The following is a 230,686-nucleotide window of genomic DNA, read 5'->3' on the forward strand; positions in this document are numbered from 1 at the left end:
TGGGGCCAAACTGGGTGGGATTGACAAAAACACTGACAATCACCCGATCCGCATAGCTGCGGGCCAGTTTGGTCAGGCTAATATGGCCGTCATGCAGCGCACCCATGGTGGGGACAAGCGCAATTTTGAGGCCTTCTGCGCGCCATTTAGAAACCTGGGCGCGCAGATCGGCGACGGTGTGAACTGTAAGCAGGCTCATATTTTGAAAATCGCTTGTCTTATTTTATCGCGCGCAAATTGCCCGGTTTGGTTATGCCATAACAATGCTCGTCACCCGGAAAGGTGCGCGCACGGACCTCGGCGGCATAGCTTGCTGCGGCTTCGGAAACCTGGTCGCCCAGATTGGCATAGCGTTTGACAAATTTCGGGGTGAAATCGGAAAACATGCCCAGCATGTCGTCAACGACCAGAACCTGACCATCGCAGGCAGGGGATGCGCCTATGCCAATGGTGGGAATGCCAAGTTCTGCCGTAATCTGGCGTGAAACCGGCTCGACGGTGCCTTCAATGACCACAGAAAAGGCTCCTGCCTTTTCGACGGCTTTGGCATCGCTCATGACTTTGGCGGCGGTTTCCTCGCTGCGGCCCTGGCTTTTAAAGCCACCAACTGTATTGTGCTGTTGGGGCATCAGGCCGACATGCGCCATGACGGGAACACCGCGCTGGGTCAAAAATTCGATGGTGTCGGCCAACTCGGCGCCACCTTCAAGTTTGACGGCGGCACATCCTGTCTCAGATATGATCCGGGCCGCGGTCCGAAAAGCCTGTTCTTTGGATTCCTGATAGCTGCCAAAGGGCAGGTCGATGACGACACAGGCATGTTTGCTGCCCCGCATGACAGCTTTGCCATGGTTTATCATCATCTCGACGGTCACAGCTAACGTGCTGTCCATGCCATAAACGATCATACCTAGCGTATCGCCAACCAGCAGCACATCGCAGTGTTCATCCAGGCGCTGTGCTATTGGTGCGGTATAGGCGGTCAGGCAGACAATCGGTTCGGCACCCTTGCGGGCGCGCAGGGCAGGAACCGTGATCCGGCCCTTTTTATTGGTGGTGGTACTCATGACGTTTCTCCGCCGGTGTGACCGGGATATGCAGCCCGGTCTGCGCCGGGCAGGCAGTCATGTTTACAACAGGATGACAGCAGGCGCGAAATATTTTTTCGCAGGTGCATATGCACTTTGGTCGGGGGCGCATTCCCGATTATGAGACTTTTGTGAAAAGACCCATAATCTTAACGGGTTAAAGGCCTTCCGCCAGATCCTCAAGCATATCCATGCCAATCGCTTCGATATGCTTGTTATCCTTTAGCGAGATGGTGGATTCTTTGCGAAGCTGAGTAAGGGTACGCGAAACCGTCTCGATGGTCAGGCCAAGATAGTCGGCAATATCCGACCGGCTCATGGGGACTTCGATGGCATCGGTATCCTGTCCGCGATGTTCCTGGCGGCGGGCCAGCATCAGGAGGAAGGACGCAACCTTTTCCTTTGCCGTTTTACGACCCAAAAGCAGCATCTGGTCCTGGGCGGCGGCAAGTTCGTCAACCGCCATGCCCAGCATGCGTTTTTCCAGACGCGGGAATTCGTCAAACAGACGTTCAAGCTTCTGGCGCGGGAAACGGCAGGCCGTAACCGGTTCGATGGCTTCGGCGGTGTAACTGTAGGTCTGGTTTAAGGCCAGCCCCAGAAAATCGCCGGCAAAAAGGAAACCGGTGATTTGACGACGCCCATCGCCCAGCAGCTTATAAAGCTTGACCGAGCCAGAGGTGACATTGAACACATAATCCGCGTCTTCCGCTTCGTGGAAGATGGTGCTGTGGCTGTCATACTGAACATGGGTCAGCAACTGACGCAAACGGGTATGTTCTTCACCGTGTAAGGCAGAGCAGAACGTAAGGTCCCGGATATCGCAGGCCTCACAAAGCTGGGAACGAACCGCCATCTGTTTCTCCGAGACTGTACAATCTTGACGCGCACAAACTAGAATCACTTTAGACGATTGTCATGTAAGGTTTCAAGACAATCATTATTTATTAATGTTCCGAATTTGTTTGCTTTTTTGTAGCAGCAATTTCGTCATCATCAAACAGGATCCGGTTTGCGGCCCCATCCATATCGTCGAATTGCCCGGACTTCAATGCCCATAAAAAGGCAGCAAGGCCCATCAAGCCCAAAAACAGGGCAATCGGGATTAAAAGCAACAGATTGCTCATGGCTTTTTCTTCCAGTTAAGACGCAGGGCGTTGGCAATCACAACCAGCGAGGAAGTTGACATTGCGATGGCCGCGATCAGGGGGGTTACCATCCCGGCAACGGCCAGAGGGATGGTGACAATGTTATAGGCAAATGACAATGCGAAGTTCTGGCGTACCAGCCGGTCTGCTGTTTTTGCCACATCCAGTGCCGTCATGACAGCACCCAGCCGGTCGCCCTGAAAAACAATGTCTGCGGCATTCTGGCTGATTTCGGCAGCACTGGCCGGTGACATGGAGGCATGGGCCGCCGCAAGGGCCGGGGCATCGTTAATGCCATCGCCCACCATCAGGTCATGGTGGCCATCGATGCTGCGTTGATGCACAACATCGACTTTTTGTGCCGGTGAAAGACCCGCCTGCCAGTCAGAAATATCAAGCTCGGTTGCCAGTTGACGGACATTTTCCGCCCGGTCACCCGAGAGAAGCCGGGTGGGTAAACCGGCGTGATGCAGGCTGGCAACGGTGCTGGCGGCATCGGGGCGGGGCAGGTCACGAAAACCAAAACGCACTGCGGATTTACCGGGTTCCGCCAGCCAGATTTCAGGGCCGATTCCTTCTGTTGCCGGGATAACGGCGTGGTTGGCCCCGCAAAATTCGCGACTGCCCAGGCGTATTTCCCCGGTTGGACCATCCATTGACAGGCCCTGCCCAGGATATTCGATGACGCGGGTTGCCACCACGGTATTCCCGGCTGCACGCACCAGCGCCCTGGACAGTGGATGGGCACTGTTTGCCGCCATCGAGGCCGCCAGTGCCAGGCTTTCGGCATCGGGCACGGAAACAAGTTCGGGGCGGCCCGTGGTCAGGGTGCCGGTTTTATCGAAAATAACGCCGTCAATTTTGGTCAGTCGTTCCAGCGCAGTGGCCGACTTGACCAGAATGCCAGCCTTAAGCAGCCTGCCGGTTGCCAGAACCTGCACCACCGGCACGGCAAGGGCAAGCGCACACGGACAGGTGACAATCAGAACCGCAATCGCGTTCATCAGGGCATCCTGCCAGTTTGCCCCGCCAATCAGCCACCAGCCGATAAAGGTGATGGCCGCCAGACTGTGCACAACCGGGGCATAGGCGCGCGCCACCCGGTCGGCCAGGGCAACATATTTGGCACGGCCCTGTTCGGCATTTTCCATTAACCGAACAATTTCGGCCAGCAGGGTGGAATCGCCCGTGGCGGTAATTTGTACGCGAATGGGAGCGGATAAATTCATGGTTCCGGCAAAAACACGACTGCCGACATTAACCGGATTTGGCAGGCTTTCGCCGCTGATCACGCTGGTATCAATATCGGACTGACCATCAATGATATCGCCATCAATGCCAATCCGTTCGCCTGCAGCAACCAGTACCACCATGCCGGGTTTGGCCTTTTCCGGTGCCAGTAATCTGCGGGTGCCGTCTTCGGCGATGACAGTGATGGAACGGGCGCGCAATGTCAGCATATGTTCGGCGGCAGAGCGCGCCTGGCTGCGTGCGCGACCATCAAGGTAGCGTCCGATCAGCAAAAAGAACAGCAGGGTGATGGCGGAATCGAAATAGGCATGTTCGGCCCCGCGCATGGTTTCAAACAGGCTCATGCCCAATGCCAGAACGACGGCAAGGCTTATGGGGACATCCATATTGACGCGCCGGTGCCGCAAAGCCCCCAGTGCTGAGCGGAAAAACGGGCGTCCGGCATAAATGACGGCGGGAAACGCAATCAGGGCGGACAGCCAGTGAAACAGATCGCGGGTAAATTCGCCCATGCCCTGCACATAACCCGCCCAGATCGAGACGGAGAGCAACATGACGTTGCCTGCAGCAAAGCCTGCGACCGCAAGGCAGCGCAAAAGCTCGCGGTTGCGCTGGTCGGTTGCCCGTTCCAGGGTGGCCGGGTCATAGGGGATCAACCGGTAACCCATTTGGAAAACCGGGTTGATCAGTGCTGTAACATCCGAGGCACTGCCCTGCCATTCCAGATGCAGGCGACGGGTTGTCATATTGACGCGCGCACGGGTAACGGCGGGCTGTTTGTGCAAAATGCTTTCAATCAGCCAGACACAGGCGGCGCAATGCAGCCCGTCTATCATCATGTCCAAACGGCAAAAACCGCTCTCGTCCGTGCAGACAAGATCGGTAAAGTCAAAGGCGCCAAGCCCTTCTTCTTCGGGTTTTAACGCACGAATATTGGGGTCGACACTGCGCCGCGCATAATAGGACTGAAGGCCCAGATCATTGATCAGGGCATAGGCACCTTCGCAGCCGTGGCAGCAAAAGTCTGGTCCTGCCGGCGAGCCGTTTGTTATCGGCTCGCCACAATGGCGGCAGGCATTAAGGGCGTTCATTGTGTAATCAGTACATCCTCGACGACCTGATAGTCATGGTTTTGGGCATGGGCCACGATTCTCAGCTTCCAGTTCCCATAAACCGGCACATTGGCGCGTGCCCGGTATTCGCCGGGGCTGATTTCGCTCAGCATGATCTTTTCGTCAACATCGTCGCGGTCATTGCGCATCAGGACCGCTTCCATTTTCGCGCCCGAGATCGGGTTTTGGGTTTTGTCGCGAAACAGAACGGTGATGGTGGCTTCGTTGTTGATGACCCCCGCAACACTGACCTTGGTGCGCCAGCCCAGTTCGGACTGGGCTTTGGCATCGGCAATGGCTTCGTTGTAATTATTGCCATCTTCAAAGGCGTGATCGCTCACCAGACCGACCCAACTGGTTTGGGAAAAGACGATCAGGCAGATATTTGCAATCAGCATCACGGCGAAACCGCCAACGAAATACCAGGGAATCAGCCGGTCCGATTTGCGCGGACCTGTCGGATTCGGGATCGGGTTATGTGTGGTTGTTGTGGTCATTTCGAGGGCCCTTTTGGGGGGCCGGTCCGTTACTTTTTCGGACCGGCAAAGATCGTGTCATGGGTTTCGGAAACGCCCGAAGCGGTGTTGGTAACGATGAAGTCAATCGGTGTGGCGTCACTTTGCAGGCTTGTCGGATCGGCAGCAACAAAAACCCGATAACTTCCAACCTGATCCGGCGCAACATCCAGCGAGAATTTACCGTCGGTCATCGGTTTTTGGCCGATGATCTGGAAGTCGGTGGCATTCACACCCGAAAGGTCGAGGATATAGGTCTGTTCGCTTTGCTGTTTATTGAGAATCTTGAGGGTATAGCCATTACGGACATCGCCCGAAGATAGCGGCACAAACAGCGGGTTGCGGTCGCGCAGAACATTGACTTCCATCGTCGAGCGGTTCATCAGGCCAAACAGCATGACACAACCCACCAGCGCCAGAATAATGGTATAGAAAACGGTGCGCGGACGAATGATGCGAACCTTGGTGGCCTGACCGTGGGCGCGCAATTGCGAATTCTGGACCGAGTCAAAGCGGATCAGGTCCTGTGGGAATTCGACCTTTTCCATCATCTCGTTACAGGCATCAATACACAGACCACAACCAATACATTCAAGCTGAAGGCCATCGCGGATATCGATACCGGTCGGGCAGACATTGACGCAGGCATGGCAGTCAATGCAGTGACCAACAGCGGGGACTTCACCACGGACCAGGTTTTTGCGTTTGATCGGTCCGCGCGGTTCGCCGCGCCAGCCTTCATAGGTGACGATCATGGATTCATCATCCAGCATCGCCGACTGAAAACGCGGCCACGGGCACATATAGGTGCAAACCTGTTCACGGGCCCAGCCTGCCAGCAGGTATGTCGAAAAGGTCAGGAAGGCCACCGTGGTATAGACCGCCATGCTGGCCTGACCGGTGAAGATATTGACAACGGCGGTGGGGGCATCGTTGAAATACAGTACAAATGCCCCGCCGGTCAGAAGCGAGATCACGACCCAGGCTATGTGGGTGGCGCTGATTTTCCAGACTTTTTCAAGGCTCCAGGGGGCTTTGTCCAGGCGCATGCGGGCATTGCGGTCCCCCTGAATGTAGCGTTCCACCAGCATGAAAAGATCGGTCCAGACGGTTTGTGGGCAGGCATAGCCGCACCAGATACGTCCGAAAAGCGAGGTAGCCAGAAACAGGCCGACGGCCGCCATGATCAGGATGCCGGTGATGTAATAGACTTCCTGGGGCCAGATTTCGATAAAGAAGAAATAGGCGCGGCCCAGATCCATGTCGATCAGCACAGCCTGGTGCGGTGCAGAGGGGCCACGGTCCCAGCGCAACCAGGGCACGATCCAGTAGATTGCCAAGAGCGTTACAAGGGCAAACCATTTCAGGTTCCGGAAATGGCCCGAAACGCGTTTCGGATAAACCTTTTCCCGGTCCTTATAAAGCGGGATGTCGTCCTCGAGCGGTGCATCGTCGTTTTGCGGCATCATCTTTTGCGGATCCGATGATTGAGTACGGGACAAGTGCATGATCTAAACCTGACCATTTCGTCGTGCGATGCAGGCTTGCTGCTCTCATATGCTGATTGTATGGCAACCAGCCAGCAGGTTCTGCGGGGTTCTGTCAGGGCGGCACGCTCGCCCGGGCAGACTTTGGATAATTCAAATACCGCAGGCAAAATATTGGAAACTGGCCTTGCTGTTCCATGACACAAATCAATTTTCCGCCACATGATTGGGCGTGCCGAAGGCGGGAAAAACAACTCACAGGCGGCGTGTTGGGGTGCTGAACCGGAGGGGCATATGCGCCTGTTGATCAAGTATTTGATATTTATGTGTTTTGTGGTTTTAAACCAGAACGCCAGATTGTCCGGATGGCACAAAAAAGATCATCCATAGGTGCAATTAGCGGTGAAAATTTATAATTTTTCAGTGAAAATGGCCGCTTGAGATGCGGAAAAATAGCGATTTTTTCGCACGAAAAGAAGACAATTTTCACATACAATTACCATACAATACTAAGGATATTTATTAAATGTATGTATCGGCCAAAACGAGTCTTGTTTTACCACAGAGTCGTGGCGAGATCCGCTTGGCGTGCTGAACACCTGGTTATGGGGGAGGGCGTGTTTGGGGGCGTCTGATGGTCGTATGGGGAAGATGAGGGCGCTATGATGGCGCAAATATGCGGGGCGACAGGCATTTTGAGATGGGCACGTCGCGTGATAATACCGATACCAACGTCAAGGATGACAGTGTCTGCGTTAGACAAATTACTTTAAGCCATCAAGCCACGAAGCCAAGCGCCTGTAGTCTTTTTGAATGGTCTGAGGGCTGAAAAAAAAACGCCGGTAATTTGCCCTGAAACGTAAAAAAGACCGGAGTGATGAAACCCCGGTCTTTCTTTTGTCTGGTCTTCACACCGGTTGGACCGGTGATATTGGCGGGCCGTTACTGACCACCACCAAGTGAGTGAACATAAACCGTCAGCATTTTGATGGTTTCGTCGCTCAGTTTGCCTTCCCAGGCCGGCATGACGCCACGCCGGGCATTGGTGACGGTCTGGATCAGGGTGGCTTGGTCGCCACCATAAAGCCAGATATTGTCCGTCAGGTTCGGTGCACCCATTTCAACGATGCCCTTGCCATTGTCGCCATGACAGGCGGCACAGTTATCTGCAAAGATAGTTGCACCCCGTGTTGCGGCGGCATCGTCGGTTGCACGACCGCTAAAGGAAAGAACATGCTGCACAACGTCACTGATTTCACTCTGTGACAGAATGCCGTCCTTGCCAAAAGCAGGCATGTCGTTAAAGCGGGTATCGTCATTGTCCGTGGAACGAATACCGACATGGATGGTGTGCGAGATATCATCAAGCGTACCGCCCCAAAGCCAGGCATCGTCCTGCAGGGACGGGAAGCCGACATTGCCGACCCCGCCCGTGCCATGACAGGGTGCGCAGTTTTCGGCGAAAATCGCCTTGCCGCCTGCCATCGAGAAGTTCAGCAGTTCCGAATCATTGGCAATCTGGTCGACATCCAGGGCTGCCAGACGCTCCATGTAAGGGGCACGTTCAGCAGCAACATTTGCCATTGTTTCTTCGATCTTGGAGCGTTCGGTAATGTTGAACACCCCTTTCAGGTAGCCGTGTGCGGTCGGAAAGGATGGATAAACCACCCAGTAACCGATCGACCAGATCACGCAGACCCAAAACACATAGACCCACCAGGACGGGAGCGGTGTATTGAGCTCCTTGATGCCGTCCCATTGATGGCCGGTTGTTTCGCGGCCGGTAACTTTGTCTTTTTCGACATGCGTCGACATAGCTCGGTTCTCCCTCTTCCTAGTCCTTGAAAGGGATCTGGGCGTGGTCTTCAAAGTTCTTTTTGCGTTTCTTGCTTGGCCACATAACGAAAGCAATAATCGCGGCAAAGAACATCATCAGCCACAGACCCCACAAGGGCCGGAGAAAATCAGCGAGTGCGGAAAAGAATTCCATTATTCGCGTCCTTGTCTCAGCGCAGATTTTTGCTGGGATCATAGGTTGTGAAATCAACCATGCGTCCCAGGACCTGCAGATACGCAATCAGGGCATCCATCTCGGTCAGCTTTTCCGGGTTGCCGTCAAAGTCCCCCGTGGCGGCTTTCGGATAGCGGGCAAGGAAGCCGTCGTCATAGGCGGCGTCTTCGGTTGCCTGGAGATGAAGGTCCGCAACTGCGTCCTCGATCTGCTCGTCGGTGTAGGGAACACCGACCATGCGCAATGTTTTGAGGTGCTCGGCAGCGTCGTCGAACTTCAGTTCCGTTTTAGCAAGGAACGGATAGCCCGGCATAATCGATTCCGGCACGACCGAACGCGGATCATCCAGGTGGGCAACATGCCAGGCATTGGAATATTTCCCGCCGACACGTGCCAGATCCGGACCGGTACGTTTTGACCCCCACTGGAACGGATGGTCATACATGGATTCAGCAGCAAGGCTGTAATGACCATAACGTTCAACTTCGTCACGGAACGGGCGGATCATCTGCGAATGGCAGTTATAGCAGCCTTCGCGGATATAGATGTTCCGGCCTGCCTGTTCCAGCGGTGTATAGGGACGAACCCCTTCCACCTTTTCGATGGTCTGTTCCATTGTGAACAACGGAACAATTTCAACGATACCACCGATAATGACGGTCAGAAAAATACCGAGGATCAGGAAGAAAACGTTCTTCTCGAGGAAGTGGTGTTTTTTAAGAAGCATTTTCCATTCCTCCTTACTGGGCCGCTGCCGGAGCACTGACGCCGATTGGAGCTTCCCGACGGGTATCACCGCGGATCGTCTTGTAGACGTTCCAGACCATCAGGAAGGAACCCAGCAAGAACAGGGCACCGCCGGTGGCGCGAATGATGTAGTAGGGGTGCATTGCTTCAACGGTTTCGATGAAGGAATACTGAAGGAAGCCAAGCTGGTCGTGAGCACGCCACATCAGACCCTGCATGATACCGGAGACCCACATCGAGGTGATGTAGAGCACGATACCAATGGTGCCGAGCCAGAAGTGATGGGCTACCAGACGCATGGAATAGAGGCGTTCACGATTCCACAGAACCGGGATCAGGAAGTAGATTGCACCGAACGTTACGAAAGCAACCCAGCCCAGAGCACCAGAGTGAACGTGACCAATGGTCCAGTCGGTATAGTGCGACAGGCCGTTAACAGCCTTGATCGACATGACCGGGCCTTCAAAGGTGGACATGCCATAGAAACCGACAGCCGCAACCATGAAACGCAGAACCGGGTCGGTGCGCAGTTTGTCCCAGGCCCCCGAAAGGGTCATCAGACCGTTGATCATACCACCCCAGGACGGCATCCACAGCATGATCGAGAAGGTCATGCCAAGGGTTTGTGCCCAGTCCGGCAGAGCGGTGTAATGCAGGTGGTGCGGACCAGCCCAGATATACAGGAAGATCAGTGCCCAGAAGTGAATGATCGACAGGCGGTAGGAATAAACCGGACGTTCGGCCCGTTTCGGGATGAAGTAATACATCATGCCCAGGAAGCCGGCTGTCAGGAAGAAGCCCACAGCATTGTGACCATACCACCACTGGGTCAGGGCATCCTGAACACCAGAGAACATGGAATAGGATTTGGCGCCGAAAAACGAAACCGGTATCGCCAGGTTGTTCCCCAGATGCAGCATCGCAATGGTGACGATGAACGCCAGGTAGAACCAGTTGGCGACATAAATGTGCGGTTCCTCGCGTTTGAGCAGGGTGCCGACAAAAACAGCCAGATAGGCGACCCAGACGATGGTCAGCCACAGGTCAACGAACCATTCCGGTTCGGCATATTCACGGCCCTGGGTGACACCGAGAACATAGCCAAGTGCGGCCATGACGATGAACAGCTGATAACCCCAGAACACGAAGGCAGGCAGAGCCTTGCCACCGAACAGGTTGGTGCGGCAGGTGCGCTGGACGACGTAAAACGACGTGGCCAGCAGCGCATTGCCGCCAAATGCAAAAACAACTGCCGAGGTATGAAGCGGGCGCAAACGCCCGAAATTCAGATACTCGATGTTGAAGTTCAATGCGGGAAACGCCAACTGCCAGGCGATAAGATCACCTGCCAGAAAGCCGACGACGCCCCAAAAGACAGTCGCCAGCGCGCCCCAGCGCACTACGTCCATATTGTAGTCAACGGCGGACGAAGCCGTCTGTGCCATGCTCCCCTGGCTCATTCTCGACTCCCGTTTGCGTGTGCGGGTGGATTGCCGCATGGGGCCGGCAATCCGAACAGCCCTGGCGGCATCCTGCAATGACCTGGTCATCCCCCGTGCCGCCGACGATTAAACATTCCATTCTACGCAACAATAGTTGTATTGCGCAAAACAAACACTCGTAAATATTTGTCGCCGGCATCATCCACCTGTTTCATCCGTGCCACACTGATCGATATCAATTCGGGGCAATCAACGAACGGGCGACGGGAATGCCGTAGACACTCTTCTCGCATCAGAATGTTTTTTCGCAGGAATGTTTATGCCTTGTTATTGGGGCGGTTGTTGTTGATGCACATCAACGCTGGGTCGTTTTCTTTGCGTCATGATCGGAGGATAAATTCGGGGAAAAGACCATGTTGAATACCTATAACGCACAACCTTTAACCGCCGGAATTGCGGACATGATCTTTCCTCTGGTCCAGATGACCGAGGCAAATATCACGCTGCAAAAATGGCAGGAATTCGTTGCCGAATATGTTTGTACCGATGATCCCGTGCCCGAGAGCCAGTGGCTGCGCGATAAGGGAATCGTGGTGATTCGCAACGATCGTGGCTATGTTCACGGGCTGTTTTCATATGAGGTCCGCACCGATATCAGCATCGGAACGGTCCTGCATGTTGACAATGTGAAGGCGGTTGAAATTGTTGCCCGCGAGCATGTGCTGCACTGCATGCGCGAGGCAATGGACCGCCTGTTGCGTCTGCATGGGTGCGCTGCAACCTATGTGGCTGTTGACGAACCCAATATGCGTTTGAAATCGTTTTTTTCGGACGCAGGATTTGTGCCGCGCAAAATCCGCTATTGCGCCCCGGCCCCAAAGCCGTGATGCTATCGGCTGTAAACACCTTTATTTGCAGCCGATAGCGATACGGACATGAACGGAATTTCCTTTATTAAAATGCACGGCCTGGGCAACGATTTTGTCGTCTTTGACGGACGGCGGGATTCGGTTGTGCTGGACATGGACGATGCCACGGCCGCCCGGATTGCCGACCGTAAAACCGGTGTTGGCTGTGACCAGTTGATCGTGATTGAACCCCCCCGCGATGATGATGCGGATGCCTTTATGCGTATCCGCAATAATGATGGCAGCGAGGTCGGTGCCTGTGGCAATGCCACACGTTGTGTTGCCGATATCCTGATGGGGGAATTCAAACGTCGCGATGTAACGGTGCAAACTGTTTCCGGTCTGCTTGAAGCACGCGGACTGGATGACGGGACCGTCACGGTCGATATGGGCCAGGCCCGCCTGGACTGGCGCGAAATTCCCCTGCTCAAGGCGGTGGATACCAACCACATTCCATTCTCGGTCGGGCCCTTGCAGGACGCGGTCGGGGTGAATATGGGCAACCCCCATGCGGTATTTTTCGTTGATGATGCCGAAAGCATTGATCTGGAAAAATATGGCCCGGTGCTGGAGCATCACGACATGTTCCCCGAACGCGCCAATATCGAGGTATGCCATCTGATCGGCGAAAACCGCCTGCGCATGCGGGTATGGGAACGTAGTGCGGGCATTACCCGTGCCTGTGGCTCCGGGGCCTGTGCCACCGGGGTTGCCGCCGCGCGGCGTGGCCTTACCGGGCGCAAGGTGGATGTTGTGCTTGATGGTGGTGTTTTGGGTATTGAATGGCTACCCGATGATCATGTGTTGATGACCGGGCCGGTTGCCACCAGTTTTTCGGGAATTTTGCATCCCTCGCTTTTTGGGGTGCATTAAGGCCCCCCCTTGAGGCCCCCTTCGCTTCGGGCTTGCGCTGGCCGGGTGGATCGGCGACAAAAGGCATCCGATTGTGCCGCTGTTCTGGCGGCTGTACCCGGCGGCAGGGCGCGATGATTTCCGCCCGGTCGGGGCTTGTTAAACGCAAAGGCAGGTTCTGAGAATGGTTGATTTCAATACGCTTGACGGTGTTTCAGTCGCAGGCAAGCGCGTTTTGCTGCGTGCCGACCTTAACGTTCCGATGAAAGATGGCGTTGTCAGCGATACGACTCGCATTGACCGCACCGTGCCGGGCCTGATTGAGCTGGCCGATGCCGGTGCGAAACTGGTGATCATTACCCATTTTGGCCGCCCCAAGGGGCAGCGCGTGCCTGAAATGTCGCTAAAACCGGTGGCAGATGCCCTGGCAAAGCAGCTGGGCCGCCCGGTTGCCTTTGCCGATGATTGCATTGGTTCGGCTGCGGCGGATGTTGTGAATGGCCTGAAGGATGGCGAGATCGCCATTCTGGAAAACCTGCGTTACCACGCCGAAGAAGAAAAGAACGACCCAGCCTTTGTCGAGGAACTGGCAAAGCTGGGCGATATATTTGTTAATGATGCCTTTTCATGCGCGCACCGCGCCCATGCCTCGACCGAAGGTTTGGCGCATAAGCTGCCCGCCTATGCTGGCCGTTTGATGCAGATCGAACTGGAAGCCCTGGGCAAGGCGCTGGAAGCACCGAAACACCCGGTCATGGCGATTGTGGGCGGTGCCAAAATTTCCACCAAGCTCGACCTTTTGGGCAATCTGGTGGAAAAGGTCGATCAGTTGGTGATTGGTGGCGGCATGGCGAACACCTTTCTGGCCGCCAAGGGTGTAAATGTGGGCAAGTCGCTGTGTGAACATGACCTGCTGGCAACCGCACGCGAGATTTTCACCAAGGCCGAGGCTGCCAATTGCGAAATCGTGCTGCCGGTTGATGGTTTGGTTGCCAAAGAATTCAAGGAAAATGCCGACCATGTGGTGGCAGATATGACCGGTATTGATGCCGATGGCATGATCCTTGATGCGGGCCCGGCCACCATTGCCGATTTGAACAAGCGCCTTGAAAGCTGTGAAACCTTGGTTTGGAATGGCCCGCTGGGTGCCTTTGAAATTGCCCCGTTTGATACGGCAACCGTTTCGGTGGCCCAGCACGCGGCCAAACTGACCAAGGATGGCAAGCTTCTGTCGGTCGCCGGTGGGGGGGATACCGTTGCCGCCCTGCGCCATGCCGGTGTGGACGAGGATTTCTCCTATGTCTCGACCGCTGGCGGTGCCTTCCTTGAATGGCTGGAAGGCAAGGTTCTGCCGGGTGTTGCCGCCCTGCGCAAGGCGTAATCGCCTGCCTGTAGCAGGCCCGTATAAGTCATAAGATACTATTGCTTTCAAAGGTCCCTGGGCTTGTACCTCAGGGGCCTTTTTTTGTGGCAGGTTTTGGGCCCAGGCAGGATTGTGGGAGCTTGTTCCCTTGATATGCCGGTGCGACTTTTGCTGCTTTACTGGCGGCTAACCGCTAGAAAGTATAGGGCCTTTTTGACCCCTTATAATGTGATGAGTCGCGTTTAGAGTCATTTTCAATTTCGGGCGCAAGCCGTTGTGAATTGAGGGCGCGTGCAGGTTATATGCCTGATAAACGGGCCGGTTTTTGTAATTTTCCTGCACTTTGATGCCATGTCATATTGTTGCCATGTTCTAGCCGAAAGTTGGGGGCGTTAACCCTCCTTTGGTTTTGTCACAGCATGGACATTTGTCACAATGACTGGTCATGACAGCCGTTACCTTCACTGCCCGCTCGTTACACCCATTCCTCCCCCCTCGTAACGGGCAGGTTATTTAAATTTCAGCAAAAAGCTGGCGCGTGTCGTTCTCCCCACGATGCGTGAATAAATACATGTGTCCCAACCCGTTCTCACATCCCGTTTACGGAAAGAACAGATGATCAAACTGGAGCATCTGACGCGCTGCTATGGCGATTTCATAGCGGTGGATGACGTCAGTTTTGAAATAAAGCACGGCGAGATCGTCGGTTTGCTTGGCCATAATGGTGCGGGCAAAACCACGATCATGAAAATGATTACCGGCTATCTGGAGCCGACATCGGGCAAAATCGCTGTTGATAACCTTGAAGTCGGCCGCGATACCCGCGTCATCCAGAAGCGCATTGGCTACCTGCCGGAAAACTGCCCGGTCTGGCCGGAAATGACGGTTATTGATTACCTGGATTACCAGGCCAGCCTGCATGGCGTCCCGGTCGATAAACGCCCTGCCGCCGTGGCAAGTGCCATTCGCCGCACGGTGCTGGAAGCCAAGGCAACCGCATCCATCCAGACATTATCGCGCGGCTATCGCCAGCGTGTGGGTGTTGCGCAGGCCATTTTGCATAACCCCGATATTATTATTCTGGATGAACCCACCAACGGCCTTGATCCGACACAGATTCGCCACATGCGCGAGCTGATTGCCGATCTGGCTAAAACCGCCACGGTGATTGTTTCCACCCATATTTTGCAGGAAGTACAGGCTGTGTGTGAACGCGCCCTGATCATGCGGGCGGGCAAGCTGGTCGTGGATGCCCGGATTGATGAATTGCAGCAATCGGGCGGGTTGCTGGTGACGGTGGATCGTAATGCCGATGCTGCATTTTCGGGTATTTCCGAAGTGACCAAAATCGTCAGCCATGCCGAAGAAGGCGGACGCCATCATTACCGGCTGGATGCCAGCAATGATGCCGCCCCGGTCATTGCCCGGGCACTGAACCGGGAGGGTTTGCAGCTTTTTGCCCTGCAACCGCAGCGCCGTGACCTTGAAACCATTTTCGCCGAGGTGAATGAGGAGGTGGTCAATGGCTGACATCCTGCGCATTTCCCGCAAGGAATTCCGGGGTTTTTTTGCCACCCCCGCTGCCTATCTGTTTATCGGCGCGTTTCTGGCGGTTAATCTGTTTGTGTTTTTTTGGGTGGAAACCTTTTTTGCCCGCAACATTGCCGATGTGCAGCCATTGTTCAAATGGATGCCGGTATTGCTGATTTTTCTGGTTTCGGCGCTGACCATGCGATCCTGGTCTGAAGAGCGCCGGGCCGGAACCCTTGAAACCCTGTTGACCGCTCCTGTCCGGCCCATTTCGCTGGTGTTGGGCAAATTCGTTGCCGCGATGCTGCTGGTGGTGGTTGCCCTGGTTTTGACCCTGCCATTGCCGATTACCGTATCAATACTTGGTCCGCTGGATTGGGGCCCTGTGATTGGTGGCTATGTCGCCACCCTGTTTTTGGCGGCGGCCTATATCGCCATTGGCCTGTATATGAGCGGGCGGACCGACAACCCGATTGTCGCCCTGATCATGACCGCACTGGTGTGTGGTGTTTTTTACCTGATTGGCTCTGATACCCTCACATCGCTGTTTGGTGACCGGGTTGGCGGGTTGCTGGCTGCGCTTGGTACCGGCACACGGTTTGAATCGATCACGCGCGGCGTGCTCGATTTGCGGGACTTGTATTATTACCTGTCGATTGTGGGCGTGTTTTTGACGCTGAACCTGTTCAGCCTGGAAAAACTGCGCTGGCATGGCAACCCGGCCAGCAGGAAACATCGCCTGTGGGGTGCCCTTGCGACCCTGTGCGTGCTGAACTTTGTAGCGGCCAATTTCTGGCTGGCCCCGATTACGGCCGCCCGTGCCGACATGACCCGCCAGCATATTTATTCCCTGTCATCTTCGACCAAGCAGGAATTGAAGCATTTGGCCGAACCGCTGGTGATCCGGGCGTATTTTTCACCGCGTACCCATCCGCTGCTGGCCCCGCTGGTCCCGCGGATCAAGGATCTGCTGTCGGAATACCAGGTCGCGTCCAAGGGCCATGTCCGGGTGCAGTTTATTGACCCCACGGCAGACCCGGAAAAAGAACAGGAAGCTGCCTCGAAATACGGTATTCGTCCGGTTCCGTTTCAGACCAACAGCCGGTATCAGTCCTCGGTGGTGAATTCCTATTTCGATATTGTCGTATCTTATGGGGATCAGTTTGAAACCCTGACCTATAGTGACCTGATCGAGGTGAAAACCCAGGGGGAGGGCGACATTAATGTTGGCCTCAAGAACCCGGAATATGAAATCAGCCGCACGATTCGCAAATTGGTGAATGAATATCAGGCGGGTGGCAACCCGTTTGCAAACATGACCCAGCCTGTCACCTTTGAAGGCTTTATTTCCCCCGAAACCAAGCTGCCCGGCCAATTGCAGAAATTCCGCAAGACACTTGATGATGTGTTGCAGGATTACAAAAAACAGGCCGGGGATAAATTCAACATTACCTTCCAGGACCCGGATGCAGGCGATGGGGCACTTGCCAAGCGTTTGCAGGATGATTACGGCTTTGGCCCGCAGGTGGCGAGCCTGATGAATCCGCAGCCTTTCTGGTTTTACATGATGCTGAAAAGCGGCAAGGACGAAGTGCAGGTGCCTTTGCCCGATACCACCGACAAGGACGCATTGAAGCGCGCCATTGATTCGGCTCTGCATCGTATGGCACCGGGCTATCTTAAAACGATTGCCCTGGTCAAACCGGCTTCACCGCCGCCAAGCCCCTATATGCAGCAGGCCCCCGGCCCGCAATATACCGCCCTTTACAAAACTCTGTCGGAAAATGCCCGCGTGGTGGAAACCGACCTGAAGGACGGCCATGTGCCCGAAGCCGCCGACCTTTTGATGGTGATGGACCCGGTTAACCTGGATGACAAACAGCGTTTTGCCATTGACCAGTTCCTGATGCGCGGTGGCAGTGTCGTTATGGCGACATCGCCTTTTGATGTCAGCATTACCGATTCGCTTTCAGCCAAAAAGGTGGATTCGGGCCTGAAGGACTGGTTGGCCGGTTATGGCATTACCATTGGTGATAAAATGGTGCTGGACCCGCAAAATGCGTCCTTGCCGGTGCCGGTCGAACGCAAAATTGGCGGGATCACCGTTCAGCAGATCAGCATGATGCCCTATCCGCATTTCCCGGATTTACGGGGTGATCAGCTGAACCCCGATAGCCCGATTACCGCCGGGCTGGACCAGTTGACCCTGGACTGGGCGTCGCCGATTACGGTGGATGCCGCCAAAAACAAGGGCCGCACGGTAACGCCGCTTTTGCACAGTTCGTCAAAAAGCTGGCTGTCGGATAGCACCGACATCCTGCCCAATTACAAGGCCCATCCGGATAATGGTTTTGCCATTTCGGGTAATCGCGGGTCGCATGATCTGGCGGTTGCCATCGAGGGTGAATTCAAATCCTTTTATGCCGGTAAGGAATCGCCGCTTTTGGCGGACGAGGCCAAAAAAGCCGATCAGAAGGACGGTAAAAAGGCCGCTGACAGTGCCAAGAAGGATGACGATAAAAACGTCCAGATTGGCGGTGTGATTGACCGTTCGCCTTCTTCGGCGCGGTTGATTTTGCTGGGTTCCAACAGCTTTGCCGATGACATGTCGCTTAGCCTTGCCTCGCGCGGGATGGGCACGTCCTATACGGCACCGCTGGAATTCATGCAAAACGTGGTTGATTGGTCGCTGGAAGACCAGTCCCTGCTGGCTTTGCGGGGGCGGACCCAGTTTGCCCGGACCCTGATGCCAACATCCGAAGGGACCGAACAGATGTGGGAATATCTGAATTACGGCTTTGCGCTGTTTGGTCTGTTGCTTGTTTGGGGCTGGCGTCGCCAAGTGGCGGCTTCCGAACGCAAACATTACCAACGCATTCTCAAGGAGGTCTGAGGATATGAAACGGACCATACTGATATTGGTGGTGTTGTTCATCGTTCAGGTCGGGTTTGCCATCGGGGTTAATTTTTATCAACCACAAGGCGACACTACGGCGGGAAACGACAAACTTGTCGCAACCTCGCCCGATGGCGTTGATCATTTGACCATCGAGGATTCCGATGGCAGCAAGGTTGTCCTGGCGAAAAACGGCAAGGACTGGCAATTGCCCGACCTTGGCAATTTCCCCGCCGATGGCAACAAGGTGGACGGGCTGATCCGCAAACTTGCCGACCTTAAGGAAGGCTTGCCGATTGCGACATCAAGCGGGTCGGTCAAACGGTTCAAACTGGCAAAGGATGACTTTGAACGTCGTGTTACCCTGCAAAAGGGCAAGGATGTGGTGGCAACCCTGTATCTGGGCACATCGCAGGGAACCCATCAGATCCATGCGCGGCGCGACGACCAGAACGAAGTCTACGCAGTGACAATGGGCAGTTACGATGCCCCGGCCAAGGCGGATGACTGGATTGATGCCACCGTTTTGCAAATATCGGCGGACGATATTACCAAAATGGATGTTAACGGCCTTTCACTGGTTGCCAAGATGGCCCCTGCCGCCAAACCCGATGACAAAAAGGCCGATGAAAAAACGGCATCGTCTGAAAATGCTGACAAGGCGGATGCGGATAAAGCCAAGGCGGTTGTGACCTGGGATCTGGCCAATGCGGCAGATGACCAGAAACTGCAACCGGCGGCGGCCTCGACCCTGGCGGCGATGGTTGCCAAAATTCGCATTGCATCGGTTCTGGGGACGGATGTCAAACCGGAATACGGCATGGACCATCCGGTTCTGAAAATGTCCCTGTCGCTTAAGGGCAAGGATCAGCCGGTGGAGTATGTGATTGGCAAGTCAGATGGCAAGGACGGGGATTACACCCTGAAACTGTCCTCGCGGCCGGAATATTTCCGTATTGCGGGTTATACTGGCAAACAGTTGGTTGAACATGCCGATAGCAAGGCGCTTTTGGTGGCGAAACCAGCGGATGCCAAACCGGCAGATGCGCCGTCTGCCAATGCTGATAAGGTCGACAAGGCAACCCACTGATCAGAAACGGACTGTATAAATCATGCAAAGCAAAGGCCCGGCGAGATGCGTCGGGCCTTTGTGCATGTGGTTGGATTTTCGGGTTTGTCGGATTTCTAACTGCCGGAACCCGAATCGCCCTTATCGCTTACCCGGTCATCATTATCATCGTCTTGACTGGCAGGCAGGCTGCGATCGGTTTTGCCGGTTGCGGACGGGGGTAAATCCGGCAGGCTTTTATCGGCAGTTTCCTTGATGATTTCGGCACGGTCGGCCAAAAAGGCGCCATAGCCCGCATCCATCAGGGCCGCCAACTCGATATAGACGCTAAACAGGCGCGACAGGGTGTCGGTTTCTTCGGGGTCGAGAATGGCAAGCAATTCCGCACTGCGCACCTGGCCGGTTTCAAAATGCTCCCATGCCTTTTCCAGAAGGTAGACCCCAAGCTGGTTAAGCTGGTCGTAATTTTTCTGACCAATTGCATTGCGGATTTCACCGATGCTGATATCGGCCGCCAGCAGGATTTCACCCGGGATGGTCACAAGGCGGTCGGGGCCTTTTATGTCAATCGGCAGGTCGCGCAGGATGTGAATGACATAGCAGAAAATCGCCATGTCGCGCGCATGATACAGCGGCGATGCCGTTAGATTGGAGACATAGCCAATTTCATCGTCATAGCGTGCCGCCAGCAAATAAACGAAGATTGAGGCCGGGGCGGCGGTTGCACCCTCGCAATAGGTGATGAAATCTTCCCATTCATCAAGCGGGTCTTCGGCGACGTCCTTGCGCAGCGCTTCGGCCAGTTTGACCCACGGGTCCACCGACAGGTCACTTTCGCCCAGTGTCAGGGTCAGGGCCTCATACACAGCAGCGGGCAGGGGGCCGACATCGGGCCACGGATTATCCGCCATCACCTTGGCGGCTTCGATCTGGTCCTGCCAGCGGTCGATAATATCAAGGGTATCATTGCGCAGATAGTCACGCTCGGCATCGGATTTTTCCAGAAAACCGTCATCGACAATATCGTCAATCACCCGCATCGAGGCATAGGCGGCAAGGAAAAAACGTTGTCGTGCGCCATTCAGGCGCATTGCCGCCCGGTAAAGGTTGGCGTTCTTGGCAGCAGCCAGGTCCTTGCAGGCAAGAAACGGATCTTCGGAAGAGCCGTAAAAGGGCGGTGGTGACGCTGTCATTTAATTTCCAGAACTTGCCATAATATCTGTTCCAAAGCTGGCATATTGCCGCAACTTTGGCCGCTGCATAAAAATGCTCTTAGGGCAACATGAAGCCTTGATGCGAGGCTGGCAAGTGATCAGCCGCATTCCGGGGCAAATTTTGTCAAAAACCGATGCAGCGGGCCCGTAATCCGGGCCTTAGAATTTCAGCCTGTAACCCGCCGTCAGGCCCAGCATGGCATCAAACCGGTCTGTCGGGTTGCTGCTTGATGATGTCAGGTCGCTGGTCAGGCGGCCATGAATGCCGATCCATAAATCCTCGAACGGCATATAAGATAGACTGGCAGCAAGACCGACACCGTCAGTGCCCTGTTCGCTGCTAAACCCAGTGGCCGATAGGGTATTGTCATGGCGCAGGGTTGGCGTGACAAGGTAATCGGCATCTTCGCTGGTGGTCATGCCCATATGGCGGCCAAGCGACCCGTTTAACTGCACAACCGGGCCGACTGCGAATCCAAGGGTACGGCTTGGCGAATAACCAACACCAAACTGTGCGGAAATGCCGTTACCGGGGGATTGGTCAGTGCTGGCTTCCAGCCACATCATGCTGTTTTGCTGTTTTTCGCCCGATTTTGATTGCGATCCGGGCAGGGTCAGGATGGCTGTGCGCTGACGTGAGGCACCGGTTGAGAAATAATTGTCAAATCCGTTGCGTCCGGGTGCAGGCAAAATGCCCTGAACCAGATAACTGGAAACCTTGGCTGCCGGTGCATCAGACGCGGGCAGGGTACTGTTAACAGTCATTTCCTGTTCAGAAACAACCTGTTGTGCCAAGACAACAGACGGCACAAGAAAGGCGAGCATCGCTATGCCACCTGCTATTCCTGTACCGAGAAGCTGCCGCGTTTTCATTGCTGTTGAAATTCCGTCCTGCCAAGTTTTCCGGGCCTGCACCACGCCATTCGTGTCGCCCAATTGGCGGACACGGAACAGAACGTTTGCAGGGATCAAAAGACACGCCCCAAAAGAAAAATTTTTTGCATCTTTGGGCCGAACGCAGTCTGGCGACGGGATGCGATTTTCTATTTGCCTGTTGGGCTGCGGCAATATGGTTAATTTTGGGTAAAACGCCAGCCCAAATATTGCATGGCAATTATTCTACGCCGTTTTTCCAACTTCTTCAGTCTTATTCCAGTTTGCGGTGCAAAATGGTTTTTTTGTGATCGTTCTATCTTTTTAGGAATATTTTAACCGCTTCAATTTGCGCTCTGGTATTCAGGTAAGGTGCGTGACCGCAATTTTCCAGAGACAAAACCTGCATTTCCGGCTTGGCGGACTGCATTTTTTTAACGATCTTTTGTGGAATCAAGTCGGATTTTGCCCCGCTAAACAGGGTCACGGGGCAGGTAATGGCGTTGAAAATGTCCCAAGCATCATAATCGTCGATCTGGTCGCGGAAAACATCCATCACCCGCGAGTCGTAGTGCATGGCAAATTTGCCATTTGGCAGCCGGCGGGCGGAATTCATGGCAAGTTCGCGCCATTCGGCATCGTTTGACAGGCCAAACGGGGCATAGATGTTGCGCAGGGCGGCATCGATTTCGGCGATGCTGGCAAATTCCGGCGTGCCACCCACATAGGCCTTGATTCGGTCCACCGCCTCCTGAGCCAGTTCGGGGCCCATGTCATTTAACAACAGGCGTTCGATACGCTCCGGCATCAGGCTGGTAACAACCATGCCGATAATCCCGCCCATTGATGTGCCAATCCAACTACAGCGATCTATGTTGAAATGGTCCATCATCTCAATCATTTGCCGGGCGTAAAAGGCGGGCACATATTCTTCGTCGGGGGTGTTGGCCCAGGCCGAACATCCCCGGCCAATAATGTCGGGACACAGAATGAAATAATCATCCGCCAGCTGGCTTGCGAGAATGTCAAAGTCATGTGACAGGCGGGCCAGCCCATGCACCATGATGATTGCGGGTTTGCTCGGTTGCCCCCATTGGCGGATGCGGGTTTCATAGCCACACAGCGCAATAAAATGATCGCAGACCACCCGACCCGGAGTTGCCATGTCGGAATTTTGGGGTGGGATCGGGGGTGTCCTTTGATCTGTCATTGGGGCCTCCGGGCTGAAAACAGGATGAAGCGGCGGTCAGGCGCTTTGGGCGGCGTATATCACCCGCGTTGTTATAGACATACCCCGGCATGGCGCATGCGCAATGCCGGGGTATTATTCCTGTGCCGCAGCAAAGGCATCCATCAGTTCGGGCAGTTCGTCCATCGACGGAAATTCCGTGAACTGGTATTGCGCCGGGGTGGAAACCCAGGAAAGGCGGTTTCGCGTCATTGTTTCAATGAAGGGCGTTGTCCAGCGGTTATCTTCCAGCAGGGTGGGGCGAACATTGACAAAGGCATCAATGCCTTCAATGCGTGTGAACATCCATGTCATGCAATGGGGGCAGAAAAAATGATGCTGGTCCGGCCCATGCAGGCCGCCAATCACCGGTTTGCCCTTTGTGACCTCAAAGGCATCACCGGGGAACATTGCGGTCAGGGAAAAGGCGCTGCTGCTCATAACCTGGCAGCCCGCGCAATGACAGGCCGCCGTCAGAATTGGCGTGGCGGTGATTTTGAACTGAACCTGTCCGCAACGGCATTGCCCCGTCATGATGTGATTGTGCGTTGGCATGGAGGTTTTCCTGTCTTGGTGTGCGTTTATGAAACAGACCGCAGTCAGGGGATTTTGCTGCCGGTCAGGCCTTGCTGGCAACAATAAACAGCCGGTTGAACGGAAACAGCGTCAGGCCGTCGGGCCGGGGCGGATAAACCTGCTTCAGACGGGTTTTGTAATGGTCGCAAAAGGCCTGGCGTGCGGCATCATCGGGCAGGTTTGCCAGCACCGGGCGCAAGGCTGTTGAGGAGACCCAGGTAAAAACCGGATCTTCGCCCGAAAGCACATGGCAATATTGTGTTTGCCATAAATCAACATGGCCGCAATGGGGGATCAGTACATCGAAATAGTCGCCCGGCCGCATGATCTTGATCTGGTCCTGGGCCTCGGCGACTTCCTTTTCCCATTTTTCACCAGCTTCATTGATCAGCTGATGGCTGGGGGCCAGGAAATTGTTGGGTACCTGAAGGGCAATCAACCCGCCCGGGCGGACAAAGCTGCACAGACGCGGTAAAAGGTTGGCGTGTCCCGGAACCCATTGCAAAGCAGCATTGGAAAACAGCAAATCTACCGGTTTATCGGGTTCCCATGTTGCAATGTCCTGCTGCTGCCAGGTGATGCGATCATCCTGTTTGCAGGCCTTTTCCAGCATTTCCGATGAATGATCAATACCGGTGACAACCGGGCTGTTGCCATCGCACATATAGGCATCGGCCAGCAAAGAGGTCACAGATCCCGGCCCGCAGCCCAGATCAACGATATGGGCCGGTTTAAAACCCTGAGCCGGTTTGGGAAGGCGGGCAATCAGGTCCAGTGCCGGGCGGCGGCGTTCATCGCCGAAAAGGCCATATTTCACGGGGTCCCAATGTGTATCGGACAAAATCCGGTCCTTTCGTTGTGCCCCGCCGGGCTGCGTGCCGCCTAGCTTAGTGCGAGGATTTTTCGATTTCGTTGAAGTGACTGTTGATCAGCTGGAACATGAACAGGATGGCACCAAAAAACAGGGCTAGCCCGACGAAATAGGAATATCCATCATGTGCGGCAGACGCATAGAACAGGCCACCAAGACCAACAAGAATGGTCAAAATACCGAAAATCAGGCGATCCAAACCCATTTTAGAACCCTTTCAAAACCAGGGGTGTTGACGACACTGGAATTTAATCAAATACGCGTTTCATTCAAGCACGGAGATCGTCTTATGCCTGATCTTTTGATTGTTTGATTTGATCTGGAACAGTTTTGAAAATTTCTACCAACTGTTGGTAAACCGGACGTTTGAAGGGAATGATCAGGTCGGGCAGGGACAAAAAGTCGTTCCAGCGCCATGCGTCAAATTCGGGATGTTTGCCGTGAATGACGAATTCATCGTCTTCTCCGCGATAGCGCATGGCAAACCATTTTTGTTTCTGGCCGCGATATTTGCCGCCAAATGCCTTGCCAATCAAATGGTCTGGCAAATCATAGGTCAGCCAGTCCGGTGTTTCGGCAATGATGTCGGCTTTGTCGGTGCCAATTTCCTCTTTTAATTCGCGAAGGGCGGCTTGTTCGGGTGTTTCATCGCCATCAATGCCCCCCTGGGGCAATTGCCAGGCCCCTTCAAACCCGATGCGATTGCCAATCCAGACATCGCCCCGATCATTAAACAGGGCAATGCCAACACAGGGACGATAGGGAAGGTCAGAACCCGTGATCGTATCTTCGGCCGGTTGCCCGGCATCCATCGGCGGGTTGAGGCCGTCAATTTTGCGTTTTTTGGATTTCTTTTTTTTGTCGGCCTTGGCTTTTTTGACAGGGTCTTTGGACATGGCGGATCAGTTACCCTCGATGGTGTTTTCGCTTGCATCCGTATTGGTGGATGGTGCGTCGCCCTTGCGGGCATTTTCATCAGACATGTTCTTGCGCTGTGCGGCGTCGGCTTCCTCGGCAGATTGCGGCTTAACCTGTTTATCTGCAAGGGCTGTCACGGGGGCAAGTTTTACGCCCTGGCGTTCCAGGCGCTGTGCCCAGTTGCGCAACCGCGAGATCGTGACAGGATAGGATTGGGCAAGGCCAATGGCATAGCCTTCTGTTTTTGCCTTGTTCACCAGTGCGGCCAGCTGCGCATCAATGGCGCGACGACTGGGCACGGTATCAATGTTGAAATCCACAATGGCATTTGGCTCACCAGCATTGGCGGCCAGTTGTGCGGCAAGGCTGACCATGCCGGTATTGCTGCCATCCACATACATCAGGCCGGTTTTATCTAGAAAGTCTATCACCGGGCGAATGGCACTGTCCAGATTGGCAAATTTTGATCCAAGATGCCCAACCACCCCGGCATAACCGGGAAAGCGTGCCAGCAACCATTCCAGCCGCACAAGGTTTTCGCCTTCGGGCAGGGTTGTCATCAAGGCACGCGGGCCAGGGTCGGACAGCGGAAAATCATCGGGTTCCATCGGCAATTGCAGGAACACCTCGTGGCCCATTTGCCGGGCCCGTGCCACAATTTTGGGCAGGTTGTCGGCATAGGGCGACAGGGCCAGCGAAATGTTCAGTGGCAGGTCTTCAATGGCCTTGGTGGTGCGGTCTTCATTCAGGCCAAGTCCGGTGACAATCACCGCGACATAGGGTTGTTCTGGCTCCAGTGTGAAGGGGCGGGCATAGACCTTGGCCGGGGTACGGCCATCCTCGGCGATGCGGGGAATGCGGCCAAAACTGCCTTCTTCATCCATGCCGGGGATAGGGGCCGGGCGCAGGGGATCGGGTTCAATTTTTTCATCAAAGCCCCCTTCTTCCGCCAGGGCGGCAAGTTCCTCGGGCGAGGGGCCGGTGCTGGAACCCGCTTCGCTTGCTGCGCCGGTCTGGCCCATTCCCTGGCTGCCGTCGCCATTTTGCCCGCTTGCAATGTCGGCTGTGCCTGGCGGAACGTCGCCTTCGGTTTCATTGCCTGCTTCATTGCCATTTTTACGCCGGGCTTCTTCTTCGGCGCGGTTGCGGGCTTCAATATCAAGAACGCCCTTGGCAATTTCATCCTGCAATTCGCGTTCCGTGCCGGGAATGGCCTGGGTCACACGTGGAGAGCCAGCATGAAAAAGGTGCCAGCCGGTCTCGGGGTCCAGCAGGGGAACGGCGGCAAGCGAAATAATGCCAAAGGGCAGCAGATATAAAACCACCAACAGGAATTTGGACAACCGCCACCGGCGTGTCGGCGGGCGCAGTGGCAAGCGGCGCAACTGTTCATCAAGGGGCAGTTCTGTAAACGGAACATCCTCCGCATCCGGTGCGGACAACATATCGTCGTCCGGTTCGGTTGCAGAGGATTCCGTTTTGCGGCCCCGCCGCAAGAATTTGAACAGTTTACCGATCACTGCGGGTCAGTCTCTTCCTGTTCCCGTCACGATCTTTCAGCTTTTTGATCGGAAGCCGCCATAAAGCGAGATGCCCCGGATCATATCCAGCGCGCGGGCAAGCTGATAATCGTCTTCGGTTACTTTTTCGGCATCCTGACGGCGTTTTTCTGCCTGGGTTTCAGCATCACCGATGGCTGAATCCTCGTTATGCAGCGCACCGTTCAGGTCGGCTTCGGACCGGCGCTGGCCGGTTTCAATGGTTTCAACCTTTGACTGCGGGACAATGATGTCGGGCACAATGCCGACTTCCTGAATGGACCGGCCCGACGGCGTATAATAACGCGCCGTGGTCAGGCGCAGGGCCACATTGCCCGGCATGGGCAAAATGGTTTGAACCGACCCCTTGCCAAAGCTGCGCGTCCCCATGATGATGGCACGGCCATGATCCTGAAGCGCACCGGCAACAATTTCGGATGCCGATGCCGAACCGTCATTGATCAGAACGACAATCGGCAGGTTGTCGGCAAGGTCGCCGTCCTTGGCACTGTAACGTTCGGTGTTTTTGGTGTCGCGCGGGCGGGTGGAAACGATTTCGCCCTTGTTCAGGAACGCATCGGAAACCGCAATCGCCTGGTCCAGCAGTCCGCCGGGATTGTTGCGAAGGTCGATCACGAAACCCTTCAGTTTCGGGCCGATTTCCTTTTTCTGTTCTTCAATGGCGCGCTGCAGGCCGCTAAAGGTCTGTTCGCTGAATTTGGTGATGCGGATATAGCCAACATCGTTTTTCACCTGCGGACGGACCGACTGGATTTTGATTACGGCACGGGTCAGCGTGACGTCGAAGGGGGCCTGTTCGCCCTTGCGCACAATCGTCAGTTTGATGTCGGTATTGACCTTGCCGCGCATCAGGTCAACGGCTTCGTTTAACGGCATGCCGCGCACCGATTTGCCATCGATATTGGTAATGAAGTCACCCGGTTGCAGGCCGGCCTTTTCGGCGGGGGTGTCATAGATGGGGGAAATGACTTTGACAAAGCCGTTTTCCTGCGTCACCTCGATGCCAAGCCCGCCAAATTCACCACGGGTATCAACCTGCATGTCCTTGAAATTATCCATATCAAGATAGGATGAATGCGGGTCCAGCGATGTCAGCATGCCGTTAATCGCGGCTTCGATCAGTTTTTTGTCGTCAACCGGCTCGACATATTTTGCCTTGACCTGTTCAAACACGTCGCCAAACAGATTGAGAAGCCGATAGGTTTCAGCCGATGATGTCGGGGAATCCGCTGTGGCCGGGGCTTGTGCCTGTGCCAGACCAGGCGATGCAAGACCGATATTCAGGCTTGCTGCCAGGGCAAATATTACCAATCGAGACTTTTTCATCCGCTTACCTTGCCGTTTTGTGATGCCAGCCAGGGAAGCGGGTTGATCGCTTCGCCGTCATGGCGCATTTCAAGATACAGTTTTGGCCTGTTTTCGCCCATCGTTCCAACAGGTTCACCCGCCAAGACATATTGTCCTACCACACTGTCAAGGTGATCAAAACCCGCAACAAGACTATGGTATCCTTCGCCGTGTTCGATAATCAAGAGGCGGCCATAGCCCCGGAACGGCCCGGCAAACACCACCTTGCCGTCAAAAGGCGATACAACCTGAGCATCGGGGCGGGTTTCAATCTCGATTCCCTTGGCGTGTGTGCCGCCAGGAAGGCCGCTTTGTACGCTGCGTTCACCAAAAAGTGTAACAATCTTGCCCGATACCGGCATCCGTAAATGGCCGCGTGCCTGCGTGATTGAGCTTGCAACAACAACTTCGTCGCTCGCGTCGCGGTTTTTAGGGCTGGTTTTGCGGGCGGGTTTGTTTGCCGCGATATTTTGTGTCGGCAAAACATCATCGATTTCGCTGTCGGGCTGTTCCTTGACCAACTCGTAATCGGGTTTGTCGCGTGGTTCGGGCAGGCCTTCGGCGCGGTTTTTGATGCTGGCCAGAAGTTCGCCCAGGCTTTTTGCCTCGTCGGCCATTTTTTGCACCGCACGGGCGGCCTCACGGGCTTCATCCTCGGTATCCTGACGAAGGCGGCGTTTGTCATCAAGCAGGCGGGATAGATGTTCGCGTTCGTCGCGTAATTTGTCGGTGACGCTGGCAAGTTCGCTGCGCCGTGCTTTGATGTTGGCGCGCAATTCGGTAATTTCGCCCAGTTCGCGTTTCAAATCCTTGGCATGCTGTTCCACACCGGGCAGCGCCGCCTTGAGCAAAATGGCCGACCGCAAGGTATCCTGCGGGCTGCGCGGGAGGGCAATCATGGCTTCGGGCGGGGTGGTGGACAGGCGTTCAAGCGCCATCAGGATGCGGGCATATTGTCCGGCCTTGTCTTCAAGGGCGGTGGTGGCATCCTTTTCGCGGTTTTCCAGCTCGACCAGTTTGTCTTCAATGCCGGTCAGTTCGGTTTCGTAATTCTGCACACGCCGGGCAATTGAAATTTCCTCGGATTGCAGGGCCTGTTCTTCGGTCAGTAATTCATGCGACTTGCGCGACAGAAATTCTTCCTGCTTTTTCTGTTCGGAAAGCTGGCTTTGCACCGCATCCAAACGTGAGTCAACCTTGCGTAGCGACTGGGCATTTGCCGTAAAAAATGTCCCGGCACTGGCAACCATCAAGGATGCCAGTGCCGGGGCCATCAGCCATTTTCCAAGATCAGCTTGCCGAGGGCAGCGTATCATCGGGTTTCAGACCTTCGATCAGTGATTTGCCGGTCATGTCTGCCGGTTGCGGCAGGCCCAGCAATTGCAACAATGTCGGGGCGACGTCGGCCAGGCGGCCGTCGCGCAGTGTAACTCCGTCCGGGCCATTGACCAGAATGGTCGGCACCAGGTTCAGGGTGTGGGCGGTATGGGGCGCACCGGTTTCCGGGTCCACCATTGTTTCGCAGTTGCCGTGGTCAGCGGTAATAAACATCACCCCGCCCACTTTGCGCACAGCGCTCACCACCTTGCCAACGCATTCATCCACGGCTTCGGCAGCCTTGATTGCGGCAGAAAGAATGCCGCTATGGCCGACCATGTCGGGGTTGGCAAAATTGACGATGATGGCGTCATAGGTTTCATCTTCAATGGCGGCAACCAGCTTGGCGCATACTTCGGGGGCCGACATTTCGGGTTGCAGGTCATAGGTTGCCACCTTGGGCGAGGGCACCAGAATGCGGTCTTCGCCGGGAAATACCTGTTCTTCGCCGCCGTTAAAGAAAAACGACACATGCGGGTATTTTTCGGTTTCGGCGATGCGCAACTGTTTCAGGCCCGCCTTGGAAACCACTTCGCCAAAAATATTCGGCAGGGTTTTGGGCGGATAGATCGCATCCATATAGTCGGCATGCTTGGAGGAATATTCAACCATCCCGGCCTGGATGGCGAATTTTACCGGGGTGCCGCGATCAAATCCGTCAAATTCGGGCGCACACAGGGCGGCGAGAATTTCGCGCGCCCGGTCGGCCCGGAAATTGGTCATCAAAAGGCCGTCGCCATCCTTCATGCCAGCATAATCACCAATCACGGTGGGCAGGATGAATTCGTCATTGGTGTCGGCGTCATAGGCATTGGCAATGGCGTCTTCGGCACTGTCGGCCTTTTTGCCATCTTCATACGCGCTGCCCTGAACCATCGCAAAATAGGCCTGGCTCACCCGTTCCCAGCGATTGTCACGGTCCATCGCATAATAGCGCCCGGTGACGGTAACGATTTCAACATTGGCATCGCCAATCAGGGCGCGGAATTTTTTCAGAAAATCGGCGGCACTGCGCGGCGGCGTGTCGCGGCCATCGGTATAGGCATGGATTTTAACCGCAATGCCGGCATCGGAAATGATTTTGGCAAGGGCGGCCATATGGGCCTGATGCGAATGCACGCCCCCTTCGGACAAAAGCCCGGCAATATGGCACACACCACCGCTGTCTTTCAGGCTGGTGATCAGTTTTTTGACGGTATCGGTATCGGCGATTGCCCCGGTTTTGACGGCGTCGTCAATTTTGGGCAGCTCCTGCATGACAACACGGCCCGCGCCCAAATTCATATGGCCGACTTCGGAATTACCCATTTGCCCTTCGGGCAGGCCGACATCCAGCCCGCAGGCCTTCATAAAGCCGGTTGGGTTGTTGGCATACAGGTCGTCCCACACCGGCGTGTTGGCCAGTGCAACGGCGTTATTGTCGCTTTCCTCGCGATAGCCCCAACCGTCCAGAATACATAGCACCACCGGACGGGGACGCTTTGCGGCGTTCGATACAGTCACTGTCATAACCCCACTTCTAGGATAAAAGGCTAAATTACCGGTAAACAAACATGTAATTGGTAAATTGCCTGTGGTCAAAACGGCGCCGGGCGCGGTGGGTTCCGCCATCTGACGCCAATTTAAGCCTAACTTATCATGAAAGATGCGCCTGAACAGCCACCCCGCGCGAATTTTTAACATCCTTGCAGTGCTGCTTTACAAGCTGCGTGAAGTACAGGTACCATTATTGTTCTAAACGGTGATACCTCGCATACCGCAGCGGGAGAGACCGGCCGGGCAACGTTCCGGATGGCGCCGAAGGAGCAATCCACCCCGAACACTCTCAGGCAGACGGACCGTTGCGGATTGAGGCTCTGGAGAGCGAAAGGCAGGCCATATTTGCCTTTCCACCGAAGGATGAAGTCGGCGCGGAACGTTAAATGCCCGCCTGCCGACGCACAATCTCAGGTAAGGGCAATTTTGTGCCCTAGGGACAGAGGGGGCTGGCACCGGTTCGTTGATATCGCAAAAAAACAAAATGCGATCCAGAGCCGAAGGAGGCCTATGCCTGATACATCCAACCAGCGTCCCCAGGACGTCAACCTGTCTGTTGTCGATCTTTACACTATCGGCATTGGTCCATCGAGTTCGCATACGGTGGGGCCAATGCGGGCTGGGTTCCGGTTTTGCCTGGAAATGGATGCGCGGAACCTTTTGGCACAAACCGGTAGCATCATTGTTGACCTTTATGGGTCGCTGGCACTTACGGGCAAGGGGCATGCCACCGATATTGCGGTGCTGATGGGATTAAGTGGCCAGCGCCCGCGTTCGGTTGACCCGGACGATATTGCGCCAACCATTGAGGCGATCAAAAACGATAGCAGCCTGATGCTTTACGGGCAGCAGAAGGTTGATTTCAATTTTGAAAACAACCTGGTTTTTCATATGGATGAAAGCCTGCCCGAACATCCCAACGGCATGCGCATTACCGCGTTTGACCATGATGGCGTCAAACTGCATTGCCAGGAATATTTTTCGGTCGGGGGTGGTTTTATCGTCTCGGGGGATGATCGCGGGGCGGAATATTCCGGCGATAATATTATCCTGCCGCATCCATTTTCATCGGCAGACGAATTGATGGCAATTTGCAAGGAGCATAACCTGTCGATTGCCGAAGTCATGATGGAAAATGAAAAATCCTGGCGCGGTCCCGATGAAACCCATGAATTTGTCGATCGTGTTTATCAGGCGATGATGGATTGCATTGATCGCGGTTGCGCAACACCAGGTATTTTGCCCGGTGGTTTGAATGTCAAACGTCGCGCCAACAAACTGTATCGCGAATTGGTGGACCGGCCTGAAGCCGGACTGAAGGACCCGCTAACGGTGATTGACTGGGTGAACCTTTATGCCCTGGCGGTAAACGAGGAAAATGCCGCAGGCAGCCGGGTTGTGACGGCCCCGACCAATGGGGCGGCCGGCGTGATCCCGGCGGTATTGCGTTATTATGAACGGTTTTGTCCCAATGTAACCCAGGCGAAAATTCGCGAGTTTTTGCTAACGGCGGCGGCGATTGGTTCGATTTACAAAAAACGTGCGTCCATTTCGGCGGCCGAAGTGGGCTGCCAGGGCGAAGTCGGCGTGGCCTGTTCGATGGCGGCCGGGGCATTGTGTGCTGTTTTGGGTGGTTCGCCCGAACAGGTGGAAAATGCCGCCGAGATTGGCATGGAACACAATTTGGGCCTGACATGCGATCCGATTGGCGGGCTGGTGCAGGTGCCCTGTATTGAACGCAATACAATGGGGGCGGTGAAGGCCATTAATGCCTCGCGTTTGGCCCTGCGCGGGGATGGGCAACATACGGTGTCGCTGGATCGCGTGATCGAAACCATGCGCCAGACCGGGGCGGATATGCAAAGCAAATACAAGGAAACCAGCCAGGGCGGCCTCGCCGTCAATGTCAACGTGGTGGAGTGCTGATTTTTAAGCTTTACGCCATCGTTATGACGCCAAAATGATCAATTATGGCTCAATTGGACGCCCTGAAGGCCGGAAAATGACGGCTTTTGGGGCGTTTGGGCTATTTGGACGACCATATCACCCTATTCCAGCCGGATTATCGCCACCAATCAAGGATAGTATCCCAAAATTGATACTAAACTAGAACTAAAATTAACGCCGGAAAAATCCGGCAGATTGGTTGGATTGATACAATGGGCAAGAAACTGTTCCGCGTTTATGTTGCGGTCAGTCTGGACAGCTATGTCGCACGGTCAAATGGTGCGGTGGACTGGCTGGATGATTATGACCCGGCAGAATTTGACTTTGAAGCCTTCCTGGACCGGGTGGGCACGCTGATCATTGGTCGGCGCACCTTTGATCAGGTGATGTCTTATGGCGAATGGCCCTATGGGGATCGCCGCACGATTGTGCTGACCTCACACCCCCTGGGCGAGGATGCACCTGAAAATACCGTTGCCTTTGGCGGTAGCCTGATCGAGTTGACCGATGCCTTGCGCAATGAGCGTTTGGACAATGGCGATGTCTGGATTGTGGGTGGGGCCAGCGTGATCAATCAATTCATGTATGCAAATATGGTTGATAAGCTCGATATGTTTGTCATTCCGGTTGTTTTGGGCGACGGAATTGCCCTGTTTGACAAGGATAACGGCCATCTGCGCCCCAAACCGATTTCAACCCACATCTATGAATCTGATGTGGTGAAAATGGAATATCGGTTGAAATAAATACAGTGTCACTGTCCCGTCGGAATACTGTCAGGAATGACCCGTACCCGGTCTGATCGGAGGATCAAGACCGGGTTTCCGACTTTTAAGTTTTCGCTGTTGGTTTGCACTATTGCAATTATTTGACCGTTGTCCTGCTGTACAATGTACTCGAAAGCTCCGCTTTCGGATAATGATTGTTCTGCGATGCTTCCTGCTACTCCGCCAACAACAGCACCTCCGATGGCACCTATTATATTGGCTCTGCTGCTGCCTCCAAGGTATGAACCTGCAACAGCGCCACTTCCCGCCCCTGCAGTCATTCCAACACCTGAGCTTTCGCCAGAAATTTTGACTTCACGTATAGCTAAGATTTTGCCCTTCATAACAGTGGCAGCACGTCCCATTTGGGCGCGAGAATATGTTGAAGCATCTGGGGTCTGAACACACGACCCTAGTGATAAAGCTAGAATATAAATGGCTGAGTATATTGGTTTCATTCTAATTTTTAGCGCAATTTTCTTTGGTTGTGGTGACAAAGACAGAATCTTTTAGAAGCTGGTCGATATTGTCCGATACCATTTTATTGATATTGGCAAAAAATACGTCCGCAACAACGAACTTTGACGCGTTGAATTTCACAGTGTAATTATTATCGAATAAGGTTTTTTGGTCCTTTGTTCTGCGCAAGATATAGCGAACATCGGTAATATAGTCGACTGAATACCCTAGGCTATCAGTTGCAAAATCATTGACTTCGCCATCCAAAGTACAATTTTTACTTTGAATTGACATGTTTGCTTGCCGCATCTCTCGTCGTACAGCGTTTGCGAAGTATGTACCAACGTCTTCAGTTAGATAAACATGGCCTGCGGCAGTTTCTCTAATTTCATTTTGGGCTACGCCTTCTCTCGGGAAATAACTGAAGTTATTAACTTCAACGGCAGCGTTAATTTCGCTAGAAGTGGTAGGCTGATACGGTGGAAGCGATAGTTTTGCTGAACAAGCAGCTAATGTGGTTAGCGATAATAACGCTGTAAGAATTTTGTACATAGATTTTCCCCAAGACTTAACATCGGAGAAAAATTTCGCAATTTTATGTTTAAGTTACAACTAAATTTTTTTGATTTTTGAGTTATTTTTGGGGTTTTTAAAAGTTATTATTCCCGATGATAGGGATGGTTGGTTTGAATGGCGTGGGCGCGAAAAAGCTGTTCAGCAATCAGGGCGCGCACCAGCATATGGGGCCAGGTGGCTTTGCCGAGCGACCACAGGGCGTTTGCCCGGGCCTTGAGGGCATCGCCGTGACCGTCGGCACCGCCAATGGCAAAGGCAATGTTGCCGCCATACTGGTCGATCCAGCCTTCGAGTTTTTTGGCAAAATCGATGGAGCCATATTCGCGGCCCCGTTCATCCAGGGCGATCAGAAAGGCATTTTCCGGGATCACCCCTAGAAGCAATTCTGCCTCGCGGGCTTTTAGCTGGGCTGGCGGCAGTTTTTTCTTTTCTTCGACTTCACGCAGGGCAAAGGGCCAGCGCAGGCGGGCGATGTAATGATCAAACAGGTCCTTTTCCGGGCCTGCCTTGATACGGCCTACAGCGGCAAGGGTGATTTGCATGCGTGTGGTCGTCCGTTTGGGGGGATCAGAAAGCCCGGTTTTAGTGCCTGGCGAAGAAGGGTATGGGGGGGCTTAGCTTTGAAAGCCAGCTATTTTTGCGCGATAAAAACACAAGGCCCAGGCCAAACAGGCCATGACGGGCTGTATGGTTATATCTGAAGAATGGCGGATGGCCCGGCATCACGCCGGGCACAAGGCCAAACCTGCCAATCAGTAAAGACGGGCAGCCTGCTGTTTCAGAGCCGGGTTTTCAACGCCCCACATCTGTTCGATGTTGTAAAAAGCGCGGACTTCCGGGCGGAACAGATGAATGATGACATCACCGGCATCAACCAGAACCCAGTCACCCTGTTCGGTGCCTTCGGCCGCTGCGCGGCCCTGCCCGGCATTTTTCAGGGCTTCGACAATATGTTCCCCCATCGAGGCAACCCGGCGCGAGCTGGAGCCTGATGCGATAATCATATAATCGGCCATTGCCGTTTTGTCGGTCAGATCAATGGTTACAAGATCTTCGGCCTTGTCATCGTTCAAGGTTTCCTGAATGAGCGCAAGCAGTTCGCTTGGTGTCAGGCTTTTTTTCACAGTAATTATAGTCGCCACCTTAATTTGGGGTGGATGTTCGCCGCTATCACGTTGCGGACATAAAACACCCACAGGTCAAACCTGCCACCGGCCTTCGGCACGAATTGCCGTTGAAGAAGCCGGATGGCGCCGTATCGGCAGGTAAACCCAAGCTGGTGTATCCATATCGGCCAGCAGACCTGCCTTTTCTGCGGCAATGCGCCAGCGTTCCATACGCTTTGCCGCCGTGCCACGCAATGCCTTATTAGAATAACCCTCGCGATCAAGAACCGCAATGGGCGCGCAATGAATCAGCTTTTGCCAGAATTTCCAGCGATGAAACTGAGCCAGGTTGTCCGCCCCCATCAGCCAGACAAATCGCGTTTGGGTAAAACGCCGCTGCAAGGCTGCAAGTGTGTCGGCCGTATAGCTTGTCCCCAGCTGTGTTTCAATTGCAGAAACGACAATGCGGGGATGTTGTGCAATCAATTCGGCGGAATCAAAGCGTGCATCCTGCCCTGCCATACCCTCGCGGGACTTGAGCGGGTTCTGCGGCGATACCAGCCACCACACTTCATCCAGCTCCAGACGCTTCAATGCCTCAAGTGAGATATGCAAATGCCCCTCGTGGGCGGGGTTGAAAGACCCGCCCAGTAATCCGACTCGGGGTGGGGCATTGTGGCGGCGCGGAATGCGAAGCGTCATCACGGGCGGGTTTGCCCGGTGCCGCGCACCACATATTTATAGCTGGTCAGCTGTTCAACCCCGACCGGGCCGCGCGCATGCAGCTTGCCGGTTGAAATGCCAATTTCCGCCCCCATGCCAAATTCGCCACCATCGGCAAACTGGGTAGAGGCATTAACGATGACAATCCCGCTATCCACACCATTCAGGAAGGCCTGGGCGGCGCTGGCATCTTCGGCCAGGATGGCATCGGTATGGTGGGAGCCGTAATGATTGATGTGATGGATGGCATCCTTCACCCCATCAACCGTTTTGATCGACACAATTGCATCCAGATATTCGGTTGACCAGTCTTCCTCACTTGCCGGTTTGATGCTGTCATCCAGGCGGCAAACGGTTTCATCACCGCGCATTTCACAACCCGCATCTTTTAAGCCGGAAATGACAGCAGGCAGCAGGGTTTCAACAGCGTCGCGATCAATCAGAATGGTTTCGGTTGACCCACAAACCCCCACGCGGCGCATTTTGGCATTCAGCACAATGTTGCTGGCTTTTGCCGGGTCGGCACTGGCATGGATATAGGTGTGGCACAGCCCTTCGAGATGTTTGAACAGCGGAATGCGGCTTTCATCGGTGATGCGCTGAATAAGGGACTTGCCCCCACGCGGCACAATAACATCGATATAATCGGATAGTTTCAGCATTTCGCCCACAGCGGCCCGGTCTGTGACCGGGATCATCTGAATGCAGGCTTCGGGCAGGCCGGCTTTGATCACGCCCTGCTGCATGCAGGCAAAAATTGCGCGCGATGAATTAAAACTTTCAGACCCACCGCGTAAAATCGCGGCATTGCCGGATTTCAGGCACATCGCGGCGGCGTCGGCGGTGACATTGGGGCGGCTTTCATAAATGATACCGATCACACCCAGGGGCACACATACACGCGCAATATCCAGCCCGTTATGGTCCGGCGTCCAGCGGGCCATTTCGCGGCCAACAGGGTCGTTTTGTTTGGCAACGTCTTCAACGCCCTTTGCCATTGCTTCAATCCGGGCCGGGGTTAGTTCCAGCCGGTCCAGCAGGGCGGCGGTCAGGCCTTTTTGACGGCCACCTTCCATATCAAGGGCATTGGCGGCCAGGATAGTGTCGGCGTTCTCGCGGATCAGGCTGGCAGCATAGTTCAGGGCATCAATTTTTGGCTGTGACGGGACCTGGGCCAAAATCAGGGCTGCATCGCGTGCGGCGATACCGATGCGAAGCATCAATTGTTGAATGTCCTGGTTTTCGGTGCTGGCAAGTGCCGTCATGGTCCTGTTTCCGTCTTTGGGCAGCGCCTTTTGTGGCGGTGTCATCGTAAATTGTAAAATCGTCAACAAATTAGCAACATAGTCCGGCCCGTCCTGAACTGCAATCACCTTGGTGGGGGCAAACCATGCGGTTTATTACGGATATAAACTGTGTGCTTTTTTCGCGTTTTACGATTGAAAAGCCTTACCCCTTTGGTGGTTGCTCTGCTAACGTGTCCGCTCGGGTTTGGCAGTGGCCCTTTGGCTGCTGCGAATAATAGGGAATATGGTGACGGCATTTTGCCCAGTCCATAACTGCCCCCGCAACTGTAAGTGCTGGTTGCTTCCTTGATGTCACTGGGAAACCCCGGGAAGGCGGAATAGCAACAATCGGCACAAGTCAGGAGACCTGCCCGAATTTTTATCACTGACAGTGCCGGTTTCCCGGCCTGTCCATGCACGGTGGGTGCAAGAAAGGAAATTGTCATGCATATTGAACCTGGCGTTGTTGACGGCGCCAAAATCGCCCTGAGTTATGCTACTGCAACCGGCGCGGTGGGTGTTGCCGGTAAAATGGCCGTCGATACGATCAAGCGCGATGGTCTGGGCTCGCTTCTGGTGCGCAGTGTCATTACCACATTGCTGGTTTTTGTCTTTTTTGAAGTGTTGCCGCATCACCCGGTTGGGGTGTCGGAAGTGCACCTTATATTGGGCTCCACCCTGTTTCTGATTTTCGGGGCGGCCCCGGCGGCCATTGGTCTGGCACTGGGGCTTTTGCTGCAGGGCGTGTTTTTTTCCCCGTTCGATTTGCCGCAATACGGCATCAACCTGACGACACTTTTGGTGCCGTTATTTGCGATGGGTGCACTTGCCCATAAAATCATCCCGGCCAAAACCGCCTATAAGGATGTGTCCTATGTGCAGGCGCTGGCACTGTCGACCTCCTATCAGGGTGGCATTGTGTGTTGGGTGGCGTTTTGGGCGTTTTATGGTCAGGGTTTTGGGGCGGCCAATATCGCCCATGTTGCCAGCTTTGGTGCGGCTTATATGACGGTTGTGCTGGTGGAGCCGCTGATCGACCTTGCTGTGCTGGCGGTTGCCAAGTCGCTTTATCGTTTCCGCGATAGCGGTGTGTTTGATCGCCGCCTTTATGGTTCGGCGCAATAAGTCGTACTCCTGCACTGCCTGTTTTGGGCGTTCCCTGTCTGGCAGGGGACGCCTTTTTTGTATTTGCCTGCCCGACAAGACAGCCTGTTTGCAGGATGTTCATATTGTGATGCTTGCCAAATTGCGCTTTACGGGCCATTTGTGAGGCACGGGTATAGGGAAATTTTACCAAAGTACATTTTAGTGTGGCTTAAAACCCATATCGGGGACGGGGATAAAAGGAAAAAGATGTGAAAAAATCGGATGCCAAAGAATCATCCGCCCGTGCTGATCTGGGTGTGATTAAAACCTTTTTGCCCTATTTGTGGCCCAAGGGCGAAAACGAATTAAAGATACGTGTCGTTGTTGCACTGTTGTTCCTGGTCGGCGCAAAGGTTGCCAACGTTTATGTGCCGGTATTGTATAAATATGCTGTTGATGCCCTGGGCGGAGGTAAAGGAGCCGCAGCAGGCAGTGCGGCCGCATTGGTGACGGTGCCGGTTAGTCTGATTATCGGCTATGGCCTGGTGCGGGTGTTATCCTCTGCTTTTGGCGAAATTCGCGATGCGGTGTTTGCCAAGGTCGCCCAGCGGGCCATTCGCAATTCCGCCCTAAGCGTATTTGACCATCTTCATGCGCTGTCCCTGCGGTTCCATTTGGACCGGCAGATGGGGGGGCTTTCGCGCGCTATTGAGCGCGGGGTGAAGGGCATTGAATTTCTTCTGTCCTTCATGCTGTTTAACATTTTGCCCACCCTGCTTGAGATCGTGATGGTTTCGATCATCCTGTGGGCGCTTTATGATGTCTGGTTCGCGCTGATCACGTTTGTCACCATCGTGATTTACATTGCCTTCACACTGATCGTGACCGAATGGCGCATGAAATACCGTCGCGAGATGAACCAGCGCGATGATGAAGCCAATACCAAGGCCATTGACAGCCTGATAAATTATGAAACCGTCAAATATTTCAGCAACGAAGCCCATGAATCATCACGCTATGACCACGCCTTGCGCGGTTATGAGGTGGCGGCGGTCAAATCGCAGGAATCCCTTTCCAAGCTGAATATTGGCCAGGGGGCGATTATTGCCGTCGGACTGGTTTTGAACATGCTGCTGGCCGCAAACGGGGTTAAAAATGGCAATATGACAGTGGGTGACTTCGTGCTGGTCAATACCTACCTGTTGCAGCTGTATATGCCGCTGAACTTTTTGGGCTTTGTGTACCGGCAGATCAAACAGTCGCTGACCGATATGGAGCGGATGTTTTCGCTGCTTGATGTGGACCGGGAAGTCGAGGATCGGGCATCGGCAAAACAACTGGTTTGCAGCGAGGCAACGGTGCGTTTTGAAGACGTGCATTTTGCCTATAATCCTGACCGCGAAATTTTAAAGGGTGTCAGTTTTGAAGTGCCGGCGGGTAAAACCGTGGCCGTGGTAGGCCCCAGCGGGGCGGGCAAATCAACCCTGACCCGGTTGATGTTTCGGTTTTACGATGTATCAAGCGGCCGCATCACCATTGACGGGCAGGATATTCGCGATGTGAGCCAGGGCTCGCTGCGGCGGTCCATCGGCATTGTGCCGCAGGATACGGTGCTGTTTAACGATACCATCGCCTATAATATTGCCTATGGGCGCCCCGGTGCCGCACAGGATGAAATTGACAGGGCGGCAACCCTTGCCAGTATTCGCGATTTCATCAATGACCTGCCCGAAGGTTTTAAAACCAAGGTGGGGGAACGCGGCCTGAAACTTTCGGGCGGTGAAAAACAGCGAGTATCCATTGCGCGCATGTTGTTAAAACGCCCGCAAATCATGATTTTTGACGAGGCGACATCTGCCCTCGATACACGGACGGAAAAAGACATTCAGCAGGCTTTGCGTGATGTTTCACGCGGGCATACGACGCTGATTATTGCCCATAGGCTTTCGACCGTGATTGATGCCGATGAAATTATTGTGCTGCGGGATGGACAGGTGGCCGAACGCGGCCGCCATCAGGATTTGCTGTCGCAAGGCGGGCTGTATGGTGAAATGTGGGCGCAACAGCAGGAAATTCGCCAGGCAGAGGAAATTCTGGCCCATGCCGGCGCGCATGAAACCCCGTAACCTCCTGAATAATCGTTAACTTACGGTGCTTTATCCGTGCCAGGCGGGGCAGGTTATGAGGCCTCGCCTGTGTATCGGTTCTGTTGTTTTGATGCTGAATGAAAAATGGTTAAGGACGAGGGCTAACCGATGCCAGATTGGCAGCCAGGCCTGCGGGCAACGGATTTTAATGGCATAAAACCCCTGTTACATCCCCGGGCCGGGGCGCGGGGGCGGTGTTGTGCGGCTTTGTTACAGGCGTCAAATCTGTGGGACCGTTTAATGCCGTTTGGCGCGGTCGTGGCAGGGACGATTCCGCTGGGCCTGGATTGGGCATCGTCCGACATTGATATTTTGCTGCACACCCCTGATTTACCGGCATTTATCGCGCAATGTCCGGGGTTGTTTGCTGGTTTTGCCGGGTATCATTGCCATCAGCGTGGTGCGACATCCCATGTCGGGCCTGCGGTTGTGGTGAAACTTCTGGTATCACATGGTGCAAGCCGCAATGAGGAGGTTGAGGTTTTTGCCACTTGTCAACCGACGCAGGAACAATACGGGTTTCGTCACATGGTGGTCGAAGCACGTATTTTGCATGTTTGTGGCGATGGTTTTGCGGCACGGGTGCGGGCCTTGAAACAGGCAGGCCTGAAAACCGAACCTGCCTTTGCACAGCTTTTGGGGATCAGTGATGATCCCTATTTGGCACTAAATAGCCTGTTTGATTACAGCCCGCAGATGCTTGAACACTGGTTGGCAGCACGTTGGCGTTAACCTAACCGGCGGTCACACGGCATACGGGGGCACCAATGGCAATTTCGGCCCCCTTGATCACCCGGCAGGTCACACCGCCGCGCCAATTGGGGCGCAGGGCTTCCTCCAGCCCGGTGGCGGCTTCTTCCATGCGTTTGCACGGGTCGGTTTCGCCTGAAACCTCCAGCACCAAATCGCCAATGGCAAACTGGGTGCCAACCTCATGGGGCAGGGCAAAACCGGAAACCAGCAGGTTGGCCCGCCGCACTGTCCAGTCCAGGTCCGGGCGGCCAATATCATTGCAGGCTGCCTGCCAGTCTTCCAGGGCCAGCACCGTGACTTTGCGCTTTTTAAGCTTGCCACGGTGATCGCCTTCAATGCCAAAATCGGTAGAGACGGCGACCAGGTCCAGTGTTTCGACCGGGGCATGGGGGGCGGCTTTACGCCCGATACCAATCAGTTTTCCGGTTGTTTGTTTCTGTTCGCCGGGACGGGACATGGCTGTCATTTCCTGTAAAATCAGTTTTTCCACTGGCCTGACACAACCCAGCGCCCGGCAAAGTTTTCAGGCACCTGGATGGTCTGGCGCGGGGTGGCGGAATCATCCCTTTCCGGGTAATCGGTGGTATAATGCAAACCACGGCTTTCATGACGCCACAGGGCGGACTGAATGATCAGCTTTGCTACAACTGACAGGTTGCGTAGTTCTAAAAGATCATTGGAAACGCGGAAATTGCCGTAATATTCGTCGATTTCCGACAGCAGCAAATCGATCCGGTGCTGGGCACGTTGCAGGCGTTTGGTGGTGCGGACAATGCCGACGAAATCCCACATCACGTTGCGCAACTGTTCCCAGTTATGGGCGACAATCACTTCTTCGTCGGAATCGGTAATGCCGGTTTCATCCCAGGGCGGCAGATCGTTGAAACGGTCATCGACCGGCAGGGCCTCGGCAATGTCCCGGGCGGCGGCATCGCCAAAGACCAGGCATTCCAGCAGCGAGTTCGATGCCAGCCGGTTAGCACCATGCAGGCCGGTGCCGGCACATTCGCCAATGGCATAAAGGCCGGTCAAATCGGTGCGCCCGCGAAGGTCGGTTAGAATACCCCCGCAGGTATAGTGGGCTGCGGGCACCACCGGGATGGGTTCGCGGGTCATATCAATGCCAAAACCCAGGCAGGTTTCGTAAATGGTAGGGAAATGTTCGCGGATAAAATCCGCCCCCTTGTGCGAAATATCCAGATACACACAATCGCTGCCCAGGCGTTTCATTTCATGGTCGATGGCGCGTGCAACAATATCGCGCGGGGCCAGTTCGCCGCGTTCGTCAAACCGGTCCATAAAGCGCGTACCATCGGGCAGCAGCAATTTGCCGCCTTCGCCGCGCACCGCCTCGGAAATCAGAAACGATTTTGCCTGCGGATGATACAGACAGGTGGGGTGAAACTGGCTAAATTCCATATTCATCACCCGGCACCCGGCACGCCAGGCCATTGCAATGCCATCTCCCGTCGAACCATCGGGGTTGGAGGTAAAGCGGTAAACCTTGCTGGCCCCGCCGGTTGCCAGCACAACGGTGCGGGCATTAAAACTTTTGACCCGCCCGGTTTTGACATCCAGCGCATAAGCCCCGACACAGCGGCGGCCTTCGCCACCCAGCTTGCGGTCTGTGACCAGGTCAATCGCCAGGTAATTTTCAAAAATATCGATATTGGAATGGTCTAGCGCCTGCTTTTGCAGGGTGGTTTGCACGGCACGCCCGGTGGCATCTGCGGCATGGACAATGCGGCGGTGGCTGTGCCCGCCTTCGCGCGTGAGATGAAAGGGCTGGTCATTGCCACCTTCCGGGTCACGGGTAAGGTCAATGCCAAGTTCATCCAGCCAGCGTATGGCGGCCGGGGCATTGCGCGCCACAAATTCGACGGTTTCGCGTTTGCATAACCCGGCACCGGCATTGAGCGTATCTTCGACATGGTTTTCAATGCTGTCTGCGGCATCAAGCACAGCGGCAATGCCACCCTGGGCCCAGTTGGTGGACCCGTCATCGATTTTGCCCTTGGACAGGACGGCAACCTTTACATGAGGGGCCACCTTCAGCGCGGTGCTTAAACCGGCAGCACCACTGCCGATGACAAGTACATCATAGTGATAAGAAAGATCGGTCATAGTTTCCCGTCATGTGAAGGGTTGTTTGCATTTTGTCCCCGCCGACGCGGCAGAATAGGACTGTGTGCGGCCAATCTCAAACATTATTGCACCCGGCTTTACGATAGACTGTTTTGAGGAATGATCCTGTCTTGCCGTGTGGGGGCCTGCTTTTTGCCCTCTTTCATGGCTTTTATGGGCAATGTCTGGCACCATGCGCCGATGTTGCGCCCGATATAAGGATACCCGTCATGACTGATAACGATCAGCACGTCACAGAGTCCGGCGTTACGGAGCAAATCTGCCATCATGGCGGCTGCCACTGTGGTGCGGTGCGCTATGAAGTGCGCGGCACGATTGATGATGTGGAACTTTGCCACTGTCATTTGTGTGCCAAGTTGCACGGCCATATCAGTGCTTATGCGTCGGTCGATAAGGATGAATTGCATCTGATTAATGAGAGTGGCCTGCGCTGGTATCGCCTGTCGGAGAAAACCGATCGCGGTTTTTGCAAGGAATGCGGATCAGCCCTTTTTTGGCGGGCGGTTCGATCAAGCAGGATTGCGATTACACCCGGTACGCTGGACGGGCCGTCGGGTGTGACAACAAAGGCTCAAATATTTTGCGCCTTCAAGGGCGATTATTACCCTATTGATCCGGCCATACCGGCCTTTGATCATGATGCGCGATAGGTAAAACAAAACGGCGAACCATCGTGTGACGGTTCGCCGCATTCTTTGAAAAAGTGCCGGATGTTTACTGGTCTGTGACGCCAGGCACCTTCATCCAGGTCAGTTCGTGTTTGTTATTGTAAAGATGAACAACCTTTGACCCCGGAATATCGGCAAATTGCGCAATGGCGGCGTGGTCGGTATCGCCCTGCATTTTGATGGTGCAGATGAAATTGGTTGCCATGCCGGTTTCCATCCACTGGTTCACCAGCCGATACAGGCGATCAGGGTAACAAATGACATCCGAACACAGCCAGTCAATCGGCCCGGTTTTTTCCGGGTCCAGACCAAATGCGCTTTCCTGACGGAAATCAACGCGCGGCAGTTTGGCAATTTTCGGGTCCAGCTTTGCCTTGTCCACTGAAATCACCGATGCCCCGGTTTCATGCAAAACCCAGGTCCAGCCACCGGGGCTGCCACCCATATCCATTGTGATCTCGCCTTCCTGCGGAAACACACCCAAACGGGTGAAGGCTTCCCACAATTTCAAATAGGCGCGGTTGGGCGGTGTGACTTTGTCTTCTTCAAATTCGACTTCGCCGTTTTTCCACGGGCTGGAACAATCCATTGCGGCAATGATGGTGTCCGGGTCAATCAGCGTCCAGGACCCCAGCGGTGCGGTGGGGGCCGGTTCGCCAAAGATCTGCCGCTTTGCCGAAACGTGGGGCAGGTTGGCTTCGATCAATTTGGCGCGGGAAAAATGGTCAAACTTGAACATTGCCCAGTTGCGCTGGTTAAAGCGCAAAATCTTGGCTGCTCCCTTGATCGAGGGAATGGCAATACGAACCGGGTTGCGCCAGACATTTTGTGCCCAGAAAACCCGTCTTTCAGGGCCGGGCGCAAACATCAGCCGGTCATGGGTTTCAATAACGTCGCCCAGTTCGGCGCGCAATTGGTCCTCGAACCCCACAGCGGCCAGATAGCCGGTGGCGTTCATTGGTTCGATCACGGCATCAATGCCGTCCGGTGCGGAAAAAATCTCTGTCATGGGCTGCTTTTACCGCGCTTTTGGGGACGGTAAAAGCAGCAAATAGAAACGTTGCCGTCAACGCAGCCTTGCCCGGACCGCATATGAAACGCGCAACATGTCGGCAGGGGCGGCCTGCCTGTTACCAGAAATCCTCGCGCCGGACGGTGAAGGTTTCGGAAATGGTGGCATATTCCTGATAGCCCAGCCGGGTTAAGGGTTCGAATTTGGTGATATCCACCATGCCGTTGCGGATAATATCATCGTTAATATGCAGGCCGACCACGGTGCCAATTATCATGCTGTTGGGGCGTTCGGCGGTGCCGCCGGGCAGATCGACAATCTGGAACACCTTGCATTCCATATGGATTGGAACACCCTTGATCAGATAGGGTTTCACCACCGAGGCTGGCAGTTTTTCCAGACCGGCATGAACAAATTCGTCTTCCTCTGCTGCAAGCGGGGCCGAGCACAGGTTAATTTCGCGCAACATTGATTTGGGCGTAACCGCCACTACAAATTCGCCCGTCGCACGGGCGTTGGCAGCACTATCGCGCGAGCCGCTACTGGCCCCAAACATTACCATCGGCGGGTTGCCGCAGATCGCATTAAAAAACGAATAGGGGGCAAGGTTGGCGTGCCCTTCGGGGCTGATGGTCGATATCCAGCCAATCGGGCGGGGCACGACACAGGCCTTGAATGGATCATGGGGAAGATTGTGCGGGGTTTTGCCCGGTTCGTAAAACATTTGGCATTCCTGTTCTGATTTTTGCCGCATTTCGCGACTAGTGAGGAAACGTTGCCAAAATAATTGGCGCAAATTTTTTGCGATGCAACCGGACTCTTTAGGGACTCTGCGGAAATCCTTAAATTTCGCGTCGCAGCCCGATTTTTCTTGTTCTTGGGAATCGCCAAAGGCGAATCGGATTTGCGAGACAAAATTTCCCAGTCTTTTGACGCTTATCCGTTAAGATTGTCTAAACAGCTGAAATTCCATCGAAAGTGAAGCGACTCCGCAATAATTTTCGGAGTCTGTTAACTTTTTGCGCCCATGATTTCCTCAAGTTTCAAGGGGGAACCGTGAAGGCATTATGACAAAGAAGCAAACTTTACCGCTTGATCAGGTTCTGGTAGGCGACTGCATCGAATTGATGAACACGCTGCCGGAAAAGTCGGTCGATCTGATCTTTGCCGATCCGCCCTATAATTTGCAATTGGGCGGTGATCTGCTGCGTCCCAACAACACCAAGGTTGATGCAGTCGATGACCATTGGGATCAATTTGACAGCTTTAACCATTATGACGAATTCAGCCGTCAATGGTTACAGGCTGCGCGCCGGGTTTTGAAAGACACGGGCGCGATCTGGGTGATCGGCTCCTATCACAATATTTACCGTGTCGGCACGGTGATGCAGGATATCGGTTACTGGATCCTCAACGACATCGTATGGCGCAAAACCAACCCGATGCCCAATTTCCGGGGCAAACGGTTTTGCAATGCGCATGAGACTTTGCTGTGGTGTTCCAAAAATGCCGAGCAAAAGGCGATTACCTTCAACTATGAAGCGATGAAGCAGCTCAATGAAGGGCTGCAGATGCGCTCCGACTGGTTGCTGCCGATTTGTTCGGGCGGGGAACGCCTGAAGGATGACAAGGGCAAAAAGGTCCATCCGACCCAGAAACCTGAAGCCCTGTTGCAGCGCGTGCTGATGGCAACCACCCGCCAGGGGGATGTGGTTTTGGACCCGTTTTTTGGTACGGGCACCACTGGTGCTGCTGCGCGCCGCTTGGGCCGCCATTTTATTGGTCTGGAGCGCGAGGAAGTTTATGCCAAGGCTGCGCGTGAGCGCATTGGCAAGGTTCAGATGCTGGATGGTGAAAGCCTGGAACTGACCGAATCCAAACGTTCCTTGCCGCGCATTCCGTTTGGCGCGGTGATCGAACGGGGCCTTTTGGCACCGGGCGACAAAATTTATGACAATCGTGGTAATGTGGCCGCCCTCGTGCGTGCCGATGGCTCGATTGCGCATAAGGATGCGGCAGGGTCGATCCATCAGGTCGGCGCACAGGTGCAGGGCGCACAGGCGTGTAATGGCTGGACATACTGGCATTACAAGTGCGATGGCCGTTTGGTCTCGATCGATAATCTTCGCAGCCAGTTGCGCAAGGAAATGGGCCAGATGTCTGCCTGAAAAGGCCTTTGATCCGTGTTTCTCACGTTAGGCTGACAGGAATGTGAAGACCGAAACGCAGCATTGCGCGTTTCGGTCTTTTCGTTTTGTTGCAAAATCTGGTATAAATTTCGGGTTGATAAGTTTAGCGGATCGGAGATGACAATGCAGATTGGTGGTTACGGTGCGGCTTATGCGCCCAATCCCATGCAGGTCCAGCAAGCTGTTGCACCGATCGCCGAAACCGGCGGCAATGATTTGCAAACCCCTGCTTCGCAGCGCGTTCAACAGGCGGCTGAAGTTGAACGCGAACAAGCCAAACCGCTGGAAAGCAGCGGTCGGGGCCAGATTGTGGATATTACCGCCTGATTTTGATGATGTTTCATCACAAAGGCCCGCGCCAGTTGAAATGGCGCGGGCCTTTGTGTTTGGGGTCTTCAAAGATGCTTTAACGCATGGCGGACGATTTTTTTCATAACCGTCGGCAGGGCGTAATCGGCCAGCCCGTCGATCGTGGTCCAGACGCCATCGGGGCCGGCATCACAATCATTTTCCACCCTTGTTGCCAAAATGGTCACATCGAGATGAAAATGGGTAAAGGTATGCCCGACCGTGCCGGATAGCTCGCGCCAGTCAGCCATAAAGGGGGCTTGCTCACGCATGATTTGATCGGGCGTATCTATCGCGCGCCATTCGCTGCCGGGAATTTCATATAACCCGCCCAAAAGCCCGCTTTCCGGGCGGCGACGGATCAGGATTGTGCCATCGTCACGCTGGACCCAAAAGGCATAGCCCACACGGGTGGGCTTGGCTGCCTTTTTGCGTTTGCGCGGTAGCTCAGGGGCGATGCCGGTTTTGCGCCCGTCACAAAAGGCCTGCCAGGGGCAAATGCCGCAGGCCGGGTTGCGCGGTGTGCAAATGGTGGCCCCCAAATCCATTAAGGCCTGGGCGTAATCGCCGGGGCGGTCGGGCGGGGTCAGGGCGGCGGATTTTTCCTTGATTTCCGGTTTGACGTCGGGCAGGGGCGTTTCCAGGGCAAACAGGCGCGAAATGACCCGTTCAATATTGCCGTCCACCGGGCTTGCGGGCCGGTTAAAGGCAATGGCGGAAACCGCTGCTGCTGTGTAAGGGCCAATGCCGGGTAGCTTTAACAGGCCTTCTTCGGTATCGGGGAATTGGCCATTATGTTCGTCGGCAACAACCTTGGCGCATTTATGCAAATTGCGCGCCCTTGCGTAATATCCCAGCCCCTGCCATGCGTGCAAAACCTCGTCCAGATCGGCATTGGCAAGGTCGGTCACGGTGGGCCAGCGGTTCAGAAAGGCCGCAAAATAGGGCCCAACCGTAATCACGGTTGTTTGCTGTAACATGATTTCAGACAGCCACACATGATAGGGATTGGGATGATCGCCCGGTTCCGAACGCCAGGGCAGGGTTCGGTGATGGCGGTCATACCATTCCAGCATGGTCTGACGAAGTGTATTGATTTCTTGATCAGTGAAATGCACGGCGGTTCCGTGATATGTTATGCCAATTGAAAAAATCGGCGAAATTGGTGACAAGTTTGCAGCGACCCTACGGAAGACGCCGCCGTGAGCAAGAGAAAAGATTTTCCCATGAGCAAAAGCAGGAATGCCGGTGATACGTCCCGGGCTTCCGGGACGGATCAGGATAATGTGCGTATTGCGGCAAAAAATGCGGCGCGCAAGCGTCAGCGCATTACGCCAATGGCTGGTGATCGTGACCGTTACAACGGTTTGCGCAACGTTGCGCCCCTGGTGTCGAGTTTAACCCGGCCGCTGGTGCGCAAGCGCGGTTTTTTTCAGGCTGAAATTCTGCTGCGCTGGGGCGAAATCGTTGGCCCGGCGCTTGAAAACTGTACCATTCCGGTTCGCTTTACCCCGCCACGCGGCGAAAATGGCGGCGGGGGGACGCTTATGGTGCGGGTTTCCGGGCCAATGGCGCTGGAATTGCAACACCGCATGCCGCAAATCATTGATCGGGTGAATACCTATTTTGGCTATCGGGCGGTAGAACGCATCAAAATGATGCAGGGCGAAATCTCGCGACCGGAAAAGCGCGTGCACCGCCCGGAACATGTGCCGGAAGGCCCCATTAGCCAGGATAGCGAAAAAGTGATCAATGAAATCGAAGACCCGGCCCTGCGGGAAGTGCTATTGCGTTTGGGTCGTCATATCAGTGGTGCCGGAAAAGGCCAGGGCGGAAAATGACTTTATGTCGTCCTGGTTGAATTGATCCGGCAATGATGTGTTTGCGATCGGCTGGTGGTGGCTGTTTTTGTCGAATCAGTTTGCGGCAAAAGATCAACATGGATTTGCCCGATTTCCGGGTGATATTTGCGACTCGTTGGTTTAACGACTGTTGCGGGGCGATGTTGACTTGGCAGGCGCAACCGGCTTGTAATCGCAAAAGTTTGTTATAACGGAGGTTTCCTTGCTTAAGCCGTTCAAATACCTTGTCGCGGTGGTGGGTGTTTCCCTGGCGGCGTTGACCGCACAGGGGGCGCAGGCCCTGGAATATAAAGAACATGTTATGGGTGCCGAAAATGCACCGGTGACGATTGTCGAATACGCATCCTTTACCTGCCCGCACTGTGCACGTTTTGCCAACGAGGTATTTCCCGAGGTCAAAAAAGACCTGATCGATACCGGCAAGGTGAAGTGGATTTACCGTGATTACCCGCTTGATGGAGTTGCCCTGCGGGCATCAGCCGTGGCTCAGTGCGCGGGGGATGACCGTTATTTTGGCGTGCTGGAATTGCTGTTCAAATCACAGATGGAATGGGCGCGCAGCAAAGACCCGATTGAAGGTATCAAACAGACGGTGCGTTTTGCCGGTATGGATGGCGATGCGGTTGATGCCTGCCTGGCCGATGAACAGCTGATCAACGGGATCGTCGGATCGCGTATGGAAGCCGAACAGAAATATAACGTTAATTCAACGCCGACTTTCCTGATTGATGGCAAAACCTATGCCGGTGAGAAAGATCTGGAATTTTTCACCGACAAGGTCAATGACCTGACCAAATAATTGATTGAAACTTGCTTTACCGGCGCGTTAAGGAATGCGCCGGTAAAAACACGGGCCTTTATCGGCCAGGGGAACTGATTGGTCCAATTCAAGTCGCTGCGCCTGACGGGATTTAAATCCTTCGTCGATTCAACCGAATTGCTGGTCGAAGACGGGCTGACAGGTGTTGTCGGTCCGAATGGCTGTGGCAAATCCAATCTGGTTGAAGCGTTGCGCTGGGTGATGGGCGAAACATCGGCCAAGCAGATGCGCGGGTCGGACATGTCCGACGTGATTTTTGGCGGCACATCCACGCGCCCGGCCCGCAATGTTGCCGAAGTTGCCGTGGTGCTTGATAACAGCGAACATCGCGCCCCGGCGATGTTTAACGAACACGAGGAACTGGAAGTTGTCCGCCGTATCGAACGCGGCGGGGGCTCCAATTACAAGGTGAATGGCAAGGATGTCCGTGCGCGTGACGTGCAATTGCTGTTTGCCGATGCCGCAACCGGTGCGCGGTCCAACGCGATGGTGTCGCAGGGTAAAATTGGTGCGCTGATCGGGGCAAAACCTTCTCAGCGTCGTTTGGTGCTGGAAGAAGCCGCCGGGATTACCGGGCTGCATTCGCGCCGCCACGAGGCCGAATTACGCCTGAAAAACGCTGAGCAAAATCTGGAACGTCTCGAAGATGTTCTCGTCACGTTAGATAGCCAGATTGCATCACTGCAAAAACAGGCTCGCCAGGCCCAGCGCTATCGCAAGTTAAGCGAAAGTATTCGCCAGACTGAAGCCCTGCTGTTTCATATTCGCTGGCAGGAAGCCGCCAAGCGCCAGCAGGATGCCCGGGAATTGCTGGTGGCGGGGGAATCGGCGGTGCGCGATTTGACCGGTGAAGTGACCCGGGCCACCACCGAACAGGCGCATATTGCCGCCAGCCTGCCCGATTTGCGCAAACAGGAAGCCGAAGCCAGTGCCGCCCTGCAGCGCCTTGTGATTGAACGTGAAGGGCTGGATAAAGAAAAGCAGCAGATAGATACGCAAATGGCGCAGTTGCGCGCCCGTATTCAGCAAATAGATGCCGACCTTGCCCGTGAAGCCGAACTGGCCAATGACGCACAAGGGGCGCTGGAAAAGCTGAAACGCGAACGCCAGGATTTGCGCGATGCCCAGGGCGGCGAAGATGATGAACTGGACGATGCCCGTGAACGGGTGGTCGAAAAAGCCCAGCGGGTTGAAGAACTGGAAGGCCTGGTTGATGAATTGACCAGCCGGGCTGCGGCTGAGGAAGCCCGGCTAAAATCCGTTCAGCAGCGTTTATCCGAACTGGGCGCACGCCGTATTCGTCTGACGGACCGTTATGACGAGGCCGTTGCCAAGCTGGATGATATTCGAGTTGAAGCCGATTTTAGCGATGCCCTTGAAGATGCCGAAATGGCGCTTGAGGAATGCGAAGAAACGGTTGAACAGCGCAAAATGGCGATTGAAGACGCCGAAATGCGCGTTGCCGAATTGCATGACCGTGAAGATGCCGCCAAAATTGCCGAAAATCAGGCGCGTGATGCCCAGCGCGATGTCGAATCGCGCCTGGCCCGCCTGAGCGCCGAGATCGAAGCCCTCGAAGGGCTGGTGAAAGGCAGTAGCGATGGGCAATATTCCCCGATTATTGAACAGATTACGGTTCAGCCCGGTTTGGAACTGGCGGTGGCTGCGGCCCTTGGCGAAGACCTTGATGCGTCTGACGCGCCCGAAGCCCCGACCCATTGGGCCGGTGTAGACCCATTGCCTGATGATCCGGCCTTGCCAGAAAATGTCCAGGCGCTGGCAAAGTTTGTCCAGGCACCGGCCTTGCTTAACCGTCGCCTTTGGCAAATTGGTGTTGTTGAAGACGACTCCACGGGGAACTGGTTGTGCAAGGACCTTAAAACCGGTCAGCGGCTGGTTTCAAAGGATGGGTCGTTGTGGCGCTGGGATGGGTATCGCATTTTGGCCGGGGCGGAATTGCCTGCTGCCGTGCGCTTGCGCCAGCGCAACCGCCTTGATGAATTACGCAGCGAGCGCGACGAAATTGAGGGCCTGGTTGAAGAAAGCATCGAACGGGCCGAACTGGCGCGTGAAACGCTGGAACGCCTGAATGACGAAATCGCCGAGGCCCGCGCTGGCGAACAGGAAGCCCACCGGGCCGCACGCGAGGCCGACGGCCAACTATCAAGGGCGCGCGAGGAAATTGCCAATATCAAACGCGATGCCAGCGCCATTGAAAGCCGCCTGCAAGCTGCCGAGGACGTGGTGAACCGCACCCGGCAGGATTTGGATGAACTGATTGCCGAGCAGGAAGAGCTTGCCGCCACCCCGCAGGAAAGCAGCGACGGGCTTATCGAGATCAAGGCGGAGCTGAATGAAAAGCGCGCCGATCTTTCTGATGCGCGGGCTGATCAGATGGAAGCGCGCAGCCAGCTTGAACGCATGCAGCGCGATATGTCCGGGCGGCGCAAACGGCTGGAATTTGTTGAAAACGAAATTGCCACCTGGAATGAACGTGCATCAGGTGCCGGGGACCGTGTTGCCCAGCTGCGCGAACGCCAGGAAGAGGCGCAAATGGAGCTCGAAGAGCTTGAACTGCGGCCCGATGAGATTGAAGAACGCCGCGCCATTTTGACCGACCGTGTTGGTTTGGCCGAGCAGGAACGCAAAGATAGCGCGGACCGGCTGGTTAGTGCCGAAACCGCCCAGCGCGATGCCGACCAGGCCCTGAAGGATGCCGAACAGAAACTGGCCGAGGCCCGCGAAGGGCGCGTGCGCTGTGAGGCACTGCTGGAACAGGCTGAACAGCACCGTAAGGACCTGATCGAGCGTATCCGTGAACGGGTTAATGCAACCCCGGACCAATTGCCAGAACTGGCACTGCTGGATCAAGGCGAAGCCCTGCCATCGGAAGGCGATATTGAAGCCCGTTTGGGCAGACAAACCCGCGAACGTGAAAATCTGGGGGCGGTGAACCTGCGCGCCGAGGTCGAGCTTGCGGAAATGGAAGAACAGAAAAACACGCTTGTAACCGAGCGTGACGACCTGCTGGCCGCGATTGACAAATTGCGCAACGGTATCAGCCAACTCAACCGCGAAGCCCGTCAGCGCCTGAATAAGGCGTTTGAGGAGGTCGATAAACACTTCCAGCAGCTGTTTGTGCGCCTGTTTGGCGGCGGACATGCCCATTTGATGTTGACGGATGCGGATGATCCACTGAATGCCGGGCTGGAAATCATGGCATCACCGCCGGGTAAAAAGTTGCAGCATCTGTCACTTTTGTCGGGTGGGGAGCAGGCCCTGACCGCAATGGCGCTGTTATTTGCCGTCTTTATGACCAACCCTGCCCCGATTTGCGTGCTTGACGAAGTGGATGCCCCGCTTGACGATGCCAACGTGGACCGCTTCTGCCGTTTGCTTGAGGCCATTGGTCGCCATGCCAATACCCGGTTCATGGTTATTACTCACCATCGTATGACGATGGCGCGGATGAATCGCCTGTTTGGTGTGACGATGGCAGAGCGGGGGGTGTCCTCTCTGGTGTCGGTTGATTTGCGCCAGGCGGAAGTTTATTCGCAAAAAGAACAGCATGAACTGGATTTGACCTCTTAGGGCAAATCCAGAACCTGAAGAGCCGTTTGATGCGGCGAAACCCAGGAAAACCGCCGGTTGCAAGGGGTTCTGCCGTGTTTTCGGACTGGGCGTGAAGGGAGTGATCCCGAACACACCTGACCCTGTTTTAGGCTGTTTTTTCGCCAAAAGTTATTATTTTTCAATTTGTTAAATGGGGTTTTCAATGCTGGCGGCATCCGGGTTTTACGGCTTGACAGCCTATGGGGGGCTAAGTATGTTGCCCGCGCCTTTCCTTGTGTTGCAGGCAAGGCTGTCACAGCGGGGTTTGTCACAGTGAGCGAAGATAAAGATCGCGCTTCTTTGGCCGAACTGGATCGCAAATTGACGGCCGTGGCTGGACGGCGTGAAGAAAAGCATGGCCCGGTTTCGGGTGGCCGGAAAAGTTCATCGGCAGGCATGGCATTAGGCATGCGCATATCGGCGGAAATGATCGCTTCGATTGTGGTCGGATTGCTGATTGGTTGGGGACTGGACCGGTTTTTTAATACGATGCCTTTGTTACTTGTCCTTTTTGTCATTCTTGGGGCAGGTGCCGGGGGTCTTAACGCCTATCGCGCAGCCAAAGGGTATGATAGTGCCATTGGACTTGGGCGCGCGATGGGGAAGCCCAAGCAGGGGGACAAGGAATAATCCTTGGCCTGACAAGATTGAGCGAGGATTACGGTGGCTGGACCGCTAGAGCAGTTTGAAATCAAGCCGTTGGCTGAAATCTCGGCAGGTGGCTTTGATATTTCCTTCACCAATTCCGCCCTTTGGATGGTGATCGCAGCCGTTCTCGTAACGGCGTTCATGACGCTTAGCATGCGTCGTGGCGCACTGGTGCCAGGTCGTTGGCAGGGTGCAGCCGAGGTGATGTATGAATTCGTCGCCAACATGCTCAAAGATAATGTGGGAACCGCCGGGCGCAAGTATTTCCCGTTCGTTTTCACGCTTTTCATGTTTGTGCTGTTCGGGAACCTTTTGGGGATGATCCCGCACGGCTTTGCCTTTACGAGCCACATTATCGTGACCTTCGCGATGGCTCTGGTGATTTTTATCGGTGTGACGATTATCGGTTTTGCGCGCCACGGAACGCATTATCTGCGTATGTTCTTCCCGGAAGGTGCCCCGATAGCAACCGCGATCATTTTGATCCCGATTGAGATCATTTCCTATTTCTCTCGTCCGTTCAGCCTGGCAATCCGACTTTTCGCTAATATGACTGTCGGCCACATCATGCTGAAAGTGATTGGCGGGTTCGTCGGACTTATCGGCATTTTCGGCGTGCTTCCCTTCGCGATGCTGACGGGGATTACCGTTCTGGAGTTCGGCATTGCTGCGCTTCAGGCCTATGTTTACACAATTCTCACCTGCATCTATCTCCATGATGCAATTCACATGCACTGATGTGCTGTGGACTGGTGTGATCTTTTCTTATTGCCTTTAAGAAATTCGAAAGGGTGAAGTTATGGAACTCGATGCTGCGAAAATGATCGGTGCTGGCCTGGCTGCTATTGGTATGATTGGTGCCGGTATCGGGGTGGGTAACATTTGGTCGAGCCTGATTGCGACCGTTGGCCGTAACCCGGCTGCCAAAGCTGACGTTGAACTTTATGGCTGGATCGGCTTTGCCGTTACCGAAGCTATTGCACTGTTCGCACTCGTCGTTGCGCTGATCGTTCTGTTCGGCTAATCGGCGCCTTTTGCGCGAATACTCGGCCCGGCGAGGGTTCGTTCTCTCGCCGGCGTCGTTGAATTCGGGAGTAGGCTATGCCGCAGTTTGATATTTCGTCGTTCCCGTCCCAGATTTTCTGGCTGTTTGTTGTTTTCGTCATCCTGTATATCCTGATGTCGAAAATCGCACTGCCGAAAGTTGGTGACGTTCTGGAACGTCGTCACAAGACTATCGAAGACAACCTTGGCAAGGCACGGGCGTTGAAAGACGAAACCGATGCCGCCATCGCACGGTATGAAGCAGCCCTGGCCGAAGCCCGGGATGCCGCCCATGCCGACATTCGCGAAGCATCGGAAAAGGCAGCCGCACAGCAGGCCGCTGAAACCGAGGCACTGGCCAGGAAAATGTCTGAAAAGACATCCGCAGCCGAAAAACGGATTGCAGATGCCAAGACTGCCGCCCTGGGTGGCGTGTCTGAGGCCGCGGCTGATATTGCCCGCGAAGCAACTGCAAAACTGATCGGCGTCAAGGTCCAGACCAAAACTGCAGAAAGCGCAGTTTCGGCAGTCATTGGGGAGTAAACACCTTGGAAGCAGAACACGGTAGTTTCTTCACCAATCCGGAAACCTGGGTAACTTTTGCGTTCCTTTTGGTTGTCGTTTTTGGCGGCCTTAAGGTTGTGAAAGGTATCTCGGCAGCACTTGATAAGCGGTCGAGCAAGATTTCCAATGAACTTGACGAAGCCCAGCGCCTGCGTGAGGAAGCTCAGGAGCTTCTGGCCAAATATCAGGCCAAGCAGCGCGAGGCCCTGAAAGAGGCGGATGAAATCCGTGCTCATGCCAAGTCTGAAGCCGATCGGATGCTGGCAAGTGCCAAGGCCGAGCTGGAAGCGTCGCTCAAGCGTCGTGAACAGCAGGCAATGGACCGCATCAGCAACCTGGAAGCCCAGGCCGTGGCTGAAGTTCGTGCCCGTGTGGCCGAAATCGCCACCCAGGCGACCCTTGCAATGGTGACTGAAAAGGCAACCGGCGCGAAGGCTGAAGAACTGGTTGATAATGCGATTGCCGAAATCAAAGGCCGTCTGAATTAATTTTCAGATCTGCATATCACATGTTTAAACCCCCAAGGCTTATGCTTTGGGGGTTTTTTCATGATTTTGCGGCCTGCCTGGAAGCGTTTTGGTTTAAAGACAAATCGCTTTAGAGTTTTTGGGCTGCCAATATCAAAAAGGGTGGCCGACGACGGTGTTTGTGCCATTTGGCATCGGTTGCTTCTTTTACCGGTTCGGGCTCCAACAACCGGATGATCTGCAACCCGGCATCGAGCAGACCATTGACATAGGTTTCGACGGTGCGGTGATATTTTATAACATCATCAACAAACCAGTGTGTTTGCCGCGGACCTTCATCACGGTAATTATCCACCGGCCAGAATTGTTTATCGCCCGCTTCATCCAGATGCCATTGCTGTTCGGCAAGGGCGGTGCAGATGGGATGTTCGACGGAAAAGACCAATCGGCCCCCGGGTTTAAGCCGGTTTGATATATCGACAAGTGCGGCAGGGTAATCGGCAACATAATGTAGTGCCAAAGACGATATGATCAGATCAAACGGTCTATTGGCACTTTCTATGGCAGCCAGATTTTCAATTGCGCCCTGGGCAAACAGGATTGCCGGGTCGTTTGTCATTTGCCGGGCTGCATCCAGCATTTTACGGGATACATCAATGGCTGTCACCGATGCGGCCTGTTGTTGCCGGGCATAGCGGGCAAAATCACCAAAGCCGCAGCCAAGGTCGAGAATCTCCAACCCTGCCAAGTGTGGCGGCAGCAGGCTACGCAGGGCGGGTTGTTCCAGAACATCGTTCAGGCCCGTGCCGGTTTGCCGCAAGGAACGATAGCCTTCATGGAAGGTTGGGTCGTCATAGATATTTTGGATTTCAGGCATGGGGATCACCATCAAACAGGTCGGGGACTTTGTTTGTGACCTGTTTGATGGCGTGCCGCAAGTGGCAGGCAAAACGAACGATAAGGTCGCTTAGCCTTCAAACCGTTTTGCGCGATCATGCGGGGCGTTAAAGTCCAGATCCGGGCCAACCGGGACAATGCCGGTCGGGTTGATCATGGTGTGGCTTTCGTAATAATGGCCCTTGATATGATCAAAATGGACGGTCTCAGCAATACCGGGCTGTTGGTAAAGGTCCCGGGTATAGGCCCAAAGGTTGGGAAAATCCTTGAGCATGCGGATATTGCATTTGAAATGCCCGTGATACACCGCGTCAAAGCGGATCAGGGTGGTAAACAGGCGCCAGTCTGCCTCGGTCAGGGTATTCCCGACCAGGTAACGCTGCGATGACAGCCGTTCTTCCAGCCAGTCCAGGGTTGAAAACAGGGTTTCGACGGCCTCTTCATAGGCCTGCTGTTTGGTAGCAAAGCCCGATTTGTAAACTCCGTTATTGACATCGTCATAGACGCGTTCGTTCACCTTATCAATTTCGGCGCGCAGATGTTCGGGGTAATAGTCGCCTTCTTTTGCCCCCTGTCCGTCAAAGGCTGTATTGAGAATGCGGATGATCTCCGAAGATTCGTTATTGACGATGGTGTTGTTCTTTTTGTCCCACAAGACGGGAACGGTGACGCGCCCGGTATAATCCGGGTCGGCATCGGTATAGACCTGATACATGAAATCGTGACCACCAAGGTCGTCAACCAGGTCCTCTTCGGGGGAAAATTCCCAACCGTTTTCCAGCATCCGCCAGTGCACGACGGAAACGGAAATCATGTCTTCCAGGCCTTTGAGCTTGCGGAAAATCAGCGCACGATGCGCCCACGGGCAGGCATAGGAAACATAGAGGTGATAGCGACCCTTTTCCGCCGGGAAAGGCGCATCGGCATCAGGGGAAATTTCGTTGCGAAAGGCACTTTCCTGACGCTTGAATTTACCGCCGGTGGATTTGGTGTCGTACCACTGGTCTTTCCAGATACCGTCAACCAGCAATCCCATAATGATATCCTTCCTGTTCGGTCAGCCATATTTTGACCAGCGTGCGTCTTTAACGATGTTGTCTCTATTTTGGTGTTTTCCAAGTTGAAGGCAATGGGGCGATGTGACATTAATTTGTTTCCAAATAGGCAACAGTAATGCGGCAAAGCCTGACAGGTAAGGATAGGACGATGCTGATTGGTAATCTTGATGGCATGACGGTTTTTGCCCGCGTGGTCGAGGAACAAAGCTTTTCCGGTGCGTCGCGCAAGCTGGGCATGTCAAAATCAGCCGTAAGCAAACATGTGACCAAGCTGGAAGACAGCCTTGGCATTCGCCTGTTGAACCGGACCACACGCCGGTTAAGCCTGACCGATGCGGGGGCGACATTTTACCAGCATTGCGCCCGGGTGGTGGAGGAAATCGAATCCGCCGAGCATGCACTGACCGATTTGCGCGGAACACCGCGTGGCGTGTTGCGTATTTCTGCCCCGCTAACATTCGGGCAGCGTTTTTTGCCCAATGTCGTTGCCGATTTTATGGAATTGTATCCCGGCCTGAAAATAGACATTCATTTGGCGGACCATATGGTGGATCTGGTCGCCGAAGGATTTGATATGGCTGTGCGAATCACGCGACTGCGCGATTCCAGCATGATTGCCCGCAAGCTGGCCGAGTTTCATGGTCAGATGGTGGCATCTCCGGAATATCTGGCCCGGCGCGGTGTGCCAAAGCATCCCAATGACCTGACGGACCACGATATTCTGGCCTATAGCAATATGCCCAACCCCAACGTTTTGGAATTTGAAGGGGCCGAGGGGCCGATCAGCGTGCGGGTTAATCCGGCGATGTGGTGCAATAACGGCGAATTCACCGCCGTTGCGGCCAAACGGGGCCTGGGAATTGCCATTCAGCCCGAATTCATCATTGCCGAAGCCCTGCATAGTGGCGAACTTGTTCCGATTATGCAGGAATATATCCCGCGTGTTGGCGGCGGGATTTATGCCGTGTATCCCGAACGCCGCCATCTGCCAACCAAGGTGCGCCTGTTTATTGATTATCTGGTCGAGCGTTTTAATTCCGGCCTGGCAACCGAAATGCGCGGGCCGTGTGCCAAGGTTGAACATGCCGCTATCCCGGCCGGGGATTTAGCCAAAGACCAGTAATAGTCTTTTCCGCTACTTTCTGGGCGAGATTCGGCATCATTTGCAGCGATCTTTATCGCGTTTCACGCCGCCAGCCAAACAGACACAGCAGCACCCCGATAATGGCAAGTAGCGGCAAGGGCAACAGGCTGGTGGTGGTACCAATCAGGGTGCGGTAACTATCGGTTTGTATAATACCGGCCCAGTTGGTGCCATGCCATTGGCCGCTGCGTTCAACACGTCGCCAGCTTGGCGGGCCTTTTTCCAGCCTGCCAATAAAGCCGTTATTTTCGGCCACCGTTTTTGCCAGAATCTCGGTCGTGGAAGTGGTGTTTCGGCGTTCGCGGGTTAAAACATCGCGATCCACATGCAGGGCGGTTTGGGTTTTGCCTTCACTGTCGCGCGCGGTAATGCGAATCAGGCCATGCTGTTCGATGGGAATATTGGCCTGCCAGGTTTGGTCAGCCTTGCGGGTGAAGGGCGCATTGACGGCGCGCCCCGTAATCGGGTCCAGTGCTGTTGCCATTTGCGGGGCCGGGCCAATTTTGCGCCAGGTCAGGTTCAGGGATTTACCATCGGCCGTGCGGGCGGTTTCGATGGTGTTTTCTTCCAGTGCCGGTTCTTTCATCAGCCAGTGTGACAGGCGGCGCAAAAGTTCGGCAATGGGGCCACCACCATCATGCCCGCGCTGCCACAGCCACATCTGGTCGCTGGTCAGGATGGCGGCACGCCCTTCGCCAACCCGCGACAGGGTGAGCAGGGGTAAATCATTAATACCCGTCATCACCGTCATCGCCTGATCGTCGGTTTGGCGTGTTTCAAGCTGACGGTACCATTCGCCCCATCTTTGTGTGTTCTGGCGCGGCCCGGCAATGGCGGAGGTGACGGGGTGCATGCGCCCGGTTCCATTCACCTTTGGGACAAACCCCTGCTCAAGGATACGTCCCGTGGTGGAAAGCGGCATCATCTGGCCCAGTATCGTATCGGCCAGGCCATCATCGGCGACATATTCCGGCCCTGCCACCACTAGGGCCGCCCCGCCGCCCTGCACATATTCAACCACCTTTTCCAGATACTGCACCGGTAAAACACCGCGCCGCTGGTAGCGGTCAAATATTACCAGATCAAACTGTTTGAGGCGTACCTCGAACAGATCGCGAATGGGAAAGGGGATCAGGGCGAGTTCGTTAATCGGGGTGTCATCGCCTTTTTCCGGGGGGCGCAAAATAGTGAAATGCACCAGATCAACCCCGGGATCGGCGCGCAGCAGGTTACGCCAGGCTCGTTCTCCCGGATGCGGTTCGCCCGAAAGCAGCAAGACGCGCAACCTGTCGCGCACACCGGTGGTTTCAAGGATCAACCGGTTGTTGCTGGTATCGGCCTCGCCCGGTAGGGCAGGGACGCGCAATTCGGCCAAAACCGGCCCGGCATGGGGGATTGGAATTTTCACCGATGCTTTTTGATTGGCGGGCAGCTCAAAGTGGCGCACCGTGCCGTCTTCTTGCAACAGGGTCACACCAAGGGGGCTGCCCGGGGCAAGGTCCGGGTCAATGGCCTCGACGATAAATTCGGCATCTTTGCCAACAATGCCATAATCGACATTCTGGTGCATTTGCAGGCGGCGGTCGCGTTCTTCCTGCGTGCCGGTGACAAGGACATGCAGGGGCGCATTCAGCTTCAGGCTGGCGGGCACATCATGCACCTGGCCGTCGGTGATCATGACAACACCTGCCAGGCGTTCGCGCGGGATACCACCCAATAAACGGTCCAGGGCGGCAAACATGTCGGTTTGAGTGGTGCCGGGGATGTTTTCGACCCGCAGGTCAATATCCGGGTTGTTATCATATTGCGCGTGCAAGTCCGCAATCGTCTGGTCGGTTTGGGCTGCACGGTTTCCCATTTTCTGGCTGTCGGACCGGTCGGCCAGCACCAGGACAATGTCGCTAAGTTTTTCGCGCGACTGGTCGGTAAATTGCGGGGCAAGCAACCCGACCAGCAACAGCGCCATCATCACCGCCCGCCAGATGACACCGCGCAGGCGCAAGGCGAATAGCAGCACCAAAAGCCCGATACCTGTCAGTGCTAGAATCTCCAGCCAGCCGGTATCAATCAGCGGATTTATCTGAAAATTCTGCCAGTCGCTCATCGGCCCAGCCTTTCAAGGATGGCGGGCAAATGGACCTGATCGCCCTTGTAACTGCCGGTGAGCGCGTAAATCACCAGATTGACGCCAAAGCGCAAGGCCAGTTCATGGCGACGTGGTGAAATGTCATCTATCGGGTTGCTGGTTGCTTCGCCGTAGCGTTCCAGCTCCAGCCGGGTTTGCACCCAGGAGGCCGCCCAGTCATTGCCGCCAAACAGGACGGATGCCACACCATCCAGCCGTGGGTCTGGCCGGGCATCGACCCACAGGGGTGCTTCAAACCGGCCATAGGCCTGATCGAGCAGATAAAAACTGCGAAAAATTACATGGTCGGTGGGCGCGCGGGTGAGTGTCGGAATATCGACCCCGGCCAGCAGGCGGCGCAGGCGCGCTGGTTCCACTTCGCGGTCGCGGCTGTCAATCAGGATCATGCCGCCATTGGCAAGGTAGCGGTTAAGCTGGTCGCGGCCATAGGGTGAAATGTCGTTTTGCCCCTCGGTCAGCGGCCAGTAAATCAGTGGATAAAAGCTAAGGTCATCGGTTTGCGGGTTGACCATACTGGGCGGGGCCAGGTCGGCTGCGGTGCGACGGCGCAATGTGTTGGTCAGGCCGGTTAGGCCCGCCTGGCTGAGGCGATCAATGGCGGCATTGCCGGTTTCCATATAGGCAAGTCGGGGATGCAGGGCCGCCTGAAAATCATTGCGTGGATTTGCCTGGTTTTCCTGTGCCGATGCTGGCTTTATCATGCTGATTGTCGCGAGCGCAATGGCAAGGCTTCCTGCCAGCACCATCAGCATTCCCAGCCGGTTAAAGGGGGATGATGCTGTGCCAGCTTTCGTTTCCGCGAGATGTGAAACTGCCGCGTCGTTATTGGAAGGTGATGAACGATTGCGCATTTTCCGCCCCAGGCGATACCCCTGAAACCGGTTGTGCATCCCGGAAAGACCCAGGATCAGCGTATCGAGCAGAAACAGGCAAAAAGCGGCAAAAACACACAGGGCCGCGAGGTCCAGTTGGTCATTATCGGTAAGGGTTTTTTGATCTGTCTGTTCAGGCCAGCGCACCGGATTGTCGAGGCCTTGGATAAACGGGCCCAGATTATGGGCAACGGCCTGCCCATTTTGCCCGTAAATGCCCGGCGGGTGGCGCGGATCGGGCATGTCGCTGGTGTTTTGCAGGCCTAAAACGGTTGGATCGGGTTGATGGGCATGGCCAAAACCATCCAGTATGGATTGGGGCGGCAGCAGTGACTGAATGTTGCTGGACGATGGGTTATCCGGGCTGGCAAGAGGCAGGATACGCTGCCAGATTTGCACAAACAGCCCCGACATGGGCAGGTTGGACCAGTCTGCCCAGGGGGTGACGTGAAACAGGACAATGCGACCGGCGTTTTTTGCCACACTGGTGACAAGCGGAGTACCGTCGCTGAGCCGCGCCCATGTTTTTTCAACAATGTCACGGTCCGGTTCGGCCAGAAGCTGGCGGGTGATCGTGATATCGTCGGGAATGGGCAGGCCGTAAAACGGGCTGGTATCGGCAAAGGTGGCCAAATGTTTGGGGCGTTCCCAAGACATGGAACCGCCAAAATCGCGATTGCCCAGGCGCAAGGTCACAGGCAGGAAACGGTCTTCGGGGCTGCTGGCGCTGTCGCTGGCAAAACGTACCAGCATGCCGCCCTTATCCAGCCAGTTTGCAAGGTTGATCTGATGGTTGCCAAGGTCCGGGATATTTCCGGTTGTTATCAGGATATCAGGGTTTTGTGCCAGAAGATCTGGAAGCGTGCCGTATTTGACATCGGCATAGGGCGACAAGGCCCGGTCCAGAAAAAAGTAGCGGTCCGAGAGCAAAACCGGCCCTTCGCCCGAATTGACAACAATGCCAACCGTGCGCCGTTGCCATTTCGCTCCGGTCTGAAACAGGGCGGCGGCACTTTCTATGCCCGCCAGACCAACGGTTTGAATGCCATTGGCAATATCGCCCGGCATTGAAATATCAATGCGGTTTTTTGTTGTGCCGCGTTCCAGTGTTGCCGGATGGCGCAAAATAACCTGGCCGCGACTGTCGCGGGCGATAAGGGTTATCTGTTTGTCGCCCTTTAGGGCCGGGTGGGTTAAGTCAACGGCCATGCCGGTGCGATTGCGGCTTAACCCGGAAAGGACGATGGTGTTTCCCCTGCCGTCGGCAACGGGTTGCAGCACGGTGAAGGGAGAAACGGTAGAAAGGTCCGTTGCCAACGTTTCCTTGCCCGGCGCGGCAATGTCGTCGCTGATCAGGATGGTGCCGGATATGGCGTTGATAATGTCCTGCCGGGCAGAGATCATATCGTCCAGAGCCGAATAATCAGGCTGCCAGGGGCGGGGCTGAAGACGGTCAAACGCATTTTGGCTGGCATGTGGGGAAAGCGGACCCTGAAGGGCGGGCAGGTCGGTGCTGTTTGCCCCCGATGCCTCAGGGGCAGTCAGGGCAATGAAAATGGATTGGTTATTCAACCGTGCCTGATTGACAATCTGTTTCATTGCCTGCTGGTAATGCGGCCAGTTGGCGGCACTGGACCAACTGTTATCGACCATGACCAGAAGCGCCCCATGATCGGGGGCATAGCTTTTTTTGTTCAAAACCGGGTGGGCGGCGGCCAAAATCAGGCAGAGCAGGATCAGGCTGCGCAAAATGGTTTGCCAGAGCGGCGCGCGTTCGGCATTGCGGCGGTTATTGGTGGCACCTAACAATAATCGTGCGGCCGGGAAATGAATGCGCCGGGGTTTGCGCGGCGCACTGCGTATGATTAACCACAAAACCGGCACCAACAGCAGGCCAGCCAAAAGGGCGGGATACAGAAACGTAATGGCACCAAATGTCATGTCGGTTGCCCGCGCCCGGCAGGGGACGCCCCGTTGCTGCCATTTGGGTCCGCACGTTCGGTCATGTGCTGATACAGTGCCATCAGGGCCTGGCTGGGGCTGCTGGTGGTGACATGCAAGTCATACAGCCACTGGTTTAGCGTTGCGGCATCGCGAATGCGTGCCCGCCAGTGCGCACTGCGTTTGGCAAATTCGGCGTGCTGGTCTTCAAATTTCTCGCTGTGAAGCACAAGGCTGTCATCTGCATCGACAAAATCGATGCGGCCGGTAAAGTCCGCCACACATTCTGCCGGGTCCAGAACCTGTAGCAACGCCCCGTCATTCTGGTTATGTGCCAGTCGGCGTAATTCTGCCACCGGGGAATGATCGGGGGCGGCATATTCGAGAAAATCGCCCAGGATCAAAACGCTGTGGCGACGGCCGGGGTGAATGGCTGTTATCCCCTGGTCGGCATTGGCGGGCGCGTTTAACATGGCGTGGCCCAGCTTTTCCAGTTGTTCGTGCACGGTGATGCGGGTATGGGGCGCATCAAAGGTGCCCACGGTCTCACCATTACGCAGCAAAAGGTCCGCCAGTGCCAGGGCCATGACCATCATGCGGTCGGCCTTGGGGGGAAGTTTCTCAGTCGAGGACCAGAAGGCTGAACCGCTAAAAATCGGCCATATCCAGTAGGTGTGGCTGGCTTGCCATTCGGTTTGGCGAATGAAGGTATGGTCACTCCGCGCTGAACGGCGCCAGTCGATCTGGCCGGTGGGGTCGCCCGGGACATAGGGGCGAAATTGCCAGAAATCACTGCCTGGCCCGACCTTGCGATTGCCATGCAGGCCGCTGCGCAATGCGGTTGCCAGCCGACGGGATTCGTCGATGAGCTGCGGCAGGCGCGCCGCCAGCGATCGGGCGGCGGCAATCTGGTCGGGCAAATTGCGCGCAGGCACCATTATGCGTGCTGGTCCCTTATTTTGGACAGAACATCGGTAATCAATGAGGCCGCCGAATGACCATCGGCGCGTGCGCCATAGGTCAGGCCGAAACGGTGGCGTAAAACCGGTATGGCAAGTGCGGAGACGTCGTCAAGCGACGGGGCAAACCGGCCCTGAAGCATGGCGCGTGCCCGGCAGGCCAGCGAGAGTGATTGCGCTGCCCGTGTGCCCGGCCCCCAGGCAACATTTTTCCTGATTTCGTCAAAGCTGGAGCTTTCCGGGCGGCAGGCGCGGCACAGGGCAATAATGGTGTTCAAAACACGTTCGGGCATGGGCAGCCGACGGACAAAATCCTGTGCCTCGATCAGTTCATCGGTATGCAAAATCTGGCGCGGACGGATGACATTCCGCCCGGTTGTTTGCGCGACAATCTGGCGTTCGGCGTTATGGTCCGGGTAGGCAAGGCGCACTTCCAGCAGGAAACGGTCCAGCTGGGCTTCGGGCAGGGGATAGGTGCCTTCCTGTTCCAACGGGTTTTGTGTTGCCAGCACATGAAAGGGCAGCGGTAAAGCATGGCTGTAGCCCGCAACCGAAACCTCGCGTTCCTGCATGGCCTGTAAAAGGGCCGATTGTGTGCGCGGGCTGGCACGGTTGATTTCGTCGGCCAGCAGCAACTGGCAAAAAACCGGCCCCTTGATAAAACGAAAGGCGCGTTTTCCTTCTGCCCCTTCTTCCAGCACTTCGGACCCCAGAATATCGGCCGGCATCAGATCGGGGGTGAATTGCACCCGTTTGTCCAGAAGCCCCAGCGCCTTGCCAAGGGTATGCGCCATTAGCGATTTTCCCAGCCCTGGGGCGCCAACCATCAGCACATGACCCCCGGCCAGAATGCCAATCAGGGTTTGGTCAACGGCATCATCCTGGCCTAAGATGATGGATGCGATCATGTCACGTGCCTCGCCAAGACGGGCCACACAGGCATCAAGGCGGGCGGCATCCTGTTCCAGGCTGCTTTCGCGTGACATGCCAAATTCTTCCGGAAAGTGCTGCGTGTTTGTCATGGCCGTAAATTCCGCATCCTTTGTTGCATTGGATCTATCGGGCTGTCACACAGGCTGGACATTCCTGGATCGTAAACTAGCTAATATGCAGGGTATATTAGAAATCTTGACCAGAAGTGTATATCATGACCCAAAGCGATAAAACTGTCGATCTTGCTGAAAATCTCTGGAAACGCCTGCGGCAAGGCAAACCGTCAACCGGGCGGCATCCGCAGATATGCGGGGATATTCCGATGTCGATTAACCGCGATGGCACGTGGTTTTATCAGGGCGGCCCCATTGGCCGGATGGAACTGGTCAAGCTTTTTGCCACGGTGTTGCAACGCGATGAAGAAGGCGGGCACTGGCTGGTAACACCGGCCGAAATGGCGCGGATCGAGGTTGAGGATGCCGCCTTTGTCGTGGTGGAAGTTCGGCGCGAGACGGAAGATGATGGTTCATCCCCCGTTATTAAAATGCGCACCAATATTGATCAGTGGGTCGAGCTTGATGAAAATCATCCGCTGCGGGTGAAGGAAGATACAAAAACAGGCGAACCTTCCCCCTATATTGCGCTGGATCGCGGGCTTGAGGCCCGGTTAAATCGGGCCAGTTTTTATCAGCTTGTGGACTGGGCGGAAGAGATTGAAAGCGAAGATACATCAGAAACGCTGATCGGCGTTTACAGCCACGGACGATTCTTTAAAATCGGTGCCGTGGAGAACGAAGAAAAATGACACCAGAACAGATTATGTGTGCCTTGAAGGCCCCGCGCGAGGGCCTGGAATTGTGGGTGGGCGATCATGCCGTGGATTTTCCCGGTTCGCAATCGCGGGCGCGCGCCTTTGCCGAAGGCGAATTGATCGCACGTCCCGCAGCCGTGCTGGTGCCGCTTGTCACCCGCGAGACGGGGCTGTCGGTTATTTTAACCCGGCGCACGGCACATCTTAAGGCCCATGCCGGGCAAATCAGTTTTCCCGGTGGTCGAAAGGAAGATGACGACTTCGACCTTGAAGAAACGGCATTACGCGAAACCGAAGAGGAAATAGGCCTTCATCGGCGTCATATTCGCCTGATCGGGCGGTTGAATGATTATTACACCGTGACCGGCTTTCAGGTAACACCGGTGGTGGGGCTGGTGACACCGCCGTTTGACCTGGTGGCCGATCCGTTTGAAGTGGACGAGGTGTTTGAGGTTCCCCTGTCATTTGTGATGGAAAAGCGGAATCAGAAATTGCAAACCGTGGAATTTGAAGGGGCGAAACGGCGTTATTTCGCCATTCCCTATCAGCAATATTATATTTGGGGGGCCACGGCGGGGATGTTGGTGAATTTCAGCGATCTTTTGCGCAGCATTGGTGATATGCCACAGGAAAGCTGAAATAGTGTTTGTACATCCGGGGCTTATCTGTTCCGGTAGCGTGCATGTTCATGATGTCGATCTGATCGGCCAGAAAGAAAGTTGCCATGCTACGTGAAATTATCCAGATCGGTTTGCCGATTATTTTGCCTTTTGTGGTCTATCTGACCTGGCTGAAATATGCGCGGGCAAAGGCAATACGTGAAGGGCACGATGTTGTGCCGCCCTGGGACAAGGGGCCGTGGCTGGTGTTGTTGTTTATTGGTATTTTGCTGGCGGGTAGTATTCTGATTTTTACGGCATTAACCAGTGGTGCGTCGCCTGATTCGGTTTATCACGCACCAGAGCTGAAAGATGGCGTGATCACACCGGGATATTTCGAGCCCAAAGACCCGAAATAAAACCTGCTACCGTCCTTTCTGATCTTACTTTTTCCTGTTAGCTGCGTATTTGGCGCCTTTCTGATCCGTTTCCTGCAAGAACCCGCATGACAAAATTTGACCCCACCGGGCATTTTGCCCCTCATGGTATGATGGCCGCCCCGGAAACACGGCGGCTGTTTTCCGTTCTTGCGCGTAGGGGCGGGACCGCCCGGTTTGTGGGGGGCTGTGTGCGGGATGCCCTGCTGGCGCGTGAACTGGTGGATGTGGATATCGCCTGCGACCTTAAACCCGAAGCCACGATGGCCGCCCTAAAGGATGCCGGCATTCGCGTTATTCCTACCGGTTTGCAGCATGGCACGATTACCGCCCTTATCAATGATTACAGTTACGAGGTAACGACCCTGCGGGTTGATGTGACAACCGATGGCCGCCATGCCGATGTTGCCTTTACCGATAACTGGCTACTGGATGCCAAAAGGCGGGATTTTACCTTTAATGCCCTTTATGCCGATATTGATGGCACGCTTTATGATCCCTTTCATGGCGAGGCCGATTTGCGGATCGGCAAGGTGCGTTTCATAGGTGTGGCGGAAGACCGCATCGCCGAGGATTATCTGCGTATTTTGCGGTTTTTCCGGTTTTTTGCGCATTATGGCCGTCCGCCAATTGACCCGGTCGGGGCGGAAGCCTGCCGCAAGGGGGTAATGGGCCTGCGCGATATTTCAAGCGAACGCATCCGTGATGAAATGTTCAAATTGCTGCGCGCCAAAAGCCCGGCGGCAACCATAGGCGATATGATCGGTTTTTCGGTTCTTCCCCCTATTTTGCCGGAACTGACCAATGTGGCGCGGCTGCGTATCGTTGAATGGCTGGAAACCACGGCCCTGCAGGATGCGGCGATTTCGATTGATCCACTCCGCCGGATGGCAGCCCTGTTCATGACGGATAAAAGCGGGGATGACGCTATTGCCCATGCCGCGCAATTTGCCCGGTCGCTGCGCCTGTCGAATGATGAAATAGAGCGTTTTTCGCTGATGTGCGTCAGCCATCATTTAATTGATAACGAGATGGACGGGCAACGTATCCGCCGTCATTTATATCATATGGGCGTGTCGGCCTTTCGGGATGCCGTCATTATGGCTTGGGGGACCCATGCCACCCGTTCCGGGCGTCCAAAGCCGGGCGAAAATCGCCGCTGGCAGGATATGCTGGAGATGGCAAATGGCTGGCAACAGCCGGAATTTCCGGTAAAAGGGCGCGATATTTTGCAGGCCAAACTGGTGCCTGCCGGGCCGGAGATGGGCAGGCTTTTGCGCCGGGCCGAACAATACTGGCTGGAGCATGACATGCAGCCGGACCACGACATGTTGATGGACTATTTGGCAGCGTATGTAGCCGATCCATCGCAGGAGATAAAATGACAGATTGGAAGATTGGGCACCGCGTTTGTTTTTTCGGTGACAGCATTGTTGCCGGTGTTCGTGATGCGCAAAAGGGCGGTTGGCCGATGCGGTTGGGGCAGCGCCTGCTGACGGACGGTAAACTTGATGTCACGATTTACAATCTGGCGATCCGGGCGGAAACCAGTGATGATTTGAAACTGCGCTGGCAGGATGATGCCCGGCGTCGCAGGGTTGATAATTTCCCGCTGGTGCTGGTTTTTTGTTTTGGCCTGAATGATGCCATGCACGCCCAAGACCGGGGCGAAGAAACCACCATGCGGGTGTCCCATGCCCGTTCGCTTGCCAACGCGACCGAAATTATGGCCCTGGCCCGCGATATGGCCCCCACATTGTGGGTTGGCCCGCAAGCGGTGATTGATGGTGGCCGATCCAGCAAAATCGTTAATGAACGCCTGGAAGGATTAAACCAGCTTTTTGCAGAAACCGCCAAGGGACTGGATATTCCCTATCTTGACGGGTTTGAACAAACCCTGCGCGATGATACCTGGCAGCGGGCCTTACGACGCGGTGATGGCTACCACCCGGACACAGCCGGTTACGACATGTTGGCCGATATGATTTGGCAATGGCAGGGCTGGAAGGTTGCGTTCGGGATCGAGGATAAATAAGCCGCCAAATTGGCAGGAAATCGCGGTTTGGTCCCTGGATGCCTGAAAGAAGGCAGGATCAGGCGATGATATCAACCCGGCTACCGCGTGGCAGCGTGTTCAATGCGGTAATATTGGAAATTGCCCCACCCTTGCCGTAACCCGTTGCAATGCCGTCACTGTCGCTGGCATCGATGGTCAGTGCGGTTGGGTTGGTATCACTTTCGCGGGCCTGGCGGGTTTGGCGTGGCAGGTTCTGACCGGTATTTTCATCGGTAATCAGGCCATTTTGCGCAGCCGGGTTAAATTTTTCGCCTTTTTGATCAATGATTTTGTCAAATTCGCCACGCGCAGCCCGTTCTGCAACCGGGGTAACCGGGCGCAGGGCAGTAGGAAGGGCAACATTATAACCAGAACCAATTTTAGCGATCATGGGCGTGTTTGACGTATCCGCGCATTACGGGAAAAGTCTTCAATCAGAAACGGGCATATCATAGTCAGCCTTTTCGCGCAGGAAAGAGAAATTTTATGCCAACGCGCCTGATCGCCCTGCTTATGCTGCAACAGGCGGTGGTTTTTTCTTAAATATATGATTTATTGGGGGAATATTCAATTTTCCAGATGGGAAAAGGCACTTTCCGGCGGGATATTTGAAAGTTCAGTATCCATGTCGGGGAAGGGGGAGTACGAATCGGCCCCTTCATAAATGCCGGTTGCAAACCGGTCGGCGCTGTTTTTGGCCTGTTCTTTCAGTTTTGCCGCTTCGGTTGAAATATGGTCCAGCGTAATGTCGGTACGTTCCGGCGGAATGCGTATCAGCGCGGCACTGACCGTCATTAACGGAAAGCGTTTATCAATGCCGTCGCGGCCCTTGCCCTGCAGAAAACCGTTTTCGCGGGTTTTGGGGTCGTAAAAACTTTTGATTTCCTCGTCAAACATGGCTTGTGCCCGACGCACGGCTTGCACGGCTTCTTCAAAATCAATTGATTGCACATAGGCAAAAAAGTCATCGCCGCCAATGTGACCAATGAACCAGGCATTCTGGCTCAGCGCCTTGCCCAGAATATCCTTGAACAGCAAAATGGCGCGATCGCCCTGGCGAAACCCATAGCGGTCATTAAACGGTTTGAAATTGTCAAAATCAAAATAAACGGCAAAACGGCGACGGCGCGGATTGGCCAGCGCATTGGCGGCATAACGGTAAATCGCACTGTTGCCGGGCAGGCGGGTTAGCGGGTTTTCATCGCGCGCATTGAGCGTGTTACGTTCATTCACGGCACGCAGAAGGGCGCGTTGATCCATCACGCCAAGATAGCGTCCGTTTTCCGTCAGGATCAGGCCGTCAAGGGTATCGGTTGAAACGAATGTTTCAAGCAGTTCTGACAGGCTGGTGCGAATGTCTGCCGAGGGACAGCGCCGTAAAAAACGCGAGAGATAAGCCCGGTTGGACGGGTTTTGCAGCAATTCGCGTCCGTATGGTGTGTAGATGAAGGCTTTGAAGTCGGAATCGCGAATAATGCCAACCGGTTCACCGCGGCGATTGATGACGGGTACAATGGTTGAATCCGCGTGTTGCTGGAAAAAGTCCAGAATGTCATTTGGCTTAATGGTTTCGGGAACGGCCTGTGCCTCGATCATAAAAGACCGTAACAGTTCGCCGTCATGGTCGCTTTGGCGTCGGTTCTGGCTTAAGATATCGCTCAAGCCGGGAATAATGTCAGTGCGCTCCGGCAAAATTACCGACGGCCGGGCAACAAAATATCCCTGCACAAAGTCGCAACCAACCCGGCGGCAGCACATCAGTTCTTCCTGGGTTTCAACCCCTTCGGCAACAACCTGTGCACCAATCAGATGGGCAAAACCGGTGATTTGGGTGACAAACAGTTCCTTGCGACGGTCTTTATCCATGCCATCAATAAAGAAGCGGTCAATTTTGATAATGTCGGGTTCGCATTCATACAGCGCACGCATCTGGGCAAAGCCGCTGCCGTAATCATCAATGGCGACCTTAAATCCCTGGGCGCGATAGCGCAGCAGGATGTCCTGAAAATTATGGGCGTGCGAAATGTCGTGCCGTTCGGAAATTTCCAGGCAGATGGAATCCGCTGCCAGCCCAGCAGCAGCAAGCAACTCGACCGTTTTGCCCGGGCGGTAATCGTTGGTGCGCACAACACGGCTGTCGAAATTGTAAAACAGTTTTAATTTGTCAGCGTCGGGCAAACGGGCGAATTTGTTAATGACAATGGCCCGAAACTGCATGTCGATGCTATGAAGCACACCTGTTTCCCAGGCAATATCAAAAACATCCTGAATGGAATCAAACCCGGCCTCGGCCCAGTTGCGCAACAAGGCTTCATAGCCAAATACGCGTCCGGTATGGCTGTTGATGATGGGCTGAAAGGCAAAGTCGATCGTTGCAATGATTTGAGACCAGTCGCGCGGACCATGTCGATGCGCCCGAATAGACATTGGAACGGTTGTTTCATCGGTTCTGAGCGACACGCTCATTTACCCTCGCGCAGCGGATCGGTGGGCAGCCCTGCATATAGGTGCGGCTGCAATACTCATGCTGGTATCGTAAAAATGGTATCAGTCTGATGACGGTTGCATGACGAATAGATGACAACATCAATTAACCGACAGAATATACAATATATGGTTTGAGGGGCCTATACAATAGTAGTCCAAGTCGTGCCCCTGCTTTTGCATAGCAAGCGGGTAGGGCTCGACATCAAGCGTTTTTTTTGTGTGCCAGCGGGTGATGTTCCTGAACCAGGCCGCGCAGGCGAGACTCGATAACATGGGTGTAAATCTGGGTTGTCGATATGTCGGAATGGCCCAGCATTTGTTGCAGGCTGCGCAAATCCGCCCCATTGGCCAGCAAATGGCTGGCAAAGGAATGGCGCAACACATGGGGGGACACCCGCGAAGGTGCAATGCCCGCCTTGAGTGCCAGATCCTTGATCATGTTTAAAAACATTTGCCGGGTTAAATGCCCGGTTTTACCGCGCGACGGAAACAGATAGGGCGATTGCCCCGGTTGTCCGCCTGCATCAAGCGGGATAAATGCCTCGCGGATGGTGACATATTCCGCCAGGGCCTGTTTGGCAGGCAGGGATAGGGGCACCAGCCGTTCCTTGTTGCCCTTGCCACGTACCACCAGCATTTGCGGGTCACGGGCAACGGCACTAAAGGGCAGTTCGACCAGTTCGCTGACCCGCATGCCGGTGGCATAAAGCAGTTCCACCATCGCCAGCAGGCGGGTGCCCTTGATGCCATCCTGCTGGTTGGCTGTTTCAATCAGGCGGTCAATTTCGCTGGTGGATAAAAATTTTGGCAGCACGGTGCCGAGGCGCGGGCTGTCGATATGCGCGGCGGGGTCATCGGTGCGAATGCCATCGCCATAAATGAATTTGTGAAACTGGCGCACGGCAGACAGGCGCCGGGCCTGGGTGCGGGCGGCAAGGCCCGCATTTGCCAGTTCATCAAGATAGCGGCGCACATCGTTCGGCCCCGCATCTGTCATGTTGGTTTTGGCCGCTTTCAGCGATGCCTGATAATCTTCCAGATCGCGCCTGTAGGCATCCAGTGTATGACGGCTGGCCCCGCGTTCAGCCGCCATCATTTCCAGAAATTCGGAAACAAGCCGGCCGTCACGCGAGGATGTGGTCATGATGTCCCCTTGCCGCTGGTCCGGTTACAAGCCGGATTCCAAAATGGTTTCAATGGCAATGCGCCGGGCATCGCTTTCAAGATTGACAGCGCGCAAGGCCGCCACCGACTGCCCCAATGCAACCGCGTTGCGCATATCGGGGTCCAGGGTGCCATTGCTGATAATGACAAGACTGGCCGCCATTGCCCGCTGCCCGGTTGCTGCGGCCTGGATCAATTTATGAACAACGGCCGCATTGGGCACGGCATTGGAAACGACATAGGGCTGGGTCAGCAGGCTGTCCCAGAATTTTTCCGGTACCTCGATGCCAAAGGCGGTAAACAGGCTATAGACCATTGCGGCATCGTTACGCGCTTCGTTTTGGTCGTTGCGGGCATTTTGCAGTTCGGCCCATTCATCCATCCGGGCGCGGTGGTGGGCCTGGGCCTGCGATGTGGCGGGGGCCTGCCCGGTGGCGGAATTTGCCCCGCCCAGGCCAGATATTGCACCTGGTGCCTGCCCGGCAGTGGTCCCGGTATCTTCCAGCCCGGCAAGCACAAGTGCCGGGTAAAGAACAATCAGCCGGCTTTCAATGGAGTTGCTGTCATTGGCCGATGCCTTTGCCTGTGCCAGCCACCCGCCGGCACGTTCCAGGTCATTGCTGTAAATGGCAGCTGCCAAAGCATCGGTAGCAAACCAGGCAAAGTCGTTATTGATGGGAATATTTTCAAGAAGGGAGGCACACAGGCGGGCGATTTGCCCATAATCGCCATTGTTGCGGCCATTGTCATACATGTGCGCCAGAATTTCCGCCCGTACAGCCGGAACATCGGATTTTGCCGCCGCCTGATACAGTTTTGCATATTCGCGGGCGGGCGAATCCTCGCTGGCATCATCAAGGACATTTGCCAGTTCAGCCGAGGTAAATGTCACCGACATATAGGTGCTGGCAAGTTCGTCGGTGGTGATAAAGCCGCGCTGTTCGGCAAGGCGGGCCGCTTCGAGCTTCAACGCGGTTGCCGTATTGGCACTTTTGACAAAGGCAATCAGCGTCGGGGCATCGGCATTTTGCAATTTGCCTGCCGGTAGGCCCTGTTTTGTCAGTTCCAGCATGGCAACATCAAGCGGGCGCAAATTGACCAAAAGGTCCGGCGAGACATTGCCGCCTGTACGAATGGCCCTGTTCAGGGCAAAGAAAAGCCTGTCTTTTTCGCCTTCAACTTCGCGGACCAGATCGGTGGTAAAGGTTGCCGATGTGGTGTTTTTTGCCCGCAATTGGCAATAGGCTGCCGCCTTGAGCCAGAATGGCGTATCAAACTGGTTGCCAAAACTTTCGATGGCAGCACAGGCATCGTCAAGCAATCCTGTCACCAGAAGGGCATTTACCTGGGCTTCGGCCAGATCAGCCGATAGTTTGTCATGGGCGGATGCGTTAATCAGCCTGGCAACATCGCCATAGGCACCAATCGCCTGTAGTTTGGCAACGCGGTGGGCCAGCAGGCTGATATCCTTGTGGTCTTCTGGCGCTGCCGCAATGCTGAGAAGCAGGCGGCGCTCAAGGTTGCGCATCGCGCGGCTGCCAGGATTGTCGGGCAGGGCATCGACCAGGCGGGCCGCCATCTCGCGTGAGGTGCCTGTCCACATATCCACGCCAAGCCCGCCCGAATTGCGGTCCAGTATGCCGACAGATTCGGCATCAACCGCGTTCAGTTGCAGGGTTTGAACGGCATCAGGATCGGTGGGGTAGGTGTTGCCTGTGCTCGCACCAGCACCCGCACCCCAGCCAAATACGCCGTTTGGTCCCTGCGGAGTGGTTTGCGATCCGGCACCATCCTGGCTTCCACCGCCCAATCCTTGCCGGTTTGTTGCCGTGCCGCTATTGGCATTTCCATCCGTTGCGGTGGAACTGTCGGTATTGCGGTTTTGCAAAAACAGGGGAACGGGGGCTTGTTGTGCCCCGGCGGGGATAACCTGCATCAATGTGCCCAGCCCGGTCAGGCAGGCGACAAGGCAGGCCCTGGTGGTGCCTGAACGCATTTTAATTGAACCTCGAATCAGGGATGGGTTGTTCGATTTGCGATGTTGGTGCCGGTATGTCCCAGGTCACAAGGAATATGGCGCCGCCCGCAATGACCGCAATAATCAGAAACAGAATGATCCGGGATAGAATTTTCATGGGCTCTCAAGCTTTGGTTTGGGTGTTCTGACCGAGAAATCAGCCACTTTGATAAAATCTGCTTACATCCTAATTCGGCAGGACCAAATCAGTCTAGGGTGCAGAACGTTAATAATTGTATGTCATTTTTGCGGCCAGAATGATGTTCGACACACTGTTTGTAAATTCGCCGTGCGGTTTGCTTGCGTTCCGCGCAACCGTGCCCTAAAGAATTGTGTAACAGTGTCACTTTGTATCAGGCGGTCAAGGGACCGTATGAACATGATAAAACAGGAATGCAAACCGGTCATGGATCGTAACAATGACGAGTCGGGTTTGCACACGGATATTGCCGCACATATCACTGCCGGTTTGAAGAACCGGTCGCTGGTTTTTGTCGGCCTGATGGGGGCAGGTAAAAGCTGCATCGGGCGCATGGTCGCCAAAACGCTGGATTTGCCCTTCATTGATGCCGATCGCGAAATCGAGGAAGCGGCTGGCTGCTCGATTGCCGATATTTTCCGGCTTTATGGCGAAGATGCCTTTCGCGATGGTGAAGAACGCGTCATCGCGCGCTTGCTGGAAGGCGACCAGGTTGTTCTGGCAACCGGGGGTGGTGCCTTTATTCGTGAACAGACCCGCAAACTGATTTTGGAAAAGGGTGTATCAGTCTGGCTGCGTGCCGATCTGGATGTGCTGGTACACCGTACCGCCGGGCGTCCGCATCGCCCGTTGCTCAATAGCGGCAACCCGCGCCAGATTTTGGCCGATCTGATTGAAACACGATACCCGGTTTATGCCGGTGCCGATGTGACATTTGATTGCGGCGATGCTTCCAAGGAAGACACCCGCGACGGGGTGCTGGCCGCCCTGGCAAATGCCTTTGACGAAAATGGGAAGTTGAAATCTTGAACAGTGCAGAAACACTTCGCGTCGAATTGGGCGATCGCAGTTACGATATCGTGATCGGCAGTGGTCTTTTGCCCGATACCGGCAAATATGTTGCGCCTTTTGCCCGCGCAGCAGGTGTTGTCATCCTGACGGACAGTAGCGTTGAAAAGCTTCATTTGCCGACTGTGCAGGCATCGCTGGAGGCGGCGGGTATTCCCCATCGCAGCGTAGTTGTCCCGGCGGGTGAGGCCTCCAAAAGCTTTGCCAGTTTTGAAAGCGTGATCGAACAAATCCTTGCTTTTGGCATCGAACGTTCCACCCTGATCATCGCCTTGGGCGGCGGTGTGATTGGTGATTTGGGCGGCTATGTCGCGGCGTCGCTTCTGCGTGGGCTGGATTTTGTGCAAATTCCGACAACCCTGCTCTCCCAGGTGGATAGTTCGGTGGGCGGTAAAACCGGCATCAATTCCAAATCGGGCAAAAACCTTGTCGGCGCATTTCATCAGCCGCGCCTGGTTTTGGCCGATACGGCGGTTCTTGATACCCTGCCCAAACGCGAAATGCTGGCGGGCTATGCCGAAGTTGCCAAATACGGCCTGATTGACGAGCCGGATTTTTTTGACTGGCTGGAAAACAATGCCGAAGCCGTGATTACGCGCGATGGTGCGGAACGCAAACAGGCGGTGTATCGCAGTTGTGCGGCCAAGGCGCGGGTTGTTTCGCAGGATGAACGCGAAAGCGGCAAGCGTGCGCTGCTTAATCTGGGGCACACATTCGGCCATGCCTTTGAGGCCGAACTTGGTTATGACGGGCGGCTTTTGCATGGCGAGGCGGTGGCAATCGGCATGGTGATTGCCCATGATGTGTGTGCGGCAATGGGCATGGCCCCGGCGCAGGATACCACGCGCCTGATGAACCATTTGCAGGCGGTGGGCCTGCCGGTGCGGGCGTCGCAAATTTCGGGCGTGCACTGGGATGTGGACCGGTTGATCAGCCATATGTCGCGCGATAAAAAAGTGCGTGACGGGCAGATCACTTTTGTCATGACGCGCGGCATTGGCAAGGCATTTACATCGCGTGAAATGGATGTCAGCAAGATGCGGGCTGCCATTTCCCGGTCCTGCCGGGCGGATTAAGCGGGCAACCGGCTGCGGCCTGCCAATTTGGCGGGCCGTGGCAAATGTTAACAACCAAGATATTTGAACCTGTTGGGCGAAAATCGCCGTTCTGAGAACGAGGGGACCATATGACAATCACGATCGTCGTGATTTTTATCCTGCTGATGTTGTCGGCATTTTTTTCGGGGTCGGAAACGGCGCTGACGGCGGCATCGCGTTCCATCATGCACCACAAGGAGCAGGATGGGGACGCCCGTGCCGGGATGGTCAACCGTTTGCGCGAAAATCAGGAACGGCTGATTGGTGCCATTCTGCTGGGAAATAACCTGGTTAATATTTTGGCGTCCGCAATGGCAACGTCGGTCATGATTGCGGTTTTTGGCCCGAACGGCGTTGTTTATGCGACTGCCGTGATGACGGCACTGGTGCTGATTTTTGCGGAAATTCTGCCCAAGACCTATGCGCTGAAACATGCCGATAGCATGGCCTTGCGCGTGGCACGCCCAATGAAGGTGCTGGTTACGTTATTTGCCCCGGTGACAGAAACGATCCAGGTGATTGTCCGGATGACCATGCGCCTGTTTGGCAGCGGCGATGGCCCGGGCACGGACAGCGAACGCGAATTGCGCGGTGCCATCGAGCTTCATGCCGATGACGAGGTGATTGGCGATCATCAGGCCGAACGTGCCATGCTGCACGGTATTCTGGACCTGGATGATGTGGGGGTTTGGGAAATCATGGTGCACCGCCGCAAGGTGCAGATGATTGATATTACCCGCTCGCTTGATGAAATTCTCGAAACCGTGCTGGCAAGCCCGCATACCCGTATTCCGATTTATGAAAATGATCCGGACAATATTGTTGGTGTTTTGCATGCGCGCGAGGTTCTTAAAACCATCGTGCGCGGGAACAAGCCGGAAAACGCCGCCGACATTCGCGCATTGGCGGCCAAGCCCTGGTTTATTCCCGATTCAACCACTTTGGCCGACCAGTTGAAGGCCTTCAAGGAACGGCACGAGCATTTTGCCATCGTCGTTGACGAATATGGTGCCTTTGAAGGTGTTGTGTCGCTGGAAGATATTCTGGAAGAAATTGTTGGCGATATTGCCGATGAAACCGATGTCGAAGTGGTGGGTGTTCAGCCGCAGATTGACGGTTCGGTCATTGTGCGCGGCGATGTCACCATTCGCGATTTGAATCGCCGGTTTGGCTGGCGCCTGCCCGACGAAGAGGCAGCCACCATTGCCGGCTTGTTGCTGTATGAAACCCGGCGTATCCCCGATGTCGGGCAGCAATTCCGGTTTCATGGGCTGGAATTTGAAGTGCTGCGCCGTGTGCGCAACCAGGTCACACGGGTGAAGCTGCGCCCGGCTGACAGTGTGCCTGCTAACGAAGAAGAGTGATCATTCCCGGTTTTTCAGGGGTGAATGTTCCTGTGTTAGGTCCGTGATAACCGACACCCCGCAGCGTGCTGCGGGGTGCTTTGTATGTGTATGCCTGACGGGAAAAATACGAAAATCGCGTTAAATGGTCGTAAATATTCTACTTATCGGTTAAAATTTTAGGGTGATGGCATGCGTGCCGGTTATCTAGGGGTGCGTTTTGATTGCCATTCAACGGCAACAGCAAACTGGATAGAGAGACAAAATGGATACTAAAATCGTACCGGGTCTCGTGAAGGAACAGTCCCTTGCTACTTTGAACCCTGCCGATTCCGTTATGGATGCGGTGTTATTGATGAGTGAGCGAAAAATCGGTGCCGTGATTGTGGTTGATGATTCTGCCCGGCTTGCCGGTATTTTTACCGAGCGTGACCTGGTTAATCGCGTGGTTGCCAAAAAGCTTGATCCCGCCAAAACGCCGTTGGTTGATGTGATGACCGCTAATCCCGATACGCTGCGCCCGGATGACAATGCACACGAGGCGCTGACGCTTATGAGTGCGCATCGATATCGTCACCTGCCGGTGGTGGATGGCGACCGTGTTGTCGGGATGGTGTCGATCCGCGATTTGTTTAATGTGGTCAAGCAAGGCCTGGAGGATGAGGTGCGCGACCGCGAGAAATTCATTTTCGGGTCCGATTATGGCGTTGCCTGACTGTTAGCAAGCCCGTTTTAGGCCATCCGGGACGGCGGTGACCTATAACCATAACCGGGAGGCTTTGTCGCGCGTTGTGATAACGCGATTCGTCCCCGGGCAGGTTTGATCGGGCCAATCGGTCTGGCGAGCTTAATTGGGGGCGCTGTTATTTTGCGCTGTTTGTGTGCTTGCAGCGTTTCCCGGTTGACAGGAGGGTGTTTTCTGTCCTTACGTTTACGTAAAGGAGAGAGTTATGCCCCTGTCAGATCCCGCACCGCGTGAACATATTCACACCCGAAAGGTAACTTGCACCGGCTATCGGCGTTCCGATGGTTTGTGGGATATTGAAGGGCATATTACCGATGTCAAAACATATGGTTTTGAAAACCATGACCGTGGCGAAATTCCTGCCGGTGAACCTATTCACCAAATGTGGCTGCGACTGACGCTTGATGATCACATGGTTATTCAGGCTGCTGAAGCTGTGACGGATCACGCCCCGTTTGCGGCCTGTAACGAAATTGCCCCGAATTATGACAAGCTGGTGGGGCTTAAAATTGGTCCCGGCCTTCGACAGAAAATTCGCGAACGTGTGGGCGGTATATATGGCTGCACCCACCTGACCGAATTGATGGGGCCGGTCGCGACAACCGCCTTTCAAACCATCTTTCCTTTCCGTGCCCGCAAAGCTGCTGAAAAACAGCGTCATGAAGAAGAACAGGGAACAGCCAAGCCGCGCAAAAAGCAAAGCCCTCTGGTCAATAGCTGTCACGGTTGGCGTAGCGATGGCGCCGCTGTCAAACGTATTGCCCCGGATAGTTATACAGGGCCGCAAGACGATTGATGAGACGCTGCAACATATTGCCAGTGGTTATTTTCCTGCCTTAAATCCTGGATTCCAGCGATGCTATCTTTTTGGGGATTTTCCTACCCTAAAGGGGTTGTTTTTGCCCTTTCCTGCGCCGATATCTTGATAGGTTTTCGGGGGGTTGTGCCAGGCGGGGGCAAAAATGGGCAGAGGTGTTTTAGGGCGGCAAAAGGTTAAAACTCGTATCAATGGCTTTTCTTGCCGGTTTGGCAGAATGACGCTGATCATGATACTGGGCATTGTGGTCTTTGCCGTATCGGGCTGTCATCGTGCCAAGGCACAAGAGGTGCGCGGGAAAAATCTTGTTCTAAAAACCAGTGTTCAGCCCCCTTATCAGGACGTGGAAGACGGGGTTCTAACGGGTTCAACGATCCGGTTGCTTGATTGTACCTTTGATAAAATTGACATGGATTATGAGATTACGCTGGCACCGCGCCAACGTAATCTTGATCAGGTTCGCAAAGGGCAGGCGGACGGTTTTTTTCTGTCTCGCCTGTCAAAAAACATGTCGATTTATGCAGAACCAACGGCCCCTTTGGTGCTGGAAAAATGGGTATGGGTCTATCATCAGCACCGGCAGGAACAGATCAGCCGCCTTCTCAGGTCAGGCAGTGACCTCACTATTGGTGTTGTTTTGGGGTCGAACGAGGCCGAATGGCTGATGGAGCAGGGCTATTCTGACGTTATTCAAGCCCCGTCGCGCAAGTCGCTTTTGGCTTTGTTAACAGCTGACCGGGTGGATGTTGTTTTGATCGATCATCAGGCATTTCCCCATATCCGCGATAACATGGCAGAGCATGCCAGTCAGTTTGCCGAAAGGTTTGCCCGTTATGTGCCGTTGGTGATGTATTTTTCCCGCGATTATACTCGCGCCCATCCTGATATTATTCCCAAACTCAACCGTGCCCTGTCTGATTGTGGCCCGGCATCAGTGGCGCTTGATCCGGCAGAAATAGAACACATCACCCGGAATGACATAAACCGCATCCGGAAATGGTTGCGGGCCCCCGCCCTGATCAATGCCTTGCAAGATGTGGTGGCGCGCAATGATTCCCGTTATGGCGAACTGGCCAGCCCGCAAAAGATTGCAGCCCTTGATCATGAATGGACAGTGGCGACAGCACATGGCACGGCTTCCCGGCTGGCAGCGGAAATTTTGCAAAACGAGCTATCGGCCTATCTGCAACGGGTTTATCGCAACCGAAATGTTCAAATTGCCGAGGCGTTTATTTTTGATCACAAAGGGCTGATTTTGGGTATGTCCAGCCCGACAAGCAATTATGATCAATCCCGTGAAGCCAAATTCGCCATCTTCAAAAATCCGTCACCCGATGCAGTACAGATTACCGACATTCGCTACGATGCCTCGACAGCAAAGTTTTTGTCGCAAATCACCATGCCGGTCACGGATCCGCGTAGCGGGCAGGTACTGGCAGCCTTGAGTGTGGGGCTGGACGTGAGTGTTGCCCTTGATGGTCTTAATTTTTAATGCCCGCGGCATTGCAATTTGCCGGGACGCAGACACATGTCGTGCTTGCGCGTTTAACCTTGCCGGTTGGCCCATTCTTCCGGGGTCATGGTTTTTAGGGCCAGGGCATGAACCCGGTTTTTCAGCAGATCATCCAAAGCGCCATAAACCAGTCGCTGGCGGTTAACCCGGTTCTGGCCTTCAAAGCTTTTGGAAACGATCAAAAGCGAAAAATGGGATTCGCCGCGCGGGTCGGCCCCGGAATGCCCGGCATGCTTGGCGGAATCGTCAATCAGTTCGAGTTTTTCGGGGGTAAACTGTGCGGTGATGATATCGCGAATTTGTTGAGCAACCTGCATGTAACATTCTCTAATTGTTGAAAGGATCATGTGTGAAAAGACCAGGCGAGAAACCTTGGCGTTCATTGCATCAGTCTTTTAAACCCGTCAGGCTTTTTCAATCCTTTTATCGTTCGCAATCGACACATATGATATTGCGTCCTTTGATTGTTCCGAACATATAAACCCCTATGAACAGAGCGCAACGAAACAAACGCAAGACGTTGTATTTTACCGAGCCCGATTTGCCTGTGTGCGATTGGCCCGGTTGTGCGGAGCATGGGGAATTTAGGGCCCCCAAAGACCGCAGCCTGAGCACCTATTACCAGTTCTGTCTGGAACATGTTCGGCAATACAACAAATCCTGGGACTATTTTAGCGGCATGAAAGCCGATGATATTGAAGAACATGTCCGCCGTGATACCCATTGGCAGCGGCCGACATGGCAGTTCGGGCATATTCGCGGGGCCAAAAAGCCATTTGATTTCAAGTTCTCCGATGGTTTTGGTTTTTTTAACGAAGACGGCGAACAAACCCATCATGGCCCGGGGGGTGACCCCAATGCCAACCGCCGGGAACGCAATGCCGAGGATGCGGCACGCCGGGCCGGGGCGCTGGGAATGCCGCGCGAACAGCAGGAGGCGATGGCAACGCTGGATCTGGGGTGGCCGTTTTCAAAGGACGAGCTGAAATCCAAATACAAGCAACTGTCGAAAAAATACCATCCTGATGCCAATGGCGGTGACAAACGGGCCGAAGAACGGTTTAAAAGCATCAGTGCGGCCTATTCCAGCCTGATGACTTATATCCGTGATCTTGAGGCACGGGTTTCGATTTAGCGAACTCGGCGATACCGTGTTGTTTGGGCGGGTCTTGCCGGTTGCCGGTAAGGCCCGTAAAAGTTGCTGCAAATACAGGTTTTTACGCCAAAGGCAAAAAATTCCGTAACTTTCCTTTGTTCGCGGCGGCTTAATCGTTATTAATGAGAAAGATGACACATTCGGCCGGGCGAGCCGGTCTTTAAAATGCGCGAGTACTTATGAGCCAAGGTTACGAAGCGAGTGGTGGTGCAGCAGAACATCCGCTGGATGCACCCGATACCAAGATTTCCGTGCGTGAGGCATTCGGTATTGATAGCGACATGATGGTGCCGGCTTTCAGCCAGAGCAGCGAACATGTCCCGGCCAGTGATCCGACTTACCGATTTGACCGCGATACCACATTGGCGATTCTGGCGGGCTTTGCCCACAATCGCCGTGTGATGATTCAGGGCTATCACGGTACGGGTAAATCGACCCATATTGAACAGGTCGCCGCCCGCCTGAACTGGCCCTGTGTCCGTGTTAACCTCGATAGCCACATCAGCCGTATTGACCTGATCGGCAAGGATGCCATCGTTCTGCGTGATGGCAAACAGATCACCGAATTTCGCGAAGGCATTTTGCCCTGGGCCCTGAAACGCCCGGTGGCGATGGTGTTTGACGAATATGATGCCGGTCGTCCGGATGTCATGTTTGTGATTCAGCGTGTTCTTGAGGTGGACGGCAAGCTGACCCTGCTGGATCAGAACAAGGTTATTCATCCGCATCCGCATTTTCGCCTGTTTGCCACGTCAAACACGGTGGGCCTTGGCGATACCACGGGGCTTTATCATGGTACCCAGCAGATCAACCAGGCGCAGATGGACCGCTGGTCGATCGTCGCAACGCTGAACTATTTGCCGGTGGCTGATGAAACCAATATCATTGCAGCCAAGGTGCCCAGCTTTGACACGCCCGAAGGCCGCAGCAAGATCGAGGCGATGGTGGCCCTTGCCAACCTGACCCGTCAGGGTTTTGTGGCTGGTGACATTTCGACCGTGATGAGCCCGCGTACCGTGATTACGCTGGCGGAAAATGCCGAGATCTTTAACGATGTCGCCTATGCGTTCCGCGTGACCTTCCTGAACCGTTGTGACGAGGTTGAACGGCCCATTTTGGCCGAATATTACCAGCGTTGCTTTGGCGAGGAACTGCCGCAAAGTGCCATCAATGTGATGGTGCGCTAAGAACAGCGCCGCCTTTGAGATGACAGGTTTGCTGCAGGCTGAATATGACCCGGCCTGCAGCACCATAAACCCGGATAGATACGAGACAGCAAGCGATGAAAAACGACGAGGCGCTTTCAGGATTTCTGCGCGGCACGGCGGCGACATTTCGTGCGCTGGCGGGTCGTAACGATCTGGAGGTGGGCTTTGTCAAAGGCGGGCGCCCTGGGGGCTATGGCGAACATGTGCGCCTGCCCATGCCCAAGCAGGCCCTGCCCAAGGATGAAGTTGCCGATTTGCGTGGCGTGGCCGATGGCTGGGCGTTGAAGCTGCGTCATCATGATGCGGCCCTGCATCAAAAACGCATGCCCGAAAGTGCCGAAGCCCAGGCCGTTTACGAGGCCCTTGAAACCGCCCGTTATGAAGCACTGGGGTCGCGTTATTTTCCCGGTGTGCGCAAAAATCTGCGTGCGCACGAGGATGCCGAATGCAAGGCCAAGAATTTTCACCGTTTGACCGCCCGCGAGGATGCCCCCTTTGCCGATGCCATCGGCATGCTGGCCCGCGAAATGTTTACCGGCGAAAAGGCCCCGGATTCCGCCCGTAACCTGATCGATCTATGGCGTTCCGAGATCGAGGAAAAGGCCGGTGGCGACTTGGCAGAGCTTCAGTCGCTGCTGGATGATCAGGAAGCCTTTTCGCGCGGGATGCGCCGGTTGCTGGATCATTTGTCGCTGGAGGATGACCTGCTGGACGATCCGCCCGAACAGGAAGGCGATGATCAGGATCAGCAGGATGGTGAAGACGCCCCGGACAATGAACAGGAAAGCCAGGGTGGCGAGCAGGGCGATAGCGACGAAACCGACCCCGATGGCGATGATCAGCAGCAGGAAAGTGGCGCTGACGATGCGGAATCGGGCGAGGGTGATGTTGACGACCAGCAGCTTGACGCCCAGGCGCAGGAAGAACAGCCTGCCGGGCCGGGTGAACAGCCGGAATTTGACGGGCGCAATGAACCGATTGAGCGCGGATATGAGCCGTTTACCCGCGAATATGACGAAACCGTCTTTGCCGATGAATTGTGCGAAAGCATGGAGCTTTCGCGCCTGCGCGCCATGCTTGATAAACAGTTGGCAGCCCTGCAAAGCGTTGTGTCGCGCATTGCCAACCGCTTGCAACGTCGTCTGATGGCGCAGCAAAACCGTGGCTGGGACTTTGACCTTGAAGAAGGCATCCTCGATGCCGCCAAGCTGGCACGTATCGTTGCAACACCGTCAACGCCGCTGTCCTTCAAGCTCGAACATGATACCGATTTCCGCGATACGGTCGTGACGTTGCTGATCGATAATTCCGGCTCCATGCGCGGACGGCCGATTACCATTGCCGCTTTGTCGGCCGATATTTTGGCCCGCACGCTGGAACGCTGCGGGGTGAAGGTGGAAATCCTTGGTTTTACTACTCGGCAATGGAAAGGCGGGCAATCGCGCGAAGCCTGGGTGGATGCGGGCAAACCGCCCAAACCGGGCCGTTTGAATGATTTGCGCCATATTATTTACAAGGCTGCCGATACGCCCTGGCGTCGTGCACGCAAAAACCTGGGCCTGATGTTGCGTGAAGGGTTGCTCAAGGAAAATATCGACGGCGAAGCATTGCTGTGGGCCCATGACCGTTTGCTGGCGCGTAATGAACAGCGCCGTATTCTGATGGTGATTTCCGATGGTGCACCGGTGGATGATTCCACCCTGTCGGTCAATTCCGGCAATTATCTGGAACGGCATTTGCGCGAAGTGATTGACTGGATTCAAACCCGGTCGCCAGTTGAGTTGCTGGCCATCGGGATTGGTCATGACGTCACCCGTTATTACCAACATGCCGTGACAATCAACGACCCCGAAGAACTGGGCGGCACCATGCTGCGCGAACTTTCGGACCTGTTTGATGAAAAACCCAAACGTGGCCCCAAACGGCCGCTGCGCCATGTCGCGGCCGATACGGCCAGGGACAAGGGGCATGGTGACAAGGACCGCTGGTAATTTCTCTTTTGGTGCGCGGGGCAAACATGGGTGATATCACCCGTTTTGCCCCCAGTCCGACGGGGTATCTGCATTTGGGGCATGCTGCATCGGCGCTGTTTGCCGCGCAAAAGGCCGGTGCTGGTGGAAGGTTTTTGTTGCGGATCGAGGATATTGACCAGACCCGCTGCCGCCCGGAATTTATCACCGCCATATACGATGATCTTGCCTGGCTGGGCTTACACTGGGAACAGCCGGTGCGCATTCAGTCCGCCCATTTCAGCGATTATCAATCCGTGCTGGACCGTTTAGGTGAACGGGGCCTGCTCTATCCGTGCTTTTGCACCCGCAAGGAAATCCAGGCGGAAATTGCGCGCATCGGCAACGCCCCGCATGGGCCGGATGGTGCGCTTTACCCCGGTACGTGCCGCCATTTAAGTGCAATGGAACGCCAGGAGCGTATCGAGGCGGGCCAATCTTATGCCCTGCGGCTGGATATGGGGCAGGCGATAAAACAGGTGGGAAAACGGCTTTATTGGCATGATCGCAATGCCGGGCGGCAGGTTGCGGTGCCGGAAATTTTTGGTGACGTGGTGCTGGCGCGTAAGGATACCCCGACCAGCTACCATGTTTCCGTCACCCATGACGACCATTTGCAGGGCATTTCGCTGGTCACACGCGGCGAGGATTTGTTTTTCGCCAGCCACCTGCACCGCCTGTTGCAGGAATTGCTGGGCTATGACGTGCCGGAATATCATCATCACAAACTGCTGACCGGCCCGGACGGCAAACGCTTTGCCAAGCGCGATAAATCCGAAACCCTGCAATCCATGCGCGAAACAGGCGTGAGCGTTGATGATGTGATGGCGCGGATTGGCACATTATCCTGATAACCAGATCAGCCTGTATTTGTTTCCAGCAAATGGGGCCGCCCGTGGAACCAGTTGCGGATAAAATCGATGAATAAGCGGTTTTTAAGCGGTTGTGCGCCCTGATAGGGGTAAACAAGGCTTATGGGGCTGCGCGGGGATGTGTACTCATCCAGCCGCGTTTCAAGGCGCCCTGCATCAATTTCGGTCATGGCGATGTAGCGCGGCAGGCGGGCAATACCCAGCCCCTGGCACACGGCATTGCGGATCAGCGGGTAATGATTAAGCCGCAAATTGCCGTCCACCAGCACCGATACCGGGCCATCCTTGCCAAAAAACAGCCAGCGATGATCCTTGCAGTAATGAAAATTGTTGATGCAGTTATGGTGGCGCAAATCATCGGGCATGGTGACGGATGGGTGGTTTTGCCAATAGGCGGGGCTGGCGCATACCAGTTCGGAAAGCTGCCCTAATGGAATGGCGATTTGGTCCGGGTCGTCGGGCAGGCCCGCACGAATGGCCATATCAACCGGGTCGGCACGCAGGTCGCGATAGCGGTTTTCCAGCTCCAGTTCGATGATAATGCCAGGGTTTTGTGCCTGAAAACGGGCGATGATGTCGTTTAAAAATATCTCGCCAAACGATACCGGCACCGTAATGCGCACAATGCCCGTCGGGCTTTTGCGCAGGCTTTCAACCGCGTCAAAACCGGCATCGGCGGCCTCCCCCAGGCGTTGGCAATAAACCAGAAAAGCTGCGCCGGTTTCTGTCAATTCCAACCGCCGGGTGGAACGAAACAATAGCTTCGTTCCCAGGGCTTCCTCCAGCCGCGATATCTGCTGGCTGATTAATCCCTTGGAAACACGCAAAACCTTTGCCGCAGCAGTAAAGCCGCCTTGTTCGATCACAGTGGCAAAGCTGTGCATTTCTGTCAGATACTGTTTCATTGTTTATCATGTTAAACAAAATGTTTGATAATTGGTATGTTATCGATCCAATGTTGCCGTGAGAAGATCATTTCATCCTTTTCCAAAAGCAATGGAGATAACGTGATGAAAATTCTTCTGATTGGGGCCTCTGGCACGATTGGCAAGGCCGTTGCCGCCGAACTGGGCGCACGGCATGATATTATCACTGCCGGGCGCAGCAGTGGCGATGTACAGATCGACATTTGCGACCTGGCCAGTATTCGCGCTGCTTACGAAAAGGTCGGTGCGCTGGATGCGGTGGTTTCTACGGCGGGCAAGGTCCATTTTGGCGATTTTGCCGAAATGGATGATGAAAAATACCGCATCGGCATTAATGACAAACTGATGGGGCAGGTGAACCTGGTGTTGATTGGTCGGGATTATGTGACTGATCGGGCGTCTTTTACCCTGACAACCGGTATTCTGACCAAAGACCCCATTCGTTATGGCAGTTCGGCCTCGATGGTGAATGGTGCGGTCGAGGCATTTGTGCGGGCGGCGGCAATTGAAATGCCTGCCGGGCTGCGTATCAATGCGGTCAGCCCCGGTGTGATTGCCGAGGCAATGGAGGGATATGGCCCCTTCTTTCGCGGGCATGACCCGGTGCCTGCGGCAAAGGCGGCTCTTGGTTATGCCAAGTCGGTTGAAGGGTTACAAACAGGCCAGATTTTCGAGCTGTTCTAAAACGGGCTTGCGGGTATCTTTGTGAAAAATGCGCCAGAATATGATCCGGCGCATTTTTTTATTAAACTTGTATTGTTTAGTAACTATCCCTTGCGCTCCTGGGGATTTATTCCATTTATAGCGCGAAAGATGACGGCTGTTGGGGGACAGGTTGTCGCATGCGAACCCAAGAGATGTGTCAAGATGATACTGTTTTACATGCCGGGGGCTTGTTCACTCTCGACTCATATATCCCTGCTCGAAACAGGTGAGCAATTTCGCCTCGTTAAGGTGAATCACAAAACCTTAAAAACCGAACATGGCGAAAACTTTTTGTCCATTAGTCCCGATGGACGTATTCCTGTCCTGAAACTTCCCACTGACGATGTGATAACGGACTGTGTTGGTACGCTGCATTATATTGCCGACCATTTTTGGCAAAGTGGTGTGTCACCCGCGCCGGATTCTGCCGAACGTGCCCGGTTGAATGCTTTTCTGACCCGTATTGAGCATGAGCTTCATGCTCAATTTTCGCTATTGCAGCAAAAAAGAACGACACCAGATCTGCGTGACGCCGTGATCACCAGACTTTCGGACGAATTTGAGAAATATGAGAAGCTGTTTTCCGATGGTCGACATTATCTGATGGGGCGGCAATTTAGTGTGGCCGATGCCTATTTGCTTGTTGCGATCAATTGGGCTGGCATGATCGGTATTAATACTTTCCGTTGGCCCCATATTGGCGATTTCGGGGACCGAATGCGCGGGCGCACCTCGGTTCTGGCGGCCTTGCGTGCCGAGGGCCTTTTGGTCGATTGATCAAACAACCGCTTTTAACCTGCAGTCCTTATTGTGAAAGGGCATGGGGTTTGAAAAGACTGCTTTGTGATTAAGTATAAAAAACAGCCTGTGGGATGATCCAACAGGCTGTTTTTGGTTTTGGTATCGCAGAAAATGCTTTTGGCCGGAGCTTAACGGCTGAAATCAATCAAAACCAGGAATGCAACCGGGACAAGAGCCAGGGCAACGTAAATCCAGGCTGAAGCAATGGAAATCCCCAAGGCTGCAAAAACAAACCCGGTAAGATACAGGACCAGCCCAATAACGGCGACCAGCAGGATGCCGATTAACGGCAAGGCGACTTTGGAATCGGTTTTCATCGATGCGTTGCTCCCCAAGCATGGGCCCATAAAAAGGGTCCCCTGAAAATCTGCGGAACTATACCAGCGGCATTTGAAATCTGTTTTGACAAGGATCAATACTGGCGCGTGCTTTGTGTAAAGGGAAAGGCAATTTTCTACCTGTCCGTCAAATATAACCGGTATGTGGTTTAAAGCAGTGCAGGGCCGGGCAGATTGCGAAGGATCGGGCAAGGAAGGGAAGGTATTGAGCTGCGAATAACTGTGTCAGGTCCCTTTGAGAGGCGCTGGTTTTGCTGTGTGATGACTTTATATATGTATCGCAGCTTGTCAGGATTGATCGGGTATTTAGCGAATCCTGATTTTACAATGGCGAATCCCGTTATATGGCGGCGGGATGCGGGGCAGGGCATAAATATTGTGTGGTATTTTGGCCGCCGATATTGCCAAATCGGGTATCAATTATGCCGCTAGCGGGGTGTTGTGCCGGGCCGAAACTGCCGAAAAACGATAAACGAACGGTGAAACATAGAATTCCGCAGTAATTGCGGTAAATTGCGCGGAAGAGGCTTGACGGCACTGGTTTGAGGCAGTATTAACCCGGCTCCAAGCGCGGGCCTGCGTGTTCAGGCCAAGCGTCCTTTTGCGAAATTAGACCAGGAGATCAGGTCATGGCACGTCGCTGCCCGGTATCCGGCAAAGGCGTTTTGGTCGGCATGAATGTGAGCCACGCCCACAATCGTACCAAACGTCGTTTTCTTCCGAACTTGCAGCAGACCTCGCTGTTGAGCGAAACGCTCGGCCGCTCGGTTCGTATGCGTCTGACCACCAATGCAATCCGCACCATCGAAAAACGTGGTGGCCTGGATGCGTATCTGATTGGCACGGCTAACACCAAGCTTGATGCCGATCTGCTGAAGGTTAAACGTCAGATCGTTAAAGCTGCTGAAGCAAAAGCTGCCTAAGGCAATTTTGCTTTAACAAAGTACGAAGGTCCGTCTTTGGCGGGCCTTTTTGCTTTTTCAGATTTGGCCCCAGAGGCCAGGAGAACAGCCGGACCTTGTGTTCCGGCTGTTTTTTTGTGCAGTGCCTTCTGTGATAAACAGTGATGGGTTTCGCCGGTTTGAACGGGCACCTGGCGACAAGCCGGTTTCTGCCGGAATGTGACAGAATAGAGCCGGATTTTCGGAAGATTTTGCAATGCGGCGACTCGGCGTAAAAGCGGTTTTGCGCTTTGGGAAAAATCGTCTATAATCTTCTCAATCAGTGATTTATGCGTGCGTTACCACCCGTATATAAAACGTCACAGGATATTCATCAGCCCCGTGTGACGAAGATGCTAGACAGGCGGTACGACTCTGTAAACACGGCGGAGCGGATGATATGTTTCTATCGCCCAATACGTGTCCGGCCCTTGTTCTTAACGCGGATTTTCGCCCGTTAAGTTACTTCCCGCTGTCTTTGTGGTCCTGGCAGGATACGCTAAAGGCGGTGTTCCTTGATCGTGTCAATGTTCTTTCCGAATATGACCGTGAGGTGCGCTCGCCTTCCTTTAAAATGAAGCTGCCCAGCGTCATTTCCCTGAAGGAATATGTGCCGATCAAAAGCACACCTGCCTTTACCCGTTTTAACGTTTTTTTGCGCGACCGGTTCAGTTGCCAATATTGTGGTGATCGCCTGCCGGTAAACGACCTGACCTTTGATCATGTGGTGCCGCGCTCCAAGGGCGGACGCACCAACTGGACCAATATTGTCGCGGCTTGTGGCACCTGCAACCTGCATAAGGGAAGCCGATCAGTCAAGGAGGCTGGTCTTCATTTGCGCCGGCGGCCCGACCAGCCCACGATGCAGCAGTTGCAGTCTATTGGACGATCTTTCCCGCCAAACTATCTTCATGAAAGTTGGCGGGATTTTTTATATTGGGATACCGAACTGGAATACGACTTTTAGGCTGGCTACGTGGATGCGTGGCTTTTTGTCGCCAGCAACATAAACAAAGCCGACGCAGATCTCCGCGTCGGCTTTGTTGTTTTATCTGCCTGTTGTAAGGCGCAGGCAGCGATGGTTCGCTGTTTTGGTTTAGTACTGGCCGGTGGTGCGCATCATTTTGCTGCGCGGTGCCAAAAGGCAGAAAACGGCCATTGCAATCGAGAAAAACAAATTGACCGTCGGCATGGTGATGCCAAACAGTTTCCAGTCAATTTTGTCGCACCGAACAATGGGTTGAGCCAGAAGCTGTGCCTTGAGGTCGGCGATGTTTGAGGCCCCGCTTGTCAGGCCGCCGCACATTTCAGGGCCATCCCACCACAATTCCTGAACCCCAACGTGATAAAACGCAATGCCCGCGCCAATCGCAAAGGCGATACCGCACAGATATATCAGGCCGCGCGACAGGCCTGGCTGACGGATAAGCAGCAGCGAGACAAGGGCAAGGCCGACCACGCTATAATAGGGGATGCGTTGATAAAGGCACAGAATGCACGGCAGCAGTTTTTCAACATACTGGGCATAGAACGCAAAACCAAGACTGCCCGCTGAGACCAGAAAAACAAACAGGCCGGGCAACGGTGATGGGGTGCGGCGGCGGGAATATGAAGATGCCATTTGGCTCCATCCGTAATGCGTGTTGTAAGGTTTTCTAAATTAGGTACTTGATGGCGACAAAGCCGCCCACCAGGCCGACAATGAAAACTGTGAAGACAAGACCCAGGCGCCGTTCGATAAAATCGCGAATGGGGGGGCCAAATTGCCAGATCAGCGCGGCAATCAGGAAAAAGCGAATGCCGCGTGCCAGAACTGACGAGACCGAGAATATGACGGGGTCCAGTGATGTAACCCCGGACAGGATCGTAATAACCTTGTAGGGGAAGGGCGTAACCCCGGCAATGAAAACAGCCCAGGCACCCCATTCGTTGTAATAGTCGCGAAATGTCTCGAACTTGCTGGCATAGCCGTAAAAGCCAAGCACGGGCTTGCCCACACTTTCAAACAGAAAATGTCCGATCGCATAACCGGCCAGCCCGCCTAATACCGATGCCACCATGCAAATGGTGGCATAGCGCCATGCCTTGTTACGGGCGGCAAGAATCATCGGAATCAGCAGAATATCTGGCGGAATGGGAAAAAACGAACTTTCAGCAAAGGCAATGACGGCCAGGGCAATGGCAGCATGGCGGTGGGAGGCCAGGCTAAGGGTCCAGTCATATAGTCTGCGAAGCACCAGGAGCGACCTTTATGTCAGGCCGCATATATATGGGCCGTATGCTGAAGAATGGGGCGATGTAACTCTATTTGACGGCAGGCTGCAACGGTTTCTGACAGAAACGTGATCAACTTGTTTTTTTTACGCAAAGCCCCATTGACCAGCGCGAAATTCTCGCTATTATCCGCCCCCACGATGGACGGCGCATCAAGCGCCTTGCTGCCCCTGTGGCGGAATTGGTAGACGCGGCAGACTCAAAATCTGTTTCACTTTGTGAGTGGGAGTTCGATTCTCCCCGGGGGCACCATCGATCTGAATTTTCCCAGATATTTGTGATGGCTTTAATGTTCGCGACGCATACGCGGCGTGAGAAATGTTGTGTTGTATTTTTGGCGGCATGACATGAAAACCAGGCATTCGCGCATCTGCCTGTTGTGAGCCTCATCCCAAGGGGCGCTTCTTCCCGACCCAGGTTTCATGTCGAAAAGACTTATTTGGTGTGCAGCATTTCAGGCTGGTTGTTGCGAGGTTTTGTGGGCTTTAGTCGTGCGCTGATGTGTTGGTGACGATGCCCATCATTTACCGTTCGTTATGTGCCATGAACCTTGTCTGTTGTGGAACATGACGTAACGGCGCTTGCCTTATGCGAGGAAATCCGTGCTTGGACCTGTTCATCATATTTGTCCTGATGATTGACGATGGTTCTAAGGGGAATCAATTCCTGAAATTTCACGCATTGCCAGATTTCAAATCGTCTTCTGTTTTTGTTCTTTTTTGAGCTTTTGCATGTGTTTGAATGGCGATCAGTTTGTTGCCTTTGAGGGGTGTTTGGGGCGGTGACGATATATTAGATATCTGGAATTTTGGAGCCGCTTATTACACGGACTGTTTTGTCAAAACCTTACAAAAGTCAAACAAAATTGGGCTTTTGGCACACAAGAGGGGGCGGTGATTTGAACAGCACAGTGTTTCTAAAGTTGTTTGAAAATATAGATTTTATTTTTTAACGGGAAAATTTCTGTTTTTTAGATAGTTGCATGGTGGCGATTAGTGCGGGCTGTGGTTAGGTCCTGCCTTGTGGCAAAGGGGAAAGTTCATGCTGCATTGTAGGCTGTTTCCGTGCCGAAATCTGGTGGATTGACGGGGTATTCCAGGGGCGAGAAAGAAGAGAAAAGGCAAGGCAGATAGGTGTTTTGCGCAAAATAAAACCCCCTGCTGAAACAGCAGGGGGAACGTCAAAGCCATGATGTGACGGCTTTGAGAATTTTATTTTTCAAGTTCGGCAATATGTGTTTTGTAGTTCGGATGTTCCGGGTTCAGATAATCCGGATCATTTTTAATGGCATCAACAGTGGTGCCTTTTTCTTCCGCCAGTTTCAGCACCCAACCGATAACACGGCCACGACCGGTCCAGGTTTCTTCCGGGTTTATCGGGTTGCGATATTTCGGCGGAGTGGATTGTTTGCTTTTTACCGGTGCAGAAGAGGATGCGGCAGTTGCTTTAAATACATCCGGATAAAGTTCGCGAATGGAAAAACCGGCGTCATTCAATTTTTGGTTAAATTCCGCGCGAAGGTCTTTGATGGCCTGTTCTTTTCGGCTTTCGACTTCTTCTTCGGTCTGCTCCATTAGGTCGCGAAGTTCTTTATAGCTCAATTTTGAAATATCGATTTTGGTCATTATGTTTCTCCTGAAAACAATAAATTCACGTTTTACATAATCCCTATTCTTCCGAAGGGCAAGATGTTTTGGGAAATTTAAAACCGGATTGCGGCATTTTTTCTTATTATGACGGGTATCACTTTGAATTGTGATCATTCGTCAAATAGCAATTTAAATTTGATTTTTGATGCGATTTTAGAAAAATTTCTATGCAAAACAACATGTTGATGGAAGGATGCTGACATTGGCGCATGACGTGTTGTATTGCGATGTGCAGTAAGGTTTCAAACCTAACCAGGCTTGGTTCATTTTTCTTGAAGTCCGGGAATAATGGCAGTTTCAAAACTATTTTTGTAATATTGCATAACCTGATCCCACCATATGGTATGAATAATATATATTAAAGTATGATTTTTTGCGATAAGGTCGGGTTTTATGGCCTGATGCGGGCGGGGTATTTTTGTCGATCCGCCAGGGTGGCATTTGCGGTACCCGCACCAGCACGCGCGCTATGGTGCGCCTGTGGGCAGTGATCGGCTTGTCATATCCTGCGTATATTGGTTGGGGCAAAAAGTTCGCCACCTGGTTTTTCGTTACGTCCTGGAGCGCATGGCAGATGCAGTGAGTGGCAACAAAACACCATTATGCTGTAAAGCCGAAACATCAGCTTGCAGCGTTTGGGGCAGGGAGGCTGTTGGTTTATTGATGCCATCTTTTGAAGCAGCACTGATTTGCGTGCTAAATTTTGCCAAAGCTTCTGTGCCGCAGGAAACAAAAGTCACATCCGGCTGTTAATGTTCGTCGCTGCCCTCAGACCCAACCACAAGCCCGTGCCCCAAAAGGGTGGTTATCTCAAAGATCAGTACCGATATATCGGCCAAACTGGCGGCGATGCCATTGGTCGGTTAGAGAATTTTTGCCCGTTTCAGGTGTTTCTGATCAACCGATTTTAGATATTTTACCAAAGGAAATAGTCAGCCATGTTCGGTTTCGGCCATATCAGCCAGCGTAAGGCGCGGGATTATCAACAGATTATCGAGGCGCTTGATAAGTCGGCAGCCGTGATTGAATTCAGCCTGGATGGCTACGTTCTGCAGGCGAATGAAAATTTCCTGTCCCTGATGGGATATCGCCCTGAGGAGGTGATTGGAAAACATCATAGGATGTTTGTTTCCGAAGCATATGGCAAAAGCGCGGAATATCGTGATTTTTGGCATAAATTGGCCAAGGGCAAGTATCAAGCGGCAGAATTTCAACGGGTTGCCAGGGATAGCCGGACCGTTTGGATTGAGGCGTCCTATAATCCGGTTTTTGATCGTGCCGGAAAGCCGGTGAAGGTCATTAAATTTGCCTATGACGTCACAAAAAAGCGCGAACAGCGTGCGGAAATGACCGGCATGCTTGATGCCATTAATAAATCGCAGGCGATTATCGAGTTCAATCTTGATGGCACGGTGATTGATGCCAATGAAAATTTTCTCTCCGTGATGGGGTATCGCGGCGACGAAATTATTGGTCATCATCACAGCATGTTTGTCACTGGTGACGAAAAAAACAGTCCTGAATATCGGGCTTTCTGGAAGTCGCTGAATGAAGGACAATTTCAAGCCGGACAATTCCACCGTCTTGCCAAAGGGGGGAAGTCAGTCTGGATCGAGGCGTCCTATAATCCGATTTTTAATGCGGCGGGCAAGGTTTACAAGGTTGTCAAATTCGCAACCGATATTACGGCCCAGATCAATTTGCTCGTCGATCTTAAGTCCATGATCGACAATAATTTCTCCAATATCGAGACTGCGATTGCCGATTTGCGGGGCATTTCCGGGAATGCCGTGGATGCGTGCAGCGATACGGTTGCAAATGTGCAAACCGTTACGGTCGGGGCCGCCGAAATGAGTGATTCAATTGCTGAAATTTCGCGGAACATGGCCGATTCACAAAAGAGTACCGAACAAATGGCGCGCGAAACCGTTATTGCCGATGAATCCACCCAAAGGATGGCCCAGGTGGTTGACGCGATGACCGGAATTGTCGAACTGATTCAGAATATTGCCGGGCAGATTAATCTTTTGGCGCTGAATGCGACAATTGAATCAGCCCGTGCCGGCGAAGCCGGTAAAGGATTTGCCGTTGTCGCAAACGAGGTTAAAAACCTTGCCAATCAGGCTGCACGCGCCACCGATCAGATATCAACCGAAATTCAAGGTATTCAGGACATCACATCGGAAGTCGTTGGCGCATTGCAGACAATTCGCAGTTCGGTCGAGACGATGCGGGATTCTGTTGGCGTGACCTCAAAAGCACTGGGCGCGCAAAACCGGATTACTTCGGGTGTTTCGCAAAACATGCAGCATATGAATGCGGCAGTAGGTCGTTTCTCCCGCAGTATCGAAGACATCCGTGCAACCGTTGAGCGGGTTTCGCAATCGGTAGGCGAAACAAGGGCTGCTGCCGAAGTTCTGGCGCGGTAAGGGCTTATTGGGGCTATCGGCGTTCGGAATCCGGAATATGTTTGCAGGGAGGATGGTGCTTGCCATCTTCCCTGTTTTGCTGGTGATGGAGGCAGGTATCGTGACGTGGCAGATACGATGGGCAAAAATGTCCAGAAAGTGACGAATCGTACCTTATGCGGGTTTCTGTTAAATATTTGTTTTTAAATAAAACATGAGGCAAGCGTTGCGCCGGGCCTTGTGTGCTGGTTCGCACGTTTGATGAGGCGGAACGTAGACAGGCGTGCCCATGTGCGTTGCCGGGAAGGACCTTTACAGGCTTGAGTTAGCGCTGTGGCGGCGAACGGGAATGAACATATGAAAAGTGGCCCCTTGTCCCGGTTTGCTATCGACCCAGATACGGCCCCGGCAATGTTCGACCACATGTTTTGAAATCGCCAACCCCAGGCCAGAGCCGGACGGGCGCGGTTTGTTGTCGGGATATTTGCCGCCCCGAGAGAATTTGTCAAAAATCAGGGTGGCTTCTTCTTTGGCTATGCCTGCGCCGTTATCGGATATCGAAACAAGGTAGCCATCCTGGTGTGTTGCACCACGCACATATATTTCAGGCTGTTCCGGGTTGGCGAATTTGGCGGCATTGGAAAGCAGATTAATGAAAACCTGGGTCAGCCGGTCCCGGTCAACAAAGAGATTTACGCTGTCGCCGCCAATATCGACCCGCAATTTGGCGTTGCGGCTGTTAAATAATCCTTCCAGGGCATCAATGGTTTCGCGCAGCACGGCCTTTGGGTCAATCTCGCTGGGATGCCAGTCGGAATGGCCGGCTTCAAGGCGGGCCAGGTCCAGATGATCATCAATCAGGCGGGTCAGGCGTTCGCTTTCACGGACAATCACATTCAAAAAGCGTTCGCTGCGCTCGGCTTCGAGTTCCGGGGTATCAACCAGAATTTCGGAAAAGGACCGGATGGAGGTGAGCGGTGTGCGAAATTCGTGGCTGACCATCGTCAGAAATTCGTCCTTGAGGCGGTCCAGCTCCTTGAGGCGGTCATTGGCGGCACGAAGTTCGGCGGCGGCACGTTCCAGCTCGCGCGATTTTTGCTCCAGCCGTTGGGAATGTTCAATAACGTGGGATGTTTCTTCGAGTATTTCCAGCACTTCATCCAAGCTGACCATTTCGCCCTTGGCAACGGATGATACCATCACCCGGGCGGATGCGGCACCAATGGAACCTGCCAGCAAGCGTTCGCTAAAGGCGATCATATCGGCATTGGCTTCGCCCTTGCCGCGCCAGGCGGTATGGTGGGAGGTGCCATAATCGCGAAAGGCATGATAGGCGCGTTCGCGGCCCAAAAACCGTTCCACCAGTTCATAAAGGTCATCAATGGTGGCCGAAGACCGCCAAATTACCGTTTCCCCGCCCTTGCGCGAAAAGGCATCGACAAACAGGGTGGCCTGAATGCGTTCCAGCCCGCCCTGATTGGTAAACAGGCTGATAACAATAAAAAGCCCGGCATTTAGCGCCATCGACCAGATCAGTGCGTGGGTGAGTGGGGCGAAATTATCCAGGCCGAACAGGGCTTCGGGCCGCAGCCACGGGTGGCCAAAGGCGCCGTCGGTGATCAGTTTGGGGTCAATCCAGCCGGAATCGGCAAAGGAAGGTAGCAAAAGCGTATAGGCCCAAATGGCAAAACCGGCGGCAAGCCCGGTCAGCGCCCCGGTTTTGGTGCCGCCCTTCCAAAACAGCCCGCCTACCATAATGGGAATAAATTGCGCGGTGGCAGCAAAGGAAATCAGCCCGATTTCCGCCAGCGCATCGCCCGCCCCGGCAGACCGGTAATAGATATAGCCCATAAAGACTACCAGCACGATGGAGGCGCGGCGGATGAACAATAACAGGCCGGTCAAATCGTCGCGTTCGGTCAGGCGCAGCCATTTCAGGCGCAACAGGGCAGGAATGACCAGGTCGTTACACACCATCGTCGACAGGGCGATGGCGGCGACAATCACCATGCTGGTGCTGGCCGATAATCCGCCAACATAGGCCGCCAGTGCCAGAAAAGACTGCCCCTGCGAAAGCGGTACGGAGAGTACGAAAAAGTCCGGGTCGGCCCAGTCGGGCAGAAGGCCCATTCCGGCCAGGGCAATGGGCAGGACAAACAGGTTCATGAGCAGCAAATAGGCGGGGAAGGCCCAGGACGCGGTGGCAAGGTGGCGTTCATCGACATTTTCCACCACGATCACCTGAAACTGGCGTGGCAGGGTTAAAATCGCCGCCATCGATAGGGCCATGAGGGTAAACCAGCGCGTGCCGCTATCTGGTTGTAGCGTGAGTAGCCCTGCCATGCGCGGTGTTTGGCTTGCCTGTTTAAACAGGTCGCCCAACCCGGAAAACATAAAAAAGCACACAAAAATACCGACAGCCAGCAGGGCAAACAGTTTGACCAGGCTTTCAAAGGCAATGGCGGCGACCATGCCTTCATGATGTTCATCGGCATCAATAAAGCGGGTGCCAAACAAAATGCCAAACAGCGCCAGGCCCGTGGCCGCCCAGAAGCCGCTATCGGCAAAGATGTGGGATGTGGATACAAATGGTTCGGAAACCGAACTGCCCCATACGGTCAAAACCGTATAGCTGGTGGCGACCGCCTTTAATTGCAGGGCAATGTAGGGGGTGGTGCCGATCACGGCGATGAAGGTGACAAGAACGGAAAGTTGGGTGCTTTTGCCATAGCGCGATGAAATGAAATCGGCGATGGAGGTAATGCGGTGCGCCTTTGAAATGCGCAGCATTTTGCGCAGCAAAAACCACCATCCCAGAAAAATCACCGTCGGCCCCAGATAGATGGTCAGATATTCCAGCCCGTTGCGCGCAGCCGACCCAACCGCGCCATAAAAGGTCCAACTGGTGCAATAAACCGCAATTGAAAGGGTATAGACCGTGGGGTTGCGCACCCAGGAGCGCCCGGCCCGTGCGCGTTTATCGCCCCACCAGGCAATGGTATAAAGCAGGCCCACATAAATCAGCGATACGGCAATTACCACCTGGGAGGATAACACGGGTTATATATCCTCCGGCTGTTGTGCGCTTTGGCGCAACTTGCGCGTGATCCAGGCGCAAAGGGCAATAAAAACGGCCCACCCGACAAAAAAATAGACAAACAGCACCGGCAGCCCGAACACAAATCCGTCCAGCGAAAACACCCCAACCAGGGGCGGTATCCAGGCTAAAAAGGCGGTAACGGCAAGAACCAGGGCACGTTCGGTCAGTTTTGTCGGTGGTCTCATGGCAGGTCTGCCTTGTGACGGATGGGGATATTGTCAGGTTTGCGGGGTATCGCAACCCAGCAGCGCCTTGACGCGGGCAACAACGTCACGGGTGGAAAAGGGTTTGGTGACAAAATCATCAACACCAAGTTCCAGTCCCTTGCGCCGGTCAATCTCGCGGGTGCGCGCGGTGAGCATCATGATGGGGATGTGTTTGGTTCGGCTATTGGTGCGAACCGTGCGGGCAACGTCAAAACCATCGCGTCCCGGCATCATGACATCAAGCAGGACCATATCGGGGATATCCTGGCTGATCATGTCAATCGCACTTTGCCCGTTGGTGGCAATGCGCACGTTAAAGCCTTCCTTTTCCATCAGAAAGGCCAGGGATTCGACAATGGTTTCTTCATCCTCCGCAATCAGGACCGTTGGTTTGTCGGTCACGACGTTCTCCCTGATTTTGGTTTTTTATGAGATGGGCCTTGGGGCGTTTATGCCTTTTGTTTTGTTCGACTTTAAGGTGTGTCGGGCGGTTAGGCAATCGTGTTGACGGCGAGGCTGGTCATTTAGTCCGGTTGGGCTGGTTTTGGTCGTGCGCCGTCAGGGGGAGGTATTGTCGATGTTGCCGGTTCTGCCGGGGCGTGGGCCCGTTGCAGGCAGTCGGTGCGCGGGCATTGGCGGCAACTGATCCCCACGGGAACGGCAGCCGATATATCGTCAAGTGGCAGGCCATCGGCATAGACCACATCGCGGGCAAAGGCCGTGTCACACCCGATCATGACGGAATGCACCGATTGTGGCACGCGGTAGCCGCCCGTGCCGGTGCGAACGGCCCGGGCGATGAACAGATATTGGGTGGCATCGGGCAATTGTACAAGTTGCGGCACCACGCGTTCTGGCGTCAGGTAGGCCTCGTGAACCGCCCAGCGCGGGCAGGCCCCGCCATAGCGCGGCAATTGCAGGCCGGATGCGGAAAACCGTTTGGAAATATTACCGGCAATATCGGTGCGCAAAAAATGAAATGGAATGCCTTCCTGCCCCGGACGGCGCAGGGTGGTCAAACGATGGCAAATCTGTTCCCAGCTACCGGCAAAACGTTGTTGCAGCATTTCAATATCGTGGCGCAACTCGCGGGCTTCGGTTGCGAAATTTTCATAGGGAAACAATAGGGCAGCCGCCAGATAGGAAAGCAAAGCCTGGCGGGCGCGGGTGCGGGCGGCATCCGTGGTCAGGCGGGATGAATGGATGATACCTTCAACCGCATCCGACCCCTCAAGTTGGCACACCGCGCGTGCCGCCAGGAACCTCGCCGATGTAATGGGCAGGGCGCGGGAAAATTGCAGGCGGTGGTTTTCCCGGTCCCAGATATGGCCGCTGGCGGGCAGCTCTTCGGGGCGCAGGCGTTCAACCATGACCTTGTGACGTGATTTCAGGTGATTGATCAAATCGGTCAAAAATAGTCCGCCGGAGCGGTCAATGCTGCCGCGCAGGGTCTCGGCGCAATCTTCCAATGCCGGGAAATGATTGGCATTGTCATAAAGCAGGTCATCCACTTCCTCCGACGGGTTGGCAGCCGGGCGACCCGCCGCACCACGCTCCAGAAAGCTGAAAATCTCGGTGGCGGATTCCGCCAGCCGTTCGGATTCCCGCACCAGGGTGGAATTGAACCGGTCGCGCTGGGCGGCAGGCAGGTCGTCATAATGTTCGAAAATTTCGGCAACCGTGCGGATCGATGTGATGCGTGTCAGGATCGAATGGCTGGCCTCGGTCAGATAGGGGTCGTGGCTTAGGCGTTCGGACAGCATATCGACATCATCAAGGGCACTGCGATAGGCGCGATAGAGCTGTAGCATCGCATTGACCATCGCGGGGGCGGCAGAAATCGCGCCGGAAAATTCGCCGCGATCAAGCGGGGCATCGCGAAAGACCGGGTCGGATGCCAGTTCGCCCAGATCGGAAAGCAGACGGCTTTCTTCTGATCCTGAGAGGGTTGAGGGATGAATTTGCAGGGCCTCGGCCAGGCGCAGCAACAAGGCCCCGCCAATGGCCCGGCGGTTATGTTCAATAAGGTTAAGGTAGGATGGCGAAATACCCGCCGCCCCGGCAAGGGCGGTTTGCGTCATTCCCATATCCTTGCGACGGCCGCGAATGCGATGGCCGATGGGGGCCTGGCGGGACATCGTGTTTCCTTATTTTTGACAGAATTTACAAATTTTCATTATCTTCATCTATATTTTTACAAAAAAAATGTTCTTTATCAACATGTTGTTGATTTATTTTCTTACTGTCTGCATCCTCCTTGCGGGCCGCATAACAAAACAGTCACCAAAATTCCGGCCTTTGCATTTCACTGAAACGCATCCCAGCAATTGGGGAGGAACCCTATGTCCGAGAATAAACCCACCCGTCATGTGTCACGCCGCACCGTTCTAAAAGGGTCGGCCCTGACGACGGGGGCGGCAATTATCGGTGCGACCGCACCGATGCACTTTATTCGTAATGCCTATGCCGCCGATTCATTTCGCGGCGATCCCGGCAGCGGCAAAAGCGTTGTTTTGGGATTTAACGTCCCGCAGACTGGCCCTTATGCCGATGAAGGTGCCGACGAATTGCGGGCCTATCAACTGGCTGTCAAACACCTCAATGGTGAAGGCGACGGCGGTATGCTCAATACCATGAAGCCCAATAACCTGAAGGGAAATGGCATTTTGGGCAAAAAGGTCGAGTTTGTGACCGGCGATACGCAAACCAAGTCGGATGCGGCCCGCGCCTCGGCCAAGCGCATGATTGAAAAAGACAATGTCATCATGGTAACGGGCGGGTCTTCGTCGGGTGTTGCGGTGGCAGTACAGGGGCTGTGCCAGGAAATGGGCGTCATTTTCATGGCGGGGCTGACCCATTCCAACGACACCACCGGCAAGGATAAGAAACGCTACGGCTTTCGCCATTTCTTTAATGCCTACATGTCGGGACAGGCGCTGGCACCAGTGCTCAAGGATGAATATGGCACGGATCGCAAGGCCTATCATCTGACGGCGGATTATACCTGGGGCTGGACCCAGGAAGAATCGATCAAGGCCGCAACCGAAAAGATTGGCTGGACGACGGTCAATACCGTTCGCACCCCGGTCGGGGCAGGTGACTTTTCACAATATATCACCCCGGTTCTTAATTCCGGCGCCGATGTGCTGATTTTGAACCACTATGGCAAGGATATGGTCAATTCCCTGACCCAGGCGGTGCAGTTTGGCCTGAAGGATAAAATGGTAAATGGCAAAAAGTTTGCCATTGTTGTTCCGCTTTATTCGCGCCTGATGGCCCAGGGTGCTGGCGATGCTGCCAAGGGCATTTTGGGTACCACCAACTGGCACTGGTCGCTGACCGATGATGGCTCCCAGGCTTTTGTGAAGTCCTTTGGGCAGGAATATGGTTTTCCGCCCTCGCAGGCGGCCCATACCTGCTATGTCCAGACCCTGCTTTATGCCAATGCCTGCGAAATGGCCGGTACCTTTGCGCCGTGGGAAGTGATCAAGCAGCTTGAAGGCTACGAATTTGATGGCATGGGCAATGGCCCGACCCTTTATCGTGCCGAAGACCATCAGTGCTTCAAGGATGTGCTGGTCGTGCGCGGGAAAGAAAACCCGCAAAGTGCCTTTGACCTTCTTGAGGTGGTCAAACATGTGCCGCGTTCCCAGGTGGAATATCCGGCCGATATGTTTGGCGGGGAACTGGGACCTTACAAGGTCTGATTTTTCAAAAATGTGCCGGTGTCGGGGATTTCCCGGCACCGTCTCTTTTCTTCGGGCCGGTTTCTGCGGTCCTGCTCCCCAAATTGACTTCAAATAGACTTTGTGGCGGATAGCTCATGGACGCGATTTTTCTGCAAATCCTGAACGGACTGGACAAGGGCGGGGCCTATGCCCTGATTGCCCTTGGTCTGACGCTGGTATTTGGCACGCTTGGCGTGGTCAATTTTGCCCACGGTGCGATTTTCATGATCGGTGCCTTTTGCGCCGTCACGATGGAAAAAATCCTCACCCTGTCGGTCAAGGTCAAGGATACATCGGTTACTTTCTTTGATGCCTATAAGGAAACGCCCTATCTGGAACTTTGGTTTGGCAAGACCGGATCGGCCATCATTGACTGGGTGGTGCCGATTTCGATTGTCGTTTCCATTCCGGTGATGCTGGGTCTTGGCATTTTAATGGAACGCACGCTGATCCGTTTTTTTTACAAGCGATCCCACGCCGAACAGATTTTGGTGACGTTCGGTTTGGCAATTGTGTTGCAGGAACTGGTCAAAAGTTTCTTTGGCGCAAACCCCATCCCGGTTAGTGCACCCGATATTGTTGCCGGCTCCGCTGCGATTGGCAGTTGGATCGGCCTGGGTGATGCGGTGGTCTATCCGTGGTGGCGTCTGATTTATCTGCTGTTTTCCGTGGTGATCATTTCAGCCGTGTTCTCGTTTTTGAATTTTACCACCTGGGGCATGGTGGTGCGGGCTGGCATGGCGGACCGGGCAACGGTTGAATTGCTGGGTATCGATATTGAACGCCGCTTTACCATTGTTTTTGGTCTGGCGGCGGTGGTCGCCGGGTTGGCCGGGGTGATGTATACGCCCGTTCTGCCACCCGATTATCATCAGGGTATGGACTTTCTGGTGCTGTCCTTTGTTGTGGTTGTTGTTGGTGGCATGGGGTCGCTGCGCGGGGCTGTCGCGGCGGGGTTCCTGCTGGGAATTTTGCAGTCTTTCTCCTCGATGACCGAGGTGAAATCGATCATTCCCGGCATTGACCAGATCATTATTTATCTGGTGGCCGTCGTTATCCTGCTGACCCGTCCGCGTGGCCTGATGGGCCGCCGGGGCGTGATGGAGAGCTGACATGTCAAACACGCAAATTGCAACACCGCGCCAGGACCTGATTTACATGGTCGTGCTCTCGGCGATTGTTCTGACCATGCCGTTCTGGTTACAGCCCTTTGGGGCGGCTTACCCCGACCTCATGCAAAAATTCATGATTTTTGGCATCTTTGCCATTGGCTATAATATCCTTTTTGGCCTGACTGGTTATCTTTCCTTTGGTCATGCCGCTTTTTTGGGGGTGGGGTCATATACAGCCGTTTGGTCGTTCAAGCTGTTGTCGATGAATGTGGTGCCGGCGATCATTTTTGCCATTGTTCTATCCGGGTTGTTTGCCTGGTTGATTGGTTTTGTCTCGCTGCGCCGCTCGGGTATTTATTTTTCGATCCTGACCCTGGCCTTTGCCCAGATGTCCTATAATCTGGCTTATTCGGTTTTAACCCCGATTACCAACGGGGAAACCGGCTTGCAACTCGCACAGGCGGATCCGCGTGTGCTGGACCGTATGGCCGGGATCGAGGCAAATTCGGGCCTGCCATCCACCAACCTGTTCGGGTTGGAAGGTACGGGATATACCGGGTTTTATATTTGCGCGGTGATTTTGATCATTTCGTTTTTCATCTCGCTGCGCATTTTCCATTCCCCGTTTGGCATGAAGCTGCGTGCCATCAAATCCAACCAGACGCGCATGTCCTATACCGGTTATAACACGCGGCCCTATCTGCTTACGGCCTTTATCATTTCGGGCATGTATGCGGGGTTGGCAGGTTCGCTTCTGGCGATGACCGACCCGCTGGCAGGGGCCGAACGCATGCAATGGACGGCTTCGGGCGAAGTTGTGCTGATGACGATCTTTGGCGGGGCGGGCACGCTGATTGGGCCGCTCTTGGGGGCTGGTATCATCAAGTATCTTGAAAACATTTTCTCGGCTTTCAATGATACCGTTTTGCACAATACCTTTTCGTTTCTGCCCGACTGGCTAAATAATATTTTAACCGCCATCATCAGCCCGTTTGTCGGCGATGGCTGGCACCTGTTGCTGGGCATCGTCTTTATGCTGATCGTGATCTTCCTGCCCGGTGGTTTGATGGAAGGTTATGGCAAAATCAGCCGCATGATCCGCGAACGCGGGCAAAAACCCGCCGACGGGGCGTCTTCTGACAAACATCATTCCACCGAGGAGGCGTGATCAATGGGCAATGTCATTCTTGATGTTACCGACGTCAATAAACACTTCGGTGGTTTGCAGGCCCTGACCGACATTAATCTTCGGATCGAGGAAGGCACCGTTCATGCCATTATTGGTCCGAACGGGGCAGGAAAATCGACCTTTTTGAATGTGATTGTTGGCAGGCTAACCCCCAGCCGGGGCCGGGTGTTGCTGGGTGATCAGGTGTTAACCGGCAAACAGCCCCACGAAATTAACCAATTGGGGGTGGCGCGTGTTTTTCAAACACCCGAGATTTTCCCGGATTTAAGCCTGCTGCAAAATGTCATGATCCCGGCCTTTGCCAAACGGGACGGGCAATTTGAATGCGGCATTTTCAAAAGCCTGTTTGGCGAACGCAAAATCCGTGAGCAGGCAGAACATATTCTGGAAGATGTCGGCCTGATTGCAGATCGCGATAAAATTGCCGGGTCGATGTCACGCGGCGATAAACGCCGTCTGGAACTTGCCATGTGCCTGATCCAGAGCCCGAAACTGTTTTTGCTTGATGAACCGACGGCAGGCATGTCGCGCCATGATACCAACCGCACGATCGAGCTTTTGCAACGCATCAAGCAGCGCGGCATGACCAAGATCATCATCGAACATGACATGCACGTCGTGTTCAGCCTGGCCGACCGCATTAGTGTTCTGGCACAGGGGGCGATCATTGCCGAAGGCACGCCCGAAGAAGTGCGCAACGATCCCAAGGTCAAGGAAGCCTATCTCGGAGGAGAAACCCTATGAATGCACAGGTGCCAAAAACCAAGCCGGTTCCTGCCCGCGGGTCGTCTCCGGCGTTTTTCTCGGTCTGGGATGTTCATGCCTATTACGGCGAAAGCTATATTGTGCAGGGGGTGAGCTTTGACATTCGCGAGGGCGAAATTGTTGCCCTGTTGGGGCGCAACGGGGCAGGGAAAACATCCACCCTGCGCACCCTTGCCCGCATGGCCGACCCGGAGCTGAAACACGGGGAAATCTGGCTGGATCATCAGCCCCTGCACGATATGAAAGCCTGGCAGGCCGCGCGCCTTGGCCTGCAACTGGTCCCCGAGGATCGCAGCATCATTCCCGGTTTGACGGTGGAACAAAACCTGGAACTGGCGCAAATTGCTCCGCCACATGGTTGGAGCATACAGCGCATTTACGAGCTGTTTCCGCGTCTCGGTGAACGTCGTTTGCAAGAAGCCATTACCCTTTCAGGCGGAGAGCAGCAAATGCTGGCGATTGGCCGGGCATTGGCGCGGGACATCAAAATTTTGCTGTTGGACGAACCCTATGAAGGGTTGGCGCCAGTGATTGTGCAGGAAATTGAAAAAACGCTGCAAAATGTGAAGCAACTCGGCATTACCACCATCATTGTCGAGCAAAATGCCATTGCCGCCCTGAAGCTGGCGGATCGCGCCATTATTATGGATAGCGGCCAGGTGGTGTTTGATGGCACGTCACAGGAAGTGCTCGATGATCCCGATTTAAGGGACCAGTATTTGGCGATTTAGAACTTTGTCTCTGTCATCATTGCGCTCATATGATCGGGGAGAGCCCGCAAACAGGGCGAGAGGACCAGTATCGGGGGATGCTGGTTCTCTTTTTATTTGGGGGTTGGGTGCCTGCTTTTTGTACGTTTGGCATTTCAAACAGGCGGGCAATCTCCTGTTTTGCAGGCGACATCGATATGTTCGCGGGCAAGGCCAATATCATCAAGCAGGTCGGCAGGCGCATGCTTTAAAAAGGCCGTGTCGCGGGCAATTTTCCGTTTCTGGCGCCAGTGGTGCCCCAAAAAAGGGAACCACGCCAGAATGCCCGTTATCAGTTCCTGCCCCGTGCGGGACGGGTGGCGGGCATGACGGGTTACATGATCAATATGGGTTGGCATATATCCTGACATGGCGATGGCTCCCAGTTTGCTAATGAAGGATCGGAGCATTTCCGAACCTGATGCAGACTAGAATTTTGGCCGCTCGAACGGGTCGCAAAGTTGGACCAATCTTGCGGTGTTTTCGCAAAATTTGTCGAAAAACGATTTCTTTTTGCAGGGGTCCTAGGCCATTGTCTGAAAACGGATTTTAAGCCGTATGAGTATGATGTGTTGGGAGTGTTTGTTGTGGCGGTACTTGATCAGTTTGATCGCAAGATACTGGCATTATTACAGGAAAATGCCCGGTTGACCGGCAGCGAACTTGCCGGGAAAGTGGGGTTGTCGGCGGCGGCCTGTTTGCGGCGCGTGCAGCGTTTGCGTGAAACCGGTGTGATTGAACGCGACATTGCGGTGGTGGACCCAAGGGTGTTTGGCAAACGCATGACCGTGATTGTCCTGCTGACATTAAACAGTGACCGGCCTGACCGGTATAATCTGTTGCGGGCGGAACTGGAAAAAACACCCGAAATTGTGCAGTGCGACCATGTGACCGGGGCGCATGACATTGTTTTGCGGGTTCAGGTGGCGGATATGGAGGAATATGCTGCCTTTGTCGACCGCGTGTTGGTGCGTCCCTATATCAAACGGTATGAAAGCCTGGCGGTGCTGAGTCATATTAAGTGAGTCCTCCCGGTTTCCTTTTTGGCAAAGAAAAACCGGCGGAACGTGCCGCCGGTGAAGTTCGGGGATGGGGGAATAAGATGAAAGGGCTGGTTTGAAACCCGCGATTAGCGAATGTCGCTGCTGGTGCCAAAGCGTTTTTTGCCAGTAATCATGGCGCGCACCAGATTTTCGCGATGATGGTAACTGGCCATCACCACCCCGGCGAGATGGGCAATCACCAGGGCCAAAAGTGTGTTTGCCAGAATTTCGTGGGCATCCTGCACCCAGGCGACCCCCCAGAAGGCATCGGTGGTTTGCATGTAACCGGTGGTCGCCAGTAGCGCCATGCAGGCCAGAAGGGCCAAAATCATGGCCCCACCAGCGGGATTATGCCCCAGATAGCGTTCTGCCCTGCCCGAAGGAATATCGCGCAGATATTTAAGGGTTTTATCCGGGCCATGCACAAACTGGCCAAAGCGCGCATAATGGGGGCCGATAAACCCCCAGATCAAACGAAAGCCAATTAGGGCGGCGGCGCAATAACCGGCAATTTCATGCAGGTTTTTTATTTCGTCCGCACTCAGCCATGCCACCGCAAAAGATGTCACCAGGCTCCAGTGAAAAATGCGCACGAGCGGGTCCCAAACCTTTACGGTGGCAGCCATGATCAGTCCCCGTCTTTTTTGTTGACGGCTTCAAGCGATGCCGGGTCAAAAAAGGTTTCAACGCGCTCGCCCTTGTCATCCAGGGCATATACTTCGTAACAGCCATCTTCGGTCTTGATGCGTTTGACCTTCCAGCCCTTGGCTTCCAGCATGGTTTGCAGGGCTTCGGGCTTTTGCCACTGATCCTTGGGGGCGTTACAGCTAACTTCTTCAGCCGAGGCAAGGGTGGGCAAAAAACCATAAGTGGAAAGGGCAACAACAGCGGCGAGAATTTTCAACATTGCGGGTTTCCTTGAAAACAATGAGGTGTGAACAAGGACAATGTGACGCGGTTATCTGACAGTTGGCTGAATGGCGGGGCGTTTGCGCTTCAGGCTGATGTCAGCTTAGTTTTGTGCCCGATATGTTAAAGCGATATAAAAAACGGCGGAACCTGCCCGCCGTTTTTCGATCATTAAATGTCGCGTCTGCTGTGGTCAGCTTGCGAAATCAAGGTCGCGGTCGCCATTGGCATCCTTGATGCGGGTCGGAAGACCCATATGGTTCAAAAGATGCAGGAACGGCTTTGCCGGCAGTTCCTCGATATTGGCCATCTTCTTCACATCCCATTCACCCGATGCAATCAGCATGGCAGCGGCCACCGGCGGCACACCGGCGGTATAGGAAATGCCCTGGCTTCCGACTTCTTCATAGGCTTCTTTGTGGTCCGCCACGTTGTAAATCAGAACTTCGGTTTCCTTGCCATCCTTGGTGCCTTTGACAAGGTCGCCAATGCAGGTTTTGCCGGTATAATTGGGTGCCAGCGAGCTTGGGTCCGGCAGGCAGGCCTTAACAACCTTCAGCGGCACCACTTCCTGGCCTTCGGCCGTCAGGACCGGCTTTTCCGACAGCAGGCCGATATTGTTCAGCACGGTGAAAACATTGATGTAATGGTCGCCAAAGCCCATCCAGAAACGGACATTGGGAACATTCAGATTCTGCGAGAGGGAATGAACCTCGTCATGGCCGGTCATGAAGGTCTGGCTTTCGCCAACCACCGGCATGTCCCAGATTTTCTTGACCTCGAACATCTTGTTCGATTGCCACTGGCTGTTCTGCCAGGAATAAACCGTACCGGTAAATTCGCGGAAATTGATTTCCGGGTCAAAATTGGTCGCGAAATATTTGCCGTGGCTTCCGGCATTGATATCGATGATATCGATGGACTCGATTTTGTCGAAATAGTCTTCAACAGCCAGTTTGGCATAGGCATTGACCACACCCGGGTCAAAACCGGCACCCAGAATGGCCGTTACGCCCGCTTTTTCGCATTCTTCGCGGCGTTTCCATTCATAGTTGGCATACCAAGGCGGCGTTTCGCAAATCTTGTCCTGTTCTTCGTGAATGGCAGTGTCAAGATAGGCCGCGCCAGTGGCGATACAGGCCGACATCACCGGCATATTGATAAAGGCGGAACCGACATTGATAACGATCTGGCTGCCGGTCTCGCGGATCAGGGCTGCCGTTGCATCAACATTGGTGGCATCAAGCGCATGGCCTTTCAGGACGCCATCCGCATTTTTAAGGTTCTTTTTGGCGTGGACGGAGTCAATGATCGCCTGGCACTTCGCAACCGTTCGCGAAGCAATATGGATATCACCAAGGACGTCGTTGTTCTGTGCGCATTTGTGGGCCACGACCTGGGCCACGCCACCGGCACCGATGATGAGAACGTTTTTCTTCATTTCAGGCCAAAAACTCCCTTTGTAAAATAGATGAAACCTGTGCGACCTGCCTTAGGACAGGCTGGAAACGTAGTCGTTGAAGTCAAATTCCCGAACAAGGCGTTCGGTCCCGTCAAGTTCGCGAATGGCGATCGAGGGCATGCCAACCCCGTTAAACCAGTTCTTCTTGACCATCGTGTAACCGGCAGCATCCTGTATCGAGATGCGGTCGCCGATTTCGATTTTGTTTTCAAAGCGAAATTCGCCAAATACATCACCCGCCAGGCAGGATTTGCCACAGATCATGTATTCATGCTCGCCCGTATTGGGGCTTACTTTCGCATTTTCCCGGTAAATCAGCAAATCGAGCATATGGGCCTCGATCGAGCTATCGACGATGGCAAGGTTTTTGCCATTAAACAGCGTATCAAGCACACTGACCTCAAGGGTTGTGCTTTTCGTGATCGAGGCTTCGCCCGGTTCGAGATAAACCTGCACGCCGAATTTTTCCGAAAATTCCTTCAATCGGGCGCAGAATTTATCCAGAGGATAGTTTTTACCGGTAAAATGAATGCCGCCGCCCAGGCTGACCCACTCCACCCGCGAAAGCAGGCTGCCAAATTTGGTTTCAATATCGCCCAGCATGTTATCAAACAGGTCAAAATCGGCATTTTCACAGTTATTGTGAATCATGAAGCCCGAAATTTTGTCCATCACGGCCTCGACCTTGGCGACATCCCATTCGCCCAGGCGCGAAAACGGACGTGCCGGATCCGCCAGATCAAAGCTGGACGAGCTGATCATGGGGTTCAGGCGCAGGCCACGAACGATCCCCGATGCCTGATCGGCAAAACGGTTAAGCTGGCTGATGGAATTGAAAATGATCTTGTCAGCATTTTCGATGACGTCGGCAATTTCCCCGTCGCTATAGGCAACGCTATAGGCGTGGGTTTCCTTGCCAAATTTCTCGCGGCCCAGTTTGACTTCGTAAAGCGAGGACGATGTGGTGCCATCCATGTAATCGGCCATGAAATCAAACACCGACCAGGTGGCAAAACATTTAAGGGCCAGCAGCGCCTTCGCGCCGGAATGTTCGCGCACATAGGCGATTTTTTCCATGTTGCGCAGAAGTTTGGCCTTATCAATCAGGTAATAGGGCGTATGCAGCATCGTCTTCTCGTTCCTTGACCCAGGGCCCTGTTGACAGAGGCCGAAATACAATGCGGAAAACGTTTATTTTGTCCGAAACGTTTCCAGTCAGCTTTGGCGTTCAAGCCCGGTGCACGCCAAGGCGTTTACGATAGTTACAAGCGGGAATTACTGCCGCAATCAACTGTGCCGCGACCCAATAGCAGCGGGGGGCGTAGTGGTCAACATAATCGCCATGTTCCCAATCTTTCAGGGAATGGCGCAAAGGTATGCAAATATCCGGGGCATACCTGGATGCGTATTATAATTCATTGAATTTATGTTGAAATCCCTCAATCGCAACTGCCAGGTTTCGGTTTGATGAAACTTGCCTTTAAAATCATCCCGTCAGGATCGTGGGAATGATGTTTGTTTGGGATGTCCTTTTGGCTGCAAGAGGCAAAAGTGCTTCTGCCAAAAGGATTTTTCGCGCCGGAATTGAGTTTTGGCCACTTGATTGGCACAATTCTGTGCCTAAATCCTAAGGTGATTAGGGCTCTGACCCTAAAATACCAAGCGACAAAAGAGGAGGCGCCCATGCCCGCACCTGTCAGCGTCGATCACTTGGCCTTTCCCGCGCGCGACCTTGCCGCAACGGACGACTTTTATTCCCGGGTTTTAAACGCAAAACTGGTTCATGCCGAAAGCGGTTATAGCCCATCCTGGAAAAGCGATTATCTGTTAATTACCTTTGCCTTGCCTGATGGCACGCGCCTGTCCTTTTTTGATTGGCCCGCCGATACTGGCCCCTATCCTGATGACAAGGACATGCCAAATGACGTGTTCCATATTGGCCTGCGTTGTGAGACCCCGCAGGACGTGATTGCCTGGCAAAACCACTTGTTTCAACACCGTGTTGTCTATCACAACGAGGATGATGGCAAAACGCGGCGTCTTTTCATCCGCGACCCTAACGGTATCCGGTTTGAAATTTTTGCATCCGACCGGGCCAAATCCACCCGCGAGCAGGAACAGGCGGCCCGTGCGGTTTATGACGAATGGCAGGGCAAACCCTGAAGTTAAAAATCAGCCGTGGTGAAGCGGTGCGGTGCTGGCCCTTAAAACCAGTTCAAGGTCAAAAACCGGCTGGGGCGGCATGGGCGCATCGCCATCGCGGATTTTATGGATCAGGGCGCGTGCGGCTGCTTCGCCGATCCGCCGGCGGGGCTGATGAATGGTGGTCAGCGCCGGGATGCTATGGGCGGCAAATTCGACATCGTCAAACCCGATGATCGATAAATCGTCCGGCACTTTGATGCCGTTTTGATGCAATTCGGAAATCAGGCCAAATGCCATTTCATCGCTGGCACAAAATAGCGCGGTTGGCCGGTTATCTGCCGGCAATTCCAGCCAGTGCCGTGCCGCCTTCACCCCGCTTTCAATGGTGAAATCGCCAGCTATTTTCCAGTTCCGGGGGCAGGGCAGGTTGTGCTTTGTCAGTGATTGATTAAAACCCTCCAGCCGGTGTTGGGCCAGGATATTGTTTGTTGGCCCGGTCACATGGCCGATTTTGCGATGGCCCAGGGCAACCAGATGGTCCGTCGCCATCATGGCACCCGCCAGATTATCAATGTGGAATGTTGCTACCGCGCAGTCGGAAATCCATTCGCAGGCAAAAACAAGTTCCGGTTTTTGCCGTGTTGCGCGCTTAAAGTAGGATTTCGGGATATTCCCATCGAGTATGATCGCCCCGTCGATGCGATTGGTGTTGAACAGATTGCCAAAGGTGGTTTCGTCAATTGGCGGAAACTGGGAATCGGCAATCAGAATGTTAAAGCCATGCCCGGAGGCAACGGCCTCAATCCCCTTTAACACCCGGGAAAAAAAGCTGTTTGCCAGATTCGGCAGCAAAACAAGGATGGCCCCGGTGCCGCCTTTGCGCAGGTTTCTTGCACTGTGATTAATGGTATATCCTGTTTTTTCAATGGCTTGCAGGACCACTTCGCGGGTTGCCTCCGACACCCGGTCGGGAAAGGAAAGAACCCGGCTGACGGTTGCGGTTGAGACATTGGCCATTTTGGCAACATCTTGAATTCGGGGGATATTCCCCTTTTTCTCAGTCATTTTTGTCCCCCCGAATGTCTCATGGCAGCAGCCTTGAGTTGAAAAAAACTTGACAGTTCACGGTAATCAGTCCATCGATAATGTAATCGATTACATAAACAGCGTAACACATAATATCAATAATGTAATCGATTACATCGATCAGGGAAATTGTCGTGTGTCGGCACATCGATGATTTCGTCATCGGGAGGAAAAAATGAAAACGTCAAGAATTGCACTTTTGGCCTCGGCACTGATGTGTTCGAGCGCATTTACGGCCCAGGCCGCAGATTTGGAAGTTATTCACTGGTGGACATCCGGTGGCGAACAGGCGGCAGTTTCCTTACTGGCAAAGGAATTTGATGCAAACGGCAAGGATCATTGGCGCGATTCCGCCATTGCCGGGGGTGAACAGGCCCGCGCAGTGGTGATGCAGCGCATTTTGGGTGGCGATGCCCCACAGGCCGCACAATTTAACAATTCCCGCCAGTTTGAAGAACTGGCCGAGGCCGGGATGCTGCTGGATCTGACTGATCTGGCGGAAAAAGAAAAATGGCGCGATGTCATTCGCCCGAAAAGCATTTTGGATCCGTGCGAAGTTGACGGCAAACTTTATTGTATCCCCATTAATATTCATTCTGATCAGTGGTTGTGGACCAACAAGGCCATTTACAAGGAAGTTGGTCTGCCAGAGCCGAAAAACTGGCAGGATGTGATTGATCAGGCCGATAAAATCCGTGCGGCCGGATATATCCCGCTGGCCGTGGGCGGGCAGGGTTGGCAGGAAGACCTGACCTTTGATGATGTGTTTATGGGTGTTGGTGGCAAGGACCTGTGGAACAGGGTTTATGTTGACCGCGACGAAGACGCTGCCAGAAGCAAAGATATGGCAAAGGTTTTTGAAACCTTTGGTAAATTGCGTGAACTGACCGACGAGGGATCGGCCGGTCGGAACTGGAACGATACCACCAGCCTTGTTGTCCGTGGTAAGGCTGCTGCCCAGGCAATGGGTGACTGGGCGCGGGGTGAATTTGTTCTGGCCGGGAAAAAGGCCGGGGAAGATTATGGTTGTGTTCCCGGTCCCTCTGAAAGTCCGGTTCTGACCACCGGCGGCGATGTTTTCATTTTCCCCAAACAAAGCGATCCGGAAATCGAGGCGGCACAGCTTCGTCTGGCCTCCATGCTGCTTGATCCTGATGTACAGGTGAAGTTCAACACCGCCAAGGGTTCCACACCTGTGCGCGGCGATGTTGATATGGCTTCGGCCGATTCCTGCATGCAAAAGGGGCTGGCCCTGTTGGAAGACGATGCCAATATCGCGCTTCCCAAAAACGCAATCCTGTCTTCGGACACGGATGGGCGCATACAGGATCTCGTCAGTCAGTTCTGGAACACACCTTCCATGTCGATTGAAGATGTTCAGAACCAGTTTGCCGACATTTTGCAGGATGGTTCCTGACTGTATCGGGTAACGGTTTGGCCGCTTGAAGGCTGCCAGGCCGTTCTTTTCATCTGACATTATCGCTTTGGAACTGAGGATTTGCCATGAAACGCAAAACCCGGATGTGGTCCAATTTGTCTGCCAAGATTGCCAGCATTCCGATGCTGATCACGGCGGTGGGCGTTTTCATTCTGTGTGTCGCCTATTCGATTGCCCTTTCCTTTACCCGGTCCCGTTATTTTCCGAAATTCGATTTCATCGGTTTTGATCAATATATCCGGCTTTGGACCACCGACCGCTGGACGGTTTCGGTTTCCAATCTGCTTATTTTTGGGGTGCTGTTTATCGGCTTCTGTCTGGTGATCGGGTTTATTCTGGCAGTTCTGCTGGACCGGAATATCCGCATGGAAGGCGTTTTTCGCACCATTTTCCTTTATCCCTATGCGCTGTCCTTTGTTGTTACCGGTTTGATCTGGCAATGGATGATGGACCCCGCACTGGGCATTCAGAATGTGGTGCGCAATCTGGGATGGGAAAGTTTCAATTTCGCCCCGCTAACCAGCACCGAATACGCCATTTATGGTGTTGTGATTGCCGCTGTCTGGCAGGGGACGGGCCTGATCATGTGCCTGATGCTGGCCGGGTTGCGCGGCATTGACCGCGAGATTTGGAAGGCGGCACGGGTGGACGGTATTCCGCTTTGGCGGACCTATATTTTCATCATCATTCCCATGATCCGCCCCGTCATTGTAACGGCGGTCGTGCTGAAGGCCATCAGCGTGGTGCGGGTTTATGACCTGGTGGTAGCACAAACCGGTGGTGGGCCAGGCATTGCCACCGAAGTTCCTGCCAAGTTTGTCATCGATCATTTCACCGAACGCGGCAATGTCGCCATCGCGATGGCGGCGGCAACCATGATGCTGTTGCCTGTGCTGCTGCTGGTGGGGCCGTGGGTTTATAACGAATATGTACGCCGCGCGCGTGCCTAGGAGGAAACATGACACAGAAAGAAAATGCTGTGGCGCGCGGCAGAAAACCCAAAAAAATGTCGCCTGCACGCTATGGCCTGTATGGCTTGCTGATAATCTCGGCTGCGTTCTTTTTAACGCCACTTTACGTCATGATCGTAACGTCGCTTAAAACGCTTGATGAAGTTCGGCTGGGCAAGCTGTTTGCCCTGCCAAGCACGATTACCTTTGATGCCTGGATCAAAGCCTGGAGCACTGCCTGCACCGGTGTCACCTGCGAGGGGATCAGCCCTGGCTTCGTTAATTCCGTCCAGATCACCGTGATCAGCGTGATCATTTCGGTCATGTTGGGGGCTGTGAATGGTTATGCCCTGTCATTTTGGCGCTATCGCGGGGCGAATGTGCTGTTTGGCATTTTGGTAATGGGGGCCTTTGTGCCGTTTCAGGCGGTGATTTACCCGTTGATCGTGTTTCAGCGCGAAATTGGTATTTTCGGCTCGCTCGCCGGGATCGTGATGGTGCATTGCATTTTTGGCATGCCGATTATTACGCTGATTTTCCGCAATTATTTTTCCTCGCTTCCCGAGGAATTGTTCAAGGCGGCCCGCATTGATGGGGCCGGGTTCTGGCAAATCTTTTTGCGCATCATGATGCCGATGTCCGTTCCGATCACCGCTGTTGCCGTGATTTTGCAAACCACGGGGATCTGGAACGATTACCTGCTGGGTCTGGTTTTTGGCGGGCGCGATAACCAGCCGATGACCGTGCAGCTTAATAACATCGTCACGACCTCGTATGGGGTGCGCGAATACAACGTCAATATGGCAGCGACCATCCTGACAGCCGCCGTGCCGCTGGCGATTTATTTTCTTTCCGGCCGGTTCTTTGTCAAAGGCATCGCCGCAGGCGCAGTAAAGGGATAATGGCAATGACGCATGGTGTTTCGATACGCGATCTTTCGCTGAGTTTCGGCAGCCTGTCGGTAATTGATACCCTGAATATCGATATTCAGGAGGGAGAATTTCTGGTGCTACTGGGGCCGTCTGGCTGTGGCAAATCGACATTGCTCAATGTCATTGCCGGTTTGCTGGAGGCATCGGACGGCGAGGTTTGGATTTCCGGGCGCAATGTTACCTGGGAGGAACCCAAGGACCGGGGTATTGGCATGGTTTTTCAGTCCTATGCCCTGTATCCGCAAATGACGGTGGAAAAGAACCTGTCATTTGGCCTTCAGGTTTCAGGTATGGCAAAGTCGGAAATTGCCAAACGGGTGGCGCATGCCGCCGAAGTTTTACAGATTGAGCCGTTGTTAAAACGCCGCCCGGCCGAACTTTCCGGTGGGCAGCGCCAGCGCGTGGCCATTGGCCGGGCATTGGTGCGCGATGTCGACGTGTTTTTGTTCGACGAACCGCTTTCCAACCTGGATGCCAAACTGCGCGCCGAACTGCGCGTGGAAATCAAACGGCTGCATCAGAAACTTTCCAACACGATGATTTACGTCACCCATGACCAGATCGAGGCCATGACCCTGGCGGATCGTATTGCGATCATGAAAGGTGGGGTGTTGCAGCAGCTTGATACGCCGCAAACCATTTACAGCCGCCCGGCGAACCGGTTCGTTGCCGGTTTTATTGGCTCGCCCGGCATGAATTTCCTGAAGGTAGAGCTTGTTGAAGGTGAACATCCGGTCTTCATGATTGGCTCCACGTTTATTCCGGCGACAGGCTATTCGTTCGATAGCAAGGGTTTCAAGGCCGGACCTGTGACCTTTGGGGTACGCCCTGAACATGTTGCAAGTGGTGAGGCGGCAGAAAAACTGCCCTTTAGTGCCAGTGTCCCGATTGAAGTGATTGAACCGATGGGGGCCGATACGCTGGTCTGGTCCCGGTTTGAAGGACAGGAATTCACCTTCCGCATTGATTCCGAACATGACTTTCGGGTCGGGGATCAGGTCCGTATCGGTTTTGATCCCGCGCGGGCGTCGGTTTTCGATCCCAACGGCGACCGTTTGTAAGTTTTCATAAAAATATATCGTAATCAGAGGAGACGAAACGATGACTGTATCGTTCCAGCTTTTTAGTGCCCGTAACTTCCAGCCCTGGGAAGATGTTTTAAAACTGTTGGCTGATCAGGGTTATAAAAATATCGAAGGATTTGGCGGTGTGTATGAAGACCCCAAAGCCTTTCGTGCCCTGATGGACCAAAACGGACTGTCCATGCCCAGCGGCCATTTTGCCATCGATATGCTGGAAAATGATTTTGCCAAGGCAACCGGGATTGCGACCACTCTGGGTGTTAAAACCATGATCTGCCCGTTTTTGCTGCCCGATGCCCGCCCGGCGGACCGGGCCGGTTGGGTGGAATTTGCCCATCGTCTTGCAGCTGTGGGCGAAAAATGCGCTTCTGCCGGATTTAAATTTGCCTGGCATAACCATGATTTTGAATTTAAAGCCCTGGCCGATGGCACCATCCCGCAGGAAATCATTTTGGAACATGCGCCCGATATTGGCTGGGAAATGGATGTGGCCTGGGTCGTGCGCGGCGGGGCGGACCCGTTTGCCTGGATCGAGCGTTTTGGGCCGCGCATTTGGGTCGCCCATGTCAAGGATATCGCCCCGGAGGGCGAATGCAAAGACGAAGACGGCTGGGCCGACGTTGGCGAAGGGGTGATGAAGTGGGGCGAATTGCTCGCCGCCCTAAAGGCTCAGGGCCAGACCAGACTGTTTGTCATGGAGCATGACAAACCCGCCGATTTGGCGCGGTTTGCCCGTCGTTCACTTCAGAATTTCAACCAGCTTTAAGGAGGGCGCGTAATGACCAAAACCCTGGGCGTTGGTATTATGGGCTGTGGCAATATTTCGCAGTCCTATTTGACACAGGCACCGCGTTTTCGCGGGATCGAAATTCGCGCCTGTGCGGACCTTAACCGCGATGCCGCCCGTGCGCGTGCCGATGAATTTGACGTGCGCGCCGAAACGGTCGATGGCCTGCTTGGCAGCGATGACATTGACATCATCCTGAACCTGACCATCCCTGCCGCCCATTACGAGGTTTCCCGCCAATCGCTTGACGCGGGCAAACATGTTTATTCCGAAAAACCCTTTGTGCTGGATGTGGCACAGGGACAGGAACTGGCACGTCTGGCATCTGCCCGGGGCCTTCGGGTGGGCTCCGCCCCTGATACCTATTTGGGGGGCTCCCACCAGTTTGCCCGCCATTTGATTGATCAGGGTGTGGTTGGCAATATTGTGGGCGGCACTTGCCATGTCATGAGCCACGGCATGGAACACTGGCACCCCAACCCGGACTTTTTCTTTAAACCGGGTGGCGGGCCGATCCTGGATATGGGTCCCTATTATGTGACCAATCTGGTGCAATTGATTGGTCCGGTCAAACGGGTGGCGGCAATATCCGCCACCCCTGCGCCCGAACGCACCATTACCAGCCAGCCGCGTAATGGCGAAAAAATTACCGTTGAAACACCGACTACTCTTCATGCGGTGCTGGAATTTGCCAATGGTGCCGTTGTGACGCTGGGGGCAAGCTGGGATGTATGGAAAAACGGCCATGCCCCGATGGAGCTTTATGGCGCGAACGGCACATTGCTGGTGCCCGATCCCAACTTTTTTGCCGGTGATGTATCGCACAGCGAAAAGAGTGGCGATTTCGTAACGGGTCCAACGGGTTGGGATCATCCGTTTGGCATTGCCAATCGCGACTTGCCCGATGGTCGTAAGGTTGCCGATTATCGCACGGCGGGCCTTGCGGATATGGCAATGGCAATTGTTGAAGGGCGTGCCGCGCGATGCGGGTTGGATCTGGCCCTGCATGTGATTGATGTTCTGACATCGATTTTGCGCTCGGGCGAAACCGGCCAGTTCATCACACTGGAAACCACCTGTGAGCGGCCCGAAGCCCTGGGGCCGGATGCTGCCCGTGCCCTGTTACACGATGCCGGTTAAATACTGCGCCATTCGCAAAACACACCAAAAATAAAGGAGGTCCCATGTCGCGAACATTAAAAGGACCGGCATTGTTTCTTGCCCAGTTTGCAGGGGATGAGGCGCCATTTAATACCCTCGATAACATCGCCCGCTGGGCAGCCGGGCTGGGTTATAAGGGGGTTCAAATTCCCAGTTGGGACAGCAGGCTGATTGATTTGGAACGCGCGGCGACCAGCAAGGATTACTGCGATGAAATTCACGGTATCCTCGCTCGGCATGGTTTGACCTTAACGGAGCTTGCCACCCATTTGCACGGCCAATTGGTGGCGGTGCATCCGGCCTATGATGAACTGTTTGATGGCTTTGCCCATCCTTCGGTGCATAAAAACCCCAAGGCACGGCAGGAATGGGCGGTCAAACAGATCGAACATGCCATTGCGGCATCGGCCAATCTGGGGCTTGGCAATATGGGGTCTTTTACCGGGTCTCTGGCCTGGCCCTATATTTACCCCTGGCCGCAACGCCCGGCAGGGTTGGTCGAGGCTGCCTTTGACGAACTTGCCAAACGCTGGCGCCCGCTTTTGGACAAGGCCGACGCGGCAGGGGTGAATATCTGTTATGAAATCCATCCTGGCGAGGATGTATTTGATGGCGCCACCTTCGAGATGTTCCTGGACCGGCTGAAGGGGCATACGCGGTGCAATATCCTGTATGATCCCAGCCATTTTCAGCTTCAGATGCTCGATTATCTGGATTTCATCGATATTTATGCCGACCGTATCAGGATGTTCCACGTCAAGGATGCGGAGTTCAACCCCAATGGCAAACAGGGGGTTTATTCCGGTTATCAGGGCTGGGTCGGGCGGGCCGGTCGGTTTCGCTCGCTCGGCGACGGGCAGATTGATTTCGGGGCGATCTTTTCCAAACTGACGGCACAGGGCTTTGATGGCTGGGCCGTGCTGGAATGGGAATGTGCCCTAAAACACCCCGAGGATGGCGCGCGCGAGGGGGCGGCCTTCATTCGCGATCATATCATCCGGGTGACGGAACATGCCTTTGACGATTTTGCCGGAAGCGGGGTGGATGACGCCACCAACCGGAAGATACTGGGCCTGTCCTGAGTGATTGGCGGATGTTTGGCCTGTTCTAAGCAGGCCGGGCCACTCCTAAGGCCAGATAGACGCATAATAACAGACGACAAGGAGATATTGATGGTTGGACCAGCAAACGACCCCGCAAGCCCGCCCCGCCGTTTGCGGCTCGGCATGGTGGGCGGGGGCCAGGGGGCCTTTATCGGCGCGGTGCATCGTTTGGCCGCCCGGATGGATAACCGTTATGATTTGGTCGCGGGGGCCTTATCCTCCCGGCCGGATGTGGCGCGTGTTTCGGCAATGGAATGTTTTATCGCCCCGGACCGCGCCTATGATGATTACCGGGAAATGGCATTGCGCGAGGCCGAACGCGAAGATGGCATTGAAGTATGCGCCATTGTCACCCCCAATAATCTGCATTTTCCGGCAGCAATGGCGATGCTGGATGCCGGGATTCATGTGATTTGCGACAAGCCCCTGTGCATGAGTGTTGCCGAGGGCGAGCAGCTTGCCGCCAAAATCGAGGAAACCGGGCTGCTTTTCGCCCTGACCCATAATTACACCGCCTATCCAATGGTGCGCGAAGCCCGCCATATGGTGCGCAGTGGCAAGCTGGGCAATATCCGGCTGGTGCAGGTGGAATACCCGCAAGGCTGGCTGGCAACGCCGGTTGATAACAAACAGGCAAGCTGGCGGGCCGACCCGGCCAAAGCTGGCCCTGGCGGGGCATTGGGCGATATTGGCACCCATGCCCATAACCTGGCGGATTTTGTCACCGGGCTGGAAATTTCGGAACTGTGTGCGGATCTTTCCAGCATGGTCGAAGGCCGCGCACTTGACGATAATGTGCAGATATTGCTGCGTTATAAAAACGGCGCGCGCGGCATGTTATGGGCCAGCCAGGTGGCGATTGGCCATGAAAACGGCTTGAAATTGCGTGTGTATGGCGACAAAGGCGCACTTGAATGGGCCCAGGAACATCCCAATCACATGTATTTCCGTCAACTCGATGAACAGCCCCTCCTGATGACACGCGGTGGGCCGGGAAACAGTGCCGCAGGCGGACGGGTGCGTGTGCCTGCCGGCCATGCCGAAGGGTATCTGGAAGGCTTTGCCACCCTTTACACCGACTTTGCCGACCAGCTTTGTGCCCGGATTGACGGTCATATCCCCAATGCCGAGGCGGCCCTGGTGCCCGGTATTGCCGAAGGGTTGAACGGGATGCGCTTTATCGAGGCGGTGATAGCCTCCTCGCAGCGCGGGGCAAGCTGGACCACATTATAATTTAAGCCAGACAAGGTCACGATGATGAAGGCGGTTCACCAGAGCCGCCTTTTTCATTGGCGAAAGGTGATGGCCCGCATCGTGGCTGTGTGTTCAGGGTTGTATGGGTATGTAATTTTTTATCCTGTAATGATAATTATAAATGAAATGTAATTTCTGATACATTTTGATGTTTGTTCTAACAGCCATTTGATCTATCTTCCCGCTGCCTATTGGTGGGTTTTGATGTCATTCGCAAGGATTGTCACATGGCAACTGCACTGCTGATTATTGATGTTCAAAATGCTGTGTTGGCGGGGGATGCACCCGCCGAAAGACGGCGGGAAATTGATCGTGCCTTTGATGAAACCGTCGAACGGTTGTGCCTGTTACAGCAACAGGCCCGTGCCGCCGCAGCCCCGGTTATTATGGTGCAGCATAATGGTGGCATCGGTAATCGTTTGGAAAAGGGCACATCGGGCTGGGAAATACGCCAGGAAGTGGCACCGCAGCCGCAGGATATTGTTGTTGAAAAGAAAAGTGCGGATTCTTTTTTCGATACCGACCTATGCCAAGTCATGACCGAACAGGGCATTTCCCGGTTGGTTGTGGGCGGTTGCATGAGCCAGTATTGTGTCGATACCACGGTTCGCCGGGCGGTATCGCTCGGGTATGACGTGCTGCTGGTTGCGGACGGACATACCTCGTCCGATAGCCGGACATTGCCATTTACCGATATTGTACAGCACCATAATGAAATACTGGATGGTTTTAATGCCGGTAGGTCAATGGTGCGTGTGGTGAAGGCGGCAGATGTCCAGTTTGGCTGATTTAAAGCGATTTGTCTTCAGGCTGTCGCCTTTTCATAGGCCTTGAACAGATCGGTCACGAGAACGCCATTGATCCGCATACCGGTCAAATCAGCATCTTCGATATGTGAATTTGCCAATGTGACATCTCGTATGGTCAATCGCGATAAGTTTGCATTCGTGATAACAGCCCCCGACAGATTGGCGTTGTTAAAGCGCGCACCGGCAAGGCTGATATCGTCAAAAACGGCTTCGCTTAAATTGGTGTCGGTGAATTTTGCGTTCGTTAAAACAGCATAAAATCTTGCGTCCGAAAGATTTACACCATCGAAATGAGCACCTGACATATCGGCCCGCTGGTAGTGTATTCCCTGCATCCGAGGGCCATCAAACGGGTTGTTCTCCTGGGGATCACTCATTGTCGTTTTCTTTCGTCATTATGATTTGAACCCAAAGATTGCCAGATTGTGCATTCATTGGCGACGGTCAATTATAGATCGAAGCCCTTTGACTGTGCCGTTTGGTGCAAAAGTCCCAATCATAATTGGACTTCCGTTATCGATTTTGCAACGCCCGTTCGCCGCAGCTGATTTTGCTGAAATCAATCGGTCAGGTTTTCATAACCAAACCGGGCGGCGGCAATGCCGGTGAGTTCGTGGATGGTGGCGATTTCGGCATCGCTGAATTTGGGTTTGTAATATCCCGGCGCATGGATGGTCGGGGCGACGTCATCAATGATGGTCCCGGCATTTTCCATGTCAACATGGGCAAAAAGCTGTTCAAGCTGCTGGCGCGGGTCGGCAACAAAATCCTCGTAACGGACAACCAGAGTGGCCTCGCGCAATTTTGGATTGATCGATAGCCGGTCGGCCAGGAAATGGTGCAGATTGGCCCAGTAATGCGCCCAGCCTTCAACCTCGCGGCCTTCGTCCCACAGGGCGGAGATTTGCCGGGTGGTGTGGGTATCGCCCACATTAATCGGGCGGCGGTCCATGCCAAATTCGTAATGGCCGACGCGCTGCATATGCGCCAGCGCCCTTGGATTGCCCGCTTCGCCCTTGCAAAACAGGGTGTGTTGCTTGGCAAGGGAGGCAATATGCCAAAGCGGGTCACGCACCGGCAGCACAAAGCGTGCATCGGGGAACATGGACAGCAGATATTCCAGGCGCGTGATCAGATAATTGGCCTTTGAAACATAACGCGAGCCCCCCCTAATCGCGATCATTTTGCGGATATGGTCACGATAGAAATTTTCAAAGGCCTCGTTGCTCACCTCACCGCCCAGCACGTTGCTGTGATTGACATCATGCAAATGCTCAAAAAACGCCATCCAAATTACTTCCTCGAAGGCCTCGGGGCTTTCGGGTGTGATATTGATGCCATCGGCATGGGTGCGTTCCACGGCCACCTGCTGGCGCGGTTTAGGGGCCAGATCAACGAATTTGTTCCACAGGTAGGGGGTGAAAACCGGCGGATAGTCGCGATAGCGATGGGTGGCTGCTGCCGGGTGTTTTGCCAGGGTTTCAAGTAGGATGGTGCTGCCAGAGCGGGCAAGGCCGGCAACAAAAACCGGCTTTTCGATGGTCACATCGGCAATGGCATCACCGGCCATTTTGGTGTCGAAATTGCCAAAACTGATCCAGCGTTGCGGATGATCGGCAATTTGCCCGCTGATCCAGTGGTCCCACCCCGAAACATGAAAAGCGGCACCCTTGGACGGCTTTTGGTCGCTGGTTTGTGTCATCTTGTTCATTCGATGCGGAATCCTTTTTTTATCGCCACGGAAACCACAATCAGCATGACAAAGAATGTCAGCTCCCATCCGCGTGCCCAGGACGGGCCGATGGGGATGATTTCCTGTGCCGGAAGGTCAAAACGGATCTGCTGGATTGGTGTGTTGTCGGGCAAATAACCCGCCGGATTACCGATCAGGGTATTCCACCACTGTTTATGCCCAATCACGGGCACAGCGGCCTGAAGGGGGATGACAATGTCGCTTTTGCCGGTGTCAGTGGTGGTGGAAACCCGCACAATCGGGCAGGCCCCGCCATTTTCCGACACCGGGCGTGTGCCAATCTGTTCGACATGCGCATCGCTTGGCAGGGCGGAAATGGTGGTTTGTGTGCCCGGTGCCGGGCAGGTATACCCATATTCTTCGTCCATCCAGACCAGCATGGAAAGGGCGGGCAGCGATGCCACAATTGCCGGGATCAGAATGACCCCGACAAGTTTCAGGGAATGTCCCAATTGGGCTTTTGCCAGGCGCATGCCCTCGCCAAATTCCTCGCCTTCATCCTCGGCCATTGCCTGGCGCGATTGGGCAACGTCAGCCTTGACCTTTTTGATTCGTTTTTGCGGTGACAGCACCGCATAAAGGGCCATCGAGATGATGGCGCAAATCACCGACCAGGCAATGATGCGGCCCAGCGGGCCAAATGCGTCGGCCATAAGGGCATCAAGCCAGTTAAAGGCGGGGGCGGGCCAGTCAAAAATACCCATGAGACTTACTCAATTCCTGTTGGCTTAGGCGCTGTGCTGATCAGATTTGGCGGTGGTGGTCTGTGCGCCTGCACTGGCGGCGGCATTTTTGCGGCGCTTATTGCGCATCATTTTGCGGATCGGCCACAACAACACAAACCCAACCGCCACGCCGACGGCGGCAATCACAGCCCACAATGCGCTTAGCAGGCTTAAACCGGCACCCGGCCCGACATAGGCCTGGGCGGGCATGGCAGTCAGAAGCGGGGCCAGGGCAATAACGGCACCGGCAATGCTCAGGTTTTTAAGGGTCGGCTTCATTGGTCTTCTCCTTTCGTGGGGGAAGAGAACAGCGCGGCGCGGTCATCAAAAATGCGCTCGGCCTGTGAAACAATGGGGATCAGTTTTTCGCCGGGTTTTTCGGGGTTGTCGCGGCGGATGGGGTTATAGAATTCCCATACAATTTCGCCATCTTTATTTACCTCGAACAGGCGGCCGGGGGTGGATTCCGTGATCAAAGTATTGCCATTGGGCATGCGTTCCTGATCGGACCGGATATCGCTATAGAAAAAGTGGTCTTTATCGCCGTCATATTCCCAGGTAATGCCCCCGGTTTTCGGGTCAAACTGAAGGACTCGGGACATGCCTGCTTCGGGGTCATCCAACTGGCCCTGATTATCGAACAGCAGGATATCCCCGTTGGGCAGAAGGTCCGGGTCATGCTGGCCCAGCCAGGAACCGCGGGTCGCCCAGACAATTTTCTCCTGGTCCAGGTCCAGCACGGCAATAATACCCAGATCGCGGAAAGACAGCAGAACGTCGCCTTCCTTGCCATAGGGGAAGTTTTGGGCTGTTTCGGCGGTAATCACTTCGATGGTGTTGGTGTGCAGCACGTCTTCCTTGGAATAATACGGCGCAAAATCCAGCAAATGGTCGTAGGGCGAATTGATCATCGCATCGAGGATCGAAACCTTTTTGATTTCCTTGCCCTCGGGCGAGAGCACAACGGCAAAATCATCCAGGCGCGGCGGTTTAAGCTGGGTGCGATAGGGGTAGGTGTTGTTGCGGAATTCCTGGGTCAGGGCATAAACCTTGCCATCCTTATCGACGGAAAAGTCGTGATGGGCGGTACCCAAATAGCCCCAGACAACATTTGAATCCTTGTCAATCCGCGCCAGGCCATAACCATAGGGCGTGTCGCCCGCTGCGGTATATTGCACAATCAAATCGCCATTGGGCTGCATCTTGGCGGTATGCCAGTGCATATATTCGTCTTTTTGCGGGTTTTTGATCGGCGAGCTGTCATTGTAGATTTTGCTAAAGGGCGTGTTCCATTCATGAACAATATTGCCCTTCATGTCGATCAGCACCGCATGGGGCCCATCGCCCGACGAATATAGCGTCAGCCCATTCTGGGCGAGGGTTTCATCATAAACGGTAACGCCCTGTTTGTCGTTTCGGGCGGGCGACCAGAAATCCAGTCGGCCAATATCGTTATACTGGGTTTCCTTTTCCCACAGGGCAACACCGGCCTTCCACGCATTGCGCAGATATTGTGACGGCGGAATATCTGCCAGCATGATTGTGGCACCCGCCGAGAAGCTGAGTGCGGCAATGCCAACGATAAAAATGGCAAAAAAGCCGCGATCGCCACCTTCATCTTGCGATGGGGGCGGTGTCCGGTTTTCTTTTTCTGGTGACGGCACGCCTAAAACCTCCAAATTCATCCATGCCCGAAGGTTAAACAGGCCGCAGGGCAATTTTACGGCTAATCCTCGGGTAAATGGGGCCTTTTAGCCCCTTTTTGCCCCGGTTTCGCCAAATAGTTTTATTTTCGCGATGTTTTGCGCGGTTGTTCTTTTTTAATTATCAGTGCGTGGAAACAACACCATTTCGGGATATTTAATCGATGTCCAAGATTTGGAAATACGGTAAAAAATGCAGTGGCATATGCTAATATTGCATTGCAGGATAGGTCCGCGCGAGCAGGCAAAACAAAAGCCCTGCAGCCACCGAAAGGCAATGCAAGGCTTTTTACCTTTTTGGGGGGGTAACAGCAGCCGATTTGGGGTTATTTTTGCCGTTTCGGCAGGTCAAAAAGCGATTCCAGCGGCGGATCGGGGGTGAATTTCACCTTTTTGGTGACGATATAGGTGAAATAGCGGTCAATTCCGATCCGCGCGATCAATAACCGGTCGATCAGGCGTTGATAGGAATCGACATCCCGGCACAGAATTTTCAGCATGTAATCCACCCCACCGCCAAGCGCGTAACATTCGATAATTTCGGGAATGTCCTGCACGGCGCGTTCAAAGGTGTCGAAATCTTCGTGCTGATGATTGCGCAGGGTGACTTCGGTCATCACCAGGGTGGGGCGCGTCAGGGCTTCAAGATTGATGCGGGCATGGTAGCCGGAAATAACGCCCAGATCCTCCAGGCGTTTTAACCGTTCCCAGCAGGGACTGGGCGAAAGGTTCACCGCCTCGGCCAGTTTGACCTTGGTGATGCGCCCTTCGCGTTGCAGCGTGAGCAAGATCTTCAGATCCTGTTCATCAAGCCGGATCATGCAGGCACCACATCGGCAATGACAGCAAGGCAGTCGCCGGTTTTGATCAGCCCCGGATAATGGCGGCACGATAAAATGCCATCGCGCGGTGCCGTATAAACCGTTGCCGGAATGCCTGTGCGTTCGGTGTCATAAATGCGGGCAATGATATCGCCCTTTTTGACGGTTTCACCCAAATCAACACAGGGCTCAAACAGCCCGGTATTTTCGCTGGCAACAAAACAGCTGCCATCGGGCATATCCAGCATCACGCTTTTTTCCGGCAGGTCGATTTCGCCAGGCAGAATACCGGCATGGATCAGGAAATTGCGCACGCCACGATCAGAAATGGCAACCCGTTCGGCCGTGGTAGCTCCACCGCCGCCCAGTTCCGTGGTGACAAAGGTTTTACCGGCTTCCTCGACAACGGTGTCGAACATGCCAACACTGTCAAGTTCCAGCATCATCATCGAATAGGGCGCACCAAAGGCCTGCATCGCGGCAACACAGGCGGCTTCCTGTTTTTTGTCGGGCAGGACGTGAACCGCCGCAAAGGGCACAAAATCCAGCGTTTTGCCGCCGGAGTGCATATCAAGGACAAAGTCGGCCTCGGGCACGAGATAGCGGAAAACGTAATCGGCGATTTTTTCGGTCACGGTACCATTGGGGCGGCCGGGAAAGGTACGGTTCAGGTTGCCCTTATCAATTGGCGAGGTGCGCGACGCATTTTTAAAGGCCGGATAATTCATCGCCGGCAGAATAATGATGCGGCCGGAAATTTCGGTTGCGGCAAGGCTGCTGGCCAGTTTGAACAGCGAAACCGGGCCTTCATATTCATCCCCGTGATTGCCACCGGTCAGAAGGGCGGTGGGACCTTCGCCGTTTTTAATCACCGTGATGGGAATCATAACGGCACCCCACGCGGAATCGTCACGCGAATAGGGCAGCTTTAAAAAGCCGTGAAAAACCCCGTCAGTATCCAGCGGGATGGTCGGGGTGATGGGTGAGGCATGTGTCATGGGCCGTATCCTTGATGAAAAGGCAGGGTTGCCGCGACCTTCGGCAACCCCGGTGTATTACTATGTGAAATCAGATGGCGGAAGTCCTAGTTTTTCACAAAAAGCTGACGCGGGAAGTTGGTCAGGGTTTTTGAGCCATGTTCCGTGATCATCAGACTTTCGGTAATTTCAATGCCCCAGTCCTCGAACCACAGGCCCGGCATGAAATGGAAGGTCATGCCCGGTTCCAGCACGGTGCGGTCGCCGGGGCGCAGGCTCATGGTGCGTTCGCCCCAGTCTGGCGGATAGGACAGACCGATGGGGTAGCCACAGCGGCTGTCTTTTTCGATGCCGAATTTTTGCAACACACCAAAAAACGCCTTGGCGATATCTTCACAGACATTTCCGGGTTTTGCGGCTTCAAGCCCGGCCTGCAAACCTTCGATCAACGCACTTTCCGCATCCAGGAACCGCTGGTCCGGGTCGCCCAGATAAACGGTACGCGAAAGCGGTGCATGATAGCGTTTGTAACAGCCTGCAATTTCAAAAAACGTTCCCGCATTGTGGGGAATGGGTTTGTCGTCCCATGTCAGGTGCGGTGCGCTGGCATCCACCCCGGATGGCAGCAGGGGCACAATGGCCGGGTAATCGCCGCCAATGCCCTCAACACCGACAATACCGGTACGGTAAATTTCCGCCACCAGCTCGTTTTTCTGCATGCCTGGTTCGACAACTTCAATGATCCGTTCGTGCATGTTTTCCACAATGCGCGCGGCCTGGCGCATATAGAAAATTTCCTGTTCGGATTTGACAGCACGTTGCCAGTTCACAAGGGCGGTGGCGTCCTTGAAGGTGGCATTGGGCAGATGCGTTTGCAGCTGCAAATAACAGCGGGCCGAAAAATAGTAATTGTCCAGCTCCACCCCGATATTGCGTGTGCCCCAGCCGCGCGATTCAATGATCTCGGAAAGGTAATCCATCGGATGATGGGTGGTGTTTTGCACAAAATAGTCGGGATAGGGGATGATCCGGTCATGGGTCATGTAAACGGTGCGTTTTGCCCCGTTTGAATCCTGTGATCGCCCATACCAGATGGGGTCATCCTCGATCGGGATCAGGACACATTGATGCACATAAAACGACCAGCCGTCATAGCCGGTAAGCCAGGCCATGTTTGAAGGATCGGTCACGATCAAAAGATCAATGCCCTTTTCGATCATGGCTTTTTTGGTTTTATCCAGCCGCACGGCATATTCTTCGCGCGTAAAATTCAATTCAACCTGGCTCATTGCAGGCCTCCAAAGCAGGGCAGCGCCCTAATCAGGAAACGATCTCGGTGCCAGCATTTGATGCGTCGCATCTTTGCCGGGCGAGGGTGGCGATAGCGGTGTCCTGGACACCTGTTCCGGTCAGGTCGCAATACGTGATCTGCCGGGCGTCACTGCGCCCTGTCGCCAATCCGGCAATGACCTGACCAAGTTCTGTCTGGCAGCTTTTGGCATCGGCAAGCCCGGCATCAATGGCATGATGAAGTTCACCAAGAATGCGGCACTGTGCCGTGCTGTCGCAGACATAAAGATCTGCCCTGGTAAACAGGGCCGGATCAATTTCGTTTTTATGTTCGGCATCCGAACCCATTGCCGTCACATGGGTGCCCGGGGCAATCCAGTCGGCCTGTAAAATTGGGCTTCGGGCCGGGGTGGTGGTCACCACGATGTCGGCCCCGTCGCAGGCGGCCTTGCCATTGTCGGTGGCGGAAACCACGATGCCCAAATCGCGGCTGAGGTCGCGGGCGGCTTTTTCCGCCTTGGCAATATCGCGCCCCCAAATCGTGGCCGTGGTGATGGGCCGCACCAGCGCAAGGGCGGCCAGTTGCAACCGGGCCTGAACACCGGTGCCAAAAATGGCAGCGTGGCTGGCATCCTTGCGGGCGAGATGGCGGGCTGCAACACCCCCGGCCGCAGCCGTGCGAATATCGGTCAAATAGCCATTATCAAGCAAAACCGCCTCAAGAAGCCCGGTTTTGGCGGAAAACAGGTTCATCAAGCCATTGACCGACGGCAGGCCCAGCTTTGGGTTGTCAAAAAAGCCGGGGCTGATTTTGATGGCAAAGCTGTCTACTCCCGGTACATAGGCGGTTTTGACATCAACCTCGCCGTTATGATCCTCGATATCCAGGCGAAGGATCGGCGGCATGCGCACATCCTGTGTTGCCAGGGCATGGAATGCCTCTTCCACGCATTTGATGGCATCAAGGTCCAGGGTGATAACGTTGCGCAATTCGCTTTCGGTCAGAATCCGGATTTTGGGCATGATTTAGTATCCCTCTGAACTGGATGCTGTGTTTGCCTGTTCTGCCTCTTTGGCAAGGTCAACATCTTCGCCACCAATGATGCGGCGATGCAGCCCCATATCGATATTGCAGCCGGTGCTAAGCACCACCGTGCGACCGGGATTATCAATCAATCCGGCGCGAAGGGCGGCAATGCCCACGGCGGCGGCCCCTTCAATAACCTGTTGGTCATCGACATAGGCCGCACGTATGCCATCGGCAATCTGGGATTCGTTAACCAGAACAAAATCGTCGGTCAAATCGCCGCACATATCGAATGTGTAAAGGTTGTTTTCACCAATACCGCCCCCCAGGCTGTCGGCCAGGCTGGGCCATTCGCGTACTGACGTCGGTTTGCCTGCTTGCAGGCTTTCGATCATGGCGCAACCGCGCTCCATCGAAATGCCAACAACCCGAATGGCCGGGTTGATTGATTTCGCCGCCAGCGCCACCCCGGCCAGAAGCCCCCCGCCCGAAAGCGGGACCAGCAGGGTGTCGGCATCGGGCAGTTGTTCCAGTATTTCAACGCCCAGCGTGCCCTGACCGGCAATCACATCGGCATGGTCAAAGGGCGGCAACATGATCATGCCTTCATCATGAACCAGGCGATCAACTTCCTTTTGGGCTTCGTCCTGGGACTGGCCAGAAATAACAATTTCGGCCCCTTGGGCACGGATGCCTTCGACTTTGTTTTGCGGGACAAGTTCCGACATGCAAATGACGGCGCGCACTCCGGTATTGCGGGCGGCATTGGCAAGCGCACGGCCATAATTGCCGGTGGAAACACCGACAACACCTTTGGCCTTTTCATCGTCATTCAGGCTTAAAACGGCATTCGCCGCCCCGCGCAGTTTGAAGCTGCCGGTATATTGCTGATGTTCGCATTTCAGCCACACCGGGCTTCCGACATGATCAGAAAGGCTTTGGCTGGGGCGAAGGGGTGTATTTATCACATGTCCGGCGATGCGCTTGCGGGCTGCAAGGATATCGCCAAGGGTGATCGGCTCTTTCATTGCGACCTCGTTGCTTAGGCGGTTGGTGGTGTATGGTCAAACAGGCTGCCAAATCCTGTGATCGGTTTTTTGTAATTCAGCAGGTTCAGGGCGTGCCAGATCAGGGCCTGATTGCTGGTAATCACCGGCTTGCCCAAAAGCTGTTCGGTGCGCTGCGCAATTTCGGCGGCACGGATGGCGGTGCAGGAAATAAATACGGCATCGGCATCATCGGTATTGGCCTTAAGGGCACCTGCCATCAGCACATCGGGCGGGATGGCGGTCATATCCGGGTCATTTTCCAGCCCGAACCCCAAAACATTTGTCAGTTCAAACCCCTGTTCGGCAAAGCCGGTTGCGACGGCGGCTGTCACATCGAGGCTATAGGGGGCGACAATGGCAATTTTTTGCGCCTTGATGGTGCGGAGCGCTGTGTGCGAAGCCAATAGCGGATTTGTGACTTTGCAGCCCGGCATGCCTTCCTGGATCAGGGCGGCAATCCGGTCTGATCCGTTGATCACCGTGCCGGATGTACAGCCGAAAATGGCAACATCAATGCCAAAGCCAGGCAAAAGCGTGCGGGCCGCGCGTGGTAAATCATCGGCCATCGCCCGCAGGCTATCGACTGTGATGGGGTTGGCATTGGCAATGCGGGTGGTGAACAGGCGCACATCCGTTGGCAGGATATGGCGCAGGTCATCTTCACTGTTAAAATCGGTTGCCAGCGTGATCAGCCCAACCCGTCCAGCAGGGCCCACCGGGTCGGGTTTGTAGCTGATATTGGCCAGCTCTGGTGTGATGCCGGTAATCGCTGACATCGTTTTTATGCTCCGTTAAAACAGTAACGTCATTGCCAAGGCCGAAATCCGGGGTTTCCGCCCCGGTTTCTTGACGGGGCGGAAACTGTCTTAACGGAAGGCGGTTTCAGGCAGGAAGGTTGCGATCTGCGGGAAGAAAATCAGCAGCACCGCCACCAGCAACAGCATGCAGATAAAGGGTGGTGTGCCCTTGATGACTTCGGCATAGGGTCGCCTGAAGATGGCGATGGCTGTGAAAATATCGCAGCCAAAGGGCGGCGTTGCCGACCCGATGGCGACTTGCAATGTCACCAGCGTCCCGACCAGAATGGGGTCAATTCCGGCATTGTTGACCAGCGGCATGAAGATCGGCGTTAACACCAGAATGACCACAATCGGGTCAACAAACATGCAGCCAATGAAGAATGCGATCGAGATGGCAAACAGGATGGTGTAAGGACCGGCAGTATCAAGGGCCAGTGCCCCGATCACCGCCTGCGGGATCTGGGCGAACGAAATGACAAACGAAAATGTCGTGCCCGCACCCACCAGAATGAACACAACTGCCGTAATCAGCCCGGTGGAACGGGCAATTTCAAGAAGTTCGTGCCATTTGACGGACCGAAAAATGATGACTTCAAGAATGATGGCATAAATCACGGAGACAGCGGCAACTTCGGTCGGGCTGACCCAGCCCAGATAAATGCCACCAACAATCAGCACCGGGAACATGATGGCGGGCCCGGCATTAATCACGGCCTTGCCACGTTCAAGCCAGGTACGGCGCGGGATGGTGGGAATATCGTTGCGTTTGGCGTACCAGACCGAATAGGCCGAAAACAGCAGCAAAATCAGCACACCCGGGCCAATCCCGGCAATAAACAGTTCGCCAATGGATACTTTGCCCACCACGCCAAATACGATCATGCCAATCGATGGCGGGATCAGAAAGGCAATGTCGCTGGCATTAATAATCAATGCCATTGTGAAGCTGTCTTTATAACCGGCTTCGAGCATTTTGGGGCGCAGCGGGCCGCCCATTGCCACCACGGTGGCCTGGGTGGAACCCGAAACCGCGCCAAACAGGGTACAGCCAAGGGCGGTTGTGACCGCAAGGCCGCCGCGGACATGGCCAACAAAGGTCATGGCAAGGTCGATCAGGCGGCTTGCCGTGTGACCCTTGGTCACAATATCGGCGGCAAAAATGAACATCGGCACCGCGATCAATGCGACAGGGCTGATGCCACTGACCATTTGCTGAATGATGATCTGGTGCGGAATGGGCATGAAAAATGCAAAGGCAATAACGCTGGCCGATGCAAGCGGTACCATCATGGGGAAGCCCAGCAACAGCAGGCCCAGCATGACAATGATGATTGTTGTCCCTAAATCCATTTTCCTGCCCCCTTAAAGATGCGTATCAAGGTTGTCGTCATACGTATCCTCGACACGGTAAGACAGGTGGACGCCTGGCTTGAGAAGGTTGGTCAGGGCCGCAAGGACAAACTGGATGCCGGTAACAGTCAGGCCGAAAGGCACGATCAGCACCGTGTAATACATGGGAATGCGCAAGGATGGGGTCAGGCGGTTGGTTTTGATCAGTCCGGCAACATAATCGATTGAGTAATAAGCCAGAATGAACAACAGGGTCGCCGTTCCAAGCGAAACGATGATCATCAGGATCTTGCTGGCAGCCGGTCCCAGCATGTCGGAAAAGGCCGACATGCGAATATGACGCCCCATGCGTGCCGCTTCCGAAATGCCGACAAAGGTGACAAGAATGATGAGGAACGTATTGAGTTCCTCGGAGAAAAACAGGCTGGAACTGAACGCCAGGCGGGCAATAACATTGGCAACCGTGTTGATTGCCATGATGATGATGCTCCAGCCGAGCAATTGGCGTTCGACGACCGAGAGCCAGTCATCAATTTTTCTGAGTACATGTAGCGCCGTGCGAGATTGCACCGGCGCTTCACCGTCTGATCCAGACATACGACCTCCTTGCTGCGTGTGCGAGACATTAATTTGGAACGCGTTGTTATACGAACGGTTCCCTCCCACGGTTATTCAGCCTGCTTCACGCTGGAGTTCAGAATAGAAACGTGTTGGAACGGTTCAATGTAATTTTTGTGTCATGACAAAATCAGTACATGACATCGAACGCATGTACACCGGGCATCTGCTCCATTGTATGGCGGATTTGCATGAGCCCGCGATGCAGGCTGGGGGTATCGATGGCACCACCAACACAAACACGAATGGCATTGGGTCTTTTGACCTTCACGGTCATGAACGGGTCGGAAATGGTAACGGCGACGCCGTTTTTCCGCAATTCGGAGGCAAACCATTCCTCCTGCCAGTGTTCGGGAATACGGACCCAGGCAGAAAGCGAGGTGGGATGATGACGCACCACGGCATCGCCCAATATCTCGGCAACGAGGCTTTGGCGTTCGCGCATCAGGGCACGCTGTACGGTCACGGCCTGGTCTACAACACCATCCTCGATCCAGCGTGCGCCGATTTCGGCAAGCAAGGGTGTGCCCATCCAGCCCGTCACGCGCAAGACACTGCTGGCACGAATCGACAGGTGTTTGGGCACCACAAGGTAGCCCGTTCGTAAGCCTGGCATGACGATTTTGGTCAGGCTTGAAACATGGAAACCCAATTGCGGGATGAAACTGGTGACAGGCGGAAGGTTTTGTTCCAGAAGCGGGCGGTAAACATCATCCTCGATCACGTAAACGCCATGCTGACTGGCAATTTCGGCGATGCGTTTGCGCCGTTCCAGCCCCATCAGGCAGTTGGTGGGGTTGGTATAAACCGGAGTGATGACAAGGGCGCGAATGGCGCGTTGCTGGCATTCGCGTTCAAAGGCATCGGGTAAAATGCCTTCGTCATCGGTGGGCAGGGCAGCCAGCTTGAAACGTAAAACACTGGCGGTGCCGATCACACCATGATCGGTCAGGCTTTCGGTTAAAACCACGTCATCAGGCTGCACGATGGAAGCAAGGGCAATGAAAACGCCCTGTGCCGCGCCATTGGTGATGATGGTGTGTGACGGGTCCGCACTCAGGCCCATGCCAGCCAGCCAGTTCACCCCGACTTCGCGGTGATAATCAAAACCGGCGACCGGACGGCAGCTTTCCATCCAGGGGTGGTGTGGTTCTTCGGCCAGGCGCTGGTGCATTTGCCGGGACAGGTCATTGTGAAAATCGGTATAGGCGGCACGCACAATCGACAAATCGATCAGGTCGGGCTGGCGATTATCAAGGATAAAAGAGGCTGCCCGGTCGGTCAGCCGTGCCTGGACAAAGGTGCCGCGCCGACGTTCGGACCGCAAATATCCCTGGCGTTCAACCTCTTTATAGGCGGCACTGACGGTCTGCACGCTGACTTTCAGGTGATAGGCAAGGTCACGGTGGGTCGGCATTCGCACGCCATGGCGCAAGCGACCGGACTCGATATCGGTAATGATTGCTTCGACCAGCGCCTTGTATTTTGGGCCTGTGTCGCCACTCAGGTCAGTCGTCGGTAGCCACATTTTGCTCGTTCCACCCTGTGTTTTGCCGTTAGCCTAACATGGTCGGGTGGCTTTTGGGTAGGTTGTTGTATTTTTGTCATGAAACAAAATGCCCATTGACCTGATGCAGGAACATTTCAAAACTTCGTGCGTTCAAACATACGACGTATCAATGCAAACCGCCGCCTGCTCTGTTTGGACGCAGGGTTGTAGTGGCACAATAAGGGAGACTTCTGTAATGAGTTTGACTAAGCTCTTCAAGGCGACCCTGTCTGCCGCAGCCGTATTTGCGGTTGCAGGTACGGCAATGACTGCGCAGGCCGAGGAATGGAAATTCGCCATCGAAGAAAGCACCGGCGACGTCCAGGATTTGTACGCCCAGAAATTTAAAGAACTGGTTGAAGAAAAATCCGGTGGTGATGTTGATGTCACCATTTACACCTATGGCCAGCTTGGTACCGAAAATGACATCACTGAACTGACCGCATCGGGGGCGATCCAGTTCTCGAACGCATCTCCGGGGCATTTGGGTACCTTTGTTCCCGAGATCCAGGTTTTTGGTGTTCCTTATCTGCTCTCGCAAAATAACGAGGTCAACAAGGAAATTCTGTCGAAAAGCCCGACCATTTACAAAGGCCTTTCCAAGGATTTTGAAAGCAAGGGGCTGAAGCTTTATACCATGTATCCGGAAGGTGAAATGGTATGGACCACCAAAAAACAGGTGGAAGCACCCAAGGACCTGAACGGTGTTAAATTTCGTGTGATGACATCACCGATCCTGATCGACAGCTACAAATCCTTTGGTGCCGATCCGGTTGCTCTGCCGTGGGGCGAGGTTTATTCGGGCCTTCAGACCAGCGTGATTGATGCGCAGGTGAACCCGATTTTCTTCATCGAAAGTGCGAAATTCTATGAAGTGACCGACTATCTGATTTATGCCGGTCAGCAGCAATACACCACCACTGTGGTCACCAACGATGCCTTCTATAAAGGCCTGCCGGATGACCGCAAGGAACTGCTGAAGGATGTGAAGGCTGAACTTGATGATTACATCTTCAAGGCCCAGGCGGAACTGAATGATGCGGCACTGGCGAAAATCAAGGAAGCCAAGCCAAGCATCAAGGTGATCAAGCTTGACGCTGATCAGCGTGCCAAATTCGCCGAAGCATCAAAAGGCATCGGTGACAAGCTGGTTGAGGAAGTTGGTGGTGACACCAAACAGGTTCTTTCCGATCTGCGCAAAGAAATTGCCGAGAAAGAAAAAGATCTTGGCAAAATGTAATCTGATGATGTGACGGATTTTAACCGTCAGATTTTAAGCCCCTGCCGCCTTGTCGTGGCAGGGGATTTTTGTTTTTGCCTGGCATTTTGTGGCCCGCTGTCCTGTTAAAATATACGGGGCATGGGCTGCGTGACGAGAGCCGGGAATGGATACCAGTACATCCAAGAGAAAAAGCCAAATACGGCTTATACCTTTCCATGAAGCGTGCTGATAGCACCCGGGATTGAATGATCAGACGGTGAGCATGGGGATGGGGCGACGCAAGGTAATCCAGGCAAAAAGCCCCATCGATGTCAGTTGCAGGAAAAAACCAATAAAGAATGGGAGGGAAGGTCCCCCAACCTTGATGACTGCTGTGCCTGCAGCCACAATCAGCGCGCCGATAATTGCCAGAAAAACCTGGCTTTTATCCAGCCCGTCATAGTGTCGACGGCTGATACGATAATAGGTACCGTAAAGTGCCAGTCCTATCCAGCCGACGAGATTGATGTAACTTGCCCCCGGAAGCACGTTTTCATGCTCGGGATTGCCTAGAAGTGTTTGCAAATTGAACAGCATTTCGCAAAAGGCAAGCCATGCGGCAACTGTCCAGCATAGTCGTGGTAAATTGGCCATTTCAGTTCCATTTTTACGATAGCAATGACTATGCTCCTATCCCCAAAGACGTATAGTTTATTTGTTTTTTATAATCCTAAAGAATAAGTTGTTGTGATGCAACTAACGGTTAATGTTATTTTCGTGTCATTTCATGTCGTGACCCGCGAAACGCATCAAAAATGCAAAACCGGGCCGAACAAGTGTTCGACCCGGCGAGGAAAGTTGTTTTTAACGGTTAGTCAGCGATAATTGAGCTGCAAACCGTTATTTTGCCGCCAGTTCGTCCGTCACGGCGTCAACAGCCTGTTTGGCAATATCAACAACCTTTTCGACCTCGGCCTTGGTGATGCAAAGCGGCGGGGCAAAGCCGAGAATGTCGCCATGCGGCATGGCGCGCGCAATCATGCCACGTTCCAGGCAGGCTGCCGAAACCTTGGCGCCGACTTTCAGGTTCGCATCAAAACGTTCCTTTTTGTCCTTGTCGGCAACAAATTCCAGGGCGGCCATCAGGCCCACACCGCGGGCTTCACCCACCAGCGGATGGTCATTGAAGGTTTCACGCAGCAGCTTCTGCATGTAGCCACCGGTTTCGGCAGAATTGCCTGTCAGGTTTTCGCCATCGACGATATCGAGGTTGGCATTGGCCGCTGCAGCACAAACCGGATGGGCCGAATAGGTCCAGCCGTGGCCGATCGGCCCCATTTTGTCCGAACCCTGTTCCAGAACTTTCCAGACCCGTTCGCCAATGATGACGCCCGACAGCGGCAGATAGCCCGAGGATACACCCTTGGCAATGGTGATCAGGTCCGGCTTCATGCCGTAATGCTGGGAGCCAAAATAACTGCCGGTACGGCCAAAGGCGGTGACGACTTCGTCAGCAACCAGCAGGATGTCGTATTTGTTCAGAACAGCCTGAATGGCTTCCCAGTAGCCTTTCGGCGGGGTGATGATGCCGCCCGTGCCCATTACCGGCTCGCCAATGAAGGCGGCAATGGTTTCGGGTCCTTCGCGCAGGATCATTTTTTCCAGATCATCAGCACAGCGTTTGGCAAACTGTTCTTCGGTTTCACCGGCTTCGGCATTCCAGTAGAAATGCGGGCAGGTGGTGTGCATGATCGGCGCACGCGGCAAATCAAATGCGTTATGGAAGGTCGCAAGGCCGGTCAGGCTGCCGGTCATGATGCCCGAGCCATGATAGCCGCGCCAGCGCGAGATGATTTTTTTCTTTTCCGGGCGACCGAGAATGTTGTTGTAATACCAGATCAGCTTGATGTTGGTTTCGTTCGCATCTGATCCGGACATGCCATAATAAACGCGCTGCATGCCTTCAGGCGCGCTTTTGATGATGCGGTCTGAAAGGCGAATGATCGGCTCGTTCCCATGCCCGACATAGGTGTGGTAATAGGCCAGTTCTTTGGCCTGGGCATAAATGGCATCGGCAATTTCGGTGCGGCCATAACCCACATTCACACAATACAGGCCAGCAAAGGCATCGAGGGTTTCTTTGCCTTCGGTGTCATGAATGTAAATGCCCTTGCCGCCATTGATGATGCGGTTGGGGGTTTCACCATCGGCGTGCTGGCGCATATGGGTTGAAGGGTGCATGAAATGCGCCCGGTCCATTTCCTGCAGTTCGGCGGTGTTGTTCTTGATCACATTCATTATCTTCTCCCGTTCGAGATCGTTTTAGCGAACTGCCAGCCTTAGAAGGCTGCGCAGACATATTTAAGCTCGGTGAATTCTTCCATACCGTGGCGCGATCCTTCGCGGCCCAGGCCCGATTGTTTGACGCCCCCAAAGGGAATGGGCGCACCGGTGATTTTCACGCAATTCAGGGCAACCATGCCGTATTCCAAGGCATTGGCAACGCGATTGGCGCGTGAATGGTCGTTGGTGTAAAGATAGGCTGCCAGGCCATATTCGCTATCATTGGCCCGCGTGATGACTTCATCTTCGTTATCAAACGGGATCACCGGGGCCACCGGACCAAAGGTTTCCTCGTGATAGATCTGCATGTCTTCCGTAACATCGGCCAGCAGGGTCGGGGCATAAAAAAGGCCGCCCAGTTTTTTACCACCTGTCAGGACGCGCGCCCCTTTGGCGCGGGCATCTTCAACATGTTCTTCGCATTTGGCAACCGCACGGTCGTGCATCAGCGGGCCAATGTCGCAATCTTCGTCCAGGCCATTGCCAACCCGTAGTTTGGCGATGGCGGTGACATAGCGTTCCAGAAAATCTTCGTAAATGTCGCGATGAACAAAAATGCGGTTGGCTGCCAGGCAATCCTGGCCGCTGGTGGCAAATTTTGCCCCGATGGCGTGGGTAACAGCCTGATCCAGGTCCATATCGGGAAACAGGATGAAAGGCGCATGTCCGCCCAGTTCCATCGACATTTTTTTAACCGTTTGTGCACCCTGTGCCAGCAACAGGCGGCCGATTTGGGTTGAACCGGTGAAGGACAGAGCCCGCACAACCGGGTTGCCACAAAGCTCGCCCACGACAGGGTTCGGGTCGCCGGTAATCACGTTAAACACGCCTGCCGGGATACCGGCCCGTTCGGCCAGTTCGGCCAGAGCGGTTGCCGAAAACGGGGTTTCGGTCGCCGGGCGCACAATCATGGTGCAGCCTGCCGCAAGGGCGGCTGCGGCCTTACGCGTGATCATGGCGCAGGGGAAATTCCAAGGGGTAACGGCGGCGGTTACACCAACCGGCTCCCGCCGGACTGACATGGCCCGGTTGGGCAGATGTGATGAAATGTTTTCGACATTCACCCGTTTGGCTTCTTCGGCGTAAAATTCGACAAAGCTGGCGGCATAGTCGATCTCGCCCCGGGATTCATTGATCGGTTTGCCCTGTTCCAGGGTCATCAACAAGGCAAGGTCTTCCTTGTTTTCGATCAGCAATTCAAACCAGCGGCGCAGGCGGCCTGCACGGTCTTGTGGCAAAAGGGCTGCCCAGGCCGGAAACGCCTTTTGGGCGGCCTCGACAGCGCGGCGGGTTTCCGCCACTCCCATATTGGGAACAGTGCCCAGAAAGCTGCCGTCAAACGGGTTGGTGACTTCGATAATCTGCCGATTGTCCGCCGAGCACCAGCGCCCATCAATATAGGCGTGTTCGCGCAGCAGTCTCAAATCGGTCAGATTGCTTAACGACACACAACGCTGTTCTTTCAATTGTGCCGTCATGGGAGCCTCCTTAAAAAACGGCCCGGCCATTTCTTGTCATGCCGGGTCTGCCTGTTGAACTAAAGGCAGCCTAACAATATCGACGCAGAGGAGGTGTCCGAAGGTGACGCCAATTGTTGCTGTTTTTTTGGCAACAGGTGCCGTTTGGAGGATGTTTTTTCTGCTGTTTGCAGGGCGTTTTGGTTAGGGTATTGATATTTATGGAAAAAATAACAATGCGAGGCGCAGAAATTATTGGTGGTTATTTTCGTTATTGTTGCTCAGCCAGGCTTTCAGCTCGCGGCGTTTTTTCTGTTTTTCAAAAAATGTGCGAATAATCAGCACCAGAAAAACCAGCAATAACAGCGTTGTGGTGGTGGGAAAGGCAAAGGGAAGGCCGATGAGTACCATCAGCGCGCCCGCCAGACTGCCGCCAATGATCGCAATCAGGCCGAGAATCAGCAGGATGGCGACGATGGCGGCAATCAGAATGGCGGCAATTTTATTCATCGGTTTTGTTAATCGCGATTTGAAAGCTGTTTGGTGGTCAGGTCCAGCCGTTCGGCCAGAACCCGCAGCAATTGGACGGATACGGCTTGGTCCTGGCGGACAAGCCCCAGGAATTCAGCCTTGTCGAGTTTCAGGACGGTCATGTCTTCGACTGCACGGATGGTGGCCGAGCGGGGCTGATCGACCAGCAGTGCAATTTCGCCAATCACTTCCTTCGGTTCGACATCGCGCAATTTCAGGGTTTGGGCTTCGTCTGTTGTCAGCCAGATTTCACCACGCCCGGAAATCACGATAAAGGCGGCATCACCCGGTTCACCCTGTTTGACGATGACCTCGCCACGCTTATAAGTAAGACGCGGGCTGGTAAATGCCAGCAGCTTGATGACATTCGGGTCGAGTGCGGAGAATAGCGGGATGGTCCGCAGCAAACGGACTTCTTCCTCGATGCTGCCATCTTCGGTAGGGCCGATATCGCTTTCGGCGGTGATGGCGGCGGCATCTGTCGTCGGGTCCGGGGTGATCGCCTCATGTGTGTCGCGGCGCGTCAGTTTGCCATTGGACATGTGCAATGCGGTGGAAAAATGCTCGCTTGGCATATCCGCCCCATCAACCCAGATCACGCTGAGGTCACTGGCGCTTTTGGTCAGATATTTCACCACCTGATCGCGGGTTTCGTTGTCGATGGCGGACAATGCCTCGTCGATGACAAGGATATCGGGGTTTTTGATCAGGGCACGCACCAGCGTTATTTTCTGACGCAGGCTTTGCGAAACCCGGCTGCCGCCCACACCGACATCCGATTCCAGGCCCAGGCTGATCAGGGCTTCATAAAGGCCGCCATCCCGGGCAATTTCAAACAGGACTTCACCGACACGTTCTTCGGAATGGGCACGGCCATAGGCAAACCGGCCAAACAGCAGGTTATCGAGGATCGAGGCCGAGGCGGTATAATTATCGGCGTCAAAGAAATCGATTTCCCGGACCAGATCATCGGGAATGTTTTCGTGAAATTTGGGCCGCGCCTTAAGAACCATATCGCGGAAATTGTCGTCCATGACGCGCAGACGATGACGGGCCGGGGTCAGATTCATGGCGACTTCAAGAAGGCGCAGTTGGTCTTCCTCGCCAATATCGCTTACGGCGACGCCATCAATGCGTTTAAGCATATGTTTGACTTCGGTGAGTTCGTCCGCCGAAATGAAGCTGTAGCGGTCAAAAAATTCATGCCCGGGCGGCAGGCCGGTAAACAGCTCGATCATCAGATCCAGCATGTTGCGTCCCATATTGATCATGGGTTCGTACAGGCCGTTATCGCGCAAGACCCCGAGGAAATAGGGGTGGGACAGGAAACTCCGCCGTTCGTAATTCGGGTTTACCGGCACGCCGAAAATAAGGTTGATGCCAACCGTGGCATTGTCGTTATAACGATTGATGTCAAACGGTTCGACCAGATCCGCCAGCCCGCGTTCTGCCAGAAGTTCCTTGAGGCGCGGGCGCGCGGCAAGCACAGCCTGGGACAGGTTGGGCCGCAATTTGGGATCAATACGCCGGAAAAGACCGATGCGGTAAATGTCGCGATCCAGATGCACCACCGACAGCAGCGACAGCAATTCGCTGTTAAGCTGTTCAAGCGATTCATAACCCGGGCCGGTATAGTCAATCCACTGGCCGCTGGGATCATAGGGGATATTGCCCGACCGTTTGATTTCATCAAACATCTCTGCTGTTAAATGGTCGGGCAGATCGGTGGGCGATGCCAGTTTAACTTCCTCGACCAGTTTCGGCGGGAGCAGTTTGCCAGTTTCTTCCTGGCTGTCGTCGGTTGCCATGCCTTGGTCTTTTGCCGCGGTTTTCCCGGCATTGGTATCGTCATCACGCTCTATTTGCGGGCGATGTTTTAACCCATAAAGCAGGTTGTCGGAAATGGTGCCGTGGAAAAGATAGGAATCCGGCCCGACATAGGCCGTCCGTTGCCCCAAAAAGGAAGCGGGTAATTGTGCGGCATTGACATCGGCAAACTGGATGCGGCCGCTGCTTGGATTTAACAGGCGTACCAGCAGCCGGGCGAGATGCGATTTGCCACTGTCTGCTGTGCCGGTCAGCAGGGCTGATCCGGGCAGGGGCATGTTGAAAGACACGTTTTCAACAACGCGCGTGCCGTCATCATCCATCCAGGACACGCCATATACATCCAGTGGTGACTTCAGATGATCCGCCAGTGGTGCAGTCAGTTCGTGTTCCTGGTCCAGATCGGGCAGTTCAAATTGTTCATATAGCTGGTCATATTTGATATGCGCATCGGCCAGGCGCTGATAATAGGCCAGCAATTCCTTCCAGGGCGCGGACATATCCTTGTAGGCGGCAAGGGCGGCCACCAGTGCGCCAAATGACAGATCCCCCTGAATGACCAGATAGCCGCCAATCGAATAAAAGAAAAACGGCGTGATCTGGGCGATGAAGTTGTTAAGGAATTTGATGAAAAACTTGCGGAAATAGATTTCCTTGCGGATTTCAAAAATACGGCCCATGCGCTGGGTATAGCGCATCAGCTCGTAACCCTGGGTATTGTGGGCGCGAATATCGGTCGCACCGCTAACGGTATCGCCAATATGTTCGGACAGGCGACGGATATTCTGAACGCGGTCTTTACCCAGCTGGTTTACACGCCGCTGCAATTTCGGAATGATGTATCCCTGCAGCGGGTAAAATGATACCGCAGCCAGCCCCATGAGCGGGTCCTGAATAAAGATAAAGGCCGAAATGGTAATCAGGATGCCGCCCTGATAGACCGGCAGGGAGAAGGCCTCGCCAAAAAAGCCACCCAAAGGTTCGGCCTCGGCGGTGATCATGGAAACGATTTCGCCCTGGCTGGTTTTGCGGAAATGCGGCAGCGGAAAACGCAAAATCCGTTCATACAGGATATAGCGCATCCGGCGCAAAAGCCGTTCGGCCATAACCCCGGTATAAACGTTGATCAGGTATTTGAACCCGCCATTGATGAAAACCAGGGCCAGAAAAATACCCGACAGGCTAAAAAGATATTCAACCTGGTTTAGCTCGATCCCCAGAATATCAAAAGGTTCGCCAGCACCCCCAATGGCCTTGTTGACGATCATTTTGGGCAAATCGAGGGAATAATACAGAAACGGAAAAGACAGCACCGTAATGATCAAAAGAACGATCTGCTGAAAGCGGCTGTGGCGCCAGATATAGGCAAATACCGACTGCGGCATGCACGTTTCCCGTTATACTGCAATGCCTGGCCGGGATATCCGGTCAGGCCAGGTCAAAGCTTTGTTCCGGCAAGATGAAGCCGCAAAAACCGTCGGCGACGGCATCGGGCTTGGCATAGGCCGGATAATGATAAAGCCACATTTTGGCTTTGATGTCGTCGGGCAGGGTTTTTAACTGCTCGTAATGTGCATGTACACCCGATCGACGCGGCCCGAGTTCACAATCCTGAAAAATGATGTCGGCCTTGCGATAGAAGGCCATATGGGCGTCAGGATCGAAGATCGCATCCGTTGTAATAAAAAAGCGCGTTGACCGTGTTTCGCCAAACAGCGCGTATGACAGCATTTTTCCTTCGTCAGCAATAATATGATCAACCGGTAAAATGCTGATATGTGCGTCGTGCCAGTCAAATGTACCTGTTGCTGACAGGGGTTTGACATTGAAATAGGTTTTCAGTTTCCGATCACCGTGGTCGCTGACCTCCAGCCCGCCGCGCAGGCTGTGTTCCCATAACGGGGTAATCAGGTCATCAACAAGGTAAAGATCGACGCGGTGCTGATTGAAAATAAAATAGTTGCTTAAGGCAATCCATTCGAGGCCCCCGATATGGTCCGAGTGCAGGTGGCTGATATAGATGGCGTCAAAATCCTTGGGCCATAATCCGAGGCGATGCAACGCATGGCGTGCATCTGTTCCGCAGTCAATCAGCATACGTGCCAGTTTGCCTGTATCGGTATTCGTCGTTTCCAAAATCATATTGCTTTGGAAATTATCGGCCGCGGTGCAGAACGCTGATCCTGTCCCCGCAAACGTAAGCTTCATTCCCCAACTCCCTTACTTTGGGAAAATCTTAGACGAGGAAGGCCCTGCAGAACCACCTTAATTTATTCAATTTTGCAGGTAACGGCGCGTTTTATCGGGCTTTGTGCCCATCTCTTTGCCAATTGCCGGTCTTTAAGGCGCAAAAATAACCTCAAAAGGCGGCATTAGGCGAAAATTTAAAGCCCAAACCAAACTTGTGCGCGTTGTTATGCCGTAACCGGCGTAACGTATCGGCCCGGCAGGGACTCGGCTTTGATGTTGTGTGCCGGGGCGTGGGCAGGGTGCTAAAATAACACAATAAAAAAGGGTCAGCACCAATACTGGCCTGACCCCTTTATGACATCGGAAAGAGTTTGATCAGTTGATACCCTGACGCCCCATTTCCAGGAATTTGTCACGGCGGCGGGCTTTCAGAACGCCTCCTTCAAGATCGGAAAGTTCGATCAGGGCCCTCTCGATGGCATCGCCCACTATTTTACAGGCATTTTGCGGTTCGCGCTGTGCGCCGCCCAGCGGTTCAGCAACGACTTCGTCAATGACACCAAGCTGCTGCAAATCCTGTGCTGTCAGGCGCAGGGCTTCGGCGGCTGTTTTGGCTTCGTCACCTGAACGCCACAAAATGGAGGCGCAGCCTTCGGGGGAAATGACGGAATAAATCGAGTTTTCCAGCATCAAAACGGTATTTGCCGTGGCAAGGGCTATGGCACCACCCGAACCGCCTTCGCCAATAATGACCGAAACCAGCGGCACCTTGATGTCAAGGCAGGTTTCAATCGAGCGGGCGATGGCTTCGGACTGGCCGCGTGCTTCGGCCTCGGCCCCCGGAAAGGCACCAGCGGTATCCACAAGTGTGACAACCGGGATGTTAAACCGTTCTGCCATGCGCATCAGGCGAATGGCCTTGCGATAGCCCTCGGGTTTGGCCATGCCGAAATTGTGCTTTACACGGGTTTCGGTGTCGCGGCCCTTTTCGTGGCCGATCACCATCACACTGCGACCACGCAAACGGGCCAGACCACCAATAATGGCTTCGTCTTCACCATACAGGCGATCACCGGCCAGCGGGGTGAAATCATCAAACAGATATTTGATGTATTCCACGAAATGCGGGCGATCCGGATGGCGGGCAACCTGGGTTTTCTGCCAAGGGGTCAAACGGCCATAGGTGCTTTGCAAAAGCTTGGTCAGTTTGTCTTGCAGGCGCGCAACTTCATCGGCAATGTTGACTTCGTCGTCATTGCCGCTTAGGTGGCGGAGCTCTTCGATCTTGCCTTCGAGTTCGGCGATCGGCTTCTCAAAATCCAGAAAATTGTGCATCAGGACGTCAAATCCGGCTGGGAAACAATGGTGCGGAACATACGTGATCAGTTTGTCACGTCAAGGGGCGAGCGCAAAAAGGCGCGACAAATTCAAGATTCGACCCTATCATTGACCAAATTGCATGAAATTGAAGCTCCGAAATTTGCCTGACGGAAATAATTATGTCTACAAATCTGCATATCTCGGAATTGCTATCGCCTGATATTTCCGATTTTGACCGCCTTGTCGCGATCCTGAAAGATGCCTTTGCTTTTCAGGATGGTATCGTTAATCCTCCCAGTTCCGTTACCCGCGTTGATACCGCCGAACTGCAATGGCGATTTGACCGTGATACCGTTCTCGTTGCGCGGGATATGAATAGTGGCGGTAGCATAATTGGCCAGGTCTGGATCGAACAAACCCCTGAAGATGCCTATCTTTACAAGCTGTCGGTGGATAAGGCCGCTCATGGGCAGGGCATTGGCCGGGCGCTGGTGCAGGCCGCACTGGATCATGTTGCGCGCCACAGCACAATTGCCAAGGCTCGCCTGAATGTGCGCAAGGAACTGGATGGCAATATTGCCTTCTTTCAGCGGTGTGGTTTTGCCATTACCGGCAACGGCACCCATGAAGGCTTTGATCAGCCGACCTTTTTTATCATGACCCGTGATATTCCGCCTTACGAAACGCTTTCTATCGCCTGACGGGGCGGCGGTTTAACTGTGCCTTTGTTTTTGACAGGTGCGGTTTCGGCCGCGGCGGAGAAATAGGGAACATTCTTTTCGCCCCAGTCCTTTAACGCCAGGATGATGGCGCGCAGGCTTTCGCCCTTGGTGGTTAGGCTATATTCCACGCGCGGGGGGACTTCGGCATAAACCTCACGGTGGATAATGCCATCCTGTTCCAGCTCGCGCAGCTGGCGGGTCAGCATGCGCTGGGTCACACCGGGCATTAACCGGCGCAGTTCGTTAAAGCGTTTGGTGCCATCAAGTAGATGAAACAGCACAACACCTTTCCATTTCCCGCCAATCACCATCAAGGCGCCTTCAACAGGGCAGCCGGGGCTGCGGTCTGGCGGGCAGTCGAAATTTTGCATTGATCCTCCAAAAATGGCAGAAAAGCCCATTAGTATACAAAATGTCACTAGTGGCTTTAATTGTGCGTACTTATCATGATTGTTATTATCAGGTAAGAAAGTCGCATTCGCAAATCAAACCTCGGCAAGGAGGAATGACCATGAAAGCCATTGGCTTGAAAACGGCCCGTCCAGTCACGGATGAAAACCTGTTTGAACAGACCGAGATCGAAACCCCCTGCGCAACAGGGCATGATGTTCTGGTCAGGGTCAAAGGTGTTGCGGTGAACCCGGTAGATTTCAAAGTTCGCCGTGGCAAGGCCGATGACAGCACCTTTAAGGTGCTGGGTTGGGACGCCGCCGGTATTGTAGAAGCGGTTGGCGACCAGGTCACGCTGTTTAAAAAGGGCGATGAGGTCTGGTATGCGGGGGATGTGACCCGTCCGGGCTCAAACAGCGAATTGCAGCTTGTTGACGAACGGATTGCAGCCCTGAAACCCAAAAAACTGGATTTCGCAACCGCAGCTGCCCTGCCGCTGACCACCATTACGGCATGGGAAGCCATGTTTGATCGCATGAAGATCAACCGCACTGCCTTTGAGGCCAATGCGGTCAAAAGCATTCTGATTATTAATGGTGCAGGCGGTGTGGGCTCGATTGCGATTCAATTGGCGAAAATGGCCGGTTTGCAGGTGATTGCCACGGCATCGCGCCCGGAAACCATTTCCTGGGTGACGAAAATGGGCGCGGATCATGTGATTAATCATCACCAGCCGCTTAAGGAACAGCTTGAAGGGGCAGGCTTTGCCACCGTGGATTATGTGCTGTGCACATCTGAAACCGATGACTATTGGGATGTGATGTGCGATCTGGTGGCACCACAGGGCCACATCGTCAGTATTACCGAGGCCAAAAACAACCATAATGTTGATTTGCTCAAGGCGAAATCGGCCAGCTTTTCCTATGAATTCATGTTTACCCGCTCGATGTTCCAGACCCCGGATATGATCGAGCAGCATAAACTGTTAACCGAAATGGCCGCCCTGGTGGATGCAGATGCGATTAAGGTTACGACCGGTGAGCATTTTGGCTCCCTGACGCCGGACAGCCTGCGCAAGGCCCATGCCGTGCTGGAAAGCGGCAAAGCAATTGGCAAGATCGTTTTTGACGGGCTTGGTGCCTGAAAGGGCGATTAACCGAATGAACGATGAAAAAGCCGGACCGGTGCGTTTGTGCCGGTCCGGTTTTGTTTATCGGGTTTGGGCACTATCGCGCATAAGCTGGTAAATCCGGTCCCGTAACCAGCGATGCAGCGGGTGGGTGGTTGTGCGGTCATGCCAGACCAGGGCCATGTCAAAGCCCGGAACCGGCAGCGGCGGGGGCAGGATTTGCAGGCGGCCCTGGCGGTTTTCTGCGACCCGGCTGGGAACAAGGGCGATCATGTCACTTTGGGCAATAATATCGGGCACGACCAGAAAACCGGGGGCTGACAGGCATACCCGGCGGTTTTTCCCCACCCCGGCCAGGGCGGCATCTGCCGGGCCTGCAAACCCACCCCCCTCGGGCGAGACGATAACGTGGTCAAGCTGGCAAAAGGTTTCAAGGTCCAGCGTATTCTTGATGGCAGGGTGGCCGGGCCGGGCAATGGCGACATAGGTTTCATGGTACAGATGGCGCATATGCAGGGTTTCGGGCGCGGTTTCCGGCGTGGTCAGGGCCAGGTGAATGTCGCCACGCGCCATTTTATCTTCAAGCCGGGCTGTATCAATGGTGCGCCAGGACAGGCGAAGGCCCGGTGCCTCGTTTTGCAGGATGTGCAGCAAGGGCAGCAATACCGAATATTGCACATAGTCACTGGCGGCAATGGCGATGGTTGCCGTGATGGCCGCCGGATCAAACGGGCTGGTTTCGGCAATGACACGGCGCACGGCCTCTATCGCATCATGCAGCGGAGCCTGAAGCTCCAGCGCGCGTTCCGTCGGGATCATCCCGCGCTGGGATGGCAGCAATAAAGGGTCATTTAACAGGTCGCGCAGCCGTGTCAGCCGGGCGGAAAGGGCTGGTTGGCTCAGGTTCAACCGCCGCGCGGCATGGGTGACATTGCGTTCCGCCAGCAATGTGTCGAGTGTGACCAGCAAATTCAGGTCAAGCTGTTCGATATTCATTTGATTTATACCAAAACATAAAAAATTCGATTTCAACGATAGCAGAGCAATGCGCAATCATCATCCGATAATCTGACCGCTTTAAAAGGATGACGTTGTGAAAAAGATTCTGATTGTCCATGCCCATCCCGAAGCCAAATCCCTGACCTGTGCGCTAAAGGATGTGGCGGTTGAAACCTTGCAGACGCAAGGACACGAGGTGCAGGTATCGGACCTTTATAAAATAGGATGGAAGGCCTGTGCCGATGCTGGTGATTTTACCGACATCACCAACCCGGACCGGTTGAAATACATTGCCGAATCCCGGCATGCCTTTGCGTCGGGCACGCAAAGCCCGGAAATTGAGGCCGAACAGCAAAAACTGTTATGGGCCGATGCGGTGTTATTTACCTTTCCCCTGTGGTGGTTTAGCGCGCCTGCCATCTTAAAAGGCTGGTTTGACCGGGTCTTTACCTATGGCTTTGCCTATGGGGTGGGGGAGCATGGCGGCGAACGCTGGGGGGATCGTTATGGTGAAGGCGTGTTGGCCGGTCGGCGGGCAATGGTGATTGTGCCGATCGGCGGCCGTGCACCGCATTATAGCGACCGGGGGGTGAATGGCAGCCTGGATGATATTCTATGGCCCATCCAGCACGGAACGCTGTTTTACCCGGGATTTGAGGTGGTTCCTGCCTTTCCGGTGTATCAAAGCGACCGGATGGATGATGAAAACTGGGGCAAGGTCCGGGCGGATTTGAAAGATCGGCTGGACCAGTTATTTACCATGCCAACCATTGCTTTTCGCACCCAGAATGGCGGACATTATGACGCGCATCAACGGCTGAAGCCCGGCCTTGGTGCGGGTGCGGGGGGCACACATATTCATTTGTTACAACCCAGGGACCCGGTTGAAACGGTTCCCCGGCCTGCGCGTACCCCCCGCTAACACCTGTTACGTGCCGCTTATTTTCCGTCTTTGGCGGCAATAATGTCGGCCTGGTGCACCATGACTTCGGCCTGCTTGATCGATGCTATATCGATCAGGCGGCCATCCAGGGCCACGGCACCGGCCCCTTCATTCTGCGCCTTTTCCATGGCTTCAAGAATGCGTTTTGCCTTGGTGACTTCGGCTTCTGAGGGCGAATAGACCTCGTTGGCAAGGGTAATCTGGCTGGGATGGATGGCCCATTTGCCCTCGCACCCCAGCACCATGGCCCGGGCCGCCTGGGCACGATAACCATCGGGGTCGGAAAAATCGCCAAACGGCCCGTCAATCGGGCGCAGGCCATTGGCGCGAGCGGCTACTACCATGCGGGCAATGGCATAATGCCACATATCGCCCCAATGATAATCACGCGGGGCATCGCCGTTTTTATCGGTCAATACGCCATAATGCGGGTTGGGCCCGCCAATGCCGGTGGTCATCGCCTTGGTCGATGCGGCATAGTCCGCCACGCCAAAATGCAGGCTTTCATTGCGTTTCGAGGCGGCAGCAATTTCGTGAATGTTTTGCATGCCAAGGGCGGTTTCAATGATCAACTCGAACCCGATGCGTTTTTTACACCCCTTGGCGGTTTCGATCTGGGTTGCCAGCATATCCAGGGCATAAACATCGGATGCCGTGCCAACCTTGGGGATCATGATCAGGTCCAGGCGGTCGCCAGCCTGTTCCAGCACATCCACCACATCGCGATACATATAATGGGTATCAAGGCCGTTGATGCGCACTGATAAAACCTTGTCGCCCCAGTCGATATCATTGATGGCGGCAATAATGTTTTTGCGCGCCTGTTCCTTGTCACGCGGGGCAACGGCATCTTCCAGATCCAGGAAAATGGCATCGGCCTTTGATTTGGCCGCTTTTTCAAAAAGTTCGATCCGGCTGCCGGGCACGGCAAGTTCGGACCGGTTCAGGCGCGCGGGTGCCGGGGTCGGTGTGGTGAAGCTCATGTGTTTCTCCTTGCTGCATTGCGCAATGGCGTCGCCAAAATGCGCAATAGCGTCAAACCTGTACCGGGGCCTGCCTGGGCAGAAAAAGCGGTCTGTTTTGTTTTTGTGCCGCTTTGATGGCCTGCATGTTAGCAATATTATTGCGCCCGCGTCCAATTCGACGTTGGTTGGAACGCGGTATTTAAGGATAGGGCACAGCAATCAGGCGTGGATCGAAATGTTGTTCCCGTTGCGCGTGAGGTTATGAATAATCGTATGAATTTGAAACTAATGTAGGAATATTCAGGGTTTTAACCTTATATTGCCGATCCAATTTTCAGGATAAAAGCTAACGGGCCAGGATTAAATGCGTCGAGCCTTCTTTGCCTGTATGTCAGTTGCGTTGATACCGTTGTTGATTTTATCTGCGGTAACGGCACTGGCATTTGCGAGCAGGGCAGGCATTTTGCCGGGCGGGCTTCTTGGTTTTGTTGAATATCGCCCGTTTCTGTTTGCAGTGCTGGGCGTTGTGCTTGGCGGATGGTTCAACCGGGGGCGCGTTGTGTACGCGATGCTGGTTTTGATCATTTGTTACTGGTTTTTCATCGGGGCCCCCGACTTTCTGCCGCCGGAAGGGGTCAGCTTTTTAAAAGTAGCAACACTTTATATTATACCCGTCAATCTTGTCTTGATGGCGTTCATGTCCGAACGCGGGGTTTTTCGCAAACGCGGGGTCGCCCGACTCCTGTTTTTGGCATTGCAGTTTTTTGCGCTGATGCTGTTTGCCACCCGGCCCGATGTTTCCGAAGCTCTTAATCGCCTGTTAGAGATTCGCTTTATTCCGCTGGGTGGCCGGGCGGATGCCCTGCCGCAAATGGCCGTGTTGCTTGCCGTTGTGGCAATGGTTGTTTTGCTGGCACGGGGGCGGTCGCTTGAATTTGCTTTTTTCTGCACCTTGCTGCCGGTCTTTAGCGTTTTTCTGGTCGATGCGCGTTACATATCGTTTGCGTATCTTGGCGCAACCGGGGTGATTTTGGGTGGTGTTGTTCAGGAAGCCTGGCGTATGGCCTTTGTCGATGATTTAACCGGACTTTCCGGGCGGCGGGCTTTGGGGCATGCAATGGCGGAACTGGGTGGCAAATATTGCATTGCCATGCTCGATGTTGATCATTTTAAAAAATTCAACGACAGCCACGGCCACGATGTTGGGGATATGGTTTTGCGCAAAGTTGCCCGCGAACTGGCCCATTGTGGCGGCGGTGGCAAGGCGTTCCGCTATGGGGGCGAGGAATTTTCCATTCTGTTTGCCGGGCGTGACCGTAGCAAGGTTCTTGAGACACTGGAAAATTTGCGCAAGAAAATCGCGGGCAGTAAAATTGCCTTGCCGGAGTCAAACCGTGAGGTTGGCATTACCGTTTCGATTGGTCTGGCAGAAAGGGGGGCCGATGAAGATGATCCCTGGGTTGTGCTCAAAGAAGCCGATGAAAAGCTTTTTGCCGCCAAACAGGCCGGGCGGAACAGAGTGACGGTATAGCTGTGATGATGGCGTTGGGCATTGTGGACAGCAAAACGCCCTGAGGCATATCAGGGCGTTTGCGGTATCGGTGTTGTTTGCGCTTTTTTATCCCGCGAGGGTATCGAACCGAAACAGCATGCGCAGCGAGCCTGCGGTATTTGCCAGGGTCGCCAGGCAGGCAGCCGCCCGGTCTTCGGGGATGGCGACGGCAAAGCGGGTGGTATAAACGCGGGCGTCTTTTTCATCCGATGCGGATGCCGCCATTTGCACGATATTGGCGTTATATTCGATAAAAATTTCTGACAGCCGCGCAATCAGTCCGGGTTGGTCGATGCCGGCACATTCGATCAGATGAGTTGCACCGGGCGTATCGGCCAAAACAGGGGCAGGATGGATGGCCTCGACGGTGATTTCGGCCTGTTCCATTGGCAACTCGCACAGGGCCGCTTCGCATTCGGTAATCGGGCAGGTATCGGGAAGCTCGCAGGTTGTAATGAAATTCGCGCGTCCCTGATCCAGCACAAAACTGGTCGCGCCAAGATTGACGCCAATATCAAACAGACGGCCGGAAATATCAGATACCAGACCAACACGGTCAGCGCAGGATATGGTAATGCGTGTATTGGCGTTCATTTGCAAAGCTCCGTCATCAGCAGAATTTCTGTAACCTATCAATGAATGACCGAGGATGCCATCACAGGCATACGACATGGCGTGATTATTGTGGTTTTACAGCGATGATTGTGCCTGGTGCGGTTGTCTTCCTGTTTTGTCCGTCCCGTTGTTCGTCCTGGCTCATCAACGAAAAAAGCGGCGTGCTCTCTTAAATAGATGTTTTCATGCCCCATATGTCTTCAGAGTATTTTGCATATCTGGAGCAATATACGCGTTAAGAAAATGCGCTCGGGGAGCATGGGAGAGTTTAATAATGAATAACTTGGCATTGAGCACAAAAATTGCGCTTTTTTCTGCAGTTGTGGTTGCCATTGCTTTAGGTCTTGTGATTGTTCACGCGTCAAATCGGGCGTTTGATACGGCAAGAAAAAGCGGCATTTCCGAAATGCGCAGCGACGTGGGCAGTGCGGCGGATGATATGTCGGCACGTCTGGAGTTGGCACTGGGCGCCGCCGAAGGATTTGCCGATATGACTGCAGCGTTTGTTCAAACGGCAAAAACATCACAAATTCCAGGCAATCGCGAATTTATCAGTCAGACCTTGCGCGAGTCCCTTAAAGATCATGGTAGCTGGTTTGGGACGTGGACATTGGCCTTGCCAAACGCACTTGATGGTGCGGACAAGGACTGGATCAACAAGTCCGGAAGCACCGGGGCGGGGATTTTCACACCTTATTGGGTGCGTGACGGCGAAAAGGTTGTTTTGGCAACTGTGCCGGACATGACGATCAGTTATGACGAAGGCTATTTTGCGGTTTCTTACGCAAGTAAAAAGTCAGCCGTTTTGGAGCCTTATGTCGAGGATTCGGCAGGGACAGACCCGGTTCTTATGACGTCGGCGACCGCACCGGTTATTGTTGATGGTGCCGTTGTTGCTGTTTCCGGTGTTGATCTGGATTTGGGCGGCCTTCAGGCGCGTGTTGCCAACGAGAAACCGTTGGGGGCGGGCAAAATCTGGCTGGTGACGGATAAGGGAACGGTTGTTGCCCATCCTGACAAGGAATTGCTGGCCAAGCTGCTTGCGGATTCAGGGGTGAGCCAACAGCAGGTCGAGCAGGCGCTTGAGCAGGATTTCGTGATTGCCGATATTGATGGCGTCGAGAATTATCTGGTTGCTCTGCCTGTCCAGTTTGGCAATGCCCCGCAAAAATGGACGGTTATTGGGGCAGTTCCAAGTAAAGCTGTTCTGGCAAGTGCCAATGCGGCGTCGCGTGATGCGGTGATTATTGGTTTGATTGTGCTTGTCGTGGCGGTTGGTGCAGCCCTGTTGCTGGGCAAGTTTTTGGCCCGACCGATTCTTAATCTGGCTGCTGTGATGGGGAGCATGGCCGAAGGCGAATTGCATATTGATATTCCCTATGCCGGGCAAACCAACGAAATGGGCAAAATGGCCGCGGCCCTGGCGAATTTCCGCGACAAGTCGTTGCGGGCCAAACAATTGGAAGAAGAAGCGGAAAAAGCCGAAAAACGTGCCGAGCAGGAACGTATTTTGGCAATGCGCAAGGTTGCGGATGATTTTGAAGCAACGTCGGGTAAGGCGGTTGGGTCGGTCAGTTCTGCTGCTGTCGCCCTGGGCGATATTACCCAGCGTATGGGGCAACTGGTGCAGCGGGCGCGGACCCGCATGGCCGATGCCACTGGCGGCGCCGATCTTGCCAGTGAAAATGTTCAGGTTGTTGCATCTGCGGCAGAAGAGCTGTTGTCCTCGATCGAGGAAATTGGTCAGCAGGTGAGCATGGCTGCCGATATTGCCCGCGAGGCGGCACAGGAAGCCGGGCAGGCCACCACAAGCGTTGGAGACCTTGATGACAAGGCACGCCAGATTGGTGAAGTGGTCGTTATTATTCAGGATATCGCGGCCCAGACCAATCTTTTGGCCCTGAATGCGACAATTGAAGCCGCGCGTGCTGGTGATGCAGGCAAAGGATTCGCCGTTGTTGCCAACGAGGTGAAGGGGCTGGCCAATCAGACGGCAAAGGCGACCGACCAGATTTCCGAGCAGGTCAGCGTCATTCAGGGTGCTGTCGGGGCGGCGGTGCAGACCATCGGCCGGATTGACGAAGTTGTTGGTCGGGTTGAAGGGATTTCAACTGCGATTGCCTCCGCTGTTGAACAGCAAAGTGCAGCGACACGCGAAATTGCCAGCAGCGCCAGCAAGGCGTCGGATGGTGTGCGCACATTTGCCGATAATATCGCCGAACTTGCCCAGTCAATCGAAGAGGTTGGCAATGTTTCGACCGACGTTCAGGATTCGGCTTCCCATCTGCGCAATGATGCCGGTTCGCTCGAAACTGCGGTTTCAACATTCCTGGGGGCTGTCAGAAAATAACAGGCAAATAGTATTTATCGTGTTTGCTGATTGTCCGGGCCGGTTTCCGGTTCCGGGCCTTCGGCGGTCCATTATAATTTGATGGCGCGCCAATAATACGACTGCCTGAAGAATATCGACCGGAAAAAACAAAGGCCCGACGCGTTAACGTCGGGCCTTTCAATGGCGCGCCCGGAAGGATTCGAACCTCCGGCCTTCTGATTCGTAGTCAGATGCTCTATCCAGCTGAGCTACGGGCGCTTCGTCTTTGTTTCCGAAGGTTTGCAGTGTGTGCTCCCCGTCGGCGGAGCGGAACTTATGAAAACCCGATGCCCTTTGCAAGCGGTAATTTTCAAAAAAGTGTATTTTTTCTTCGAGCCCGTAAAATATCGCCTGTAAGTAGCTTTACAGGGCCCCGTTTTCTGCCATGTTGGCGATTATCGCTATGTTACGGGGAAAAAAGGGGGAAATGCGTCTTGTTCCGGGGGGAACCCTCTATTAAGATGCTGTTCAATCCCAGGGGAGCAGGGGCTTGTTTATACATAAAAAAGCAGGCCCAGGGAGATTCGCTTATTCCTACTTAGGTAATTGATCGAAATGGCCGTTCGCAAAACCTACCTCGCCGTTTTCGGCGTCGCCCTGCTACTAGGCGGGTGTTCCAATTCTACCGATGCCATGTGGCCGGCACTTAGCGGGGAGGATGCCGGATCATCGGCGAGCCAAACCAGCGCGGCACAGTCCGATATCGGAACCGGGGCCCCAGAGGCCGACGTGATGCGCAGCACACAGCCTTTGACGGGTATGTCTACGACGGGCACTTTTGTCGGGACCAAAGTTGAAAGCATGCGTCAGGAATTGAACCGCCTGAAATCCGCGCTCAATACCCACAACAACGAATTGCAAAGTCTGCGTGCCCAGACGGTAAGTCATTCACAGGCTTATCACGGTACCGTGGCGGCGATTAATGCCCGCCTGCAGGTTGGCACAACGCCGGGAAATCCGGTGCTGGTAAACCAGTGGAACCAGGCACAGCAGGAACTTGACCGGGTGAATGGCGATATCGCATCGCTCAATTCGCTGGCCAATGATGTTGCCGCTGACTCGACATTATCCACCTTCCTGCTGGAATCGGTGCGTTCCGCTTATCAGGTTTCCGGCGCGGTTGACGAAGACCATCGCCAGCTTGCCATGCTGGAAGATGAAACCAACCGGACCTCGGTTTTGATTGACCGTCTGTTAAGCGAGATCAGCGAAGACCTGTCACGCCAGACCACTTATATCGCCAATGAGCGTTCAAACCTGAATGCGCTGTCGCTTGCTGTTAAAAACGGCGAGATTTTCGGCCAATCGCTGGCGGCGAAGTCTGTTCCGTCACAGCCGGTTGCGGCAAATCGTTCTTTGCCCGACTCGGAAGACCGCCCGCTGGTGGTTATTCGCTTTGACAGTGCCAGCGTGAAATACGAACAGGCCCTTTACAATGCGGTGAACCGTGCACTGGAGCGTCGCCCTGATGCGACCTTTGATATTGTTGCTGTCACTCCGAACCGGGGAACACCGGCACAGGTGGCGCTAAACAGCAGCAAAGCGAAGCGCGATGCGCAAAGTGTTCTGCGGTCGCTGACGGATATGGGAATGCCCAATTCCCGTGTACGCCTGTCGGATTCAACCAGTTCATCGGTTTCCGCCAACGAAGTACATGTTTACGTTCGCTAATCAGTTTCGATCCTGATCAGTTGAACGGCCGGAACGGGGCACCTCAAACGAGGTGCCCTTTCTTTGTTTTGGGGGCATTGCGTCATATGGGAACAGGGTATGCCGTATATGACAAAATGGTCTGAAACGGTCGTGAAAAGACAGGTATAATCAGCGGTCAAATTACGGTCACTGAATTCCCGAACGTTCACAGAGGACGGAAAGCGATTAAAATGGCGGATGCGGATATTGTTAATTTGCGTCAGCATCGCAAGCGCAAGGCGCGCGATGAAAAGACCCAAAAGGCGGATGCCAATCGCATTGCCTTCGGTCGCACCCGTGTGGAACGCAAACAAACCAAAGCCCAGCAGGATATGGAGGAGCGCAAATTGGCGGCACATCGTCTTGAACGCGATGCGGACAAGGCGGGGGCGGAGGTTGATCGGAAAGGGGATGCTGACCTGAAACAGCATGTCATGGCTGACCAGGCGGCCGTGAAGGCGCAGGAAGACCTGAAAGAAGCCGGGAGTGTGAATGCAGTCCAGGATGATGCGGCGGAGTCAGAAGACGGAACCTCATCGGATGCAGATGAAAAAACACCATCAGCCCAAAAACATATCGGCGATGTTGCGAATGTTGTGCCACTTAAGCTTGGCCCGCCGAAAAAATAGCAGTGCGGCTATATGTTGCGCAATGCAGCGGGTTCTGAATGCCAGGTTGGGTAATGCCTGGGATGTTGTCCGACAAATGGCTGCCTTGCGGAACCTGCTTGGCATTTTGGGGCACAAGACCGCATCATGCAGGCTTGCACAATGTCAGAAAAACTTGTTGCGCGACATATCAAGAATCGCAACAAAGTCAGGCGCATAACGCGCTTGGGATGTCAAATAGCAGGCAATCGTTACATCGGTGACGATGTGACGTTTTGTCGTTGCTTAGCTTAACAGGGTTTCTTTTTCCCGTTTGTACTGGTCCAGGGCCTCGTCCCAGCCCATCAGCCAGTCTTCATGTTCGCGGCTGTCAGCGGGGTAGGGGTTTTCTGTCAGGCGGTGGGCACCAAGACCGGCTGAAAAGCCATAATTCAGCGCTGCATTGGGAAGTGCCCGACTGGCCGGGGCATGTTCGCTGTAAAGCCTGTGGCGGAAAGCGGGCAAGGAGCACAAAACGCCATCATCAATGCCCAGCGGATAAGTGATCAGCATGGCTTCACCCAGCGGGGTGATGGACATTGTACCATCATGGGCAATGTGAATCAGGCCCGCCATTTTCAGCTGTGATTTGGCATATTCAATGCGGCTGCACAGGGCAGGGGTATCTTGCAGGATGATTTGGATGCCATCATCATCGCAGCAAAACAGCGACAGGACTTTCTCCTTCAGGGCTTGCTGACCAAGCCCGGCCGAAGCAGAGCGCAGAACAGTCAGCATCAGGGCGGGGTCGCCAGGGATATAGTCTGTTGTTGTTGGCATTTGGGGCCTCCGTCTTTAGCGAAACGAATTCCCTCCCAAGGGCAATTTTATAAACCGGCCAATATATAAATCGGTCGCGTTATTATTATTATAGTTTGCAGATATGTTTCAAACTTGTGAAGACAAGAGTGCACCCTGGTAGAATTTTTGTGAATTGTTGGTGATAATTTCAATCACAGGTATTGGGATGGCATTGGTTGTACGGGAATATTTGCCTAAAATGCCCGCTAAAGTAGTTTGCATCTGGGTTTTTAAAGGTTTTAATACAGCAACATTCGCGTTTTTGTTTGTGGGCAGGATTACGTAAATGCGTATTTCCCGCATATCGAAACCAGTGCCCGGAATTCGCTGCAAGTTTTTGTGGCCGGGGCGGGGATGTTATTTTTTGCCGGTTTCGGCATTTTCCGGTGAGCGCCATAAGCGTACGCGATTCCGCCCGCTTTCCTTTGCGGCATAAAGGGCCCGGTCGGCCTTTTCGATAATCTGCTCAATTTTGCGGTCTGGCAGGATGGGAGCTGCGCCGATCGACGTGGTGATGGAAAGTGATATGTCATTGTCGAGCTTGACCGGCGATGCCTCGATCACACGACGCAAACGCTCTAGAATCCTTGCCGTCTGGCGCATGTCGGCATTGGGAAGGCAGATCAGAAATTCTTCGCCGCCATAACGATAGACCTTGTCAAAGGGCCTGACATGGGACTGTAAAATACCGGCAATTGCTTGCAGGATCTGGTCGCCGGCCTGATGGCCGTAGGTATCATTAATGGCTTTGAAATGATCCAGATCGACCATCGCAATGGCCGTCGCCGAGTTGGTGCGAATCGACCGTTCCCTTTCCACTTCAAGGTCCGATAGCATCGTTTGCCGGTTATAGGCCCCGGTTAACGGGTCCACATTTGAGCGTGCGGTGCGAAAGGCCCGCTCAAGACGACGGATCTGGCTGAAAAAGGATTCGGCACGCAGCGCCATGACATCATATTCGGCAGTATCGATTGTGCCGTTATGGTCAAAATGCTTCAGCACGCGCCGGGCGGCGTTGTGAAGCTGTTCGTGCGTGGTGGCCAGGGCGTGCATGGCTGGCTGGTCAATCAGCCTGTTATGCTGGTTCAAGGCGTACCAGGCGCCGAAATTACAGTCATGATCGTCGATATGGTCATCCGCATGGGGATGGGCCGCAATGCCGGGCTGTCCGCTATTTTCTGTATTCTCATCCTCATCACGTACAATCAGGTGACGATTCCATTCGAGAATCAGCGCAATATGCTCGGAAAGGGCGGTTTCGAGTTCCTGTAAAATATCCCGTTCCGCATCAACAAGATTACCATCCGCGATGCTGTCGGGCATTTCCGGTTGCCGTTGATCAGACGGATCAGACTCGCGGTGGCTCTTGTCGTCCTTTGTTCCAGGCATATTGCGCGGTTCCATCTTGATTACGGGGGAATATCAGGCACTGTCGCTGTGCAAAGCCGCTGATGGAAGCGGAAAAACATCATCGAAAGTTTGTGCCAGCAGGCTATCAAGCTGCGCCATTGTCAGGTCGATTCCCAAGTCTTTTAGGCTGGTCACGCCATGTTCTGCAATGCCACAAGGCACGATCCCGCCAAAATGTGTCAAATCGGGGTTTACGTTAATCGCAATGCCGTGAAATGTGACCCAGCGGCGCACCCGAACACCGATCGCGGCAATTTTGTCTTCGCGGCCATTGCCCCGGTCCACCCATATGCCAACACGGCCATCGCGTCGTTCGCCTTTAACGCCGGCCAGCGCCAAAGTGCGGATAATCCATTCTTCCAGGTTATGCACATAGGCCCGTACATCGCGCCCGCGGTTGCGTAAGTCCATCATCAGATAGGCCGTGCGTTGCCCCGGCCCGTGATAGGTATATTGGCCGCCACGCCCGGCATTATAAACGGGGAATCGCTCCGGATCGACCAGGTCCTGGATCTTTGAACTGGTTCCCGCCGTGTAAAGAGGGGGGTGTTCGACCAGCCAGATCAATTCGCGCGCGTCGTTTTGGGCGATGGCTTCCGCCCGCGCTTCCATTTCGGCAAGGGCGTCGGGGTAGGAAACGGGCTGTTTTGCCACCCGCCATTCGGGCTTTTGGGCACTAAAATCGATACTTTTCATTTTTCCTGTCAAATAAATGAAAACTCCCCTTGATTGGGGGTGTCCTTTTTGCTATCTCCCTTTCCGCGCCAAGGCAAGCCCGCAACGTTACCTCATAGGGCTTGTTGCAAACATAGTATGCGGTCGTGGCGGAATTGGTAGACGCGCAGCGTTGAGGTCGCTGTGGGCTAACCCCCGTGGAAGTTCGAGTCTTCTCGACCGCACCAAAAAGGCCTTTCTCTGGAAACGGAGAAGGGCCTTTCTGATTCTGGCAGTATTTTCCGGTGTGAAACAAAAACAGTCCGTTTGCATCATGGTGAACAAGGTATTTTGGCCAAATTTGCCGGATGAATGCTTTTGGCTGATGTGCGGTGCCCACATGGCCTGTGTAAAACTTGAATGATGTTAAAGTTTTCAGAAGGCAATGCAGGCGTGATATGATGCTGAATTGCCGTTGGATTTTTACATACAAGCAAGAGGAATATTGAGGTGCTCCATAACTGAATGCTTCTCTCGATGTGATAATTCCACTAGGCTGTCCGGTCCCACACGGCTAAGAATTTTCAGGGCTTAATCCACTTTAGGTTAATTTGGCCTAAATACCTGAAGTTAAAGGTATTAATATGACAAACAGAAACGATAAGCTGCGCGAAGCCGCTTTGGACTATCACCGGTACCCCACCCCCGGTAAGCTGGCAGTCACCGCAACCACCACCCTGGCCAACCAGCGCGACCTGGCACTGGCCTATTCGCCCGGTGTTGCCTTTGCCTGCGAGGAAATTGTCAAGGACCCGGAAACGGCGGTGCATTACACCGCACGGGGTAATCTGGTCGCGGTGATCAGTAATGGCACGGCTGTTCTTGGTCTTGGCCCTATTGGCCCGCTGGCATCCAAGCCGGTGATGGAGGGTAAGGCCGTCCTGTTCAAGAAGTTCGCCAATATCGATGTTTTCGATCTGGAAGTGAACGAACTCGACCCGCAAAAATTCATTGATATTGTTGCTGCCCTTGAACCCACCTTTGGCGGCGTCAATCTGGAAGACATCAAGGCGCCGGAATGTTTCATCATTGAAAAGGCGCTGCGCGAACGCTGCAATATCCCGATTTTCCATGATGACCAGCACGGTACCGCCATTTGTGTGGCTGCGGCTGTTCGCAATGGTCTGCGCGTTGTTGGCAAGGACCTGGAAAAGGTTCGGCTGGTGGCATCGGGTGCCGGGGCGGCTGCTCTTGCCTGCCTGAACCTGCTGGTTTCGATGGGCCTGCCGCGCGAAAATATCACGGTCACGGACCGTTTTGGCGTGGTTTACAAGGGCCGCGAAGAAGAAATGGACCCGTGGAAAGCGGAATATGCCATTGAAACCAATGCCCGCACCCTCGATGACGTGATCGAAGGGGCTGATATTTTCCTGGGTCTTTCCGCCCCCAATATCATGGGCGAAAAAGAACTGCGCAAGATGGGCGAACGCCCGATCATTATGGCGCTGGCAAACCCGACCCCGGAAGTTTCGCCCGAACTGGTCAAGGAAATTCGCCCGGATGCCGTGATGGCAACAGGCCGTACGGATTACCCGAACCAGGTTAACAACGTTCTTTGTTTCCCGTTCCTGTTCCGTGGCGCGCTGGACGTGGGTGCGACCGAAATTAACGAGGAAATGAAGATCGCAGCGGTCGAGGCAATCGCCGATCTGGCAACGGCCGAAGTTTCCGACATTGTTGCCACGGCATATGGCGGCGAAGAACTTAAATTCGGGCCGGAATATCTGATTCCGAAACCGTTTGATCCGCGCCTGATGCTGGAAATTCCGCCCCGTGTTGCCAAGGCTGCCATGGATAGCGGTGTTGCCAAGCGCCCGATCGAGGATTTCGACGCCTATCGCCAGCAGCTTGAAGGCTTTGTCTTCCGGTCCGGTCTGGTGATGAAGCCGGTCTTTGATATGGCACGTAGCCACAAAAAACGTGTCGTTTACCCCGAAGGCGAATCGCGGCGTGTGTTGCAGGCCTGTCAGGTGCTGGTGGATGATGGTGTGTGTCATCCGGTGCTGATTGGCCGGCGCGACGTTATTCTGGAGCGTATTGCCGAACTGGGCCTGCGTATTGTGCCCGACGTGCATGTTGAAATTCATGACCCGGATGATAACCGCCATTTCGAACAGGACTGGCAGGATTTTCACAACATTATGGGCCGTCGCGGGATTAACCCCGAATATGCCCGTTCGATTGTGCGTACCCGCCCGACCGTGATTGCCTGTTTGATGCTGCGCCGGGGTGAGGTGGACGCAATGGTGTGTGGTTGCCAGGGCGGTTTCCTGCGCCATTTGCGCTATGTGCGTAATCTGGTGGGCCTGCGCAAGGGTGTGACCGATTTCTCGACCGTCAATATGATGATCATGAAACACGGTACGTTCTTTTTGACCGATACCTATGTGTCGGTTGATCCAACGCCCGAACATGTGGCTGAAACCACCGTCATGGCGGCCGATGTTGTCAAACGGTTTGGGATTACGCCAAAGGCCGCGCTGATTTCGCATTCCAATTTCGGTAGCCACGAAAATCCGTCGGCCTGCAAAATGCGAGATGCCCTTAAAATCATCCGCGTTCAGGCACCTGACCTGGAAGTCGAAGGCGAAATGCACGCTGATGCGGCGATTTCGGAAACCATCCGTAACCGTATTTTCCCCAATTCGATGTTGAAAGGATCGGCCAACCTTTTGGTTATGCCGACCCTAGATGCGGCGAATATTTCCTATAATATGGTTAAAATGCTGGGGGATGGCCTTCCCGTTGGTCCGATTCTGGTGGGGGCTGCGAAATCGGCCCATGTTGTCAGCCCGTCGATTACCGTGCGCGGACTGGTCAATATGAGTGCGATTGCCGTGGTTGATGCCATTGATCGGGAACAGTCCCGCATCTAGGCGCGTTAGTCTTGTGTGGGCGTGTACCGCACTTGACCAGGCAAAAATGATGGCGCAAAAACAGCCGTGCCGGACGGATTGGTCCGGCACGGTTTTTGTCTAGGGAACAGTCAAAACGGTAAAACAGCAATCGGGGAGGGACAGATGACTGACATCAAAGAACTTGATCGTCCTGAAAATACGACGTCATCTGCATCGACCAGCGATGATTATGTTGATCTCACCCCGGAATATGCCCGCGAAATTCTTGATGCCCTGCACGAGGAAGACACCCCGCGTGTTGAAGAACTGGTTGGTGAACTGCACTTTGCCGATATTGCCGACCTTCTGGGCTGGGCAGGCAGTTCGGAACGCCAGCAGCTTGTTGATGTTATCCGGCCGGATTTTGACCCGGAGCTTCTGACCGAACTTGATGATGAACTGCGTGAGGAAGTTATTGCGCAGTTGGGCACCGAGGTGGTGGCCGAAGCCATTTCCGAGCTTGATTCGGATGACGTGGTTGAGGTCATCGAGGATCTGGAGGAAGCCGACCAGCAGGAATTGCTGGGCGCACTTTCGGAAATAGAACGTGCCCGCGTTCAGGAGGCCCTGTCTTATCCTGAATATACTGCTGGCCGTATCATGCAGCGGGAACTGGTCGCCATTCCCGATTACTGGAGTGTCGGCCAGACCATCGACTTTTTACGTTCGGCCAAAAACCTGCCCGAAGATTTTTACGACATTATCGTGGTGGACCCGCGCTATCGCCCGGTGGGGATGATGCCCCTGTCACGCGCGATTCGCACCAACCGCCCGGTTTTGGTGCGTGATGTCATGGAAACCGATGACATGCGCACCGTTCTGGTTACCGAAGAACAGGAAAATGTCGCCCATCTGTTTCGTCAGCGCGACCTGATCTCGACGCCGGTTGTTGATGATAATGGCCGCCTTGTCGGTGTGATCACGGTCGATGACGTGGTGGACGTTATCGACGAAGAATATGAAGAAGACATGATGCGCATGGCCGGTGTTGGCGAGGAAGACGACCTTTCCAGCGACATTCTCGATACCACGCGGTCACGTTTTACCTGGCTTTTGGTTAATTTGGGCACGGCGATTGCCGCATCAATGGTGATTGGCATGTTTGAAAACACCATTCAAAGCCTGGTGGCCCTGGCTGTGCTGATGCCGATTGTTGCCTCGATGGGCGGAAATGCCGGTACCCAGACCCTGACGGTGGCTGTGCGCGCCATTGCCACACGCGAATTGACCAGCACCAACGCCTGGCGCGTGGTACGCAAGGAAGTGGCGGTATGTACCCTTAATGGCCTTGCCTTTGCCGTGTTAAGCGGTGCGGTCAGCTGGTTCTGGTTTGATAATGTACGCTTGGGAATGGTGATTGGCGTTGCCATGATCATTAATTTGATTGTGGCAGGTGCTGCCGGGGCCATCATCCCGCTTGCTCTGGAGCGTGCCGGGGTTGATCCGGCCGTTTCCTCATCGGTGTTTTTAACCACGATTACCGATGTGGTCGGTTTCTTTGCCTTTTTGGGGCTGGCGGCCGCCTTTTTGTTATAAGGCGCTTTGGGGCAAGGACGGCAAAACGGAAGGCCCGATGTTTCAGGCCGTCCGTTTTGGTTTGAAGCGCCTTAGTCGCCGTTCTGGCTGCTCGCGGGTGTGTCGGGTGTGAGCTGGCGCTTCATAAAGCTGGTGGTGGCGGTATCTGCCACCGGTGGTGAAAATATAAAGCCCTGGATTTCATCGCATTCCGCCGTGCCCAGCATGGCAAGCTGTTCTTCTGTTTCGACACCGACTGCTACAACACGCCGGTTCAGGCTTTTGCACAGCCGTGTTGCCGGGCCAAGAACACTGTTTTCAGGCTGTTCATCAAGTTCAATATCAAACAGGCTTTGTGACAACTTAATACGCTGAACCGGAAACCGTTTCAGATAGCGCAAGGATGAATGGGTCGCACCGAACTGATCCAGCGTCAGGCTGATTCCGGCCTCGGCAAAGCGATAGAACTGGGCCAGGGAATGTTCCGGGTCGCGCATGGCAACTTCTTCGGCAACCTCGATTTCAATCAGGCCCGGGTGAATGTCATAGCGTTCGGTTTCCTCATGGATATTTTTGATGATATCTGCCTGGATAAATTGCCGCCCGGAAAGGTTAAGGGCAATCGGAACCGGCTGGTATCCGTCTTTGCGCCACTGGCTTATTTGCTGACAGACCGATGAAATAATCCAGCGGCCCAGCGGGGCCAAAAGCCCGGTGCGATCTGCCACGGCGATGAAATCGCTCGGCAGGTGGCGCAACCCGCTATCATCATGCCAGCGCAGCAGGGCTTCAAATCCTGTCAGGGTGTGATCGGACAGGCGAAAACGGGGCTGATATTCCAGGACAAACCGCTTTTCATCGACCGCGCGGCGCAATTGTGCCTCCAGCGACAGGCGCGCGTGCATGACATTGTTCATGGTTTCGACAAAGAAGCAGTAAGAGGATTCTGCCGATTTCTGGGCGCGATACATGGCTGCATCGGCATTGGCCAGCAATTGGGACGGGGCCCGCGCATCATTGGGGTAAAGGGCGACACCAACACTAACATGCAGGCGAATTTCATCTCCGCCTATGGGAATGGGGTGGGAAATGGCCTCGACAATGCGTTCAGCTACCAAGGCAGCCCCTTCGGCCTCGGATAGGTCGGTGGCGATAATGGCAAATGTATCGCCCGACAGTCGCGAGCATGTGTCCTTTTCACGCACAGTCGCGCGGAGCCGCCCTGAAATGGAACGCAATGTCTCGTCGCCGACATCGGAACCATACCGGTCATTGACGGCGCGGAAATTGTCGATATCCACCATCAGGACCGATAACAGCTTGTCATACCGTTTGGCATGGGCAACGGCCTGGTTCAGCCGGTCGTCAAACAGGGCGCGGTTGGGCAGGCCGGTTAGAGGGTCGTGGGTTGCAAGATAGCGCAGCCGGTTAACGGCCGCGTTTGCTGCCGGGTTGTGATGCAGCAATACATCAATGTGATCGTTGTTGGTGGCCGACGGCGTCATCAGAAGGTCGCAAACAATGTGAACCCCTTCGGCACTGCGTACCACCCATTCCCGTCGTACTTCGGTTTCACCCTGGGTGATGGCGGAAAGTAGTTTGTCCTGGGCGCGTTGTGATGATGTGCCGTCTGATTGAAATTCAGGGGCAAGGTTATAAAGACGGATAAAGCCGTAATCTTCCGTGCGCAGGTCAAAAAAGCTGGCCGTTTCGGTGGACATGGCAAGGAGGTGCCCGTCTGATCGATTGATCGTCAGGGCAAGGTCGCTGATATTTTCGCGCCCCCGAATGTGTTGCAACTTGTGCGCGGAAGGGTTTTCGTGGCGGTTGGCATAAAAAAACAGCAAACCGGAAAACAGGGCCGCCAGAACAAGACCCGTAATCGCCACCATTTGCGGGGCATTTGCATCAATGCCAGCGGCAACGGGGGCGGCGGTAACGTCAATATCCCATATATGCCCGGCCGCATTGACCCTGCTGCTGCGGGTCAGGGTCGGTTCACTGCCATTGCCCTGCATTTCAAACAGAACGCTGGCATTTTCGCGCACCCGAATGGTGTAATCGGCCAAATAGTCGCTGCCAAGGATGGTGGCGAGCATCGAGCGAATGCGAAACACGCCATTGACCATGCCAATAATTTCGCCTTCCGGGGTGATCACGGGCACGTAGGCGGCAAACCCCCGTCCCCCCTGAAGAAGTTCGAGTGTCGGGGTGATTTGTGTCTGGCGCTGGTCAAAGGCCATATCAAGAACCGGTCCTGCCACGGGATGACGTTTTAAATCCGCCCCCATTGCCGAGACATTGCCCTTGATCGGCGCAACGTATTTTATGATGTAGTTGGGGGATATCCAGTTAATGGCCTGAAGGGCCTCGAAACGTGACTGTAACGGCGCGGCTTGCGCAATATATTGCCGTTCGTCTTCGGGGGCGTTGCCGCGCCAGTTATCAGCGAAGTTTTCAAGTGCGTGCAAATTGGCATTGATGGTTTCGCCAATTCTGTCGGCCAGGTTCACGGCCAGCAATTCTGCATTTGCCTGCAACGCCTGTTCATTTTCTTTTTTGATCTTTTGGCCCAAAAGCAGGGATGCGCCGCCGATCAGGCAGAAACAAACAGCTGCAAGAACCGCAGCACGCATGTTGAAGGCCGATTTGTTTTGTCCACGACCCGTGTCAGATATATCTGCTGCGTCCTGCATAGGCTCCCCATTTTGTTATGCAGGTTGGTGCGCCGGCCGCATTTGTGGCCAGACCTTCCCCTCTTTACATGGCAATTGCGGGCAATTGCCAATGTCCACTCGCTTATTGGGGGCGCAGCTTATCGGATTTCCGGGCAAATGTGTCGCAAAATGTTTTTCTGCTGCCTCAATTGGGCTGGTTGCGCCATATCGTTCTTATTGCGGGTGATCCACCCTAGGCAGAACTGTTGTGAACCCCTATAACGGGGCGGCATTTTCCGGCCTATGAATGCACTGGAAGTGAGCCGCTTTATTTTGGTGGCCGCCGGGCCATATACTGGTTCATCCCGCAAAAGAGATATCGACATGAAAAACCGTTCGCGCAATTTTCGTTCCCGTCCCGGGCGTCGTGGCACCGCACCGCGCCGCGATCCGATGATCGGTAAAGAAGTGGATGTGCGCATTGCCGATATTGGTGCGCGCGGCGATGGCCTGGCCGAAACCGCCGCGATTGATGGCAAATCGGTGCTGGTTTATGTCGATGGGGTTTTGCCTGGCGATGAAGTGCGCGTCAAGTTGCGGCAAAAGCGCGGGGATGGTTATGGGGCCGAGGTGTTGGCCGTTCATGCCCGCCCTGTTGCCCATGCCGACGCGAAATGCCCCCATTATGAAAAATGCGGTGGCTGTTCGTTGCAGCATGTACCAGACGATGATTATCGAAACTGGAAACGCCAGCGGGCCGTCCAGGCGGTGGTACGGGCCGGTGTTTCAGATCGTGCCGAGGCAGAAATGCTGGTTGGGGCGCTTGAAACATCCCCGCCCTCAAGCCGCCGTCGGGCGGATTTTTCGGTGATTTCCACACAGGATGGTGTGTTTGTTGGTTATGCCGAACGGTTCAGCCATCATATTGTCAATGTGCCGGGCTGTGCGGTTTTATTGCCGGAAATTGTTGAATTTCGTAATCACTGCCAGTCATTTCTGGAAAGTCTGCCGCGTGAAAGTGCCGGCATTGTCAAAAGTATTGTTATCAATGCCGCCGATAACGGGCTTGATGTGGTGATTTCCGCCAGCGCCGAGCCGGACCTGGACTTGCGCCAGGGGTTGGCGGAACTGGCCGAGTATGTGGATCTGGCACGTATTGCCTGGAAAACCGGCGATAACCCGACCGAACCATTGGCCCAGCGTCGTGTTCCCGAAGTCCATTTTGCTGGGGTTGCGGTGCCTGTTCCCGCCGGTGGTTTTTTGCAGGCGACCCATCAGGGGGAAACGGCCTTAACGGCTGCTATGGCGGATGCCCTGGCACATATTCCGGCCCGCCAGGTCATTGATTTGTTTTGCGGGATCGGCAGTTTTACCTTTCCGTTGGCCTTGCGGGGGGATCGTCGTCGGGTTTTGGCCGTTGAGGGCGATGTCAATGCTGTGCAGGCCTTGCAATATGCCGTTGGTCGTGCCGCCGCCCCGATCGAGGTTTCCCGGCGCGATCTGTTTCGTCAGCCGCTTGATGCGGATGATCTGAAAAATGCCGATGTTGTTGTGTTTGACCCGCCGCGCGCCGGGGCGCTAGCCCAATGCGAAATTCTGGCCGACTTTGGCCCGGAATGGATTTTGGCGGTGTCGTGCAACCCGGCAACCTTTGCCCGCGATATTCGCCTGTTGCGCAATGGCGGCTATGAATTGCAAAAGGTGGTGCCGGTGGACCAGTTTTTATGGTCAGCCCATCTGGAATTGTTTGCCGTTTTGCGCCGCGCATTACCCGCTGCGGCCTGAAATGGCAGAAACTGGGGTTTAGCAAACTGGGCAGGCCCGACGCAGTGTGTTGACGTTACCGACAGGCCAGCGCCCAGACCCGACGACTGATGCGGGCTTATTGGCTTATTCTATGGCCTCGTTGTCATATACGCCCCAGATACCCTCGCGCTGAACCCAGCCTTCATAGTCCTGAAACTGGATCTGGCACCAGTCAACGCCTTTGGGGCAGGTCTCGACTTTGCCAACAACGCCGTTTTTGACCAGGGCAATGCGGCGCGCACTTTTGTCCGCAGCGGCATACATGGTAATTTCGTCGCCGGTCACAATTACATAGCGGGTCCCGATCAGCAGGCTTTGATGCACCCAGCCTTCGCTGCCTTCCCAGTCCCGCACTTTGCGCCAGGTGTCAAATTCCGAAACCACCTCCATCGGCAGGTGGCTGCGTTGATAAATCCAGACTTTGGGATAGCGCAGGCCGGGCCCGGAACGCAGATGGACCTTGTCGGACCGCAACGCAACAAAACGCGGGATCGGCAGGCCCGATTCCTGTGCGATGGCGAAATTCGGCAGTAAAAATCCGCAAAGAACGATCAGTGAAAGGAGCTTTCGCATCCTGACGGGCATGGGGGTGGTTCCCTTTTCGTGGTCTGGTACCCGACTTTATGGTCAAAATCGGATATGTAAGAAATAAAATTACAAAAAAGGCGTCAAAATTCTTGCTTTCGTACCTTGGGCCGTGGCATCACTGCAATGCGGCAAGATGTAAATAATCCATACCTGATTTTGCCAGCAAAAGAGTTAAAAGACCGCATAGGATCGGCAGATGACCAAGAAAAAGCCCCTCGTCATCGTGACCCGCAAGTTGCCGGAAGCGATTGAAACCCGCATGATGGAACTGTTCGACAGCCGCCTCAACATCGACGATACGCCGATGGACAAGGCGGCCCTGATCGACGCGGTGAAACATGCCGATGTATTGGTTCCCACCGTAACCGACCGGATTGACGCTGCGGTATTGGCACATGCCGGGCCGAACCTGCGGCTGATTGCCAATTTTGGCAATGGCATTGACCATCTTGACCTGCAAACGGCCCGCCAGCGCGGCATTACGGTCACCAACACGCCCGATGTTCTGACCGAAGATACCGCCGATATGACAATGGGCTTGATCCTGTCGGTATCGCGCCGTGTTGGCGAGGGGGAACGCCTGATCCGTTCTGGCGACTGGAATGGCTGGGGACCAACCCTGATGCTGGGGCATCGTATTTGGGGCAAAAGGCTGGGCATTGTGGGCATGGGCCGCATTGGCCGGGCACTGGCACGCCGGGCAAAGGGCTTTGGCCTGTCGGTGCATTATCACAATCGCCGCCGGGTCCATCCCGACATTGAAGAAGAACTTGATGCCACCTATTGGGAAAGCCTGGACCAGATGCTGGCCCATGTCGATGTGGTGTCGGTCAATTGCCCGCACACACCGGCCACTTATCATTTGCTTTCAGCACGGCGGTTAAAGCTGCTGCAGCCCCATGCCATTCTGGTGAATACCGCGCGCGGTGAAATTGTCGATGAAATGGCGCTGACACGAATGCTGGCCAATCAGGAAATTGCGGGCGCGGGCCTGGATGTATTTGAACATGAACCGGCCGTGAACCCGAAACTGATCGAACTGAACAACGCGGTATTATTGCCGCATATGGGCTCTGCAACCATCGAGGGTCGGGTTGATATGGGCGAAAAGGTGCTGATCAATATCAAAACCTTTGTCGATGGTCATACTCCGCCAGACCGCGTAATTGAAGGGTTGTTGTAACCGCGGCACTTAATATATTCCGGTTTTACGAAAAACCTGCCGCTCTGTGAGTTGGCAGGTTTTTGTCTGGTGCGTACAGATTTTTATACTTTAAATCAGTGCTGAGAGATTTCTTCTCCTGCAAAAGTATAGATTCCCAAAATGTAGCTTGTTTTTCAAACAATAATTGTTGTTTATTCCCCTCCGAAAACAAGGTTGGGGCTCCCATGTTTATTGATTTTTCCGGTGAATGTGGCAGTCGATTTCAGAAGTATTAAAGAAAATAAGAAGGAACGACACGTGATTTATTGCACCTCTTGCGGAACCGAGATGTCGGAAGCTGCTGTTGCCTGTCCGAAATGCGGACAACCCAATTCGCTTGCTGATGGGCCTGTTTCCCCCAAAGGATTCGTCCCGACATTGCTGCTTTGCCTTTTCCTGGGCGTTTTTGGTATTCATCGGTTTTATGTCGGCAAAATCGTGACCGGGATTCTGATGATTTTGACCTTTGGTGGCTTCGGGATCTGGTCGTTTATCGATCTGATCATGATTGTTGTTGGCAGCTTCCGCGACAAAAATGGCCTGCCGGTTAAACGATAGGTTTTTTGGCCGTTTCGTTTAAGTTCAGGTGAAGACAATGGATGAGTCGAACGAAACAAGTAGCGTGCCCGATTTGCTCGCAAAGCGTGAAAAAAGCAAGTTTTGCGCCAAGTGCGGGCAAGGAATGCCAATGGAAGCACAGGCTTGTCCGACATGCGGGCATCCGTGTTCCTTGCCGCCTTCCGACGCTGCTCGGCATTCAAATGACATCAGCAAAAAGAAATTCGGTACTGCCGTGGCATTATGCGGGGTGTTCGGCATATTGGGCATCCACCATTTCTATCTTGGGAACATTTTGCACGGTATTGCGGACTTTTTGTTATGTGTTGTCGCCATTACCTGTTTTGTCAGCAATGATCCGTCCCTCGTGCCAATCGGGTTACTTTTGCTGTTGATCGATTTTGGTCACACTTTTTGGGTCATGGTCCGGTTATTTACCGGCAAGACCCGGGATGGTCTGGGTAAGCTGGTGGTGTATCCCGGACAAATATGATTTTTGACCGGGGCCAGGCATTCACACAAAAAAGCACTTCGTCTTTGGCGGGGTGCTTTTTTGTTTTGCACGATCGTTCAGATGCCACCTGCTGACACATCCTGACAGGGGAATATGAAATTTGCGTGTTGCGCCATTTCCTTTTGCAGCGTGCTTCGCTATCACTGGGGCATAAACCTCTTTCAGGGAGTTCCCCCAAATGGCCTATTTGTTTGCGCCTGCCGACCCCACGACTGTGCCGGTTACTGGCAGTGATGATGTTTTTCCGGTAAGCCGTATTTTTTGTATCGGCAAAAATTATGCCGATCATGTCCGTGAAATGGGGTCCGACCCGGCAAGCACGCCGCCCTGTATTTTTATGAAGCCTGCGAATTGCCTTAAGGTCGGTGATGGTGACCTTGCCTATCCTTCCGCGACCAAAGATTTGCATTATGAAGGTGAATTGGTGGTGGCCCTGGCAAAGGGCGGCAAGAACCTTGATCGTGCGGCAGTTGAAGAGGCCATTTTTGGCTATGCCTGTGGCCTGGATATGACCCGCCGCGATGTGCAAAGCGACCTTAAAGAACGGCGGTTGCCCTGGGATATGGGAAAATCGTTTGATGATTGCGCCGCCATTTCCGCCATCCGCCCCAAGGCCGAATGTGGTACCCCTGCCAATGCCAATTTGAAGCTGTCGGTAAATGGGGAAGTGCGGCAGAACGACACCACGGCCAAAATGATTTGGCCGGCAATTGATGCGCTGGTACATCTTTCCACCCTGATCGAACTTCGTGCTGGCGACCTGCTCTATACCGGCACACCCGAAGGTGTTGGTGCCGTTTCCAACGGGGATCGCATGGATGTTGTGATCGAAAATGTCGGTTCCCTGTCAGTGACCCTGAAATAACCCAAGAAACGGAGCCGGTTTTGAAAATTGTAAGCTGGAATATTAATTCGGTACGTTTGCGCATTGACCAGGTGACGCAGTTTCTGCGTGACCAGCAACCCGATGTGCTGTGCCTTCAGGAACTGAAATGCCCCGACGAACATTTCCCCCACGAGGCCTTTGAGGCACTTGGTTACAAGCATCGCCATGTGCATGGCATGAAATCCTATAACGGGGTTGCCATTCTCTCCAAACTGCCCTTTACCAATACTGAAATCAAACATTTCTGCGCCAAGGAAGATCGTCGCCATTGCATGGCCGCGTTTGAAAATGGCGTTGAAGTGCATAATTTTTATATCCCGGCTGGTGGTGACGAACCCGACCCCGCCATTAACGACAAGTTTGCCCACAAGCTGTCTTTCTTGCAGGAAATGACGCAATGGTGGACGGAACGCCTGCAGGGTGGTGCCGGTCGCAAGGCGGTGCTGGTGGGGGATTTTAACATTGCCCCGTCGGAATTTGACGTCTGGTCGCACAAGCAGCTTTTGAAAGTTGTCAGTCACACCCCGGTCGAGGTTGAGGCACTGGAGCTGTTTCGTAAAAGCGGCGACTTTATTGATGCCGTTCGCGAAATCTACCCGGAACCGGAAAAGCTTTATAGCTGGTGGAGCTATCGTTCCCGCGATTGGCGCCAGTCCAACAAGGGGCGTCGCCTTGATCATGTCTGGATGACACCGGAAATGGCCGGTTCGGTTGCGAAGGCATCGGTATATGACACCGCGCGTGACTGGGTGAAGCCATCTGACCATGCACCGGTGATTGTTGAATTCAAAATTTGATCACGGTGCGGGTGGCTTGTTTCCCGGCTTGTTTTGCGGCCTCTCATACGCGGTGAAGCGGTAAAACAGGCATAGCTGTTCTATTGGCACAGGCGGAGTATCTGCTTGATAAAGGCGAATTTTTCTTCCGCCTGTGCCTGTTTTATGGGAAACTTCGCCCGGTTCGTGGGGATCATATCATTATTGACGATGGGCAGTTCTGGCGCGCGGGTGATCCCGGGGGCGGACTGCTTTGTTCGTTTTATCCGGAAGTGGGAACAGTGAGATGCGCAAAATCCTGATAGGCCTGACGGTCATTGTTTTGATCGTTGTCGGGTTTCTGGTTTATGTTTATGCCAATCTCGACTCGATCGTGAAATCGACAATCGAGGATGCCGGAACCCGCGTGACCCAGGCGGATGTAACGGTTGATAAGGTTAAAATCGAAACCACACAAAATACTGCACGCATTACCGGGCTTAAAATTGGCAATCCGACCGGATTTTACAGTGATTATGCCTTTTCGCTGGGCGATATATCGGTTGTGATTGACGGGGCATCGTTGACCAGCCCGGTTATTCATGTCGAAAAGGTCGTGATTGATGCGCCCGCCATTACCTATGAGGTCGGCGACAAGACATCCAATATCGCAACGATCCAGCGTAATGTTGAAAGTTTCATTAGTCGGGTTTCTGGCCCAGCCGGTGAAAATGCCACCAAGGATGCCAAGGAAATTAATCAGGAACAGGAAGGTACCCGTGTTGTGATTGATAATGTTTTTATCAATAACGGTTCGGTTGCTATTTCGGCCAGTTTCCTAGGCGGTAAAAAGCTCTCGACGTCGCTCCCTGATTTGCACCTGAAAGACATTGGCCGTGATAATAATGGCGCAACCCCGGCCCAGGTGGCCGAGGAAATCCTCTCTGCCATTAACACCGCTGTTATCAAATCGGTATCGCAGTTGAATATGGATGGCTTGATGCAGGGGGTGGGTAACTTGGGCAAAAGCCTTGGCGAAGGCGGCAGCGGCCTTAAAGGCGGGGCAGATGCCGTAGGCAATGCGGTTAAGGGGCTGTTTGGCAGCGATACGTCGAAATAGTCAAGTTTGGTGGCTAACATGCTGCCATAAATGTTGAAATTGCCCTGCCAGTCCCGCAAATCCGTCGTAAACTTGCCTGAATTTATTTGTTATAGTCCGTTATGCGGGATTGACCGTCAGACAAGGTTGCGCCAGCGGTTTTGCGATGAACTGTTTGGATGGTTTGCCATCCGTCCGAAAACAAGGAAAATGAAATGCGTTTGCTAATTGCAATTCTGTTGCCCTGGCTTCTGTTCTTTACCATTGGCCGGCCCATTGCCGGTGTTATCTGCCTGATTTTGCAGCTTACCGTTGTTGCATGGATTGTGGCGGCCATTTGGGCCGTTTATGCCCTAAGCCAGTATAACACGGACAAGAAAATCAATTCGGCGATGGGCAATAGAACCTTTTAAGCCAGCCTGGCCGTTATTTGATCGTGTAACCGGCACAGGTTTTCTGTGCCGGTTTTTTTATTAAACGCGCCGGTTTCGGGCGTTGTTTATCGGCCTTGTGACCCCCCAATGTCCCGGGTCAGGCGTGCGGCAAAGTCGTCTGTCATGCCGGAAATATAATCCAGAATGAACAGATAAAGGCTGTAAAGATTGCCGCCGATGGGCATGTCGTCGCGGCCAATCAGTTCGCGCACACGCGCGGTTCGATAGCTGATATCGGCTTCGCTTTGCGCCTGGTGCAGTTCCAGGGCCGCGCGGCAAAAGGTATCAAGCAGCACTTCAATACAGGCAAAGGCACCAACCTCGATCTGGACCTTGCGCCGGTTTAATATGATTTGCTGTTCGGAAAAGGCCTTGGCCCGCAGGATCATGTCGTTATAGGGACCCTCCACGTAATTCAGAATATCCCCGGCCAGTTCACCTGCCAGAAGCTCTTCTTCATGAGCGAGAAATGCCTCGCTAATCGCGGCAAGAAGACCGGTCATGATGCGGCCACGCAGGAAGTTCATTTTACGGCTGATGCTGGTTTCACGGTGATATTCAGCGGGAATATCGTCGATGCAGGGCATGATCAGATTTTCAAAAACCTGAAAATCTACCAATTCCAGTTCAATGCCATCTTCGATATCGATCAGGGCATAACAAATATCGTCAGCCGCCTCGACCAGGTAAACCAGCGGGTGACGGGCATAACAATTCTCACCGCGTTCCAAAAGGCCAGTGACGTCGGCAACCTGGGACAGCAAGGGGGTTTCCTGTTGAAAGGCCCCAAATTTGCGCTTTTCCGGAAAGGGGCTGTTAATTGCCGTCCAGGGATATTTCACAAAGCTTGCCAGGGTCGCGTAGGTCAGGCGCATGCCGCCATCATGCAGGCCGGTGCGTTTGTTGGTCAGCAGGCGAAATCCCTGGGCATTGCCTTCAAAGGTTAAAAGATCGGCGCGTTCGCCCTCTGTCAGCGGGGCGAGAAATTTCGGGTCGGCCTCGGCAAACCATTGGCGGATGGCATATTCACCGGCATGGCCGAAAGGCGGATTGCCAATATCGTGGGCAAGGGCCGCGGCCTGAATAATTGCGGCCAGATGGTCCGCCTCGACATGGTCGGGCAGGTGTCCTTTTTCTGCCAGTTGATGCCCCACCATCAAGCCCATCGACCGCCCTACGCACGAAACTTCAAGGCTGTGGGTAAGGCGGGTGTGGATATTGTCATTTTCGGGCAGGGGATGAACCTGTGTTTTGCGTTGCAGGCGCCGGAACGCAGCGGAAAAAATGATGCGGTCATAATCCTTGTGAAAATCCGACCGACCGAATGTGCCGACACTGGAATGCCGTGACCCAAGCCGGGCCGGAGAGAGCAGTTGCTGCCAGTTCATCATGTTTTAAGGCCCCTGTTCCGGGTTAGGCGCGGTTGGGTTTGTGCGCTTGTTTTAAGCAGGAACCGGTCAATAGTCCATGAGGATATAAAAATCCCTTTATTACAGTTGATTACCGGATTCGGGTTGATGAAAGGCCGTGTTTGGTTGTTCGAAGTAAACTATACGAAGGGCGGTTGAGTGTTTTACAAATATATCAAACTTTAGTATATGATGGGTTTGTTGGGTGATACCTTGGTATGTATCACTTCTTTCCGATCCTACCCTCATAACGCGAAACTGTGGGGTGGACTTTGCGTTTGCAGGATGAACGAAATGCGTAAACTCAATTTTTCTAATCTTAAAACCAAAACCAAATTTCTTATCGGGTTTTGTTTTCCTCTTTTGTTTCTCGTCGTTGTTGGGGGCGTGGCGATTAACAGCCTTGAAAAACTGACGGTTTCTAACGAATGGGTTAACCATACTTATGAAGTTTTGTCCGTATCGGACTCCATTGTGGCGTCGGCGGTGGATATGGAAACCGGGATGCGGGGCTATCTGCTAGCCGGCGATGAGGCTTTTCTGGAACCCTACAAAAAGGGCGAAGTGAAGACCTATCAAAGAATAGACGTCTTAAAGCAGAAAGTGAGCGATAATCCGAAGCAAGTGGCGCGTCTTGACCAGGTTGCCGGGATTTTGAAAGCCTGGCAGGCGAAGGTGACCGAGCCTTATATCAAATTACGCAGTGAAGTCGGAAACGGCAAAACAATGGATGACATTGCCCGTCTGGTCGGGGAAGCGCAGGGTAAGCAGTATTTCGACAAATTCCGTCAGATCATGGCTGACTTCAATGCGGAAGAAAGCCAGCTGATTGATGTACGCAAGGCAGAAAACACCGAAACTGTCAGCCAGGCTCACATTGTTATTATTTCCAGCATTGTGATTGCGTTGGTCGCAGGGGTTGGTCTGTCGCTGCTGATTGGCAATGGCATTGCAGGGCCGATTAACCGGATGACGGCGGCGATGGGAAAACTGGCAAACGGTGATTTGTCGGTGGACATTAACGGCCGTGATCGTGGCGATGAAATTGGTGATATGGCCCGTGCCACCCAGGTTTTCAAAGAAAACGCACAAAAAATGGAAGTTCTGCAAAAAGAGCAGGCGGAAAGTGAAAAACGTGCAGCCGAGCGGCAAAAGGCAGCCATGAACAAAATGGCGGACGAGTTTGAAGCAACGGTTCGCAAGGTGGTGGATAATGTGTCCAGTGCCGCCCAGCAGATGCAAACCAATGCCGGCAGTCTTTCTGCAATTGCCGAGGAAACCAACCGCCAGTCCGTATCGGTTGCTGCCGCAACAGAACAGGCGAGCGCAAACGTTCAGTCGGCCGCATCCGCGACTGAGGAACTGTCCGTATCGATTAACGAAATCAACCAGCAGATCGACGGGGCATCACAATTGGCCCAGGACGCGTCGCAGGAAGTTGACAAAACCAACGAAACGATGGTGTCGTTACAGGAAAGCGTTGAACAGATTGGCAATGTGGCGTCCCTGATCGAGGATATTGCCTCTCAGACCAACCTTTTGGCACTGAACGCAACCATCGAAGCCGCGCGCGCCGGTAATGCCGGCAAGGGATTTGCTGTTGTTGCCAACGAGGTGAAAAACCTTGCGTCGCAGACGGCCAAGGCAACCCAGGAAATTTCCGGTCAGATTACGGAAATGCAAAGCCGTGCCGATGTTTCGATCAATGCGGTCCAAACCATTCGCACGATGGTGCGCCAGATCAGCGAGCGTGCCTCGACCGTAGCCGTAGCGGCCCGCGAACAGACCGTGGCGACCAATGAAATTTCGCGCAACGTTCAGGAAGCCGCACAAGGCACCAACCAGGTGTCATCCAGCATCACGGACGTGACCCAGGCATCAAACGAAACCGGGTCCATGTCCAATCAGGTGTTGTCGGCTGCAAATGAATTGGGCGCGCAGGCGGAACTTCTCAGACAGGAAGTCGATCAGTTCGTTCAGCGCGTGCGTGGTTCTGCCTGATCGGATTGGATGGCATTAAAAAAGAGGCAGCCCGTTATGGTGCGGGCTGCCCCTTTTTATTGGTCCATCGCCTTTTTACAGGCCTTTTAAAGTCCTTTTTCCATCACGCTGTCCAGGCGACGGGCAAAGGCAACCGGGTCGGGCAGGGCTTCGCCTTCCAGAATGCGCGCCTGATCGAGCAAAAGCTGGGCGGCATCTTCCAGAACCGGGGCCTTGGCATCGGTCTTTGCCAGGTCTGAAAGTTTGCGGATCAGGCTGTGTTTCGGGTTGATTTCCAGGATACGTGCGCTGACGTCATCAACACGGTTATGCTGTTTCATCAGCCGTTCCATCCGCAGGTCCATGTCGGTTTCATCGGCAATCAGGCAGCAGGCCGAACTGGTCAAACGGTCCGATTCGCGCACATCCTTCACACTGGTGCCCAGCGCAATCTTGATGGCGGCAATCAGGGTATCAAGATCGGCGTCACTCACCGCCTTGTCCTCGGCATCGTCCTTTTTGTCGTCGCTGGCATCATCGGCTTTGACGTCATTCAAATCGGCACCCCCACGGGTAACAGATTTAAAGTCTTTTTCGTCAAACTGGCCAACAGACGGCATCCAGAATTCATCAACCGGGTCGGTCAGAAGCAGCACTTCGACGCCCTTGGCGTCAAAACCTTCAAGTTGCGGGCTGCGGCGCAGGGCATCCACATCTTCACCGCTAATGTAATAGATGGCCTTCTGGCCTTCTTTCATGCGGCTGACATAGTCTTCCAGGCTGGTCCAGCCATCGACCTTCGATGATTTGAACCGTGCCAGTTTCAGGATGCGGTCACGATTGGCATAGTCTTCGTAAAGGCCTTCCTTAACGACAGAACCAAAGGCTTCCCAGAAGGTGTTGTATCCTTCAACATCCTTTTTGGCGCTGCTTTCAAGCTCGGAAAGCAGTTTTTTGGTCAGGCCATTTTTGATTTTGGTCAGCAGCGGATGGTCCTGCAGCATTTCGCGCGACACGTTCAGCGGCAGGTCCTGGCTATCGACCACACCCGAAACAAATCGCAGCCAAGGCGGTAGCAACTCATCAGCCCCTTCGGTGATGAAAACCTTGCGGACATAAAGTTTCAGATGGCCCTTGCGTGACGGATCATAAAGGTCAAACGGGCGCATGGTCGGAATGTAGAGCAGGCCGGTATATTCAATTGCACCCTCCGCCTGATAGTGGATGGTTTTCCACGGTTCATCAAAGGCGTGGGCGCTGTGCTTGTAGAATTCCTTGTATTGCTCGTCGGTGATTTCCGATTTCGGGCGGGTCCAAAGGGCCGAGGCCTCATTCAGGGTTTCATCCTCGCCGTCTGCTTTCATCAGCACAACCGGAATGCCGATATGGTCGGAATAGGTTTTGACGATGTGGCGCAGGCGGTATTCTTCGGTGAAATCCTTGGCATCATCATTCAGATGCAGGGTGATTTGCGTGCCGTGACCTTCCATTTCGGCTTCGGCGATGGTGTATTCACCCTTGCCATCCGATGTCCATTTCCAGGCCTGGTCTTCACCCGCTTTTTTGGTGGTGACTTCAACCTTGCCTGCCACCATGAAGGCCGAATAAAAGCCGACACCAAACTGGCCGATCAGATCGACGCTTTTTTTTTCGTCTTTTGCCTGGCTCATGGCCTCGACAAATTTGGCCGTCCCGGAATTGGCAATCGTCCCGAGATTTTCCACCAGGTCGGTTTTGTTCATGCCAATGCCATTATCGATAATGGTCAGGACATTACGAACATTGTCCGTCATCAGGCGAATTTTGAATTCACTGTCCCCGGCAAGCAGTTCGGGCTTGCCAATGGCTTCATAGCGCAGCTTGTCACACGCATCGGATGCGTTGGAAATGAGCTCGCGCAGGAAGATGTCCTTGTTGGAATAAAGCGAGTGGACAACGATGTCGAGAAGGCGGCTGACCTCCGCCTCGAACCGCATTTTTTCTTCCGTCATGACCTCTGTTTTCTCCTTTGGGATCAATGGACTTGCCATCACTTTACGAGGATAAAAATATATATCTCGCGACCGCAGTGTGCTTGATATGCGTCAACACATCTTGCAGCGCAAGCCCTGTATCCTACATCTAAAGGAACACGGTTTTTCCCGGCACCCGCAAAACGGTGTCGATCCTGCCCCGGGATGGGCAACATCCCGGATAAAAATGCAAGGTATCATACCTTGTGAACGTCCAAGGCTTAAACAGGAGGCCATAAATGAAGGTTCCCGTGCAAATCACCTATCGTGATGTTGATCAGTCCGATGCGCTTGACGAGCGTATCCGTTTCAAGGTGGAGAAACTGGAAGAAACCTTCGACCGGATGACATCGTGTCATGTGGTTATTGAAAAACCCCATTCCTCCCGTGCCCGCCCGCTATATTCGGTGCATTTCGGCATTAATGTTCCGGGCAAGGAAATCATGGTCAAGCGTGACAGTGCGGATCACGCCCATGAGGATGTCTATATCGCCCTTAAAAACAGCTATCAGGCGGCCCGTCGCCAGCTTAAGGACTATGCCGAAAAAATGCGCAACCACTAAACCGGTTGGCATCTGGATCATTCCCTAACGGGTGTTGAAAGGACAGGGGCGGCGGTCATGCCGCCCCATTGTTGTTTTTGGGGGATATATTCTGTGGGCGGCCCGTCGGGGTTGCAAAGGCCTGGGATAACGGGTTTGGGTGATGGATGTGCCCATCAGGCAAACTGGTTGTGCAAGGTGCTGGTCAGTCCCGGTGTTGCCCGGGTTTCGGTCATGGTGGATTGTTCAAGTGTTCGCATGGGAAGGCGTGCCTCGCGTAGGGCACGGGCCCACCATTTCAGGTCGGCAAGCTGCTTTTGTGCGGCCAGCTTGGCATTTGCCAAATCATAGGGGCGGCCATGATCGTCAAAACATTCCCATACATTGGCAAAGCTGACGGTCTCGCGGATGGTGGCGACATGCAGTTCGCCAAAAACGCTACGCAATTGTTCGGCGGCACGTAATCCGCCGGAAATACCGCCATAGGTGACAAATCCTGCGGGTTTGCGACGCCATTCCTCCCGTGCCGAATCGATCAGCAATTTCAGTTCACCGGTAAAGCTATGGTTATATTCCGGCGTGACAATCAGATAGGCATCCGCCTCGGCAATGGCAGGGCGAATTTGGCTGCTGGTGGGGCAGTTGTGCCGGCCACCTTGCGGGGCATGTTTGATCTGGGCGGGGTCGATGGTTTCAATCAGAAAATCACCGTCCTCCAGAATGATCGGAACCAGCCAGTTCACGATGGTGTCGCAAAATCGGCTTTTACCAGCACTGCCATAGACGATTGCCAGATTCAAACGTTCCATCATTGCATCCTCTGTTTTTGCTCAGGGATACTTTTTCTAAAACCTCAACATATATTCAGGTCAAGTGAATTATGTTTCTTGCGACAGGATAAAAAATGACCGAAGAAAAATCAGTATCTTGCCCCGCGGGTGGCGCGGTTTTATCGGTCGGTGAAGTGGCGGCCCGCACAGGGGTGGCGGTTTCCGCCATTCATTTTTATGAACGCCAGGGATTGATCCACAGCATCCGGACCCAGGGAAACCAGCGGCGTTTTAATCGTGGTGTTTTACGCCGGATCGGTATTATCAAGGTGGCACAGCGCACGGGCATTCCGTTAAATGAAATTCGCGAAGCCCTTTCCTGCTTACCGCTTGATCGCCCGCCAACGGCACGGGACTGGCGGCATTTGTCGTCGCGATGGCGCGATGATTTGAACACCCGTATTGAACAGTTGACCCGTCTGCGCGACCAGTTGGGGGCCTGCATCGGCTGCGGTTGTTTGTCGTTATCGGACTGTCCTTTGCGAAATCCCGATGATTATCTGGCCCGCGATGGGGCAGGGGCGCGGTTTTTGGAAGCCGGTGCCCATCATGATGACGGCGTGGCGTAACATATGCCTGGATGGGGTGGCCGGAGCGAAAAATACCCCATGATTGGGTGTTTTGCCCCGGCCAACGGGCTCAATGCTTGACTTCGACGGGGCAAAGTGTTGAAAAGCCCAGAGACCGGTGGTTACCGTATCCGGTAGCCGCCTGCTGGAAGAGTTTTATGCAGATTTCAACCCGATCAGGTCCCCGTATCCTTGCCGTTCTGGGGCCAACCAACACCGGCAAGACCCATCTGGCAATGGAACGGATGTTGGCACATACCACGGGTATGATCGGCTTTCCGTTGCGTCTGCTGGCGCGGGAAAATTATGATCGCGCTGTTGCCAAGGTTGGCAAGGGGGCCGTGGCCCTGATCACCGGGGAAGAACGCATTTTGCCGCCGCGTGCACGCTATTATTTGTGCACGGTCGAGGCCATGCCGGTGAATATGCCGGTCGATTTCATGGCGATTGATGAAATCCAGATGTGCGCGGACCCGGAACGCGGCCACGTTTTTACTGATCGTTTGCTGCATGCCCGCGGGCGCTACGAAACCATGTTTATGGGGGCGGCAACCATCCGCCCGGTGATTCGCCAGCTTGTCGATAATGTCGAATTTGACACAAGGGCGCGGTTTTCGACTCTCAGCTATTCCGGCCCTAAAAAAATTCAGCGATTGCCCGCGCAGTCCGCTGTGGTGACATTTTCCGCCCAGGAAGTCTATGCCGTGGCCGAACTGGTGCGCCGCCAGAAGGGCGGCGCGGCGGTGGTCTTGGGCGCGCTCAGCCCGCGCACCCGCAATGCCCAGGTCGAGATGTTTCAAAACGGCGATGTTGAACATCTGATCGCCACTGATGCCATTGGCATGGGGTTGAACCTGGATTTGCAGCATGTGGCCTTTGCCGCGCTGTCAAAGTTTGACGGGCAGTTTCATCGCAACCTGAGTGCTGCCGAAACCGCACAAATTGCCGGGCGTGCCGGGCGCCACATGAATGACGGCACCTTTGGCGTGACCGGAAACCTGAGCGGCATTGATCCCGATATTATCGAACAGATCGAGGCCCACGAATTTGAAGCGCTGACAAAGGTTTACTGGCGATCCGCCCGGCCCGATTTCCGGTCGGTTGAAGGATTGCAGAAATCATTGCGTCGCCTGCCCGATAACCCGATGCTGATCAGGGTGCGCGAGCCGGTTGACGAGATCATGCTTGATCATTTGTCGCATGCCGAAGACATAGCGCGCCTGACCCGTTCGCCAGATCGGGTACGGCTGTTATGGGAAGTTTGCCAGATTCCGGACTTCCGAAATATCCATACTGACGCCCATCCGCGCCTGCTTGCGTCCATCTACAAATTCCTTTGTCAGCCAAAAAGCAGGCTGCCAACGGACTGGATGGGCGAACAAGTCTTGCGTATGGATCGTTATGATGGTGATATTGACCAGTTATCTTCACGGCTCGCGGGGATTCGCGTCTGGACATATGTTTCGCACAAGCATAACTGGCTTGATGACGCGAATCATTGGCAGGAACGAACGCGCGCCATTGAGGATAAGCTGTCAGATGTGCTACATGAACGGTTGACCCAAAGGTTTGTGGATCGCCGGACCTCGGTTTTATTGAAAAGTCTCAAGGACAAGTCTGAACTCATGTCTACCATCACTGCGAATGGTGAAGTCCAGGTCGAAGGTGAATTCGTCGGCCGATTGGAAGGATTCCGTTTCATTGCCGATGAAACAGATGCCGCTTTTGAAGGCAAGGCAATTGCCAGTGCTGCCCGTCGCGCACTGAGCGGTGAAATTGCCCAGCGTGTCAAAACACTGGAAACCGACGAAGATAGCCAGTTCGCCGTGACAGGCAAACTGGTCATCCTGTGGAACGGTGCGCCGGTTGGAACACTGAAAAAGGGGGATACGGTTTTAAGCCCCGAAATCAGTGTCATCGACAGCGAATTTTTTGATGGTCCAACGCGCGAACGTGTTCGGACCCGGTTGCAGACATGGCTGAACAGCCATATCGAAACCCGTCTTAAAATGCTGACCCGCCTGCGCGATTGCCAGCTTACCGGTGCAATTCGTGGCCTTTTGTTCCAGTTGAACGAAGGTCTGGGCTGTGTGCCGCGTTCGGAACTTGAAAGCCTGATTAAGGATTTGAGTGACGAAGACCGCAAGGCGCTGGCAAAGTTGGGTGTGCGCCTGGGCGTGGAAACGGTTCATGTGCTTGATGCCTTGAAACCGGACCCTGTCGAACTGCGTGGCATTTTATGGGCCGTCTCGCGCGAGCTGGAAGAATTGCCCGAATTGCCGCCGGCAGGCCGCACCTCGGTTCCCAATGATCGCAGCAATTCGAAGGGCTTCTATCTGGCCGCTGGCTATATGCCGGTTGGTCCGCTTGCGGCCCGTGTTGACATGCTGGAGCGTTTTGCCGCCCTGTTGCGCCAGAAAGCCCGTGAAAACGATGGCAAGGTTCGCCCTGACCCCGATCTGCTCTCGCTTTTGGGCTGCACGGTTGAACAGGCCGAGGGCGTCTTTACAGCCCTTGGCTGGCGTGCCGAGATTGTGAAGGTTAAAAAGGTACCTGCTGTCGCTGCAGCACCTGCTGCCGAGGCTGCGGACAGTGCCGAAAATGCCAAAAGCGATGAAACGGCTGAAAATGCTGACGTTGCGGTTGGGGGCGACTCGGATGCTGTAGCTGTAACCGAAACACCGGTTGCGGCTGAGACGGCAAGTGCAGTGGAAGCACCGGCTGATGCCGCTGCGGAAGTGACCGAATCGGCTGATGCAGCCGCAAGCGGTGAAGACGAATATGAAGACGTTAAATTCTTCGTTCGTGTTGATCGTCGTAAACGGCATAACGCCGGTCAGAATGCCCGTGGTCCGCGTCATAACCAGCAGGCTGCTGCTGGTGAAGGTCGTGGTGCTGGCAATCGTGGTGGTCAGAAGGGTGGTCCGCGCCATGCCAAGGGGGGGCCGAAATCGGGTCCGAAGGGCAATGGTCCGCGTTCTGGTGGCAAACCACAATCGGCTGCCAAGAACAATCAGATCAACGAAGATTCTCCCTTCGCCAAATTGAAGGAAATGCTGGCTGCCAAAGGGTAATTCCTGTCAGTCATTCATGATCCGCTTTTCGGCCTGCTGTGGAAACGCAGCAGGCCGAACGTGTTTTTGAGGCGCAAAAGGCGTTGGGCCTTTTGGGGTATTTTCTTTTGTCATCATGCCTGGTCGAAATCCTTGACCGTAAAATCATTACGGCCTACGGATTTTTTGTTTGCTGGACCACAAATGATGTGGGGAAGAAGAATTATATGAAAAGAAATACGGTCTAGAAGCTGATGTCTGATCAGGAAGGCGGAAAAATCCGCATTGATAAATGGTTGTGGTATGCGCGTTTTTTCAAAACACGCTCGCTTGCCAGCAAAGCCTGCCAGGGCGGGCATATCGTGCTGAATGGAGCAACTGTTTCCAAAGCCAGTGTTGCGGTGGGGCAGGGCGACCGACTCCAGTTTTTTCAGGGGCCGTATATTCGCATTGTCGAGATTGTGGCGGTGGGGACCCGCCGTGGCCCGGCGCCAGAGGCCCAGGCTCTTTATCAGGACCATTCGCCACCCCGCATTAAAAAAGCCGATGCCAATGCCGATATTCGCACGGCTGACGTGGCGGTGCGCGAAACAGGTAGCGGGCGCCCCACCAAGGCTGAAAGGCGCGCGCTGGACCGTTTACGTGGCGATGTTGGCCCGGATTGACTCCGCTGGTCGTCTTTTTTGCCGTCGGGCTTGGAGAGGGCGATTCGGTAAAATGCCGCCTTGTGATTGACGAAAGGGCGTTGACTTTGTGGGCATCGCCGCTTATCCACTGCGACCTTGCGTTCCAATTTGATGCCGCGTGTGACAAAACCCGCCGCCATTGCCGGATTTCGGCGAAAAACGACCTAAATGGCGGTGGCGTGATTGACAGCGCAAGTGGGAAGCCCTATACAGCGGACCTCGAATTTTATTGGATTACCTTCATTAGAACGGAGTATGTGCAGTGAAACGCACCTACCAGCCCAGCAAACTCGTCCGGAAACGCCGCCATGGCTTCCGTTCCCGCAACGCGACCGTCGGTGGCCGCCGCGTGATTACCGCACGCCGCGCCAAGGGCCGCAAGCGTCTGTCGGCCTAATCTTGTGACCGTTACGGTGGAACGCCTGAAAAAGCGTGCGGATTTTCTCCGTGTCGCCGGGACCCGCCGTAAATGGGTTACAGATGGTTTGATCCTGCAAGGTGCACCGCGCCCCGGGATCCAGCCAGAAGACCAAAGCGCCGGAGAAGACCGTTTCGCCCGAATCGGTTTTACCGTCACCAAAAAGGTGGGCAAGGCCGTCGTACGCAATCGCGTTCGGCGGCGTTTGCGTGCTGTCGCCGACCTGTTGGCACCTGATATGGCTTTGTCTGGATGGGATTATGTCGTGATTGGACGGCAGCAAACCATCGAGCGGCCTTTTGATGCCCTGGTCGAGGACATGAGAACTGCCTTGCGGCGTATACCTGACGCCAAGCCATCCTCTGCTGACCGATCGCGCCCTTCTCGGGGCCGGGGAAAGGCAAAAGGGGGAAAGCGTCAGGCGGGAGGGTCGGTAAAATGAGTCCTCTTGCGCGCCTCATGCAACTCGCCGTTCGCGGGTATCAGCTTTTTTTATCTCCCTATGTTGGATGGCAATGTCGTTACCAGCCAACCTGCTCGGCCTACATGATGGAGGCTTTGGCGAAACATGGGGCATTGAAAGGCGGCTGGATCGGGTTTAAACGGATCATGCGCTGTCACCCGTGGGGGGGGCATGGTTATGACCCCGTTCCCGATTGTGGTTGCGAACATAAAAAGGCGCCGCCGGACAGAGACCCTCGGTCCTCGGCGCTTTCGTCATATAGATAGAATAAACAGCCGGTCAGGCCGCGTGGCCGCCGGACGAAAGCGGAAAGAGGCGATGAACGAACAACGTAACCTCTGGATTGCGATTGCAGTATCGGTCGTAATCCTGGTCGGGTTCCAATTCCTTTTCCCTCACAAACCTGATCCCCAGGTTCGCGAGGCGCAGGTGCGCGAGCAATTGGATGTCAATAAATCCACGGCGCCGCAGCCTTCCACGTCGAGTGCTGCACCGTCGGCCCCCGGTGGGTCCGCCGCTGCACCGGTTGCGAACCGCAGCGAAGCCCTGTCAACTTCGCCGCGCATCGCAATTGATACGCCGCGTGTGAAGGGCTCCATTCGTCTGGTTGGTGGCCTGATTGACGATATCCAGTTGCAGGATTATCGGGAAACCGAAGACCCCAAAAGCCCACTTATTCATGTTCTGAACCCGGCCGGGTCGAATGAAGCCTATTTTGGCGAATTTGGCTGGGTCGCAGGCGAGGGTGAAAAGCTCGCCCTGCCGGGGAATGACACCCGCTGGCAGGCTGATAGCGAAACGCTGAGCCCGGAAAAGCCCGTTACCCTGACCTGGGATAACGGCCAGGGCCTCATCTTCAAGCGGACCATCTCGATCGATGACAACTATATGTTTTCGGTCAAGCAGTCGGTGACGAACAATAGTGGCAAATCGGTTTCGCTTTACCCCTATGGTCTGATTTCGCGCCGGGGTCTGCCGCATACGTCTGGCTATTACATCCTTCACGAAGGTCCGATTGGCGTTATTGATGGCTCGCTCAAAGAGATCAGCTACAAGGACCTGATGGAAGACGACGGCACGGTTAGCGAGAAATCGACCGGCGGCTGGGTGGGGATCACCGATAAATACTGGCTGGTCGCCCTGGCCCCGGCCAATGACGAAAGCCTGACGGCCCGTTTCAGCCATCATATGGCGAACAATACCGACAAGTTCCAGGCCGATTATCTGGGGGCGGCCCGCACGGTTGCCAATGGCGAAAGCACCAGCACCGAAAGCCACATGTTTGCCGGGGCAAAGGAATATAAACTTCTGGAGGCCTATTCCGAACAGTACAATATCAAGCTGTTTGATCGTGCAATCGACTTTGGCTGGTTCTGGTTCCTGACCATTCCGTTCTTCCAGATCCTGCAGTGGATCAACCATGTGATTGGCAACTTTGGCCTGTCGATCCTGGCCTTTACGGTTCTGGTCAAGGCGGTGATGTTCCCGCTGGCCAACAAGTCCTACAAATCCATGAGCGGCATGAAAAAGCTGCAGCCGAAAATGACGCAGATTCGCGAACAGTTCGCCGATGACCGTCAGCGTCAGCAGCAGGAAATCATGGCCCTGTATAAACGTGAAAAGATCAACCCGGCATCGGGCTGTCTTCCGATCGTTGTGCAGATCCCGGTATTCTTTGCACTTTATAAAGTGCTGTTTGTGAATATCGAAATGCGTCATGCACCGTTTTTTGGCTGGATTCAGGACCTTTCGGCACCGGACCCCACGACGCTGTTTAACCTGTTTGGTTTGATCGACTGGACCCCGCCGCATATGCTGATGATTGGTGTGTGGCCGTTGATCATGGGGATCACCATGTTCCTCCAGCAGAAGCTGAACCCGGCACCGGCTGATCCGACCCAGGCCAAGATTATGATGTTCCTTCCGGTCATCTTTACCTTTATGCTGGCGAACTTCCCGGCAGGTCTGGTGATCTACTGGGCATGGAACAACACGTTGTCGATCATTCAGCAGCGTTACATCATGTACCGGATGGGGGTCTGAGGACCCCCGTCTTCGGGCCGCTCATGTGGCGGGCGGATACGGAAAATAATGACCGAAGCAAACATAACGGTACCCTTGTCGGTGCCGACATACAAAGAACACCAGATCGAAGCCGGGCGCCTGCTTTTTACGCGCCCGGTGACTTTCATGTTGGGGGTTGCCAAGCTTGAGCAGCTGCCCGCCGAAGACAAGGTCGAGATCTGTTTTGCCGGACGTTCAAATGTCGGCAAATCCAGCCTGATCAATGCGCTTTGTTCGCGCAAGGATATGGCCCGTACGTCCAACACTCCCGGGCGTACCCAGCAGCTTAACTTTTTTGACCTGGATGGTGCCTTTAACCTGGTCGATTTGCCCGGTTATGGTTTTGCCCAGGCCCCCAAGGATGTTGTGCGCAGTTGGCAGGGGCTCATTCGGCATTACCTGCGCGGGCGCGTGATGCTGCGCCGTGTTTTCGTCCTTATCGATTCGCGCCATGGATTTAAGGGCGCTGATCTTGAAATGATGAAAATGCTCGATGAGACCGCAGTGTCCTATCAGGTTGTTTTGACCAAGGCCGACAAGCTGAAAAAAGGCCAGATGGAAAAACGCATTGCCGAAGTGGTAACGGCGCTGAAAAAACATCCAGCTGCCCTTAACCAGATTTTTGCGACTTCAAGTGAAAAAAATACAGGTATTTCGGAATTGCGTGCCGAAATCGCAAGCCTGTTATAATGATAGACGACCGCGTTCCTGATACGCGTTGCATGAATTGGGGAGCCCTATGAGCGAAGAGATCCGTCCGGAAGATGAAAATTCTGAATCCAGCGCATACCGGACTTTGGCCCGTGCCAAGGTTCTGTCGGAAGCTTTGCCCTATATGCGACGCTATAACGGCCAGAAAATAGTGATCAAATATGGCGGCCATGCAATGGGGGACCCGGAGCTGGCACGCCTGTTTGCGCAGGATGTGGTGTTGCTCAAGCAGGTTGGCATGAATCCGATTGTGGTTCATGGCGGCGGCCCGCAGATCGGCCAGATGCTCAAGGAACTCAACATTCAGTCCGAATTCGTTGATGGTTTGCGCGTGACCGACCAACAGACGATTGATGTCGTCGAAATGGTGCTGGCTGGCAAGATCAACAAGGAAATCGTTTCCAATATCAATGCCTCAGGCGGTGTGGCTGTTGGCCTGTGTGGCAAGGATGCACATCTGATTACCGCGCGCAAGCTGACCCGGACCAAACGTGACCCGGAAAGCAATATTGAAAAAGTTCTCGATCTTGGCTTTGTCGGCGAGCCGGTTGCAGTGAACCCCCATGTGCTCGATTGTTTTGCCAGCACGGATATTATTCCGGTAATTGCACCCATAGGTGTTGATGAAAACGGTCAGACATACAATATCAATGCTGATACCGCTGCCGGTGCCGTTGCAAAGGCAGTGGGCGCGCGTCGCCTGTATATGCTGACCGATGTGAAGGGAATCCTGGACCAGAACAAGCAGTTGGTGCGCGATGCCGATGTTGAGAGCATTAATGCCATGATTGCCGATGGGACGATTTCGGGCGGGATGATCCCCAAAACCGAAACCTGTCTTGATGCCGTTCAAAATGGTGTGGAAGCTGCTGTTATTGTTGATGGGCGTGCGCCCCATGCCGTGCTGCTGGAACTGTTCACCGAACGGGGTGCTGGTACGATGATCCGGGGATAGTCCCCGGGCATCTGGCTCTGCTGTTGATGGCAAAGATGTGTTTGTCGCACAATTTGATGTATAATTGCTGCTAGACTACGCCTGTGGTCTGATCTGCGATTACGCAGGTTGTTTGTGGGATAAATTTGCCACAAAAGGTTGTGTGGAGCAAATATAAGGTGACAACAGAGTCTCCTCTTAAATCCCGATACTGGGACACCGCGTCTGCGGCGCTGGATGTATTGCGCGAATATAACCTCTCGCCTGTACCGGAAGTGTTCCATGTCTGGTTTGTTTATTTCGCTGATGAAAACCCGGATATTTTCCGCGCGCTGGATCTCGCCCGCCAACAGGGAAGTGCTATCGAGGAAAAGCAGATTTTTGACCTTTATCAGCGGTTTATTCTACACCCGCAGATGGCCGAATTTTTGCTGCAGGGGATGGATGACTTTGCCGATGTCATTGATCATAGCGAACACAGCATAGGCTCTGTGACAGCCGAATTGACGGTTTATGGCAAGGTTCTGCAAGAAGTTGACGCCGTTTTGCAGCGCGATGGCCAGAAGATGGAAATTTTGGGTCTGGTCGCCCGCCAGACTCGTCAAATCCGCCAAAGTGTTTCGGCATTGAGCGATCAGCTGGAAACCTATCATCAGCAAATTACCGATCTTCAGACTGAGTTGCAAAAGGCGCGTGAACAATCCTTTACCGATGGTTTGACCCGCGTTTCCAACCGTTTGCATTTTGAACAGTTACTCAATGGTCTTGCCGATGACCTGGATAACGAGACGAACAACCAGCCCTTTTGCCTGATGTTGATTGATCTGGACCAGTTCAAGCAAATCAATGACCGGTTTGGGCATCGGGTGGGCGATGAAATTCTGGTTCTGATCGCCGGGATATTGAAATCCACGATCAAGGGGCGGGATACGGTCGCGCGTTATGGCGGTGATGAATTTACCGTGTTGCTTCCACAAACCAGGCTTGATGAAGCAAAATCACTGGCAGAAGAGCTGTGTAATTCCGTCAGGGTGCGTGAAGTGCGGGCAAAATCGTCGGGGGTTTCGTTTGGGCATATGACAGTCTCGATTGGCGTTGCCGAATATCAAAAGGGTGAAGGGGCGGCATCCCTTGTTGATCGAACGGATAAAGCCCTGTATCAAGCCAAACAGGCTGGCCGGGACCAGTATTGCATTGCTTTTCCATCGGCTGATACCGTCGAACCGGCAGGCTGTTAAGGCTGTTTCAACGATCATCCATTGCCATGATGTCTGCCGGAAAAATGGACAAGGTGACGCATGGCAGTGTTGTGTGGATGACCATGATTTTCGGTTTGGTACGTTGATTGCCGTTTTGGTTTAAGCGATGCTTTTCTTGTTCGGTTTGGCATTCTCCTTTTTAAAACAAAGCCTTGGTTTCGTTCTGTTGGGCGGCACGAATATGTTGTCGGATATGACAAAGGCGCGCCTGATCGCGTGCCCCTAAGGGGCGGTATGGGGCCTTGCGTGGCTGTGGTCTTGCAATCATCGGTGCAAAAGCGTATGTAACCAGCGCCTGACAGCGATAGTTGCTGCCGGGCTGTCTGGCGTTTGTGGCAGGAATTGCCTGCCATTCAGCCAGAAACGACATGTGTTTCCGTATTTACCGCCAGCCTTCGAAAGCCGAGCATGACAGAGCCGCGCGTCATTACATTTGGTTGCCGTTTGAACACCTATGAATCCGAGGTGATGCGCGACCACGCCAAGGCAGCAGGGTTGGATGATGCGATCATCATCAATACCTGCGCTGTTACGACCGAGGCCGAACGCCAGGCGAGGCAGAATATTCGCCGTCTGCGTCGCGAAAACCCGGATGCCAAAATTTTCGTCACCGGCTGTGCCGTGCAGGTAAACCCGGAAAAATTCGCCGGGATGAAGGAGATCGACCGCATATTTGGCAACGATACCAAAATGAAGGCCGAAACCTTCATGGATATCAGCCATGAACGCGTGATCGTAAACGACATCATGTCGGTTGAAGAAACCGCCAGCCATCTTGTATCGGGCTTTGAGGGGCGCGCGCGGGCCTTTGTCCAGGTCCAGAATGGGTGTGATCATCGCTGCACATTTTGCATTATTCCCTATGGTCGGGGAAATTCGCGCAGTGTGCCGTTGGGCGAAATTGTCACCCAGGTGCGTGAACTGGTCGCCAATGGCTATGCCGAGGTTGTTTTGACCGGCGTTGATATTACATCCTATGGTCATGACTTGCCCGGTAAGCCGACGCTGGGGCAAATGGCGCGTCGGCTGCTGGCCCAGGTGCCGGAACTGCCGCGTTTGCGTATTTCATCGGTCGATCCGGTGGAAATTGACGAAGATATTTTTCGCCTGATCGAAACCGAACCGCGCCTGATGCCGCATATGCACATTAGTTTGCAAGCCGGTGATGACATGGTGCTCAAGCGCATGAAGCGTCGTCATTTGCGCCAGGATGTGATCGACTTTTGCCAAAAGGTCCGTGCATTGCGGTCTGATGTTACCTTTGGCGCCGATATTATTGCCGGTTTTCCGACCGAAACCGATGAGATGGCTGAAAATACCTTGCGCCTGGTCGAGGAATGCGGGTTGATTTACCTTCATGTGTTTCCTTATTCATCGCGTCCGGGCACGCCAGCGGCAAAAATGCCGCAGGTTGCCAAGGACAAGCGCAAGGAACGGGCCGCCGCTCTGCGTGAAGCAGGCGAGATTCAGCTTGCGGCATTTTTGCAATCGCGCGTCGGGCTGGTCGAAAATGTGCTGATCGAAAAGGAAAATACGGGCCATACGGAGCATTTTGCTCCCGTTGAGCTGGATCGCGTGATAGAACCGGGCACAATCGCCAGGGCCAAGGTTGTTGGTCATCAAGACGGAAAACTGATTGCGGAGCTGATGGTATGAGTGATGAGGGGAAAAAAAGCTGGTTTGCCCGATTAAAGGACGGGTTGAAACGGTCCTCCTCGAAACTGACTACCGGCATTGCCGATATTTTTACCAAGCGCCGCCTTGATGATGATGCGCTGGAAGAATTTGAAGATCTGCTGATCACGTCGGATCTTGGCGTTACCACGGCAGCAAAGCTGAGTGGTGAACTGGCAAAAACCCGCTTTGACAAAGAAGTGGATTCTGCCGAAATCCAGGAATTCATTGCCGAAGAAGTTGCCAAAATTCTTGAACCGGTGGCAAAGCCGCTGGTTCTGGACCCGGCGCATAAGCCCCATGTGGTGTTGGTGGTGGGCGTGAATGGGTCGGGCAAAACCACCACCATTGGCAAACTGGCGAAATCCTATAAGGATCAGGGCCTGAAGGTCATGATGGCAGCGGGCGATACCTTTCGTGCGGCTGCGGTCGAACAGCTTAAGGTTTGGGGTGAACGCACCGATTGCCCGGTCATTTCCCGTGATACGGGCGCGGATGCCGCAGGCCTTGCCTTTGATGCGATTGAGCAGGCAAAACGCCAGGGCATGGATTTATTGTTGATTGATACGGCTGGCCGTTTGCAAAACAAATCACACCTGATGGACGAACTTAAAAAGATCGTTCGTGTGATTCGCAAATGCGATGAAACTGCCCCGCATGACACGCTTTTGGTGCTTGATGCCACAACCGGCCAAAACGCCCATTCCCAGGTAGAGCTGTTTTCGGCCGCGACCAATGTGTCGGGCCTGATTGTCACAAAGCTGGATGGCACGGCCAAAGGTGGTGTTGTTGTGGCCCTGGCCGAAAAGTTCGGCAAGCCGGTCCACGCCATTGGCGTTGGCGAAAGTGCCGAAGATTTGCGCCCGTTCGAAGCACGCAATTTTGCCCGCAGCCTTGCCGGGTTGGTGGATTAAACGTCAAAAGGTGGCGGGCAGCAGCATTACAGCATCGGATTTGTCGATAGTTGTTATCTGAATTTACCCGTTAGAAAAAAGCCCCCGAAGTTGATGTCCAACTTTCGGGGGCTTTTGTTTGGGGGGGTGTTTAAATGTGGGAGCGTTAATTTTGCCCAGCCTGTCTGCGTTTACGCATCCGCATCACCAACGGCAAGACGACGGCACCGACCAAAAGAAACATCAGCACGATGGCGATGGGTCTTTCGACAAGATAGGCAAACGGGTTTCCACCCGAAATTTGAAGAGTGCGGACAATTTCCCCTTCTGTCATTCGGCCCAGTAGCAGTCCAATGACGGTGGCTGCCACAGGATAGTCGTGGCGCCGCATCAGCCAGCCAATACCGGCAAAAGCCATAACTGTCACCGGTCCTGCAATGGTGCCGGTAATGCCAAATCCACCCCAGGCGCATAACGCCAAAACCGATGGCACCAGATAGGTTAACGGGACGCGCACGATCATGCCCAATATGCGCAAGGACAATAAACCGATCACCGCAAGCAGGATCACCTGGCCCATATTGCCAATAATAATCGAATAAACGATGTCTCGTTGATCGCGGATAAAGGCTGGCCCACCGACAAGGTTGTGAAAGGAAAAGGCTGCCAGCAATACGGCTGTTGCGGCACCACCGGGAATGCCAAGCGCCAGCAGGGCCGTCATGGAGCCGCCTTCGGAGCTGGAATTTGCCGATTCAGCGGCAACCACGCCGTCAGGCTCGCCCTTGCCAAACCGTTCCGGGTGTTTGGAGCTGCGCCTGACTTCGCCATATGCCACCAGATTGGCGACAGATGAGCCAACACCGGGAACGGCCCCAATTAAAACGCCAATGATACTGCCGCGCAACAAAACGCCGGGATGGCGAAAGGCCATGACAAAACCGGCAATCAATTTGCGAAAGGAGATGTTGCGGTTTTCGGTGGCTTCAACCAGATAGCCGTCGCCGCGTAATCGCAGCAATTCGGAGGCCGCGAAAATACCGATCATGGCGGGCACCACGGCAATGCCGTCAATCAGATACGGATTGCCAATCGTTGTGCGCATGATGCCTGTTGTGGACATGCCTATTTGACTTAGTAAAAGCCCGAATAAACCGGCGACAAGGCCCTTTGATACCGCCCCTTGATTAAGCGTCGCAATCAGGGTCAGGCCCCACATGACCACCATAACCATTTCCAGCGGGCCTAACTTTAAAACAACAAAAGCCAACGGCTGGATGAGCAGCAATAAAAGGATATAGCCGAAGAAAGCGCCAAAAACCGATGCCCCCAGGCCAATGCCCAGGGCCTCGTTATGTTGGCCCCGACGCGCCATCGGGTGTCCGTCAAATGCGGTTGCCACGGACGAGGAAGAACCTGGAATATTCATCAGGATCGCGGTAACGCCACCGCCATATGCCCCACCGGTAAAAATCGATGTCAGGAAAAGCATGGCCTGAAGAAAGTCCATTGACCAGGTGATTGGCAGGAAGACCGCCATTGCCATCGAAATTTGCAAACCCGGTATCGCGCCGAAAACAAGGCCGATGAGCAGCCCCGGAATGACATAGAGCCACGGGGTAAAATCGGTGAAAAGCAGCGAAAGGGCCTGGGAAAATGCAAAGCTGTCAATCATGTTAAAGAACCAGTAACGGCATGGGAAACGGGAAAAGCGATCCGAAGCCTTCGACAAGGAACAGGGTAAACAGGGCGGCATAAAGAGGCGGGAGCCACCAGCGTTTTTCGCCGCCAATGACAATGCCGACCCAGACAAACAAAAATGTCGCGATGTCAAAGCCGACTGTGGTGAGGCCAAAGCATAGGGCTGCGAAAAGACCCAGTAATACAAGGTCGATCAGGGTGGCTCGCCGGTTTGCGCGTTGTTCAAGGGGCTCTTTGGGGGCTGCTTTATTTGGGTTTTGCAGATTTTTGATGATGATGCCAGCCACCAGCAGCAAAAGGGCGATGCCAACCGGAACGACAACAACCAGGTTGTAGAGCTTGGTGGATGCCGAAATTGCGCTCCAGTTCAGAAATATGGCTGCTGCGGCGATAAGGGCAAGAAAAGCCAAATGAGATAGGGACAGGCTTGATTGGCGACCGGACATATTGGTGCTCCTGAGCGAGCGGAACGGAACAGAGCGGAGTGGGGAAGTGTGCAACGAATTGCACACTTCGAGGCAGGATCACTTTGCGATGTCTTTGAACCGTTTCAGGGTTTCAAAGTTCGACTTGATGATTTCGGTCGTCAATTCCGGGCCAAGCCAATCGCTGCCAATACCCTGCTTTTTGAGGTCGGCAATAAAAGCCGGGTCAGTGAGGATTGTTTTATAGGCCTTGGTAAAGATCTCGAAACGTTCCGGGTATTTTTCCTTAAAGCTCGCACGTGCTGCGATGCCGCGCATAGATCCCACCAGCGGGGCAATTTTCTTGCCATGTTTGGCCAGAACTTCGTTCAGGGTCGGGGCATCCCAGTCGGGCACCCGTTTGTCAGACGCAATGGCAAGCGGGCGAATATATTCCGCAATTGAAATGCTGCCATCCGCCCCCAGAACAGTCATGTCAACCTGTCCGCCGGCTGCTGCCGTGCGTGCTGCACTACCCGATTCATAGGTGACAATATTGACGTCGTCTTCTTTAAGGTCATAGGCTTCAAGCAGTTGCAGGGTGTTGATATACCCTGTGGAGCCCGGCACAACGGATATGCGCATTTTCCCCGGGTTTTCCTTGATCGCCGCCATGAATTCATCAGGGGATTTGTAAGGCAGGTCGGCATTCAGGGCAAAAAGGTCAACATCTGTCCATTGACCATTGATGAAGGCAAAATCATCAAGGCTGTAATCGGCACCGACCTGCAGAATGGCGTTGCTAATATAGGGATGGATCGAGCTTGCCAGGAAGAAACTGCCGTCATCGGGCATGTTTAAAAAATAGGTTTGGCCGACATGGCCGCCGCCGCCTTTTTGGTTGATGACCCGAATGGGAACGTCGAGTTCCTGCTGAAGGCGCTGGGCCACGGCGCGTGCCGTGCGATCAGCCGAGCCACCCGGCCCGAGCGCAACGACAAAAGTAATCTGCTGATCTGGCCATTTGGTTTCCGCCTGGGCAGGTGCCAGGGACATTGCGAATGTACTTGCCGCGAAGAGAGCCGCGGATGCCATTGATAAAATTTTACGCCTCATTTTTTCCTCCATGTATGGCTGGATGCGTTCTCTGCACACCCTTGTTGTTAACAATATATAATTTCTTTTATAGTTGGGGCAATTTTGGCACCGTAAGTCAAGATAAAAAATTCTATGTTAATAGGGGTTTTTTGATGTAAGAAGGTATCAAGAGGCCGCAGTGCCAAATTTATATGATTTCAAAATCAGGAGTTATTGTTAACAATGATGCCTGTTGAGCATGGTTCAGCCTGGTCCGCACTTGAGGCGGAACTGCGCGAAGATATTTTGTCAGGGCGGATTGCGCCGGGTGAGCGTCTGGGTGAAGTGCCTTTGGCAGAGCGTTTCTCCGTGAGCCGTGGCCCGGTTCGGGATGCGCTTCGCAAGCTCGCAGCGGCGGGGCTGGTTTCGTTTTTGCCCAATATCGGGGCCAGGGTGCGTGTGTTTTCCCAGGAAGATGCACGCGCACTTTACGAATTGCGTGCGGCGCTGGAATCTGATGCTGCACGCTGGGCGGCACGTCGGGCCGACAAAAAACAGGCGCGTGGCTTGATTGGTTTGTTAAGTCAGCATGCCGAAAGCATCGCTGCGCATCCGGCCGGGGCTTACTTGCAAAATGGCAAGGATGCGGATTTTCATATTGTGATTGCGGAAATGGCGCAAAATCCGCTGTTGCGCGATTTGCTTGCCGATGAGCTTTATCCGCAGCTTGCCCTGCTGCGCCGCCAGCATCGAAATGTTGCAGGTCGGGGGCGGGTGGCGTTGCGTGAACATGAAAATATTGCGGATGCGATCCTGAATGGGGATGACGAGCTTGCCGCCCTTTTGATGCGCCGTCATATCGAGTCGAGCTGGAAGGCTTTGCAAGGGCAACTTGAAGTCGGGAATCCTGAAAAATGAAGCAACGTCGTATCCCTGCTGTCTTCATGCGAGGCGGCACATCGCGTGCCCTGATGCTCAAGCAAAGTGATTTGCCTCAAGACCGCGCGCAGTGGCCCGCATTGTTCCGTGCGATGTTGGGCAGTCCTGATCCAAACGGCCGTCAGCTTGACGGTATGGGGGGCGGGATCTCTTCGCTGAGCAAAATTTGTATTATTGCGCCGTCCGCGCGCGATGATGCGGATGTTGATTACACTTTTGCCCAGGTGTCTGTCACGGGGGACGCCGTTGATTTTAGCGGTAATTGCGGCAATATGAGTTCTGCCGTCGGGCCTTTTTCGATCGATGAAAAGCTGGTGCCGTGCCCGAAAGATGGCGATGTTACCGTCCGAATATTCAATACAAACACCCGGAAAATTATCCACAGCACCTTTGCCGTGCAAGGGGGTGAAGCTGTTGTGGTTGGCGATATGCCAATACCTGGCGTTGCCGGGGCGGGGGCACCTGTTCGCCTTGATTTCTTTTATCCTGGCGGGTCACAGGGGCGCGGGATTTTACCTGCGGGTGCAGCGCGATCTGTGCTGGAGCTTGCCGACGGGCAACGTTGCGAGGCCTCTTTGATTGATGCAGGTGTGGCCGCCGTTTTTGTCACGGCGTCATCTGTTGGGGTGGGGCCGGAGATTATGGATCATGATCTTGAAAATGATCCCCGGACAATGGCGCGGTTGGAAGAAATTCGCTGTGCTGCTTCGGTGGCAATGGGCATTGCGGCTTCCCGTGAGGAGGCGGCTGCAATTATTGCGATTCCCAAGGTGGCCATTGTTGCCCCGGCCCAGAATTATCAGGATTTGTCAAAACAGGTGGTTGATATGGCAACCCATGCCATGACGATCCGCATGATTTCAGCCGGGCAACCGCACAAGGCCGTACCGATTACGGGGGCTTTGGCTGTTGCCTGTGCTGCGGTTGTGCCCGGCAGCATTATCGCCGGGATTGTCGCGCCAACCGGTTGCGATACAGCACGTTTGCCAATTGGAACGCCCAGCGGTGTGGTGACAGTTGGAACCGCGCTTAAGGTGCCGCCTGTTTGTGGTGCGGTGCCCGAAATTGAACGTGCTTTTCTTTACCGGACTCAACGCCGCCTGATGGAAGGGGCTGTTTGTATTCCTTCAACTGTTCACAGCTGACATAGATTATTGAAGACGGAGTTGTCATGAAACAGGACGAAAATAATAACGCAAGCGTATGGCTGGAACAGCCAATGCCGACCGGCCTTGGTGCGGAAATGGCAGCCTATTGGAAAGATAAACGGTTTTTATCAATCGCCGGTGCCCATGATCCGATGGCAGGGCTTTTGGCGCGCAAGGCTGGTTTTTCTGCCTTGTATCTTTCCGGGGCGGCGCTGACAGCCTCGATGGGATTGCCCGATCTTGGCCTTGTCACAATGGAAGAACTGGTAAAGCGGGCCCAGGCGATTGTGCGGGTTACCCGCCTGCCGCTGCTGGTGGATGGTGATACCGGTTTTGGCGAAGTCCTTAATGTTATGCGTCTGGTACGCGAGCTTGAAGATGTCGGTGTTGCCGCGGTCCAGCTTGAAGATCAGGTGCTGCCTAAAAAATGCGGTCATTTGAACGGCAAGCAGTTGGTTTCGCCCGAACATATGGCAGAGAAAATTGCCGCCGCATCGCGGGCCCGTCGCGACCTGCGCATTGTTGCCCGCACTGATGCTGCCGCTAGCGAGGGTATTGATGCTGCAATTGCCCGCGCCAAGCTGTATGTCGAGGCTGGTGCTGATGCGATCTTCCCCGAGGCTTTGCACGATGAAGAGCAGTTCCGTGCCTTTTCTGCTGCCATTGACGCGCCGTTGCTGGCCAATATGACGGAGTTTGGCCGAACCCGGCAGACCTCGGCTGCGGAATTTGATGCGATGGGATATGCGATGGCGATCTGGCCGGTATCGGGGCTTCGCATTGCAGCCCGCGCGATGGAGAAATTCTACGACGAACTGGCTGCAACGGGCACTGCTGAAGGGACTGTTGATCAAATGCAAACCCGGGCAGAACTTTATGAAGTGATCCGCTATTTTGGTTATGAGGCGTTGGACAGCAAAATTCAGCGAACCATTTTGCCTTAAAGGCGGATGATCATTGTTTTGGTCAGAGCTTTTTAAATGAATGTGCCTGGTAGCCTGCACCAAAGCGGGCAACCAGGCGCATTTATGTTGGGTAAGGTGCCAACCGGTAGCACCTTTTGATGCACAGTAATATACGCCGTGCCATATGCCCTATGGTATCAGTCCCCGGTAAGGGAGGCTAATTCGGTGCGCAAAGTCTTTAAGGTTTCCGACAATGCCCGAAGACTATTTTTGATCTGTTCGGGTTTATCCTCGGTTGGGCAGGTTTTCAGGGTTGCCATAAGCAGGTTGATCTGGTTGAGCAACCCGGCTGCCAGACGTTCATCAAGGTCGTTCAGCACCCACGAAAGCGCCTTGTCGCGCAGGGTTTCCAGACTGTGAAAATCCGGGTCTGGCGAGGATAGGGGCAGGCCGTAGGGCCGCAGGTCCAGTTCAAGCTGGCGCACAATATCCCGCAGCTTGCGTGATTGATCGTGGCAAATCGCCTTGAGCTGCGTGCTCGATGCAATGTTGTAAATCGCCTCAAGCCGGATTGTCAGGTCTTCGGTATCAATGGTGATGTCGTTTAGGGCATCACCGTCGGCAATGTCATTTTCGCTGAGGGCGTCGCCGGTAAAGGCATTTGGTGCAAAAACCGTCAGGGCGCCACAATCGAGCGAGAAGGTCGCGGGCAATTTGCTGATGATTTCGCCGTCCGCCAAAATTGGATGGGGTTCGGGACAGTCGATATGAATGTCATCGCATTCCATTGTCAGGGCGAGTTCGGATTCATCAACCGATCCGAACAACAATGCGGCACCAATATCCATGCCTGATAGCGTGTCGACATCGGCCCGAATGGCAAAAACATGCAGTTTGCCGTCATCCAGGCGCTTGTTTTCGCTCGGGCGCAACCCGCCACCAAAATACTGGCCGTTGGTGACGGTCAATTGCCGCAGTTTCAAATGTTGTTTTTCATGCCCGGCACAGGTCACATCCAGCTCCAGCGGGGGCATGTCATGCCAGCTTTGCCAATTGGCAACCGCATAGCTGATGGCACCGGTCCAGCGTTTAAGGTCCGGGTTGATGCGTTTGCGGGCATCTGCTGGCACGCCAATCGAGGCGGCATTGACAAAGCTTTTGCCATTGACCCGGCCAATATCAAGCTGGGCCAATTGGCCATTAATGGCGGCCTGGGCAGCTTGTATCGGGTCGTCAGGCAGTTTCAGGCTGCGGGCGAAATCGTTGGCTGTGCCCAGCGGCAGGGCCAGCAGGACCGTTCCAGAATGGCGAATGGGATCAATCACCGCATTGATGGTGCCATCCCCCCCACCGATGGCGATAATATCCCCCGGTGTGGTATTGGTTTTGATTTGCGCGATCATGGCTTCAGGATCGTCACAGAAAACCAGTTCTGTCCGGTATCCGGCATCCTCGAACACGCTGCGTAACGCCTGTGCACCGTCCCGGCGCCATTTTTCCGGCACCTTGGTGCGCGTCAGCAGCATTAGAACCTTGCCGGTAAGATCAGAGTTTTCCACCTGTGGGGTCTCCCTGTTAAGCCAAACCGCAGGAACGTGCCGTGCGGCACCATACTATAGGACGTTAATATCAATAAAAAAACCGGCGCCTTTATGGCGCCGGCTGATTTTGTCGAAATGGCGTTTATGCCAGGGTGGCACGCAGCATCCAGGCGGCTTCTTCATGCACGCCGATGCGCGCGGTCAGCATGTCTGCCGTGGTCGGATCATCGACGCTATCGGCTTCATTAACGCCTTCGCGCAACAGCTTTGCCATTTTTTCGTGGTCTTCAACCAGTTCCTTGATCATTTCATTGGTGCCGAGGAGTTCGGTCTCGTCCGTAATGATCGAGTTTTTGATCATGGTCGACAGGCCCGTTGGCGCATTAAAGCCAATGGCACGAATACGTTCTGCCATATCATCATTGGCGGCGTGCAGATCTTCGTACTGCTCTTCGGTCATTTTATGTAGCGAGTAGAAACTGGGGCCGACAACATTCCAGTGAACGCCGCGTACTTTGCCATAAAGAACGTGGGTTGATGCCACAATCTGGGTCAGCATTTCCGAGAGTTTACGGCGATCCTTGCGCTCAACGCCCGTTTCGACGGGCAATTCCTTGGCGATGGTCTGCATGTTGCTCTCAGCCATTGGTGACTCCTGTTTTTCGTGCGAGTAGGTTATTTGTCTCAACTTAATGATTGCCCATATAACGCCTTTGAAAAGACAAGGTTCCAGATAAATAAATAACGGCAAACGGGAACATCATCTTGCGCATCTCGTTATCAGGTCAAGGCAACGTCAAATAAAGGCGTCGCTTTTTAAACAAAAAACGGAGGTTGTGATGCTTGCTAAAGCAATGTTGATGGCTGGTACTATTATGGTTTCGTCGGCGGTTATGCTCCCGGCATATGCAGATTCGATGAAAACCGATGACGCGATCGAACACGATGCAACCAAAATGAAGAATGACGCCGAAAACCAGTACGAAGACGCCAAGGAATTTACCTACGACAAGAAATCCGAATTCATGGAGTGGGCCCAAAAGCAGTCTGACGCGCTGGGCGAAAAATATGATGAGATGAAAGAATCTGCATCTGACAAGGGTGACAGTGCCTGGGATACCGTCTCTGATGCCTGGAACGATGCGAAGGAAAACCTGAGCGAGGCAATGGATGATGTTCAGGAATCGTCTGCTGAAACGTGGGAAGACGTAAAGGCCGAGACTGTTGAAGCCTTGAACAAGGCCCAGAAAGCACTCGATGACAAGCCCGACGCCCAATAACAGACATCACAACCTGCTTGGGCGCGTGTAAGTCCAAGGGTGCTTTGGCCCATTCCGGTATATCCGGGGTGGGCCATTTTCATACGGGGCATGGCATTGTGACAAAATCCCCGACAAATCGCTTTAGTGCAATAAGCAAGCAGGGTGCCAATGAGCGGAACACAGCGCGAGGATAATAGCGAAAACGCACCGGGTCGCCTCACATGGTGGCAGCGCGTGCGCGGCATGTTGGAGGCCCTTGCCGAGGGAAAGCGAGGGCTCGCGGGGATTGCGACCGCATCATTTTTGGAAACAACCATTATTCCCATTCCGGTCGAGATTATTATTGCGCCCCTGATGGCGATTTCTCGCAGGCGTGGTTTGAAAATTGCCACAGCAACCCTGGTCGGCAGTGTTTTGGGCGCGGTGATACTTTATTTTCTGTCGTTGTGGGTTTTTGATGATGTGGTCAATCCGTTTCTGGACTGGACCCAGGGACACGAACAATTTGACCAGTTAAAACAGCGATTTCAGGAAGGGGGGTTCTGGCTGGTTTTTGTTATTAGTGTCACGCCAGCCCCGATGCAAATTGCGGCCCTCGCTGCCGGGGCGGCAGATTATCCATTCTGGCTGTTTTTTATCGCAATTTTTCTGTCCCGAGCGATCCGCTATTATGGATTATTCGCGATTGTTCATCTGCTTGGCGCGGGATATGTGCGCTACTTTGCGGGAAAGAAGCCTAAAAAGACGGAAGATTGGCAAAATAGCGGCTGAATGCAGAAAATATTGACGAGAATATTTGTCTGATTTCTTGAAACAAAAACGCCCGGTGAATTTTTCCGGGCGTTTTTTTTTTGCTGTTATTCAGCTTCGATGCGGAAATCTGTGGTCGTTTTACCTTCGACTTCAGGGGCATCCATGTCCTCTGCGACAAGACCGCGGCGGATTAATTCGCGGATCGCAGCAGCGCGCGTGGGCATTCTGTGCTCGAAACGCCAATCATCAATCACCTTCAGCTCGTCGTCATCCAACATAATTTGGAGCTTTTCGGTCCGTTTGGAGGTGGGCACTTTGTGCTCCTTTGTTCATCCGCTCTCCCTGATGAGGGGGCGGAAACCGTTGATATTCGTTGGTTTCAAAAATTTTGGAGTAAGTGACGTTACCTCCGTTTTCACCGTAACTCAACCACAATACTGAATTTGATCAGAATATGGATACTGATCAATATATGTAAAGTAATCAGAATGTATAAAGTAGGTATTGTGATGATTTTATTCATAATAATGAGGTTATTGAGCCTGAGTTGGTTGTTTATAATATGTATTGAGAGTGTATTGATATAGTGAAGTATACGAAATTACTTGTAATGCCTCTGGTATTTGTTAGGGTTGATTACCAACAAAAAACGGAGGTTGTGATGTCGGGCCAAGTAATGAATGAAATCGAAGATCATGTTCCTGCACTGCGTCGTCATGCGTATCGACTGACAGGCACTCAGGACCGTGCAAACGATCTCGTTCAAGACACTCTGCTCAAGGCTATCAGCAAACAGGACAAATTCGAGGAAGGCACCAGCCTCAAGGCTTGGTTACATCGTATTCTGTTTAATACCTTTATTTCTGATGTGCGCCGCACCAAAACCCGTGGTCATCATGTTGACTGGGATGATCTTGGCGATGTCTACGGACATGGCAGCAATCAGATGGCGCGTTTGCAGCTTCGTGATGCTGATCGCGTTCTTGATGAGCTTCCGGAGCAGGAGCGTCAGGCCATTCTGTTAACCACGGTAGAAGAAATGTCCTATCAGGACGCTGCCGAGTTTATGAATGTTGAAATTGGTACAGTAAAATCGCGTGTTGGTCGTGCTCGCCGCAAGTTGCGCGGTATGGTTGGTCAAATTGAAGCACGCGAACACGTTTCCCGTTTTGTATCGGAGGCAAGTTAATGACAGCAGTTCTTGCTATTTACGGCAGGGAAGACATTTTGAAATATGTACAGGGCAATATCGAGACGGATGCTGACAAGCACGAGATCGAACAGCTTGTGCAAAGTGATCCAATGGCAGCAAAAACCGTCATCGATATTGAAAAAGGTCATGTAAACGACACAAATATGGTCGACTTTCTTCAATATCGCCGCGTACAACGGTTGAAGAGGTTAGCCAAATCTGTTGGTTTGCTTCACTAGACTATCGAATACGGGGTTGTCATCTTTTCCCTCAACGTCTTTATTGTTCAATCCCGAATTAGGCCGGTATCCTTTATAGGAGCCGGCCTCTTTTTATTTTTATCAATATTTTGTGTTTCGGAATTATCATATTTTACAAGATATTAGCGCATAATTTGATGCTGTTTTTGTAGTTTTGTTGCTACTTTTTTTGTCTTGCGACTCGGACAGTCAAGCAGGTGTGCTAGTCGCGAATCGAACATCGTGTTCGATCCGATCGGAATGGGTACGTGGTATTTACCGTTTGCTATTTTGCCGTGGCGTGAGCGCATGTTTGTCGCGGCATTCAAGTGATAATATTGTCATGCCTTTTGCCGTTTTAAAGGTTGGTCCGGGTCCATTGCAGTGCAATGGCGCCTTAGCGCCTTAAAAATGGAAGTTTCGATATACATCTGCGGCAAAGTTGCCTGTGCGCGTAAATTGCCTCCTTGCTGATTTGTCGCTTGCGTTTCTGATCGTTTTCTCGTATTTTCCATAAATGACCAGTAGTCATTTATTGGTTTTCGGCAAGTGTGCCTCTTGCCGAATCGGGGTTGTGGTCTTTTTCCTCAACGTCTTATCAGCCCCTTTCTTGGGTCGGTGCTTATGCTCCGGCCCCTTTTTTTGCTCTCTCTTTGCCATACAAATCTTGTGGGTTTCATCCCTGAAATATTCCAGCGGCTGGCAGTGTCAGTGATGCTATCCTGGGGGCGTTATGCGCAGTGGCGTGATGTATAAGTCTGTTACCCCTGCCTTTCCGGCCTTTTTGTCAATGACCTTTGGTCATTTATTCAGTCGGGCAGCATGCGGCCTCCGTTTGAAAGGATGAACCAGCGTGGCCTTTGGGCTGAGGGATGGAGGCTGCCTGTCCAGTGTGAAACAGTATGTGGTGGGCTGGGACGAAAAGTGCGCCTTTTTCTCTGGTTATGGGAAACTGTCATTTGGAATCTTTGAAAATTGCAGGCACACTCTATGGATAAGTGCAGCCAACTACTGCGAAATTGTGCGTTTTCCTGGCAAAATCCCGGTTCTTTACTTTCGCGGGGCAGGGCTGGTCGCATTTCACAATTGCGCAATTGGGGGTTGCCAGAACCGGGTTGAGCGGTGATAAATCTCTCGCTCACAACCAAAAAAAATAAAAAGGAGCAATATCATGGTATCCGGAATTCACGGATCGGTTCGCGATCTCTTTGAATTTACCGATGCAGACAAGGCATTGGCCCGTATTCGCGATATTTACAATACCGGCGCTACCGCCGTTCGCGAGGCCTTTACCCGTTTTGGCGAAGGGCAACAAACATCCCCCGTTCGCGCCTATTACCCGTATCTTGGTATCGAGGTTCCGCCCGAAAAGCTGCATGTGGAAAGCACGCTTTCTTATGGCGCACCGCGCGATCCCGGGGTGTATGGCACCACCCTGACACGCCCGGACCTGTTTGAGGAATATTACCGCGAACAGATAGAACTTCTGCTGAAAAACCACGATGTTCCGGTTGTTGTTGGTGTGTCCGACCGGCCCATTCCAGTGCCGTTTCTGGTAGAAACCGCAACCGATGCCATCGGCCCGACCGATATTCGCCAGTTGCAAATGACCTTTGACATGCCCGATCTGGCGCGGACAGACGATGACATTGCCAATGGCGTGCATATCCGCACCGGTGACGTGCCCAAGCCCCTGTCGCTGTTTTCGGGCGAACGGGTGGATTATTCACTGGCACGCCTGCGGCACTACACCGCAACCCTGCCGGAACATTTCCAGAAATTCGTGCTGTTCACCAACTATCAGCGCTATGTTGATGAATTCATCGAATATGCCAAATCGCAGCTTGAGGACCCCAAAAGTCCCTATGTCGCCTTTGTCGAACCGGGGCCGGCCGTGCATGTGCGCAAAAACGCGCCCAAGAAATGGCAGGCAGGCGGCGAAGCGGTCAAACAGCTTCCACAAATGCCGTCTTACCATTTGATCCGTGAAGATGGCCTGGGCGTGACGCTGGTTAATATCGGGGTGGGGCCGTCCAATGCCAAAACGGCAACCGATCATATTGCGGTGCTGCGCCCGCATTGCTGGCTGATGCTGGGCCACTGTGCCGGACTGCGCCGAAGCCAGCTTCTGGGCGATTATGTGCTGGCACATGGTTATGTCCGCGATGACCATGTCCTTGATTCCGACCTGCCCCTGTGGGTGCCGGTTGCCCCGATTGCCGAAGTACAGGTGGCCCTGGCCGATGCCGTTGCCAATGTTACCGGCCTGACGGGCAAGGAAATGAAGGCGCGCATGCGCACCGGCACCGTTGCCACCACGGATAACCGCAACTGGGAACTGCGTTATAGCGAATTGTTCGTTCGCCTGAACCAGGCCCGCGCGATTGCCGTGGATATGGAAAGTGCCACCATCGCCGCCAATGGTTTCCGCTTCCGCGTACCATATGGCACGTTACTGTGTGTGTCGGATAAACCGGTACATGGCGAATTGAAACTGCCCGGTATGGCAAATAATTTCTATCGCCAGCGCATTGGTCAGCATCTTGAAATCGGCCTGCAAACCATCGAAACCCTGCGTGCCGAAGTTAATCAGCTCCATTCGCGCAAACTTCGTTCGCTGGACGAGCCTGCCTTTAGATAATTTTGTCGCCAGACAATGTTTTTCAAATAAAAGTGCCCCGTCAAAGATCTTTGGCGGGGTCTTTTATTACTTGTTTGTGTTCCCGGAGTCTTGCGCTTCGCCTTGCGGGTCCGCGTTTTCTTCATGCTCCGGGAACAGGGCGGCGATACCGCCGACAAATTTGTGCAGGTCAAAGGCCTTTGCCTTGCGGGTCAGGCCAAGCCGCACAATGACCAGATCTTTGGAGGGGATAACGCTAAGCGATTGTCCATCATGGCCCAGGGCGAAAAAGGCATCGGCCGGGATGGCCGCGGTCTCGGCGGATTGTTGCCCCTCTGCGGGCAGTTTAAGCCACCAGTGTGCGCCATACATGCCGTTTGGCGCATGCGGGGCCGGGCTGGTGGCATGGGCAACCCAGCCTTCGGGCAGCAGGCGTGTACCATTCCAGATGCCATCCTGTAAATAAAGCTGCCCCAGCTTGGCCCATTCGCGCCCGGTTGCGTGCATAAAGCTGGAAGCGACCAGATACCCGTCGCTATCGGCCTCGACCACGGCATGGTTCATGCCCAGCGGGCGAAACAGCAATTCGGCAGGCAATGCCTGATATTGTTGGATTGAGCGGCTGAGATTGCGCATGGCCGCCGATAGGACATTGGAGGTGCCGGAACTATAGTGCCATTCGCTGCCCGGGGGGGATTCCAGCGGTTTGGATACGGCCAGCCCGGCGGCGCTGGGCGCGACAAACAGCATCTGCACCACATCCGAAAGCGGGTTCCAGTAGCTTTCGTCAAATTCCAGGCCGCTGCGCATTTGCAGTAATTCGTCATAGGTGATTTTGACGCGTGGGTCGCCGGGTAGGGTATCCCATTCGTTGATGCTGACCGGGTAATTGAGCGGCGGTAACATGCCGGTCATGCGCATACGTCCCAAAATGGCGGAAAAGGCGCTTTTGGTCATCGACCAGCCGGTTAGCGGGGTATTGACCGTAATGCCGTTGGCGTAGCGTTCGGCGACAATCTGCCCCTTATAAAGAATGACGATGGCACGGGTGCGCCGGCTGGGTTTCAGGGTGGGTTCATCCATTGCGGCAGCCAGAATATTGCTAAGCTGGCGCCGATCCACACCTGACGGCAAGGGGGCGGTCATCAGGGGTTGGGGGGTAATCGGGCGCAAAACAGGGCTGCTGTTTTGTATGCTGACGGCATTTTCCGGGGTGGTCAGGGTGCAGCCCATATTGGGGCGATAAACGGCAATTCGGGTGCGAAAGCCAAAGGCATGGGCACTTACGGTTTGATGGCGCAGATCAATATTGGCGGTTATCAGCGACAGCAGGGCATTGTTGTCTGCAAGGACATCTTCATCAAGGGCGCGTTCCGAGGATAATCCGCTGACAAAAATGCGCGAACACATGACCTTGGCGGTGTAACCCGCGCCAACCGGGGCCAACCAGATGAAAAAGCTGGAAATAGCGACAATAATCAGCAGTACTAAACCGATAAATATGGCTTTAAGCCAGGCCATTCCACATCCTTCACCCTTGTTTTGCGCAAGGGAAAGTCGCCCGCTTTGATCTTTTGGTCAAGGGGTGGTTGCCGGAAGGATGAGAAATACCCCATTCATGCCATAATGCTGATCCGCTTACCCGCAATGATCATGGCCAGCAGATAGAACAGCGCAAAGGCAAAGGCGGCCCCGCTCCAGGAAAAGTCATCAATAATCAATCCGGAAACCGGCGGGATGATCACCACGAATATTTCGGCAAATTGGGCGAGCATCCCTTGGAGGGCTGGCATGGAAAGGGTTTTGCCCGCAATGCGCGGCAACAGGGCAAAACAGGTGCCCGCAACAATGCCCTGCCCCACATTGAAGGCACATAGAACAATCATCACGGTGATCAGGCCGGAGGCACTGTAGATGATGGCAATGCTGACCGCCATAAGCGGCAGCCCGATTAGCAGCAATAAACGCCCCTGAACATTGCGCCCCAGCAAAATGCCGCCCAATAATGATCCGCCAATATTGCCAATGATCGTGGTGACACCAATTATGGTGGCGGCCAGTGTCAAACCAATATCAAGCCGTTCCATCAGCATGGCGGGCATAAAGGCCACGGTGGCCGATGTCGTGCCGCCAAAAATGGCAAATGTCAGGGAAACGGCCAGGGCATTTTTATCGCGTAATACGCCCATGATGCCGTTGGTCAGGGACCGGCTGAAGCCCTCGCGCGCGGGGGCCGTGCGCAGCATTAACGGAAGGATAAAAACCAGTCCCGGAAGGGCGCAGCCCATCACTGCCACCCGCCAGCCCAGCCAGGCGCTTAACCCGGCACTGATCCAGGTGCCCAGCGCGATGCCAACCGGCACAAACGTGCCCCATAATCCCATCGCCAGGGCCACAACACGCCGATCTCCCAGATGTGTCATCCAGCTTGGCGCGGAGACAACAATCAGCAAATAACCAATACTTGTTAAAAACCGGCCAATATATAAAAAGGCAACATGATCGGCCTGTGAAAAAACCAGTGCGCCTAAAGCCATGGTCACTGCCCCGGCAATGACCGCCTGCTTCAGGCCCAGCCGTGCCGCCCATATCCCGGCGGGCAGGGCGCACAGGGCACCGGCAGCGGTAATCAGCGATGCCACCAGGCCAAACTCGGCCTGTGACAGATCGAACTGGCCGCGCAGCATATTGGCAATCGGGCCGACCAGCCCTACCTGCATTGAGGCACAAAGTCCGGTTCCATAAAGAAAAACAATGGGCAAAAAAGCACGCATGGGAGTTCTTTCTGATTTTGGCTTGCGTGCTTTTAGCCTGTTACGCGCCTGTGGGCCACGTATGAAATATGCGTATCAGGTGCAGGAAGGAGGGTGCAGTTTTTTTTAAGAATGGAAAGGTTTCAATCGCATGTTGGTTCTCGGTTAAAGCCGGTGGTCAGACGCACTGCCTGCCCATCGGACAGATAAAACCGTTCCCATAAAATATACCGGTCAACAATGCGCATAGGGGCGCCATCGCGCGGGGAATTGGCAAACAGGACATGGTCCGTCTGATCATCATGCCAGCCGATATGGTGCAGATTCTTTTCGGCAGCGGCAATGTCGCGATTGGCAAAGCGCCACAGGGACACCCCCAGCAATTCCGTTTCATCGCGCTGCCATTCTTTCTGGCGCGGCCCGGATGAACATAACAGTCGGTGGCTGCGATCCTCGATCAGATGGACCCGCTGGCAGGACTGCGACACCAAACGCTTTAACGCATGATCCAGGCGGAAATTGCGGTTGCGCGTCATCAAGTCGCAAAGCAATTTTTGCTGAAATGGTGCGGGCGATTGTATGCCCTTTTCCCAGCGCGAAACGGTTGCCTGTGTGACCCCCAGAATATCGGCCAGCCGTTGTTGTTTGATATCCGCCATGCGCCGCCAATGCCGCAATTTCTGGCCAAAGCTGGCAATATCATCGACTATGTCGCGGGTATGGGGCATGGCTGCGCGATACTGTTATTACAAGATCAACAGAATACCGCGCAGGCCTGACCTCTTCAAGAAATTGGGTGGGCCCCGACAAAGGTCCCGCCCAACCACTCAAGAATATAATCGCATAATATCGATCTGGCAGCGGCCATATTTTCGGGTATCGAGCATATCGATACCGGGAATATCAGTTGCCGCATCGCGCGGATCGCGTTCGGCGATGATCAGGGTTTTATCATCAATCCAGCCCGCATCGCGCAGGGCGAGAATGGATGGCGTGATTAAATCCTGATGATAGGGCGGGTCAAGAAAGATCAGGCTGGCAGGCGTGCTTGACTTGATCGGCTTGGTGGCATCGGCCCGCCGGGCGCTGGCGCGGTCTTCCAGTTTCAGGGTTTTGATGTTTTCGTCAATCGCGGCAAGGGCTTTGCTGTCGCGATCAAAGAATACGGCCTTTTGCGCCCCGCGGGACAGGGCCTCAAGCCCCAGTGCACCCGAACCGGCAAAGGCATCCAGGATGATGCCGTCATAAAGCGGGTTTTCATCCTCTTCATACCAGCGGCTGGCATGGGACAGAATGTTAAATAGGGCCTCGCGCACACGATCCAGTGTTGGGCGTACATCCTTGCCTGCCGGGCAGGCAAGGTTACGGCCCCGCAGGCTGCCACCTACAATGCGCATTAACGATCACCCCCGCGCCGGCCATTGCCACCGCCCGGCCGGGAGGAACCTCCCCGGCCAGCAGGACGGTCGTTTTGGCGGTTATTCTGGGTGTTGTTGCCTCCGGCATAACGGCCACGCCCCTTGTTGGTCGGGCGGTTGGTGGCATCGCGGCGGTTGCTGTCGCCTTCGCCTTCGTTGCGGTCACGGCGGGCATCTGGTTTGCCGCGTCCGGCCGGGCGGCCCGAACGTGCCTCGGGCCCGGAACCACGCTTGGCATCGGTAAAATCATCGCTGCGGTTTTGCTGGTCACGGCGGCCGCTGCGGCCACCACCCCGTCCGGCAAAGCCACCGGCCTGGTCGTTGCTACGGAAGCCATCATTGCTTCTGTCATCGCGGTTGCGGTTATTGCCGGGGCCAAAGGCGCGGTTGGTATCTCTGCTGTCCCGGCTATCCCGGTTATCGCGATTATCCCGGCCATCCCGACTGCTTCTGTCATCCCGGCGGCCCCGGAAAGTATCTGTCCGTTCTGTCCGCTCTACCCGGTCATCCGGGCGGCCTTGCCCACGCGGTGCGCCACTGCCCTGGTTGGGCCGGCCACGATAGCCGCCTTCCTGGCGCTCGGCAGTCGCATTTTGGGTATCCCGGTTGCGCTCATTCCGGAAATTGCGGTTGGGGTGGGCGTTCCGGTCATTTCTGTCGCGACGATCACCGCGATCGTTCCGGTCCTGCCGGTCATTGTGGAAATCGCCGCTGCGGTCCTGGCTGCGGGCATCGTCGCGCCCGGCAAAACCCCGGCGCGGGCCGTTACCAGCCCCCTGTTCCTGGCGGTCGCGGTTAAACGGGCGCGGGGCACCGCTGTGTTGCCGGTTGGACGTGCCGGTACCGGTATCGTCTCCCTCACTTGCGCCATAGCCACGCGGCCGATCAAACCGTTCCTTGTTGCGGTCTGCCGGTTTGCGGGCCGGGGCGGCCTTTTTCGGGCGCGGTTTGGCTGCGCGGCTGCCGTCACGCTCTGCGTTGGTTTTGCCGCCATCACCGTTAAAAAAGCCGGTCAGCTGTTCTTTCATTACCTTGCCGGTGATTTCATCAATCTCGCCCGGGGCCATTTTGCCCAAATGGAACGGACCATAAGACAGGCGCATCAGGCGCGTGACCGGCCAGCCAAGATGCTCCATAACCCGGCGGATTTCGCGATTTTTACCTTCGCGCAGTGTCACGGTCATCCAGGCATTGGTGCCTTTCTGAACGTCAACTTCCGCCTGGATCGAGCCGTAATTGATGCCATCAATTGTAATGCCGTCTTCAAGCTGTTTGAGCTTGGCGTCGTCAATAAAGCCATGCACACGCACGCGGTAACGCCGTGCCCAGCCGGTAGAGGGCAATTCCAGATACCGCGCCAGTTCGCCGTCATTGGTTAACAACAGCAAACCTTCGGAATTAAGGTCAAGTCGCCCCACCGAAATGACGCGCGGCATATGGTCTGGCAGGTTATCAAAAACCGTTTCCCGGCCCTGTTCGTCGCGGTGGCTGGTGACAAGCCCGCGTTTTTTAAACAAACGCCACAGGCGCGGCTTTTGTTTTTCGGGCAGCGGGGAATCATTGACATAAATAATGTCATTATCGGTCACAGTAACAGCCGGGGTATTCAGGCGCTTGCCGTTCAGCTTGACTTTGCCATCCAAAATAAGCTGTTCGGCATCGCGGCGGGAACACACACCAGACCGGGCAATGCGCTTGGCAATGCGCTCACGGGGCAGGTCTTCTGTCGGTGCGGCGGCTTCGGCGTCTTTACCTGCATCTTCGGCAAAATCGTCCTGCGGCATTTCCGCATCAAATTCGTCTTCGGTATCCAGGTTTTCCTGTGACGGGGCGTTGTCTGCCTTGTCGGTCATTTCCGGGCCTCAATGATCAGGGCGTCGAAGATTTTGGCATCTCCGGTGCTGATGTGAAATTCGGGATGCCACTGCACCCCAAGGCAATAACGATAACCGGGATGCTCAATCCCCTCGATCACGCCATCAGGGGCGCGCGAATTGATAATCACATCCGGTCCAACTTCTGCCACGGCTTGATGATGGGCCGAATTGACAGATAAATGATCCACATTGTCGCAAATACGCGCCAGCAGGGTTCCTGCTTCCACCGTTACCTCATGTCCGGCCTCGTCACGGGGATTGGGCTGTTCATGGGGCAGGCAGTTTTCAATGCTGTCGGGGATATGCTGAATAAGTGTGCCACCCAAAATAACATTCAGCAATTGCTGCCCGCCGCAAATGCCCAGTACCGGCATATTGCGTTTAAGGGCGCCGTCGGCCATCGCCCATTCAAATTTGGTGCGGCGGTCTTTGGTGATCACGCTGTCATGGCGTTCCTCGGCCCCAAACAGGGACGGGTCAACGTCAAAGGCACCACCGGTGACAACCAGGCCGTCAATCAGTTCCAGCAATTCGGGGACTAGCTCCACCTCGTGGGGCAGGGGCATGGGAATGCCGCCTGCGGCCACAACGGCCCCGGCATAATTCTGGCGCAGCGCATACCACGGAAATTTCGAATAGCCACCGGGCTCTTCGGAATCAAGGGTAATGCCAATAATCGGTTTTTTCATCTGATTGCTCATGGGCGCTGTTTAGCCTTCTGTCGGGGTCGGGGCAACGGCTATCATTCAGTCTGGCCGGTTTATCGTGACTTTTAACGTTGTTTTCGCGATCAGGTCCTGGTCCGTAATGAAATAGCCGGTTTTATATCAGGGTGACAGGCGGTGATCATAGGCATTACATGACAAATTGAAAACAGGTCACTACAACGAAGTACTGGCAATTCAGGCCAATGTGCCGATTCATCGAACTTTTAACGGATATAAACAAACCATGACGCCCCCCTTTACGGCCAATTCCTATATGGACCTTGCCCTGCAAGAGGCCCGGGCTGCGGCCATGCGCGGGGAGGTGCCGGTCGGGGCCGTGGTGGTGGATGGGAAAACCGGTGAGGTTCTGGCAAAGGCCGGGAATTTGACCGAAGCCGATAACGACCCGACAGCCCATGCCGAAATTCTTGCCATTCGGGCCGCTGCGGCAAAACGGGGCGAACCCCGCCTGCCGGGTTGTGATTTGTATGTTACCCTTGAACCCTGCCCGATGTGTGCAACTGCCATTTCCTTTGCCCGCATTCGCCGGGTTTATTTTGGCGCCTACGACCCCAAAAGCGGTGGGGTGGATCATGGTCCGCGCATTTATCAAAGCACAAGCTGCCATCACCAGCCCGAGGTTTATGGTGGCATCGGGGAAATCGAAGCGGCGAGGTTGCTCCGGGATTTTTTTGGATCTCTGCGCTAGATCAGAAAACTGGTTTTAAAACAGGTTTAAGTTTCAATCAGATTTGGCGACTTCCTTACCGGGATTACCAGAAACTGATGGAAAATTGATGTCTGAAAAACTGCGTTCTGCCACCGACGACAAAACGCCGTTGCGTGGCCCTGCAAGTGGGTTGAATTTCGGTTTAATTGCCGCGATTGCCGCCTTGATTGCCATTATGCTGTTACCAACACCCGAGGGCCTGCCCGTTGCCGGGCAGCGGATGTTGGCGATTTTTATTTTCGCCGTGATCATCTGGATCACCGAAGCGATTGATTTTGCCGTTAGCGCCATTGTCATTGCCGCTCTGATGGCGGTCGCGCTGGGCCTTTCACCCGATGTTAGCAATACCGATACCCTTTTGGGTACCTCAAAAGCCCTTAGCACCGCCGTTACCGGCTTTAGCAGCCGGGCGCTTATTTTGGTGGCGGCAGCCCTTTTGTTATCGGCCGCCATGACCCTGACGGGGTTGGATCGCCGCATTGCGATGATTGTGCTGTCAAAGGTCGGCGCCAAAGTCAGCCATATTGTGATTGGCAGTATTGTTGTTGCCACCCTGCTGGCGTTTCTGGTGCCCAGTGCCACAGCGCGTGCGGCGGCGGTGATTCCGATTATGATGGGTATTGTCGCGACCTTTGGTGCCGGGAAGCAAAGCCGCTTTGCCGGTTTGCTGATCATGACAACGGTGCAGGCGGTCAGCATCTGGAATGTGGGCATCAAAACCTCTGCGGCCCAAAATATGGTTGCGGTGGGTTTTTTGCAGCGCACCCTGGGGCTGGATATTACCTGGCTGGACTGGTTTGTGGCGGCTGCACCTTTTTCGTTGTTAATGTCAGTGGCGCTGTATTTTGTGATGATGCGCATGATGCCGCCCGAACATGAAACCGTACCGGGCGGTCGCGAAAGTGTGGCTGCTGCGCTTAAGGAAATTGGTCCGATGACCGGGGCGGAAAAACGCCTGTTAAGCGTTTCCTTGTTGCTGGTGTTTTGCTGGGCAACCGAGGGCGTGTTGCATCACTTTGACAGTGCGACCCTGACGGTTCTTGCTGTGACATTTCTGTTATTGCCCGGTATTGGCGTGATGAGCTGGAAACAGGCCAATGCCAAATTTCCCTGGGGCACGATTGTTCTTTTTGGTGTCGGCATCAGCCTTGGTTCGGCCTTGCTCAGCACCGGGGCAGCATCGTGGCTGGCAAAGTCTGCGGTGGATATATTTGGTCTGTCGGGCTTTGGTACATTGGGCATTATGGCCGTTTTGGGCGGGTTTTTGATTGTGATTCATCTCGGTTTTGCCAGTGCCACGGCTCTGGCTTCCTCGATGATCCCGATCATCATTGCCGTTCTTCAGCAAATGGATAGCGGCAGTGTGAATGTGTTTGGCACAACCATTTTGCTGCAATTTGTTGTTAGCTTTGGTTTCATTCTGCCGGTCAATTCCCCGCAGGGCATGGTCGCACACGGGACGGATACCTTTGCGGTGAAGGATTTTGTCCGTACTGGCCTAGTGTTAACCGTGATCGCCTATATTTTGACCCTGGTCTTTACCGCGACCTATTGGAAATGGCTGGGGCTGGCATAGTCGCTGCGTAGCGATAAGAAATATCTAAAACAGACAAACCCGCCATCAAAAGGCGGGTTTGTTGTATCGGATTAAGGGAGTAAGGCCAGTTCGCGTAGGGCGGGCGCTATTTTGAATCCCAGTTTTTCAGGCCGGGCAGATGCTGGAACATCCATGTTTCAGAAAGTGGCCCGTCGCCCCGTTTGAGATACATGCGCATATCAACCGGGTCATTGCCCTGAACTTCCAGGTCAAAAACCGCCCGCCACAGGCGGGTATCGGGGATCGGTTCGGTCTTGATGCGCGACAGCTTGCCGCGCGAAACCGACACAATCGCTTCGGGATATTCGCCGTAAGCCAGGGTGCCTAAGATATCGCCTTCAAAATCGATCACAAATTTTGTTACCCCTGCCGGGCGCGGCAGGCCTTCCTGTCCGCCACGGCCCAGGCGGGTCGCCTTGACATGGGCCAGCTTTTTCAGCGGGTAGGGGTTATGCGCCTGCCAATATAAACGATACCGGAAATTATAGGATTGCCCTGCCTTGGCCGGGGCCTCGGGCACCCAGAAAGCGGCAATATTGTCGTGAATTTCATCGTCGGTGGGGATTTCAACAAGCTGCACGGCGCCCTTGCCCCAGGCACCGAGCGGTTCTACCCACAGGCTGGGGCGGCGATGATAGAGCACCCCATCGAGATAATGCGTCACATCGCGATCACGCTGCATCAGGCCAAAGCCACGCGGGTTATCATCGCCAAAGGCCGATGCGCGGGTGACTTCGGGGTTGTTAAGCTGCCGCCAGATGCGTTCACCACTGCCGGTCCATAATGCAAGCCCGTCGGAATCATGCACTTCCGGGCGCCAGTCCATACGAAACGGGCGGTTTTGTTCCGAATACCAGAACATGCTGGTCAGCGGGGCGACGCCAAAACGTTCAATGTCTTTGCGGATGAACAGGAATTTTTCCACATCCATCGTTACACCCTTGCCGCGCGTTAAATAAAAACGATAGGCACCGGTGATGCTGGGACCATCCAGCAAGGCATAAACCGTGACCGGATCTTCGGCCTTTTTGGCCGGTTCGATGTAAAATTCGGTAAAATCGGGAAATTCCTCGCCCTGTGGGGTGGCGGTGTTGATGGCAATACCGCGTGCCGAAAGGCCATATTGCCCTTCATCGCCAATGGCGCGGAAATAGGACGCGCCCAAAAAGGCAGCCCAGTCCTGGGTTTTCCAGTCATCCCGGTGAATGTCTTCATGCAGGCGGAAACCGGCAAAGCCGATATTTTCCGACAATTTGCGCGCCGGGCTGTCGGCAGGCATGTCAAAATAGTCGGTTTTGTATTTCACTTCCTGTGATTTGCCATCTTCAAGCAGGAACATATGCACCGGTTTTTGGAAGAACTGGCCCATATGGAAATAGGTCACGGGATAAATGCCTGACCCGTCCGAGAACGGGGCAAAATCCCGTTTGTATTTCAGTTTGCCATGTTCGGCATAATCGATCTGCTCCAGGATCGCCTTGTCCGGGGTTTTCGGCGCGACATAGGGTTTGGCCGCCATTTTGCGGGCACGTTCGACCAGCGCGTCGAAACTGAATTTCTGTTTTTTGCCCAGTTCCAGCTTTTTGACGGCATCGGCGGCAAATGCCTGCTGCCAGAGCGACATGCCCGGTAAAATAAGACCGGCAGCCGCAGCGGACTTTAAAAATTGTCGGCGCTGTGCAGAAGTGTCCATCGAAATTATCCCTGTTATATTTTTGATTTGCACAAACTTGCGAAATAGTGTGGTGGCAATTCGGAAAAAGAATGGCGAATTCGCGGCCAAATATATCAACGCGCAAGTTTTTGAATTGATCCCGTTTTCGATGGCTGCACACCATTTTGTGCGATTGACATTTTGTCAGATGTTGCAAAGGCAAAATAGCGGCTTTGATCAGGTTTTGTTACGCTATGGCGTAAAAATAGATAAATTACGCCACAGCGTAAAAAAGGTAGCCTCTATGAAAATCACGGCACGAACGCCCGATCAGATTGGCAATGCTTTGCGTCGTGTACGCAAGGCCAAAGGCATGACGCAAAAAGATGTCAGTGTGCGCACCAATTTACGGGTGGCGACGATTTCATCCCTGGAAAATGGGGATCCGGGGACAAAGATGCGCACATTGACAAGTGTGCTGGCTGCTCTTGGTCTTGAATTCGTTGTCCAGGATCGCATTCAGGAAAATCGACCCAGCATGGAGGATATTTTCTCGTGAAACCGGCGCGATTTCATTGACGAAACAATCGCCCTTTTGCCCGATGATTGCCCGTTGGATTTATGTGATGCTCTGATGAACGGATCAGGGCAGGGTTGAAGGCCAATGTTCTTCCCGGCATCGGGCATCAAACGCCTTGACGATGACTGATCCTTATGGGACATCATTTTTGCCGGTATCCTTTTTGGGATAGAGGGAATTCAAAACGGTTCGGTTTTTCGGGCCGTCAAACGAAGCTGCCCCCGCAACTGTATGCGGCGAGCATGTCCTGATCATGCCACTGGGGTTTTCCCGGGAAGGCCAGGAACATGTGTTGACCCGCGAGCCAGGAGACCTGCCGGCAATCGTGACGACAGACTGGGCGGGGTGCCCCGGAGATGTCCTGCTACTATTCTGGCTGTTATGATACGATTGACATAACGGACTGGATTTATCGGGATTTCTTTTAATTCTCTGGTTCTTTGCCGGTTTGTCGCTGGATGTAACGGTTGTTCCTTTGAAAGGACATAACATGACCAGCGTTTTAAAACGGCTTGTCGCTGCCGGGGTGTTTGCAGCGGGTCTATCCACTGTTGCCACTCATGCACAGGCAACAGATTATCCTCTTGAAATTCAAAATTGCGGTCGCACTGTCACGTTTGATCACGCGCCAAAACGTGTGGTCTCGCTGGGGCAAAGCAATACGGAAATTCTCTATCTTTTGGGCCTGGCGTCAAAAGTTGTGGGGACGGCTGTGTGGTTTGATCCGGTCATGCCGCAATTTGCCGAGGCCAATAGCAAAATTCCCCGCCTGGCGGACAATGATCCCTCCTTTGAAAGTGTTGTTGGTCAACGCCCCGATCTGGTAACCGCGCAATTCCAATGGCATGTGGGACCAAGTGGCATTGTTGGCACAACGGCCCAGTTCGATGAATTGGGCATTCCCGTTTATGTTGCCCCGGCCGATTGTGTCGGCAAGGATAACAGCAAGGGCGGTGACGGGACGCGCACAGATGCCTTTTCAATCGATCTGATTTATCAGTCGATCCATGATCTTTCGCGTATTTTCAATGTCGAGGAACGCGGCGATAAGCTGATTGCCGACTTGAAACAGCGCGAACAGACCGCAAGGCAGGATGTTGCCGGATTGGCGCACCGTGATGTTTCGGCGGTTTTCTGGTTTTCCAGTTCGGAATTGCATGCAGACCCCTATGTCGCCGGGCAAAAGGGCGGGCCGGGATATATCTCTGGCGTGTTGGGCCTGAAAAACGTGATTAAAAGCGATGATGAATGGCCGACAGTGGGCTGGGAAACCATTGCCCGGGCGGACCCGGACATTATTGTGATTGCCAGAATGGACCGGCGGCGTTTTCCGGCGGATGACTGGCAACTGAAAACGAATTTCCTGAAAACCGATCCGGTCACCAGCCAGATGAAGGCGGTAAAGAACGGTCATATTGTGGTGATGGATGTGATGGGAATGGACCCGACCATCCGCATCATTGACGGTATTGAACAACTGGCCAAGGCCGTTAAATCGTTCGGACTGGATCACTAGGTATGGGTTTGTTTGCGCAGACAGTTTTCTGGCAACGTATCAGCGCGGTCTTTATCGCGCTGATATTGCTGGCTGCGGCAATGGCATTGGCAACATCGATTGGCGAAACCTCGATCCCGATTAAAACCGTGATCAACGCGCTCGCCAATCATATTTTTGGTGCAACGCGCCCCATCGATGCCATTGATTCCGGGATTATCTGGAATTATCGCCTCAGCCGGGCAGTGGTCGCGGCGTCCTGTGGGGCCGGTCTTGCCGTTTCGGGGGTAGTTTTGCAGGCCTTGTTGCGTAACAGCCTGGCAGATCCCTATTTGCTCGGCATTTCGGCCGGCGCTTCGACCGGGGCAGTCAGTGTCGTCATCCTGGGGGTGGGGGCTGGTATGGTCTCGCTGTCTGGCGGGGCGTTTGCCGGGGCGCTGGTGGCGTTTGTGTTTGTCAGTTTGCTCGCCCTTCAGGCCGGGCGCGGGCCGGGTGCCATCATTCTCGCCGGAATTGCCGGGTCGCAAATGTTTAATGCCCTGACATCGTTTATTGTCACCAAATCGGCCAATGCCGAACAGGCACGCGGCATCATGTTCTGGCTGTTGGGCAGTTTAAGTGGCGTGCGCTGGCCCGATGCGGCCCTGGCCGTGCCGGTGATTGTGGTTGGTTTACTGGTGTGTCTGTGTCATGCGCGTGCGCTGGATGCCTTTACCTTTGGCCGGGAATCTGCTGCATCGCTGGGTATTCCGGTTTTGCGCGTGCATGTGCTGCTGATCGGCACCTCCGCCCTGATGACGGCGGTGATGGTTAGCATTGTGGGCTCCATCGGTTTTGTTGGGCTGGTTATCCCCCATGCCGCGCGGTTTTTTGTTGGCGTGCGGCATGTTTTGTTATTGCCGCTGGCAGCCCTGATTGGCGCATTGTTTCTGGTTGGGGCCGATGTTGTGTCACGCATCATTCTGCCTGGTCAGGTGGTGCCGATTGGCGTGGTTACGGCCCTGGTCGGTGCCCCGGCCTTTGCCCTGATCCTGTGTCATCGGCGGGTGCTGCGATGAGCCTGGAACTGATTGATGTTAGCTGGATGGCGGGCTACCGCCCGATTATTCACGATGTGTCGCTAAAGGTCCGGCCCGGCGAGTTTTTGGGGCTGATCGGCCCTAATGGGTCGGGTAAAACCAGTTTGATGTCCATTTTGGCCGGGGTGCGTCGCCCGTTTCGTGGCCAGGCCCTGATGGGCGGGGTTGATATGCGAAAACTGGGCAGTCGCAAGCTGGCGCAAAATATTGGTTTTGTGGAACAACAGGCCGATACAACCGACCGGTTAACGGTACGCGAAGCCGTGTCACTGGGGCGTATCCCCTATCTGAGCCTGCTTGCACCCTGGTCATCGCGCGATGAGGAACAGGTGGCACAGGCGCTTTTGGATGTGGATATGGCCCCGATGGCAGGCCGCTATTGGCAAACGCTTTCGGGCGGGGAAAAGCAGCGTGTGCATATTGCCCGCGCGCTGGCCCAGGAACCCAAATTTTTGTTGCTCGATGAACCGACAAATCATCTGGATGTGCGCCATCAACTGGGGCTGCTGGAACTGGTGCGGGCCTTGAATGTCACGGCGGTCGCGGCCCTGCATGATCTTAATCATGCTGCGCTGTTTTGTGATCGCATTGCCGTCATGAGCGAGGGACACCTTGTGGCTATCGGAACCCCGGCCGAGATCTTGACACCCGCGCTTTTAAAAAATGTTTTTGGTGTTTCGGCAGTTGTCGAAACGGATATGCAGGGCAAGTGTCACATTCGTTATATGGTATCGTAATAACAAAAGCCGGGCGTTTGACGCGCCCGGCCCGGCTGTGAAGCCGTGAACGGGGTACCTTCACGAATGGGTTGGTGCGACCACGCTGGTGGTTGAAAACTGCGCTGTCTGAATGCCAAGATCCTGTTCAACCAGTCCCAGTGTCTGATTGGCACGGAATGGTTGGCTGTTGGTTAATTCGCTAAAGGCCAGATCAAGATTGCCACGGGTTTCGTCGAACGGCAGGATGACCTGGCTGATCTGGGCTGAGTTGCTGACCTGGTTTCCAGCCGAAAAATCCTGGTCAAAAACAACCGGGCCGGAAATGACGATATTGCCAGATGCCCCGCTATTATACATGTCTGAAAGGGTGGCGCGTGCATCGTGCAGCAGTGTCCTGGCCGCATCGTGATCGCCATTGGAAAGCGCGACCCGAGCCTGGTGAATTTGCTGCAAAACGGCTTCACCCTGTTGCGAAAAATCGGTTTTTATCGCCGGGCTATTGGGGCTCGGTTGCGCCATTTGGGCCTGTTTTGCCTGCCAGATGTCATATGCTTTGCGGGCACCGTGTGCGCCCGCGGTGTTGTTCGGTGTAATTGCAGAATAAGTGCCGTTCTCGGCGGCACTGGCGATAGCGGGCGTCATGGCGAGAGCGGAAACACCAAAAGCCAAAGTCACGATGGCAATGTTGCGGGACAGGTTTTTCATGTGGGTCATCCTTTGCGGGAACGCGAGTGAGATACGGAGCAGGCGGTATTGGGCTGAGGGGCAGTGGTGATTGTCGCTACGAGCGATGTCTGACAAAAGAACTGCAGTTATCGTGCCAGTTCCCAAGTAATTGAAAAGTAAATGATTTATTGGGATTTGATGTTTAACTTTGCGGGAGTGGTGGTTATTTCCACCATTTGACGGAAAATTTGCGGGTAAGGGGGATTGTTTTCTTCCGTCTTTTTTGGGGGCAAGCACCTTACTAAGGTTCTGAAACGCTTTCTTATGGTTGTTCCCATGCGCGATTAGATCAGAACAGTAAATGCCGGGCGCATGGTGCGCCCGGCTGTGAAGCGGTCAACGGGACGTGATCAGGAATTGCCAGGGGTAACCGTGCTTGTGGTCGAGATCTGTGCGGTTTGGACACCAAGGTCCTGTTCAACCAGCCCAAGTGTCTGGTTTGCCTGGAAAGGCTGGTTATTGATCAATTGGGTATAGGCTAGGTTAAGATTGCCAAGGGTGCTTTCAAACGGCAGGATCACCTGGTTGATCTGGGCATCGCCCTTGACCTGGTTTCCGGCGGAAAAATCTTCGTCGAAAACCAGCGGACCTGTAATCACGATATTGCCAGAAGCGCCGTTATTATACATGTCCGACAGGGTTGCACGGGCATTGTGCATGAGTTTTTTGGCGGTAACGTGGTCGCCTGCAGAAAGCGCAACCCGGGCCTGATGAACCTCTTGTAAAACCGTTTCACCTTTTTGCGAAAAATCTGCTTGTATGACCGGGCTGTTCGGGTTCGGTTGTGAGAGTTTAGCCTGTTTTGCCAGCCAGATGTCATGTTCCTTGCGGCCATTATGCGAACCCGTCACGTTATTGGGGACGATCGCCTGGCTGTCAAATTGCTGAGCATTGCCTTGTGTGGCGTCTTCCGGGTGGGTAGCGAGCCAGATATCATGTTCTTTGCTTGCACCGTTCGGGCCGGCATGGTTGTTCGGGACAATGGCAGAATAAGTCCCGTTTTCGGCGGCATTGGCGATGGCGGGCGACATGGCAAGACCGGAAACACCAAAGGCCAAAGCAACGATGGCAATATTGCGCGGCAGATTTTTCATGATCGTAGTCCTTTGCAATAACCCGATTGATAAGGTGAACTGACGGTCCCGGACGGGGTGATGGTCATTGGGCCGTGCTGCTTGTCGTTAATGCGACATCTGCCAAAGGAATTGCATACGCCATGCCAGAAATTAAGTTATTGAAAAATAATGATTTTATTCAATTCAGTTATGCCGTTATCGGTTGGTTGGTGGTTATTTCCACCATTGGGAGGATGCGTTGTGCCTAAGCGTGGTTCTTTTCACCCGTCTGATCAAAAAAAGTGCCGGACGCTTGGTGCGCCCGGCATGAAAGTGGTTCGTCTTTGGTTGGGGAAAAGAGAGGGAAGAAATGAAGAGAGAAGAGGGGCAGAAGAGGGGCAGAAGAGGGGAATGGAAGCAGAGGGTATCCTTAAGCAGGTTCCGTCAATTGGTGCGGGTGAGGGAGAGAGGGCACGGGTGCCAGGGGAGAGCAACCCGTGCCCGGTGAACCCGTCACAACACGGCATCACCTAACTTTTAATTGTTGCCTGTCACGGCAGAGCCATCGACGTTTGACTGTGCAGCTGCCTGCTTTGCCAGCCAGATGTCATGTTCCTTGTCGGCACCATTGGGACCGGCATGGTTGTTCGGAACGATCTGATCGTTGACCTGCTGGGCGGTATTGGGGTTGTAGGGGGCATCGGGATGACTTGCGAGCCAGACATCATGTTCCTTGCTTGCCCCGTTCGGGCCAACATGATTGTTGGGCAGAACTTCATGACTTACCTGCGGGGCCGCATTTTGGTTGCTGGCGGTTTCAGGATGACTTGCGAGCCAGATATCATGTTCCTTGGCGCCACCATTCGGGCCGGCATGGTTGTTTGGGACAATTTCCGGATAGGTTACGTTTTCAGCAGCGCTGGCAATTGCAGGTGCCATAGCAAGACCGGAAACACCAAAGGCCAAAGCAACGATGGCAATATTGCGTGACAGGCTTTTCATGATGGTAGTCCTTTGCAACAACCCGATTGATATAATGAACAGGCGATCCCGGACGGGGTGATGGTCGGTGGGCCGTACTGCTTGTCGTCAATGC

214 protein-coding genes, 3 tRNA genes and 3 riboswitches (1 of these 220 cut by a window edge) are annotated in these 230,686 nt (G+C 54.1%); of the genes, 108 read left to right on the forward strand and 109 right to left on the reverse strand.

Going from position 1 to position 230,686, the window contains the following annotated elements; translation table 11 throughout:
* The 11 genes from panC to ccoN all read right to left on the reverse strand — a co-directional run.
* A protein-coding gene (panC, locus tag LF95_RS00815; RefSeq protein WP_073953248.1) for a pantoate--beta-alanine ligase crosses the window boundary here: on the reverse strand, positions 1-199 show its beginning. It extends 668 nt beyond the left edge of the window; 199 of the gene's 867 nt are visible here — the first part of the coding sequence; the start codon lies at positions 197-199; its stop codon lies beyond the left edge, outside the window.
* Between the two features lie 19 nt (positions 200-218).
* On the reverse strand, positions 219-1,067 hold the full coding sequence (panB, locus tag LF95_RS00820) for a 3-methyl-2-oxobutanoate hydroxymethyltransferase (RefSeq protein ID WP_073953249.1): 849 nt from the start codon (positions 1,065-1,067) through the stop codon (positions 219-221).
* Positions 1,068-1,245: 178 nt separating this feature from the next.
* The gene (locus LF95_RS00825; RefSeq protein ID WP_073953250.1) at positions 1,246-1,944 is read right to left on the reverse strand and encodes a cyclic nucleotide-binding domain-containing protein; all 699 of its coding nucleotides are present in this window, start codon (positions 1,942-1,944) and stop codon (positions 1,246-1,248) included.
* A 91-nt stretch (positions 1,945-2,035) separates the two neighbouring features.
* Positions 2,036-2,215 carry a cbb3-type cytochrome oxidase assembly protein CcoS gene (gene ccoS / locus LF95_RS00830; protein ID WP_073953251.1) on the reverse strand — a complete coding sequence of 60 codons (180 nt, stop codon included), beginning with the start codon at positions 2,213-2,215 and terminating at the stop codon, positions 2,036-2,038.
* The gene (locus LF95_RS00835; protein ID WP_073953252.1) at positions 2,212-4,578 is read right to left on the reverse strand and encodes a heavy metal translocating P-type ATPase; all 2,367 of its coding nucleotides are present in this window, start codon (positions 4,576-4,578) and stop codon (positions 2,212-2,214) included. Before LF95_RS00835 ends, ccoS begins: the two co-directional genes overlap by 4 nt.
* The gene (locus LF95_RS00840; RefSeq protein WP_073953253.1) at positions 4,575-5,096 is read right to left on the reverse strand and encodes a FixH family protein; all 522 of its coding nucleotides are present in this window, start codon (positions 5,094-5,096) and stop codon (positions 4,575-4,577) included. Before LF95_RS00840 ends, LF95_RS00835 begins: the two co-directional genes overlap by 4 nt.
* A 29-nt stretch (positions 5,097-5,125) precedes the next feature.
* The gene (ccoG, locus tag LF95_RS00845; protein ID WP_252509610.1) at positions 5,126-6,583 is read right to left on the reverse strand and encodes a cytochrome c oxidase accessory protein CcoG; all 1,458 of its coding nucleotides are present in this window, start codon (positions 6,581-6,583) and stop codon (positions 5,126-5,128) included.
* A gap of 960 nt (positions 6,584-7,543) precedes the next feature.
* Positions 7,544-8,416, reverse strand: a complete 873-nt coding sequence (ccoP, locus tag LF95_RS00850) for a cytochrome-c oxidase, cbb3-type subunit III (RefSeq protein WP_073953255.1) — start codon at positions 8,414-8,416, stop codon at positions 7,544-7,546.
* Between the two features lie 19 nt (positions 8,417-8,435).
* On the reverse strand, positions 8,436-8,591 hold the full coding sequence (locus LF95_RS00855; protein ID WP_073953256.1) for a cbb3-type cytochrome oxidase subunit 3: 156 nt from the start codon (positions 8,589-8,591) through the stop codon (positions 8,436-8,438).
* Positions 8,592-8,607: 16 nt separating this feature from the next.
* Positions 8,608-9,339, reverse strand: coding sequence for a cytochrome-c oxidase, cbb3-type subunit II (gene ccoO, locus LF95_RS00860; protein ID WP_073953257.1), 732 nt, complete (start codon positions 9,337-9,339; stop codon positions 8,608-8,610).
* Between the two features lie 13 nt (positions 9,340-9,352).
* Positions 9,353-10,804, reverse strand: a complete 1,452-nt coding sequence (gene ccoN / locus LF95_RS00865; RefSeq protein ID WP_073953258.1) for a cytochrome-c oxidase, cbb3-type subunit I — start codon at positions 10,802-10,804, stop codon at positions 9,353-9,355.
* Between the two features lie 410 nt (positions 10,805-11,214).
* On the opposite strand from ccoN, the gene LF95_RS00870 reads away from it, so the two are divergent.
* From LF95_RS00870 to LF95_RS00895, 6 genes are all read left to right on the forward strand, one after another.
* On the forward strand, positions 11,215-11,688 hold the full coding sequence (locus LF95_RS00870; protein ID WP_252509611.1) for a hypothetical protein: 474 nt from the start codon (positions 11,215-11,217) through the stop codon (positions 11,686-11,688).
* 48 nt (positions 11,689-11,736) lie between these two features.
* Positions 11,737-12,582 (forward strand): diaminopimelate epimerase, encoded by an 846-nt coding sequence (gene dapF / locus LF95_RS00875; protein ID WP_073953259.1) that lies wholly within the window; start codon positions 11,737-11,739, stop codon positions 12,580-12,582.
* Between the two features lie 163 nt (positions 12,583-12,745).
* Positions 12,746-13,942, forward strand: coding sequence for a phosphoglycerate kinase (gene pgk / locus LF95_RS00880; protein ID WP_073953260.1), 1,197 nt, complete (start codon positions 12,746-12,748; stop codon positions 13,940-13,942).
* A 597-nt stretch (positions 13,943-14,539) separates the two neighbouring features.
* Positions 14,540-15,454 (forward strand): ABC transporter ATP-binding protein, encoded by a 915-nt coding sequence (locus LF95_RS00885; RefSeq protein ID WP_073953261.1) that lies wholly within the window; start codon positions 14,540-14,542, stop codon positions 15,452-15,454.
* A complete protein-coding gene (locus tag LF95_RS00890; RefSeq protein WP_073953262.1) occupies positions 15,447-18,347 on the forward strand; it encodes a Gldg family protein in 2,901 nt (966 codons plus the stop codon). Before LF95_RS00885 ends, LF95_RS00890 begins: the two co-directional genes overlap by 8 nt.
* Positions 18,348-18,351: 4 nt before the next feature.
* Positions 18,352-19,440, forward strand: coding sequence for a DUF4340 domain-containing protein (locus LF95_RS00895; protein WP_073953263.1), 1,089 nt, complete (start codon positions 18,352-18,354; stop codon positions 19,438-19,440).
* A 95-nt stretch (positions 19,441-19,535) separates the two neighbouring features.
* Here LF95_RS00895 and LF95_RS00900 read toward each other — a convergent pair whose 3' ends face one another.
* The 11 genes from LF95_RS00900 to gpmI form a co-directional block, all read right to left on the reverse strand.
* The gene (locus LF95_RS00900; protein ID WP_083607444.1) at positions 19,536-20,612 is read right to left on the reverse strand and encodes a squalene/phytoene synthase family protein; all 1,077 of its coding nucleotides are present in this window, start codon (positions 20,610-20,612) and stop codon (positions 19,536-19,538) included.
* Between the two features lie 180 nt (positions 20,613-20,792).
* Positions 20,793-21,506, reverse strand: a complete 714-nt coding sequence (locus LF95_RS00905) for a hypothetical protein (protein WP_143181904.1) — start codon at positions 21,504-21,506, stop codon at positions 20,793-20,795.
* 316 nt (positions 21,507-21,822) lie between these two features.
* Positions 21,823-22,716, reverse strand: coding sequence for an alpha/beta fold hydrolase (locus LF95_RS00915; RefSeq protein ID WP_252509612.1), 894 nt, complete (start codon positions 22,714-22,716; stop codon positions 21,823-21,825).
* A gap of 114 nt (positions 22,717-22,830) precedes the next feature.
* On the reverse strand, positions 22,831-23,289 hold the full coding sequence (locus LF95_RS00920; RefSeq protein WP_073953267.1) for a GFA family protein: 459 nt from the start codon (positions 23,287-23,289) through the stop codon (positions 22,831-22,833).
* A gap of 64 nt (positions 23,290-23,353) precedes the next feature.
* Positions 23,354-24,151 carry a methyltransferase domain-containing protein gene (locus LF95_RS00925; protein WP_073953268.1) on the reverse strand — a complete coding sequence of 266 codons (798 nt, stop codon included), beginning with the start codon at positions 24,149-24,151 and terminating at the stop codon, positions 23,354-23,356.
* 46 nt (positions 24,152-24,197) lie between these two features.
* Complete coding sequence (locus tag LF95_RS00930) at positions 24,198-24,386, reverse strand: hypothetical protein (protein ID WP_073953269.1); 189 nt, start codon at positions 24,384-24,386, stop codon at positions 24,198-24,200.
* Between the two features lie 82 nt (positions 24,387-24,468).
* A complete protein-coding gene (locus tag LF95_RS00935) occupies positions 24,469-24,993 on the reverse strand; it encodes an RNA pyrophosphohydrolase (RefSeq protein ID WP_073954738.1) in 525 nt (174 codons plus the stop codon).
* 90 nt (positions 24,994-25,083) lie between these two features.
* Positions 25,084-26,544, reverse strand: a complete 1,461-nt coding sequence (locus LF95_RS00940; protein WP_073954739.1) for a divergent polysaccharide deacetylase family protein — start codon at positions 26,542-26,544, stop codon at positions 25,084-25,086.
* Between the two features lie 111 nt (positions 26,545-26,655).
* The gene (locus LF95_RS00945; RefSeq protein WP_073953270.1) at positions 26,656-27,984 is read right to left on the reverse strand and encodes a S41 family peptidase; all 1,329 of its coding nucleotides are present in this window, start codon (positions 27,982-27,984) and stop codon (positions 26,656-26,658) included.
* On the reverse strand, positions 27,981-29,279 hold the full coding sequence (locus LF95_RS00950) for a murein hydrolase activator EnvC family protein (protein WP_143181905.1): 1,299 nt from the start codon (positions 29,277-29,279) through the stop codon (positions 27,981-27,983). Before LF95_RS00950 ends, LF95_RS00945 begins: the two co-directional genes overlap by 4 nt.
* A gap of 16 nt (positions 29,280-29,295) precedes the next feature.
* Positions 29,296-30,891 (reverse strand): 2,3-bisphosphoglycerate-independent phosphoglycerate mutase, encoded by a 1,596-nt coding sequence (gpmI, locus tag LF95_RS00955; protein ID WP_073954740.1) that lies wholly within the window; start codon positions 30,889-30,891, stop codon positions 29,296-29,298.
* Positions 30,892-31,134: 243 nt separating this feature from the next.
* Positions 31,135-31,233: riboswitch (glycine riboswitch) on the forward strand.
* 195 nt (positions 31,234-31,428) lie between these two features.
* Here gpmI and LF95_RS00960 point away from each other — a divergent pair.
* Together LF95_RS00960 and LF95_RS00965 are read left to right on the forward strand one after the other, a co-directional pair.
* Positions 31,429-32,844 (forward strand): L-serine ammonia-lyase, encoded by a 1,416-nt coding sequence (locus LF95_RS00960; protein WP_073953272.1) that lies wholly within the window; start codon positions 31,429-31,431, stop codon positions 32,842-32,844.
* A gap of 233 nt (positions 32,845-33,077) precedes the next feature.
* A complete protein-coding gene (locus tag LF95_RS00965; RefSeq protein WP_073953273.1) occupies positions 33,078-33,611 on the forward strand; it encodes a dihydrofolate reductase family protein in 534 nt (177 codons plus the stop codon).
* Positions 33,612-33,619: 8 nt separating this feature from the next.
* Here the strand turns inward: LF95_RS00965 and LF95_RS00970 are convergent, their stop codons facing one another.
* The 6 genes from LF95_RS00970 to LF95_RS00995 form a co-directional block, all read right to left on the reverse strand.
* The gene (locus LF95_RS00970; RefSeq protein WP_083607446.1) at positions 33,620-33,976 is read right to left on the reverse strand and encodes a hypothetical protein; all 357 of its coding nucleotides are present in this window, start codon (positions 33,974-33,976) and stop codon (positions 33,620-33,622) included.
* Between the two features lie 115 nt (positions 33,977-34,091).
* Positions 34,092-34,643: a hypothetical protein gene (locus LF95_RS22705; RefSeq protein WP_143181906.1), complete on the reverse strand. Its 552-nt coding sequence runs from the start codon at positions 34,641-34,643 to the stop codon at positions 34,092-34,094.
* A gap of 107 nt (positions 34,644-34,750) precedes the next feature.
* Complete coding sequence (gene rlmH, locus LF95_RS00980) at positions 34,751-35,209, reverse strand: 23S rRNA (pseudouridine(1915)-N(3))-methyltransferase RlmH (protein WP_073953276.1); 459 nt, start codon at positions 35,207-35,209, stop codon at positions 34,751-34,753.
* Between the two features lie 210 nt (positions 35,210-35,419).
* Positions 35,420-35,791 carry a ribosome silencing factor gene (rsfS, locus tag LF95_RS00985; protein ID WP_252509613.1) on the reverse strand — a complete coding sequence of 124 codons (372 nt, stop codon included), beginning with the start codon at positions 35,789-35,791 and terminating at the stop codon, positions 35,420-35,422.
* Positions 35,792-35,866: 75 nt separating this feature from the next.
* Positions 35,867-36,475 carry a nicotinate-nucleotide adenylyltransferase gene (locus LF95_RS00990; RefSeq protein WP_073953277.1) on the reverse strand — a complete coding sequence of 203 codons (609 nt, stop codon included), beginning with the start codon at positions 36,473-36,475 and terminating at the stop codon, positions 35,867-35,869.
* Positions 36,475-37,761: a glutamate-5-semialdehyde dehydrogenase gene (locus tag LF95_RS00995; protein WP_073953278.1), complete on the reverse strand. Its 1,287-nt coding sequence runs from the start codon at positions 37,759-37,761 to the stop codon at positions 36,475-36,477. The genes LF95_RS00990 and LF95_RS00995 overlap by 1 nt, the downstream gene beginning before the upstream one ends.
* Before the next feature lie 205 nt (positions 37,762-37,966).
* A riboswitch (cobalamin riboswitch) is annotated at positions 37,967-38,172 on the forward strand.
* Positions 38,173-38,226: 54 nt separating this feature from the next.
* Here LF95_RS00995 and LF95_RS01000 point away from each other — a divergent pair.
* From LF95_RS01000 to LF95_RS01010, 3 genes are all read left to right on the forward strand, one after another.
* Positions 38,227-38,907, forward strand: coding sequence for an energy-coupling factor ABC transporter permease (locus LF95_RS01000; RefSeq protein ID WP_073953279.1), 681 nt, complete (start codon positions 38,227-38,229; stop codon positions 38,905-38,907).
* A gap of 230 nt (positions 38,908-39,137) precedes the next feature.
* A complete protein-coding gene (locus LF95_RS01005; RefSeq protein ID WP_073953280.1) occupies positions 39,138-40,994 on the forward strand; it encodes an ABCB family ABC transporter ATP-binding protein/permease in 1,857 nt (618 codons plus the stop codon).
* A gap of 129 nt (positions 40,995-41,123) precedes the next feature.
* A complete protein-coding gene (locus LF95_RS01010) occupies positions 41,124-41,747 on the forward strand; it encodes a DUF4269 domain-containing protein (RefSeq protein WP_073953281.1) in 624 nt (207 codons plus the stop codon).
* A 1-nt stretch (position 41,748) separates the two neighbouring features.
* Here the strand turns inward: LF95_RS01010 and LF95_RS01015 are convergent, their stop codons facing one another.
* Both LF95_RS01015 and nadB read right to left on the reverse strand, forming a co-directional pair.
* The gene (locus tag LF95_RS01015) at positions 41,749-42,225 is read right to left on the reverse strand and encodes an MOSC domain-containing protein (RefSeq protein WP_073954742.1); all 477 of its coding nucleotides are present in this window, start codon (positions 42,223-42,225) and stop codon (positions 41,749-41,751) included.
* Between the two features lie 20 nt (positions 42,226-42,245).
* On the reverse strand, positions 42,246-43,892 hold the full coding sequence (gene nadB, locus LF95_RS01020) for an L-aspartate oxidase (protein WP_073953282.1): 1,647 nt from the start codon (positions 43,890-43,892) through the stop codon (positions 42,246-42,248).
* A gap of 230 nt (positions 43,893-44,122) precedes the next feature.
* Here nadB and LF95_RS01025 point away from each other — a divergent pair, with 230 nt between their 5' ends.
* The gene (locus tag LF95_RS01025) at positions 44,123-44,563 is read left to right on the forward strand and encodes a GFA family protein (protein ID WP_073953283.1); all 441 of its coding nucleotides are present in this window, start codon (positions 44,123-44,125) and stop codon (positions 44,561-44,563) included.
* 64 nt (positions 44,564-44,627) lie between these two features.
* Here the strand turns inward: LF95_RS01025 and LF95_RS01030 are convergent, their stop codons facing one another.
* Both LF95_RS01030 and LF95_RS01035 read right to left on the reverse strand, forming a co-directional pair.
* On the reverse strand, positions 44,628-45,590 hold the full coding sequence (locus LF95_RS01030) for an SAM-dependent methyltransferase (RefSeq protein WP_073953284.1): 963 nt from the start codon (positions 45,588-45,590) through the stop codon (positions 44,628-44,630).
* Positions 45,591-45,711: 121 nt separating this feature from the next.
* Positions 45,712-46,317, reverse strand: coding sequence for a flavin reductase family protein (locus tag LF95_RS01035; RefSeq protein ID WP_073953285.1), 606 nt, complete (start codon positions 46,315-46,317; stop codon positions 45,712-45,714).
* 343 nt (positions 46,318-46,660) lie between these two features.
* On the opposite strand from LF95_RS01035, the gene LF95_RS01040 reads away from it, so the two are divergent.
* Both LF95_RS01040 and LF95_RS01045 read left to right on the forward strand, forming a co-directional pair.
* Positions 46,661-47,761, forward strand: coding sequence for a site-specific DNA-methyltransferase (locus tag LF95_RS01040; RefSeq protein WP_143181907.1), 1,101 nt, complete (start codon positions 46,661-46,663; stop codon positions 47,759-47,761).
* Between the two features lie 138 nt (positions 47,762-47,899).
* Complete coding sequence (locus LF95_RS01045; protein ID WP_252509614.1) at positions 47,900-48,109, forward strand: hypothetical protein; 210 nt, start codon at positions 47,900-47,902, stop codon at positions 48,107-48,109.
* Positions 48,110-48,177: 68 nt separating this feature from the next.
* Here LF95_RS01045 and mutY read toward each other — a convergent pair whose 3' ends face one another.
* Positions 48,178-49,248 (reverse strand): A/G-specific adenine glycosylase, encoded by a 1,071-nt coding sequence (gene mutY / locus LF95_RS01050; protein WP_143181908.1) that lies wholly within the window; start codon positions 49,246-49,248, stop codon positions 48,178-48,180.
* 108 nt (positions 49,249-49,356) lie between these two features.
* Here mutY and LF95_RS01055 point away from each other — a divergent pair, with 108 nt between their 5' ends.
* The 8 genes from LF95_RS01055 to LF95_RS01090 all read left to right on the forward strand — a co-directional run bounded on the left by LF95_RS01055 (position 49,357) and on the right by LF95_RS01090 (position 57,168).
* The gene (locus LF95_RS01055; RefSeq protein WP_073953287.1) at positions 49,357-49,971 is read left to right on the forward strand and encodes a DUF721 domain-containing protein; all 615 of its coding nucleotides are present in this window, start codon (positions 49,357-49,359) and stop codon (positions 49,969-49,971) included.
* 223 nt (positions 49,972-50,194) lie between these two features.
* Complete coding sequence (locus LF95_RS01060) at positions 50,195-50,791, forward strand: DsbA family protein (protein ID WP_073953288.1); 597 nt, start codon at positions 50,195-50,197, stop codon at positions 50,789-50,791.
* A gap of 78 nt (positions 50,792-50,869) precedes the next feature.
* Positions 50,870-54,403 (forward strand): chromosome segregation protein SMC, encoded by a 3,534-nt coding sequence (gene smc, locus LF95_RS01065; RefSeq protein ID WP_073953289.1) that lies wholly within the window; start codon positions 50,870-50,872, stop codon positions 54,401-54,403.
* A gap of 294 nt (positions 54,404-54,697) precedes the next feature.
* A complete protein-coding gene (locus tag LF95_RS23490) occupies positions 54,698-55,054 on the forward strand; it encodes an AtpZ/AtpI family protein (RefSeq protein WP_073954745.1) in 357 nt (118 codons plus the stop codon).
* Between the two features lie 33 nt (positions 55,055-55,087).
* On the forward strand, positions 55,088-55,810 hold the full coding sequence (locus tag LF95_RS01075; RefSeq protein WP_073953290.1) for a F0F1 ATP synthase subunit A: 723 nt from the start codon (positions 55,088-55,090) through the stop codon (positions 55,808-55,810).
* 61 nt (positions 55,811-55,871) lie between these two features.
* A complete protein-coding gene (locus LF95_RS01080; RefSeq protein WP_073953291.1) occupies positions 55,872-56,096 on the forward strand; it encodes an ATP synthase subunit C family protein in 225 nt (74 codons plus the stop codon).
* A gap of 77 nt (positions 56,097-56,173) precedes the next feature.
* Positions 56,174-56,659, forward strand: a complete 486-nt coding sequence (locus LF95_RS01085) for a F0F1 ATP synthase subunit B family protein (protein WP_073953292.1) — start codon at positions 56,174-56,176, stop codon at positions 56,657-56,659.
* Between the two features lie 5 nt (positions 56,660-56,664).
* Positions 56,665-57,168 (forward strand): F0F1 ATP synthase subunit B family protein, encoded by a 504-nt coding sequence (locus LF95_RS01090; RefSeq protein ID WP_073953293.1) that lies wholly within the window; start codon positions 56,665-56,667, stop codon positions 57,166-57,168.
* Positions 57,169-57,277: 109 nt separating this feature from the next.
* Here the strand turns inward: LF95_RS01090 and LF95_RS01095 are convergent, their stop codons facing one another.
* A complete protein-coding gene (locus LF95_RS01095) occupies positions 57,278-58,024 on the reverse strand; it encodes a class I SAM-dependent methyltransferase (RefSeq protein ID WP_215905640.1) in 747 nt (248 codons plus the stop codon).
* 90 nt (positions 58,025-58,114) lie between these two features.
* Complete coding sequence (locus LF95_RS01100) at positions 58,115-59,080, reverse strand: glutathione S-transferase family protein (RefSeq protein ID WP_073953295.1); 966 nt, start codon at positions 59,078-59,080, stop codon at positions 58,115-58,117.
* A gap of 170 nt (positions 59,081-59,250) precedes the next feature.
* On the opposite strand from LF95_RS01100, the gene LF95_RS01105 reads away from it, so the two are divergent.
* Positions 59,251-60,225 (forward strand): LysR family transcriptional regulator, encoded by a 975-nt coding sequence (locus tag LF95_RS01105; RefSeq protein WP_073953296.1) that lies wholly within the window; start codon positions 59,251-59,253, stop codon positions 60,223-60,225.
* A gap of 52 nt (positions 60,226-60,277) precedes the next feature.
* Here LF95_RS01105 and LF95_RS01110 read toward each other — a convergent pair whose 3' ends face one another.
* The 4 genes from LF95_RS01110 to LF95_RS01125 are packed head-to-tail and all read right to left on the reverse strand — an operon-like array spanning position 60,278 to position 67,186.
* Positions 60,278-62,350, reverse strand: a complete 2,073-nt coding sequence (locus tag LF95_RS01110; RefSeq protein ID WP_073953297.1) for a hypothetical protein — start codon at positions 62,348-62,350, stop codon at positions 60,278-60,280.
* The gene (locus LF95_RS01115; RefSeq protein ID WP_073953298.1) at positions 62,347-65,205 is read right to left on the reverse strand and encodes a DUF4159 domain-containing protein; all 2,859 of its coding nucleotides are present in this window, start codon (positions 65,203-65,205) and stop codon (positions 62,347-62,349) included. Before LF95_RS01115 ends, LF95_RS01110 begins: the two co-directional genes overlap by 4 nt.
* The gene (locus tag LF95_RS01120; protein WP_073953299.1) at positions 65,202-66,143 is read right to left on the reverse strand and encodes a DUF58 domain-containing protein; all 942 of its coding nucleotides are present in this window, start codon (positions 66,141-66,143) and stop codon (positions 65,202-65,204) included. The genes LF95_RS01115 and LF95_RS01120 overlap by 4 nt, the downstream gene beginning before the upstream one ends.
* The gene (locus tag LF95_RS01125) at positions 66,143-67,186 is read right to left on the reverse strand and encodes an AAA family ATPase (protein WP_083607447.1); all 1,044 of its coding nucleotides are present in this window, start codon (positions 67,184-67,186) and stop codon (positions 66,143-66,145) included. The genes LF95_RS01120 and LF95_RS01125 overlap by 1 nt, the downstream gene beginning before the upstream one ends.
* Positions 67,187-67,311: 125 nt before the next feature.
* Here LF95_RS01125 and LF95_RS01130 point away from each other — a divergent pair, with 125 nt between their 5' ends.
* From LF95_RS01130 to LF95_RS01150, 5 genes are all read left to right on the forward strand, one after another.
* A complete protein-coding gene (locus LF95_RS01130; protein ID WP_073953300.1) occupies positions 67,312-67,902 on the forward strand; it encodes a DUF1285 domain-containing protein in 591 nt (196 codons plus the stop codon).
* Positions 67,899-68,546, forward strand: a complete 648-nt coding sequence (locus LF95_RS01135) for a CoA pyrophosphatase (RefSeq protein WP_073953301.1) — start codon at positions 67,899-67,901, stop codon at positions 68,544-68,546. The genes LF95_RS01130 and LF95_RS01135 overlap by 4 nt, the downstream gene beginning before the upstream one ends.
* An 86-nt stretch (positions 68,547-68,632) precedes the next feature.
* Positions 68,633-68,926: a hypothetical protein gene (locus tag LF95_RS01140; RefSeq protein ID WP_073953302.1), complete on the forward strand. Its 294-nt coding sequence runs from the start codon at positions 68,633-68,635 to the stop codon at positions 68,924-68,926.
* An 86-nt stretch (positions 68,927-69,012) separates the two neighbouring features.
* Positions 69,013-70,329, forward strand: coding sequence for a CCA tRNA nucleotidyltransferase (locus LF95_RS01145; RefSeq protein ID WP_073953303.1), 1,317 nt, complete (start codon positions 69,013-69,015; stop codon positions 70,327-70,329).
* Positions 70,326-70,979, forward strand: a complete 654-nt coding sequence (locus tag LF95_RS01150; RefSeq protein WP_073953304.1) for a DUF459 domain-containing protein — start codon at positions 70,326-70,328, stop codon at positions 70,977-70,979. Before LF95_RS01145 ends, LF95_RS01150 begins: the two co-directional genes overlap by 4 nt.
* A gap of 58 nt (positions 70,980-71,037) precedes the next feature.
* Here the strand turns inward: LF95_RS01150 and LF95_RS01155 are convergent, their stop codons facing one another.
* The 4 genes from LF95_RS01155 to LF95_RS01170 all read right to left on the reverse strand — a co-directional run bounded on the left by LF95_RS01155 (position 71,038) and on the right by LF95_RS01170 (position 76,647).
* Positions 71,038-71,391 (reverse strand): hypothetical protein, encoded by a 354-nt coding sequence (locus tag LF95_RS01155; protein ID WP_073953305.1) that lies wholly within the window; start codon positions 71,389-71,391, stop codon positions 71,038-71,040.
* A 176-nt stretch (positions 71,392-71,567) separates the two neighbouring features.
* Positions 71,568-73,460 carry a GGDEF domain-containing protein gene (locus tag LF95_RS01160; RefSeq protein ID WP_252509615.1) on the reverse strand — a complete coding sequence of 631 codons (1,893 nt, stop codon included), beginning with the start codon at positions 73,458-73,460 and terminating at the stop codon, positions 71,568-71,570.
* Between the two features lie 229 nt (positions 73,461-73,689).
* The gene (gene xerD, locus LF95_RS01165; protein ID WP_073953306.1) at positions 73,690-74,631 is read right to left on the reverse strand and encodes a site-specific tyrosine recombinase XerD; all 942 of its coding nucleotides are present in this window, start codon (positions 74,629-74,631) and stop codon (positions 73,690-73,692) included.
* A 24-nt stretch (positions 74,632-74,655) separates the two neighbouring features.
* The gene (locus tag LF95_RS01170) at positions 74,656-76,647 is read right to left on the reverse strand and encodes a hypothetical protein (RefSeq protein WP_083607449.1); all 1,992 of its coding nucleotides are present in this window, start codon (positions 76,645-76,647) and stop codon (positions 74,656-74,658) included.
* A gap of 394 nt (positions 76,648-77,041) precedes the next feature.
* On the opposite strand from LF95_RS01170, the gene LF95_RS01175 reads away from it, so the two are divergent.
* The 6 genes from LF95_RS01175 (at position 77,042) to LF95_RS01200 (ending at position 83,210) form a co-directional block, all read left to right on the forward strand.
* Positions 77,042-77,677, forward strand: a complete 636-nt coding sequence (locus LF95_RS01175) for a shikimate kinase (RefSeq protein ID WP_252509616.1) — start codon at positions 77,042-77,044, stop codon at positions 77,675-77,677.
* Entirely contained in the window at positions 77,671-78,792 is a 1,122-nt protein-coding gene (gene aroB, locus LF95_RS01180; protein ID WP_073953308.1) for a 3-dehydroquinate synthase, read from the forward strand. Before LF95_RS01175 ends, aroB begins: the two co-directional genes overlap by 7 nt.
* Before the next feature lie 110 nt (positions 78,793-78,902).
* Positions 78,903-80,177, forward strand: a complete 1,275-nt coding sequence (locus LF95_RS01185) for an HlyC/CorC family transporter (protein WP_073953309.1) — start codon at positions 78,903-78,905, stop codon at positions 80,175-80,177.
* A gap of 244 nt (positions 80,178-80,421) precedes the next feature.
* A complete protein-coding gene (locus LF95_RS01190; RefSeq protein ID WP_073953310.1) occupies positions 80,422-80,871 on the forward strand; it encodes a CBS domain-containing protein in 450 nt (149 codons plus the stop codon).
* A 235-nt stretch (positions 80,872-81,106) separates the two neighbouring features.
* Entirely contained in the window at positions 81,107-81,697 is a 591-nt protein-coding gene (locus LF95_RS01195; RefSeq protein ID WP_073953311.1) for a DUF2889 domain-containing protein, read from the forward strand.
* 238 nt (positions 81,698-81,935) lie between these two features.
* Entirely contained in the window at positions 81,936-83,210 is a 1,275-nt protein-coding gene (locus tag LF95_RS01200) for a transporter substrate-binding domain-containing protein (protein WP_073953312.1), read from the forward strand.
* Between the two features lie 53 nt (positions 83,211-83,263).
* Here LF95_RS01200 and LF95_RS01205 read toward each other — a convergent pair whose 3' ends face one another.
* Complete coding sequence (locus LF95_RS01205) at positions 83,264-83,548, reverse strand: BolA family protein (protein WP_073954748.1); 285 nt, start codon at positions 83,546-83,548, stop codon at positions 83,264-83,266.
* Positions 83,549-83,778: 230 nt separating this feature from the next.
* On the opposite strand from LF95_RS01205, the gene LF95_RS01210 reads away from it, so the two are divergent.
* The 4 genes from LF95_RS01210 to gluQRS all read left to right on the forward strand — a co-directional run bounded on the left by LF95_RS01210 (position 83,779) and on the right by gluQRS (position 88,455).
* Positions 83,779-84,366 carry a J domain-containing protein gene (locus LF95_RS01210; RefSeq protein WP_252509617.1) on the forward strand — a complete coding sequence of 196 codons (588 nt, stop codon included), beginning with the start codon at positions 83,779-83,781 and terminating at the stop codon, positions 84,364-84,366.
* A gap of 200 nt (positions 84,367-84,566) precedes the next feature.
* Positions 84,567-85,574 (forward strand): cobaltochelatase subunit CobS, encoded by a 1,008-nt coding sequence (gene cobS, locus LF95_RS01215; RefSeq protein ID WP_073953314.1) that lies wholly within the window; start codon positions 84,567-84,569, stop codon positions 85,572-85,574.
* 95 nt (positions 85,575-85,669) lie between these two features.
* Positions 85,670-87,586, forward strand: coding sequence for a cobaltochelatase subunit CobT (gene cobT, locus LF95_RS01220; RefSeq protein ID WP_073953315.1), 1,917 nt, complete (start codon positions 85,670-85,672; stop codon positions 87,584-87,586).
* A gap of 26 nt (positions 87,587-87,612) precedes the next feature.
* Positions 87,613-88,455 (forward strand): tRNA glutamyl-Q(34) synthetase GluQRS, encoded by an 843-nt coding sequence (gluQRS, locus tag LF95_RS01225; protein ID WP_073954749.1) that lies wholly within the window; start codon positions 87,613-87,615, stop codon positions 88,453-88,455.
* Between the two features lie 8 nt (positions 88,456-88,463).
* On the opposite strand, the gene LF95_RS01230 is transcribed toward gluQRS, so the two are convergent.
* A complete protein-coding gene (locus tag LF95_RS01230) occupies positions 88,464-89,381 on the reverse strand; it encodes a LysR family transcriptional regulator (protein WP_073953316.1) in 918 nt (305 codons plus the stop codon).
* A gap of 105 nt (positions 89,382-89,486) precedes the next feature.
* On the opposite strand from LF95_RS01230, the gene LF95_RS01235 reads away from it, so the two are divergent.
* On the forward strand, positions 89,487-90,086 hold the full coding sequence (locus LF95_RS01235) for a short chain dehydrogenase (RefSeq protein WP_073953317.1): 600 nt from the start codon (positions 89,487-89,489) through the stop codon (positions 90,084-90,086).
* 21 nt (positions 90,087-90,107) lie between these two features.
* A complete protein-coding gene (locus LF95_RS01240) occupies positions 90,108-90,884 on the forward strand; it encodes a glutathione binding-like protein (RefSeq protein ID WP_083607451.1) in 777 nt (258 codons plus the stop codon).
* Between the two features lie 152 nt (positions 90,885-91,036).
* Here LF95_RS01240 and LF95_RS01245 read toward each other — a convergent pair whose 3' ends face one another.
* Positions 91,037-91,225 (reverse strand): hypothetical protein, encoded by a 189-nt coding sequence (locus LF95_RS01245; RefSeq protein ID WP_073954750.1) that lies wholly within the window; start codon positions 91,223-91,225, stop codon positions 91,037-91,039.
* 650 nt (positions 91,226-91,875) lie between these two features.
* Between LF95_RS01245 and rpmB the strand changes: the two genes are divergently transcribed.
* Together rpmB and LF95_RS01255 are read left to right on the forward strand one after the other, a co-directional pair.
* Entirely contained in the window at positions 91,876-92,169 is a 294-nt protein-coding gene (rpmB, locus tag LF95_RS01250; protein ID WP_073953319.1) for a 50S ribosomal protein L28, read from the forward strand.
* Between the two features lie 418 nt (positions 92,170-92,587).
* Positions 92,588-93,154, forward strand: coding sequence for an HNH endonuclease (locus LF95_RS01255; RefSeq protein ID WP_073953320.1), 567 nt, complete (start codon positions 92,588-92,590; stop codon positions 93,152-93,154).
* 129 nt (positions 93,155-93,283) lie between these two features.
* Here LF95_RS01255 and LF95_RS01260 read toward each other — a convergent pair whose 3' ends face one another.
* Positions 93,284-93,808, reverse strand: coding sequence for a disulfide bond formation protein B (locus LF95_RS01260; RefSeq protein WP_083607452.1), 525 nt, complete (start codon positions 93,806-93,808; stop codon positions 93,284-93,286).
* Between the two features lie 34 nt (positions 93,809-93,842).
* Positions 93,843-94,424, reverse strand: a complete 582-nt coding sequence (locus LF95_RS01265; RefSeq protein WP_073953321.1) for a YqaA family protein — start codon at positions 94,422-94,424, stop codon at positions 93,843-93,845.
* 203 nt (positions 94,425-94,627) lie between these two features.
* Between LF95_RS01265 and LF95_RS01270 the strand changes: the two genes are divergently transcribed.
* A tRNA-Leu gene (locus tag LF95_RS01270) sits at positions 94,628-94,713 on the forward strand.
* 959 nt (positions 94,714-95,672) lie between these two features.
* Here the strand turns inward: LF95_RS01270 and LF95_RS01275 are convergent.
* On the reverse strand, positions 95,673-96,224 hold the full coding sequence (locus LF95_RS01275; protein WP_083607453.1) for an H-NS histone family protein: 552 nt from the start codon (positions 96,222-96,224) through the stop codon (positions 95,673-95,675).
* Between the two features lie 453 nt (positions 96,225-96,677).
* Here LF95_RS01275 and LF95_RS22710 point away from each other — a divergent pair, with 453 nt between their 5' ends.
* A complete protein-coding gene (locus LF95_RS22710) occupies positions 96,678-96,863 on the forward strand; it encodes a hypothetical protein (protein ID WP_143181909.1) in 186 nt (61 codons plus the stop codon).
* 185 nt (positions 96,864-97,048) lie between these two features.
* On the forward strand, positions 97,049-98,539 hold the full coding sequence (locus LF95_RS01280; RefSeq protein ID WP_073953323.1) for a methyl-accepting chemotaxis protein: 1,491 nt from the start codon (positions 97,049-97,051) through the stop codon (positions 98,537-98,539).
* Between the two features lie 291 nt (positions 98,540-98,830).
* Here the strand turns inward: LF95_RS01280 and LF95_RS01285 are convergent, their stop codons facing one another.
* From LF95_RS01285 to LF95_RS01300, 4 genes are all read right to left on the reverse strand, one after another.
* A complete protein-coding gene (locus LF95_RS01285; RefSeq protein ID WP_073953324.1) occupies positions 98,831-101,575 on the reverse strand; it encodes a sensor histidine kinase in 2,745 nt (914 codons plus the stop codon).
* A 3-nt stretch (positions 101,576-101,578) separates the two neighbouring features.
* A complete protein-coding gene (locus LF95_RS01290) occupies positions 101,579-101,803 on the reverse strand; it encodes a hypothetical protein (protein WP_073953325.1) in 225 nt (74 codons plus the stop codon).
* A gap of 33 nt (positions 101,804-101,836) precedes the next feature.
* On the reverse strand, positions 101,837-102,226 hold the full coding sequence (locus tag LF95_RS01295; RefSeq protein ID WP_252509618.1) for a response regulator transcription factor: 390 nt from the start codon (positions 102,224-102,226) through the stop codon (positions 101,837-101,839).
* Positions 102,227-102,348: 122 nt separating this feature from the next.
* The gene (locus LF95_RS01300; RefSeq protein ID WP_073953326.1) at positions 102,349-103,962 is read right to left on the reverse strand and encodes a helix-turn-helix domain-containing protein; all 1,614 of its coding nucleotides are present in this window, start codon (positions 103,960-103,962) and stop codon (positions 102,349-102,351) included.
* A 204-nt stretch (positions 103,963-104,166) separates the two neighbouring features.
* Here LF95_RS01300 and LF95_RS01305 point away from each other — a divergent pair, with 204 nt between their 5' ends.
* From LF95_RS01305 to LF95_RS01325, 5 genes are all read left to right on the forward strand, one after another.
* Positions 104,167-105,531 carry a substrate-binding protein gene (locus LF95_RS01305; RefSeq protein WP_143181910.1) on the forward strand — a complete coding sequence of 455 codons (1,365 nt, stop codon included), beginning with the start codon at positions 104,167-104,169 and terminating at the stop codon, positions 105,529-105,531.
* Positions 105,532-105,647: 116 nt separating this feature from the next.
* Positions 105,648-106,664: a branched-chain amino acid ABC transporter permease gene (locus LF95_RS01310; protein WP_073953327.1), complete on the forward strand. Its 1,017-nt coding sequence runs from the start codon at positions 105,648-105,650 to the stop codon at positions 106,662-106,664.
* Position 106,665: 1 nt separating this feature from the next.
* Entirely contained in the window at positions 106,666-107,832 is a 1,167-nt protein-coding gene (locus LF95_RS01315) for a branched-chain amino acid ABC transporter permease (protein WP_073953328.1), read from the forward strand.
* 3 nt (positions 107,833-107,835) lie between these two features.
* A complete protein-coding gene (locus LF95_RS01320; RefSeq protein ID WP_073953329.1) occupies positions 107,836-108,597 on the forward strand; it encodes an ABC transporter ATP-binding protein in 762 nt (253 codons plus the stop codon).
* Entirely contained in the window at positions 108,594-109,349 is a 756-nt protein-coding gene (locus tag LF95_RS01325; protein ID WP_073953330.1) for an ABC transporter ATP-binding protein, read from the forward strand. Before LF95_RS01320 ends, LF95_RS01325 begins: the two co-directional genes overlap by 4 nt.
* A 134-nt stretch (positions 109,350-109,483) precedes the next feature.
* Here the strand turns inward: LF95_RS01325 and LF95_RS01330 are convergent, their stop codons facing one another.
* A complete protein-coding gene (locus LF95_RS01330; protein WP_143181911.1) occupies positions 109,484-109,738 on the reverse strand; it encodes a hypothetical protein in 255 nt (84 codons plus the stop codon).
* Positions 109,739-109,954: 216 nt separating this feature from the next.
* Here LF95_RS01330 and LF95_RS01335 point away from each other — a divergent pair, with 216 nt between their 5' ends.
* Entirely contained in the window at positions 109,955-110,392 is a 438-nt protein-coding gene (locus LF95_RS01335; protein ID WP_252509619.1) for an Lrp/AsnC family transcriptional regulator, read from the forward strand.
* Between the two features lie 104 nt (positions 110,393-110,496).
* On the opposite strand, the gene LF95_RS01340 is transcribed toward LF95_RS01335, so the two are convergent.
* From LF95_RS01340 to LF95_RS01355, 4 genes are all read right to left on the reverse strand, one after another.
* The gene (locus tag LF95_RS01340) at positions 110,497-111,036 is read right to left on the reverse strand and encodes a cytochrome b/b6 domain-containing protein (protein WP_073953332.1); all 540 of its coding nucleotides are present in this window, start codon (positions 111,034-111,036) and stop codon (positions 110,497-110,499) included.
* 2 nt (positions 111,037-111,038) lie between these two features.
* Complete coding sequence (locus LF95_RS01345) at positions 111,039-111,317, reverse strand: PepSY domain-containing protein (protein WP_073953333.1); 279 nt, start codon at positions 111,315-111,317, stop codon at positions 111,039-111,041.
* A 195-nt stretch (positions 111,318-111,512) separates the two neighbouring features.
* Positions 111,513-112,760 (reverse strand): saccharopine dehydrogenase family protein, encoded by a 1,248-nt coding sequence (locus tag LF95_RS01350; RefSeq protein ID WP_073953334.1) that lies wholly within the window; start codon positions 112,758-112,760, stop codon positions 111,513-111,515.
* A 51-nt stretch (positions 112,761-112,811) separates the two neighbouring features.
* Entirely contained in the window at positions 112,812-113,909 is a 1,098-nt protein-coding gene (locus LF95_RS01355; RefSeq protein ID WP_073953335.1) for a carboxynorspermidine decarboxylase, read from the reverse strand.
* 555 nt (positions 113,910-114,464) lie between these two features.
* Between LF95_RS01355 and LF95_RS01360 the strand changes: the two genes are divergently transcribed.
* Entirely contained in the window at positions 114,465-114,944 is a 480-nt protein-coding gene (locus LF95_RS01360; protein WP_073954755.1) for a VOC family protein, read from the forward strand.
* A 9-nt stretch (positions 114,945-114,953) separates the two neighbouring features.
* Here the strand turns inward: LF95_RS01360 and LF95_RS01365 are convergent, their stop codons facing one another.
* On the reverse strand, positions 114,954-115,991 hold the full coding sequence (locus tag LF95_RS01365; protein WP_073953336.1) for a LacI family DNA-binding transcriptional regulator: 1,038 nt from the start codon (positions 115,989-115,991) through the stop codon (positions 114,954-114,956).
* Between the two features lie 196 nt (positions 115,992-116,187).
* Here LF95_RS01365 and LF95_RS01370 point away from each other — a divergent pair, with 196 nt between their 5' ends.
* The 9 genes from LF95_RS01370 to LF95_RS01410 all read left to right on the forward strand — a co-directional run bounded on the left by LF95_RS01370 (position 116,188) and on the right by LF95_RS01410 (position 125,507).
* Positions 116,188-117,429 carry an ABC transporter substrate-binding protein gene (locus tag LF95_RS01370; RefSeq protein ID WP_073953337.1) on the forward strand — a complete coding sequence of 414 codons (1,242 nt, stop codon included), beginning with the start codon at positions 116,188-116,190 and terminating at the stop codon, positions 117,427-117,429.
* Positions 117,430-117,515: 86 nt separating this feature from the next.
* On the forward strand, positions 117,516-118,400 hold the full coding sequence (locus tag LF95_RS01375) for a carbohydrate ABC transporter permease (protein ID WP_073953338.1): 885 nt from the start codon (positions 117,516-117,518) through the stop codon (positions 118,398-118,400).
* Positions 118,401-118,408: 8 nt separating this feature from the next.
* A complete protein-coding gene (locus tag LF95_RS01380; protein ID WP_073953339.1) occupies positions 118,409-119,302 on the forward strand; it encodes a carbohydrate ABC transporter permease in 894 nt (297 codons plus the stop codon).
* 5 nt (positions 119,303-119,307) lie between these two features.
* Complete coding sequence (locus LF95_RS01385; RefSeq protein WP_083607582.1) at positions 119,308-120,393, forward strand: ABC transporter ATP-binding protein; 1,086 nt, start codon at positions 119,308-119,310, stop codon at positions 120,391-120,393.
* Positions 120,394-120,433: 40 nt separating this feature from the next.
* Complete coding sequence (locus LF95_RS01390) at positions 120,434-121,180, forward strand: sugar phosphate isomerase/epimerase family protein (protein ID WP_073953341.1); 747 nt, start codon at positions 120,434-120,436, stop codon at positions 121,178-121,180.
* A gap of 12 nt (positions 121,181-121,192) precedes the next feature.
* Positions 121,193-122,341: a Gfo/Idh/MocA family protein gene (locus tag LF95_RS01395; RefSeq protein ID WP_073953342.1), complete on the forward strand. Its 1,149-nt coding sequence runs from the start codon at positions 121,193-121,195 to the stop codon at positions 122,339-122,341.
* A gap of 44 nt (positions 122,342-122,385) precedes the next feature.
* Positions 122,386-123,444, forward strand: a complete 1,059-nt coding sequence (locus tag LF95_RS01400; RefSeq protein ID WP_073953343.1) for a sugar phosphate isomerase/epimerase family protein — start codon at positions 122,386-122,388, stop codon at positions 123,442-123,444.
* Between the two features lie 90 nt (positions 123,445-123,534).
* Positions 123,535-124,698, forward strand: a complete 1,164-nt coding sequence (locus tag LF95_RS01405) for a Gfo/Idh/MocA family protein (RefSeq protein ID WP_073953344.1) — start codon at positions 123,535-123,537, stop codon at positions 124,696-124,698.
* A 248-nt stretch (positions 124,699-124,946) separates the two neighbouring features.
* Positions 124,947-125,507: an isochorismatase family protein gene (locus LF95_RS01410; protein ID WP_073953345.1), complete on the forward strand. Its 561-nt coding sequence runs from the start codon at positions 124,947-124,949 to the stop codon at positions 125,505-125,507.
* Positions 125,508-125,524: 17 nt separating this feature from the next.
* Here the strand turns inward: LF95_RS01410 and LF95_RS01415 are convergent, their stop codons facing one another.
* From LF95_RS01415 to LF95_RS01480, 14 genes are all read right to left on the reverse strand, one after another.
* Positions 125,525-125,905, reverse strand: a complete 381-nt coding sequence (locus LF95_RS01415) for a pentapeptide repeat-containing protein (protein ID WP_073953346.1) — start codon at positions 125,903-125,905, stop codon at positions 125,525-125,527.
* A 182-nt stretch (positions 125,906-126,087) separates the two neighbouring features.
* Positions 126,088-127,239, reverse strand: a complete 1,152-nt coding sequence (locus tag LF95_RS01420; RefSeq protein WP_252509620.1) for a sulfotransferase family protein — start codon at positions 127,237-127,239, stop codon at positions 126,088-126,090.
* Positions 127,236-127,985 (reverse strand): hypothetical protein, encoded by a 750-nt coding sequence (locus tag LF95_RS01425; protein WP_073953347.1) that lies wholly within the window; start codon positions 127,983-127,985, stop codon positions 127,236-127,238. Before LF95_RS01425 ends, LF95_RS01420 begins: the two co-directional genes overlap by 4 nt.
* Positions 127,986-128,009: 24 nt before the next feature.
* On the reverse strand, positions 128,010-128,285 hold the full coding sequence (locus tag LF95_RS01430; RefSeq protein WP_073953348.1) for a hypothetical protein: 276 nt from the start codon (positions 128,283-128,285) through the stop codon (positions 128,010-128,012).
* Positions 128,282-129,670 (reverse strand): arylsulfotransferase family protein, encoded by a 1,389-nt coding sequence (locus tag LF95_RS01435; protein ID WP_073954757.1) that lies wholly within the window; start codon positions 129,668-129,670, stop codon positions 128,282-128,284. The genes LF95_RS01430 and LF95_RS01435 overlap by 4 nt, the downstream gene beginning before the upstream one ends.
* A gap of 365 nt (positions 129,671-130,035) precedes the next feature.
* Positions 130,036-130,530, reverse strand: coding sequence for an Lrp/AsnC family transcriptional regulator (locus LF95_RS01440; RefSeq protein ID WP_073953349.1), 495 nt, complete (start codon positions 130,528-130,530; stop codon positions 130,036-130,038).
* Positions 130,527-131,528 carry a N(2)-acetyl-L-2,4-diaminobutanoate deacetylase DoeB gene (doeB, locus tag LF95_RS01445; protein WP_073953350.1) on the reverse strand — a complete coding sequence of 334 codons (1,002 nt, stop codon included), beginning with the start codon at positions 131,526-131,528 and terminating at the stop codon, positions 130,527-130,529. Before doeB ends, LF95_RS01440 begins: the two co-directional genes overlap by 4 nt.
* 86 nt (positions 131,529-131,614) lie before the next feature.
* Positions 131,615-132,796 (reverse strand): ectoine hydrolase DoeA, encoded by a 1,182-nt coding sequence (gene doeA, locus LF95_RS01450; RefSeq protein ID WP_073953351.1) that lies wholly within the window; start codon positions 132,794-132,796, stop codon positions 131,615-131,617.
* A gap of 31 nt (positions 132,797-132,827) precedes the next feature.
* Positions 132,828-133,820, reverse strand: a complete 993-nt coding sequence (locus LF95_RS01455; protein ID WP_073953352.1) for a cyclodeaminase — start codon at positions 133,818-133,820, stop codon at positions 132,828-132,830.
* Positions 133,821-133,823: 3 nt separating this feature from the next.
* Complete coding sequence (eutB, locus tag LF95_RS01460) at positions 133,824-134,852, reverse strand: hydroxyectoine utilization dehydratase EutB (protein ID WP_073953353.1); 1,029 nt, start codon at positions 134,850-134,852, stop codon at positions 133,824-133,826.
* Positions 134,853-134,866: 14 nt separating this feature from the next.
* Positions 134,867-135,649: a maleate cis-trans isomerase family protein gene (locus LF95_RS01465; protein WP_073953354.1), complete on the reverse strand. Its 783-nt coding sequence runs from the start codon at positions 135,647-135,649 to the stop codon at positions 134,867-134,869.
* Between the two features lie 90 nt (positions 135,650-135,739).
* On the reverse strand, positions 135,740-137,023 hold the full coding sequence (locus LF95_RS01470) for a TRAP transporter large permease (RefSeq protein WP_073953355.1): 1,284 nt from the start codon (positions 137,021-137,023) through the stop codon (positions 135,740-135,742).
* A 12-nt stretch (positions 137,024-137,035) separates the two neighbouring features.
* Complete coding sequence (locus LF95_RS01475) at positions 137,036-137,620, reverse strand: TRAP transporter small permease (protein ID WP_073953356.1); 585 nt, start codon at positions 137,618-137,620, stop codon at positions 137,036-137,038.
* 151 nt (positions 137,621-137,771) lie between these two features.
* On the reverse strand, positions 137,772-139,169 hold the full coding sequence (locus LF95_RS01480; protein ID WP_073953357.1) for a MocR-like ectoine utilization transcription factor EhuR: 1,398 nt from the start codon (positions 139,167-139,169) through the stop codon (positions 137,772-137,774).
* Positions 139,170-139,386: 217 nt separating this feature from the next.
* Between LF95_RS01480 and dctP the strand changes: the two genes are divergently transcribed.
* The gene (dctP, locus tag LF95_RS01485; RefSeq protein WP_073953358.1) at positions 139,387-140,430 is read left to right on the forward strand and encodes a TRAP transporter substrate-binding protein; all 1,044 of its coding nucleotides are present in this window, start codon (positions 139,387-139,389) and stop codon (positions 140,428-140,430) included.
* Between the two features lie 231 nt (positions 140,431-140,661).
* Here dctP and LF95_RS01490 read toward each other — a convergent pair whose 3' ends face one another.
* The 7 genes from LF95_RS01490 to LF95_RS01520 all read right to left on the reverse strand — a co-directional run bounded on the left by LF95_RS01490 (position 140,662) and on the right by LF95_RS01520 (position 150,074).
* A complete protein-coding gene (locus LF95_RS01490; RefSeq protein ID WP_073953359.1) occupies positions 140,662-141,045 on the reverse strand; it encodes a hypothetical protein in 384 nt (127 codons plus the stop codon).
* Positions 141,046-141,291: 246 nt separating this feature from the next.
* Positions 141,292-142,689: an aspartate aminotransferase family protein gene (locus tag LF95_RS01495; protein WP_174560990.1), complete on the reverse strand. Its 1,398-nt coding sequence runs from the start codon at positions 142,687-142,689 to the stop codon at positions 141,292-141,294.
* A 41-nt stretch (positions 142,690-142,730) separates the two neighbouring features.
* Positions 142,731-144,212, reverse strand: coding sequence for an NAD-dependent succinate-semialdehyde dehydrogenase (locus tag LF95_RS01500; RefSeq protein WP_073953360.1), 1,482 nt, complete (start codon positions 144,210-144,212; stop codon positions 142,731-142,733).
* A gap of 231 nt (positions 144,213-144,443) precedes the next feature.
* Complete coding sequence (locus LF95_RS01505) at positions 144,444-144,701, reverse strand: hypothetical protein (RefSeq protein ID WP_073953361.1); 258 nt, start codon at positions 144,699-144,701, stop codon at positions 144,444-144,446.
* A gap of 8 nt (positions 144,702-144,709) precedes the next feature.
* Positions 144,710-147,934, reverse strand: a complete 3,225-nt coding sequence (locus tag LF95_RS01510) for an ABC transporter transmembrane domain-containing protein (RefSeq protein WP_073953362.1) — start codon at positions 147,932-147,934, stop codon at positions 144,710-144,712.
* Positions 147,935-147,977: 43 nt separating this feature from the next.
* On the reverse strand, positions 147,978-148,757 hold the full coding sequence (locus LF95_RS01515) for an MBL fold metallo-hydrolase (RefSeq protein ID WP_073953363.1): 780 nt from the start codon (positions 148,755-148,757) through the stop codon (positions 147,978-147,980).
* Positions 148,758-149,114: 357 nt separating this feature from the next.
* The gene (locus LF95_RS01520; RefSeq protein ID WP_073953364.1) at positions 149,115-150,074 is read right to left on the reverse strand and encodes an acetyl-CoA carboxylase carboxyltransferase subunit alpha; all 960 of its coding nucleotides are present in this window, start codon (positions 150,072-150,074) and stop codon (positions 149,115-149,117) included.
* A gap of 164 nt (positions 150,075-150,238) precedes the next feature.
* On the opposite strand from LF95_RS01520, the gene LF95_RS01525 reads away from it, so the two are divergent.
* Entirely contained in the window at positions 150,239-150,760 is a 522-nt protein-coding gene (locus LF95_RS01525; RefSeq protein WP_073953365.1) for a GNAT family N-acetyltransferase, read from the forward strand.
* Here LF95_RS01525 and LF95_RS01530 read toward each other — a convergent pair.
* On the reverse strand, positions 150,736-151,152 hold the full coding sequence (locus tag LF95_RS01530; RefSeq protein ID WP_083607584.1) for a winged helix-turn-helix transcriptional regulator: 417 nt from the start codon (positions 151,150-151,152) through the stop codon (positions 150,736-150,738). The two genes, LF95_RS01525 and LF95_RS01530, sit on opposite strands and share 25 nt — an antisense overlap.
* Positions 151,153-151,292: 140 nt before the next feature.
* Between LF95_RS01530 and LF95_RS01535 the strand changes: the two genes are divergently transcribed.
* Complete coding sequence (locus LF95_RS01535) at positions 151,293-152,315, forward strand: zinc-binding alcohol dehydrogenase family protein (protein WP_073953366.1); 1,023 nt, start codon at positions 151,293-151,295, stop codon at positions 152,313-152,315.
* 66 nt (positions 152,316-152,381) lie between these two features.
* On the opposite strand, the gene LF95_RS01540 is transcribed toward LF95_RS01535, so the two are convergent.
* The gene (locus tag LF95_RS01540) at positions 152,382-153,296 is read right to left on the reverse strand and encodes a LysR family transcriptional regulator (protein WP_073954759.1); all 915 of its coding nucleotides are present in this window, start codon (positions 153,294-153,296) and stop codon (positions 152,382-152,384) included.
* Positions 153,297-153,393: 97 nt separating this feature from the next.
* Here LF95_RS01540 and LF95_RS01545 point away from each other — a divergent pair, with 97 nt between their 5' ends.
* Positions 153,394-154,221 (forward strand): NAD(P)H-dependent oxidoreductase, encoded by an 828-nt coding sequence (locus LF95_RS01545; protein ID WP_073953367.1) that lies wholly within the window; start codon positions 153,394-153,396, stop codon positions 154,219-154,221.
* Positions 154,222-154,238: 17 nt separating this feature from the next.
* Here LF95_RS01545 and LF95_RS01550 read toward each other — a convergent pair whose 3' ends face one another.
* Positions 154,239-155,225, reverse strand: coding sequence for an HpcH/HpaI aldolase/citrate lyase family protein (locus tag LF95_RS01550; protein WP_073953368.1), 987 nt, complete (start codon positions 155,223-155,225; stop codon positions 154,239-154,241).
* 394 nt (positions 155,226-155,619) lie between these two features.
* On the opposite strand from LF95_RS01550, the gene LF95_RS01555 reads away from it, so the two are divergent.
* Positions 155,620-156,738 (forward strand): GGDEF domain-containing protein, encoded by a 1,119-nt coding sequence (locus LF95_RS01555; RefSeq protein WP_252509621.1) that lies wholly within the window; start codon positions 155,620-155,622, stop codon positions 156,736-156,738.
* A gap of 87 nt (positions 156,739-156,825) precedes the next feature.
* On the opposite strand, the gene LF95_RS01560 is transcribed toward LF95_RS01555, so the two are convergent.
* Positions 156,826-157,353 carry a glycine cleavage system transcriptional repressor gene (locus LF95_RS01560; protein ID WP_073953370.1) on the reverse strand — a complete coding sequence of 176 codons (528 nt, stop codon included), beginning with the start codon at positions 157,351-157,353 and terminating at the stop codon, positions 156,826-156,828.
* A 295-nt stretch (positions 157,354-157,648) separates the two neighbouring features.
* Here LF95_RS01560 and LF95_RS01565 point away from each other — a divergent pair, with 295 nt between their 5' ends.
* Positions 157,649-159,724: a methyl-accepting chemotaxis protein gene (locus LF95_RS01565; RefSeq protein ID WP_073953371.1), complete on the forward strand. Its 2,076-nt coding sequence runs from the start codon at positions 157,649-157,651 to the stop codon at positions 159,722-159,724.
* A gap of 163 nt (positions 159,725-159,887) precedes the next feature.
* Here the strand turns inward: LF95_RS01565 and LF95_RS01570 are convergent.
* A tRNA-Arg gene (locus LF95_RS01570) sits at positions 159,888-159,964 on the reverse strand.
* Between the two features lie 336 nt (positions 159,965-160,300).
* Between LF95_RS01570 and LF95_RS01575 the strand changes: the two genes are divergently transcribed.
* Complete coding sequence (locus tag LF95_RS01575) at positions 160,301-161,416, forward strand: hypothetical protein (protein ID WP_073954760.1); 1,116 nt, start codon at positions 160,301-160,303, stop codon at positions 161,414-161,416.
* 212 nt (positions 161,417-161,628) lie between these two features.
* Positions 161,629-162,066, forward strand: coding sequence for a DUF4169 family protein (locus LF95_RS01580; protein ID WP_073953372.1), 438 nt, complete (start codon positions 161,629-161,631; stop codon positions 162,064-162,066).
* A gap of 264 nt (positions 162,067-162,330) precedes the next feature.
* On the opposite strand, the gene LF95_RS01585 is transcribed toward LF95_RS01580, so the two are convergent.
* From LF95_RS01585 to lipB, 3 genes are all read right to left on the reverse strand, one after another.
* Complete coding sequence (locus LF95_RS01585; RefSeq protein ID WP_073953373.1) at positions 162,331-162,864, reverse strand: hypothetical protein; 534 nt, start codon at positions 162,862-162,864, stop codon at positions 162,331-162,333.
* Positions 162,865-163,242: 378 nt separating this feature from the next.
* On the reverse strand, positions 163,243-164,274 hold the full coding sequence (locus tag LF95_RS01590) for a diguanylate cyclase (protein ID WP_252509622.1): 1,032 nt from the start codon (positions 164,272-164,274) through the stop codon (positions 163,243-163,245).
* 33 nt (positions 164,275-164,307) lie between these two features.
* Positions 164,308-164,991, reverse strand: coding sequence for a lipoyl(octanoyl) transferase LipB (gene lipB, locus LF95_RS01595; protein ID WP_073953374.1), 684 nt, complete (start codon positions 164,989-164,991; stop codon positions 164,308-164,310).
* Positions 164,992-165,110: 119 nt separating this feature from the next.
* On the opposite strand from lipB, the gene LF95_RS01600 reads away from it, so the two are divergent.
* The 3 genes from LF95_RS01600 to mgtE all read left to right on the forward strand — a co-directional run bounded on the left by LF95_RS01600 (position 165,111) and on the right by mgtE (position 169,442).
* A tRNA-Leu gene (locus tag LF95_RS01600) sits at positions 165,111-165,197 on the forward strand.
* 396 nt (positions 165,198-165,593) lie between these two features.
* Positions 165,594-167,885 carry an NADP-dependent malic enzyme gene (locus tag LF95_RS01605; protein ID WP_073953375.1) on the forward strand — a complete coding sequence of 764 codons (2,292 nt, stop codon included), beginning with the start codon at positions 165,594-165,596 and terminating at the stop codon, positions 167,883-167,885.
* A 144-nt stretch (positions 167,886-168,029) separates the two neighbouring features.
* The gene (gene mgtE / locus LF95_RS01610) at positions 168,030-169,442 is read left to right on the forward strand and encodes a magnesium transporter (protein ID WP_073953376.1); all 1,413 of its coding nucleotides are present in this window, start codon (positions 168,030-168,032) and stop codon (positions 169,440-169,442) included.
* 71 nt (positions 169,443-169,513) lie between these two features.
* Here mgtE and LF95_RS01615 read toward each other — a convergent pair whose 3' ends face one another.
* The gene (locus LF95_RS01615) at positions 169,514-172,117 is read right to left on the reverse strand and encodes a bifunctional diguanylate cyclase/phosphodiesterase (protein WP_073953377.1); all 2,604 of its coding nucleotides are present in this window, start codon (positions 172,115-172,117) and stop codon (positions 169,514-169,516) included.
* Between the two features lie 345 nt (positions 172,118-172,462).
* Here LF95_RS01615 and LF95_RS01625 point away from each other — a divergent pair, with 345 nt between their 5' ends.
* Positions 172,463-173,863, forward strand: a complete 1,401-nt coding sequence (locus tag LF95_RS01625) for a class I SAM-dependent RNA methyltransferase (RefSeq protein ID WP_073954762.1) — start codon at positions 172,463-172,465, stop codon at positions 173,861-173,863.
* Between the two features lie 105 nt (positions 173,864-173,968).
* Here LF95_RS01625 and LF95_RS01630 read toward each other — a convergent pair whose 3' ends face one another.
* Entirely contained in the window at positions 173,969-174,469 is a 501-nt protein-coding gene (locus LF95_RS01630; protein ID WP_073953379.1) for an SH3 domain-containing protein, read from the reverse strand.
* A 199-nt stretch (positions 174,470-174,668) separates the two neighbouring features.
* Between LF95_RS01630 and LF95_RS01635 the strand changes: the two genes are divergently transcribed.
* The 7 genes from LF95_RS01635 to LF95_RS01675 all read left to right on the forward strand — a co-directional run bounded on the left by LF95_RS01635 (position 174,669) and on the right by LF95_RS01675 (position 179,901).
* Positions 174,669-175,655: a 2-hydroxyacid dehydrogenase gene (locus LF95_RS01635; protein WP_073953380.1), complete on the forward strand. Its 987-nt coding sequence runs from the start codon at positions 174,669-174,671 to the stop codon at positions 175,653-175,655.
* A gap of 231 nt (positions 175,656-175,886) precedes the next feature.
* Positions 175,887-176,234, forward strand: coding sequence for a zinc-ribbon domain and TM2 domain-containing protein (locus LF95_RS01645; protein WP_252509623.1), 348 nt, complete (start codon positions 175,887-175,889; stop codon positions 176,232-176,234).
* Positions 176,235-176,271: 37 nt separating this feature from the next.
* The gene (locus tag LF95_RS01650; RefSeq protein WP_143181912.1) at positions 176,272-176,727 is read left to right on the forward strand and encodes a TM2 domain-containing protein; all 456 of its coding nucleotides are present in this window, start codon (positions 176,272-176,274) and stop codon (positions 176,725-176,727) included.
* 199 nt (positions 176,728-176,926) lie between these two features.
* Entirely contained in the window at positions 176,927-177,613 is a 687-nt protein-coding gene (locus LF95_RS01655; protein WP_073953383.1) for a fumarylacetoacetate hydrolase family protein, read from the forward strand.
* Between the two features lie 20 nt (positions 177,614-177,633).
* Positions 177,634-178,431, forward strand: a complete 798-nt coding sequence (gene xth / locus LF95_RS01660; RefSeq protein WP_073953384.1) for an exodeoxyribonuclease III — start codon at positions 177,634-177,636, stop codon at positions 178,429-178,431.
* A gap of 265 nt (positions 178,432-178,696) precedes the next feature.
* Positions 178,697-179,509, forward strand: a complete 813-nt coding sequence (locus tag LF95_RS01670) for an AsmA family protein (RefSeq protein WP_073953386.1) — start codon at positions 178,697-178,699, stop codon at positions 179,507-179,509.
* A gap of 194 nt (positions 179,510-179,703) precedes the next feature.
* Positions 179,704-179,901 carry a proteolipid membrane potential modulator gene (locus LF95_RS01675; protein WP_073954764.1) on the forward strand — a complete coding sequence of 66 codons (198 nt, stop codon included), beginning with the start codon at positions 179,704-179,706 and terminating at the stop codon, positions 179,899-179,901.
* Between the two features lie 86 nt (positions 179,902-179,987).
* On the opposite strand, the gene LF95_RS01680 is transcribed toward LF95_RS01675, so the two are convergent.
* Entirely contained in the window at positions 179,988-181,313 is a 1,326-nt protein-coding gene (locus LF95_RS01680; RefSeq protein ID WP_083607456.1) for a deoxyguanosinetriphosphate triphosphohydrolase, read from the reverse strand.
* A 312-nt stretch (positions 181,314-181,625) separates the two neighbouring features.
* On the opposite strand from LF95_RS01680, the gene LF95_RS01685 reads away from it, so the two are divergent.
* Positions 181,626-183,332, forward strand: coding sequence for a methyl-accepting chemotaxis protein (locus LF95_RS01685; protein ID WP_073953387.1), 1,707 nt, complete (start codon positions 181,626-181,628; stop codon positions 183,330-183,332).
* An 86-nt stretch (positions 183,333-183,418) separates the two neighbouring features.
* Here the strand turns inward: LF95_RS01685 and htpG are convergent, their stop codons facing one another.
* On the reverse strand, positions 183,419-185,302 hold the full coding sequence (gene htpG, locus LF95_RS01690) for a molecular chaperone HtpG (protein WP_073953388.1): 1,884 nt from the start codon (positions 185,300-185,302) through the stop codon (positions 183,419-183,421).
* A 260-nt stretch (positions 185,303-185,562) separates the two neighbouring features.
* Here htpG and LF95_RS01695 point away from each other — a divergent pair, with 260 nt between their 5' ends.
* On the forward strand, positions 185,563-185,886 hold the full coding sequence (locus LF95_RS01695; protein ID WP_073953389.1) for an HPF/RaiA family ribosome-associated protein: 324 nt from the start codon (positions 185,563-185,565) through the stop codon (positions 185,884-185,886).
* 155 nt (positions 185,887-186,041) lie between these two features.
* On the opposite strand, the gene LF95_RS01700 is transcribed toward LF95_RS01695, so the two are convergent.
* Positions 186,042-186,677 carry an NADPH-dependent FMN reductase gene (locus LF95_RS01700; RefSeq protein WP_073953390.1) on the reverse strand — a complete coding sequence of 212 codons (636 nt, stop codon included), beginning with the start codon at positions 186,675-186,677 and terminating at the stop codon, positions 186,042-186,044.
* A gap of 92 nt (positions 186,678-186,769) precedes the next feature.
* Between LF95_RS01700 and soxR the strand changes: the two genes are divergently transcribed.
* The 12 genes from soxR (at position 186,770) to ftsY (ending at position 199,440) form a co-directional block, all read left to right on the forward strand.
* A complete protein-coding gene (soxR, locus tag LF95_RS01705) occupies positions 186,770-187,264 on the forward strand; it encodes a redox-sensitive transcriptional activator SoxR (protein WP_073953391.1) in 495 nt (164 codons plus the stop codon).
* A gap of 158 nt (positions 187,265-187,422) precedes the next feature.
* Positions 187,423-190,338 carry a helicase-related protein gene (locus LF95_RS01710; RefSeq protein WP_073953392.1) on the forward strand — a complete coding sequence of 972 codons (2,916 nt, stop codon included), beginning with the start codon at positions 187,423-187,425 and terminating at the stop codon, positions 190,336-190,338.
* 233 nt (positions 190,339-190,571) lie between these two features.
* Positions 190,572-190,982: an RNA-binding S4 domain-containing protein gene (locus tag LF95_RS01720; protein ID WP_073953394.1), complete on the forward strand. Its 411-nt coding sequence runs from the start codon at positions 190,572-190,574 to the stop codon at positions 190,980-190,982.
* A 283-nt stretch (positions 190,983-191,265) separates the two neighbouring features.
* On the forward strand, positions 191,266-191,400 hold the full coding sequence (gene rpmH, locus LF95_RS01730) for a 50S ribosomal protein L34 (protein ID WP_073953396.1): 135 nt from the start codon (positions 191,266-191,268) through the stop codon (positions 191,398-191,400).
* Positions 191,401-191,404: 4 nt separating this feature from the next.
* Positions 191,405-191,863: a ribonuclease P protein component gene (gene rnpA / locus LF95_RS01735; protein ID WP_073953397.1), complete on the forward strand. Its 459-nt coding sequence runs from the start codon at positions 191,405-191,407 to the stop codon at positions 191,861-191,863.
* A gap of 17 nt (positions 191,864-191,880) precedes the next feature.
* The gene (gene yidD / locus LF95_RS01740; RefSeq protein ID WP_252509705.1) at positions 191,881-192,150 is read left to right on the forward strand and encodes a membrane protein insertion efficiency factor YidD; all 270 of its coding nucleotides are present in this window, start codon (positions 191,881-191,883) and stop codon (positions 192,148-192,150) included.
* A gap of 52 nt (positions 192,151-192,202) precedes the next feature.
* Positions 192,203-193,927: a membrane protein insertase YidC gene (gene yidC / locus LF95_RS01745; protein WP_073953399.1), complete on the forward strand. Its 1,725-nt coding sequence runs from the start codon at positions 192,203-192,205 to the stop codon at positions 193,925-193,927.
* Positions 193,928-193,975: 48 nt separating this feature from the next.
* Positions 193,976-194,638 (forward strand): ribosome biogenesis GTP-binding protein YihA/YsxC, encoded by a 663-nt coding sequence (gene yihA / locus LF95_RS01750; RefSeq protein WP_073953400.1) that lies wholly within the window; start codon positions 193,976-193,978, stop codon positions 194,636-194,638.
* 49 nt (positions 194,639-194,687) lie between these two features.
* The gene (argB, locus tag LF95_RS01755; RefSeq protein ID WP_073953401.1) at positions 194,688-195,614 is read left to right on the forward strand and encodes an acetylglutamate kinase; all 927 of its coding nucleotides are present in this window, start codon (positions 194,688-194,690) and stop codon (positions 195,612-195,614) included.
* Between the two features lie 158 nt (positions 195,615-195,772).
* Positions 195,773-196,831 carry a GGDEF domain-containing protein gene (locus tag LF95_RS01760; RefSeq protein ID WP_073954766.1) on the forward strand — a complete coding sequence of 353 codons (1,059 nt, stop codon included), beginning with the start codon at positions 195,773-195,775 and terminating at the stop codon, positions 196,829-196,831.
* Positions 196,832-197,260: 429 nt separating this feature from the next.
* Positions 197,261-198,508 (forward strand): tRNA (N(6)-L-threonylcarbamoyladenosine(37)-C(2))-methylthiotransferase MtaB, encoded by a 1,248-nt coding sequence (gene mtaB, locus LF95_RS01770; RefSeq protein ID WP_073953403.1) that lies wholly within the window; start codon positions 197,261-197,263, stop codon positions 198,506-198,508.
* Positions 198,505-199,440: a signal recognition particle-docking protein FtsY gene (gene ftsY / locus LF95_RS01775; protein WP_073953404.1), complete on the forward strand. Its 936-nt coding sequence runs from the start codon at positions 198,505-198,507 to the stop codon at positions 199,438-199,440. The genes mtaB and ftsY overlap by 4 nt, the downstream gene beginning before the upstream one ends.
* Before the next feature lie 145 nt (positions 199,441-199,585).
* Here the strand turns inward: ftsY and LF95_RS01780 are convergent, their stop codons facing one another.
* The 3 genes from LF95_RS01780 to LF95_RS01790 form a co-directional block, all read right to left on the reverse strand.
* The gene (locus tag LF95_RS01780) at positions 199,586-201,094 is read right to left on the reverse strand and encodes a tripartite tricarboxylate transporter permease (protein WP_073953405.1); all 1,509 of its coding nucleotides are present in this window, start codon (positions 201,092-201,094) and stop codon (positions 199,586-199,588) included.
* A gap of 1 nt (position 201,095) precedes the next feature.
* Positions 201,096-201,566 carry a tripartite tricarboxylate transporter TctB family protein gene (locus LF95_RS01785; RefSeq protein WP_073953406.1) on the reverse strand — a complete coding sequence of 157 codons (471 nt, stop codon included), beginning with the start codon at positions 201,564-201,566 and terminating at the stop codon, positions 201,096-201,098.
* 78 nt (positions 201,567-201,644) lie between these two features.
* Positions 201,645-202,580, reverse strand: a complete 936-nt coding sequence (locus tag LF95_RS01790; protein WP_215905641.1) for a tripartite tricarboxylate transporter substrate binding protein — start codon at positions 202,578-202,580, stop codon at positions 201,645-201,647.
* 264 nt (positions 202,581-202,844) lie between these two features.
* Here LF95_RS01790 and LF95_RS01795 point away from each other — a divergent pair, with 264 nt between their 5' ends.
* From LF95_RS01795 to prpB, 3 genes are read left to right on the forward strand one after another with little or no spacing between them, the layout of a single operon-like run.
* Positions 202,845-203,519: a GntR family transcriptional regulator gene (locus LF95_RS01795; protein WP_073953408.1), complete on the forward strand. Its 675-nt coding sequence runs from the start codon at positions 202,845-202,847 to the stop codon at positions 203,517-203,519.
* On the forward strand, positions 203,516-204,685 hold the full coding sequence (locus tag LF95_RS01800; protein ID WP_073953409.1) for a PrpF domain-containing protein: 1,170 nt from the start codon (positions 203,516-203,518) through the stop codon (positions 204,683-204,685). The genes LF95_RS01795 and LF95_RS01800 overlap by 4 nt, the downstream gene beginning before the upstream one ends.
* A gap of 26 nt (positions 204,686-204,711) precedes the next feature.
* Positions 204,712-205,632 (forward strand): methylisocitrate lyase, encoded by a 921-nt coding sequence (prpB, locus tag LF95_RS01805; protein WP_252509624.1) that lies wholly within the window; start codon positions 204,712-204,714, stop codon positions 205,630-205,632.
* A gap of 158 nt (positions 205,633-205,790) precedes the next feature.
* Here the strand turns inward: prpB and LF95_RS01810 are convergent, their stop codons facing one another.
* Together LF95_RS01810 and LF95_RS01815 are read right to left on the reverse strand one after the other, a co-directional pair.
* Positions 205,791-207,152 (reverse strand): diacylglycerol/lipid kinase family protein, encoded by a 1,362-nt coding sequence (locus LF95_RS01810; RefSeq protein WP_073953410.1) that lies wholly within the window; start codon positions 207,150-207,152, stop codon positions 205,791-205,793.
* A gap of 124 nt (positions 207,153-207,276) precedes the next feature.
* Complete coding sequence (locus LF95_RS01815; protein ID WP_073953411.1) at positions 207,277-207,780, reverse strand: Dps family protein; 504 nt, start codon at positions 207,778-207,780, stop codon at positions 207,277-207,279.
* 193 nt (positions 207,781-207,973) lie between these two features.
* Between LF95_RS01815 and LF95_RS01820 the strand changes: the two genes are divergently transcribed.
* Both LF95_RS01820 and LF95_RS01825 read left to right on the forward strand, forming a co-directional pair.
* Complete coding sequence (locus LF95_RS01820) at positions 207,974-208,414, forward strand: hypothetical protein (RefSeq protein ID WP_073953412.1); 441 nt, start codon at positions 207,974-207,976, stop codon at positions 208,412-208,414.
* 225 nt (positions 208,415-208,639) lie between these two features.
* Positions 208,640-209,167 carry a YqaA family protein gene (locus LF95_RS01825; RefSeq protein WP_252509706.1) on the forward strand — a complete coding sequence of 176 codons (528 nt, stop codon included), beginning with the start codon at positions 208,640-208,642 and terminating at the stop codon, positions 209,165-209,167.
* A gap of 86 nt (positions 209,168-209,253) precedes the next feature.
* Here the strand turns inward: LF95_RS01825 and LF95_RS01830 are convergent, their stop codons facing one another.
* Positions 209,254-209,463 carry a hypothetical protein gene (locus LF95_RS01830; protein WP_073953414.1) on the reverse strand — a complete coding sequence of 70 codons (210 nt, stop codon included), beginning with the start codon at positions 209,461-209,463 and terminating at the stop codon, positions 209,254-209,256.
* Positions 209,464-209,810: 347 nt separating this feature from the next.
* Between LF95_RS01830 and LF95_RS01835 the strand changes: the two genes are divergently transcribed.
* From LF95_RS01835 to LF95_RS01850, 3 genes are all read left to right on the forward strand, one after another.
* Positions 209,811-210,338, forward strand: a complete 528-nt coding sequence (locus LF95_RS01835; protein WP_073953415.1) for a sigma-70 family RNA polymerase sigma factor — start codon at positions 209,811-209,813, stop codon at positions 210,336-210,338.
* Positions 210,338-210,580 carry a hypothetical protein gene (locus LF95_RS01840; protein WP_073953416.1) on the forward strand — a complete coding sequence of 81 codons (243 nt, stop codon included), beginning with the start codon at positions 210,338-210,340 and terminating at the stop codon, positions 210,578-210,580. The genes LF95_RS01835 and LF95_RS01840 overlap by 1 nt, the downstream gene beginning before the upstream one ends.
* A gap of 1,171 nt (positions 210,581-211,751) precedes the next feature.
* Positions 211,752-213,221: an AMP nucleosidase gene (locus tag LF95_RS01850; protein ID WP_073953418.1), complete on the forward strand. Its 1,470-nt coding sequence runs from the start codon at positions 211,752-211,754 to the stop codon at positions 213,219-213,221.
* Positions 213,222-213,287: 66 nt separating this feature from the next.
* On the opposite strand, the gene LF95_RS01855 is transcribed toward LF95_RS01850, so the two are convergent.
* From LF95_RS01855 to LF95_RS01880, 6 genes are all read right to left on the reverse strand, one after another.
* Entirely contained in the window at positions 213,288-214,721 is a 1,434-nt protein-coding gene (locus LF95_RS01855) for a serine hydrolase domain-containing protein (RefSeq protein ID WP_073953419.1), read from the reverse strand.
* A 95-nt stretch (positions 214,722-214,816) separates the two neighbouring features.
* On the reverse strand, positions 214,817-215,974 hold the full coding sequence (locus LF95_RS01860) for an MFS transporter (protein WP_073953420.1): 1,158 nt from the start codon (positions 215,972-215,974) through the stop codon (positions 214,817-214,819).
* Positions 215,975-216,096: 122 nt separating this feature from the next.
* Positions 216,097-216,681: a helix-turn-helix domain-containing protein gene (locus LF95_RS01865; RefSeq protein ID WP_073953421.1), complete on the reverse strand. Its 585-nt coding sequence runs from the start codon at positions 216,679-216,681 to the stop codon at positions 216,097-216,099.
* A 99-nt stretch (positions 216,682-216,780) separates the two neighbouring features.
* Positions 216,781-217,350, reverse strand: coding sequence for a 16S rRNA (guanine(966)-N(2))-methyltransferase RsmD (gene rsmD, locus LF95_RS01870; protein ID WP_073953422.1), 570 nt, complete (start codon positions 217,348-217,350; stop codon positions 216,781-216,783).
* Positions 217,350-219,224, reverse strand: coding sequence for a pseudouridine synthase (locus tag LF95_RS23675; protein ID WP_073953423.1), 1,875 nt, complete (start codon positions 219,222-219,224; stop codon positions 217,350-217,352). The genes rsmD and LF95_RS23675 overlap by 1 nt, the downstream gene beginning before the upstream one ends.
* Complete coding sequence (locus LF95_RS01880) at positions 219,221-219,937, reverse strand: gamma-glutamyl-gamma-aminobutyrate hydrolase family protein (RefSeq protein ID WP_073954768.1); 717 nt, start codon at positions 219,935-219,937, stop codon at positions 219,221-219,223. Before LF95_RS01880 ends, LF95_RS23675 begins: the two co-directional genes overlap by 4 nt.
* 292 nt (positions 219,938-220,229) lie before the next feature.
* On the opposite strand from LF95_RS01880, the gene LF95_RS01885 reads away from it, so the two are divergent.
* Together LF95_RS01885 and LF95_RS01890 are read left to right on the forward strand one after the other, a co-directional pair.
* Entirely contained in the window at positions 220,230-220,664 is a 435-nt protein-coding gene (locus LF95_RS01885; RefSeq protein WP_174560998.1) for a nucleoside deaminase, read from the forward strand.
* An 88-nt stretch (positions 220,665-220,752) separates the two neighbouring features.
* Positions 220,753-222,261 carry a DASS family sodium-coupled anion symporter gene (locus LF95_RS01890; protein WP_083607458.1) on the forward strand — a complete coding sequence of 503 codons (1,509 nt, stop codon included), beginning with the start codon at positions 220,753-220,755 and terminating at the stop codon, positions 222,259-222,261.
* A 106-nt stretch (positions 222,262-222,367) separates the two neighbouring features.
* Here LF95_RS01890 and LF95_RS01895 read toward each other — a convergent pair whose 3' ends face one another.
* The gene (locus LF95_RS01895) at positions 222,368-223,906 is read right to left on the reverse strand and encodes an OpgD/OpgG family glucan biosynthesis protein (protein ID WP_252509626.1); all 1,539 of its coding nucleotides are present in this window, start codon (positions 223,904-223,906) and stop codon (positions 222,368-222,370) included.
* Between LF95_RS01895 and LF95_RS23500 the strand changes: the two genes are divergently transcribed.
* From LF95_RS23500 to LF95_RS01915, 4 genes are all read left to right on the forward strand, one after another.
* A complete protein-coding gene (locus tag LF95_RS23500; RefSeq protein ID WP_252509627.1) occupies positions 223,905-224,495 on the forward strand; it encodes a helix-turn-helix domain-containing protein in 591 nt (196 codons plus the stop codon). The two genes, LF95_RS01895 and LF95_RS23500, sit on opposite strands and share 2 nt — an antisense overlap.
* Before the next feature lie 156 nt (positions 224,496-224,651).
* Positions 224,652-224,852: riboswitch (cobalamin riboswitch) on the forward strand.
* 154 nt (positions 224,853-225,006) lie between these two features.
* Positions 225,007-226,032, forward strand: a complete 1,026-nt coding sequence (locus LF95_RS01905) for an ABC transporter substrate-binding protein (RefSeq protein ID WP_073953426.1) — start codon at positions 225,007-225,009, stop codon at positions 226,030-226,032.
* Between the two features lie 2 nt (positions 226,033-226,034).
* A complete protein-coding gene (locus LF95_RS01910) occupies positions 226,035-227,069 on the forward strand; it encodes a FecCD family ABC transporter permease (RefSeq protein WP_073953427.1) in 1,035 nt (344 codons plus the stop codon).
* Complete coding sequence (locus LF95_RS01915; protein WP_073953428.1) at positions 227,066-227,827, forward strand: ABC transporter ATP-binding protein; 762 nt, start codon at positions 227,066-227,068, stop codon at positions 227,825-227,827. Before LF95_RS01910 ends, LF95_RS01915 begins: the two co-directional genes overlap by 4 nt.
* A gap of 60 nt (positions 227,828-227,887) precedes the next feature.
* Here LF95_RS01915 and LF95_RS01920 read toward each other — a convergent pair whose 3' ends face one another.
* The 3 genes from LF95_RS01920 to LF95_RS01935 form a co-directional block, all read right to left on the reverse strand.
* The gene (locus LF95_RS01920; RefSeq protein WP_073953429.1) at positions 227,888-228,514 is read right to left on the reverse strand and encodes a hypothetical protein; all 627 of its coding nucleotides are present in this window, start codon (positions 228,512-228,514) and stop codon (positions 227,888-227,890) included.
* Between the two features lie 371 nt (positions 228,515-228,885).
* On the reverse strand, positions 228,886-229,629 hold the full coding sequence (locus tag LF95_RS01925; RefSeq protein WP_073953430.1) for a hypothetical protein: 744 nt from the start codon (positions 229,627-229,629) through the stop codon (positions 228,886-228,888).
* A 498-nt stretch (positions 229,630-230,127) separates the two neighbouring features.
* Positions 230,128-230,592 carry a hypothetical protein gene (locus tag LF95_RS01935; protein WP_073953432.1) on the reverse strand — a complete coding sequence of 155 codons (465 nt, stop codon included), beginning with the start codon at positions 230,590-230,592 and terminating at the stop codon, positions 230,128-230,130.
* Positions 230,593-230,686: the final 94 nt, after the last annotated feature.

The sequence above is a fragment of the Thalassospira sp. TSL5-1 genome, from assembly GCF_001907695.1.
Classification (GTDB): Bacteria; Pseudomonadota; Alphaproteobacteria; order Rhodospirillales; family Thalassospiraceae; genus Thalassospira.

What these genes read in the sequence shown, in the direction of transcription:
- LF95_RS00990 (WP_073953277.1), bottom strand. Translation starts at nt 36,475, where the DNA reads ATGACGCTTCGCATTCCGCGCCGCCACAATGCCCCACCCCGAGTCGGA.
- LF95_RS01080 (WP_073953291.1), top strand. Translation starts at nt 55,872, where the DNA reads ATGGAACTCGATGCTGCGAAAATGATCGGTGCTGGCCTGGCTGCTATT.
- LF95_RS01520 (WP_073953364.1), bottom strand. Translation starts at nt 150,074, where the DNA reads ATGCACAATTTTCTGGATTTTGAGAAGCCGATCGCCGAACTCGAAGGC.
- LF95_RS01910 (WP_073953427.1), top strand. Translation starts at nt 226,035, where the DNA reads ATGGGTTTGTTTGCGCAGACAGTTTTCTGGCAACGTATCAGCGCGGTC.
- rsmD (WP_073953422.1), bottom strand. Translation starts at nt 217,350, where the DNA reads ATGCGCATTGTAGGTGGCAGCCTGCGGGGCCGTAACCTTGCCTGCCCG.
- LF95_RS01560 (WP_073953370.1), bottom strand. Translation starts at nt 157,353, where the DNA reads ATGAACGCCAATACACGCATTACCATATCCTGCGCTGACCGTGTTGGT.
- LF95_RS01490 (WP_073953359.1), bottom strand. Translation starts at nt 141,045, where the DNA reads ATGGCCAATTTACCACGACTATGCTGGACAGTTGCCGCATGGCTTGCC.
- LF95_RS01105 (WP_073953296.1), top strand. Translation starts at nt 59,251, where the DNA reads ATGCTGATTGGTAATCTTGATGGCATGACGGTTTTTGCCCGCGTGGTC.
- LF95_RS01865 (WP_073953421.1), bottom strand. Translation starts at nt 216,681, where the DNA reads ATGCCCCATACCCGCGACATAGTCGATGATATTGCCAGCTTTGGCCAG.
- LF95_RS01415 (WP_073953346.1), bottom strand. Translation starts at nt 125,905, where the DNA reads ATGAGTGATCCCCAGGAGAACAACCCGTTTGATGGCCCTCGGATGCAG.
- argB (WP_073953401.1), top strand. Translation starts at nt 194,688, where the DNA reads ATGAGCGAAGAGATCCGTCCGGAAGATGAAAATTCTGAATCCAGCGCA.
- LF95_RS01055 (WP_073953287.1), top strand. Translation starts at nt 49,357, where the DNA reads ATGAGCAAAAGCAGGAATGCCGGTGATACGTCCCGGGCTTCCGGGACG.
- LF95_RS01685 (WP_073953387.1), top strand. Translation starts at nt 181,626, where the DNA reads ATGCGTAAACTCAATTTTTCTAATCTTAAAACCAAAACCAAATTTCTT.
- LF95_RS00960 (WP_073953272.1), top strand. Translation starts at nt 31,429, where the DNA reads ATGCCTGATACATCCAACCAGCGTCCCCAGGACGTCAACCTGTCTGTT.
- LF95_RS01465 (WP_073953354.1), bottom strand. Translation starts at nt 135,649, where the DNA reads ATGTCAGCGATTACCGGCATCACACCAGAGCTGGCCAATATCAGCTAC.
- LF95_RS00945 (WP_073953270.1), bottom strand. Translation starts at nt 27,984, where the DNA reads ATGAAAAAGTCTCGATTGGTAATATTTGCCCTGGCAGCAAGCCTGAAT.
- LF95_RS01475 (WP_073953356.1), bottom strand. Translation starts at nt 137,620, where the DNA reads ATGTCTGGATCAGACGGTGAAGCGCCGGTGCAATCTCGCACGGCGCTA.
- xerD (WP_073953306.1), bottom strand. Translation starts at nt 74,631, where the DNA reads ATGACCACATCCTCGCGTGACGGCCGGCTTGTTTCCGAATTTCTGGAA.
- gpmI (WP_073954740.1), bottom strand. Translation starts at nt 30,891, where the DNA reads ATGACAGTGACTGTATCGAACGCCGCAAAGCGTCCCCGTCCGGTGGTG.
- LF95_RS00995 (WP_073953278.1), bottom strand. Translation starts at nt 37,761, where the DNA reads ATGACGGCACTTGCCAGCACCGAAAACCAGGACATTCAACAATTGATG.
- LF95_RS01500 (WP_073953360.1), bottom strand. Translation starts at nt 144,212, where the DNA reads ATGACGGCACAATTGAAAGAACAGCGTTGTGTGTCGTTAAGCAATCTG.
- LF95_RS01885 (WP_174560998.1), top strand. Translation starts at nt 220,230, where the DNA reads ATGGACCTTGCCCTGCAAGAGGCCCGGGCTGCGGCCATGCGCGGGGAG.
- LF95_RS01780 (WP_073953405.1), bottom strand. Translation starts at nt 201,094, where the DNA reads ATGATTGACAGCTTTGCATTTTCCCAGGCCCTTTCGCTGCTTTTCACC.
- LF95_RS01185 (WP_073953309.1), top strand. Translation starts at nt 78,903, where the DNA reads ATGACAATCACGATCGTCGTGATTTTTATCCTGCTGATGTTGTCGGCA.
- LF95_RS01855 (WP_073953419.1), bottom strand. Translation starts at nt 214,721, where the DNA reads ATGGCCTGGCTTAAAGCCATATTTATCGGTTTAGTACTGCTGATTATT.
- LF95_RS00900 (WP_083607444.1), bottom strand. Translation starts at nt 20,612, where the DNA reads ATGACAGCGTCACCACCGCCCTTTTACGGCTCTTCCGAAGATCCGTTT.
- LF95_RS01095 (WP_215905640.1), bottom strand. Translation starts at nt 58,024, where the DNA reads ATGCCTGAAATCCAAAATATCTATGACGACCCAACCTTCCATGAAGGC.
- panB (WP_073953249.1), bottom strand. Translation starts at nt 1,067, where the DNA reads ATGAGTACCACCACCAATAAAAAGGGCCGGATCACGGTTCCTGCCCTG.
- LF95_RS01905 (WP_073953426.1), top strand. Translation starts at nt 225,007, where the DNA reads ATGACCAGCGTTTTAAAACGGCTTGTCGCTGCCGGGGTGTTTGCAGCG.
- LF95_RS01535 (WP_073953366.1), top strand. Translation starts at nt 151,293, where the DNA reads ATGAAAGCCATTGGCTTGAAAACGGCCCGTCCAGTCACGGATGAAAAC.
- LF95_RS01890 (WP_083607458.1), top strand. Translation starts at nt 220,753, where the DNA reads ATGTCTGAAAAACTGCGTTCTGCCACCGACGACAAAACGCCGTTGCGT.
- LF95_RS00855 (WP_073953256.1), bottom strand. Translation starts at nt 8,591, where the DNA reads ATGGAATTCTTTTCCGCACTCGCTGATTTTCTCCGGCCCTTGTGGGGT.
- LF95_RS01505 (WP_073953361.1), bottom strand. Translation starts at nt 144,701, where the DNA reads ATGAATAAAATTGCCGCCATTCTGATTGCCGCCATCGTCGCCATCCTG.
- LF95_RS01790 (WP_215905641.1), bottom strand. Translation starts at nt 202,580, where the DNA reads ATGTCCCTGGCACCTGCCCAGGCGGAAACCAAATGGCCAGATCAGCAG.
- LF95_RS01430 (WP_073953348.1), bottom strand. Translation starts at nt 128,285, where the DNA reads ATGAAGCCGACCCTTAAAAACCTGAGCATTGCCGGTGCCGTTATTGCC.
- LF95_RS01025 (WP_073953283.1), top strand. Translation starts at nt 44,123, where the DNA reads ATGACTGATAACGATCAGCACGTCACAGAGTCCGGCGTTACGGAGCAA.
- LF95_RS01515 (WP_073953363.1), bottom strand. Translation starts at nt 148,757, where the DNA reads ATGAAGCTTACGTTTGCGGGGACAGGATCAGCGTTCTGCACCGCGGCC.
- LF95_RS01920 (WP_073953429.1), bottom strand. Translation starts at nt 228,514, where the DNA reads ATGAAAAACCTGTCCCGCAACATTGCCATCGTGACTTTGGCTTTTGGT.
- LF95_RS01255 (WP_073953320.1), top strand. Translation starts at nt 92,588, where the DNA reads ATGTTTCTATCGCCCAATACGTGTCCGGCCCTTGTTCTTAACGCGGAT.
- LF95_RS01155 (WP_073953305.1), bottom strand. Translation starts at nt 71,391, where the DNA reads ATGATCGCTAAAATTGGTTCTGGTTATAATGTTGCCCTTCCTACTGCC.
- LF95_RS01195 (WP_073953311.1), top strand. Translation starts at nt 81,107, where the DNA reads ATGCCCCTGTCAGATCCCGCACCGCGTGAACATATTCACACCCGAAAG.
- LF95_RS01235 (WP_073953317.1), top strand. Translation starts at nt 89,487, where the DNA reads ATGAAAATTCTTCTGATTGGGGCCTCTGGCACGATTGGCAAGGCCGTT.
- LF95_RS01530 (WP_083607584.1), bottom strand. Translation starts at nt 151,152, where the DNA reads ATGCAAAATTTCGACTGCCCGCCAGACCGCAGCCCCGGCTGCCCTGTT.
- LF95_RS01915 (WP_073953428.1), top strand. Translation starts at nt 227,066, where the DNA reads ATGAGCCTGGAACTGATTGATGTTAGCTGGATGGCGGGCTACCGCCCG.
- prpB (WP_252509624.1), top strand. Translation starts at nt 204,712, where the DNA reads ATGAAACAGGACGAAAATAATAACGCAAGCGTATGGCTGGAACAGCCA.
- LF95_RS00840 (WP_073953253.1), bottom strand. Translation starts at nt 5,096, where the DNA reads ATGACCACAACAACCACACATAACCCGATCCCGAATCCGACAGGTCCG.
- LF95_RS01630 (WP_073953379.1), bottom strand. Translation starts at nt 174,469, where the DNA reads ATGCCCGTCAGGATGCGAAAGCTCCTTTCACTGATCGTTCTTTGCGGA.
- LF95_RS01385 (WP_083607582.1), top strand. Translation starts at nt 119,308, where the DNA reads ATGACGCATGGTGTTTCGATACGCGATCTTTCGCTGAGTTTCGGCAGC.
- LF95_RS01140 (WP_073953302.1), top strand. Translation starts at nt 68,633, where the DNA reads ATGCTACGTGAAATTATCCAGATCGGTTTGCCGATTATTTTGCCTTTT.
- LF95_RS01340 (WP_073953332.1), bottom strand. Translation starts at nt 111,036, where the DNA reads ATGGCTGCCACCGTAAAGGTTTGGGACCCGCTCGTGCGCATTTTTCAC.
- LF95_RS01275 (WP_083607453.1), bottom strand. Translation starts at nt 96,224, where the DNA reads ATGATCACAATTCAAAGTGATACCCGTCATAATAAGAAAAAATGCCGC.
- ccoS (WP_073953251.1), bottom strand. Translation starts at nt 2,215, where the DNA reads ATGAGCAATCTGTTGCTTTTAATCCCGATTGCCCTGTTTTTGGGCTTG.
- LF95_RS01310 (WP_073953327.1), top strand. Translation starts at nt 105,648, where the DNA reads ATGGACGCGATTTTTCTGCAAATCCTGAACGGACTGGACAAGGGCGGG.
- LF95_RS01420 (WP_252509620.1), bottom strand. Translation starts at nt 127,239, where the DNA reads ATGAACAAGATGACACAAACCAGCGACCAAAAGCCGTCCAAGGGTGCC.
- LF95_RS01175 (WP_252509616.1), top strand. Translation starts at nt 77,042, where the DNA reads ATGAACATGATAAAACAGGAATGCAAACCGGTCATGGATCGTAACAAT.
- LF95_RS01170 (WP_083607449.1), bottom strand. Translation starts at nt 76,647, where the DNA reads ATGCGTTCAGGCACCACCAGGGCCTGCCTTGTCGCCTGCCTGACCGGG.
- lipB (WP_073953374.1), bottom strand. Translation starts at nt 164,991, where the DNA reads ATGAAAAGTATCGATTTTAGTGCCCAAAAGCCCGAATGGCGGGTGGCA.
- LF95_RS01260 (WP_083607452.1), bottom strand. Translation starts at nt 93,808, where the DNA reads ATGGCATCTTCATATTCCCGCCGCCGCACCCCATCACCGTTGCCCGGC.
- LF95_RS01880 (WP_073954768.1), bottom strand. Translation starts at nt 219,937, where the DNA reads ATGAAAAAACCGATTATTGGCATTACCCTTGATTCCGAAGAGCCCGGT.
- ccoG (WP_252509610.1), bottom strand. Translation starts at nt 6,583, where the DNA reads ATGATGCCGCAAAACGACGATGCACCGCTCGAGGACGACATCCCGCTT.
- LF95_RS01350 (WP_073953334.1), bottom strand. Translation starts at nt 112,760, where the DNA reads ATGAAGAAAAACGTTCTCATCATCGGTGCCGGTGGCGTGGCCCAGGTC.
- eutB (WP_073953353.1), bottom strand. Translation starts at nt 134,852, where the DNA reads ATGAAAGAGCCGATCACCCTTGGCGATATCCTTGCAGCCCGCAAGCGC.
- LF95_RS01315 (WP_073953328.1), top strand. Translation starts at nt 106,666, where the DNA reads ATGTCAAACACGCAAATTGCAACACCGCGCCAGGACCTGATTTACATG.
- LF95_RS01700 (WP_073953390.1), bottom strand. Translation starts at nt 186,677, where the DNA reads ATGATGGAACGTTTGAATCTGGCAATCGTCTATGGCAGTGCTGGTAAA.
- LF95_RS00920 (WP_073953267.1), bottom strand. Translation starts at nt 23,289, where the DNA reads ATGCCAACGCACAATCACATCATGACGGGGCAATGCCGTTGCGGACAG.
- LF95_RS01290 (WP_073953325.1), bottom strand. Translation starts at nt 101,803, where the DNA reads ATGAGACCACCGACAAAACTGACCGAACGTGCCCTGGTTCTTGCCGTT.
- LF95_RS01115 (WP_073953298.1), bottom strand. Translation starts at nt 65,205, where the DNA reads ATGACATTTGGTGCCATTACGTTTCTGTATCCCGCCCTTTTGGCTGGC.
- LF95_RS01145 (WP_073953303.1), top strand. Translation starts at nt 69,013, where the DNA reads ATGACAAAATTTGACCCCACCGGGCATTTTGCCCCTCATGGTATGATG.
- rpmB (WP_073953319.1), top strand. Translation starts at nt 91,876, where the DNA reads ATGGCACGTCGCTGCCCGGTATCCGGCAAAGGCGTTTTGGTCGGCATG.
- LF95_RS01815 (WP_073953411.1), bottom strand. Translation starts at nt 207,780, where the DNA reads ATGGCTGAGAGCAACATGCAGACCATCGCCAAGGAATTGCCCGTCGAA.
- LF95_RS01585 (WP_073953373.1), bottom strand. Translation starts at nt 162,864, where the DNA reads ATGCCAACAACAACAGACTATATCCCTGGCGACCCCGCCCTGATGCTG.
- LF95_RS01470 (WP_073953355.1), bottom strand. Translation starts at nt 137,023, where the DNA reads ATGGATTTAGGGACAACAATCATCATTGTCATGCTGGGCCTGCTGTTG.
- LF95_RS01935 (WP_073953432.1), bottom strand. Translation starts at nt 230,592, where the DNA reads ATGAAAAGCCTGTCACGCAATATTGCCATCGTTGCTTTGGCCTTTGGT.
- LF95_RS01325 (WP_073953330.1), top strand. Translation starts at nt 108,594, where the DNA reads ATGAATGCACAGGTGCCAAAAACCAAGCCGGTTCCTGCCCGCGGGTCG.
- LF95_RS01825 (WP_252509706.1), top strand. Translation starts at nt 208,640, where the DNA reads ATGTTGGAGGCCCTTGCCGAGGGAAAGCGAGGGCTCGCGGGGATTGCG.
- LF95_RS01370 (WP_073953337.1), top strand. Translation starts at nt 116,188, where the DNA reads ATGAAAACGTCAAGAATTGCACTTTTGGCCTCGGCACTGATGTGTTCG.
- LF95_RS00915 (WP_252509612.1), bottom strand. Translation starts at nt 22,716, where the DNA reads ATGACAGATCAAAGGACACCCCCGATCCCACCCCAAAATTCCGACATG.
- LF95_RS01895 (WP_252509626.1), bottom strand. Translation starts at nt 223,906, where the DNA reads ATGTCGCTCTGGCAGCAGGCATTTGCCGCCGATGCCGTCAAAAAGCTG.
- LF95_RS01680 (WP_083607456.1), bottom strand. Translation starts at nt 181,313, where the DNA reads ATGATGAACTGGCAGCAACTGCTCTCTCCGGCCCGGCTTGGGTCACGG.
- ccoO (WP_073953257.1), bottom strand. Translation starts at nt 9,339, where the DNA reads ATGCTTCTTAAAAAACACCACTTCCTCGAGAAGAACGTTTTCTTCCTG.
- LF95_RS00825 (WP_073953250.1), bottom strand. Translation starts at nt 1,944, where the DNA reads ATGGCGGTTCGTTCCCAGCTTTGTGAGGCCTGCGATATCCGGGACCTT.
- LF95_RS22705 (WP_143181906.1), bottom strand. Translation starts at nt 34,643, where the DNA reads ATGTACAAAATTCTTACAGCGTTATTATCGCTAACCACATTAGCTGCT.
- LF95_RS01395 (WP_073953342.1), top strand. Translation starts at nt 121,193, where the DNA reads ATGACCAAAACCCTGGGCGTTGGTATTATGGGCTGTGGCAATATTTCG.
- LF95_RS01300 (WP_073953326.1), bottom strand. Translation starts at nt 103,962, where the DNA reads ATGTCCCGCCAGGCCCCCATCGGCCATCGCATTCGCGGCCGTCGCAAG.
- LF95_RS01150 (WP_073953304.1), top strand. Translation starts at nt 70,326, where the DNA reads ATGACAGATTGGAAGATTGGGCACCGCGTTTGTTTTTTCGGTGACAGC.
- LF95_RS01320 (WP_073953329.1), top strand. Translation starts at nt 107,836, where the DNA reads ATGGGCAATGTCATTCTTGATGTTACCGACGTCAATAAACACTTCGGT.
- LF95_RS00870 (WP_252509611.1), top strand. Translation starts at nt 11,215, where the DNA reads ATGTTGAATACCTATAACGCACAACCTTTAACCGCCGGAATTGCGGAC.
- LF95_RS01205 (WP_073954748.1), bottom strand. Translation starts at nt 83,548, where the DNA reads ATGCAGGTTGCTCAACAAATTCGCGATATCATCACCGCACAGTTTACC.
- LF95_RS01130 (WP_073953300.1), top strand. Translation starts at nt 67,312, where the DNA reads ATGACCCAAAGCGATAAAACTGTCGATCTTGCTGAAAATCTCTGGAAA.
- LF95_RS23675 (WP_073953423.1), bottom strand. Translation starts at nt 219,224, where the DNA reads ATGACCGACAAGGCAGACAACGCCCCGTCACAGGAAAACCTGGATACC.
- LF95_RS01675 (WP_073954764.1), top strand. Translation starts at nt 179,704, where the DNA reads ATGCGTTTGCTAATTGCAATTCTGTTGCCCTGGCTTCTGTTCTTTACC.
- LF95_RS00890 (WP_073953262.1), top strand. Translation starts at nt 15,447, where the DNA reads ATGGCTGACATCCTGCGCATTTCCCGCAAGGAATTCCGGGGTTTTTTT.
- mgtE (WP_073953376.1), top strand. Translation starts at nt 168,030, where the DNA reads ATGACTGACATCAAAGAACTTGATCGTCCTGAAAATACGACGTCATCT.
- LF95_RS01785 (WP_073953406.1), bottom strand. Translation starts at nt 201,566, where the DNA reads ATGTCCGGTCGCCAATCAAGCCTGTCCCTATCTCATTTGGCTTTTCTT.
- yihA (WP_073953400.1), top strand. Translation starts at nt 193,976, where the DNA reads ATGACCGAAGCAAACATAACGGTACCCTTGTCGGTGCCGACATACAAA.
- LF95_RS01015 (WP_073954742.1), bottom strand. Translation starts at nt 42,225, where the DNA reads ATGTCCCGTCCCGGCGAACAGAAACAAACAACCGGAAAACTGATTGGT.
- LF95_RS01245 (WP_073954750.1), bottom strand. Translation starts at nt 91,225, where the DNA reads ATGAAAACCGATTCCAAAGTCGCCTTGCCGTTAATCGGCATCCTGCTG.
- LF95_RS01040 (WP_143181907.1), top strand. Translation starts at nt 46,661, where the DNA reads ATGACAAAGAAGCAAACTTTACCGCTTGATCAGGTTCTGGTAGGCGAC.
- LF95_RS01925 (WP_073953430.1), bottom strand. Translation starts at nt 229,629, where the DNA reads ATGAAAAATCTGCCGCGCAATATTGCCATCGTTGCTTTGGCCTTTGGT.
- LF95_RS00970 (WP_083607446.1), bottom strand. Translation starts at nt 33,976, where the DNA reads ATGAAGGGCAAAATCTTAGCTATACGTGAAGTCAAAATTTCTGGCGAA.
- LF95_RS01345 (WP_073953333.1), bottom strand. Translation starts at nt 111,317, where the DNA reads ATGTTGAAAATTCTCGCCGCTGTTGTTGCCCTTTCCACTTATGGTTTT.
- LF95_RS01390 (WP_073953341.1), top strand. Translation starts at nt 120,434, where the DNA reads ATGACTGTATCGTTCCAGCTTTTTAGTGCCCGTAACTTCCAGCCCTGG.
- LF95_RS01085 (WP_073953292.1), top strand. Translation starts at nt 56,174, where the DNA reads ATGCCGCAGTTTGATATTTCGTCGTTCCCGTCCCAGATTTTCTGGCTG.
- LF95_RS00905 (WP_143181904.1), bottom strand. Translation starts at nt 21,506, where the DNA reads ATGAAAACGCGGCAGCTTCTCGGTACAGGAATAGCAGGTGGCATAGCG.
- LF95_RS01230 (WP_073953316.1), bottom strand. Translation starts at nt 89,381, where the DNA reads ATGAAACAGTATCTGACAGAAATGCACAGCTTTGCCACTGTGATCGAA.
- LF95_RS00885 (WP_073953261.1), top strand. Translation starts at nt 14,540, where the DNA reads ATGATCAAACTGGAGCATCTGACGCGCTGCTATGGCGATTTCATAGCG.
- LF95_RS00965 (WP_073953273.1), top strand. Translation starts at nt 33,078, where the DNA reads ATGGGCAAGAAACTGTTCCGCGTTTATGTTGCGGTCAGTCTGGACAGC.
- htpG (WP_073953388.1), bottom strand. Translation starts at nt 185,302, where the DNA reads ATGACGGAAGAAAAAATGCGGTTCGAGGCGGAGGTCAGCCGCCTTCTC.
- LF95_RS01655 (WP_073953383.1), top strand. Translation starts at nt 176,927, where the DNA reads ATGGCCTATTTGTTTGCGCCTGCCGACCCCACGACTGTGCCGGTTACT.
- LF95_RS01000 (WP_073953279.1), top strand. Translation starts at nt 38,227, where the DNA reads ATGCATATTGAACCTGGCGTTGTTGACGGCGCCAAAATCGCCCTGAGT.
- LF95_RS23500 (WP_252509627.1), top strand. Translation starts at nt 223,905, where the DNA reads ATGCCCGGTAAAATAAGACCGGCAGCCGCAGCGGACTTTAAAAATTGT.
- LF95_RS01835 (WP_073953415.1), top strand. Translation starts at nt 209,811, where the DNA reads ATGTCGGGCCAAGTAATGAATGAAATCGAAGATCATGTTCCTGCACTG.
- LF95_RS01605 (WP_073953375.1), top strand. Translation starts at nt 165,594, where the DNA reads ATGACAAACAGAAACGATAAGCTGCGCGAAGCCGCTTTGGACTATCAC.
- mtaB (WP_073953403.1), top strand. Translation starts at nt 197,261, where the DNA reads ATGACAGAGCCGCGCGTCATTACATTTGGTTGCCGTTTGAACACCTAT.
- doeB (WP_073953350.1), bottom strand. Translation starts at nt 131,528, where the DNA reads ATGACACATGCCTCACCCATCACCCCGACCATCCCGCTGGATACTGAC.
- doeA (WP_073953351.1), bottom strand. Translation starts at nt 132,796, where the DNA reads ATGAGCCAGGTTGAATTGAATTTTACGCGCGAAGAATATGCCGTGCGG.
- yidD (WP_252509705.1), top strand. Translation starts at nt 191,881, where the DNA reads ATGCAACTCGCCGTTCGCGGGTATCAGCTTTTTTTATCTCCCTATGTT.
- LF95_RS01135 (WP_073953301.1), top strand. Translation starts at nt 67,899, where the DNA reads ATGACACCAGAACAGATTATGTGTGCCTTGAAGGCCCCGCGCGAGGGC.
- ccoN (WP_073953258.1), bottom strand. Translation starts at nt 10,804, where the DNA reads ATGGCACAGACGGCTTCGTCCGCCGTTGACTACAATATGGACGTAGTG.
- LF95_RS01670 (WP_073953386.1), top strand. Translation starts at nt 178,697, where the DNA reads ATGCGCAAAATCCTGATAGGCCTGACGGTCATTGTTTTGATCGTTGTC.
- LF95_RS01495 (WP_174560990.1), bottom strand. Translation starts at nt 142,689, where the DNA reads ATGAATGTGATCAAGAACAACACCGCCGAACTGCAGGAAATGGACCGG.
- LF95_RS01795 (WP_073953408.1), top strand. Translation starts at nt 202,845, where the DNA reads ATGATGCCTGTTGAGCATGGTTCAGCCTGGTCCGCACTTGAGGCGGAA.
- nadB (WP_073953282.1), bottom strand. Translation starts at nt 43,892, where the DNA reads ATGACCGATCTTTCTTATCACTATGATGTACTTGTCATCGGCAGTGGT.
- LF95_RS01720 (WP_073953394.1), top strand. Translation starts at nt 190,572, where the DNA reads ATGTCTGATCAGGAAGGCGGAAAAATCCGCATTGATAAATGGTTGTGG.
- LF95_RS01635 (WP_073953380.1), top strand. Translation starts at nt 174,669, where the DNA reads ATGACCAAGAAAAAGCCCCTCGTCATCGTGACCCGCAAGTTGCCGGAA.
- LF95_RS00835 (WP_073953252.1), bottom strand. Translation starts at nt 4,578, where the DNA reads ATGAACGCCCTTAATGCCTGCCGCCATTGTGGCGAGCCGATAACAAAC.
- dapF (WP_073953259.1), top strand. Translation starts at nt 11,737, where the DNA reads ATGAACGGAATTTCCTTTATTAAAATGCACGGCCTGGGCAACGATTTT.
- gluQRS (WP_073954749.1), top strand. Translation starts at nt 87,613, where the DNA reads ATGGGTGATATCACCCGTTTTGCCCCCAGTCCGACGGGGTATCTGCAT.
- LF95_RS01110 (WP_073953297.1), bottom strand. Translation starts at nt 62,350, where the DNA reads ATGAGCGACTGGCAGAATTTTCAGATAAATCCGCTGATTGATACCGGC.
- LF95_RS01375 (WP_073953338.1), top strand. Translation starts at nt 117,516, where the DNA reads ATGAAACGCAAAACCCGGATGTGGTCCAATTTGTCTGCCAAGATTGCC.
- LF95_RS01200 (WP_073953312.1), top strand. Translation starts at nt 81,936, where the DNA reads ATGACGCTGATCATGATACTGGGCATTGTGGTCTTTGCCGTATCGGGC.
- LF95_RS01410 (WP_073953345.1), top strand. Translation starts at nt 124,947, where the DNA reads ATGGCAACTGCACTGCTGATTATTGATGTTCAAAATGCTGTGTTGGCG.
- LF95_RS01510 (WP_073953362.1), bottom strand. Translation starts at nt 147,934, where the DNA reads ATGCCGCAGTCGGTATTTGCCTATATCTGGCGCCACAGCCGCTTTCAG.
- LF95_RS01550 (WP_073953368.1), bottom strand. Translation starts at nt 155,225, where the DNA reads ATGAGCTTCACCACACCGACCCCGGCACCCGCGCGCCTGAACCGGTCC.
- LF95_RS01190 (WP_073953310.1), top strand. Translation starts at nt 80,422, where the DNA reads ATGGATACTAAAATCGTACCGGGTCTCGTGAAGGAACAGTCCCTTGCT.
- LF95_RS01860 (WP_073953420.1), bottom strand. Translation starts at nt 215,974, where the DNA reads ATGCGTGCTTTTTTGCCCATTGTTTTTCTTTATGGAACCGGACTTTGT.
- LF95_RS01695 (WP_073953389.1), top strand. Translation starts at nt 185,563, where the DNA reads ATGAAGGTTCCCGTGCAAATCACCTATCGTGATGTTGATCAGTCCGAT.
- LF95_RS01425 (WP_073953347.1), bottom strand. Translation starts at nt 127,985, where the DNA reads ATGGGTATTTTTGACTGGCCCGCCCCCGCCTTTAACTGGCTTGATGCC.
- LF95_RS01405 (WP_073953344.1), top strand. Translation starts at nt 123,535, where the DNA reads ATGGTTGGACCAGCAAACGACCCCGCAAGCCCGCCCCGCCGTTTGCGG.
- LF95_RS01035 (WP_073953285.1), bottom strand. Translation starts at nt 46,317, where the DNA reads ATGTTTTACGAACCGGGCAAAACCCCGCACAATCTTCCCCATGATCCA.
- LF95_RS00940 (WP_073954739.1), bottom strand. Translation starts at nt 26,544, where the DNA reads ATGTTGTCCGCACCGGATGCGGAGGATGTTCCGTTTACAGAACTGCCC.
- pgk (WP_073953260.1), top strand. Translation starts at nt 12,746, where the DNA reads ATGGTTGATTTCAATACGCTTGACGGTGTTTCAGTCGCAGGCAAGCGC.
- cobT (WP_073953315.1), top strand. Translation starts at nt 85,670, where the DNA reads ATGAAAAACGACGAGGCGCTTTCAGGATTTCTGCGCGGCACGGCGGCG.
- LF95_RS01590 (WP_252509622.1), bottom strand. Translation starts at nt 164,274, where the DNA reads ATGCCTGGAACAAAGGACGACAAGAGCCACCGCGAGTCTGATCCGTCT.
- LF95_RS00930 (WP_073953269.1), bottom strand. Translation starts at nt 24,386, where the DNA reads ATGGGTTTGGATCGCCTGATTTTCGGTATTTTGACCATTCTTGTTGGT.
- LF95_RS01565 (WP_073953371.1), top strand. Translation starts at nt 157,649, where the DNA reads ATGAATAACTTGGCATTGAGCACAAAAATTGCGCTTTTTTCTGCAGTT.
- LF95_RS01440 (WP_073953349.1), bottom strand. Translation starts at nt 130,530, where the DNA reads ATGATCCGGCTTGATGAACAGGATCTGAAGATCTTGCTCACGCTGCAA.
- LF95_RS01100 (WP_073953295.1), bottom strand. Translation starts at nt 59,080, where the DNA reads ATGGGATTGCTGGTTGACGGTATCTGGAAAGACCAGTGGTACGACACC.
- LF95_RS01305 (WP_143181910.1), top strand. Translation starts at nt 104,167, where the DNA reads ATGTCCGAGAATAAACCCACCCGTCATGTGTCACGCCGCACCGTTCTA.
- yidC (WP_073953399.1), top strand. Translation starts at nt 192,203, where the DNA reads ATGAACGAACAACGTAACCTCTGGATTGCGATTGCAGTATCGGTCGTA.
- dctP (WP_073953358.1), top strand. Translation starts at nt 139,387, where the DNA reads ATGAGTTTGACTAAGCTCTTCAAGGCGACCCTGTCTGCCGCAGCCGTA.
- ftsY (WP_073953404.1), top strand. Translation starts at nt 198,505, where the DNA reads ATGAGTGATGAGGGGAAAAAAAGCTGGTTTGCCCGATTAAAGGACGGG.
- LF95_RS01710 (WP_073953392.1), top strand. Translation starts at nt 187,423, where the DNA reads ATGCAGATTTCAACCCGATCAGGTCCCCGTATCCTTGCCGTTCTGGGG.
- LF95_RS00895 (WP_073953263.1), top strand. Translation starts at nt 18,352, where the DNA reads ATGAAACGGACCATACTGATATTGGTGGTGTTGTTCATCGTTCAGGTC.
- LF95_RS01030 (WP_073953284.1), bottom strand. Translation starts at nt 45,590, where the DNA reads ATGACAGAGATTTTTTCCGCACCGGACGGCATTGATGCCGTGATCGAA.
- LF95_RS01575 (WP_073954760.1), top strand. Translation starts at nt 160,301, where the DNA reads ATGGCCGTTCGCAAAACCTACCTCGCCGTTTTCGGCGTCGCCCTGCTA.
- LF95_RS01480 (WP_073953357.1), bottom strand. Translation starts at nt 139,169, where the DNA reads ATGTGGCTACCGACGACTGACCTGAGTGGCGACACAGGCCCAAAATAC.
- LF95_RS00935 (WP_073954738.1), bottom strand. Translation starts at nt 24,993, where the DNA reads ATGGATGCCGGGCAACCGGCCGAAGATACGATCACGGGTTCTGACCTT.
- LF95_RS01125 (WP_083607447.1), bottom strand. Translation starts at nt 67,186, where the DNA reads ATGACAAACACGCAGCACTTTCCGGAAGAATTTGGCATGTCACGCGAA.
- LF95_RS01365 (WP_073953336.1), bottom strand. Translation starts at nt 115,991, where the DNA reads ATGACTGAGAAAAAGGGGAATATCCCCCGAATTCAAGATGTTGCCAAA.
- LF95_RS01650 (WP_143181912.1), top strand. Translation starts at nt 176,272, where the DNA reads ATGGATGAGTCGAACGAAACAAGTAGCGTGCCCGATTTGCTCGCAAAG.
- LF95_RS01010 (WP_073953281.1), top strand. Translation starts at nt 41,124, where the DNA reads ATGCCAGATTGGCAGCCAGGCCTGCGGGCAACGGATTTTAATGGCATA.
- LF95_RS01840 (WP_073953416.1), top strand. Translation starts at nt 210,338, where the DNA reads ATGACAGCAGTTCTTGCTATTTACGGCAGGGAAGACATTTTGAAATAT.
- LF95_RS01850 (WP_073953418.1), top strand. Translation starts at nt 211,752, where the DNA reads ATGGTATCCGGAATTCACGGATCGGTTCGCGATCTCTTTGAATTTACC.
- LF95_RS01045 (WP_252509614.1), top strand. Translation starts at nt 47,900, where the DNA reads ATGACAATGCAGATTGGTGGTTACGGTGCGGCTTATGCGCCCAATCCC.
- LF95_RS01455 (WP_073953352.1), bottom strand. Translation starts at nt 133,820, where the DNA reads ATGCCCAAAATCCGGATTCTGACCGAAAGCGAATTGCGCAACGTTATC.
- LF95_RS01580 (WP_073953372.1), top strand. Translation starts at nt 161,629, where the DNA reads ATGGCGGATGCGGATATTGTTAATTTGCGTCAGCATCGCAAGCGCAAG.
- LF95_RS01820 (WP_073953412.1), top strand. Translation starts at nt 207,974, where the DNA reads ATGCTTGCTAAAGCAATGTTGATGGCTGGTACTATTATGGTTTCGTCG.
- LF95_RS01355 (WP_073953335.1), bottom strand. Translation starts at nt 113,909, where the DNA reads ATGCTGCATACGCCCTATTACCTGATTGATAAGGCCAAACTTCTGCGC.
- LF95_RS01525 (WP_073953365.1), top strand. Translation starts at nt 150,239, where the DNA reads ATGTCTACAAATCTGCATATCTCGGAATTGCTATCGCCTGATATTTCC.
- LF95_RS01330 (WP_143181911.1), bottom strand. Translation starts at nt 109,738, where the DNA reads ATGTCAGGATATATGCCAACCCATATTGATCATGTAACCCGTCATGCC.
- LF95_RS01120 (WP_073953299.1), bottom strand. Translation starts at nt 66,143, where the DNA reads ATGGTGCCTGCGCGCAATTTGCCCGACCAGATTGCCGCCGCCCGATCG.
- LF95_RS01540 (WP_073954759.1), bottom strand. Translation starts at nt 153,296, where the DNA reads ATGAATATCGAACAGCTTGACCTGAATTTGCTGGTCACACTCGACACA.
- LF95_RS01615 (WP_073953377.1), bottom strand. Translation starts at nt 172,117, where the DNA reads ATGCAGGACGCAGCAGATATATCTGACACGGGTCGTGGACAAAACAAA.
- ccoP (WP_073953255.1), bottom strand. Translation starts at nt 8,416, where the DNA reads ATGTCGACGCATGTCGAAAAAGACAAAGTTACCGGCCGCGAAACAACC.
- cobS (WP_073953314.1), top strand. Translation starts at nt 84,567, where the DNA reads ATGAGCCAAGGTTACGAAGCGAGTGGTGGTGCAGCAGAACATCCGCTG.
- soxR (WP_073953391.1), top strand. Translation starts at nt 186,770, where the DNA reads ATGACCGAAGAAAAATCAGTATCTTGCCCCGCGGGTGGCGCGGTTTTA.
- LF95_RS01400 (WP_073953343.1), top strand. Translation starts at nt 122,386, where the DNA reads ATGTCGCGAACATTAAAAGGACCGGCATTGTTTCTTGCCCAGTTTGCA.
- LF95_RS01625 (WP_073954762.1), top strand. Translation starts at nt 172,463, where the DNA reads ATGAAAAACCGTTCGCGCAATTTTCGTTCCCGTCCCGGGCGTCGTGGC.
- LF95_RS22710 (WP_143181909.1), top strand. Translation starts at nt 96,678, where the DNA reads ATGGCAGATGCAGTGAGTGGCAACAAAACACCATTATGCTGTAAAGCC.
- LF95_RS01800 (WP_073953409.1), top strand. Translation starts at nt 203,516, where the DNA reads ATGAAGCAACGTCGTATCCCTGCTGTCTTCATGCGAGGCGGCACATCG.
- rlmH (WP_073953276.1), bottom strand. Translation starts at nt 35,209, where the DNA reads ATGCAAATCACCCTTGCCGCTGTAGGCCGTATCAAGGCAGGCCCGGAA.
- LF95_RS00950 (WP_143181905.1), bottom strand. Translation starts at nt 29,279, where the DNA reads ATGGCCCCGGCACTGGCATCCTTGATGGTTGCCAGTGCCGGGACATTT.
- LF95_RS01280 (WP_073953323.1), top strand. Translation starts at nt 97,049, where the DNA reads ATGTTCGGTTTCGGCCATATCAGCCAGCGTAAGGCGCGGGATTATCAA.
- LF95_RS01380 (WP_073953339.1), top strand. Translation starts at nt 118,409, where the DNA reads ATGACACAGAAAGAAAATGCTGTGGCGCGCGGCAGAAAACCCAAAAAA.
- LF95_RS01360 (WP_073954755.1), top strand. Translation starts at nt 114,465, where the DNA reads ATGCCCGCACCTGTCAGCGTCGATCACTTGGCCTTTCCCGCGCGCGAC.